A 230,686-nucleotide genomic window follows, 5' to 3' on the forward strand; every position below is an offset into this window, starting at 1 on the left:
CCGGACGAAGGTCCTCGGTAGCAATCTTAGTGGCTTTTTCCCAGCTGAACATATCTCTGGATGTACGAGGCAAGTCGATGCCGAGCTCATTGAATACGTACCCCGTAAAGCCGGAGCAGTCGAATCCGCTCTTAGTCGTTCCGCCGTAGTCGTACCTGATTCCAATAAGATCATCAACCGACTTGTCTAACTTGGAGTCTGCGAATGCGCTGCCGACCTGTAAAGCTAGAAGTAAAGCTAAGGAAAACAAAAACACTGAAACTTTGCGCAAAACCGGTGACTCCTTCCGTGCCTACGAGGTTAGCTGGAGGGTTCGGTAGAAGGTTCCCCTATGGCTCCTGTGAAGCAAAGCCAATTCACCCGTGTTGATGGTTCCCCCGTTCCCCGACATGCGGGAACTCGGCAATTTTTGATTTCTTAGCTTTATATATTCGGTTATTCTGACGAATTTCCTGCATCTGCTAAATGAGAATTCCTTAATCTTGAGTGCAAAACTAGGGAATGATACCCTCCTTTCGCCTGCTTTTATCCCGCCGATAATAACGCCAAACCCCGGCTGCGGCCTAATTGCGGGCGCAACCGGGGAGTGTCCCGGGTCGGTTATTGTCGAATATGGGACAAAAGAAGCTTACGACTCCGTGTTGCACCAGACCTGATACTGCGAAGCGGATGTCCACAGCTTAAGGAGAGAGCGAACGAAGTGAAAAGCTTGGTGCAACGCTACGGCGAGAAAGCCCGACCAGAGCAATGAGACGGCCCAAGCCGTAGCGGATACTGCCAAACCGATGCCGAGCAATATGAAGGTGATACCAAGCAGAGGGAATGCCCGGCGAAGCGCCAATCCCAGACCTTTGAAAATTCCTTCCCGCGAAACCGCTCCGAACTGCATGAATTGAAACAACAGGTGAAGCACCAATCCTAATGCCAGCCAAGCCGCGGCATAGGGGAGCAGTCCCTGAAGCCAAGTCGTAATAGAGGGTTCCGAGAGAAAACGGTCCTTGGCAAGCGGCAGCAGCCACACGGCGGGCAGCAAAATCAACCCGTTCTCCAGCCAGTAAAGCGCCGTGACCGGCTTCCAAACTTTACGCATCCCGAGCAGGACGCGGGTGCCTTCTCCTTCCGTCGCGTGGTGAAACGAGTAGAAGACCCCGGCGTTCAGCAGAGGAGTAAGCACCATCCGCAGAAGCAGCAACCCGCCTAAAGTCCATAGAACCTCGTTGACCAAATTTGTTTTAAGAAGGCGGAATTGGGCCTCGATGAGGAACAGATGGGCTGCGTCGGAGTTCGGATGCTCCTCCGGATAACGCGCCAAAATGGGCGTTACGACCGAATCGACGAACCGGTATAGGAAAAATCCCCACAGCAAGCGATACAGAAATAGGAGAACCAATACATATTTATGCCGAACGGTGATGTCCCATCCCTTTTTTAGTAATTCGCGCATATTTGATCACCTCACCATACCATTGTTCCGAACAACCCCTCAATGATTTGCGTAATTCCGGTCGCAAAGCGGGAACGTTGCTCTTGGGGCACTTCGGCCTTGAGATAATTGTTGTACCTGCGATTGTCGAGCACGACGTTCAAGCTAGGATCGATTGTCGCATACGCGAGCGGAGTCGCGGAGTGAAGCTGCAACTGAACGTGGGATTGCACGCCGTCCCACTTCTTGCGCAGTACTTGGCCGTCTTGAAACTTGAGCCAGATCGAGACGGGCTGGGGACTTCCCCCGTAACGCCGCAGGAGCACGATGCTCTCGTAACCTTCGGCCGTCTTGCGCGCATTAATCGTTTCGATCGCGTAATCGGCCATCTCCCCGCGCTGCACGTACGCTTGGAAGAAATCGTTCCATTTTGTTTTCGTGACGGTTTCCACGACCTTCTGGAAGTCCGAGGACGAAGGATGTTTGAACTTGTACTTCTGAAAATAAGTGCGCATGATTTTGCTCATCGTCTTCTCGCCGACAAGCCGTTCCAGGGAAGAAAGCACGAGCTTGCCCCGCAAATAGACGTTCTCGGCGTATCGGTCCGAAGAGCTGAAACGCCAAGAGGCTTGATGAAGCGGTTCGGGGTGGGTCATGTAGCTGGACTCGACCGTAAGATTGGGAACGACGCCGTAAATGCTGGCCATTAGCTTGTCTTCGGTATAGGAGGTGAAGCCCTCGTCCAGCCATGCTTCTTCGAATTCGTTGGAGGCAACCAGTCCGTACCAATATTGATGGGCAATCTCATGGACAAGGGTACGTTCCAGCTCGTATCCGGGATTGGCATTCTGCGCGGCCGCCGCGGTAACGAGCGTCGGATATTCCATCCCGCCAGCGCCGTTGCCGTCCTTCGGAGGGACGACGACCGACAGCGTTGAATAAGGATACTCGCCATACCATTGCCCGAGCTTGGCCAGAGCGGATTTAGCGGCGTGCATGTAGCGGTCTTTCTGGTCTTTGTGCAGGGGATCCAAGTAAAGCTTGATACGCACGCCGGGAATGCCGACCGAAGAGAAGGAACTCTCCACGTATTCGAAGTTAGGCGAGGCGGACCAAGCGAAATCATGGACGTCGTCGGCGTAAAATTGAAAGCTCTTGCGCCCTCCGGCTACCGTGGGCGATTTCGTCTGGAAGCCGGTAGCCGCAACCTTGTACGATTCGGGAACGTCGATGCGTACGCTGTAGATTCCGAAATCCGCGTAGAACTCCGAGTTGCCGTGGTATTGGTGCAAGTTCCAGCCTTCGGTCGCTCTGCCCCGCATGCCGGCGGTTTCGTATACGGCTATTTTCGGAAACCATTGTCCCGCCATGACGAACGGGCCGGCTTTACCCATTCTGGCGAATACGTCGGGCAGTTTAACCGTGAATTTCATGCGTAGACTAACGGACATGCCTGGCTTGACCGGCTCGGGAAGACGGAAGGTAACGAGCGTTCGGTCGCTCTTGTTGCCGTCGTCGGGCCGAACGTAATGAAGGCGGGGCAGCAACGTCTCGCCTTCTTCCGTCGTTAAGGAAGTAAGCTCCATGCCCCCATAGCTTCCGGCCTTCATCTTGTCCCCTCTAAGCTGACCGTCGGATTCTTTCATGAAGGTGCTCCCGGGAGCAAAAGCGTTGGGATACAAATGGAGGTAGAGCTCCGAGACGGCTTTGCGTCCCGGATTTTTCCACGTTACCGTTTGTTCTCCTGCCAAGCTATCGTTTTGCTCGTCGAGGGTAACGGAGATGTGATACTCCGTAACGCGCTCGCTGAGTACGACGGCTTGAGGCCTCAAAGGCAGGTCGGGACCTGGCTCCTTGTGGCTCGCCGCCGCAGGAGCAGCGGTAACCGGCAGCTCGGATAGCGAGGAAGCCGTCAAAGCGTACTGGTTGACCCAAGCGTCGGCAAATCCGAATCGAACAGACATTACAAGTACAGCAGCGGCGGCGACGAAAAGTAGCATTCGCAGCGAACGGCGCTTAGGCATACGGATAACCCTCCCGTTGACAAGCATCTACGAGATATATATGTGGGTTGTCCCCGGATTATATCTGCGGCTCGAGAGAAAGTGGGATAAGCCGCACGAGCCGTTCGATTAGGGCGATAGAAGCAGATTGGCTTTTTTGCGGGAATTTTTTCGACAAGATGTTGTGCAACTTTTGTGCAAACGTTACCAAATGAACGTTTTTTACCGAACATCATGTCGCAGCAAGAGATATTTGATGATTTTATAGGTGAAATTTTGAATTGACAGCGTTTTAATTGCGGTAGTAATATAAAATTTGATTACAGCAAACGCTTACATTTGTATATTTTCACAGTTGACTTGTGAGAATGGTCGGCGATGAGAGGCGTTTGCATTTGTTGGCTCATTTGTGCAAACGTTTGCTCTAATTTGCATGAATGGAAAATGGGAATTACCGCTTTGCAGCTTGATGAAAGATAAAGACGGGGAGGCAAAATGGGATGAAGTTAGGCTTGAGAAGCAAGAGGATGCTCGCGATCATGTTGTCGCTCGCTCTTGTATGGTCTTGTATCGGGGTTAATCCGTATCGCGCAAGCGCGGATGCTCCGACGACGGCCACGTTGGTAGGCAGTTTGCAGACGGAGTTAGGCAATGCAAGCGATTGGGATCCAGCGTCCGCGAAAACTCTTATGCAAGATATGGGCAATGGCAATTATCAATTTACGGGAAATTTGCCTGCCGGTACTTACGAGTTCAAGGTAGCGATTGACGGGGCTTGGACCGAAAGCTACGGGATCGGCAGTTATACAAATCCGGCGAAAACGGGGACGGACAATATCGTTCTTACTTTAGCCGCGCCGACAACCGTTACTTTCTATTACAATCACAATTCCCACAAAATCGCGGATTCGACTTACTACGCTCCTATCGCCGATAACAAGCTTCCTCGCGTTGTAGGAACCGTACAGACGGCGTTTGGAGAACCGGCCGATTGGTCGCCGGGAACTGCCAGTGCGATTCTGACCGATCCGGATTTCGATAATGTATACTCGGTGACGAAGACGGTGTACCAAGGAAGCTACAACTATAAGATCGTGCTTGGGAATGCCTGGGGCGAGGAGTATCCTACTGCGGATAAATCATTGGTGCTCCCGCAAGAGCTTCCGGTAACGTTCAAATATAACAAAAACGATAATAGCGTGGATGCCGAGTTCACTCTTCCTGTGGATCCGGGCGCAGGCGTTCCGGCCGGTCATCTTCGGGTTCATTACAATGGCGCCTATGATGGGGTAGGATTGTGGTTGTTTAAGGATGTTGCCAATCCATCGACGAACTGGTCATCGGGAGCAACTCCTTTTACGGCTGCTCAAGTGGATGACTACGGGGCATTCTTGGATATCCCGCTAGCCGCGAATGCAAAAAAAATCGGCTTAGTCGTCGTGAATCGTTCGAACGGAGCCAAAGACGGCGGAGACAAAGAGTTTGCGCTGACGTCCGAGGCTATGAACGAAGTATGGCTGCAAACGGGCTCCGACGTTGTCTCGCCTTACGAGCCAGTTTCTCTCGCACCGAACACCGTACGTATTCATTACACGAGAGGCGATAAAGACTACAGCAAAGCGGGCTTATGGCTATTCGGCGACGTTGAAGTGAAGTCGGAGAACGTGGGGGACGGGGCATGGCCGACGGCAGCTACCCCTTTTACACTAACCGATCGCTACGGTGCTTATATCGATGTTGCATATAAATCAGATGCTAAGATAGTCAAATTTATTGCCATGAATCGAGTGATCGGCGATAAAGACGGCGATACCAAAGAGTTTACTCTGATGGAACGTTATTCTCACATTTGGATCAAACAGGGCGATAACAACGTTTATATCTCCCCGTATGGAGATATGGCTACCGCCATCGTTTCCGCGGAGGTCGTTTCTCCGACCAAAGTTCTTGCCATCTTCACCATGACGGACGGATTGGATGCCGCCGCGCTGAAGAACTCGATCACGATTGAAGACAAGGACGGCAACGCCGTCAACGTCAATCAAGTCGTTATCAAAGACGCGACAACGGTCGAAGTGGAAGCCGCGCTGAGTTTAGATAAGCTTCCTCTAAGCGTCACTTACTCCGGCAAGACGGTTTCCGCCGCTTCAGGTTGGAGAATGCTGGACGCGCTGTACGGGTACGAGGGGAATGACCTTGGCGCGACCTATAACGCGGACGGCACGGCTACTTTGAAGCTGTGGGCTCCTTCGGCCAGCGCGGTTACGGTCAACATTTTCGATAAGGATGACGCCACGGTACAGATCGGCTCCCATCCTTTAATCAAAGGAGATAAGGGCGTCTGGTCCGAAACGATAACCGTTCGCGATAATAACGTCCCAGTCTCCAGCAAAGGGTATTTCTATCAATACGAAGTGACCAATAACGGAGTAACCAAAAAAGTGCTCGATCCTTACGCCAAATCCATGGCGGAGTTCACGGTGAATACGAAAGGGGAAGCGGGCGCGGACGGAGACGTCGTAGGTAAAGCCGCAATCGTGGATTTGAACGGAACGGACCCTGCTGGTTACGACTTTGCGCAAATCGCGGGTTACGAGAAGAGAGAAGACGCGATCATCCTGGAAATGCATGTTAGGGATTTCACGTCCGACCCTTCGATCGAAGGCGATCTGGGCGGCGCAAGATGGGGCTCCTACGCCGCATTCTCCAAGAAGCTGGATTACGTTAAGTCCCTTGGCGTTACGCATATTCAGCTCATGCCCGTAATGGCTTGGTACTACGGGGATGAGTCCAAAGCGGGCCAGAGAGAACCAGGCTATTCGGCTAAGGATAATGAGTACAACTGGGGTTATGACCCGCACAACTATTTCACGCCGGACGGCGCCTATTCGGAAAATCCGGCCGATCCCGAGCTGAGAATCAAAGAGCTGAAGGGATTGATCGACGCTATCCATGATGCGGGGATGGGAGTCGTTCTAGACGTTGTCTACACCCACTTGGCGAAAACGGAAACGTTCAACGACATCGTCCCTGGTTATTATGCTTGGCAGGATCCAAACGGGAATTTCATCGGAACTTTCGGCAATATGCTTGCGACGAACCATACGATGGCGGAAAAGCTTATGGTAGATTCCGTGAAATACTGGTTCGACGAGTATAAAATCGATGGCATGCGCTGGGATATGATGGGCTACGCGACTTACGATTCCGTGCAGAACGCTTACGATGCGGCCAGCGCGATTAATCCGAATGCCTTGTTCATCGGCGAAGGCTGGAAGGATTTCGCGGGCCATATCGCGGATCCGTCCTTGGCCGGCAAGGGCGCGGACCAGAACTGGATGGATAAGACGGATGACGTCGGCGTATTCTCCGACGAGATCCGCAACGAATTGAAATCCGGTTACGGTTCCGAGGGCCAACCGAGATTCATTACGGGCGGAGCAAGAAGCATCAACACGATTTTCAACAACATTAAAGCCCAGCCATCCAACATTACGGAAGATGATCCGGGCGATGTCGTTTCTTATATAGAAGCGCATGACAACTTGCCGCTCTATGACGTTATCGCACAATCGATTAAGAAAAACCCGGCCATACCGGCCAACGATCTTGAGATTCACAAGCGGGTTAGACTAGGTAATCTATTGATTCTGACTTCCCAAGGAACGGCATTCCTGCAGAACGGCCAAGAATACGGCCGCACGAAGCAATGGCTTGACGCAGGGGTTCCGGAACAGAAATATACGGAATTCAAAGATGCGAGCGACGGGCATATCGGTTACTTTATCCACGATTCCTACGATTCCACGGATGCGATCAACATGATCGATTGGGCTAAAGCGACGGATGCTGTGCAATATCCGGTTAACCATGTCACGAAAGAGTATACGGCGGGCTTGATGAAGCTGAGAAATTCGACGGACGCATTCTCGCTTGGGGATCAGGACATGGTCAACTCCAACGTAACGCTCATTCCCGCGCCGGAGATTCAGGAAACGGACCTCGTCATTGGTTATAAAAACAAAGCGACGGACGGAACCGGTTTGTATTACGTGTTCATGAATGCGGATAACGTCAGCAGAACGATTACGCTGACGGAGGACTTAACCGGCGGCACGGTGCTAGTCGATAATGACGAAGCCGGCGTAACGGCCGTAACCGCTCCTTCCGGATACGCGTTGACGGCGAGCTCTCTTACTCTTGATCCGTTAACGGCAATTATTATTAAGAAAGAGGCTTCCGCTGCAGTTCTGACATCGTTGGAGTTAGACATGCCGAATTACTCTCTTCCGTCCGGAAGTAAACACCAAATGACGGTGTTTGCAAGATATGATGATGGAAGCAAGAGAAATGTAACCAACCAAGCGGTGTACACATCCAGCAGACCCGGTGTTGCAAGCGTATCGGCGAAAGGTCAGTTGACCGCATCCAGCTTGGGAATAGCCAACATTGGCGTAACGTACAAAGGCCTGGCGATTAACGCCGATGTTATTGTAACGAAAGCGCTCGCTAAGCGGTATATCCAATTCAATTATATCCGTCCGGATAAGAACTATCAGGAGTGGAACATTTGGGTTTGGGGCACCGGCGTAAAGAACGACCAAATCGATTTCGCTAAAGTGGAAAACGGAATCGCGACCGTCAACATCGAAATGGCGCCGGGCGCGACCAAGATGGGCTTCATGCTTCGCAAAGGAACAGATTGGAACGTTGCGAAGCAGGATATCACGTATGACCGATTCATCGAGATTCCCGCGAACGCGACTTTCGTAAAAGCGAATGTCACTAGCATGGTCGGGGACTTGGATATTTTGCCGAGCATCAGTGGACCAGTTCTTGAGGATGGGGACGCCACTTTCTACTATCGGGACGATGAGTTGTTCAAGAATGGAAAAATGAATACCATTACGGGCGTTAAAGTCAAAGTAGGGGCGACCGAATACCCGATGGTGTATGACGCAAGCAAAGAGTGGTACAGCTATACTTTGAAAAACATTGCGGTCGGCAACCACGAATATACCTTCCTGGTGTCCAAAGGGGCTGCCACTTCCGAGGTCAACGATCCGTATAATCTCGTCGGCGGCAAATCGATCGTGAAATACCGTAATCCTACGATTGCTATTCAATCAACGATCAATCCGGGAGCTATCGCTTCCAACGAAAACGGAGTATTGAAGCTCACGGTTACGCCATCCGAACCGGTTAACTACAAGGAAGCTTATCTCGATCTCACGTCATTAGGCGGCTCGGCCAAGGCTAAGTTCGACACGGAATTAATGGCGCAATCCATCTCCGTGAAGGATACGGTTACGGCGGGACCGAAGAGCATCACGGTTACTCTGGTCGATGTGTACGGCAATAAACATAAGCATACGGCTACGGTTAATGTTAAAGCGAGAACGTATACGAACGATAAGCTCGATTTTGACTGGGATGAAGCTCGTATTTACTTTGCTCTGACAGACCGGTTCGCGGACGGAGATCCTGCGAACAATGAGAATGTCGACAAAAACCACCTTGAAGCCTACCATGGCGGAGACTTCAGAGGGATGATCGACAAACTGGATTACATTCAGGAGCTTGGGATCAACACGATTTGGATCACTCCGATCGTAGATAACATCGACTTCAATAAAGGATTGGATTTCAACAGCAAACAATACGGCTACCACGGGTACTGGGCGAAAGACTTTACGACGATCGACGAGCACCTTGGGGACTTGAACACGTTCAAGGAACTGATCGACAAGGCGCATGATAGAGGAATTAAGATCATGGTCGACGTTGTCCTCAATCATACCGGGTATGGATTAAAGCCGGGAGATGCCATTCCTAGCATTACGCAAGCGGACAAAGACCGGTTTGCCGGAATGTTGAGAACGGATGGCGTATCGTCGGATACGGACGAAATCCGGGGCGAGTTGGCATACCTTCCGGACTTCAAAACGGAAGATCCGGCCGTTCGCCAGAAGATCATCGATTGGCAAGCAGGTTGGTTAAATCGCGCCAAGACGGCTCGCGGAGATTCGATCGATTACTTCCGGGTCGATACGGTCAAGCACGTGGAAAGCACGACGTGGAAGGCGTTCAGGAATGCGTTAACGGCTATCGATCCGGAGTTTAAGCTCATCGGGGAGCAGTTCGGAGCGACAATCGACAGCGATGGCGGCGCGCTTCGCAACGGTCAAATGGATAGTTTGCTCGATTTCGGCTTTAAGGGTAAAGCTAAAGAGTTCGCGAACGGAAGCATCGATGCGGTTGATGCTTACTTGCAGGACCGTGAATCTAAGCTGGACAACACAACGACGATGGGTCAATTTTTGAGCAGCCACGACGAGGACGGTTTCTTGTCCCATTACGTAGATGGGGATAAAGGGAAATTGAAAATCGCGGCGGCTCTGCAAATTACGGCCAAGGGCCAACCGGTCATCTATTATGGAGAAGAGCTTGGACGTTCCGGGAAAAACGCGGACGATATGAGCAAAGGAGAGTTCAGCGAAAATCGCGGCGACATGCCGTGGGATAAGCTGACTACCGAGAAAGCTCTTCACGATCATTACAAGAAGCTTCTGAACATTAGAGCCAAATTCTCCAAAGTGTATTCCAAAGGGGTTCGATCCAAAGTAGCTGGCTCGGACGCAGAAGGGTACTTGGCATTCAACAAACAATACGGAAGCGAAAATGTCGTTACCGTCATTAATGCAAAGACAACTGCGAAGCCATTGGCGCTTAATGTGCCGTTTGTTGCCGGGTCGACAATTAGGGATGAATACAGCGAGAAACTTTACACGGTTTCATCGAGCCAGCAAGTGACATTCACTCTACCCGGCATGAATGATGGCGGAACCGCGATCTTCAGTCTGGTAAAAGGTCCTTCGTCGGGTGGAGGAGGAGGCGGTGGCGGCGGTGCTGCGGTTACGCCGGAACAACCGAATACGCAGACCGTTAACGAAAGTTCTCTGAAAGACGGCAAGGACGGTAAAGTAGAAATTCAGATCGCTAACGGAACGCAAACGGTTCTGTTGCCGATTCAAGCGGCCGCGGCTCTCGGTAGCAATAATCTGGTGCTTAACTCCGCGAATCTGTCGGTGACTTTCCCGAGCGCGGTTCTGGATTCGATCGGCAAGCAGGTATCCGGAACGGATGCGGCAGGCGCTCAAATTTCCTTTGAGTTCAAACCTCTTCCGGCTAAGGACGGCGAGTCGTTGCTTGCGAACGCGGGAGCGGGCAAGGTTGACTTGAAATCCGCGTCTCAAGTTTACGAATTGACGTTGAACATTGTAACTAAAGACGGCAAGAAGATTTCGGTAACGAAATTCGATAAGCCTCTTATTATCAAACTGTTAGTAACGGGCAATCTGAATAAAGATTTAATCGGGATCTACTATATCGGCGAAGACGGTAAACTCGAGTATGTTGGAGGTACGCTCGAAGGCGACTTCATGACGGCGCAGATAACCCATTTCAGCAAGTATGCCGTTCTCGAGTACGACAAGTCATTTGCGGATGTTAAAGCAACCTATTGGGCTTCGACGGTAATCAAAGCTTTGACGGCAAAACAGATCGTTACCGGAATAACGGATACGAAGTTCATGCCGGAGAAGAGCATTACCCGTGCCGAATTCGCGGCGTTGCTAGTGCGTGCGCTCGGTATTAAAGCGGAAGGTGAAGCCGGATACTCCGACATCGGCCAGAACGCTTGGTACGCTCCGTACGTGGCGGCAGCCAGCAAGCAGGGGATTGTCAAAGGCGAACAGAACAATACGTTCAGACCGAACGATACGATCACCCGCGAGGAAATGGCGGTCATGATCATTCGCGCGCTGGAAGCGAAGAACGGCGGTAAAGCCGCGGATGCGGCTAAGCCATCCACGTTCTCGGATCGCGCGCAAGTTAGCGCATGGGCGGTTCAATTCGTCGATGCTGCCGCGCAGCTTGAGCTCGTGAAGGGCAGAGCGAAGGGGCAGTTCGCGCCGCAAGGAGTCATGACTCGCGCGGAAAGCGCTCAAGTCATCTACAATCTGCTTTCCAAGTAGAGAGTTATCAAATATGTCAAAACGGCACTTCCTCAAAGAGGAGTGCCGTTTTTTATTAGACTCTATATCGGCATTAAAGAGCCCTCCCGGCCGAATTCGGCAGGAGGGCTCTCCTGTTTCCGTTACTTCAAGTACGTTCCGTCTTCCCCGATCTTGCCCGGAGCGGGATTGCCCGGAAGGTCTAGCACGTAGACGCGTAGATTGCCCTTACCGGATACGGTTGCCGTTAACGTTCCGTTACTTACAGTGATTACGCCGCCGGTAATGGCGTCCTTGTAAGTTCCGTTCGGAATGCCCGTGAACGTGGCCGATCCGCTTACCGTGATCAGGGCGAAGCTATCGATCCCTTTTGCGGCATCGGTGTAACGGCGTTTGTAAGCCATCTGCCCGCTGATTCCGTCGGTTGAATATTGGCCTTTCTGAAGGGCCGGGATCTTCCGGCGTATTTGGTTCAAACGTTGAACGTGCTTGACCAGCGGATAATTTAACGTCTGAGCGACCGTGCCGTTCGCGGAATCTGCCTTGCCGAAGCTGCTCGCGACGACGGTGCCTTCAATCTTGTCTCCGAAGTACGCGCGACGGGTCGAGGCTAACGGACAGTTCGGTCCGCAATCGATTTCCTTGCCCGCTTGGAACTCGATCTCGGAGCCCATGTATAGCGTCGGAATGCCCCGGAAGGTCCACATGAGGCTCATGTTTTCGGCCCAAGCGTCAGTGCCTCCGGCGTAAGCATTCTTCGATTTGTTGGGTCCGAAGTCGTGGCTGTCGACGTAGACGACGTTATAAGTGGCGTCGTTGTAGCTGTCGTCGGAATCTTTGCCGTTCCAGAATGCGTTATTCGCATCGCCGAAGTTCATGTGCATGCGCATGTCGATGACGTTCATGCCCGAGAATTGGCTGCGATCCGGCGAGTGATAGTTATTCCCGTTCAAGAATGCGTTGGTCGACGTCGGTTGATTGCCGGTGCCAAGGTTGTTCTCGTAGTTGTATTGCTCCAGGGCGGCAACCGCATCGTCGGAGCTGTAGGTTTGCCGTTCTTTCCAAGTGAAGAATTGCGCCGAATGGTTGACGGAGCCTCGATTCCATTTGTCGTTCACGAAGGAGCCGACTTCGCCGAACATGAAGAAGTTTTTGCCCTTCTCGCCGAACGTGGCTTCCGAATGTTCCATTGCCGCCGGCAGGAAGCGGCGGTTCCAGATGACGCGCGGGATGTGCACCGCCGTATCTATTCGGAAGCCATCCACGCCCATGTCGATGAATTTGTTATAGGCGTCTATCAAATAGTCCTGAACCGGTTTGCTCTCGGTATTGAAGTCGGCCAGGTCCTCATGAAGCCAACAACTGCGAGAATCCTCGCCTTCCCAGTTGCCGATCCAGCATTGGTGGTAGTATTGGGAAGGGAACATGCCCGAGGTCGGATTCGGCCACTGACAATTATAGACCTTCCGGCCTTCGGGGTTGTAGTTCATGAAAACGCCCCAGTTACGGCAGGTGTTGTCTTCCGGCTCTACGGTGGACCAAATATCCCCATTATACGCTTTGCCAGATACCGATGCGGGATAGAGGCCGTCATACTCCAAGCCGGGGATCGGATCGTCGTAGTACCAAGACCAATCATTGTCTTGGATGCCGAATACTTTCGGCGTGAACAAGCCTTTTGCTCCCCAGCGGCTGGAATGATTGTAAACGACGTCCTGAATGATCTTGATTCCTTTGTTGTGCGCGGCGTTAATCAAGTCCTGGTAGGTCGCGCCGGGTGACTCCAGCCGAGGGTCGACGCGGTAAAAGTCGTAGCCATGGTAGCCATGGAAATCATAATCGGACCGGTTCAATACGACGGGCGTAATCCAGATCGCGGAGAAGCCCAATGCTTTGATATAATCCAATTTGTCCATCAGACCCTTGAAGTCTCCGCGATACATAGGATCGTTGTTGGCCGCGTTTCCGCTTTTGACATGCAACTGGCCTCCGCGATTGTTGGAGGAATCTCCGTCATAGAAGCGCGCGGTCATGACAAAATAGATGGAATCTTCGCGCATATCCGTCCCAAGCGGCGTGCCGCCGGGGTTCGGAATCGGCGCGTCGCCGGTTGTGGCCGTAACGGCTGCGCTGGCGGCCGATAGGTTGGACGGAGTCGCTTTGTCGTACGCTTTAACCGTATACGCGTACGAGGTCTGCGCTTCCAGATTGGTATCGTATAGGCTGTTGGTTGTTGTCGTCATCACTTTGGAGCCTTGTGTGCCGCCGGTGCGCGTGATCTCATATCCGGCTACCCCGCGACCGCCCGCATTGTCGGTCGAAGCATCCCAACTAAGCGTAACCGTCAGGTGATTGGCGACGGCTGTGACGTTAATCGGTACCGAAGGAGCGACTTCATCCGTCGGGAGCGGCGTGCAAGGATTCGCAGAGCCCGGCGTAACGACGCCATCCTTTACCGTTATGATGCCTGAGCCTAGATTGTAGTCTGCTCCGCCGTTGTTATCCCAAGCCGAACCGTTGTTAAAGGCGGCTTTCAAGCTGGTTGCAGAGCCTAGCTCTATCGTTTTTTTGGTCCAATCGGTACAAGCGTTTTCATTCATCTGTACGCCGGGAGGCGTCGTCCAGCCGGATCCATTGATCGCATAATGAATGTTTACCGTACTCCAACCTCTTGTCTTGGCGTAGTAGTAGATTTGCGCTTGATTGCCGGCGGAGGTAAGGACCGTCAGAGCGGACGATTGTGCCGATTTATTGCCCGCGGCATCCTTGGCGAGTACGGTGTAGTTATAAGACGTGGATCCCATCAACCCCGTGTCGGTGTAGGTCGTAACGGCGACGTCGGATTTGATAAGCGCGCCATTTCGATAGATATCGTATCCTGCGATTCCGCTTCCTCCCGCATTGTCTACGGAGGCAGTCCATGAGAAGGTGACCGACGCGCTCGTCACGCTGCCCTGCGTCAATCCGGCGGGAACGCTCGGGGCGATCGTATCGAGGACGCCTCCTCCGCACGGATCGCCCGACGATACGACGCCGTTCTCCACCTTGCTGATGCCGATTCCTAGCGTATAGTTCTGGCCGTTGTTGTTGTCCCAACTAGAGCCGTTATTGAACGTCGCGGCAAGACCGTTAGCCGTTCCTAACGATAAGGTCTTCTTTTTCCAGCCGACGCAAGCCGGCTCCATGGCTATACCGGGAGACGTCGTCCAAGCGGCTCCGACCGGCGCGTAATGGATATTGACGTTGGTCCAGTTAGCATTCGGTTTGTAGAATACGGTCGCCGTGTTCACCGGGTCCGGATTGGCGCATGGATTGCCTGAGTTGGCCAGCACCTGGCCGTTCTTGACCTGGTGAATGCCGAGGCCTACCGAATAATTGTTGCCCCCGTTGTTGTCCCAAGATCCCGAACCGTTGTTGAAAACGGTCTGGAAAGTTCCCCCTGCGGCAATATTCACGGTTTTGCTTGTCCAGTTGGCGCAGGCTGCTTCCATCGGCACTCCAGGAACGGCCGTCCAGCCGCCGCTGCCGTTATGATGAATATTAACCGTGCTCCAATTTTTGTAAGGGGTGTAGTAATAGATTGTGGCAGTGCCGGCTTCGGCCGCCGCAGCCTGTTTAGCTGGAGCCAAACCCGCAATTCCCCACAACATTGAGCATAAAAAAGATAAACATAGCAGGCATTGAAACAATTTTTTTGTCATTTCAACTTATCCCCCTTTAGTCGGTAATGGTTTCGTTTTCTTGTGAATTCGTAACGGTATCTGGCGAAAGCATCGCTCCTTTGGATTAAGTTCCAAATGACTTCAATGTAATTTGTGTAGCACTTTTTGCGCAAACGTTTGCGCAAAACGCATCGAAATCACCTCCTTTTTATGAAACAGTAGATTGGTAAGATCGCAGCAAAAGTCGCTGGTCGGACGATTTTGGAAGTGAAATAAGAGAAGGAGTACGGAGTATTCACGAATAATCGCAAGTAATTGTTGGAGGAAAATGATTGGATGAGTATTGAAAGCGCTTGCATGTTTATGTGAATTTATCATACACGAAAGTGGCATTTATTGTAAAAACGTTTGCATTAACTTTTTCTTATAGCTAATAGCATGTTTTCTTATGTTTTCTCGATAATTCTAATGATTGCGTAGTATTTTGAATATTTTACCACAGTCTCACGATCAACCTGCAGGCATTGCCTGGCACAAGAACCTGGCAACCCAGGTTGGAGTTATATAAATAAAACGGCACTCCTTATGGGAGGTGCCGTTTATTTAATGTTAACGATAGTTAGACGAATTCTACGGTAGTCAACATCCGAAGAAGCATTTGCGCGGTTTCCGCCCGTGTAGCCTTTTCACCAGGTTTCAATGCACCGGACTTGTCTCCTGTCAGAATGCCGTGCTGTAAAGCGAATCGAACGGCATCGTTAGCCCAAGGAGACACGGAGTCCATATTCGCGGTTGCGGCGGCAGTTCCGCTTCCTATTTTCGATCCCGTGTACTGAGCCGCCCGATAGAGCATCACAGTAAGTTCCTCTCTAGTAACATCGTCATTAGGACGGAACAGACCGTTAGCGTCCCCTTTGATCAACCCGGCGCGATATGCGGTTGATACCGGGGTAGAATACCACTCGGTCGTTATATCACTGAACGGACTATCGCCTATCGATTCGGTTAAACCAAGCGCGCGAACGAGTAAAGCGGATACTTCGGCTCTCGTGATCGCGCCATCGGGATCGAAGTTGCCATTGCCTCGGCCTTCAACGATTCCTTTCGAAGCCAATTGTTCCGCGCTTTCTTTGGACCAGTGCTTGCTAAGGTCCGCGAACTCGACTTGGCGGTCAATGACCGCATAAGAGCTTAGTCCTTGTCTTTTTAATTCGGCAGCGGTATGTCCATCTTTCTTCACGAAGCGGGAAGGGATATAGCGATATTCTCCGGTGTTCGGGTTCCACCAAATGCCCGAAGCTGTCGGAGGCACGGTTTGGGTTCCCATATCCATCGTGCGAGTCACGTAATGCTCGAAGGTGTCGAGTTCAGCCGACTTACCGCTTCCGTCATCGATTCGCACATGGAATTCCACAGGGGCGACGAGCAAACGGGCCTGTTTTTTCTTGAGAGCTTCTTCTAGTTTATCGACGTTAGCTTTGCAAGTAGTCGCGATCGCTAACGTTACTTGAACTTTAGAGCGATCCATCCCTTGCCGATCGCTTAGCGGGGACCAGTTAAGCTCTGAAATAGGCAACGTAATGGAACCGACCGAAGACTGGAATGTCAATATAGCGTTCTGATTGATCGAACGAATGCGGTCCAAGACGGATACCGCCTGAATAACCTTCAGGTCCGGTTTGTCTGTCTTAAGCATGATGATGCCTTTCTTAACGTCTTCCAAGGTGATCGACACTCTCACGGTCGACCCGTCGGAAGACAAGACGTCAAAGTTAAAGGTTTCAGGCTGCTGGGCAGGGGAGGACGAACCGCCCGAACCGCTGCCGGGACTGCCCGATTGTCCGCTATTGATTTTAAGCGTCGTGTTAGCCGTCAGTCCTCCGTAGGTAGCGGTTAAGACGGTTTCGCCGACGTTCAGCCCGGTGAAGACGCCCTTCGCGTCTATTGTTGCGATGCTCGGATCGGCTATGGAATAGGCTGCCTTTTCCGTTACGTCCAAGGTCGTCAGATCGGAATTCGCGGCCGTGAGCTTAGTCGATTGGGTATTTCCCTTCACCACGGAATAAACAGCGTTCGAGAATTGAAGTCCGACGGTAACGCTCGTAATTTTCCAATCGTAGCTAGCCGGGGTCGCGTCCGCGTTGCCGAGCGCATCGATGGCTTTTACCAACAAGACGTGGTCTCCAACAGCCAGGTTATTAAGCGTCAAGGGAGACGAGCACGGGGAATACGCCGACCCGTCTAAGGCACATTCATATGTGACGCCGCTCTCATTGCTTGTGAAAGAAAACGTAGCGTTAACGTTATTCGTTGACGAGCCGGGGCCCGTTACGATTGTCGTGTCCGGAGAAGCCGAATCGATGGTCCATGCGAATGTAGCGGGGGTAGGATCGACGTTGCCTACCGAATCTCGCGCCCGAACGCTCAAGGTATGGCTTCCGTCGCTTATCCCGGTAAACGTCTCGGGATTATTGCAGGCGCTATAGGCTGCGCCATCCAAACTGCATTCATAAGAGACGCCAACCTCGTTGCTGCCGAACCCGAAAGCGGCGCTGCTGCTTGCCGTCATCGAACTGGGGTTCGATACGATCGTCGTATCCGGTGCAGTCGAATCGATGGTCCATGCGAATGTAGCGGGGGTAGGATCGACGTTGCCTGCCGAATCTCGCGCCCGAACGCTCAAGGTATGGCTTCCGTCGCTTATTCCGGTAAACGTCTCGGGAGTATTGCAGGCGCTATAGGCTGCGCCATCCAAACTGCATTCATAAGAGACGCCAACCTCGTTGCTGCCGAACCCGAAAGCGGCGCTGCTGCTTGCCGTCATCGAACTGGGGTTCGATACGATCGTCGTATCCGGTGCAGTCGTATCCACGATCCAAGTGTAAGAAGCGGGCGTCGGATCGGGCAGTCCATTGTACAGAATCGAACGAACGGCGAAAGTGTGGGTTCCGTCCGATAGAGAGTTGTAGCTGACGGGAGAAGTACAAGCTCCGTACACGGCCGCATCCACGCTGCATTCAAAGGAGCTGCCAGTCCCTAAGAAGCTAAAAGTCGCGTTAGCGCTTATAGTCGTCATATCAGGCGTGGCCGTGAGAGCCGTATCCGGAAGCGCGTCAAAAAATTGAATGCTCGTTCTGATGTTAAAATTGGATTGCGTTGTATGTCGTTCCGCTTGGAACAGGTCGAAATCATAAATTTCGCCAGGGATCAATCCTAAAGCCGCGGCTTGGGCATCCAGATTGACAGTTCCATTCATGACGCCATGAACTCCGCCCAAATCAAGCGCTAGCTTATTGTTGATGAAGACCCATGCGTCATCGTCAATGTTGAGGGTCAAGGTATCCCCTGGCCGGTAGACGAACTTGCTATGCGCTTCAGTGGTGAAATGATAATTATGGGCGTTTCCTTCGTTCCCCCACAGTTGGTTATCGATCGGAAAGAAGCTGGAGTTGGAGTATTGATATTCTCCTAAAACAGAATTGTAATTTAAGTCCAGCGTAACTGTCGTCTTCTGATTCAAAGGATCGTCGTTGTACCATGAGTTGAAGGAAGACGCGTTCGTCACTACGGGACTGCTTCCGCTGAAAACGGGCTTCTTGTCCGCGCCGAGAGTCGGCATTACAATGCCCGGGTATTGCCCGTTATAGGTCTCAAAATCAGGGTGTTTGTTAGGGGGGACGACCGAGAAGTCGCGAACAACGATTATTAATTGATTATCCGAAGCTGCTTGCGTAACTGCAGGAAGGAAAAGCGAGTTAATGCATAAGAGCAGAACGGCGAGTGCAAGCCCTGCGGATAACGGCCGATAACGATACATTTAAAGGCGTCCTTTCCAGATAGAATAGATTAATGGAATTAAACTCTTATTCTATTAATATACTATAGTTGGTAAAATCCGCAGAGGTTTTTTCACACATCGGCGATGCTAGAAGGCTAAGCCGTCTCCTTTCAAAATAAAAAAGCGTCAACCGACTGAAGAAATTATAGGTATAATTTACTATTATTTTGATGAATTCGACATATTTCAAGAAATTTCTCTGTACAAATTGGTAAAACTGACTAAAATTAAAGTTATTCAAGTGGCATATTATTACTGCGAGAGAATCAATCTAAAAAGAAAGAAATGAAAGCGCATTCTCCGCTCTAACGTAGTGCTGATTTAAATATCCAAAAGAAGAGAGGGTCGATGGTTTAAATGCCATACTCTCGTGTAAGGACGGTGTAGATAGGTTACGCCAGAGCCTACTTTAATACGCTTTCAGCTTTTTGAATTTTAATTTTTGCAGAGGGGGCATGATATCTGACGCTGTGAAAATTGATTTCTACGCTTGCGATTATCTTGCAAGTTCATTCAAATAACCCCTAGTTCGTACAGCAACATTCCTTCGTTTTGAGTAAATCGAATCCCTTCTGCATTACGTATGTAGCAAATCCGCTTTTTTATCCAACTAAATTTTCATCCATCCATATTATTTAAGATTTTTTATCACCCGTTTTGAAATCATTATTTTATATTGATTTCATTTTTTCTCGTAAAATGCGCAAACGTTTGCATTTAAATGCAAACGTTTGCGCACCATAAATTTTAATAAGGCGGTTCTACTAATGAAGAAAGCGGTACATTTGTTCCTTATCTTTACTATGGTCTTCTCTATGTTTTTTGGACTTGAAACCTCTAAGATGGCTAGTGCAGCTACTACAACTGCCTCGGCATCCACATTCTCATGGGACAACGCGACCGTTTATTTTGCCTTGACGGACCGTTTTCTTGACGGAGATTCCAGCAACAACCATTCCTACGGGAGGGAATTGGATCAGAACGGCAATGAGTATTCTGGCTACAAATCCAAAACCGGAACTTTCCACGGCGGAGATTTGAAAGGGCTTACAACAAAAATCAATGAAGGTTATTTTAATGATCTCGGCGTCAATGCCATCTGGATTACGGCTCCTTATGAGCAAATCCACGGATGGGTAGGAGGCGAATCTTTCAGGCACTACGCGTATCACGGTTACTATACGCTGGATTACACTGAAATCGACAAAAATATGGGTACGGAAGCGGATTTCAAAACTTTTGTCGACACCGCGCATACCCATGGTATTCGGGTCGTGATGGATGTCGTTATGAACCATGCCGGATACGAAACTCTGAAAGACATGAGCGAGTTTAACTTCGGGCAATTGGCCAACGGTTGGCAAAACTATTATTATAACCAACCAGAATCAGCAGCTCATTATAATACTTATGGCAATTATGTGGTGGATACGGATTCGAGTAGTTGGGCTAGATGGTGGGGTTCTGATTGGGTCCGTGTGAACAAAAGCGGTTACACGCCTTGCGGATCCAGCGATACGGAGATGTGTCTTTCGGGGTTGCCGGATTTCAAGACCGGCTCTAGCAGTACGGTAGGCTTGCCACCGATCTTGCAGACGAAGTGGGATAACGCGAAAGAAGCTAAAGAGGTAGCAGAACTCAACGCGTACTTCAGCAACACAGGCAAACCTCGTACGCCAAGCAATTATATTAACAAATGGTTGACCGATTGGGTTCGGGAATATGGGATTGACGGCTTCCGGGTAGATACGGCGAAGCACGTCGAACAGTCGGTATGGAAAGATTTGAAGACCGAATCGGTGAAAGCGCTGAAGGAATGGAAAGCAGCCAATCCGACGAAAAAAATGGATGACCTTGATTTCTGGATGACAGGCGAGGTATGGGGACACGGGGTTGGGAAAAGTTCGTATTTCAGCAACGGATTCGACTCGCTTATTAACTTCTCGTTCCAAAGCTCGACTGGGAATTTGAATGGTCTGGAAAGCATCTATTCCAGTTACGCTGCCAGTATCAATACGGATCCATCGTTTAATATGTTAAGCTATATGTCCTCTCACGATACCTCATTATACAACCGCAGCAACCTGATCAACGGGGGAACATCGTTGCTGTTATTGCCCGGAGCCGTCCAAATTTACTACGGCGATGAAACGGGTAGACAGCCAAGCAACTCTCCAGGCGATCAAGCGACTCGCTCGGATATGAACTGGAGCTCGATTAATACGAGCGTATTGTCCCATTGGCAGAAGCTGGGGCAATTCCGGAGCAATCATATTGCCGTCGGTGCAGGAAGCCATAAGCAGCTTCAAACTTCTCCCTATGCTTTCAGCAGAACTTATAGCGCTAACGGAATAGATGACAAAGTAGCCGTCGCCGTCGGGGCAAGCGGATCGACATCGATCAACGTCAGCTCCGTATTCGTAGACGGAACTACGGTAAGAGATTTCTATACCGGTTATACGGCGGTCGTCTCCGGAGGTAAAGCTACCTTTACCGCAGGAACAAACGGCGTCATTCTGATCGAAGAGGTTCCGACGCTGAATGCCAAAGTATCGGCATCTCCGGCGGGCGGCAGCTTCAGCACAGATACGAAAGAGATCACCCTTTATGTTCGAAACGCGGAAACGGGCAAATATACGCTCGATGGAACTGACCCGCAAACAAACGGTATTTCTTTCACGAACGGACAGTCGCTGACGATCGGCAGCGGTATGGGAATCGGCGATTCGAAGGCACTTCGGTTGTACGCCGGCAATAATCTTGGCAGCGTATCGCAACAATACGTCTTCACCAAGACGGATCGAAGCCTGTTGACTGTTCATTTTAAGAAGCCGAGCACTTGGGGAACTCCGCAATTGTATTATTACGAGACAACACCAGTAGTAACCGGCCCAACCTGGGCGTCAGCTCCGGCAATGGTCAGCGAAGGAGACGGCTGGTACAAGTATACGATTGAGGATGTCGAAAGCGCCCACGTAATTTTTAAAGACGCCAGCAACCAAATTCCAGCTGCCCAACAAGCAGGATTAGTAATCAGCGCGGAAGGCTGGTACGACAATGGGTGGGTTGCTAAAGATACAACCAAACCGACAGCACCGACGAATTTAACCGCATCTGCGAAGACTGAAAATTCCGTGACGTTGACTTGGAGCGTATCCACGGACAACGTAGGAGTGACGGGATACGAGATCTATCGAGACGATGTCAAGGTAGGCACATCGGCGAGCGCGACGTATAAAGATGTTGGCTTGACGGCGGAAACCGCTTACACCTATACGGTTAAGGCCTATGACGCTGCTGGAAACAAATCCGATGCTAGTTCTGCGCTTCAAGCAACGACCGAACCGAAAGATACGGTCGCACCTGCCGCGCCGACGAATTTGCAATCGTCCTCCAAAACGAACAACTCCGTCACCCTGTCTTGGAGCGCATCGACGGACAACGTAGGAGTGACGGGCTACGAGATTTACCGCAATAACGTGAAGGTCAATACTTCGGCTACGACGATATATACGGACAGCGGCCTTGCGGCAGCAACCGAATATACGTACACGGTTAAGGCATATGACGCTGCGGGGAACATTTCGGCAGCGAGCGACGAGCTGAAAGTAACGACGAGCGCTCAACCGCTGACCAATACGGCGACAATCTACTATAAACGCGGCTACAGCACACCGTACTTCCATTACGCACCGACCGGTGGTACCTGGACAACTGCACCGGGAAAAGCCATGACGGCTTCGACGGAATATCCGGGTTATAGCGCGATCACCGTCGACATCGGTACGGCAGCCAGCTTGTCGGCCGTATTCAACAACGGCAGCGGCACATGGGACAACAACGGCGGTAAGAACTATACGTTCCAGCAAGGAACATGGACGTTCGAGAGCGGGACGATTAAGGCAGGAACTCCTGCGGGAGATACGACGGCGCCGTCCGTACCAAACAATGTACAGTCGACAGCGAAGACTAACAATTCCGTCACTCTGTCTTGGAGCGCATCGACGGATAATGTCGGAGTGACGGGATACGAGATTTACCGCAACAACGTGAAGGTCAATACCTCGGCTACGACGACATATACGGACAGCGGCCTTGCGGCAGCAACCGAATATACGTACGCGGTTAAAGCATATGACGCTGCGGGGAACATTTCGGCAGCGAGCGACGAGCTGAAAGTAACGACGAGCGCTCAACCGCAGACCAACACGGCGACAATCTACTAAACGCGGCTACAGCACGCCGTACTTCCATTACGCTCCGACCGGCGGCGCATGGACAGCGGTTCCAGGAAAAGCCATGACGGCTTCGGTGGAATATCCGGGTTATAGCGTGATCACCGTCGACATCGGTACGGCAGCCAGCTTGTCGGCCGTATTCAACAACGGAAGCGGCACATGGGACAACAACGGCGGTAAGAACTATACGTTCCAGCAAGGAACATGGACGTTCGAGAACGGGACGATCAAGGCAGGAACTCCTGCGGGAGTAGATACGACGGCACCGTCCGTACCAAACAATGTACAGTCAACCACGAAGACTAGCAATTCCGTTACCCTGTCTTGGAGCGCATCGACGGACAACGTAGGAGTGACGGGATACGAGATTTACCGCAACAACGTGAAGGTCAATACCTCGGCTACGACGACATATACGGACAGCGGCCTTGCGGCAGCAACCGAATATACGTACGCGGTTAAAGCATATGACGCTGCGGGGAACATTTCGGCAGCGAGCGACGAGCTGAAAGTAACGACGAGCGCTCAACCGCAGACCAACACGGCGACAATCTACTACAAACGCGGCTACAGCACCCCGTACTTCCATTACGCACCGACCGGCGGCGCATGGACAGCAGTTCCAGGAAAAGCCATGACGGCTTCGGCGGAATATCCGGGTTATAGCGTGATCACCGTCGACATCGGTACGGCGACCAGCTTGTCGGCCGTATTCAACAACGGCAGCGGCACATGGGACAATAACGGCGGCAAGAACTATACGTTCCAGCTAGGAATCTCAACATTCGATGGCGGAACGATTACACCCGGGGTTCCGGTTATTAACCCCTAACCCTGCGCTTTACAATGCGCTTACGACGAGCGCGAGATGAAATAATCGAATCCTGCCTTGCAAGTTTAATAGCTGTCAAAGCAGGATTCATTACATTGACATTAAGAGGTGACGTTAGTTGAGGATCGTTGGACGTAAAATTATCGTCTTGTTAGCTTCATTTATATTCATACTCGCATTCGGCGCTTCCGCGGCTTTTGCCGAGATATCGGCGACCCATGTATACCACAACCATATGCCGAATTTTTGGGCCTACTATAATACTTCCGGATACAACTCTACGGCAGTAGGGTCCCCCATTCGTTATACCTATGACGGCCAGGTCATTGAACTGAAGAAAAATCCTCCTGCCGGCTATACGTACTTTAATCCCAAAAATGGCACCGCGTTACCGCATGACGACTTGGTATCCTATTATACGCATAATGCTAAAACGGGAGCTTACTTGTATTGGTCGTGGCAAGTAGCGGATTCGTTGAATAAATCGAATCCTTCCGGCCAGGTGCAAGTTACTATGTCCGCGGCAGTCGTAAATAACGTCAACAGCTTCATGACTACCAACAATGTTCCCGGATATAACAATGCCAATTGGGGGCTCCCTTGGAAAACGGCGTATAACAATTTAAAAACGCCGAACGGAAATCGTACGTTGGATGTCATTAATTTCAGCGGACATCATTCCATGGGACCTTTGACGGGAAATGACTATTTACTGAAAGATTTGATTTACCAGAGGACCACTTTGTCTCAGTCCTACTTTCTAGGAGACTCGTTTACTGCTTCGAAAGGGTTTTTCCCGACGGAGCTTGGTTTCTCGGAGCGGATCATACCGGTTCTGGATAAATTAGGGATTCAGTGGTCGGTTATCGGAAATAATCACTTTTCCAGAACATTGACCGATTATCCGTACTTAAACGACCCGGGCAAGGATACTATGGTATCTCCGCCGAACCGGGCGGATCTTCAGAACACGAGCACTGTAGGCTCATGGGTTGAACAACCTATGTTCAATGAAAAGCAGGTCACCTACAATAAATTTCCGTTCGCTTCAACGCCTCATTGGGTTCGTTATGTCGATCCCGGTACAGGCAAAGAAAACCGGGTTGTAGGCGTCCCCGTCGCGCAAGCCGAATCTTGGGAAGAAGGATACCAAGGCTCTGCCAAGGCGACTGTTCTTAAGTCATTTGAAGGCTTGTTGCCGCAGAAGCAATTTTTCGTCATTGCGCACGATGGCGATAACTCTTCCGGCCGTGCCGGCTCGGAAGATACTTGGCGCAACGCCGCGAATGTAACCTATGCCGACTCCGGCGTCAAAGCGGAAGGTATTAGTGAATACCTGGTTAAGAATACGCCTGCGGCGAGCGATGTCGTTCACGTACAGGATGGATCATGGATCGATACGCGCGATTCTTCTTCCGATCCGACATGGTACCATTGGCGTTTACCGTTTGGAATATGGAAAGGCCAGTTCTCCGCATTCAACACGGCTACAGGATTGAACCTCGCGCCTAAGAAAAATCTGAACGGCGTCGAAGACGGAATGACGGTATCCTTCGAATACGGATATCATTATTTGGAAAGAAACTTCGCGCTTCTGCAAGCAGCAGAGAATTACGCGAAAACAGCAGAGCAAATTTGGCTGGACGATCATCCGAATTACTGGCAACCGACATCGGCGCTGGACAAGCAAGTTACGTATTCCGGCAACCAGTTGAATCCGTGGATGTTATCGTATCCCGTTAAAGGGGATGCAGCCAATGATTATAAGGGCGGAGCCAATCCGGCCGAGCTCGGATGGTATTTCCTCCTTCCGGCTATGGATTCCGGATTCGGGTATTATGACGAGAATGTGGATGACGGCGTGAAGCCTACGCTTTCGTTTAACAATTCCTTGTATTTCACGAAGCCCTATGTAACCAGCAATAAGGCTAAGGATAAAACCGGCCCTAACGTATGGTGGCCGCAGCGTTATCCATACAACCCGGGCAGCGCGAACGTAAGCAAAGCCGAGGGTTGGACGCTTCAATATTATGACAACACTTTCGGTATCTACACGTACGCATACGACGTCAGCGGGATAAGCGACATCAAATTGAAGGTCAGAACGCATCGCGACAAGACGGCAAGCGCATTGGACAATACGTTCCGCGTCTACGACCCGGCAGCATTGAAGGCGCAAGGCGTACAGAATATCGATCCGGCCAAAGTCGGATCATGGGTTGAATATCCGATGAATAAGCGCGACCTCAAGCCGGATATCAACGGAGTCGCTTGGCAGCCAGAAAGTACCGCAATGTTCAAGGTTGTTCCTGCGCAAGAAATTGGCGATTTGTACTACACTTACTTGAGCAACTATCGTGATCAAATGCTGGACTACTATATTGAAACCGTTGACAATGCGGGCAATGTGACGAAGTCGGAAATTCAAACGGTTTACGTAGGAGCAGGCAAATACTCGAAGGACGCTTCCGGTAAGATCGTTGAGGATGCGAACGGAACGATTCAAGGAACTTACCCGTTCCTGGTTATCGATAAGGAAGCTCCTTCCGTTCCTGCAAATCTTCAAGCTGCAAATACGACTGACCGTTCAGTAAGTTTGACTTGGGCAGCGTCGACGGATAACGTAGGCGTATCCGCTTACGAAGTCTATCGGGACGGAGTCAAAGTCGGCACGGCTTCAACCGCAGCATATACGGATGCGGGACTGACAGCTTCAACCTCTTATGTATATACGGTCAAGGCATTGGATAAGGTGGGCAATATCTCGTTGGCAAGCTCGCCGTTGACGGTGATGACCAAGGTTCCGGATAACGAACCTCCTGCGGCGCCGACCGATTTGACTAATGGCGCGAAGACAGCTTCGACGATTCAATTAAGCTGGACGGCGGCTACCGACAACTACGGCGTGTTGGGTTACGACATTTACCGCAACGGCACCAAGGTTGGCAACACCGATAAAACAACGTATACGGACAGTGATTTAAGTCCGAATACGACTTATGACTATTACGCAAAAGCAATCGATGCGGCCGGAAATGCGTCTGCAGCAAGCATTATCCTTTCGGTCAAAACAGAGTCGGGCAATGTCGTTACGATTTACTATAAACAAGGTTATACAACGCCATATATCCATTACCGCCCGATAGCCGGCACATGGACGACCTCTCCAGGGGTGTTAATGCCGCAATCTGATCTAACAGGATACAACAAGATTACATTAAATGTAGGCACAGCATCAGGAGCCGAGGTCGTATTCAACAACGGGAGCGGCACATGGGACAATAACGGCGGCAAAAACTATACGTTCCAGCAAGGAATATGGACCTTCGCAAGCGGTACGATCACAGCAGGTGTTCCTACAGGTATAGATACGGCTGCCCCAACTGCGCCGACGAATTTACAGGCGACAGCGAAGACGCAAACTTCGGTTACCCTGACGTGGAGCGCATCGACGGACAATGTCGGAGTCACCGGCTATGAGATTTACCGGAACGGAGTGAAGGTCGGCACATCGGCCGCCACGACTTACGTGAACAGCGGTTTGACGGCTGGCACGGCGTATACCTTTACGGTCAAGGCCTATGATGCGGCTGGCAACCTGTCGGCAGCCGGTACTGCGCTTGAGGTAACGACGGAACCGTTAGACTCAGTCGCGCCGACTGTACCGACTAATGTACAGTCGACCGCGAAGACGCACAATTCGATTACCTTGTCTTGGAGCGCATCGACGGATAATGTCGGAGTGACGGGCTACGAGATTTACCGCAATAGCGCCAAGGTCGGCACATCGGCCACAACGACGTATGTGGATAATAACCTGGCAGCGGCAACCGCATACACTTATATGCTCAAGGCTTATGACGCTCTAGGTAACACGTCGGAGGCAAGCAGCGAGCTGCAGGTTACAACGAACGCGGCTCCGCTGTCAAACAAGGCGACGATTTACTACAAACGCGGATATAGCACCCCATATTTCCATTACGCACCGACCGGGGGGGCTTGGACGGCAGTACCGGGAATCGCCATGCAAGCGTCGGAGTTTACGGGTTACAGCGTGATCACCGTCGACATCGGCACGGCAACCAGCTTGGCAGCCGTGTTCAACAATGGCGGCGGCACATGGGACAACAACGGCGGTAAAAATTATTCATTCCAGCAAGGAATCTGGACTTTCGCAAACGGTACGATCACGGCAGGTCCTCCTGAAGGTTCTATCGTAGATACATTAGCGCCGACCGAGCCAACCAATGTGCAGGCCACCGCGAAGACGCACGATTCCGTAACCTTGTCTTGGAGCGCATCGACGGACAACGTCGGGGTCACCGGCTATGAAATTTATCGTAACGGCTTCAAGATCGGGACTTCGACACAGACGACGTTTACGGATACCGGCCTGACTGCGCAAACTGCCTATACGTATACGGTCAAGGCTTATGACGCTAAAGCAAACATGTCTGTAGCAAGCAGCGGATTGCTAGTAACGACGAATGCGGTTCCTTTGTCAAATACGGCGACGATCTATTACAAGCAGGGCTTTAGTTCTCCGTATATCTATTACATGCCTACAGGCGGTGCCTGGACGGCGCTGCCGGGCGTTGCCATGCAGCCGTCAGCGGAATACGCCGGTTACAGCGTGATTACCGTTAACCTGGGCACAGCGACAAGCATGAAAGCAACCTTCAACAACGGCAGCGGCACATGGGACAACAACGGCGGAAATAACTATACGTTCGAGCAAGGAACCTGGACGTTCGAGAACGGCAAAATTACGTCCGGCGCGCCGGTATTGCCGCAAACCCAAAGCCTGACGATCAAGCTTACCGTTCCTATGACTACGGCAGCGAACGATTCGGTCTATATCGCAGGCTCGTTCAATAACTGGAATCCTGCGGACAGCAACTATAAGCTTACGCCAAATAGCGATGGCACATACTCTATCACTATGAGCTTAATGGCAGGCACGACGATCCAATACAAATTCTTAAGAGGATCGTGGGCAACGGTCGAAGCGAATTCGAACAATTCGGATATTGCGAATAGGTCATATACGATGCCGAATAGCGCGCAAACCTTAACCCAAACGGTTGTAAAATGGAAAGACAAGTAGAACTGAACTAACGCGAAGCGGGAGCCGGACGGACTGTATCGCCCTTTGGGGGCGATACAGTCCGTTCTTTTTCCGTTGCCTATCGTTCATTATTCAAGCAAAGCCGTCTCCTCGCCATAATAATAAAGCGTCAACCGATGAAGCGCGCGGGTACAGCCGACGTAGAGCAGCTTGGCGTCCTGCGGGGTTAGCGCGTATTGGCGTTCGTTCGCGCCCGCGATAAGGACCGCGTCGAACTCGAGACCTTTGGCTAGATAGACGGGGACGATAGTCGTGCCGCCGCGATATTGGGTTTGCCCTTCGCTGATTAAGTTGGCTTCGATGCCCGCCTGCGCCATCTCTTCATGAAGCCGTGCGCATTCCTCGTCCGTGCGTCCGATAATCGCGATCGTCTGCATTCCCCGTCCTCGGTTATCCCGAATGAAAGAATCGATGAAAGGAATTTCATCCGCTTCCTGTTCTAAGCGAACGGTATCGACGGGATCTCCGCTGCGGAATACAGGTACGGCCGGAGGGAGCCCGGTTTCGGTATGAGGCAGAATCCGATTGGCGAATTCAATGATTTCCAGCGTAGAACGGTAGCTTTGCCGCAAGGCGTGATAGGAACGGTGTTCCTCGTCGAACACGCCGGACAGTTCCTCCCAACGTTGAACACCGCGGTAAGCGTGTATCCCTTGGGCCAAATCGCCAAGAATCGTAAAGGAAGGCTCGTTCATGAACGTGTTCAAGAGAGCGATCTGAAAAGGGGATACATCCTGCGCTTCATCGACGACGACGTGATCGAACGCGAGATTCTCTCTGCCGTTGAATACGTAGTGAATCCACACGAGGGCGGCCAGATCTTCGGGTTGAACGAAGCCTTTTTTCAGATAGCCTTTCGTGCTCTCCAGCACCTTCTTCGGAATGCCGTCCTCGGCCGTTGCTGATGCAAATACGCTTTGATAGAAAAGAAAAGCATCCGCCTTGGGCAGCTTGTTCGTGTAGGCGCGCAGGCGTTGCTTGCCCGTCTTGCTCTTGTCCTTGCGAATTTTCGGGTCTCCGATCGTGTTCAGCTGCATCTCCAGCCAGCGGTTGATTCTCGCGGTTAACCTGTCCCGGCGGGCGGCAAGCGGATAGTGGCGGTACTCGACTTCGAACCATTCGCGAATCGTATCGGCGGATAGAACGCGCCCTTCCCAAGCTTCGAAAGGCTGCGCCTCAAGGAAATGCTCTTCGGAACGCTTAAGCTTGTCGTCCAACCATTCTTTAAATCGGATAGAGCCTTTGAACCGGCCCGGCGTCTCGTCGTCGATCGGAGGCCTGACTCCGTCGAGAGAAAACCAATGGTTGCCTTCCGAGCCTTCTTTCGAGAGCCGTACGTTGGCGTTTAGCCGTTCCAATGCCCACTCCGCGAAAGTCGTTTGCTTGACGTGACCGACCCCGAGCTCCGGAAGAACGCCGGAAATGTAGTCGAGGAACATCGTGTTCGGAGCGAAAATGATCATCCGTTCCGCACGGATTTGCTGCTGGTATTGATAGAGCAGGAAGGCCAAGCGATGCAATGCGACCGTCGTTTTACCCGATCCCGCGGCCCTTGGATGATCAGCGCCTTGTATCTCGGAGCCCGGATGATCTGATCCTGTTCGGCTTGGATCGTAGATACGATGTCGCGCAGCCGATTGTCTTTCTTGTCGCCTAGCTTAAATAGAAGAAACTCGTCGTTCAAGCCGATGTTGTCGCCCCCGCGCTCATAGCTGTCCACGATTCTTCCCAGTTTCCTGTCGCGGATGGATAAGTTCCGTTTGCGGTAGATTTCTCCATGGATTGTCCCGTCCGGGGCATCATAAGATACGGGCGCCTCGCCCCCGGTGAAGGAGTAGAATAAGCTGGCTACGGGCGCCCGCCAGTCGATGACGTAAGGCTCTCCGGTCTTCTGCAGGTCCATGCCTCGTTTGCCGATGTATAGCGGAATCGGATCGGTTTTGTTCTCCTCCCGGAAGTCGAGCCGCCCGAAATACGGTTCGTTGCCTAGCAAATCCAGTCTCTGCCGGCTTTCCTCCCGTTTTTCCTCAAGCAATTGTTCGGTGAAATCCTGTCCGCGATATATGGGACCTATGCCGGAGCGTTGCTGTTCGATCTCCTGAAACGTATCCTGAAGTCTTTGATGTTCTTCCCGATAGATAGGGTTTTGCGTATCCATAGTGCGATTGCCTCCTTGCAACGAATATTGACTTCACCTATTGTGGCGCATTTTCGATAAAAACAATAGACTTATGTTTTCCGATTTGTTATGATGTTGAGTACAGGATTGCCTAAAATAGATAGAACATACGTTCTCATCTAAATGCAAGCTCTAAGAAGCGGGTAAGATCTCGGATTTAGAGGTCTAGAGCCCGGTTTTTTCATATCTAACGGCAAATTATGGAGGTTAACGATGGAAAATCAAGATAAACCGGCCGAGAAGAAGAAGCTCTCGCTCAACGTCGTCAGCAATAAGGAACATAGAGGATTCGGCGCGGGTTCGATCGATCTGAGTCAAGTCGCCTGCGTCATCATTGACGAAGGAGAAGCCTATATCGACGTGGGCGCGATGCACGCGAAGAGCAAGATCGAGAAAGGAATCAAGTTCTCTCCCGACAAAGCAACCGTGCCTAACGGTCGTCCGGCTTGGGTCGTATGGGTAGCCGTAGACCGCAACGAGACCGGATCTTACTACGCGGGCGCGGCGTCTTGCGAGATGCTGATCGACACGGAAGCGAGAAAAGGGTGGAAATTGCTCCCCGATCACGTAAACCGGTTGGATGCTTCGATCAAGCGCAAATATATGCTCGACAATATCGGCCCGGCGGAGAAAGAAGCCCTGCGCAAACTGCTCGTAGAACATAACGCGGAGTGGTGGGACAATTCGCCGCAAGCGCTGAAGGATTTATTAGTTTAACAAATCCGCGGGAATAAGCAAGCCCCCAACCTGATCTCTCGATCGGGCCAGGGGCTTTTCCTTTGTTAAACGAACATGCGGGTATCGTTGTTGCGACTGAACCGATAGACTGCGATAAGCGAGAAGACCGCGGCAAACCCGAACAGGATAGCTAGATTTAAGCCGAGACTGCCGAAGGCATCGCCTTGCTGCAGCTTGTTTATAGAATCCAGCAGCCAGTGCTGGGGGAGGAAATTCGATATCTTGCGAATCGAATCCGGCATGATCTCCATCGGGAAGAAACAGCCCGAGAGCATGCAAGTCGGCGTAATAATCAAATTCTGCAAAGCTCCGGCTCCCGCAGTGCTCTTGGCGAAGGCTACCATAAGGAGGGATAGCCCGATGGCGGCTAGCGCGAATAGGAGGAGAACCGGAATTAATTGCGAGTACGGAACTCCGGAATCGATATGGAAGACGGTTTTCATCATGAACAAGGTGAACGCGATCTGCAACAGCATGATGAGTAAGTTAACGATTACGTTGGAAAGGACGTAGGTTCTGGCCGATATCGGCGAAGTCATCAGACGAAGGAAGGTGCGGGATTCCTTCTCCTTCAGGATGAGTTCGGATAGGTTGACGGCGGAGAACATCATGAACGTAACCAGTAATCCGATCGTTTGATAAGTCATATCTTTCCGGTTCGAGGTATCTTCGATCGTCTCGGCATGGAGCTTGAAGTTCTGCGCGCTGTATTCGGCATAGAGCTTATCGAACGCAGCGGAATCTCCCTTCGTGCTCCGGCCGATGGCGGCAACGTTGCTGACGTAACTTTGCAGCATGGCTTTGACGTAAGCCGTCACTTGCGCGCCTTTCACGGATAGGATATCGACCTGCGCTGCTCCGGGGCTTCCCTGGCGTACGCTATCCGCAAACCCTTGATTAAAAATCAAGCCGCTATCGAGCTTGCTTGAGGCGATGTCGCTGCGCAGCGATTTCTCGTCCGTCATCGTGATTTTAACCTGATTCAAGCCCTCGATGAACTTGATCGCATCTTGCGTAATGACTTGATTGCCGTCGTTATTAACGATGCCGACGCGAAGGGCGTTGCCGTTGGAGCTGCCATAGAGAAGCGTGGAGATCAAGATGCCGACAAGCGGCAAGCCGAAATACACGAACCAGCTGGATTTAGCGCGGAACGTATTGCGCAACGTTTTGCGAATGAGCCATAGAATGTCTTTCATTTTATAAAGCCTCCCGTTTACGCATGATCAGGGCCGAGACGACCAGGAAAGCCGCGGCGATGGCAACGTTGATTCCTATGGCCGGCCATGCCGCCAAAATATCGTTCGAATAAACCAGATTCATGATCGCTTCGTTCGCCCATCGGATCGGAGACAGATTCATTACGGTTCCCATGCCGGGTGCCGATTCGTCGAAAGGGAAATAAGCTCCTCCCACGAATGACGCGATCTGCGTAAAGATCATGATGATCGCGCGAGATTTTTCTCCTTGGACAAGATAGCTGACTCCTAGGCCCAAGCTGACGGCCAACAGCACTTCGGATGTTAGGATGAGGAATAACACGCCCATATGGTCGCCCCAGTCGGCCTGGAACGCGAATTTGCTGACCAGCACAATGAGTAGCACGCACAGGAGGTTAATCGCCGTGCAGCCGATGACTTTGCCCGCGAAGAGCGCACCCTTGCTAACGGGCGCGGCGATTAAGCGAATGACCGTGTGGCGAGTTCTTTCGCTGCGGAATAAGAAGGATCCCGACATAGCTGCGTAGAGGGCGATCATCGTCGTCATGGAGATGGCGTAATAATCCATGGAGCTCGGCGTTTTATCCGGATCCAACGAAGTTTCGTTGACGAATTCGCCGCCGTCTTCCGCATTCGCCATGACCGCTTCCGCTTCCGACGGAGCCGATCTAATCGCCGAAACAGCCAAGTTGTAACGATCGGCGAACGCGGTCAACATGCCTTGTAGGATATTGCTTTCGATCGATTGCCTGCTGTTTCCGTAGAACTTCATCCCGTCGCCGCCAAGCTCGACGTACGACGTATATTGCCCGTCTTGGATGAGCTCCCGGCCGTTCATGCCGGCTTCGGCCGGAACCGTGCGGATGCCTTGCCGTTCGATTTCTTGGGCGAAGATCTGCCAGGATTGCGTTAGTTGAGGCTGATCGGCCGTGATCTTATAGAGCAACTGCATTTCTCCGACAACAGCGCTGCTAGAGAATACATTCGATAGAGCCGTGCCAAGAATCAGCATCAATACGATAGGAAAAGCAAGCATGAACAGCAAGGTTCTCCGCTCTCTTAGGGCGGATTTGATTTCTTTAACGGCCACGTTCCATATGTTCATATCCATCCGCCTCCTTAATCGCGGAGATTCCGGCCGGTCAAGGTCAGGAATACCGTCTCCAGATTCGGTGCTTGCTCTTCGACGGAACGGATCTCGATCCCGTCCTTGATTAATTGCTGAATAATGAGATTGAGGTTGTTAGTCTCGCCTCTGGAGTTGATCTTGATCGTGTTGTCCTCGAGCTGCGCGTTGATGACGCCTTGTATTTGCTTAAGCGAATCGATATTCGGCGGTTCGGTTGTTTGGACCTCGATCCAGATGCTCTTCGTATCGGTAATGATCGCTTTTAGCTGTTCTTTCGTGCCGTCGGCGATGATTTTGCCATGATCGACGATCGCGATACGGGTGCAGATTTCTTCGACTTCCTCCATGTAATGGCTCGTATAGATGATCGTGCATCCCATTTGGTTCAGCTTGCGGACCGAGTTGAGGATGTAGTTGCGGGATTGGGGATCGATTCCGACCGTCGGTTCGTCCATGATGATGAGCTTTGGCCTGTGGGCGATGGCGCAAGCAATGTTGAGCCTGCGTTTCATGCCTCCCGAGAAGTTTTTCGGAAAGCTCTTCGCTTTGTCGCCGAGGCCGACGAAATCGAGCGCTTCCTCGGTTCGTTCCTTCAGCAGATTTCCTCTCAAGCCGTATAGTCCGGCAAAAAAGCTCACGTTCTCGTAAGATGTCATATTCTCGTAGATGGAGATGTCCTGAGGAACGATGCCGATATTCATCTTCGCGAACTTGCCGTTCGACGCCAGGCTGCGGCCGAGAATGTCGATTTCTCCCGCGGTACTGCGCAGTAAGGAGGAGATCATATTGATCGTCGTGCTTTTGCCCGCCCCGTTCGCGCCGAGGAAGCCGAAAATCTCTCCCTCGCGAACGGTAAGCGACATATTGTCTACGGCGATGAAATCGCCGAATTTCTTGGTCAAGTTGCGGATCTCGAGCACGTTCATCCGAATCACTCCATTTGTTTAAGTTGTTACGATCATTGTAAAGAAAAAGGATACCCCTAAGTCAGTGCATAAGGGCATCCTTTGATATGACGTTCTTCATGTTCGCGACATGACTAAGGTCACCCTCTCCCGACAGGCAGGAGAGGGGGGGCGTCGGGAAGGGCGGCTGATCGGCTTAATAAAAAATTCCCGTCGGGATACTCGATCCTAACGGGAATTTCTCATTGAGCGCTTATGGCATATTCAGACGCAAAGCTTTCCCGTTTACGGAGTCGTCGGGGAACCGTCTGGCAATCTTGCGTTCGTCCAAGTCGGCAGAACGTTCTCGCAAGGAAATTTCGCCGCTAGTTTCTCGTCTATGTCGATACCCAGCCCAGGCTTTTTATTCGGGTACACGTACCCGTTACGCACTTCGGGACAGCCGGGGAATACTTCGTGGATGGCATCGTTAAAGCCATTCCATTCTTGTATGCCGAAGTTGATGCTACTTACGTCAAGATGAACGTGAGCGGCATGTCCGACCGGCGAAGTGTCGCCCGGTCCGTGCCATGCGGTTCTGACGCCGAAGGAGTCGCAGAGCGCCGTCAATTTCCGGGTTGGCGTAATGCCGCCGATCTGGCTGACGTGTACGCGGATATAATCGATCAACCGGTTCGTGATGAGCGGCATCCATTCGTTCGGGTTGTTGAACAACTCGCCCATTGCCAGCGGAATGGAGGAGTGTTGGCGAATCATGCGGAACCACTCCAGTTGTTCGGGAGGCAAAGCGTCTTCCAAGAAGAACAGCTCGAAAGGCTCTAGTTTCTTAGCAAAGTTCACGGCATCGATCGGGGTCAGGCGTTCATGAATATCGTGCAGCAATTCGATGTCCCAGCCGACTTGGGCCCGCAGATGCTCGAACAGGCCGACGATGCTCTTCATATAAGCTTTCGGGTCGTAGTAGGCGCCCGCTTGAGCGCCGTCCGGCGTGACGATGGTCTGACCGACTCCGCCGTACGTCCCCATTTGGCAGCGAATATAGCGATAACCTTGTTCCATGTACGCGCGAACGTTTTCTTCGACTTCTTTCACGTCGCTGCCGTCCGCGTGACGGTACACTGCGGCGCCTTCGCGAACTTTGCCTCCGAACAGCTCATACAGCGGCATGCCGGCCATTTTCCCCTTGATGTCCCATAACGCCATGTCGACGCCGGACAGAGCGTTGTTCAGGACGGGGCCGTTGCGCCAATAGCTGCTGACGATCGTGGAATGCCAAATATCGTTGATGTTGTTCACGTCTTTGCCGATCAACATCGGCTTGATATATTGTTCGATCGCGTTCTGCACCGTTAAGTAACGTTGGGTAAACGTGGCGCAGCCCACGCCGTAAATTTCGGGATCCGTTGTTTCGACTTTGACGACGACCAAGTTAATGCCCTCGGGCGCGGTGAGGATCGTTTTGATATTGCGAATCTTCAGGTTCTCCATATCCACTCTTCCTTATCTCTCTGTATTTACTGTTTAACGGCGCCTGCCGTTAGGCTGCTGATGAAGTATTTTTGCATGAACAGGAACAAAACGATCAACGGTAAGCTGGAGATAATGGACGCGGCCATCATATCGTTCCATACGACTTTGTAGAAGCCGTTTAATTGACCGATTCCGACGGGTAAGGTTTTCATCGTCTCCGTCGTGACGAGGATAAAGGCGAACATATACTCGTTCCACCCCATCAAGAAGGAGTAAATCGCCGTCGCGGCAATACCCGGCAAGGACAAAGGCAAGATGATTTGGAAGAACGTCCGAATTTGGCTGCAACCGTCGATCATCGCCGCTTCGTCCAGTTCTCTCGGAATGCCTTGGAAAAAGCCCAACATCATCCACGTGCACATCGGAAGGGCGAAGGCGATATAGACGACGATCAATCCCCAGTGAGAATCGATCAGTCCGAATGTTTTCAGCACTTTGTAGAACGGAATCAACAGCATAATAGAAGGGAACATCTGCGTTACGAGCAGAAAGGAAAGAAAAGTCCCTTTTCCGCGAAATTTAAATCGGGAAGCGCCGTACCCGGCGAGCGCTGCGAACGCGATCGTGATAAAAGTCGAAACAGCGACGATGAATACGCTGTTCAGGAAGTAGTCTAGGAACGGATAATCCTTCCAAATCCGCGTGAAGCTTTCGAACGTCGGATTATCGGGTATCCATTTTGGAGGAGTAATCATCACTTCTTCGTTGGGTTTTAGTGCCGTCGATATCATCCATAGCGTAGGAATAAGCACCAAGCACGAAGCTACGATCAGGATGGCGTACATACCCGTATTGAAAATGGAAAACTTGCGTTTAGTCGTCTCCATTGCCGAACAACCTCCTATACCCGTATCCCATTAACCAGCAGACGAAGAACACCAAGATCGCCATCGCGGAAGCTTTGCCGAAGTTGAAAAAGTCGAAAGCTTGCTTGAAGATGTCGATACTGACGACATTGGTCGCGTTGCCCGGTCCTCCCTGGGTCAGAATCCAGATCATCGTAAAATGCTTAAACCACCATACCGTGTCTAAGATGAGCGTGACGACCATGACGGGCATCAACGCAGGTAACGTCACGTAACGGAAAGCCGTGCTGCGCGTGCAACCGTCGATCTTCGCCGCTTCGTATACGTCTTCCGGAATACTCTGCAAGCCTGCGAGCAATAGCATCATGACCATCGGGAATCCTTTCCAGACGGATACGACAATGACGGCGGCGAACGCCGTTTGCTCGTTGCCTAGCCACGATACCGGATCGTCGATCCAGCCCCAATTCATCAATACGGCATTAAACAGCCCGTACAGAGGGTTGAAGAGCCATTTCCATAGCAATCCGACGACGACTTCGGGAAATAGCCAGGGGAGAATGAGGATGACGCGGAATACCGTAATGCCTTTCAGCTTCATGTTCAGGATCAAGGCCAAGCCCGTTCCGATGATGAAGTGGCCCACGACGACCCAGAACGTATAATGAAGCGTGAGCAGGATCCGATTTAGAAACTCCGAGTTGGAGAAGATGTCGATGTAATATTTCAGTCCGACGAAGTCCCATTTCGTAATGAGATTCGTATCGAAGAAGCTGATGTAGGCACCGTAGACCAGCGGATAAGTAATTAAGATAAGCAAGGTAACAACGGCCGGAAGAATGAACCAGACCCCTTTGAGACCGCTCTTCGACGATAGCATAAGTTCTCCCCCATCGTAATGTAGAAAGCCGCAAGGGAGCCAAGGGCTCCCTTGTCGGACTTTGACCTAAGCGATTATTTGCTGTTGCCGATAACCTCGGCGGCGCGATCCGCAGCCCGTTTCGTTGCGGCTTCTACGCTTTGATTGGCAGCGATCATCGATTGGTAAGCTTCGGCTACGATATCTTGGAATTGCGAGTATTGATCGAATGCTGGAATGGTGAATGCATATTCCAACGCTTTAACGAAACCGGCGTATTCCGGCGTCGTCAATTGTTGTTGTTTGCCGACTTCGATTTTCGTAGGGAGACGGCCGCTCAGTTCATTCCATTTCAGCGCGTTCTCGTCCTCGACCATGAATTTCAAATAATCGGCGACGACTTCTTTGTTTTTGCTGGATTCGGCGATCGAGTAGCCCAACAAGCCGAAGGTAGCCGTATGTTTCACTTTCGCCGGAACCGCACGCTGTAGAGCTTGCCTTTCAGTTCGGGATTCTGGCTGACGATGTTGCCGAGCGCATTCGGTCCGGTAAGCATCATCGCGACTTTGCCGGTAGCCATCAAGCTAGCCGCTTCCGGGAAGCCCGTCTCCGTCACTCCCGGAGGAACGACGCCGTACTTGTTGTTCAGATCCACGAAAAATTGGAACGCTTCTTTCGCTTCCGGCGTGGCAAGATCGGATACCCATTTGCCGCTCTCGTCTTTTCTCAATTCCTCGACGCCGTAGGAACGCATGATGGCAATAAAGCGATCGGCGCCGGAACCGTTGCGCGTTCCGATCATGCCAAAGCCCCATTGATCCGCTTTGCCGTCTCCGTCCGTGTCTTTGGTCAGCTTCTTGGCGGCTTCGAGGAACTCGTCCCAGTTCTCGGGTCCTTTCAAGCCTTCTTGCTCGAACCAGTCTCCGCGATAGACGAGCGCCATTGGAGCCGCGTTCCATGGAAGAAATTGCAGTTTGCCGTCAACGCTGGATTCCTCGATAATGTTTGGATAGAACTCTTTCAAGTATTCGGCTCCGAGCAATTGCGTCAAATCCGCGGTAATGCCCATTCCGTTAGCTGTTCGGGCGAATTGAGGCGTCATGGTGAACGCGTCCGGCAAGTCTCCGGAAGTAGCCATCGCCGTGATTTTTTTGTAAAGATCGTTCATCGGAACGCCGATGAACTCGATTTTGACTTCGGGATGGAGCTTCATGTAACGATCGGCCATTTCTTTCTCGGCGGGGCCGTCCGGATTTTCTGTTTGCGAGACCGACATGATCTTGATTGTCGTCGTCTTTGTAGCGCTTTCTTTTTCGCCGTTTTTAGCTGAATCTTTGTTAGTTCCGCAGGCTGCAAGCAACATCGTCATTACGACGAGCAGGGAAATCCAACTGCCGGCTTTGTGGACTTTCATTCTGATGACCTCCTAAGATAAATAGCGTTTATATATTGTTTGTCCGCCGGAGCATATGGCTCCGGTAACGGACAAGAACAACCCAAGCGTCGAACATTAAGATAACACATCACATGTCATACATGTTATCTCAAAAAAAGACGGCCTTACTTTTTCTCCGTCTGATCATGCAAGCGTTTGATCGTCTGCGAAGTAACGTTGATGGCGCCTTCGCGAACTAAGCGGCGAACGGCTTCCATATCTCGGGATTTGATAGCTTCAAGCTGCTGGGAGTGACCGAATAGGCTATCTTCCATATCCGCTAAAACCCTGTTCAATTCTTTTAGGTGATAATAGTAGACATTTTTGATGCGGTCGATGATGTGGATGAAAATTTGGTTTTTGGAAGCTTTAACGATGGCAAAATGGAATTGATAGTCGGCTAACGAATACTTCGAATAGTCGTGTTGGTTTGCTTTCATTTCCGTAAGCGCTTTCTCGATCGTCGCGATGTCCTGTTCGTCTGCGCGAAGAACGGCTAATTCAATGCACTTGGTCTCGATCAGTTCCCGGAATTCCATAATGTCCAGAAATTCCTTCTCGCTTAAGTTCATGATCGGGGCCGTCATCTGAATGTCGAAGCTCATTGCGCGTTCGGATACGAAGGAGCCTTTGCCATGGCGCGTAGTGATTAGCCCAAGATCCCGGAGCTTCTGGACGGCGCTTCGAACGCTTACTCTGCTAACGTTGAACATGCTGCACAATTCGTTATCCGAAGGAATCTTCTGTCCTGGCTGCCAGACTTCGCTTACGATTTTGTTTTGGATCTGCTCGAAGACATCGTCCACGACGTTTTTTTTCTCGATGGCTTTGAAGTCGTTTTTCATATCCGATGTCCCTCCGACTTATAACATGTCATACAAGTTCCAAGTTCAATTTAGCACGTTACTCACATCCTCGTCAATCCCCTTTTTTGCTAATTGATCCAGTAGCCTTTTAGAGCCGGGAGTAAGCGGATAGAGTATCGCGCTACTCCCGTTTCTACTTATACGCCTACCCAGCGGCGGAACTTCGACCAGATGGAACGGCCCTCGCCGCCTTTGCCCGCTCGTTCTCCGTCAACTCCTCCGAGATCCGCGCACGCCTCCGTCGGTTCCGTTCCGGCCAAGAACGTTTCCAATACGGCCTGCCCTGGGCAAGTAGGGGACGCGAGAAGGTTGGTAGCGGGATCGACATAGACGCGCACGACTCCTTCCGGCATAGGAAAGATGCGAGGGGGGGTACCCCCGAGTGCGGTCTCCGTAAATTGCGCGAAGATCGGCGCCGCCCGATGGGCTTCGCTGGAAGTGATGGCCCTGCCGCGGTCATATCCGACCCATACGGCCGTCGTCAGCTCCGGGGTATATCCGACGAACCAGGCGTCCGAATCGGTCGTGCCCGTCTTACCCGCTACCGGACGCTTCAGCATCTTGGCTACTCGGTGGGCGGTACCGCCGCGATCGAATACGCTTTCCAGCAATTGCGTCGTGACGAAGGCGAGTGCGGGGGTTATTACTTGCTCTTCGCGAACGCGGGACTCGTACAGCACTTCGCCGTCGCGGTCCCGAATGCTCGTAATGGCAATCGGGTTAGCCCTGCGGCCTTCATTGGCGAAAACGGTAAAAGCGGACGCCATCTCGAAGGGGCTCACGGGAAAGGTGCCGAGGGCGAGCGACGGAACGGCTTTCAGAGTCGATGTAACGCCAAGCTTGCGCGCCATCGAGATCACGGCCTCGGGACCGACCCGCATGATCGTATTGACGGCATAAATGTTGTCGGATGCCGCGATTGCCTGGCGCATGCCGATCTCGCCGTGAAAATATCGGCCGTTGTAATTGCTCGGACGGTAAATTTGGCGGTCGTGATCGAAATAAAACAAAGTCGGTTCGCTGCGAAAGCGGGTAGCCGGCGTTACCGCATGCTGCTCTAACGCGGAGGCATAAAGAATCGGCTTGAAGGAGGAGCCCGGCTGCCGCGTACCGGCGAATACGCGATTGTACTGATTGTTGCGATAATTCCTGCCTCCGACCATCGCTTTAATATAGCCGTTGCGGGGATCGAGGGCGATCAATGCGGTTTGCAGTTCGGAATTGCCGCCTTGAAGCCCTTTTTTGACGGCAGCTTCGGCTTTGCGCTGAATCTCGACGTCGAGCGTAGTATGGATCGTGAGACCGCCTTCGTTCATGAGGCGCTCGTCTATTCCGATTTGCTCGATGGCGACTTTCTTTACGTAATCGGCGAAGTAGGGAGCCGCTCGCTCTTCTTCCTCCGGCAAGGGCCGTACTTTCAGGACTTGGCTTGCCGCCTTTGCCGCATGCTCCTTCGAGAGTTGCCCGGTCTCCTGCATCGCCTGCAGCACTTTGCGCTGCCTGATCTTGGCGTCGTCGGGGTGCAGATGAGGCGAATAATAACGGGGGCCCTTCGGAATTCCGGCCAACATGGCGCTCTCCGCAACGTCCAGTTGTTTGGCGGGTTTATTGAAATAGAGTCTAGCGGCGGCTTCCGCTCCGTACGCTCCATGGCCATAGTAAATCTGGTTCAGGTAGAGCTCGAGTATCTCGTCTTTGGAATATCTCTGCTCCAGCTTCGCCGCATACCAAGCTTCCTTTAGCTTGCGAGTCCACGTCCGTTCATGGGACAAATATAGATTCCGCGCTAATTGCTGGGTTAACGTGCTCGCCCCCTGTTCTTTGGACATATGCCGCATATCCACCCATGCCGCCCTTGCCAAACCTCGCAGATCCACTCCCGCATGCTCGTAGAAACGACGATCTTCGACGGCTAACGTGGCTTTGACGAGCCATGGGGAAATGTCGGAGAGCTTCACGATTTGCCGGTTCACGCCGCCTTGCAAGGATGCGAGCAGTTGTCCGTTCGCGTCGACGATCCGCGTCGATTGCATCGTGGCTCCCGCAGGCAAGTCGCCATAACGGAAGAGCAGGGCGCCGCCTCCCGTCAACGCCAGCAGCGCAAGCAATGTCATCCAACCCAACCGGCGCCGAAGCTTCTCCCAGCGCGCCGCCGCTAATGGTTTTTTCGCTTGTTTAGCGTTGTTCGCCATCCTATGTCCCTCCTCTTCCGGTCGCCGCGATCGACGCCTAACTTCTCTAGTATGGAAAAGGCATCCTTCAGATATGCGCGCGCGGAGACGGCGGAGTCGTATCCTGGTCAGAATCGATCTTATTTTCTCGGAAGCGGATCAAAGAGCGCGCTTGTCCGATAGGGCGCCATGGCTCGAATCTACGACGTTTTTTCCGGCGTGGTCATCCAAGCTTCTCTATATAAGCAACCGAGAGATTTCAACCGGGTGTTAAAAAGGGAAGAGGGAATGAGCCCGATGGATTATCAGAAGACGGTCGCTATTCCCTGAGCGGCGGGGATAGTGTGTAATGTATTCGTCGAGGGAATCAATAACGGCATGGCATGCCGTTATTTTGAGCGTTAGCGTCACTTTGAACGGAATAGCGGCACGCCGTGCCGTTATTCCATGCGATTATTCGATATCCCGCCAAATCCGTCGAAATAGCGGTACGCCGTGCCGCTAAGAGGCGGAGAAAATGGTTTTATGCGAAAATAACGGCACCGCGTGCCGTTAACTAATTGCACGCTCCTCCACACAACCACGCTCCTCTGCACAACCACGCTCCCCCAACAAACTCCCCCAACAAACCACGCTCCCCCAACCCGCGCCAAAATCCTGCGTTGACGCCCAGTTTACAGGATTAGGTTGCAAAACTGCGCAAGTTTTATATAATACATCTAGTTTGGTACAATATAACGGTAGCGTTTTAGCCAATAGAAAGTGGGGATCTCATGTCTTCCATGGAGCTGTGGTACACGGAGAAACAAACCGACAATTTCGGCATTACGATGAAAATCAAACAAACAATGGTCCACGAGCAAACGGACTTTCAAGAGTTGGCAATGATCGAAACGGAAGAGTACGGCAACATGCTCGTATTGGACGGAATGGTTATGACGACGGAGAGGGACGAATTCGTCTACCATGAGATGGTGGCGCATCCGGCCTTGTTCACGCACCCGAACCCGGAGCACGTGCTTGTCGTAGGCGGTGGAGACGGCGGCGTTATTCGCGAGGTGCTTAAGCACCCGAAAGTGAAAAAGGCTGTTCTTGTCGATATCGATGGCAAAGTTATCGAATACTCGAAACGATATTTGCCGTCCATCGCGGGAAAATTGGAAGATCCTCGCGTCGAAGTTATCGTTAACGACGGATACATGCACATTCATGACCATAAAAATACATACGACGTCATCATGGTCGATTCCACGGAGCCTGTAGGCCCTGCCGTGAATTTGTTCACCAAAGGCTTCTATCAAGGCATCCATGACGCGTTAAAAGAAGACGGAATTTTCGTGGCGCAGACGGACAACCCGTGGTTCAAAGCGGATTTGATCCAAAGCGTTAACCGCGACGTGAAGGAAGTATTCGGCATCGTTCGCGTTTACGTTGCCAATATCCCGACTTATCCAAGCGGCTTGTGGACCTTCACGATGGGCAGCAAGAAATATGATCCGCTGGCCGTGGACGAGAGCGCAATTCCCGAGCTCGATACGAAATATTATTCGCCTCGCCTGCACAAGGCGGCGTTCGCGCTTCCTAAGTTCGTAGAAGACCTAACGAAATAAGTTCGCCCAAACGCGCGCCGCTTTGCGGTCGCTGCTTGGTCGTAACGAATAACTTCAAAGGAGATTCACCATGCGCTTAAATCAAGCTTATTCCGGAAATGTATTCATTTGCAGCTCCGACGACTACGCGGCATCCAAGGCCGTTATCTACGGGATGCCGATGGATTACACGGTCTCCTTCCGTCCGGGCTCCCGGTTCGGCCCGGGCCGAATCCGCGAAGCTTCCGTAGGATTGGAAGAGTACAGCCCTTACTTGGACCGCAGCATCGTCGATCTTGCTTACTTCGATGCCGGCGATCTTCTCTTGCCATTCGGCAATGCGGCGAAAAGCCTCGACATCATCGGAGATTTCGTTCGCGGAGTTCTGGCGGACGGCAAAATCCCGGTCGGACTCGGCGGGGAGCACCTCGTCAGCTGGCCGGTCATTCAAGAGGTATACAAGAAATATCCCGATTTGGCGATCATCCATTTCGATGCGCATACCGATCTTCGCGAGGACTACGAAGGGGAGCCTCTGTCCCATTCGACGCCTCTTCGCAAAGCGGCGGAGCTCATGGGTCCTTCCAACATCTATCAATTCGGGATCCGTTCCGGTTCGAAGGAGGATTGGACGTACGCTCAGCAATCGGGCATCCACTTCCATCCTTTCGAAGTAGCCGAACCGCTGAAGCGGGAGCTTCCTTCGCTCGCGGGGCGTCCGGTCTACGTGACGATCGATATCGACGTTCTCGACCCATCCGCGGCTCCGGGAACGGGTACGACCGAAGCCGGAGGCATTACGTCCAAAGAATTGCTTGAAGCGGTGCATGCGATCGCCCGTTCCGGAGTGAACGTCGTCGGTTTCGATCTCGTCGAGGTCGCCCCGATCTACGATCCGACGGAAATGACGCCGATCGTCGCTTCGAAGATTATTCGCGAGATGCTTCTCGGATTTGTAAAGTAAAATAACATATTTAGCGAAATAGGCCCCTGAAATCCGCGGAAACGCAGGTGTTCAGGGGCCTATTGTCATCTTTGCTGAGATTTCGCGTTTTTTGTCGGGTTTTATCGAATGAAAAGAAAATTTTCCCTTTCATCGGCACAAACCTGTGTTACAATATCTCACATATACAGAAATGCATTTACGGGATATGGGGTGGCAGCATGTTTGGATGGCTCGGCTGGAAGCAAGGTTTGCCTTTGTGGTGGTCTTATCGATTGAATGCGCAACTGACCGAGGATGTAGAGGATATCTTCGAAGGAATCGCCGAAACGCGCGTTGAGGTGCTCAAGGATTGGACGGGAGAATGCTGGAGGCATCTGGACCGGCTGCTGGAACAGATGGTTTCCATAGAAAGCGGTCTGTCGCAAAACGGGAAAACGGAAGACTCCGGGGGGCATCCGGAAGCTTGGGCGCGTTTGTTCGAGACAACCTATTCGAGGGCTTCCGATCTTACGGAAATTTTTAAGCTGAACGCCGAGGGGAAGGTTGTCTATTCGACGCATGCTCCCCATACCGGACAGCAGTACGGAGAGGGATCGCTTATCGCCGAGGGCTTGAGGTATTCCCGCGGCGAGAACGATCTGGCAAGAAAGTGTCTGTTCGGTCCTTACGGGGATCCAATGACGCTGGAGATCGGCCCTCGTTCTTCCCCGTTTCACGACAAGATGACGCTGTTGTTCATTCAACCCGTCGTCAAGGACGGGGTCTGGGCCGGAGCGATTTGCGCGCGCGTTCCTAACGACGTCATCGGCGATCTGATCCAGAGGGAATCCGGACACGTCTACCCGGATTCCGGAGACAACTATATTTTCATGGCTAAGCCGGGTTTGAATAAGCGCATTGCATTGGGTACGGCTCTTTCGCGAAGCCGGTTCGAGGACCGGACGTTCACTCACGGAGAGAACCTCAAGGACGGCGTCACGACGGACTGGGGAGTCGTGTCTGTTAAGGAACATACGGAATTGGAGTTAGTCTTCACGGACCCTGCTACGGGCGATCTGCATCCTGGCGTGGCGAACACGATACGGAACGGCAGCAACCTGTTCGTGAAGTATCCGGGGTATTCCGATTACCGGCACATTCCGGTTATCGGTAAAGGAGTTACTTTTCAATTGCCCCATTGCCCCGACGTATGGGGGATGATGTGCGAGGGCGATTTGGAGGAAGTATACCGGATCAGGGGCATTGCTTGGCGGCAGTTTCGTCCTCATACGGCTTTGGTGGGCAGCTTCGGGATCGTATCCGCGATTTTGCTTTACCTTATAGCCAGTCAAGCTTCCGCGCTCTCTATCGCTTTATGCGCCATGGCGTTCAATCTATTGTTCGGGGCATTCATCGTTAGCTCGGTACACCGGCGCACCGACCGAAAAGTCGTTAACCCGATTCGGAAAATCAACCGTTTCATCCGCATTAACGCGGAAGGGAAGGGGGATCTTACGCAGCGGCTGGATACGGGGGAGTTCGACAACGACGAATCCCGCGACTTGGCGAAATGGGTCAACAATATGATCGACTCTTTGGAAGGCATCATGCTCAAGGTGAAGCTTGCGGCGGGCGACGTATCTTCCAGCCAACTTCTGCTCAGCGAATCTACGGTTACGACGGCGTCTTCGACGGAGCGGGTGAGCGTCAAAGTCAATGACATGCTTCGGAGCATTCGCCGGCAACTCAAAGATATCGACGTCGCGAAGGAAGTGGCGGACGAGATGCGGCAGACGCTGCATATGCTCGAGGAGAAGGCTTCTCGGCAAATTACGATCGCGCAGGACGAAGTCGGGCGAATCGGGGACAAGATGTCGGAAATCTCCGTTCGCGTCGCGGACACGAATAAGACGATTCGCGTCTTCGTGGATACGGCTAACGAAATCCGCGACGTATTAAACGTTATCGGAGAGATCTCGTCCCAGACGAATCTGTTGGCTCTGAATGCGGCTATCGAAGCGGCGCGAGTCGGGGAGCACGGCAAAGGCTTCGCGGTCGTGGCTAGCGAGATACGCAAATTGGCCGATATGACACGCAAATCTACGGAGGAGGTTCACGGCTTCGTGGAGAAAATCTCGTTGCATGCGCAAGAAGCGCATTCTTCGATTACCGAGGGCACGAAGGTGGTGTCCGAAGGAACCGAGTTAGTTGCAGCGGCGACGGAAACGCTAAGCGACGCGAAAGCGGACGACACTCTTAAGACGCAGGTTATCGACGAAGTCGTCGTCCTGATGGAGAAGGTGGCGGACGTCAGTATCGAAAACCGCGCCATCTCCAAAGAAGTGGAAGGCCGGGTGCAGGAGCTTCTGACCGATATCGTCAACGTTCGGCACACCTCCAACAATGTCGAAGCGATTACGGCGTTCATGCAGCAGCTCGTCGGCCAATTCCGTTTGACGGAAGTTCGGAAGAGGTAATAAACCATCTTCGTTATCGATCATTTGTTGCGCTGATATTGGGCTGGGGTCATTTGCGTAATGCGTTTAAAGATTTTCGAGAAATATTTCGGATTGTCGAAGCCGACGCGTTCACCGATCTCGAACCAAGGCAAGGAGCTCTCTCTCATGAGCTCCTTTGCTTTTTGTACGCGCAATTGCTGCAAATAATGAACGAAGGATTGACCCGTATTTTTGGAAAAGAGATAGCTGAAATAGTTTTCGCTTAAATTGACCTTGGCCGCGATATCCTGCAGGCGCAAAGGTTGGTTGTATTTTTCTTTAATGTATCTGATGGCTTGTTCGATATCGCTTCGACGATTTCTGAGAGAAACGTCGTCCCACAGTTCCCTGGCCACGGTATGCAGGCGCAAGCACCATTCGCGCAGTTCGGGGTAAGTCTCCAGCCGGTTCAATTGGTCATAGGCCGAACTGTCTTGCCACATTCCGTTAAGGGGGAGGCCCCATTCCCCGAGCAATAGCGTGACGGAAGATTGCCATTGCACGATCCGGTCGCGGATCCGGTGCGGAGGCATACCTTCGGGAGGGCGCAGGGGAAACAACTCATCGAAGCGAAGGCGCGCGAACGCCTCGTCCGTTTGTTCCAGCGCGTCCAAATAAGCCCGGATAGCCGTCGGCGAAACGAATGAAGCATAGCTATCGGCATGCTCATTCTCGGGAGAAGAAGCACGGTAACCATGAACGTGCCCGGGGCCGGTATAGAAGCGGAGGTTGAGTGCTTCTAGCGCCTCATGGTATGCCTGAACCTTGTCTTGCTTGTCGCGGTGCAAGGGGCTGATCGCGATGGATAGGCATTGTCTCATGTCTCCTAAGCGGTTAACGGAGGCCGCGAGGTCGTTCATCCATCGTTCCACGTACGGCTCTCCGTCATCTTCGACGCTATTCGTCTTCGCGATGAACACCGCATCACGCTCGCTATGAAATATTTCAGCCTCGCGCAAGCCTTCATGAGCCGACGAATCGAGAAGTCGGCGAGCTAGTTGTTCCTTGTTATCGCCATCGATCCGAATGATGCCGACGGAGTATCGTCCGCCTTTGATCTTGTCGCCTTCAAGCCAATCGGTCAAAGAGCTCGGAGAGATGGATTGCGTTCCATGTTCGGCTTTGTCCGTCGGTTTTGCCGGGACGCTTCTCGAATTCCTCGCTTGCAGCACGGATTCAAGGAGTTCCTCGGGGCTCATCGTCAACTTATGCACGTAATCGATAACGCCGAGCCGGAGCGCGTCCTGAACGGATCTGAAATCCTCTCGTACGCTTAAGATCATCACGATCATATCCGGGAATTCCTTGCGGATATGGCGAATCATCTCCAGCCCGTCCATAATGGGCATTTGGATGTCCGTAATAACCATGTCCGGCTTGAGGCCGCGGACCAGTTCGAGCCCGGTGCGGCCGTCCGAAGCGTCCCCGACCACCTCGATTCCGTACTCCGCCCAAGGGATGCCGGACACGATTCCTCTGCGCACGAGCACTTCGTCTTCAACCACCACGATCCTCATCGATGTCCTCCTCCCTCTGAAGCGGTAGTCTGATCGTTACATAAGTTTTGCCTTCGGCTTCCGTACGCCGGATCTGCAAACCGTACCCATCGCCGTACATCATGCGGATTCTTTTGTGGACATTTTGCAGGCCGACATTCGAGAAGGCGGGGTGAAGCCCTTCTTTCTCGATACTTTCCATAATATCCCTGATTTTTTCCTTATTGATTTCCAATCCGTTGTCGACGATTTCCAGCGTCAGTACCCCGGATGGGGTTACCGTCGAACGGATGGTCATCTCGCCTTTGCCTTCTTGGAAGGAAGCGTGGCGGTAGACGTTCTCGACGAGCGGTTGCAGCGAGAGCTTGGGAACCAGGGCATCCAACGTCGTCTCGTCCAATTGCTCGATTACGGCCACGTTATCTCCGAACCGATATCGCTGAATCGTCATGAAATAGCGAACGTTGTTCATCTCTTCCCGCAAAGCGATCCGGTCTTGGCCCCGATGGATGCTCATGTCCAGAAGGTGGCCCAGCGACAGCAGCATTTCCGTGATCGGCTTCGTACCGGCCATGATCGACATCCAGCGGATGGTGTTCAGCGTATTGTGCAGGAAGTGCGGGTTGATCTGGGCTTGAAGAGCTTCCAACTTGGCTTGTTCCCGATGGCGTTCCAAGACGATTTCCCGATTGATATGGTTCTGCAACCGTTCAAGCATCTTGTCGAACGTATGTCCGAGCAACCCTGCTTCGTCCCGGGTACGGATATCCGCCGTAACGTCCAAGCGCCCTTTCTCTACTTGTTTCATCACGACTCTTAGCTTTCTAAGGGGTTTTGTCAGCATATTGGAGAAGAACACGATCATGCCGATGAACACGACCATGCTCACTGCGAAAATAATCGTGCTTATGTTACGTATCTTATCGATTTCGCGAAAGACGGCCTCGTGAGGCACGATCTGAATGACGCGCCAACCGGTCATGGGCAGCGAGTAGGTACTGAGCACGTATTTGTTCCCGTTTACGCTCGTGCTTAGGGTGCTGTCCGCGGATTCGTCGATTATCGGTTTGAGAGAGGCGTATAGCGGCATCGCCTCTTCGCGGGAATAGGTAAGCACGCTGTCGTCCGGTCCGACGAGCAGACCGTAACCGGTTAGGGTGGGGTCGCCCGATTGCAGCACGTCCAAGTAGGCTTGCGTCGGTTCGCTGATCGCTAATTGTCCGATGCTGTGATTGCTCTCGTCCCTGACGACCATGGATACGGTCAGCAAGGGATGCTTCCCTGGAAGGGCATAGTTGTCATGGTTCAACGTCCATACCATATATCCGTTCTCTTCGATCGTCCGATGAAACCAGTCCGAGCTTGTCAGGACATCCTTGACGCCGGGAGACCTTCCCCAGTTCGTATATAAAGTACCATAGTTATCGAAGACGGAGAAATAGAGGTTGTCGCTGGCGATCGCCGTCGACATCTCCAGAAACTTTTTATCCATCGTATGGGTGTTATTAAGCATATCCCGTTCCGTAACGGGGGGATTAACTAGCGCCCGTTTAACGTTCTCGTCGATTACCAGAGATGAGGTCGCGTGCATCATCGTCTGCAGCTTGCGTTCGATATTCAAGTTAATCTGATGCAATCTCTCCTCGGCGGATGATTCGACCTGCTTCCGCAGGACGTTCTCGATCGCTTGATAGGCGTACAGGCTCGCTCCCAAAATGGGAATCAGCACGAACAAAACGAAGGCGACGATCCACTTGGTGCGCAGGCTGATGAAAGGCATGGGGGATTAGCGCTCCTCCTCCGTCGATAAGAATGGCTCCGGCCCGTAAGAGTCGATAGCTCCGTAGGCTTCCGTCGAAAGCGCCGAATAGCGGATGGCGGTTTTGACCGCGCGCGTCCAATTCCCGGGAAGCGCCAGCCATTCCGGCCATTCGTCGGGGGAAGTCAATTCGCGGGCTATGCCGCTAAGCAAGGCTCCAACGAACGCGTCTCCTGCTCCGGTCGTATCTACGGCCTGTACGGGGATGCCTTGGAACTTCTCGATTCCGCGGACCGTGACGCTAAAGCAACCGTCGGCTCCCAACGTAACGAGCAGAGCCTTCAAGCCGAAGCGCGCGCTCAGGAACTGAGCCCGGGTTTCAAGAGAGTGGGAATGGATGCCATTAAACTCCGCTTCCGTAAGAAAGCAAAGTTCATCCTCGTTAATCTTTACCAAATCCGCAAGTTCCATCGCCTCCAGTATGGCGCTTCTCGCTTGTTCCTCCGAATTCCATAGATTTAATCGCAGATTGGGATCGTAACTGACCAAGCAACCTCTTCTTCTAGCTTCCCGCGCTGCCAGCAGGGTAGTCGTACGGGCCGGCTCTGCCGTCAAGGTGAGGGATCCGAAATGGAATACGCCCGCCTCTTCCAATAATTCGAGGGGAATTTCCTCTACGGTCAGGGATAGGTCGGCGGTGTCCTTCCTATAGAAGGCAAAATCCCGTTGGCCTTTCTCGGTCAAAGTCACGATAGCCAACGTTGTGCTCTTGTCGGGCGATTCCAGCAGATAGTCGGTTCGAACGCCGACCTCCGTCAATTTACTTCGGATGGAAGCGCCGAATGCATCCTTTCCGATTTTGCCTATGAAATAGCTGGGAACGCCGAGTAAGGCGGCTGCGGCGGCAACGTTGGCCGGAGCGCCTCCGGGGTTAACGATATAATTTTTAGAATCGATGGATAGCAGATCGATCAGCGCTTCTCCGAATGAAGCAATTGGTTTCATTTCCGTCATCTCCTCGTCTTGCTAGCGCTTACATTCATTCAGTATAGGAGTTGCGAATAGGGATGTAAACGAACGGGGACGAATTCGAAGAATCGTGTCTTTTTATCGTAAGATCGTTACCTAAGCAAAGAAAACGACGATTTATGAAAAGAAAAATGTATCCGTTTTCAGAGGATTCGTGAGTTTTCGGGCACGAGCAGAAAACGCTACCATTAAGTTAAATCAGCCGGAAAGGGGAGCGATACACATTCGCACACAGAAGCAATCAGACACGTTGGCCGGATGGCTGTTCATTTTACCGGGCATAGCGGGATTCGGAGTTTTAACGATCATTCCGATTATTTTATCGCTAATTATCAGCTTTACCGATTGGAATTTCCTTGACGGGTTGAAGGGGCTGCGTTTCATAGGGCTCGATAACTTCATCGAGATGTGGTCCGATAAGTGGTTCGTGGACAGTCTGACTAACAATCTTGTTTTCGCGGCGGTTACCGTTCCCGCAACGATCGTCCTTTCCTTGCTAGCGGCTATCGGATTGAATAAAGGCGTCTACATGAAATCGCCGATTCGTCTCATGATATTCATGCCGTACGTATCGAATATCGTCGCCATTTCCATCGTATGGGGCACGTTGTACAACCCGACGATGGGCCCGATCAACTCTTTCCTTAGAAGCGTCGGAATCGATAATCCGCCGGGCTGGCTGGCTAGCAGCGCATGGGCGTTGCCCGCCATCATGATCATGACGATCTGGGCGAACGTCGGCTACAACATGATCATTTACCTCGCGGGACTTCAAGGAATATCCAAGGACTTGTACGAGGCGGCGAAAATAGACGGCGCGGGACCGATGAGGAGCTTTTTCAGGATTACGCTGCCGATGCTGTCGCCAACGACTTTTTTCGTCATGATTACAAGCATTATTCACTCGTTCCAGGTGTTCATCGCGGTATTCGTCATGACGAAAGGAGGACCGGGCTCTTCGACGACGGTACTCACGTATTATTCGTACCGCACGGGCTTCGACTTCTACAAGATGGGCTATTCGTCGGCCATGGCGTGGATATTGTTCTTGATCATCTTCTTGATTACCTTCCTGCAATGGCAAGGACAAAAACGATGGGTGCACTATTAAGCGGATCGCTTAGGAAAGGGGGAGCAAGCGTTGAATAGTCAAGCCGCGGGCCTTCGCCCGGCTTTGTTAAAATTGCTGTTGACCGTCATACTGGGCGTATTCGGAGTTGCGATGGTGCTGCCGTTTCTCTGGATGTTATCTACGTCTTTCAAAATCCCGATAGACGTATTTAACTACCCGATCGAATGGATACCGAGCCGCTTTAATTGGAACAACTACGAACGCGTTTGGAACGGATCGCAGCCTTTCGATTTGTATTATTTCAACTCCGTCAAAGTGACGATTATTACCGTATTGGGAACGGTCGTCATTTGTTCTGCCGCCGCTTACGGATTCTCGCGAATTCGATTCAAAGGCCGGGATGCCGTTTTCTTCGTCTTCTTGGCTACGCTGATGATACCGGATCAAGTTACGTTGGTGCCCCGGTTTATCATTTTCAATTATCTCGGCATCTACGATACCCATGCGGCATTGATCTTGCCGGGGATGTTTACCGCGTTCGGCGTGTTTCTGCTTCGGCAGTTCTACGTAGGCATTCCAGAGGATTTCTCGGAGGCCGCCAAAATCGAAGGGGCGGGCCACTTCCAGACATGGGTGCGCATAATCGTTCCGCTCTCGAAGCCTTCGCTTGTGTCTCTGGTCATCCTGAGCTTCACTTGGAACTGGAACGAATTCGTCAACCCGCTCGTTTTCCTGGCATCGAAGGAGTTATATACGATTCCGCTCGGGCTTACCAATTTCATCGACGAGTCGGGAACGGACTACACCTTGATGATGGCAGCGGCGGTCAGCTCGATCCTGCCCGTCATCCTCTTGTTCCTCGCTTGCCAGAAATGGTTCATCGAGGGGGTGGTGTCCAGCGGCGTGAAGGGCTGATCGGTCTACTCGAGGTTCCATACAAACAACGGATAAGGGAGATGTCGTATGAATAAAGTTAAAACATCTGGTTTGCTGCTCGTGTTGATTCTGGCGCTTATCGTTACGGGATGCAGTTCCAATAACGGCAAGCCTTCCGCCTCCGCGGGCGAACAAGGTTCGAACAACGTCATCAAGTTGAAGTTCTGGGGAGCGGTGCCGGAGGAGAACGGGCCGAAGCAAGCGGTAGAGAACTGGAACAAAGCCAATCCCGACATTCAGGTCGAATACGTTCGATTCGTGAACGACGAGAGCGGCAATACGAAGCTTGAAACGGCGTTGCTCGCGGGCGATCAAGTCGATCTGTTCATCAACTACCGCATGGACAAGCTGTCCAAGCGAATCGACGCGGGTATGGTCGAGCCTCTGGATAGCTTCATCGAGAAAAGCGCGTTTAACGTGGAAGAGAACTTCGGAGAGAACGCGATCACGAAATTCGCGGACAAAACCTACTATATCCCCGCCATTATTTTGAACGATTTCGTAACGCTGAACAAATCGTTCCTGGACGAAGCGAGCTTGGCTATTCCCGAGCAATGGACTTGGGACCAATACATGGATTACGCGGCGAAGTTGACCAAAGGAGACGGCGCCGACAAGCGTTGGGGCTCGTACACCGATCTGCTGCAGCCGAAAATTTTCGAGTATCTCGATAAAGCGGTGAAAACGGAATTGGGTCCGGACGCTTTCTACAAAGAAGACGGAACGAGCAATTTCGATCATCCGGCGTTCAAACGGTATTTCGATATTATGTTCAACCTTGAGAAAACGCTAAAAGCCCAGCCGCCGATCGCGGAAGCTAAAGCCACGAAGATGGAAGGGATTCAACTCTATCTGACTAACAAAGTCGCTATGCATTGGATCGGCACGGCGAGCTTGCGGAACATCAAGAATACGACGGATTATCCGCATGATTTCATTACGGCGTTCGCTCCGCCTCCGAAGCTTACCGAGAATAGCGCTTATTTGGGCGGCGGCACGGGTTATCTGGATTTCACGACGATTAACGCACGCTCCCAGAACAAGGAAGCGGCTTGGAAATTCATGCAATGGTACGTGACCGAAGGCAATGAGCCGTTGATAGCGGGCGGACGCGTGCCGGCTTGGAAGAAGGCGGACAAGGATAAAGTGGCTTCCCTGATCTTGGGAGAGAATCCGGAAAAGCTGTTCGACGTGGAATCCTTTAAACGGGTTGTATTCGCTGACGTAGAATACGTTCGCGATACGAAATTCGATCATCTTGCGGAAATCCAAAAGATCGTGGAAGAAGAGGGCGAACGCGTGCTCATCGGAGAGAAGCCAACAGAAGAAGCCGTGAAATCCATGAAGGAACGGTCGGACAAATTGCTGCAAAGCTCTAAATAAATGCGAAACAGGGGAAGGAATGCATATCCATGACTAACAATCAAATTTCCTACGATACGAATATTCCGGTTATCGGCGACGTCGACGTTCTCGTGATCGGAGGCGGCCCCGCCGGAATCGGAGCGGCCCTCGCCGCCGCAAGAGCGGGAGCGAAGACGGCTCTGGTAGAGCGTTACGGGTTTCTTGGAGGCAACGCGACTGCGGGTTTGGTCGGGCCTTTCATGAACTCTTATAGCGATGACGGCGAGACTCAATTGGTTAAAGGCGTGTTCGATGAATTGGTACGGAGGATGGAATCGTTCGGCGGAGCGGTTCACCCCGAACAAGTGAGAACGGGAAGCGCGTATTCCGGCTTCTTCAGCAAAGGGCACGATCATGTAACTCCGTTCGATCCCGAGGCCGTTAAGCTCGCGGCGGCGGAGATGATGGAAGAAGCGGGAGTCCGGATGTTCATGCACACCTTCTTCGTCGATTCCATCGTGGAGGACGGCAGGGTGAACGGAGCTCTAATCGTGAACAAATCGGGGCTGCAGGCTATCCGCGCCAAGGTGACGGTCGATTGCAGCGCCGACGGGGACGTGGCGTTCCGTGCGGGCGCGGAGCTCGAAGTAGGAAGGAAATCGGATGGGCTTACCCAGCCGATGACGATGTTCTTCCGCGTTGCGGGAGTGAACGACGAGGAAATTCTTAAGTACGTCGAGGAGCACCCGGAAGAGCGCGACCTGTTATTCGGCAGCTTGATCGCGGAGAAGCGGGAGTCCGGGGAGTGGACGGTTAACAAAAACCATCTCGGCATCTACCGGACGACGCAAGCCGGAGTATGGCGGGTGAACACGAGCCGGGTGCAAGGGCTCGCGGGCACGAATGCGGAGGATTTGTCTAAAGCGGAGCTGGAAGGCCGTCGCCAAGTGTTCGAGCTGCTGGCTTTCTTCCGCAAATATTTTCCGGGATTCCAGAACGCGGTGCTCGTCGATACGGCTACGCAGATCGGCGTTCGCGAGACGAGAAGGCTTGTCGGAGAATACATGCTGACCTCCGACGATTTGATCAGCGGCCGTTCCTTCGAGGATGTCGTCGCTCTCTATGGCTATCCGATCGATATTCATAGCCCTAACGAAGTGACGACCGAGTTCAGCAAAGAGTTCAAGACGGCTAACATTTATCAGATGCCTTATCGTATTCTTGTCCCGCGGCTAATAAACGGACTGCTCGTTGCCGGCAGGTGCGTGTCCGCGACGCATGAGGCGCTAGGAGCGATCCGAGTCATGCCTTGCGCGTTCGCGTTGGGGCAAGCCGCGGGAGCGGGTGCCGCATTGGCCTCCGCATCGGGGATTGAACCGCGCCATGTGAATATCCGCGAATTGCATCAAACGTTGCTTGCGCAGGATGTTGTTTTGCCTGCGGGAATCGCCTAATGAGCAGCGGCGATTCCTATGTCAAGAAGATCGAAACTCCGCCTCCGGCAATGCGAGCTGCGGTTATGCATAATCCGTTCGACGTGACCTTGGAGGAAAGGCCGACTCCCCGGCCCCGCGAAGACGAAGTGTTGATTAAAGTCATGGCCGTCGGGGTTTGCGGCTCTGACGTGCATTATTACGAGCACGGAAAGATCGGGCGTTACGTCGTGGAACGGCCGTTGCTGCTCGGCCATGAATGCTCCGGCGAGGTCGTTGCCGTAGGAGTGCGGGTGAGCCGCTTCGCGCCCGGAGACAGGGTCGCGGTTGAACCGGGCATCGCTTGCGGGCGTTGCGAGAGCTGCAAATCGGGAAGGTACAATTTGTGTCCGGACGTCCGATTTTTGGCGACGCCCCCCATCGACGCGCTTTCGCGCAATATATCGTCATAAGGGAAGATTTTGTTTTCCCTATTCCGGATGCTTTAACGTTCGAGAGGGCGGCCATGAACGAGCCCTTCTCCGTCGGCCTTCATGCGGTTCGCCGAGCAGGCTTGAAGAAAGGGGACGTCGTTTCCATCATGGGGATGGGACCGGTAGGCTTGTTGGCCGTCGTTGCGGCGCGCGCCTGCGGGGCCAAGAAAATTATCGTTTCGGACGTTGAGCCCCTGAGAATGGAAACGGCGCTGAAGCTAGGCGCGTCGTATGCGATTCATGCCGGAAGGGAGAATGTCGCGGAAGCTATCCGTCGCCTTACCGATGGCGAAGGCGTCGATGCGGCCATCGAAACGGCAGGCAACCCGAATGCCTTGCAATCGGCTCTTCTGGGAGTGAAGCGCGGCGGAATAATGGCAATCGTAGGGCTTCCGCCGCAAGGTCAAGCCGCGCTTGATATCTCTTATATCGTGGATAACGAGATAGACATTCGCGGCGTGTTCCGGTATGCCAACACCTATCCGCTCGGACTTGAGCTTCTTAACGATCCGGCTCTCCCTATCGAGGCCTTGTTTACCGACGCGTATTCGCTTGAAGAAACGCAAGCGGCATTGGAGAGGGCAAGAACGAACAAAAGCGGTTCTCTAAAGGTACTCGTCTACCCGAACGGACTGCCTCAAAACGAACGGAGGGATATGCAATGACGATGATGAAGGCTCTAGTCGTGGAGAGCCCCGGGAACGCCGTTGTTCGTATGGCGCCCGTTCCGCGGGCCCAGAAAGGCGAAATTGTCGTGCGGGTCAAGAGGGCGGGGATTTGCGGAACGGATCTTCATATCTACAAAGGAGAATATTTGTCTCCCTATCCGATTATTCCGGGACACGAGTTCGCCGGCGTCGTTCACGAAGTCGGGGACGGAGTCGAAGGATTTCTCGTCGGGGATCGCGTGAGCGCCGACCCGAACTTGTCGTGCGGCCGGTGTCGCTTCTGTGTGTCGGGCCGCTCTATCCATTGCGAGCGCTGGGATACGATCGGGGTTACCTTGCCCGGCGCGATGGCGGAATACGTCGCCGTGCCCGCGGAAGTTGCCGCGAAGCTGCCGGATTCGTTATCGTTCGCGCAAGGAGCGTTCATCGAGCCGGTCGCTTGCGTCGTGCAAGCATTAAATAGACTGAGCCCTAGAACGGGAGACCGCGCGCTGTTGTTCGGCGCGGGTGCCATGGGCCAACAATGGGTACAGGCGTTGGCGCGGTCGGGCGTCTCCGAGTTAGTCGTAGTCGATCTCGCGGCAGAGAAGCTGGAGCTTGCCTCGCGGTGGGGAGCGACGAAGGTGCTGCATGCGGGTTCGGTCGCGTCGGAGTTGCAGGGACGGATGGGGAAAGACGGCTTCGATATCGTTGTCGATACGACCGGAGTCCCTCAGGTTATCGCGAATTCGTTCCAGTATATCGGGCCATGCGGCCGATATGTTCAGTTCGGCGTAACGAAGGAGGACGATTCCGTCCAACTCCGGACATTCGATCTTTACCAACGCGAATGGACGTTGATCGGTTCGATGGCGCTTAGCCATACTTTTGCGCCGGCGCTTGCTTGGCTCGAAGCCGGGCGAATAAATACGGAGCATCTCGTGACCCGCGAGGTGACGCTCGAAGGCGCCGTGAAGTTTTTGCAGGGCGACCGTTCGCAGGATGATATGAAAGTGCAAATTTCGTTCGAATAGCCGTCGTGGGCAGGGATAAAAAGGAAGCGATCGTATGAGGATTTGTCCTCATGCAATCGCTTTTTTTATCTGCAATAATCCAATCGTGGAAGGAAACGAATTCACTTTTAGGCCGCAGAATCCGATATACTTGCATAGCCCGAAAGCTTCTTCATCAGGGGGACTACTATTGCAGAAATACCAAGATGCGCTGTTGGCCAATATTCGCCAGCAATCGGAGATTTGGTTCGATACCTATACCTCGATACCGCATGAGGAAGTGGAGCGGTTTCTCCATTCCGTGAAAGGCACCTCGGGCACCATCGGCATGATGGATTTATTCGAGGTAGCCGGAGAACTGTTGGACATCGTCCAACGTTCGACGGATAACGAATGGAGCCCCGACCGGCTTCGTTCGTTCCTGATAAAGCTTATAACGAAGTGCTATGAGATCCAACGGGAGCATGAGCATATGCATCCCGATTTTGATATGCCCGCCGCGGACAAGCCGGATGATCAGCCGCTTATTCTTATTTTGGACGACGACGCCGCTCTTTTGCGCTATTTGAAAGAAGAGCTGGAAGCCAAAGGGTACTACGTTATCGCCACGGTTAATCCCGCGCAGGCCATTCACTATTTTCACGATCGCGCGCCGGATTGTCTCATTCTCGATATTTTCATCCCGCAGCAAAACGGATTCGACGTGATGGATATTCTGAAGGACCAAATCCGCATGAGATATATCCCGACGACCGTTATTAGCGCGGATACGGAGAGGGCTACCCGGCTTAAAGCGATTAGGATGGGCGCCGACGATTTCCTGAATAAGCCGATCGATATCGAAGAACTGCTCGTTCGAATAGAACGGCAGCTCGCGCGCAAAAAGCAGTTGGACCAGCTGGTGTTTATCGACGAGTTAACCGGGGCGCTGAACCGCAAGTTTCTAGCCGAGGCTTACCGGATTCTGTGCCAAGATTCCCAGCGAACGGGAGAAAACTTCTCCATCGCGGTTATTGATTTAGATCGCTTCAAGTCGATTAATGATAGCTATGGGCATTTAGTCGGAGACAAGGTGCTCTCGGGCTTTGCCGGATTTCTGAAACGTCACGTGAGAGCCAACGATACTCTCATCCGCCTCGGAGGGGAAGAGTTCGTCCTGCTTCTGCCGCGGACGCATGAGCTGGAAGCCCAATCGCTGCTGGAGCGGATAGGGACCGAGTTCAGCCAGATCGACTTTGCCGAGGGGAGGGGCTTGCATGTCACTTTTTCCGCGGGAATCATCGAGATTTCGGATCCGGATCGTCTCGGCTCCAAGAATGGCTGGAAGATGCCGATCGTGCTCTATATCGCGCCAAAGAGCGGGGGCGGAATCGGATTGAAACGGTCAGCGCGAACATCGAATCGTCGCAGGAGGCTAGGAAGCTCAGGGTCGCCATCATCGACGACGACGCGATCGTGCGCGCCTTGCTGACGGAAATTTTAAAGGATTCGTTCTGTTCGAAAACGGACATCGAGATTCGGGCTTTTCGAGACGGAGAGGCTTTCTTTGCCGACTCTTGGCATCTTGAACGGGCGCATTTCATCCTTGTTCTGGACGGCGTGCTGCCGGGAATGGACGGTCTCGAGGTGTTAGAGCGCTTGCGTTCCACGTCGGAGTCGGATCAATATTCCGTCATCATGTTAACCGGACGATCAAGCGAAGAAGATATCGTCCGGGCATTGCAGCTCGGCGCCGACGATTATTTAACGAAGCCTTTCCACATTGAGGAACTGCAAGCGAGAATCGTGCGATTGATCCAAAGAATCCAAGTGTACAAATAAGGGCGAGGTGCGGAAAATGGCCAAGATTCTTTTAGCTGAAGACGAAGCGGTGCTTCGAATGTTAATTACGGATACGCTTGAAGACGAAGGCTATGAACTGGATACGGCTTGCGACGGGGAGGAAGCGATCGACAAAATCAAAGCCGGATCCTATGATCTCGTTATCCTCGATAATATGATGCCGAAATGCACGGGCTCCGACGTCATTGCCGTCGTGAGGCGAATGCCGGATAAACGGCAAATCAAAATTCTGATGCTGACGGCGAAGAGCCAGCAAGCGGAACGCGACAGAATCAAGCTCGCGGGCGCGACGCTTTCATGCCGAAGCCGTTCAGCCCTTTCGATCTCGTTCGGAAAATAGGGGACATGCTGCATGAGTAGATGGACGGGGCCGTTTAGAAGGAGCATCACTAAGCGATTCACCGGAATGATGATCATGTTATTGGTAATCGTGCTCGCGGGCGCCGCGGTAATCTACTGGAACGATCAGAAGTTTCAGGACGAGTATCGGGTTATTAGCGACAAATTCGAACTGAAACAAAAGTCCGTGACGGGAATTACGGAGCATATGAACGAGGTTTTTTACCGGTCGATAGGCTTCTACGTCTTGTTGGACGATAATGAATACAATTTGATATTCCTCGAGAAGATGAATCTGGAACGGGCTTTGTCCGATTTCAAGAAATTGGCGTTAGACGACGAAGAGACCGCGTTCGTTCAGAGGCTGGAACGGTTCCTGAACAACTATTTCGACAACAAGTTGCCGGAAGCGGTCAAGTATGCCCGCAATGACGACAAGAAAAATTTGCGCCAACTGTTCGCTTCGGAACTCAAGGAACAAATCAATATGCATATGAGGGACGCGCGATCCCTGCAGCAGAAATACGAGACGGAATTAATGACGACGCGGGAGTCGTTCGTCCATTCTACGTCGGAGCATGGCGTAAAGCTTATTTTCTACGTGTTGGGCATTCTGGCTGTTTCGGTCATCGTCACCTTCCTTACCGCAAGGGATTTCGGCATTCCGCTGAGCAAGCTTGCCGCGAGAGCGAAGCTGTTCGTGCCCGGACAAATGCTGAAGATTGAATATACCGATCGCCAGGACGAGATCGGAGGATTAGCCCGTTCGCTGGAATCGATGATGTACGAGATTCAATACCGGGCGGAGGAACTTCTGTCGCAGAACGAGGAGCTGCACGCCCAGCAGGACGAGCTCCAGATGCAACAAGAAGAGCTGACGAGGGCGATCGGCAACATGGAGGATAACGAACAGAAGCTGCGCAAGCGCAACGACTTCGTTCAATCGTTGGCGAGCACTTTGGACCGCCGGGAGCTGCTTCAGAGCATTATTTATAATATGGTGCATTTCATGAACGCGGATAAAGGCGTCATCATCCGGTTGAATGCCGATAGGGACTATGCCGCGTTCGGCCTTCCGGAAGCCGCGATCCAACGGTTCTTGGCTACGGCCGACGAAGGGATGATTACCCGCGTCAGGATGAGCAAGCTGCCGTTTACGCTCAAGCGTCCGGCAACCCCGGCGGAGAGCGGATACCATTTGGAACTCAACGACGTCAGCGATATCTATATTCCGGTACTGAACTCCGGGGGAGAAGTGTTCGCGTGCGTCGTATTAACCCGACTAGGCCTTGAGATGACGCCCAAAGAAGAAAGCGAGGCTAGAACTTACGCTAAGCAGATCTCTCTTTCTCTCGATAAGCTGGATATTTACGAGAAAGCGGAGCGTCAGCGCCAGATGATGCAGAATACGCTGAATACGCTTCATGAAGGCATTCATTTGGTCGATCAGGAAGGGATGACCGTACTCGTTAACTCGAAGTGGCATGAAATGATGGGCGAAGAAGCGGGGCGCGGATGGAAGCCGACTCTCGAACAGTACGGCGCCTTTATGCAGCCTCACGTGAAGGATCCTATTCCTTTCGCGGAGTTCATCGCGGATATGGTCGGGGGGCAAGAGACAGAGGCGAGAAGCATTACCTACGAATGGACGGGCGAGGCTCGCCGAATCGTTCAAATGTATTATGAGCCGCTCTACCAAAGGAGCGATAGGATCGGTACCTTGTTCGTGCATCGCGACATAACGAAAGAATACGAGATGGATCAGATGAAATCGGAGCTTGTCAGCACGGTTAGCCATGAGCTGCGTACGCCGCTTGCCAGCGTGCTCGGGTTTGCCGAGTTGCTGCTCCACAAGGAGCTGTCGCCCGAACGGCAAAAGAAATACATCGGTACGATTCATCAGGAAGCGACCCGGTTGACGTCGTTGATCAGCGATTTTCTCGATTTGCAGCGAATGGAATCCGGCAGGCAAATGTATGAATTCAAGAAAGCGGACGTCGCTCCCTTAATCCAAGAAGTGATCGAGCTCCACCAAGTGAACGCGCCCAATCATCGGTTCGTATGGCTCCCGGCTTCCCAGGAAACGCAAGCGATCGTAGACATCGATAGAATCAAGCAGGTTCTTATGAACGTGATCGGCAACGCGGTGAAGTATTCTCCTAACGGAGGAGAGATTACGGTCGCCTGCAGCGTCGAATCGCGGACTTTACGAATCGACATTACCGATCAAGGTTTAGGCATTCCGCAAGAAGCGTTGGCGGAAGTGTTCAATAAATTTTACCGCGTGGACAATTCGGATCGGCGCGAGATCGGCGGCACCGGACTAGGGTTGTCCATAGTCAAAGAAATTATGGATAATCACGACGGCAAAGTGGAAGTTTCCTCGATATACGGTCAGGGCAGCACGTTCTCTCTATCGCTCCCGCTTGCGACGGGGAATCGGAACGTGGCTGGATATGAGAGATCGCTATTCTGATTCCTTCTCCTACTATTTGAATTGACTGGACGATGTGTATATAGTATTAACAAGAGTAAAGGGATTTGGGTGAGGGGACAATGCCGGACAAAAGGAGCGTAACGGTCGGCTTTCGCAGCCGGCAGGAAGGGAGCGAGACGCAGCAATACACCCTGCCTGGGGAATTATATCGGCTGCATGGCGGATGGACTCTGGTGTACCGGGAAGCGCCGGATGAGAACGGCGTCGAGACGATCAACACGCTGTTCGTCCATGCGCATGAATTGCGTCTCAGGCGGCGAGGATCGATCCTCGTCGAATTGAGCTTTCGCCAGGGCGCGTCGCTGCCGGGGAAAATGGAAACTCCCTACGGTCCGCACGACGTTGAAGCTTCGACGTCCTATTTGCGCATCGGATTATCGGAATCCGGTGGCGTTGTGGAATGGAAATATGACTTGCTCATGCAAGATCAAACGGTCGGAAGCTTTCATATCCGGCTCGATATTCGGGAGGAACAAGCGGAATGAGCGTATTAGAACAATTACAAGCAGCCGTTAAAGAGGCTTTGGCCGACGCGGCGTTGGAAGCAGGGCTGGTAGCGACCAAGGACGAATTGCCGTCAATCGTTCTTGAGGTGCCGAAGGATAAATCGCACGGGGACTTGGCGACGAACCTGGCGATGCAATTGACTAAGATCGCCAAGAAGAACCCGAGGCAGATCGCGGAAGCGATCATCGAGAAGCTGGGCGCAGGCCGCGCTTCTATTCAAGCCGCGGAAATCGCGGGCCCGGGTTTTATTAATTTTCGATTGGATAAGAGTTATTTGTATCCGGTCATCGGCGAAGTGCTCACGCAGGGAAGCAAGTATGGAGAAGTAAATGCCGGGCAAGGCAAGCGGGTTCAAGTCGAATTCGTGAGCGCGAACCCGACGGGTAGTCTCCACTTGGGCCACGCTCGCGGAGCGGCGGTAGGCGATGCGCTGTGCAACGTACTCACTGCGGCCGGTTATGACGTTACCCGAGAGTATTATATTAACGACGCGGGCAATCAAGTGAACAATCTGGCCCGTTCGATCGAAGCGCGTTACCGTCAAGCTCTCGGCCAGGCGGCGGAGATGCCTGAGGACGGGTACCATGGCGAGGATATCGTCGGGTTTGCCAAAGAATTGGCGGCGGAGGAAGGGGATCGTCTGCTTTCCTTGGGAGACGAGGAACGCTTCGAATTCTTCCGTACGTACGGGTTAGAGAAAGAATTGGCTAAAATCAAACGCGATCTGGGGCGCTTCGGGGTTCGGTTCGACGAATGGTATAGCGAGACGTCCCTCTACGAGAACGACAAAGTGACCGAGGTGCTGGACGCCCTCAGGGCGCAAGGCCATGTATACGAGGAAGAAGGAGCCGTCTGGCTTTCTTCCACGACTTTCGGAGACGACAAGAACAGGGTTCTCGTCAAGAACGACGGAAGCTATACGTACTTGACTCCGGACGCCGCATATCACATGGACAAATATAAGCGCGGGTTTGATCAGTTGATCAATATTTGGGGCGCGGACCATCATGGCTACATTCCCCGGATGAAAGCGGCAATGGCTGCGTTGGGCAACGATCCCGACAAACTGACGGTGCTTATCGCCCAGATGGTAAGCCTGTTCCAGAACGGCGAGAAGGTGAAGATGTCCAAACGGACCGGTAAGGCCGTTACGATGGAGGATCTCATGGACGAGGTCGGCGTGGACGCCATCCGGTATTTCTTCACCATGCGCAGCATGGATTCCCACCTGGATTTCGACATGGATCTCGCGGTGTCGAAATCGAACGAGAATCCCGTCTTCTACGTGCAATACGCCCATGCCCGAATTTGCAGCATTTTCCGCCAAGCGGAGGAGCAAGGCATTGCGATCGTTCCGTGGCAAGAGGCATCCATCGGCAAGTTAAATACGGAACAAGAATATGATCTCCTTAGGAAGATCGGCGAACTGCCCGAGACGATCGCGGAAGCCGCGCGAATCTATGCGCCGCACACGATGATTCGTTACGTATATGAACTGGCTTCGCAGTTCCATAGCTATTACAAGGCGGAACGGGTCATTACGGAAGACGCGGAACAAAGCCAAGCCCGTCTCCAGCTGCTGGCGGCCATCAAGGTCACGCTTGCCAATACGCTGGCCCTTGTCGGAGTATCGGCTCCCGATAAAATGTAACTAAAGCAACTCAGCCGCTTTAATCATGCGCACGACGTTCAACTCTCCGGCAATCCGGGGAGTTTTGTTGTTTCGCAACGGCTTGGCGGATTGCTTGACGATCGTTTTAATCTGTCCGGGCGTCAGGGACGGCTTAAGCGACAGCAACAGCGCAATCGCTCCCGTTACGTGCGAAGTCGCCATCGAAGTGCCGCTCATCTCGCGATGCTTGCCTCTTAGCCATGCGGAGACGATACGCTCCCCGGGAGCATAAATATCGATAAGGCCGCTCCGGTTGGTGAATTTGGCGATACGGCTCGACCGGGTGGTGGCGCCTACCGCGATCGTCTGGTTGTAGCGCGCGGGGTAGTCGATTTCGCCTACCTGGCCGTCATTCCCGGAAGAGGCAACGATCAAGACTCCCGAGCGGTAAGCGTTATTAACGGCGTTCAGCAACGATCTGCTTTTGGTTTTCATGCCGAAGCTCATGTTAACGACGTCCATTTGATTGCGAACGCACCATTCGATGCCGAGAATGATATCCGATACGTATGCCGTGCCGTTATAATCGAAGGCTTTGATAGGGTAGATCATCGAGCGCGGAGCGACGCCGATCATCCCCTTAAGTTCGTTGGCAGCGGCGATCGTGCCGGAAATATGGGTGCCATGGCCGTTGTCGTCTTGAGGCAGCGCCATCCGGTGGAGCAGGTTAATCCCGCGCTCCAAGGAGTGGCGCAAGTCGGGATGGCTGAAATCCACCCCCGTGTCGATGACGCCCACTTTGACTCGGAACCCCGTCGTCCGGCTCCACATCTGCGGCGCTTGAATGTGTTTGACGCCCCAAGGGATGCCCTTGTCGTTAACGAGCGCGCCTCCTTGCAACGCTTGAACGCTGATAAGAGAATCTTCCTCCCAGAACGCTTCGCCGTTCAGCGAAGAAGGGAAGTTCTTTGCTTCAAGAGCTTCCAGAGGGCAGGATACGGCCTGGATAAGACCTAAACGGCGAACATGCTCGGGCTTATATTTGTATAGATCGTTTGACGAATGCAACGAATGCAAGAACCGCGCGTAGTCGTCTGAATCCGAAAAACGGAGGATTCCCCTTCGTCCATGACGGGCTGAGGAGCAGGGGGGATTGTGGAGCCACTCCACGATTTCGCTTGCGTCCAATGCGGCTTCCCTCCCGGACGGGTGTGCAGACAAAGCTGGCAATGCGCTGCTCAGCTCGACTTTTCTGCCGTGTCCTCTACTGTATGAGCGGGACTCGATAAAAGCTTGGGAATGTGGCCTTTTTTGGGCGGGAAATAGGCGGCGTTCCGTGTCATTTCCGTTCTGCCGACATAGGATGAATGGAGAGTTTCCCGGTGAGACTCTTGGTCATGCCGGTTCCTCCCCCCGCGGAGTGGCCGGGAAGGGATACAGTCGAAAAGCGAAGGTGCTGTCCGTTCGGGACGCGCCTTCGCTTTTTCGATGTCGGGGACGCCGGAAATAAAATCGGCAAAAGTCTGTTCCCGCGACTTGCATTTTTATACGAAATACGGTTTACTAAAGGTTGACAAATCAACGTGAAGGTATAATACCGGTTCACATACAGAGAGGATGGAAGTCACGTGAGCGCCGATTACGTGCTGAAACTCGACTCCGAGAAAATTCGCGAGATGCCGATGGTCGACTTGGCATACGAATTGCTTAAGACAGCGAATACCCCGTTTTACTATCGCGATCTGATGATGGAAATTGCCAAGATGCGCGGTCTGACCGAAAGCCAAGTAACGGACGTCATTGCACAACTGTACACGGAGATCAACATCGATGGACGCTTTGCGTGCGTAGGCGGCAACGTTTGGGGCCTTAAGCGCTGGTATCCGGTCGAGCGTTCCGACGATCCGATGAATGGCGGAGCCAAACGTCCTCGCATCATTAACGATGACGACGACGAGGATGACGACGACTTGTACGGCGAGGACGACGATAACGCATCCGCGGATGACGAGACTTACGATCTGTTCGACGAAGATCGCGAGGAAGTGTTCGAGGAAGGCGAAGAAGCGGCCGAAGCCGACGAAGAGGTTCTCATCGAAGAGGACGACGATGCCGAGATCGAGGAAGACCTTGAAGGCAAAGACGATGACGACGAGGACGAATTCGACGACGAAGACGAAGATGATTTGGCCGACGAAGACGAGGATGACGACGAACGTTAATCCGTTGCCGAATCGTGACGGATCGTCCCGAATTCGGAGATGCGTTTTACTTGACACCGCCGATTCGAGACGTTAAACTTATGCTTGGGCTTTAAGAGCGAGTATTTCCATAGCATAGGAATTTAAAAAGTGCCCCCATTTATTGGGTGACACTTTTTTCTTTTTGTCCTCCGTTTTCATGGGGGTAAAACGCAAAATGGGTAACGATAATGAAGATGCCGCAAGGGCATGTGGTGGGAGGTTTCGTACAGAGTGACCAAATACATTTTTGTAACAGGCGGTGTCGTATCATCGCTCGGAAAAGGCATTACGGCGGCTTCGCTGGGCAGGTTGCTTAAAAATCGCGGATTAAAGGTGACTATTCAGAAATTCGATCCGTACATCAACGTCGACCCGGGAACGATGAGCCCTTATCAGCACGGAGAAGTGTTCGTTACCGACGACGGCGCGGAGACGGATTTGGATCTGGGACATTACGAGCGGTTTATCGACATTAACCTATCGAAGAACAGCAACGTGACGACGGGTAAAATCTACTCTACCGTTATCAGCAAGGAACGACGCGGAGAATATCTGGGCGGAACGGTACAAGTCATCCCGCACATTACCAACGAGATTAAGGACCGCGTATTCCGCGCCGGCAAGGAAGCCGGGTCGGACGTAGTCATTACGGAAATCGGCGGTACGGTCGGAGATATCGAGAGCTTGCCGTTCTTGGAAGCGATTCGTCAAATCAAGAGCGATATCGGCCGCGATAACGTAATGTACATCCACGTAACGCTTATTCCTTACATTAAAGCAGCCGGCGAAGTGAAAACGAAGCCGACCCAGCATAGCGTTAAAGAATTGCGCAGCATCGGAATCCAACCGAACATGATCGTTTGCCGTACCGAATATCCGCTGGCGGAGGACATGAAGCGCAAGATCGCCTTGTTCTGCGATATCGATGCGAACGCGGTTATCGAATGCCGCGATGCATCGACTCTCTACGAGGTCCCTCTCAACCTTCGCGAAGAAGGATTGGACGATTACGTCGTTAAGCATTTGAACCTGTCGGTCGGAGCGCCGGACATGACGGAGTGGGAAGCGCTGGTCAACCGCGTGAAGTCGCTTAAGAAAACGACGGAAATCGCGATTGTCGGCAAATACGTCGCGTTGCACGATGCTTACTTAAGTATCGTAGAGTCGCTAGCTCACGCAGGGATCGATGCGGACGCGGAAGTGAATATTCGTTGGGTCAACGCGGAGGAGGTTACGCCAAGCAACGTGGGCGAACTTCTTGGCGGCGTCCAAGGGATCCTCGTGCCTGGCGGTTTCGGCGACCGGGGGATCGAGGGCAAAGTTACGGCAATCCGTTACGCTCGCGAGAACGGTACGCCTTTCTTCGGAATTTGCCTAGGCATGCAAGTAGCGGTCATCGAATACGCGCGCAACATGGCGGGCTTGGATGGCGCGAACAGCTCAGAAATCCATCCGGCGACGTCTTATCCGGTTATCGACCTGCTGCCGGAGCAGAAAGATATAGAGGATCTGGGCGGCACGATGAGACTTGGTTTGTATCCGTGCAAGTTGGTGCCGGGCAGCTTGGCGGCGCAATGCTACGGAGACGAGCTTGTATATGAGCGTCATCGTCACCGTTACGAGTTCAACAACGAGTATCGCGAGCGCATCGAATCGGCCGGCTTGCGCATCTCCGGAACTTCGCCGGACGGACGTTTGGTGGAGATGATCGAGCTTCCTGATCATCCTTGGTTCTTGGCGGTACAATTCCATCCGGAATTTACTTCCCGCCCGAACCGTCCGCAACCGTTGTTCAGAGAATTCGTCAAAGCCGCGCTTCGCCGTTCGGAAGTTTAAAATATTTTATATTCCGTATCGTGGGTTCGATCAAACCGTCCTGGCTTCAAGCTAGGGCGGTTTTTTTGGTTTTAGATAGGGTTGAACAAAAGGCGGTTGTGCGGTTCTCCAATTATTTTTGCGTCGTGCTACATTTTTTTACATGGAAAGAGAAGGAATTTATGCTTCTGGTCACGAATAAGGCTACAACAGTGATTCGGGGAGATGAGCTCTTGGACAAGAAGAGATTGCTGATTGTGGATGATCAAGTCGGAATCCGTATTTTACTACTCGAAGTATTCGCGACCGAAGGGTATGACACTTTCCAGGCGGCGAATGGAAGAACCGCGTTGGAAATCGTAAGAAACCACCGTCCCGATCTGGTCCTGCTCGACATGAAGATACCGGGGATGGACGGCTTGGAAATTCTCAAGCAAATTAAAGAATACGATCGCAGCATTAAAGTTATCATGATGACTGCTTACGGCGAGCTCGACATGATCAAAGAAGCGACCGACTTGGGAGCTTTGATGCATTTTACGAAACCGTTCGATATCGACGAGATGAGATTGGCCGTGAATATGCAGATGGGCGAAGGTTCGGCGTCCCGATTCGCGACGGGCTCATAAAGCCGGGGATGCGGTAGCGAAGTAGGAAACATTCGTTCGGTTTACTTCACAAAGTCATTTTGTGTTATAATAACGCAGTATGCATGAAACGTGAGAAATCGAATGAAAACCGCAGGAGGAATTGTACACTATGCCATTAGTATCGATGACCGAATTTTTACCGCAAGCCAAAGCCGGAAAATATGCCATCGGCCAATTCAACATGAACAACCTGGAGTTTGCCCAAGCGATCACGGATGCGGCGATCGAAGAGAATTCGCCGTTCATTTTCGGCGTTAGCGAAGGCGCTTTGAAGTACATGGGTATGGAATATACGGTTGCAATCGCTAAAGCGGCTGCCGAGAAATCCGGTCTTCCAATCGCATTGCACTTAGACCACGGCAGCAATTTCGATATCGCTATGAAGTGTATCCGCGCTGGATTCTCTTCCGTTATGTTCGACGGTTCGCATCATTCTTTCGAAGATAACATCCGTTTGACGAAAGAAGTCGTTAAAGCCGCTCATGCTATGGGCGTATCCGTTGAAGGCGAGCTGGGAACGATCGGCGGCGTCGAAGACGATCTTAGCGTGGACGAAGCAGATGCTAAGCTTGCTAAACCAGAAGAAGCGATCCGTTTCTATGAAGAAACTGGCGTAGACTGCCTGGCTATCGCGGTTGGTACGGCTCACGGTATGTACAAAGGCGAAGTGAAAATCCACTTCGATATCATTAAAGAAGTCGTTGCCAAAATTCCGGTGCCGGTTGTTCTTCACGGTGGATCCGGCGTACCTGACGACATGATTCGCGAAGCGATTCAAGCCGGCGCAGGTAAAATCAACGTAAACACGGAAAACCAAGTGGCTTGCACGGCCGCTATCCGCGAAGTGCTTGCAAAAGACGCTCACGTAATCGATCCTCGTAAATACTTGACGCCTGCTCGCACTGCAATGAAAGCAGTCGTACAAGAGAAAATCCGCTTGTTCGGAAGCAGCAACAAAGCTTAATCCAACCAAGTAAATCATTATCGTACCAGATGCGGGAAAACGTCTTTAGGCGTTTTCCCGTTCCTTCATGTGTCGGTTATTTTCGCCGACAACAACACGAGGAGGAATACGGCATTCATGGATAAATTGATGGTCCGGGGAGGCCGACCGCTTAGAGGCACGGTCGGAATCAGCGGCGCGAAGAATAGCGCTGTCGCTCTTATTCCCGCAGCAATATTGGCAGAATCGGAAGTGAGGCTGGACAACCTTCCTCAACTCAGCGATGTGGCGGTTTATGCGGAATTGTTAGAGGAGCTTGGGGGCAAAGTATCTTGGCAGGACGACGTGATGTCTATCGATCCGTCCGCTATGAGATCGGTTCCTATGCCAAATGGAAGAGTTAAGCTTCTTAGAGCGTCCTATTACTTGATGGGAGCTTTGTTAGGGAGATTCGGCGAAGCGACGATCGGATTGCCAGGCGGGTGCAACTTCGAACCGCGCCCGATAGATCAGCATATTAAAGGGTTTGAGGCATTGGGTGCGGAAGTGACCAATGACCATGGGTCCATTCGGATCCGAGCGAAAGAATTGCGCGGCGCGAAAATTTATTTGGACGTCGCAAGCGTTGGAGCGACTATCAACATAATGTTGGCGGCTTCTAGGGCCAAAGGATTGACCTTGATCGAGAACGCGGCCAAAGAGCCGGAAATTATCGACGTGGCTACGTTGCTGAACGCGATGGGGGCCAAGATCAAAGGTGCCGGTACGGAGACGATCCGCATCGAAGGCGTTCGGGAAATGCACGGTTGCAGGCATTCTATTATTCCCGATCGCATACAAGCTGGAACATACATGATAGCCGCCGCGGCGACACGCGGCGATGTCCTTATCGATAATATTATTCCTAAGCATCTGGAAGCCATGACCGCGAAATTGCAGGAAATGGGCGTACACGTCTACGAGATGGACGAAGCGATTCGAGTAGTCGGACAACCTCTTTATGAAGCGGTAGACGTTAAAGCGTTGGTTTATCCGGGCTTTGCTACCGATCTGCAATCGCCGATGACGAGTCTGCTTACGCAAGCCCGCGGGGTAAGCGTACTGTCTGATTACGTGTACAGCAACCGGTTCAAGCATGTGCCGGAGCTTGCGCGCATGGGCGCGCAAATTCGGGTAGAAGGCCGTTCCGCCATCATCGAGGGCGGACCTCTTAATGCCGCTAAAGTTAGAGCGGCCGATCTGCGTGCGGGAGCGGCGCTTGTCGTAGCTGCGCTTACCGTCGAAGAAGGCACGACCGAAATTAGCGGAGTTGAATATATCGACCGGGGTTATGAGAAGCTGGTTATGCAGCTTAGTAACTTGGGTGCGGAAGTTTGGCGGCAAGGGTAATAGTCATGTAGACGATTTCTGAATAAAAGTGGGGATTCTATTGACCGATTTAATGATGGCGGATCTGGAAGGGCTCAAGTTGACCGAACTGTATAAGTTAGCCAAGCAGCACCAGATTAATAACTATGCCCAGATGAAGAAGAAGGAACTGATTATCGCGATCTTGCGCGCGCAAGCAGAGCGAAGCGGTCTGATGTTCATGGAAGGCGTTTTAGAAGTATTGCCGGAAGGATTCGGGTTTCTTCGTCCGATCAATTACCTTCCAAGTCCCGAGGATATTTACATCTCGGCTTCGCAGATTCGCAAATTCGATTTGCGGACGGGGGATCTCGTATCCGGGAAATGCCGGGCACCCAAAGAAAGCGAGCGCTATTTCGGGCTGTTGCAAGTAAATGCCGTGAATGGCGTCACTCCGGAAGCTGCCGCGGAACGTCTGCATTTTCCCGCTCTCACCCCGCTGTATCCACAGAAGAAAATTAAGCTCGAAACGTCTCCCACTCATCTATCTACGCGAATTATGGATCTTGTAGCTCCCGTCGGATTAGGTCAACGCGGATTGATCGTTGCCCAGCCTAAAGCAGGGAAAACGTTGCTCTTGAAAGAGATTGCGAATAGTATCTCGATTAATCATCCGGATATCGATTTATTCGTGCTTCTTATCGACGAACGGCCGGAAGAAGTTACGGATATGCAGCGCTCGGTCAAAGGCGAGGTCATCGCGTCTACTTTCGATGAGGTTCCCGAGAATCATATCAAGGTTGCGGAGCTGGTATTGGAGCGCGCGTTGCGTCTTGTCGAGCATAAACGCGACGTCGTTATTTTGCTGGACAGCATTACGCGGCTTGCGAGAGCTTACAACTTGGTCGTTCCGCCGTCCGGGCGTACGTTATCCGGGGGGATCGATCCTGCCGCGTTCCATCGTCCTAAACGGTTTTTCGGTTCGGCGCGCAATATCGAGGAAGGCGGAAGCCTGACGATTCTGGCGACCGCGTTGGTAGAGACCGGTTCGCGCATGGACGATATCATTTATGAAGAGTTTAAAGGTACGGGCAATATGGAGCTTCATCTCGATCGCAAGCTGTCGGAGCGCCGTATTTTTCCGGCATTGGACATCAGGCGGTCGGGAACGAGGCGGGAAGAGATGCTGCTCGACAAAGAAGCGCTCGACAAGCTGTGGGCGATTCGCAAGAGCATGAACGATTCCATGGAATACGTGGAAGGATTTCTCAAGAAGCTTTCGAACACCAAAACCAATCAAGAATTCCTGGATATGCTGGATACTAGCGGGGGGCCAAGCTCGCCTAGCCCGTCGCCAAGCTCCGGCGGGGGACGCCGCACACCGCGAAACAGTTCCTCTTAAGGCAGGGATGTTAGGAGGGCTTAGCCCATGCATCTAGTGTACGCAGACGAGCACGGCAACGTATTCGACCATCCTGAGCTGTACGGGATTGCCCGTAGCGGCAACGATCTCGTAGAACTGCTCGACGATGAGCTTATCCCGTTGCCTGCCGGGGCAACGTTAGTCGGACTTCCCCATACGCGCCCGATCGGAATGGATCCCGCGAGCGGAAAGATGCAATTGCTTCCCGGAGCTTATCAGGCCGTGGGAGCTCTGCTGCCGCAAGGCTTTACCCGATATTACGTCCCGGGCTACTCCAAGACGGATAAAACGCAGAAATTCCCGTTGTTCGGTTATACGGCGGTCGTATGGAAGGATGGCGGCTTCTACGTAGCGGCTGGCCAGAGCGACGATCCGGAACCGTGGAATCCGGAAAATTGCGATCGCGCCGAGCTTGGGATTCAAGTGGATCGCCTGCTCAAGACCTACCCGGACAACAGGTTATATAAGCATCTATCCCATTGCGCGTTGGAATACGAATGCCTGACGGCGTCGAACACGTTCCTGCAACGTCTCGAGGGCGCCGTTCCGGTATCGTTCTCCTGCAATGCCGGTTGTTACGGCTGCATTTCGGAGCAACCGGACGACAGCGGATTCGTTGCGCCGCAGACGCGATTGAAGTTCAAGCCGGAAGTAGACGAAGTCGTGCAGATTATGATGGAACATTTGAGATCGGCTCCGGATTCCATTATTAGTTTCGGGCAAGGATGCGAAGGAGAGCCTTCGACCCAAGCGAAAACGATCGTGGAAGCGATGAAACGCGTACGCGAGCAAACGTCGAACGGTTACATCAACATCAATACGAACGCGGGCTTGTCGGATCACATGAGAGCGATAACCGACGCCGGTTTGGATCTCATGCGGGTAAGTACGATAAGCGCGATCGACGAACACTATAACGCTTATTACAAACCTCGCGGATATACGTTGAAGAACGTCGAGAAATCTCTCAAATACGCGACGGACAAAGGCGTGTACACGTCGATTAACTATTTGGTTTTCCCCGGCGTGACGGACCGCGAGGAAGAGATCGAGGCGATGATCGGCTTCGCGCGCCGTACCGGATTGAAGCTCATCCAGATGCGCAACTTGAACATCGATCCGGACGCGTACTTGTCCCTGATTCCTCCCGCGCAGGGAGAAATCTACGGGATGAAGGCGTTGCTGGAGATTTACCGTCAAGAGCTCCCGGACGTTGTCATCGGTTCTTATACGCATATCCCTCCGAAGCCGTGAGGTCAAAGGGGACTGCCTAATAACGAAAAGCCTATCCGCGTTATGCGGATAGGCTTTTCGTTTTATTGGGAGCCATCGGATTTCAACGCCGCATCTACGGCGGCTTGCAACGATCCTAGAGCTTCTTCGATCGTTTGGTCGCCGTCTAGAACTTTATTCATTTCCAAAGGACCGTTCGTATAATACGCTCTTAAATAATTGTCGTTGCCGCTGGAGTATATTCCTCTATTCGCCGCTTCCGAAATGTAGAACGGGGACAGGTCGACGTCGAAGATATCTTCTATCGGTTTAATGTTCGCTTTCAACTCGACTCCGAATGTTCGGTTGTCGTGCTCTGCTTGATGAATAGTCGATTCATTTCCCGCTATGAACTCCAGCAGTTGCCAAGCAGCGTTTTTTTTGGCGGAACCAGCATTGATCGTATAGATCGAAGGGATTTGCAAATGAATTTGATACTGGCCGGGCGGGCTAACCATGCCCCAGTTCACGCCGGTGCTTTTCTTGGAACCGATAAGGTAAGGGAGCAAAGACGTATCCGCGAAAGCCATCGCCGCATTCCCGGCTAGAAACGGCCGGAACTTGTCGTCGAACGCGACGCCGTCAATCCATTCGTTTGCCTCGCTGACCTCGAGCGCCGTAGGTCCTAGGGTTCCGTTATGGTAAGCTTCGAGGAACAGCTTCCATGTTTCCAACCAGCTCTGGGAATCGACAGTCGCTTTATTTTTCCCGGGATTGACGATGGCTAGGTTATTGGACATTCCGGCATCGTCCACCCTATAGAACAGATAAGCGCCGACATCGTCTCCGCCCGTTCCGGTAAGTAACCCGAGGATAGGTTTATCGCGCTTGTCCGTTCGCGGGAAAGCTCCGGCGATCTTCAGAACGTTATCCCAAGTCATGTTATTAACGGGGTAATCGATGTGATATTCGTCGAACAAAGTTTTGTTGTAGAGCAGGGCGCTGCTCTCGAAAGCGGTCGGATAACCGTATAGGCTGCCGTCTTTCGCGTACGTTCTCAAGTGCCGGTCGATGAACGGTACGATCCCGGGCGATTTCGACTTCCGCAGGTAAGGGTCAATTGAAGCCAGACGTCCCGTTTTAACGGCTTCTGCGTAGTAGTTTGCGCCGGTTACGAAGATGTCCGGTTGTTCCTCTGAGAACAACCGTTCAATGTCGTTGCCGGCGTCATCCGTGTACGGGATCTCGGGCAAGAATTCGAATTCCACGTTCGGGTGCCGCTGCATATACTCGTATCCGATCGATTGCAGGAAGGTTTCTTGATAGACGCCCGCGATTTTGAGGGTTACCGATTCCTCGGGTTTATCCGAGCTGCAGCTTGCCAAAGATAACGGAACAATTGCGAAAATAGTTGCGATGCTAACGAGTCTACGCACGGAATAACGCCGCCTTTTCAAGATTATAGGAGGAAGCCGTAAAAGCGTCCTTAATTTGGAACAAATAGTAAAACGTTTTCCATGGCCAAAAGTTTCGCTTTTGCTTGCCACGGAATTGCGCGACGTGCTATAATCCCATCATGTGTCTATTACTCTGGATCCGCTTGTGATTCAGGGCAGAAAGAGGTGAACCCTTTGAAACCATCCATTCATCCGCAATACAATGTGATTACGGCATCTTGCGCATGCGGAAACACTTTCGAAACAGGTTCGATCAAATCGAATCTTAAAGTAGAGATCTGTTCGGCTTGCCACCCGTTCTACACAGGTAAACAGAAGTTTATCGATGCAGGCGGTCGCGTAGACAAGTTCAAGAAAAAATACGGAATTTAATTTCGAATCGCCGTATAGAGATAAGCCTCCTTTGAAATCCTACCGGATAAAAGGGAGGTTTTTTTCATGCTCAAGCAATGGAAAACGGTGAAAGTGATGGCTGCGGCGACGTTGGTTCTGCTGACGTTATCCGGTTGCGCCAACAATGGAAGGACGAATTCGAACGGATTGAAGGCCCAGAATTACGGGAATGACGGATATCTCGGTCGAGCCAACAGCGACCCCTCGCTTCCCGGTCATCACATCGTGACCAATTATAATACGGATAATCGGACGATGAGGGAGGCTATCCGCAATGTGCCGGGAGTAGCGGATTCCAGTATCACTTTTAACGGGGCGGACGCATACGTAACGATAAAGCTCGCTCCCGGTTTGCAAGCGCGTGAAATTCCGACGGTCGAGCAGCAGGCGGCTACCGTCCTGAGATTTAATTACCCTAGGTATACCATTCATGTCAAATCGATGAAATAAAGCGGGGAATTCCGAGGGAACTGTTTCCTTCGGTTGCACTTCCCTTCGCAATTCGCTATACTTAGTTTTGCCGTGCTAGACGGGGAGGTAGCGGTGCCCTGTAACTCGCAATCCGCTCCAGCGAGGTTGAATTCCTGTTTTAGGTTTTGTGATGCAGGTTCCGGTAAGATTCGTGCCGCGTTGACGGCAGGGTCCTCCGCGAGGGACGGCCATGAACCCGGTCAGGTCCGGAAGGAAGCAGCCGTAAGTGGTTTAGTTCTTGTGCTGGAGGGTAGCTCGGCTTGAGCGACACTTTCTTATTCGGCTGGATCGCAATTATCGAAATCAGGTGCACGGTCCTAATAAGTTAATTCACGGTTGAACGATTAAGAAGCACCCTGGCAACGAGCCGAGGTGCTTCTTTTATTATGTCCGATTTCGGATAAATACTTCTCCTGTCATAGGTCCAAAGGAGGGAAATAGCGCGAGATACCGAATATTTACAGATGAACTGGCTCGTTGACCGGAGGTGAACGCGAATGGTAGACGAACGGGCAGTACTTGAAGAAGATAATCTCATGGATCCGGACCAGACGAGGCAACAATTTTATATTCAGCGGTTTGCGCACCATTTTCTGTCTTTGGAAGACATCGGTGTTCTGCTGATCGATTCGGAATTCCGCATCGTGGAAGCCAGCGAGATGATTTGTTCCATATTCGGATGCAATCGGGCCGACATCATAGATGAATCAGTCGAGAAATGGTTTGATTCGCTTTCTCTCCACCCTAAGCCGTTTGACCGCAGCCTGCTTGAGGGCGATGTCTTTCGAAATAGGGTATTGAATTGGAAGCGGGATGTGAGCAACTACAGATTAATGCTTGATGGAGGGGTGCTGCAGCATGGCGAATCTATCGCGGGTGCTTTCGTTCTCTTCCAAGACGTATCTCATTTTCTGAATTTGGAGGAGCAGCTCAGGCGCTCCGATCGGCTGAAGACCATCGGACAGATCGCTGCGGGCACGGCCCACGAGATTCGTAACCCCTTGACGGCGATCAAAGGCTTCATGCAGTTGCTCGAGAAAAGCCTTTCCGATCGGGAAATGAGCAAGGAACAGGATTATGTAGGGATCATGCTGTCCGAGTTGGAAAGAGTCAATGATTTGGTAAGCGAATTTTTGCTGCTCAGCAAACCAAAAGAAATCAAACGGGCGCCGATGAGAATGGGCCGGGTGCTGCAAGAGATTTTGCCAATGATCAGAAACGAAGCTTTACTTCATAATGTAACCGTTCTATATTACCCGAAGTCGGAGCTGCCGCCGATTATGGCGGATAAAGAGCAGTTAAAGCAAGTGTTCCTGAACTTGGGGAAAAATGCAATCGAAGCGATGACCGGAGGAGGGACTTTAATAATTCGCGAAAGCAATTACCCCTATGAACCCGACAAAATTGCAGTAGAAATATGCGACACAGGGCCAGGAATGACGGCCGAAGTTCTAGAGAAGGTGTTCGATCCCTTTTTTACGACGAAACCGCAAGGTACCGGATTGGGACTGTCGATCTGCCAGCGGATCGTGCACGATCTGGGCGGCAGCATCGAAGTCGCTTCCGATGAACGAGGTACGAAATTTACGGTATGGATGTCCTACGCCTCCGATCAGTACAATTAATAAATAGCAGCTGGCGGTGGAGTGCCGTCCGTCGATGATGTATAATGAATGAAACGCAAGCTGACGGGAGCGACAAGCAATGGCACATCTTGCTTTGTACCGGGCCTGGCGTCCCCAGACGTTCAAGGACATGGTCGGGCAACAACATATCGTTCAGACTCTTCAGAACGCAATTCGCGAGAATCGTCTATCCCACGCGTATTTGTTCAGCGGCCCGAGAGGGACCGGGAAAACAAGCGCCGCTAAAATATTGGCGAAAGCCGTTAACTGCGAACACGGCCCTGCGCCCGAACCTTGTAACGAATGCTCGCAATGCGAGCGGATTACGAGCGGTTCGGTGATGGACGTTGTGGAGATCGATGCGGCTTCCAACCGAGGCGTCGAGGAAATTCGGGATATTCGCGACAAAGTAAAATACTCGCCGACGGAAGTGCGGCGTAAAGTGTATATTATCGATGAAGTGCACATGCTGACTACGGAAGCCTTCAACGCCTTGCTCAAGACGTTGGAGGAGCCGCCTGGACATGTCATGTTCGTACTTGCGACGACGGAGCCTCATAAACTTCCGCCCACCATTATCTCGCGATGCCAGCGGTTTGATTTTCGCAGGGTATCGTTAGAGGAGCAAGCGGGGCGGCTTCGGGAAATTTGCGCAGAGGAGCAAATAACGGCGGAGGAAGAAGCGCTGCGTTATATCGCTCGTTTGTCCGATGGCGGAATGCGTGACGCTCTAAGCTTATTGGATCAAATTTCGTCCTTTACCGGCGGTCAAGTGAGTTTGGATCAGGCTATCGAAGCGACCGGAGGGTTGCCTTCGGAGCAGTTTTCCAGACTCGCGATCGCGGTTCGCGATAATGACGCCACCAAAGTGCTGCTCGAAATCGACGAGATGATGAGGTCCGGCAAGAGCGCGGACAAATGCTTGGAGCAGCTGATGTATTATTTCCGTGATTTGTTGCTGACGCAATTAGCGCCGGACGCGGGTGAATCCTCCGGGCGAATAGCCAGCCCGTCCGAATTGAAAGAGATGTCGGACGGATTTTCTCGAGAGCGGTTATTTGCTATCATAGATTTGTTGAACCGCTATCAGAGTGAAATGAAATATGCGGCGCACCCGCAAACAATGTTCGAAATCGCGCTGCTGAAGCTTTGCTCGGAACATCCGGGAGCCTCGTCGGCAACGAGTGCCGCGACCCAAGCCGATGCCGGCGTCGGTCGGGGCGAACTCGGACAATTAAAGCAACAGATAGCGGCGTTGGAAAAAAGGCTGGGAGCATTGGCGAGCGGCGGCGCGGTATCGGCTACGGCGGCTTCTCCATCGTCCGGACAAGGCGGAGGAGGTAACCGCGGAGCTTCGGGCGGCAGCGCTCCATCGAATTCGCCGCGGCCTTCGTCGGTTCCCCGCAGCAAGCTGAACGCTTTCGTGGAGGCTCATGCCGCTTCCGGGCAATCGTTGGCCAAATGGCCGCAAATCCTTCAACGGGTCAAGGAAGAGCGGGTTACCGTTCACGCTTGGCTGGTCGACGGCGAACCGGTCTCGTTCGATGACCATGCTCTCTTGGTCGCTTTCCGGAATACGATCCATCGCGAGACGACGGAGAGGCCGGCTAACAAAGGGGTTATCGAAAGCGTGTTGAGCTCCTTGTACGGTCAACCGACGCAGTTGGTTACCGTCATGCAGAAGGAATGGCAGGAAGTCGTGGCGGAGAGCTCAGGACAGTCCAAGGGGAACGCGGCAGGGGAAGAATTGCTTCTCGTCCCGGAAGATGAAGCCGAAGGGAAAAGCGAACCATGGGTCGATGAAGCGGTTCGCTTGTTCGGAGAACAATTAGTAACGATCAAAGACGACTAACTTATTAGGAGGCTATTATCAATGAACAATATGAATCAAATGATGAAACAAGTTAAGAAGATGCAGGAGCAAATGCTCAAAGCTCAGGAAGAGCTAGGCAATAAAACGATCGAAGGCACTGCCGGGGGCGGAGTCGTATCCGTAACCGTGAACGGCCATAAAAAACTGCTCGACATTAAAATCAAGCCTGAAGCGGTCGATCCGGAAGACGTTGAAATGCTTCAGGATCTCGTGCTGACCGCTGTCAACGATGCGCTGTCCAAAGCGGATGAACTGGCAAACCAAGATATGGGCAAGTATACCGGAGGCATGAAAATACCCGGATTGTTCTAAGCCGGAAAACATCGATTAGAGGAGACGGGAGCCTTTGTTTTATCCAGAACCGATTGCCAAGCTGATCGACTCCTTCTCCCGCCTTCCGGGTATCGGGCCAAAGACGGCCGCCAGGCTGGCTTTCTACGTCTTGCGAATGAAGGAAGAAGACGTGATCGACTTCGCCAAGGCGCTTGTGAACGTCAAGAGAAACCTGACTTACTGTTCGGTTTGTTGCAACATCACCGACACCGACCCTTGCCGGATATGCTCCGATAAAGCGAGAGATATGTCTGTCATATGCGTGGTCCAGGAGCCGAAGGATTTAGTCGCTATGGAGAGAACCCGCGAATACAACGGGCATTATCATGTTCTGAACGGCGCGATCTCTCCGATGGACGGACTCGGGCCCGACGACATTCGAATAGCCGAGCTGGTTCGGAGGCTTGGCGACGAACGGGTCCAGGAGCTTATTCTGGCTACGAATCCGAACATTGAGGGCGAGGCCACGGCGATGTATTTGTCGCGTTTGGTGAAGCCGTTCGGCATCAAAGTGACCCGGATCGCTCATGGCTTGCCGGTTGGCGGGGATTTGGAATACGCGGACGAAGTTACGATCTCCAAAGCGTTGGAGGGACGTAGAGAGCTATACTAGCTTTATGAAACCTATTGCATGCGGACGCCCTCGGGCGTCTTTTTTATTTTCTAGTATCCCGGAGTTTCAATAGTTCTAAGGGAATTGCTAGGGGTATAGAAATAGTAATGGGTTGTCCTTCGGGGCGGCACCGTCAGGGGACGCGGGAGGGATTGTCGTGCCTAGGGGGAAAAAGCTTGAAATGGTCTCGGCGCAGTCGGCGGAACGTCAAAGGCTCATTGCGGAGGTCCGCAACGCGGAACGGGAATGGAAGCTCGCGGATTGGAGATTCCAGTATGCGCTTGGCGAAGATCAAGTGGATTATGCGATCTATTGTCTAGAAGCGGCGGAGAAAAAACTCGGTATGTTGCTTAAGGAAGCGAAATGGTTATGGAAGGAATCGATTCCGCTTCGGGGAGGGGAAGGAGCGGGATGAGAACATTCTGGCTTGTTCTGTTGGTCGGTTCCGCGTTGTCGCTTGGATTCGTAATATTGAAGCAAAGGGCGCCCAAAGGCTGGTTGATGCGGTTCTGCGTTCATCTTGTTCTGGCTGCCATGGCGTTGTATGCGCTCAACTTCTCGGGGTGGGGGGCCGGAGGTTACGTGCCGCTTAATCCCTTCACGATCGGTACGGTTGCTTTGCTGGGGTTGCCGGGTATCGGACTCGTATTAGGTCTTCAATGGATCGTTCTTGCGTAAAGCAGCCCGCGGTCGCGGGCGTTTTGCGTTATGGTTGAGGGCTTAGGAAGAAGGCGGTTGGATGAGAGCGGGCGCGGGTGATGAACGTAACTCCGGCGGTTTAGAAAAAAGCTGTCGACAAGTGTTGACGTATCCTTTGTTAATGTGGTACATTATATCTCGCGCCTCTTGGGCAAGCCAATCGGCTAACGAGGACATCACGAACTGGTAGAAATTACTTGTTGCAAAACGGATGGGCGCTGTGGTATATTATAAAAGTCGCCGTTAGCGCGGACGACAACAAAACGAAACACCAATTGTTCTTTGAAAACTGAACATCGAGCGTAAGAAACAAACAAACGTCGGAAGACGGCTTCGGTCGTCGGAAGGCAAACCAGCAATACAGATTGAGCCTTTTGGCTCTCTTGGATATCACCTTCGGTGAATCCTTTTATGGAGAGTTTGATCCTGGCTCAGGACGAACGCTGGCGGCGTGCCTAATACATGCAAGTCGAACGAATCTCTGAGGGAGCTTGCTCCCGAAGAGGTTAGTGGCGGACGGGTGAGTAACACGTAGGCAACCTGCCCACAAGATCGGGATAACATTCGGAAACGGATGCTAAGACCGGATACGCAAGCTAGCCGCATGGCGAGCTTGGGAAACACGGAGCAATCTGTGGCTTGCGGATGGGCCTGCGGCGCATTAGCTAGTTGGTGGGGTAACGGCTCACCAAGGCGACGATGCGTAGCCGACCTGAGAGGGTGAACGGCCACACTGGGACTGAGACACGGCCCAGACTCCTACGGGAGGCAGCAGTAGGGAATCTTCCACAATGGGCGAAAGCCTGATGGAGCAACGCCGCGTGAGTGAGGAAGGCTTTCGGGTCGTAAAGCTCTGTTGCCAGGGAAGAATAAGGGCTAGTTAACTGCTAGCCCGATGACGGTACCTGAGAAGAAAGCCCCGGCTAACTACGTGCCAGCAGCCGCGGTAATACGTAGGGGGCAAGCGTTGTCCGGAATTATTGGGCGTAAAGCGCGCGCAGGCGGTTCTTTAAGTCTGGTGTCTAAGTGCGGGGCTCAACCCCGTGATGCACTGGAAACTGGGGAACTTGAGTGCAGAAGAGGAGAGCGGAATTCCACGTGTAGCGGTGAAATGCGTAGAGATGTGGAGGAACACCAGTGGCGAAGGCGGCTCTCTGGACTGTAACTGACGCTGAGGCGCGAAAGCGTGGGGAGCAAACAGGATTAGATACCCTGGTAGTCCACGCTGTAAACGATGAGTGCTAGGTGTTGGGGGTATCATGCCCTCGGTGCCGAAGTTAACACATTAAGCACTCCGCCTGGGGAGTACGGTCGCAAGACTGAAACTCAAAGGAATTGACGGGGACCCGCACAAGCAGTGGAGTATGTGGTTTAATTCGAAGCAACGCGAAGAACCTTACCAGGTCTTGACATCCCTCTGAATCCTCTAGAGATAGAGGCGGCCTTCGGGACAGAGGAGACAGGTGGTGCATGGTTGTCGTCAGCTCGTGTCGTGAGATGTTGGGTTAAGTCCCGCAACGAGCGCAACCCCTAAACTTAGTTGCCAGCACGTTAAGGTGGGCACTCTAGGTTGACTGCCGGTGACAAACCGGAGGAAGGCGGGGATGACGTCAAATCATCATGCCCCTTATGACCTGGGCTACACACGTACTACAATGGCCGGTACAACGGGCTGCGAAACCGCGAGGTGGAGCCAATCCCAACAAAGCCGGTCTCAGTTCGGATTGCAGGCTGCAACTCGCCTGCATGAAGTCGGAATTGCTAGTAATCGCGGATCAGCATGCCGCGGTGAATACGTTCCCGGGTCTTGTACACACCGCCCGTCACACCACGAGAGTTTACAACACCCGAAGTCGGTGGGGTAACCCGCAAGGGAGCCAGCCGCCGAAGGTGGGGTAGATGATTGGGGTGAAGTCGTAACAAGGTAGCCGTATCGGAAGGTGCGGCTGGATCACCTCCTTTCTAAGGAGCTCTTCGGAGCTATAAAAAGACCACGGCCCGCAAGGGAGTGGCAAACCGTTTCTTACGCTCGGGTTCAGTTTTGAAAGAGCAATTAAACTCTTTCACAAGAAATGCCGGTTTGGTGGCAACGGCGGAGGGGTTCCACGCGTACCCATCCCGAACACGACCGTTAAGCCCTCCAGCGCCAATGGTACTTGGACCGCAGGGTCCTGGGAGAGTAGGACGTCGCCAAGCCGGGCTTTTCTTATCCTTGTCTACAGGGTAGGAAAGGCGATAAGGCCCAGCAGCATCGGGCGCACATATTGGCCTTTAGCTCAGCTGGTTAGAGCGCACCCCTGATAAGGGTGAGGTCGGTGGTTCGAGTCCACTAAGGCCAACCATCTTAAATACCCTCAGTGTTCCGGGGTCCCCGAAAAGTAATCGGAATAACCTTCGGAGGACAGCGTCACTTTTTGGGGAAAATACCATGGGGACTTAGCTCAGCTGGGAGAGCACCTGCCTTGCACGCAGGGGGTCAGCGGTTCGATCCCGCTAGTCTCCACCATGAGACTTTCCGATGACTAACCATCATCGACAACTTGTACCTTGAAAACTGGATAGCGAAACAAAGCGCGAAAGAAGAAGAGTATCATCTCTGCCTTACTAGTGTCTACTATGTATGCGTAGGGATGTCGGTTCTGTTCGACTCATGCACGAGCGTTGCTGTCGCCCATCTTTGATGGGAGCCTTGTAACGAACGCGCATCGGAGAAACAGAATCGATATCCCGGAGCATTGGTTAAGCTAATAAGTGCGCACGGAGGATGCCTAGGCGCCAGGAGCCGATGAAGGACGCGACGAACAGCGATATGCTTCGGGGAGCTGTAAGTGAGCTTTGATCCGGAGATTTCCGAATGGGGAAACCCAGCTATCGTAATGGATAGTTACCCTCGAGTGAATACATAGCTCGTTGGAGGCACACCAGGGGAACTGAAACATCTAAGTACCCTGAGGAACAGAAAACAATAGTGATTCCGTCAGTAGCGGCGAGCGAAAGCGGAGAAGCCCAAACCAAGGAGCTTGCTCCTTGGGGTTGTGGGACGTCTCACATGGAGTAAAAAAAGAGAAGGTTAGGCGAAGAGGTCTGGAAAGGCCCGTCACAGAAGGTAACAACCCTGTAGCCGAAAGTCTTCTCTCTCCGAGACGGATCCCGAGTACCGCGGGACACGAGAAACCCCGTGGGAATCCGGCAGGACCATCTGCCAAGGCTAAATACTACCTGGCGACCGATAGTGAAGCAGTACCGTGAGGGAAAGGTGAAAAGCACCGCGGGAGCGGAGTGAAAAAGAACCTGAAACCGTGCGCTTACAAGAAGTCAGAGCCCGATCTAGGGGTGATGGCGTGCCTTTTGTAGAATGAACCGGCGAGTTACGTTCACGTGCAAGGTTAAGCTGATGAGGCGGAGCCGAAGGGAAACCGAGTCTGAATAGGGCGAATAAGTACGTGGTCGTAGACCCGAAACCGTGTGATCTACCCCTGTGCAGGGTGAAGGTGAGGTAACACTCACTGGAGGCCCGAACTCGTGAGCGTTGAAAAGCTCTGGGATGACGTGGGGGTAGGGGAGAAATTCCAATCGAACTCGGAGATAGCTGGTTCTCCCCGAAATAGCTTTAGGGCTAGCCTCGAGGTGAAGCATCATGGAGGTAGAGCACTGATTGGGTGCGGGGCCCGCCAAGGGTTACCAAGTCCAGTCAAACTCCGAATGCCATGTATGTATACTCGGGAGTCAGACGGCGAGTGCTAAGATCCGTCGTCAAGAGGGAAAGAGCCCAGATCATCAGCTAAGGTCCCCAAGTGTGTGTTAAGTGGGAAAGGATGTGGAGTTGCGAAGACAACCAGGATGTTGGCTTAGAAGCAGCCACCATTTAAAGAGTGCGTAATAGCTCACTGGTCGAGTGACTCTGCGCCGAAAATGTAACGGGGCTAAACACACCACCGAAGCTATGGCATGTACCTTAGGGTACTTGGGTAGGGGAGCGTTGAATGCGGGTTGAAGTCAGACCGGAAGGACTGGTGGACTGCATTCAAGTGAGAATGCCGGTATGAGTAACGAAAAGACAGGTGAGAATCCTGTCCGCCGAAAGCCTAAGGGTTCCTGGGGTAGGTTCGTCCGCCCAGGGTAAGTCGGGACCTAAGGCGAGGCCGAAAGGCGTAGTCGATGGACAACAGGTTGAAATTCCTGTACCACCGTAATCCGTTATGAGCGATGGGGGGACGCAGGAGGGGAACGACGCGAGCTGATGGATATGCTCGTCCAAGCAGTGAGAGGTGTGTGTAGGCAAATCCGCACACTATAACCTCAAGCTGTGATGGGGAGGGAAAATCATAGTACCGAAGGTCATGTACCCACGCTGCCAAGAAAAGCCTCTAGCCAGGAGAAGGTGCCCGTACCGTAAACCGACACAGGTGGGCGAGATGAGAATTCTAAGGCGCGCGGAAGAACTCTCGTTAAGGAACTCGGCAAAATGACCCCGTAACTTCGGGAGAAGGGGTGCCCCGGTAGTGTGAATAGCACGAGGGGGCCGCAGTGAAGAGGCCCAAGCGACTGTTTAGCAAAAACACAGGTCTGTGCGAAGCCGCAAGGCGAAGTATACGGGCTGACGCCTGCCCGGTGCTGGAAGGTTAAGAGGAGTGGTTAGGGGCAACCCGAAGCTATGAATTGAAGCCCCAGTAAACGGCGGCCGTAACTATAACGGTCCTAAGGTAGCGAAATTCCTTGTCAGGTAAATTCTGACCCGCACGAATGGCGTAACGACTTGGGCGCTGTCTCAACGAGAGATCCGGTGAAATTTTAGTACCTGTGAAGATGCAGGTTACCCGCGACGTGACGGAAAGACCCCATGGAGCTTTACTGTAGCTTGATATTGAACTTTGGTACGGTCTGTACAGGATAGGTGGGAGCCTATGAAGCAGGAGCGCAAGCTTCTGTGGAGGCGCCGTTGGGATACCACCCTGATCGTATCGGAGTTCTAACTCACTACCCTTACCGGGTAGGAGGACCGTGTCAGGCGGACAGTTTGACTGGGGCGGTCGCCTCCTAAAAAGTAACGGAGGCGCTCTAAGGTTCCCTCAGCGCGGTTGGAAATCGCGCGCAGAGTGCAAAGGCATAAGGGAGCTTGACTGCGAGACCTACAAGTCGAGCAGGGACGAAAGTCGGACTTAGTGATCCGGTGGTACCGAATGGAAGGGCCATCGCTCAACGGATAAAAGCTACCCTGGGGATAACAGGCTTATCTCCCCCAAGAGTCCACATCGACGGGGAGGTTTGGCACCTCGATGTCGGCTCATCGCATCCTGGGGCTGAAGTAGGTCCCAAGGGTTGGGCTGTTCGCCCATTAAAGCGGTACGCGAGCTGGGTTCAGAACGTCGTGAGACAGTTCGGTCCCTATCTGTCGCGGGCGTAGGAAATTTGAGAGGGGCTGTCCTTAGTACGAGAGGACCGGGATGGACGCACCGCTGGTGTACCAGTTGTTCCGCCAGGAGCACCGCTGGGTAGCCAAGTGCGGAAGGGATAAGCGCTGAAAGCATCTAAGCGCGAAGCCTGCCTCAAGATGAGATTTCCCAATTCGTAAGACCCCTGGAAGAACACCAGGTTGATAGGCTCGGGGTGGAAGCGCGGCAACGTGTGGAGCTGACGAGTACTAATCGGTCGAGGGCTTATCCTAAACGAATTGACATAGTAAGGCAAATGATACACTCACCTTCTTCCTACATGCTTTGTTTCGCATCCAGTTTTCAAGGTGTAAGCCTTGTCTCATAAATGGTTTTGACGGTTCAGGTCTTGTACCGAACCGCGCATGACTTGATGTGGCGGTGTAGCTCAGCTGGCTAGAGCATTCGGTTCATACCCGGAGGGTCGGGGGTTCGAGTCCCTTCGCCGCTACCACTTATTTATTCCCATGGAGGCTTAGCTCAGCTGGGAGAGCATCTGCCTTACAAGCAGAGGGTCGGCGGTTCGATCCCGTCAGCCTCCACCATATATAATGCGGAGCTGTGGTGTAGTGGCCTAACATGCCTGCCTGTCACGCAGGAGACCGCGGGTTCGAATCCCGTCAGCTCCGCCATTTTATCTCAAAAGCATTAAGGCTCGATAGCTCAGCTGGTAGAGCAGAGGACTGAAAATCCTCGTGTCGGCGGTTCGATTCCGTCTCGAGCCACCATTTCTTTATCCGGTTACCAGACCGGCTTGCATTGTGGAGGATTAGCGAAGTGGCCAAACGCGGGAGACTGTAAATCTCTTCCTTCGGGTTCGGTGGTTCAAATCCATCATCCTCCACCATTCTTTACCCCCAAAAAGTGAAGTTAAGCGTTGTAGAGAATTCCGAGTACTTTTCGGGGAAACACTCAATGCGAGCCATTAGCTCAGTTGGTAGAGCACCTGACTTTTAATCAGGGTGTCGTAGGTTCGAGTCCTACATGGCTCACCAGTTCAACAAATCGCAGACGTGCAAACGTCTGTTTTTTTGTTTTAAACTCCTTTCTGGGTATTGTTGCTGCCAAGAATCGAATTCTCATTAATATCATTAAAGCTTTGCATAATGAATTTTTTTGGTATGTCTCCGATGGCGATAGGGGAATGTTAAGTTCAAATCGCTTAACCGGAGGAATTATTTATGGTTTATTTGTACGCGCTTGCCTTCGCTTTTACATTGGTTATCTTGCTCGTGCCATTCGTTCGCAAGCTCGCGCTGCGTTTCGGATTCGTCGATAGGCCGACTCGCCGCAAAATACATGCGGAGCCGGTGCCTTTGTCCGGAGGAGTTGCGATATTCGCGGGAGTTACGGTTACTTCTTTCTTATTCATGGGACAGCCGGCATTATTTCGGTCGCTTCTAATCGGAGGTTTCGCCCTCGTGGCGATCGGGTTGCTGGATGATGCTTTCAAATCCAGAAGCCGGGAATTTCCCGTCTGGCCGAGGCTACTCGTATACATAGCTGTCGCATACATCCCCGTGTGGCAAGGAATATCCATTCAAGGCATTACGTCTCCTTCCTCGTCGTCGATGATTCTCTTCTCTCCTGCCGCAGCGGCATTTTTTACGGTGATATGGGTGTTCGCGCTTATTAATATGCTTAATTTTATCGACGGGATCGATGGCCTCGCCTCCGGAGTATGCGTGATATCCTCGTTGACCTTGTTCGCGGCCTCGCTTATCTTCAATCACACGGATACGGCATTGGTTGCCGTAGCGTTAGCCGGGTCATGCCTGGCATTCTTGGCGTATAACTTCCATCCTGCACGGATATTCATGGGCGACGCAGGGGCGACCTTCTTAGGATATACGCTTGCCGTGACGGCGATAGACGGAACATTAAAAGGCGCAACGCTCTTATCCTTGTCAGTGCCATTGCTGGCGTTAGGCGTTCCCATTCTCGATACGGTCATCGTTTTTTCGAGAAGGCTATTGGAGGGGAAGGGGTTGCATCGCGCGGATAATCTGCACACTCACCATAGTTTGATGAAGTGGGGATTAACCCAAGTTCAGACCGTGTCATTCCTATACTTGATTGCAGCCGTTTTCTCGTTGTTGTCGATCGTCGTTCTGTTAGTCCTGCGCTGATGATCCCCGGATAAGCGTCAAATATGTTACAATGACGCATATATCGCTTATCTGCTTATCTTGCGAACAAGGGGCTTCAGAGATGAACAAAACCAAGCTGCAGCTATTGGGGCAACTTCTGAACGCATCGGTCGTGGCCAAAGTATTGACGGGAATCGAGTGGGAAAGTGCAGGCGGCAACAAACATCCCGAAGTCGGCGATGCGATCCAACTGGAAAAGGTATGCCTTATGGTAACCCGTATTAACGGAGCGGAGTTGCACTGTATCGAGGTGGCCGCGACGTTAACGCAAGTCGAGAAGCAATTACTCGGATGGGCAGTCCAGCAGGGCGGTACCCGTCCCAGCTCTTCGGGCGCATCCGATTTGGAGCGCCAGGCCAGACGGCTCGGCGAATGGATTCAGCAGTCGGTGACGGCAGGAGAGTGGCGTGCCGAGGTGCCGGATCGAATGGAGCTTCGCAACAGGCTGTTCGACGGAATGGTTCCCTTTCTGCTCCTGTGCGAACAATTGGAAGAAAAGGAGCCGTCCTACGCGGAATTGGAGAAGACCATTCGTTCTTTTATATCCGATGAAACGTTACTCATACCGCTTCGAGAACATGAATGGCTTATTCTAAGCAGCGATCGCGTGTTAATGGAAGCCGATTCGGAAGAAGACGAGGTGCTCGGACACGAAGAGACGAAGGAGCTTCTCGCTACGTTGGCAGAAGGCTTGCATCAGCTTATTACGGGAGAATGGGGCGGGGAATGCCACATCGCGGTTGGAGAACCGATCATTCCATCGGAAAGCGTCGTAAGAATCGTAGGCACGCTTAGGGAAACGATATTCCTCGGACGCAAATTCCATGTCGGGATGCAAATCCATCTGCCTTGGCTCGTTCACCTCGAGAGATTGCTGAGCGGAATACCGGAGATGGTACGGTCGCGTTTCGTGGAAGAAATGATGGGCAGGCCTGATCTGTTCACCGATTCGGAGACGGTGTCGACGCTCGACGCCTTTTTCTCCATGGACTGCAACGTTAGCGAAACCGCCAAAAAATTGTTCATTCACCGGAACACGTTGCTATATAGACTGGATAAAATCAAACACGAAGCAGGCTTGGACGTCCGTTCCTTCAATGACGCGGTACTAGTTCGGATCTTATTGCTATTGTACAAAGTCACGAAAAGGAAATGAATTTTTTGTACGCTTTGTGCATAGTCATCAAGCCCATGTGTGAGTTAAGATATTCCTGTACCTTCAAACGAAGTTTAGGGGGAAATGAACAATGGCAGGCGTTCGCTTAGAAAATGTGTACAAAAAATATGCAGGTACCGACAAAGCATCGGTAACCGACTTTAATCTGGATATCCAGGACAAAGAATTCCTAGTACTCGTTGGTCCTTCCGGTTGCGGTAAATCGACCACGCTGCGTATGATCGCAGGACTTGAAGAAATTTCCGAAGGCAAGCTGTACATCGGCGACCGCGTCGTTAACGACGTAGCACCGAAAGATCGCGACATCGCAATGGTGTTCCAATCTTACGCTTTGTACCCTCATATGAACGTATATCAGAACATGGCATTCGGTTTGAAATTGCGTAAATTCCGCAAAGACGAAATCGATCGCCGCGTACGCGAAGCAGCTCGCACGCTCGAAATCGAGCACTTGCTCGATCGCAAACCGAAAGCATTGTCCGGGGGCCAACGCCAACGTGTTGCCTTGGGTCGCGCAATCGTTCGTGAACCGCAAGTCTTCTTGATGGATGAGCCGCTTTCCAACTTAGATGCTAAATTGCGTACTCAAATGCGCGCTAACATCAGTAAATTGATGAAACGTCTTGAGACGACTTGTATCTACGTAACGCATGACCAAACGGAAGCGATGACAATGGGAGACCGTATCGTCGTTATGAAAGACGGCTTCATCCAACAAGCCGCTACTCCGGACGTTCTTTATAACCACCCGGTTAACCTGTTCGTTGCAGGCTTCATCGGAGCTCCGGCGATGAACTTCATCACTGGTCAATTGGTTGAAGAAGGCGGATCCGTTCGTTTCCGCGCTACCGGATTCAACGTTGAAATTCCGGAAGGCAAAGCAAAAGCGCTTCGCGCTAAAGGCTATATCGGCCGCGAGATCATTCTTGGAGTTCGTCCGGAAGATCTTCACGAAGAGCCAGTGTTCATCGAAGCTTCTCCGAACAGCGTCGTGAACGCAACGATCGAAGTATCCGAGAACTTGGGTCACGAGATGTTCCTCTACCTGAACGGATTGGGTAAAGACAACGTTATCGCCCGCGTTGACGGACGTTCCGGCCTTCGCGAGAACCAAAACGTGAAACTCGCGATCGACATGAACAAAATCCACGTATTCGATAAAGACTCGGAACTTAACATTTTCGAGAACTAATAGAAGCTTTACAGAGCGGAAACCGTTCGGCCATTGGCCGGGCGGTTTTCTTATATATAGATATGATGGTATATGCCGCCATTTTGAAAGTATAAATTGCTTTGTCGGTCTATTTTCGATACGATAAATAGGGGAAATTAGGAAGGGAGCTGTACGATGGCTAAAAAAGTGAGAGTATCCGAGCTCGTGCAGCAGTTTCACCTCGAAATTGTTGCAGGTGAAGACGGGTTGCGACGGAAAATCGTGACGGACGACTTAAATCGGCCCGGATTAGAGATGGCCGGCTATTTCAATTATTATCCCGCGGACCGGGCGCAGATGCTCGGACGTACGGAGCTTGCGTTCTTGGAGACGTTAACGACGGAAGAGCGACGCGATCGCATGGAGCGGCTATGCCATGAAGAAACGCCGTGCATTATCGTTACGAGAGGATTGGAGATACCGACGGAATTGATCGAGATCGCGAACGAACGGCAGTTTCCGGTTCTTCGCAGCTCGGTAGCAACGACGATCCTTCTCAGCCGGATCACGAACTTCTTGGAGAAGAAGCTGGCTCCATCCGCGACTATCCATGGCGTTCTTGTCGATGTATACGGCGTAGGGATGCTCATAACCGGAGGCAGCGGAATCGGGAAAAGCGAAACGGCTCTCGAGCTTGTTAAGCGCGGGCACCGGTTGATTGCCGATGACGCGGTGGAAATTCGTCAGACGGCGGATAACAACTTGTTCGGAACGGCACCGGATCTTATCCGTCACTTGCTGGAAATCCGCGGTCTTGGAATATTGAACGTCATGACGTTATTCGGCGCAGGCGCCGTTCGCAACCAGACGGGCATAAGCTTGGTCGTGAAGCTGGAGAACTGGCAACAGGACAAGCAATACGACCGTTTGGGCTTGGACGAAGAGACGACGAAGATCATCGAGACTGAAGTTCCGTTACTGACGGTTCCCGTTAGACCGGGTAGAAACTTAGCCGTCATTCTGGAAGTCGCGGCCATGAACTTCCGTCTGAAACGGATGGGATATAACGCTGCGTTGCAGTTCACGAATAAGTTGACGGAAGCGATCTCCGAGGACGATTACGAATAAAATAGTGGAGGAAGAGCATGTATACTTTACTTTTGGATCCGATTGCGTTTACGCTAGGACCTTTGTCGGTACACTGGTACGGCATCATTCTGGGTTTGGCTGCCTTATCCGGTTTGCTCATCGCGGTTCAGGAAGGTAAACGGTTCGGACTTAATCCCGACTTTTTCCTAGACTTGATGCTCTTTGGGGTACCCTCCTCTATTATTGTCGCGCGTTTGTATTATGTTGCCTTTAAATGGGGTTACTACAAGGATCATCCCGGCGAGATCATTCAGATCTGGAATGGCGGAATCGCGATTTATGGCGCATTGATCGGGGCGTTGCTGTGCGGGTTCTTCTATATTCGCGCCAAGGGCTACAGCTTCTGGCGAATCGTCGATATCTGCGCTCCGTCTTTGCTGATCGGCCAGATGATCGGGCGTTGGGGCAACTTCGTCAATCAGGAAGCTTATGGCGGAGAGGTTGAGCGATCTTTCCTTAGCGATACGTTACACATTCCAAAGTTTATCGTCGACCAGATGAACGTTAACGGAACATACCATCACCCTACGTTCTTGTACGAATCGCTGTGGAGCCTGCTCGGATTGATTATTTTGTTCGTCATTAGAAGACGGAATTTCTTGCGCGAGGGAGAATTGTTCTTCTCCTACTTTATTTGGTATTCGATCGGCCGCTTCTTCATCGAGGCGCTTCGTACGGACAGCTTGGGCTTCAAAGGCCCGGAATGGTTGAAGTCTTTATTGGACGCATTATGGTCGCCTATGACAACGTTGTTCGAACAAGGATACTTGAATCCGGCGGAAGGCAATATACGCATATCCCAGTTGCTCGCCCTTCTTATCGTCATTGCCGGTATCGTACTGATCGTCGTACGTCGCAAACTGGGGCTGGCTAAGCAGAAGTATAACGATCCGCTGATCAGCACCAAAGCAAAACCGGCGGAAGAGGTACATCAGGGAACGGAGACTAGCGAGAATGACTCGACAACAGAAGATCACGACCGTCCTGTTTGATCTGGACGGAACGATAATCGATACGAACGAACTCATCATACAGTCGTTCATGCATGCGTTAAAGGGAATCGTACCGGAAGGGTTCGGAAGAGAACATATTATACCAAGCATGGGGCAGCCGCTGTCGATGCAATTGCAGCATTTCTCCGGCCGTCAAGACGTAGAGAGCCTTACGCAAGCCTATCGGGAGTACAACCATGTTCGTCACGATGAGATGGTATCGTTGTTTCCGGGGGTCGCGGATGTCGTCGCTCGTCTGCACGCAGCGGGAATTCGCATGGGCATCGTCACGACGAAAATGAGAGCTTCCTCGATTCGCGCGTTAGAACTGCTCGGGATATATAAGTATATGGAGACTCTCGTGAGCTTGGACGACGTAGAGCATGCGAAACCCCATCCGGAGCCGGTGGCCAAAGCGATTCAAGCGTTGGGCGTGAAGCCATCCGAGACGTTCATGATCGGAGACAGCTCCGTCGACATGAAGTCGGCAATCGCGGCGGGAGCGATTCCGGTAGGCGTGGCATGGTCCCTAAAAGGGAAAAACCACCTATTGGAGGCTGGAGCGGCGCATATCCTGCATGAGATGACTGAACTGTTGGCCTTATGCGGAATCGAGTTGGAGGGTGTCGAAGGTTGAGAAACGTAGAGCGGTATCCGGTGGAAGGACCGAATGCGCTTTGGCAAATGTATCGAACGGTCTCGCGCTTTAAAGCGGTTCGCAACTTCGTGTTTATACAGATATCGCGGTATTGTCCAAGCCTGCCCGTGAAGAATTGGATCTACAGACGTGTCCTCGGCATGAAGGTGGGACGCCATACGGCGTTCGCCCTCATGGTGATGGTCGACGTCTTTTTTCCTGAACGGATATCCGTCGGAGACAATTCGATCATCGGATACAATAGCACGCTGCTTACGCATGAGTATTTAATAAAGGAATATCGGTTAGGCGATATCCGTATCGGATCCAATGTCATGATCGGGGCCAACGTAACGATTCTTCCTGGGGTGACGATCGGGGATGGAGCCGTCATCGCAGCGGGTTCCGTCGTACATAAAGACGTTGCGCCTAACGCGCGAGTAGGCGGAAATCCCTTGAGAGAGCTTTAATGGAACTGCGTTGAGGCGTTGACAGACTGAGGAGAGAAGGAAGCATGCTATATAAGAGGTTACTTAAAATCGCGCTGTGTCTATTGCTCGTTCCCGTTTTCTGTACTCTTACATTCACCAATCGGCTAAATGAAAGCATCCATCGGTCGACGCAGGAGCAACTGGAAGTCGCGGTTTCGGCCGAAAAGCTCGCTCCGGCTTACGACGTGATCGTGGCCGGAACGGATCCCGAAGGCGTTATGGCCGCGATCTCGGCTGCGCGCAACGGGCTTAAAGTGTTGCTGGTGGATAACCGAAACCGTTCGATCCTTGGCGGGTTAATGACTTTAGGATGGTTGAATTCGCTTGATCTAAACAAAGCCCCCGTGTCCTATCGCTTCTGGAACAAACCGATTTATTTAAATAAAGGACTGTTTCAGGAATGGTACGAAGGCATACAAGGAACTTCATTTGACGTCAATCACGCGGCTAACTTGTTTCACCGAATGGTAGCCGATGAGCCGAACATCGATCTGCTGTTGAAAGCGCGGCAGATGGATCCCGTAATGGTAGGCAATCAGGCGGTAGGGATGCGCATAGTCAAAGAGGACGGCTCGGTAGAGGAAATCATGTCCAAGGCTATTATCGACGCGACTCAAGATGCGGACATCGCGGTAGCGGCCGGCGCCGAATATACGGTCGGACGGGGAGATATCGGAGAGCCGAATGCCCAAATGGCCGTTACGCTTGTATTCAAGCTGAGCGGAGTAACGGACGAAGTATGGCATAAACTGAAAACCCACAAGAACACCGGCTTCGACAGCCGCAGCATTTGGGGCTACCCGGAAGCGCGAGAGTACGAATCCTCCGATCCGAAAAGAGTCAAAATGCGCAGCCTGAACTTGGGACGCCAAGACGGGGATACGCTGCTCATTAATTCGATGCAAATCTACGGGGTTAACCCGTTGGATCCGGAGTCGGTACAGGAAGGCTTGCGGATCGGGCAAAAGGAAGCGCCTCTTATCGTCGATTTCTTGAAAAAGAGGTTCAAGGAATTTCGCGATCTCGAATACGCGGGTACGGCACCCGAGTTATACGTGAGAGAAACGCGGCACATCAAAGGCGAGTATAGGCTAAGCATGGTCGATCTGATGGAAAACCGCGATCATTGGGATGCAATCGCTTATGGCGCATACGAAGTCGACATCCAGAGCTCCGATGCAAGCAACAAAGGGTCGATCATGTTGGTGCCCGAGCAGTACGGCGTGCCGTTTCGTTGCTTGGTTCCCCTTCATGTGGAAGGCATGCTCGTCGTCGGAAGATCGGCAAGCTTCGATTCGCTGCCGCACGGAAGCGCTCGGGTCATCCCTCTCGGGATGGCGACTGGAGAAGCATCCGGAGCGGCCGTAAAGCTTGCAATTGACGAAGGCCTCACGTTACGCGAACTGTCGAAATCGGAGGCGGGGATAACCAAGCTTCGCCAACGGTTAAAGAAGCAGGGAATGGATCTGCGGATGAGAAGTTTCCCGACCCCGGAATACGCGAAGCATAAGGACTACCAAGGCTTGCTCGTAGCGGCGAGCCATTTCCTCACGATCGGAGGATATTCCAACGATGGGTGGGCATTGGACAAAGCCGCCAGCCCGAAACGGTTCGCGAACTCCGTGCGCACGCTTCAGAAGAGGTATCCTGATCTGCTCTCGGAACCGTTATCGGCGGCGGACATTTCCGAGGAGTCCGCGAAAGAGCCGCTCAGTCTTGCCCACGCGGCGGATCTTCTGGCTAGGGCATTGATCGAGTCGGAGTCGGGCGCGCAAGGAGCATCGCTTCAGACGCTGATCGAGCGCGGTTGGATCGTTGAAGACACGTTAGCGAATATCGCTAATCGCGATAAGCTGACGAACGGGGATACGTTCATGCTCTACCGCGATATTCTGCAGAAAGTCGGCATGACTTTCAAGTGATGCCAGGCCGAACCGCCTAATGCCGTCGCAGGCATTAGGCGGTTGCTGCATGGGGAGTTTTGGCGGGGCTCGGGATTGACTGAGCGGGAACGGCATGGTAATATACGACTAATCTCTTTATTTTGGCAGTATGGTAACTTGGTAGCACTTTAACGTAATGAAGCAAATGATGGATGCCGATAAATGGGCAGACTATGATTTTGTTTGATAGAGACGAGGGTGAACGATAATGACGAAACCAAAAGTATTCGAGAAACCGACGGGGGTCAAGGACTATTTGCCTCACGCAGTCGCGAAGCTGCGCCGCATCGAGCGGAGCGTGCTGGACTGCATGAGCCTATGGGGATACGAGCAGATCATCACGCCGACGATCGAATATTACGATACGGTAGGGGTGGCAAGCGCCACTTCCGACCAGAAGCTGTTTAAGCTGCTGAACCAACGCGGCACGACGATAGTCCTGCGGTCCGACATGACGGCTCCGATCGCGCGGGTCGTCGGTTCGTTGCTTAAGGATAAGCCTTTTCCGATTCGGCTTAGCTATCACGGCAACGTATTCCGGGCATTCGAAGAGGAAGGCGGACGGGATGCCGAGTTTTATCAAACCGGAGTAGAACTGGTCGGCGATTCCTCTCCCGAAGCGGATGCGGAAGTAATCGCTCTTGCCATCGCTTCTTTGAAGGCCGCGGGCGTGCCTTCGTTCAAAATCGCGATGGGGCATGTCGGGTTCTTGAACGGTTTGTTCCAAGAGACGCTGCCCGGCCTAGAGAGCGAGCAGGAAGCGTTGAAGGCTTGCCTGTTGCAACGGGACCATGTCGGTTACCGGGACGTTATTCGCAAACTGTCGCTCGACTCCGCATGGAAGCGGGAGTTGGAAGATATTTTACGGCTTCGCGGCGGGCAGGAAGTATGCGCGCAGGCGCTTGAACTTAGCTCGAACGCTGACGCGCAAGCGGCGATCAAGCATCTATGCGAAGTATGGGACGTATTGGAAGCATACGGAATACAGGAGCATGTACTGATCGATCTCACGATGATCGGGGACTTCTCTTACTATACGGGCATGACTTTCGAAGGTTATGCTTCGCAATTGGGCTTCCCTGTGTGCAGCGGAGGAAGGTACGACAACCTGCTAGCGCAATTTGGCCGCCCGACGCATGCGACGGGTTTCGCCCTGAAGACAACCCGTATTCTGGAGGTCGTGGAGGAATCGGAGGAGGAGCAGGAACGTTGCTTGATTCTGTATGACGCTTCGGAACGGAAACGGGCTTTACAAGACGCGGAACGCCGGCGCGCGCAAGGGCAGACAGTCGTTACGGTCGTCTATTCGCCGGAAGACGGAGAACAATTAGCCGTGAAGCAATGGAACGGAGCAGGAACGATCGCCTACCGGGGGACGGAGTACAGATATACGGTACGGATCGGCAAGGAAGCGGAGGGTTTGGCATGACGGACAACAGCGTATTGAAGGTCGCGATGCCTAAGGGGCGTATCTATAAGCAGGCTAGCAAGTTGTTTCGGGAAGCCGGACTTCATATTCCCGAGGATTTCGACGATTCCCGCAAGCTGATTATTCCGGTACCGGAAGCGAACATGGAGTTCATCATGGCGAAACCGGTCGATGTGCCGACTTACGTGGAATATGGAGTAGCCGATATCGGGATCGTGGGCAAAGACGTCCTCATGGAGGAAAATAAAGACGTATACGAGCTGCTCGATCTAGGAATCGCCAAATGCCGCATGTCGGTCATAGGGCTGCCGGACTGGAAGCCGGTTATTAATCCCCGGGTAGCTTCGAAATATGCCAACGTGGCTTCGCAATACTTCCGCGAACAAGGCCAACAGGTGGAAGTCATCAAGCTGAACGGATCGATCGAGCTTGCGCCGTTGATCGGACTAGCGGATCGCATCGTCGATATGGTGGAAACCGGTCAGACTCTGAAAGAGAACGGGCTGGTCGAGATGGAAACGTTGTTTCAAGTCACGAGCCGCTTGATCGCGAACCGGGTAAGCTACAGGCTGAAGAACGTTGCGATTCAAGAGTTATGCGATCGGCTAGGGACGGTTATCTCGGCAAGGGTATAAGAGAAAGCTGCGGTTAGGCGAGGAGGGGTATAGATGTTTAAAGGAAAAGCGGCTGAGTTTCAACTGGAGCGGGAAAGCGAATACGGTTCTCCGGAGCAGAACGCCGCGGTTAAGGAAATCGTCGATGCCGTGAAGAAGGAAGGCGATGACGCGCTTCTGCGCTACACGGCGGCTTTCGATAAAGTGACTTTGACGCCGGAGCAACTGCGCGTGACGGACGAGGAAATCCAAGGGGCGTACGCGAAGGTAGAACCCGAGTTTCTGGCCGCGCTTCGTCAGGCGGCGGCGAATATTACGGCTTTCCACGAGAAGCAGAAACGCGGAACCTGGATCGACGTGGCGCCGGACGGCACGATGCTCGGAATGGTGCTTCGGCCTCTGAAGCGGGTTGGGCTTTATGTACCTGGAGGCAAGGCGGCGTATCCGTCGTCGGTGCTCATGAACGTGCTTCCGGCCAAGGTGGCGGGCGTGCCGGAGATCGTGTTGGTCACGCCCCCGGCTACCGGAGGACGGGAAGGCATAGATCCGTACATCTTAGTGGCGGCCGCGGAGGCGGGCGTGACGGAGATGTACCGGGTCGGCGGGGCGCAGGCGGTAGCCGCACTCGCTTATGGGACGGCGAGCATTCCCGCCGTCGATAAGATTTGCGGGCCCGGCAACATCTACGTGGCGCTGGCGAAGCGCGCCGTATACGGTGCTGTCGACATCGACAGCATCGCGGGCCCGAGCGAGATTGTCGTGCTGGCGGACGACGGCGCCGATCCGCGGTATATCGCCGCGGATATGCTGTCGCAAGCGGAGCACGACGAGATGGCGTCGGCGGTGCTCGTGACGCCGTCGCAGGCTTTGGCCGACGCGGTCGCGGCGGAGCTCGATCGGCAGGTGGCTACGCTGCCGCGGGTCGAGATTGCCCGGCGTTCGCTGGAGCAATACGGCGCGATCTTGGTCGTGGACAGCCTGGATGAAGGGCTGGATGTCGTGAACAAGCTGGCGCCGGAGCATCTGGAAGTGATGACCGCGGATCCGCTTGATCTGCTCGGCCGGATCGAGACCGCGGGTGCCATTTTCTTGGGACCTTACAGTTCCGAGCCGGTGGGCGATTATTTCGCGGGTCCTAACCACATTTTGCCGACGAATGGGACTGCTCGTTTTTCCTCGCCGCTTAATGTAGATGATTTTCTGAAGAAATCCAGCTTGATCCGATACAGTAAAGAAGCATTACTAAGAGATGCGGCAGGAATTGCAACGTTAGCCCGCCATGAAGGGCTGGAAGGTCACGCCCGCGCGGTGGAAATTCGATTAGAAGGCAGGGAAACCAAATGAGTGAAGATCAAGTAAAAGCAGGCCGCGCATCGGCCGTATCCCGCAAGACGAACGAGACGGACATTCAATTGTCCTTGGGAGTGGACGGCAGCGGCGAGGTGTCCCTCGAGACGGACGTGCCGTTCCTGAACCACATGCTGGACCTGTTCGCGAAGCACGGCCAATTCGATCTGAAGGTCGAAGCGCGCGGGGACGTGGACATCGACGACCACCACACGGTAGAAGACATCGGCATCTGCCTCGGGCAAGCGCTGCGCGAAGCGCTCGGCGACAAGAAGGGCATCAAGCGGTACGCCAGCGTGTTCGTGCCGATGGACGAGGCGCTCGCACAGGTCGTCGTCGACGTGAGCAACCGCCCGCATTTCGAGTTGCGCGGGGAATTCCCGGCTGCGACCGTGGGTAGCTTTACGACTGAACTCGTTCACGAGTTCTTGTGGAAGCTTGCGTTGGAAGCTCGTATTACGCTGCATGTCATCGTTCACTACGGTCGCAATACGCACCATATGATCGAAGCGGTATTTAAGGCGCTTGGACGCGCGCTTGACGAAGCGACGTTGATCGATCCGCGGGTGAAGGGCGTGCCTTCCACCAAAGGGGTGTTGTAAGTGATCGCCATTATCGACTACGGCATGGGAAATTTGCACAGCGTCAGCAAAGCCGTAGAGAGACTAGGTTGCGAAATGATCGTGACCTCCGATCCGGAGCAAATTCTCGCCGCGGACGGCGCGATATTGCCGGGCGTCGGCGCCTTCGGCGATGCGATGGCCAATCTTCGGGAAACCGGATTGGCAGACTTGGTCAAGGCTTTCGCGGCTTCAGGGAAACCGCTCCTCGGCATTTGCTTGGGCATGCAGCTGTTGTTCACGGAGAGCGAAGAGCATGGCGTGCATCAAGGGTTGGATTTGCTTCCGGGCCGGGTTGTCCGTTTCCAAGGCGAATTCAAAGTGCCGCATATGGGCTGGAACGAACTTGCGTTTAAGCAACCAAGCCCGCTGTTCGACGGAGTGGCTCCGGGGCACGTCTATTTCGTCCATTCTTATCACGTCGTGCCGGAGCGGGAATCGGATTTGCTCGCCGTAACGGACTATTACCAACCGGTAACGGCAATCGTTGGACGCGGCTCCCTATTCGGAATGCAGTTCCATCCGGAGAAAAGCGGCGACCTGGGCATGGCGTTGCTGCGCAAGTTCACGGATATGACACTCGGGAAAACTATTATGAAGGACTGAGAGATTTGAAGTTCAGACCTTGTATTGATATTCACCAAGGTAAGGTGAAGCAGATCGTCGGGGAGACGCTTCAATCGGACGCCTCGAAGGTCGTGGAGAACTTCGTCTCCGAACGGGGGGCGGACTACTATGCTTCGCTGTATAAACAAGACGGGTTAACTGGCGGGCATATCATCATGCTCGGAGACGGCAATCGGGAGGCTGCGCTTTCGGCGCTGAGGGCATATCCAGGCGGTTTGCAGATCGGCGGCGGCATCACGGCGGAGAACGCGGCAGCCTACTTACGCGAAGGGGCTTCGCACGTCATCGTTACTTCTTACGTTTTCCGGGACGGTCGCCTGCAGATGGATAACCTGCGGCGAATCGTTTCGGAGGTCGGTCGGGAACGACTTGTACTTGATCTCAGCTGCAAGGAACGAGATGGAAAATGGTATGTCGTGACAAACCAGTGGAAGACGTTTAGCGATTTGGAGGTAAACGAAGCAAATGTCAGAGAGCTCGAAAGCTACTGCGACGAGTTTCTGATCCACGCTGTCGACGTTGAGGGGAAGCGGGAGGGCGTCCAAGAGAAGCTGGCAGCTAAGTTATCCGAATGGGCAACAATTCCGACCACTTACGCAGGCGGTGCGCGATCGATCGCGGATTTGGCGCGATTCCGGGAGTTGACGAGCGGCAAGCTGGACATTACGATCGGCAGCGCCCTCGATATTTTCGGCGGGACTTTGTCCTATAGCGAAGTCGTGGCCTATTGCGATCCGTCGCGGCCGTGATAGCGGAGAACGCGATAAAAGGAGGAACGCCACATGCTGGCCAAACGGATTATTCCTTGCCTCGACGTGAAAGACGGTCGAGTCGTTAAAGGCGTTAATTTTGTGAATTTGCGCGATGCCGGAGACCCGGTGGAACTGGCGGCGATCTATGACCGCGAGGGCGCGGACGAGCTTGTGTTCCTGGATATCTCCGCATCGGTGGAAGGCAGGGCGACGATGGTCGATGTCGTTCGCCGCACCGCCGGGGAGATTACGATTCCCTTTACGGTTGGCGGAGGCATCTCCGCGGTCGAAGATATGAAACGCCTGCTGCGCGCAGGGGCGGACAAGATCGGGATCAATACGGCCGCGATCCGCGATCCGGACTTGATCACGGACGGCTCGCGGACATTCGGCGCGCAATGCATCGTCGTGGCGATCGACGCGAAGTTCAACGCGGAGTGGGGAGAATGGGAAGTGTTCACTCACGGCGGGCGCAACGCGACGGGCATTCGGGCTCTCGCTTGGGCGCAGGAAGCGGAACGCCGGGGAGCCGGAGAGCTGTTGCTGACGAGCATGGACGCGGACGGAACGAAGGACGGATTCGACGTAGCGTTGACGAGCGCGGTATCGGGGAGCGTAAGCATCCCGGTCATCGCGTCCGGCGGAGCGGGCAACGCCCAGCACTTCGCGGACGTATTCGCCGAAGGACGCGCGGACGCGGCGTTAGCCGCAAGCATTTTCCACTACAAAGAAGTGTCGGTGCAAGAGGTTAAAGATACGCTACGCGGTAAAGGAGTGAACGTACGATGACGCAACAACAATCGGCTCAGTTGCGAGACCAGATCAAATGGAGCCCGGAGGGTTTAGTTCCGGCCGTTGTTCAGGACGCGCTAAGCAAAGAAGTGCTGATGCTGGCTTATATGAACGAGGAGTCGCTGCAAAAGTCGCTGGAAAGCGGCCAAACCTGGTTCTGGAGCCGTTCTCGGAACGAATTGTGGAACAAAGGCGCGACTAGCGGACATACGCAGGAGATCGTCTCCCTGCATTACGATTGCGACGGAGATACGCTGCTCGTGAAGGTGCGCCAGAACGGTCCGGCTTGCCATACGGGGGCTTATAGCTGTTTCTATCGCGAGGGAACCGTAGCCGCGTCGAGCTCCGCGCAACCTCAGAACGACGATCGGTTCGGGCCGTTAAGCCGGTTGGAAGCCACGATCGCCCAGAGAGACGCGGAACGGCCGGAAGGCGCGTACACGACTTACTTGTTCGAGAAGGGCGTAGACAAGATTCTCAAGAAGGTCGGCGAAGAAACCGCGGAAGTCATCATCGCCGCGAAAAACCGCGATCAGAACGAGCTTCGTTGCGAAGCGGCCGACTTGATTTTCCACCTTATGGTTCTGTTGCGCGAGCAGGGCATTCCGTTCGACGGAGTGCTGCAAGAACTTGAATTCCGGCACCGGAAGCCGGTCAAGAAAGATTAGGTGACGGTGATGAGTGCATCCATGCGCATCGACTACCATACGCATAATTATCGTTGCGGGCACGCGGTCGGAACTTTGGAAGAATACGTATTAAGCGCCATAGACAAAGGCATGGAGCAGATCGGCTTGTCCGATCACATGCCTTTGCTTCATGTGAGCCAAGAAGAACATCCCGATATCGCGATGTCGATGGAGGAACTTCCGCGTTACGTGGAGGAGTGCTTTAGCCTGCAGGAGAAGTACAAGGACCGAATCGCCGTCCGGGTGGGCCTTGAAGGAGATTACATCGAGGGCTTCGAGGAGCAGATCGAAGCGATCGTGAACGGCTACCCTTGGGATTACGTAATCGGTTCGGTTCATTTTCTCGGGACTTGGGACGTAACGGATTTCCGGCAAGTGCACCAATGGGAAGGCAGGAGCGTTATCGGCGCTTACGAGCAATACTTCGACGCGATCCAGAAGGCGGCCGCTACCGGGTTCTACGACTATATCGGCCATATCGACGCGATCAAGCGGTTCGGGTTTCGTCCGGAGGAGGATGCGACGCCGCTCGAGGAGGCCGCTCTTCAGGCGGTGAAGCGGCATGACCTCGCATTCGAGCTTAACGCCGCGGGCTTCTACGCCCCGTGCAAGGAAATGTATCCCTCCGTTGGCATGCTTGAACGGGCAAGGGCTCTAGACATCCCAGTAACCTACGGTTCAGACGCCCATCACCCCGAGAAAGTCGGACAAAAAGGGGCAGATGCGCAAACGATGCTGAAAAACGTCGGATATACGCACATAGCCACGTTTGAGCGGCGCAAACGGGTGTTGAAACCTTTTTGAAATCTATCCGTACTCATGTATAATGTAGGATGACTATTGGTTGACTGACGGTTTTCGACACATGGAGTGTTGAATAGCTAAATTTGGAGGGGCACATGTACAGCAGCAGCAAGCTTCGTATCTTTTCGGGATCATCCAATCCGTTATTGGCAGGGAAAATAGCCGAGAATCTCGGATTGCCGCTTGGGAAAATCAAACTTTCCCGGTTCAAGAGCGGCGAAGTGTACGTTCACTATGAGGAAACGATTCGTAACTGCGACGTCTTCCTCGTCCAGTCGTTATCACATCCGATCAACGACTATTTCGTTGAGTTGTTGGTCATGATCGATGCCGCCAAGAGGGCATCCGCTCGTACCATCAACGTCGTATTGCCGTACTACGGTTATGCCCGGCAAGAACGCAAAGCCGCTCCGCGCGAGCCGATCTCCGCGAAGATGGTTGCCGACGTCTTAACGACGGTAGGCGCTCACCGGATCGTCACGATTGATCTGCATGCTCCTGCAATTCAAGGTTTCTTCAATATTCCGGTGGATCATCTCACCGCGCTGGATCTAATCAGCGATTATCTGAAGGCTAAGGACATCCGCAATCCTGTCGTCGTCTCGCCGGATGCCGGACGAGCTTCGACGGCCGAGAAGCTGGCGAACCAATTGGATTGCGCGTTCGCTATCATGATCAAGAAACGTCCCGCGCATAACGAATCCGTCATTACCCATGTCATCGGGGATGTCGAAGGCTGTACGCCGATCATTATCGAAGATATGATCGATACCGGAACGACGATCGTGAACGTCGTGGAAGGCTTGAAGGAACGCGGCGCGGAAGATGTGTTCGTATGCGCGACGCATCCGCTGTTCTCGGGCCCCGCCCTGCAACGTCTCGACCATCCGAATATCAAGGAAGTCGTCGTAACCGACTCCATCTTGCTGCCGGAAGATCGTTCCTCGCGCTTCAAGGTCATTACCGTCGCTCCGATGTTAGCGGAAGCCACGCGTATTATCATGGAGGGCGGCTCGATCAGCACTCTCTTTAAGAACGCCGGGATTTAATCGGAGGATTGATAGAACCATTAGCGAACGACTGAGAGCGTTCGTTGATGGTTCTATTTTGTTAGTCCCTATCGGTGACGGGGCCTGCCGTTGGCAGTTTTGTTTCATGGATTGCTCAGGCTGTGTTATAATCGTGGGTGATGAAGTTCCAGAACAACTAGGAGGTGCCTTGCCGATGAGTCAGCGGAAGCGTGCGGCCAAAAACCGACGTCCCAAAGTGATCCCGATGCGTCTGGACGCCACATTCTTCTTCGAACGCGCCGTGCAGTCGCTGGATCGTTACCATTACGACAAGGCACTTAAATATTTTCGCCGCGCGGTGGAGTACGAACCGGAAAATCCGGTGAACCATTGCAACATGGCGGGCATTCTGTCGGAGATGGGACGTTACGAGGAGTCGAACGTCATTCTTCGCTCGGTATTGGATCAGATCGATCCCGCCATGACGGAATGCTATTATTACTTAGCCAATAATTATGCCAATATGGAACTGTTCGAAGCGGCGGAAGAAGCTCTTGTCCGATATCTGGAGAACGATCTGGAGGGGCAATTCCTGGACGAGTCGGATGAACTGCTCGATCTGTTGAATTACGAGCTGAACCGGCCTACCAAGCTAGTGACCATTAAGGCGAAGGAAAATATATACGCGCACGACAAAGCCCGCGAGCTGCTCGAAGCAGGGCATTTCGCGGAAGCCGTTAAAATGCTGGAAGAAATTATCGGGCGCGAGCCGGACTTTCTTGCCGCAAGGAATAACCTGGGGCTGGCATACTACTATATGGGGCTGTTCGAGAAATCGGTCGTCACCATTACGGAAGTGCTCGAGGCGGAACCCGGGAATTTGCACGCGCTCTGCAATCTCGCCATCTTCTATCAGCATTCGAACCAAGAAGGGCCGTTGCAGGCTTTGATCGAGAAGCTGAACAAGACGGTGCCGTTTCATCCCGAGCACGTGTTCAAGATGGCTACGACGCTTGGAATCGTCGGAGAGCACCGCGAAGCATACGCGCATTTCCGGCGTCTATTAAGGACGGGAGAGCTTTCGGGAGAACCGAGCCTGCACCATTTCGCGGCGATCGCGGCAGTGAACCTGCAGCGCTATGACGATGCGGAGAAGCATTGGAAGCAGGCAGAGAAGCTGGATGCGGAATCTCCGGTTCCTTCGTTCTATCTGCGGAGATTAGAACAAGTTCGCGCGGGAGAGGAAAGCGCGCCGACGCATTATCATTACCATCTGCCCTTCGAGGAACAATTTCGGCATTGGGAGAATAGTCCGGGACAAGTGACGGAAGCGCTGAAACGCGATCCGCTCATTCGTTCGTCCTTCTTCTGGGCTCTGCGTCACGGCGATCGCCGTACGAAGGTGCAGGTCATTCAGGCGCTCGGGTTAGTGGCGGACGAGGAAGTCATCGAAGCGTTGAAGGCGTTCCTGATCGACGCGGATGAAGACGACGAATTGAAGCGGGTAGCCGTGCTCGTACTGCGTTCCATCGGCGTGCAGGATTCGCTGACCGTTACGTTCAGCGGGCGGACGATTACGCTGGAAGCCCGGCGGAAGTCGGCTAAGCTGCCGGTATGGGACAGCGCTTGGCAAGCCGTGCTGGAGCATGCGCTCGAAGGCATGGCCGGGAGATACGACGTCGTTCAGCAGCACGATATGATGACGTTGTGGGTCGATTATTTATCCCGCGTCTATCCGGAGGTGCCTAAGTTGCACAAATCGACCGGATGGGCCGCGGCCTTGGAATATTGGACGGCCAAGATGCATCGCCGAACGGTTACATATGCGGATTTGGTTAATCGTTACGGGGTTTCCCAAGCGAGCATCAGCCGCTATGCCAACCGCATTGACGAAGCGTGCGGCATTCGGGAGAAGCTAGATTTAACGACGCCTTCTTTTCACTAAAGCGACCGTCGCATTATGACGATGAAACGCTTGGCAAACGAAAAACTTGTTCATCGCACAATAGGAGGAAGAAATCATGCGCAAAACGATCGTAATCGGAACCGGACCTGCAGGATTGACGGCGGCTATCTACTTGGCACGGGCGAATTTGTCCCCGCTCGTCATCGAAGGACCGGAACCGGGCGGCCAACTGACGACGACTACGGAAGTGGAGAACTTCCCGGGTTTTCCCGAAGGCATCATGGGACCTGAATTGATGGCGAATATGCGCAAGCAAGCCGAACGCTTCGGAGCGGAATTCCGCACGGGCTGGATTAATAAGGTGGATATGTCCAAACGTCCTTTTACGCTCTCCCTGGAGGGCGGGGAAACTTTGCAAGCCGAAACCTTGATCATTTCTACGGGAGCTTCCGCTAAGTACTTGGGCATTCCGGGGGAAAAAGACAACGTTGGACGAGGCGTCAGCACCTGCGCGACATGTGACGGGTTTTTCTTCCGCGGGAAAAAGATCATCGTCGTCGGAGGCGGGGATTCCGCGATGGAGGAAGCGAACTTCTTGACCCGTTTCGCATCCGAAGTCACGTTGGTCCATCGCCGGGACGAAATGAGAGCTTCCAAGATCATGCAGGATCGCGCGCGCGAGAACAACAAAATCCTGTGGGGCTTGAACAAAACTCCGATCGAGGTCGTCGCCGGAGATAACGGCGTTACGGGACTGAAGGTTCTCAACAATGCCACCGGCCAGGAAGAAATCATCGATACGCAGGGCTTGTTCGTAGCTATCGGCCATACGCCGAACACGAAATTTTTGGATAACCAGATCGAGACGGATGAGTTCGGATACATCAAGGTGAAACCGGGAACGACCGAAACGAATATTCCGGGCGTGTTCGCATGCGGAGACGTTCAAGATCATAAATATCGTCAAGCGATTACCGCCGCGGGCAGCGGATGTATGGCCGCTCTCGATTGCGAGAAATTCCTCGAAAATTCGGCGGTGCACGATTGGAGTCAATCCTTGTAATCAAGGAATGGCGAAGTCCGTATAGGCTTGTATGGAAATAACATTATTCTTATGAGGTGTCGACAAAAATGTCAGAATCGTTGTTCGTAGGCGTTGATTTGGGTGGAACCGCTATTAAGGTCGGCTTGTGCAATGAAGAGGGAGATTTGCTTCGTACTTATGAAGGACCGACACAAGCTGCCGATGGAGCGGACGCCGTATTGACCAACATTGCGGCCTATGTCAAAGAACTCGTACCTCCGGGAACTCCGGAATGGGATGCCGTAGCGGGCGTGGGAATCGGTATCGCCGGATTTTTGAATATTCCCGAGGGGATCATCAACTTCTCGCCGAATCTTCCTTTCAAGGACGTGCCAGTTAAGCAGATCATGGAAGAGAAGATCGGAAAGCCGGTCAAAATCAATAATGACGCTAACGTTGCTGCGCTTGGAGAAGCATGGGGCGGCGCGGGCAAAAACGTCCCCCACTGCGTGTGCTACACGCTAGGAACGGGAGTCGGCGGCGGCATTATTTTGCATAATCGGCTTATTGAGGGGTCTACGGGTATGGCAGGAGAGTTAGGCCATATGTCCATCGTGGCCGACCTCGAAGCGATCCAATGCGGCTGCGGCAAGATGGGCTGCTTGGAGACGGTATCGTCGGCAACCGGCATTATTCGCATGGGTAAAGACGCCGTAGATCGCGGTGACCGGACTTCGTTGTCGTTCATCGAGGGCGAACTGACGGCTAAGGACGTTATCGACGCCGCCAAAGGCGGAGATGAAGTCGCTCAACGGATCGTTAGCCGTGCGGCGTTCTATCTGGGGAAATCGATGGCGGCGGTGGCCGTTGTCGTGAACCCGCAACGATTTATCATTGGCGGTGGCGTAAGCAAGGCAGGGGAATACTTGTTTACGCAAATTCGCGAGGTGTTCGACAAATTGACGCCGGACAATGCCCGCGAAGGAGTAGAGATCGTGGCTGCCGAGTTAGGCAACAATGCCGGGGTCGTCGGGGCGGCGGGATTGTTCCTTCGAGCATAATTGAAGTAGACGACGCTCGGTTCCGCACGCTATGGCGGGTCGAGCGTTCTTTCATTCATTCCTGCATTCATTTCTATTGGGGAGGGGATAACATGGATACGTTAACGTCACAACCAACGCTAGTCATCATAACGGGGATGTCGGGTGCGGGTAAAACCATCGCGGTACAGAGCTTGGAGGACTTGGGCTTCTTTTGCGTCGATAACTTGCCGCCCGTTCTTATACCGAAATTCGCGGAACTGATCGAACAATCGCAAGGACGCATTGCCAAAGTAGCCTTGGTTATCGACCTTCGGGGACGCGAGTTTTTTACCGCCTTATCCGAGTCGCTTAATTATATCCGCGAGCATTATACGATCCATTATGAAATTCTGTTTCTCGATGCGACGGATTCGGTACTCGTTCAACGCTATAAGGAAAGCCGGCGCAGGCACCCGCTAGCTCCGGACGGATTGCCGCTCGACGGCATCCACTTGGAGCGGAAGCTTCTCGAGGATCTCAAGGGCTGGGCGAATCAAGTAATCGATACGAGCAGCATCAAACCTGCGGCGTTGAAAGAGAAGATCATCGGCCGCTTCACGAACATGGACCGGAACAACATTAATATCAACGTGACTTCGTTCGGATTCAAGTATGGGGTACCTATAGACGCGGATTTGATTTTCGATGTTCGTTTTCTGCCGAATCCCCATTACGTGGAAAGTTTGCGTCCTAAGACCGGTATGGAACCGGACGTGTACGATTATGTCATGAAGTGGCCGGAAACGCAGACTTTTCTGGGCAAGTTACTGGATATGCTCCAATATTTAATTCCGCTCTATCACAAGGAAGGGAAGAGCCAGGTCGTTATCGGAATCGGGTGTACGGGAGGCAAACACCGTTCGGTGGCGTTGGCGGAATATTTGGGACGTATGCTGGGATCCAGCGAGACGGAATTGGTAAGAGTGAGTCATCGCGATTCGGATCGCGATCGGCAGAGCTGAGGGGAGGCAATGGCGATAAAACAACAGCCAAGTCTCGCCCGTAAACCGCGGATCGTCGTCATTGGCGGCGGTACGGGGTTGTCCGTCATGCTGCGCGGCCTCAAGCAGAAGCCGCTTGACATCACGGCGATCGTCACGGTCGCCGATGACGGCGGCAGCTCCGGCATACTGCGCGAAGAGCTGCAAATCCCGCCTCCGGGAGACATTCGTAACGTATTGACCGCTTTGGCGGACACGGAGCCTCTGCTGGCAGAGGTGCTCAAGTATCGTTTTCCTAACGGAACAGGATTAGCCGGGCATAGTTTAGGTAATCTTATCCTTGCGGCGATGACCGATATTACTGGCGATTTCGTAACGGGAATTACCGAACTAAGCCGGATTTTCGCGGTACGCGGACGCGTTCTGCCGGCGGCTAATCAATCGATCGTGTTAAAGGCCGAGATGGAGGACGGTTCGATTGTCGTAGGGGAATCTACGATACCGAAGTCCGGTTTGGTCATTCGCAAAGTTTTCCTGGAACCTGCCGATGTCGAGGCTTTGCCGGAAGCCGTTCAGGCGCTCCGGGAGGCGGATGCGATTCTGATCGGTCCGGGAAGCTTGTATACGAGCATTCTTCCGAATTTGATCGTACCTAAGCTCGCGGAAGCGATTATCCAATCGGATGCCGTGAAGTTGTTCGTATGCAACGTTATGACCCAGCCTGGAGAAACCGACAATTATTCGGTGAGCGATCATTTGACCGCTATACACGCCCACATTGGCCATCATCTATTCGATTATGTTATCGTTAACGACGGGGAAATTCCCCCTCAGGTACAAAGCTTATATGCGGAAAAAGGCTCGACCGCGGTTCATCTGGACTTGGAGGAAGTGACCAAGCGAGGATACAAAGTCATCGCGGACACGCTAGTGCTGTTCAGGACTTATTTACGTCATGACGCGGCGAAACTAAGCGATCACATCTACCAACTGGTTGAAGATTGGATGTTGCGAAAGGGGTGAGTAAGGCATGTCGTTTGCGGCGCTAACGAAAAAGGAATTAACGCTGCTCGAGACGGAAAACTGCTGCGAGAAGGCGGAGTTGTCGGCATTGATTCGGATGAACGGGACGATCTCGTTGTCCAACAGACGGGTTGTTCTGGACATCTCCACCGAGAATGCCGCGATTTCTCGCCGAATCTACACCCTTCTTAAGCGCATTTCAAGGTCGTGACCGAGCTGCTCGTACGCAAGAAAATGCGGCTCAAGAAAAATAACGTCTATGTCGTGCGGGTGCCCGCCGGGGCGGAGACGATTCTGAACGACCTGTCGATCGTATCGGAAGGGTTCTTATTCCATCCGAGCATCGACAAGGAGTTGGTTCGTAAATCGTGTTGCAAGAAAGCCTATTTGCGGGGGGCCTTCCTTGCAGGAGGTTCGGTCAATAATCCCGAGGGTTCCTCTTACCATCTGGAAATCGCATCGATGTACGAGGAGCATTGCCAAGCGCTCGTGGACCTCGCCAATAAATTTCAACTTAACGCGCGGTTTATCGAACGCAAGAAAGGGTTCATCCTGTATATTAAAGAAGGCGAGAAAATCATCGAGTTTCTAAGCCTTATCGGCGCTCATCAAGCGCTGTTCAAGTTCGAGGACGTTCGCATTATGCGGGACATGCGCAATTCCGTGAACCGGATCGTCAATTGCGAGACGGCCAACCTGAACAAAACGATCGGGGCGGCGGTCAGGCAGATCGATAACATCAAGCTGCTCGAGAAAGAGGTCGGCTTGCATAACTTGCCGGATAAGCTTCGCGAGGTGGCGGAAATCAGGCTTCAACATCCGGATATTAATCTGAAGGAAGTCGGGGATCTGCTAAAAGGGCAGGTTAGCAAATCGGGGGTAAACCACCGGCTTCGGAAGTTGGATGAGTGGGCCGAAAAAATCCGGAATGGCGGCGCATAAACCGTATAGCGCATTTGTTCATATCAATGTTATAATAGGTAAGAAACTGTAGCACGGGGGTCCCGGGTAGCGGGACGAACAAAGATAGGGGGTATCCGGTCCATGACGAGACAGCCGGTGGTAGTTCGGCTTAAAACGGGTCTTCACGCCAGACCGGCGGCACTATTCGTGCAAGAAGCCAATAAATTCTCCTCTGATGTCTTTGTGGAGAAGGATGACAAAAAAGTTAACGCTAAAAGCATCATGGGCATTATGAGCCTGGCGATCAGCTCGGGTACGGAAGTCGCGATCAGCGCGGAAGGTTCCGACGCAGAGCAAGCTGTAACCGCTTTAGTGCAGCTTGTAAGCAAAGAAGAGCTGGAAAACCAATAAGTCACACTAGCAATAAGCTCCCTGCGGGGGGCTTTTTGCATTTTTAAGCAAACATTGAAACATTTGGGTCATGCATTGCGTCTTAAGGTCAAACGATCGAAAGGGGATTGGAAAATGAAGAAACGTACAATGCAAATGTTAACGGTGGCGCTGGTTGCCGCCACGGTAGGATGGTTTGGATTCGCTAAAGGGGAGGGCGATGTGGTGTCCGCAGAATCGTTACCGGCGGCAACGACGCCGGCGTACACGGTGACGGTAGGGGCTAGCGGTTCGGTCAAGGTGGAACCGGATGTCGCGTATTTGAGCTTGGCGGTAGAGACTCGCGGGTCCAAAGCGGCGGAAGCGCAACAAGCCAACGCGACCAAATTCGCGGGAGTGGAGAAAACGCTGTACGAGAAATTCGGGATAGACAAGAAAGACGTGAAGACAACCGGGTTCGACGTACAGCCGGAGTACAATTATACGGAGAAGGACGGCCGGGTGCTCAAAGGCTATATCGCGGTTCATTCCATTCAAGTGACTTACCGGAAGCTGCCGGAAATCGGCAAGCTGTTCGATGCTTTGACCGCGGCTGGAGCTAACCGTCTGGACGGCGTTCAATTCTCGACGGAGAAGAGAGAGCAATACGAGCTGGAAGCGTTGAAAAAAGCGATGGACAACGCCTCTGCCAAAGCAGGCGTGCTCGCTACATCGGCTAAGCGTCAGTTGAAAGGCGTCGTGAACATCGTGCAAGGAGACGTAGCGAACAACCCGGTTTTCTACGCGCGTGCCGAAGCGAAGATGGTCATGAACGATATGGCGGCAGGCGCGGCTCCTTCGTCGGTACAGTCGGGCCAAATCGAGATCAGCACGAGCGTAACCGTTCAGTACGAGATGCAATAACGAAGAAGAGGCAAGGGGGCTCCCTTGCCTCTTCTTCGTTATTGTCGGAAAATAAAAAACCGCCAACCAAAACGGAGGCGGCCATAACAATTAGGGTAGATGTCTACGGCTTATGCTTCTTTATAATGACTTAGTTGGCGGATGGAGAGCGCTTCTTCCAGCAACTCTATGAATTCGCTAGACAAGTTCATTTTTTTGGCTTCCCTATATACTTCCAGCAGGTGTTCGTCCTTCAATGGGCGAAGCAGTGACGCCTTGTCGCTTAACCGGCGAGCAGCCGCCATATCTACTGAATTTTCTTTACGGACGAAATCTCTCACTTCGGGCGACTTGGGTACAAGGTACGGATAGGCCCGTTCTGGCATAAAAATCCCTCTCTTCTGATTTCCTAAGAGATAACTAGAACTGGAGGTAAATGGTATTACCTCATTAAACAGCATATCACGGATTGTCTGACTAGCAGAGAGGGCATTCAAAGTTTTGAATTTTTGTTGACACTCGTTGAAATGTGTGGTAAAAGGTCGATCTAAAAGTGCAAAACGCGTACTGCCGTTGAATTCACGGCTGTACGCGTTATTTGTTGGTGGAGCTTTGGGTTAAACGACTTTGTCGATGACTTTATCGATCAATCCGTATTCCCGGGCAACTTCGGCATCCATGAAATTATCGCGGTCGGTATCTTTCTCGATTCTCTCCAACGGTTGGCCCGTGCGTTCCGAAAGAATGCCGTTCAGCTTATCCCGCAGCTTCAGGATACGGCGAGCGCGGATTTCGATATCGCTCGCTTGGCCTTCGGCTCCGCCGAGCGGTTGATGGATCATCACTTCGCTGTTCGGAAGGGCGAAACGTTTGCCTTTGGCGCCTGCCGCGAGCAAGAACGCTCCCATAGATGCGGCCATGCCGACGCAGATGGTGGAGACGTCGGGTTTAATGAACTGCATCGTATCGTAAATCGCCATCCCGGAAGTGATGGAGCCGCCGGGGCTGTTGATGTATAGGTGGATGTCTTTTTCCGGATCTTCGGCCGCCAGGAACAGCAGCTGGGCGATGATGGAGTTGGCAACCACGTCATTGACCTGAGTACCTAGAAAAACGATTCGATCCTTGAGTAAGCGGGAATAAATGTCGTAAGCTCTTTCTCCTCGGTTAGTTTGCTCGACAACCATAGGTACAAAACTCATGTTTGACGTCCCTCCTCATGTTTTGGTTTTTTTATCATAGCGAATTTGGGGGTAAAAGTCAAAGTTAGTCAAAGCGGATTGTCGGTTAAGTTTATTGCAAGGGGAGTCATTATCTGAATTCAGCTTTACAGAGGAGGGGGAGCGCGGAGGGGGAGCGGGTTTAAGCCGCTGGTAGCGGTCTAATTGGTGGGTTGTCAGAGAAAAAGCGGCTTTAAGCCGCTGGTAGCGGTCTAAATGGTGGGTTGTCAGAGAAAAAGTGGATTTAAGCCGCTGGTAGCGGTCTAGTTGGTGGTGGAGCGGCGAAAAAAGTGGATTTAAGCTGCAAAAAACCGACCGTATCGTACGGTCGGTTGAGATGTTAGGTTTTGGCGCGCCCGTGAGGAATCGAACCTCAATCTCAGCCTTCGGAGGGCTGCGTCATATCCGTTGGACCACGGGCGCTCATTAATTGCAGCAAGAGTTATTATAGGCGATGCGCTCTTAAAAAGCAAGAGAATGCGCTGGTTTAAATTTGTTATTTTCGTGGACGGTAAGTATTGCATCGATCCCAATATTTCGATAAAATAAGGGTGGGACTTAAAATGATGTGGCGGGACGAAATGCGTCCAACCAAACCTTCTCATCATTGCCGGCGATGACCATTCGGTCTCAGGAGGATTAGCGAACAGAATGCGACAAATCTTGAACATTCAGAAGAAGTTGCTTCCTGATCTGTTGCAGGTAATGGAGAAGCGGTACGATATTTTGCACCGGATTCACATGGCGGGTACGATCGGGCGGCGAACGCTTGCCACCAGCGTCGATATGACGGAACGCGTGCTTCGTTCGGAGCTCGAGGTGCTAAGGGCGCAAGGGTTGCTCAATACGGCAGCGTCCGGAATGACTCTCAGCGCGAGCGGAGAGCAATTAGTGGAAGAGATGGAGCCGATCGTTAAGGAACTATTCGGCCTGTCGGATCTGGAAGAGACGGTTCGTCAAGCATTCGGGTTGAAGCGGGTAGTCATCGTTCCCGGTGACTCCGATACTTCCGACCATACCAAGATGGAGCTCGGAAGAGCGGGAAGCCGAGTACTGCGGGACATTCTCTCGTCCGGCGACGTGGTGGCCGTAATGGGAGGATCCACGATGGCTCGGATGGCGTCGCAATTCACGACGCCTACTCAGATGCGAGACAATTGGTTCGTGCCCGCGCGAGGCGGATTAGGCGAAAGCGTGGACTATCAGGCGAATACGATCGCTTCGGAATTGGCCAAGCGAACGGGAGCCAGATATCGAATGCTTCATGTTCCAGACCATTTGAGCGAGGAAGCTTACCAGACGATCATGCAGGAGCCGAATGTCCGGGAAGTGGTCGATATGATACGCAGCGCGCGTATCGTCGTTCATGGGATCGGAGATGCCGTCACAATGGCAAGGCGCCGGAAGCTCAAGGAAGAGACGGAACATGAACTGGTCAAGGATGGCGCTCTTGCGGAAGCGTTCGGTTATTATTTCGACCGCTACGGCAAAGTCGTCCATCGGATGGCGACGGCGGGCTTGCGGCTGGAAGATACCGAAGCCGCGGAAATGGTCATCGGCATCGCCGGCGGAAGCAGCAAAGGCGAGGCGATCGCTTCGGTTATGAGATTCGGCCACGACGACGTTCTCGTGACGGACGAAGCAGCCGCGACGGAAGCTCTCAGACACATTTAATCTCCTTTTCCGTTACAAGCTGCATTTTCAGGAAATCCTAGTACAATAGTGGTCTCGGCGTTTAAGGCGCCTGACATATAGATCAAACAAAATCTTTCTCATTCCAAGGAGGAAACCAATCATGGCAGTAGTAAAAGTTGGTATTAACGGATTTGGACGTATCGGACGTAACGTATTCCGCGCATCCCTGAACAACCCGAACGTAGAGATCGTTGCAATCAACGATCTGACTGACGTTAACACGCTTGCCCACCTTCTGAAATATGACACGACTCACGGTAAATTGGACGGAACGGTTGAAGTGGGCGAAGGCGCGCTTATCGTAAACGGCAAAACGGTTAAAGTATTCGCCGAGCGCGATCCTGGCAACTTGCCTTGGGCTTCCGTAGGCGCTGAAATCGTAGTTGAATCCACGGGTATCTTCACTGCGAAAGAAAAAGCCGAGCTTCACTTGAAAGGCGGCGCGAAGAAAGTTATCATCTCCGCTCCTGCTACGAACGAAGATATCACGATCGTTATGGGCGTTAACCAAGACAAATACGATCCATCCGCTCACACTGTAATCTCCAACGCGTCTTGTACGACGAACTGCTTGGCTCCATTCGCTAAAGTATTGAACGATCAATTCGGAATCGTTAAAGGCATGATGAACACGATCCACTCGTACACGAATGACCAAAGCGTTCTGGATCTTCCGCATAAAGACCTGCGTCGCGCTCGCGCTGCCGCAGAAAACATCATCCCTTCCACGACGGGCGCTGCAAAAGCGGTATCCCTCGTATTGCCTGAACTGAAAGGCAAATTGAACGGTATGTCGATGCGCGTGCCTACTCCTAACGTTTCCGTAACGGATCTCGTTGCCGAATTGAAAGTTAACGTTACGGTTGAAGAAGTTAACGCGGCTCTGAAAGCTGCTGCTAACGGCCCTCTGAAAGGCATCTTGAACTACTCCGAAGAGCCGCTTGTTTCCAGCGACTACAACGGCGATCCTGCTTCTTCCACTATCGATGCGTTGTCCACGATGGTTATCGAAGGCAACATGGTTAAAGTTATCTCCTGGTACGACAACGAGTGGGGCTACTCCAACCGCGTCGTCGACTTGGCTGCTTTCATCGCGTCTAAAGGACTATAAGTTTCTTCTCCGAAGAAATTTTCGACTATCCCCCTAAATCCCCCTTCCTCCAGGAAGGGGGACCCCAAAGGGCTCTGCCCTCTGGACACCCGGCGGTTATCGTGGGAGCTTCAGGAGACGGTGGGGGAGATACATTGTGCATAGATCGCTCCGTCCCGGATTTGCCTTGCAAACCGGGACTACGCTTTACTATTGGAGCAAACTGGGTGACACCGCTCGCGCTTTCGGCGCTTCGGGTCATCGGTAGAGCGTAACTCCCCCCGCGCATGACTGCGCTTCTCGAGGAGTTAGAATGAGAATGCGTTATACGGACACAAAGGCGGGCTCCTTCACCGGAGCCTAACTTTGCGCCAAGAGATGGATTGCCATAGCCACCTTAGGAGGTTTGACCCTTGAACAAAAAAAGCGTAAGAGACGTCGATGTTGCAGGGAAAAAAGTATTTGTCCGCGTTGATTTCAATGTGCCTCTAGAGAACGGCGCGATCACGGACGACACTCGTATTCGCGAGACTTTGCCAACCGTGAAGTATTTGATCGAAAAAGGCGCGAAAGTTATCCTCGCCAGCCACTTGGGCCGTCCGAACGGCGAAGTCGTGGAGAGCTTGCGTTTGACGCCGGTTGCGGCGCGTCTGTCCGATCTTCTGGGCAAACAAGTGAACAAAGCGGAAGAAGTCGTCGGCGCAAGCGTACAAGCGAAAGTAGACGCGCTGAAAGAAGGCGAAGTGCTCTTGCTCGAGAACGTTCGCTTCCACCCGGGCGAAGAAAAAAATGATTCCGAATTGGCCAAAGCTTTCGCCGCATTGGCGGACCTGTACGTGAACGACGCGTTCGGCGCCGCTCACCGTGCGCATGCTTCGACAGAAGGCATCGCTCATCATATTCCGGCCGTATCCGGTCTGTTGATGGAGAAAGAGCTGGACGTACTCGGCAAAGCTTTGAACAATCCGGAGCGTCCTTTCACGGCGATCGTGGGCGGTTCCAAAGTTAAAGACAAAATCGATGTCATCAATAAAATGATCGAGATCGCGGACAATATCATCATCGGCGGCGGACTTTCCTATACGTTCCTTAAAGCGCAAGGCAAAGAAATCGGTCAATCCCTGCTCGACAATTCCAAGCTGGAGCAATCCCTCGGATTCATCGAGAAAGCGAAACAGCTCGGCAAAAACTTCTATCTGCCTGTCGATATCGTAGTAGCCGACGGCTTCAGCGCTTCCGCTAACACGCAAATCGTGGATACGGACAGCATTCCTGCGGATTGGGAAGGAATCGACATCGGGCCGAAAACGCGCGAAATCTATGCGGAAGTGATCAAGAACTCCAAGTTGGTCGTCTGGAACGGACCTATGGGCGTATTCGAAATCGAGCCTTTCTCCCACGGTACTCGCGCGGTAGCGCAAGCTTGCGCTACTACGGATGCTTACACCGTAATCGGCGGCGGAGATTCCGCGGCTGCGGCCGAGAAGTTCAAGTTGGCAGATCAAATGAACCACATTTCCACGGGTGGCGGCGCATCGCTGGAGTTCATGGAAGGTAAAGTTCTTCCGGGCGTAGTAGCTCTAAACGACAAATAGAGGTGACACATATGAGCAGAACACCGATTATCGCGGGTAACTGGAAAATGTTCAAGACGGCTGGCGAGGCAACCGCATTCGTTGCCGAAGTGAAAGGCAAAGCGGAAGTTGCCGGCGTAGAGAGCGTAATCTGCGCTCCTTTCACGGCGCTGCCCGCGTTGGTTGAAGCGGTTAAAGGCACGACGATCAAAGTCGGCGCGCAAAACCTGCACTTTGAAGACAATGGCGCTTACACTGGAGAAATTAGCGGAGTCATGCTGAAGGACCTGGGCGTTCACTACGTCATCATCGGTCACTCGGAGCGCCGTCAATATTTTGCGGAAACGGACGAGATCGTGAACAAAAAAGCCCATGCGGCATTCCGTCATGGCTTGACTCCGATCGTCTGCGTCGGCGAGAAGCTCGAAGAGCGCGAAGCCGGCCAGACTAAAGAAGTCGTTCGCGTTCAAACCGAAGGCGGCTTGGCGGGCTTGACTGCGGAGCAAGCGGCTGCAACGGTTATCGCATACGAGCCGATCTGGGCGATCGGAACGGGCAAATCTTCGACTTCCGAAGACGCGAATGAAGTCACAAGCTATATCCGTGGCGTAGTTGCGGCTCAATTCGGCGCCGAAGTCGCCGCTAAGGTGCGCATTCAATACGGCGGAAGCGTTAAGCCGAACACGGTTGCCGAGTACATGGGCCAATCCGACATCGATGGCGCTTTGGTAGGCGGCGCAAGCCTTGAGCCGGCTTCCTATGTGGCGTTAGTAGAAGGGGCGAAGTAAGATGGCAGCTCCTAAACCGGTAGCGCTTATTATTCTCGACGGTTTCGGTCTTCGCGAAAGCTCTCACGGCAATGCCGTCGCGCAAGCGAAGAAACCAAACTTCGATAAATACTGGAGCACTTTTCCCCATACGACCTTAACGGCAAGCGGGGAAGCGGTCGGACTTCCGGAAGGCCAGATGGGAAATTCCGAGGTCGGTCACTTGAACATCGGTGCCGGTCGTATCGTCTATCAGGATTTGACTCGGATTTCCAAATCGATTCGCGATCAGGACTTCTATGACAACTCCACGTTAGTCGGCGCGGTTAAGCACGCGAAGGATAACAATAAGAAGCTGCACTTGTACGGCTTGCTGTCCGATGGAGGCGTACATAGCCACATCGCTCACTTGTTCGCGCTGTTGGAGCTGGCTAAGAAGGAAGGCTTGGAGGAAGTATACGTCCATGCGTTCCTGGATGGCCGGGATGTATCGCCGGATAGCGCGGTCGGATATTTAACCCAACTGCAAGGCAAGATCGAAGAGATCGGCGTCGGACGGATCGCTACGATCCAAGGCCGCTACTATGCGATGGATCGGGATAAACGGTGGGAGCGGACGGAGAAATCTTACCGTGCCATGGTTTACGGAGACGGCCCTACGGCCGTTGATCCGATTGCGGCGGTTAAGGAATCTTACGAGAAATCGGTATATGACGAGTTCGTCATGCCGACAGTAATCGTGGGATCGAACGGAAAGCCGGTTGGTCTCGTGGAGTCCGAAGATGCGGTAATCTTCTTCAACTTCCGTCCCGACCGTGCGATCCAGCTATCCAACGTGTTTACGAACGAAGATTTTCGCGGTTTCGACCGCGGAGCGGGTTTTCCGAAAAACCTGTATTTCGTGTGCATGACGCTTTTTGCGGAAACCGTTGGCGGGTTTGTTGCGTATAAGCCTAAGGAGTTAGACAACACCTTGGGCGAAGTTCTCGTGCAACACGGGAAAAAACAGCTCAGAATCGCGGAAACCGAGAAATATCCGCACGTTACGTTCTTCTTCAGCGGAGGACGGGATCATGTGCTTGAGGGCGAGACCCGTATTCTCATCAATTCGCCTAAGGTCGCCACTTACGACCTGCAGCCGGAGATGAGCATTTACGAGGTTACGGAAACGTTGGTCAAGGAAATCGAAGCGGACAACCATGACGCTATCATTCTTAACTTCGCTAATGCGGATATGGTAGGTCACTCGGGTATGCTCGAGCCGACGATCAAAGCGGTGGAAGCGACGGACGAGTGTCTGGGCAAAGTGGTCGACGCGGTTACGGCCAAAGGCGGAGTTTGCGTCATTATTGCCGATCACGGCAACGCGGACATGGTCATTGACGATAACGAGCGTCCGTTCACGGCGCATACGACGAATCCTGTTCCTTGCATCGTGACCCAAGCTGGACATACGCTGCGCGAAGGCGGTATTCTAGCGGATGTAGCTCCAACGCTCTTGACGCTGCTGCAACTTCCGCAGCCGGAGCAAATGACAGGCAAGACGTTGATTAACTAGCTCAAATTTTAATTTAATTAAAAGGAGTGTTCTTCATGACGATCATTACTGATGTTTATGCACGTGAAGTGTTGGACTCCCGCGGTAACCCTACCGTTGAAGTCGAAGTTCGTTTGGAATCCGGCGTGCTCGGCAGCGCAATCGTACCATCCGGTGCTTCTACCGGCGCTTACGAAGCGGTTGAGCTTCGCGATGGCGACAAAAGCCGTTACCTGGGTAAAGGCGTACTGAAAGCAGTCGAGAACGTCAACACGATCATCGCTCCGGAAATCATCGGTTACGATGCGCTTGACCAAGTCGAAATCGACCACAAGATGATTGAGCTCGACGGAACGCCTAACAAAGCTAAACTGGGCGCTAACGCGATCCTCGCGGTATCGATGGCAGTTGCTCGCGCGGCTGCCGAAGCTCTTGACGTGCCTTTATACACTTACCTTGGCGGATTCAACGCTAAGACGCTTCCGGTTCCGATGATGAACATCGTTAACGGCGGCGAGCATGCCGACAACAACATCGACGTTCAAGAATTCATGGTACTGCCGGTTGGCGCAGCTACTTTCTCCGAAGCTCTTCGCATGGGAACCGAAATTTTCCACGCGCTGAAAGGCGTATTGAAAGCGAAAGGCCTGAACACGGCTGTAGGCGACGAAGGCGGCTTCGCTCCTAACCTGGGTTCGAACGAAGAAGCTCTTTCCACGATCATGGAAGCGATCGAAAAAGCGGGCTACAAAGCCGGCGTCGACGTATTCTTGGGTATGGACGTTGCATCCACCGAGTTCTTCAAAGACGGCAAGTATCACCTTTCAGGCGAAGGTAAATCCTTTACTCCTGCTGAATTCGTTGACCTGCTTGCTAGCTGGGTCGAAAAATATCCGATCATCTCCATCGAAGACGGTTGCTCCGAAGACGATTGGGCAGGTTGGAAGTTGCTTACCGAGAAATTGGGCGGTAAAGTACAACTCGTTGGAGACGATCTGTTCGTAACGAACACCGAGCGTCTGTCCGACGGAATCAAACAAGGCGTGGGTAACTCCATCCTCGTTAAAGTTAACCAAATCGGTTCGCTTACCGAAACCTTCGATGCTATCGAAATGGCGAAACGCGCCGGTTACACGGCTGTTATCTCCCACCGTTCCGGTGAGTCCGAAGACAGCACGATCGCGGACATCGCCGTTGCGACAAACGCCGGTCAAATCAAAACAGGCGCTCCGTCCCGTACGGACCGCGTTGCGAAATACAACCAATTGCTTCGCATCGAAGATCGCTTGGGCTCTACCGCGAAGTACGGCGGCAAAGCGGCGTTCTACAACCTTAGCAACCTTAAGTAATCCATAGTCTCACCGGTTTCGAACGTCACACCAGTATCATCCACACAACTACACAGCTTAGTCAGTCATCACGACAAAAAGAAGGACGGACCTCGCGTTTGCGGGATCCGTCCTTCTTTTTGCATGCGCAAAGTTATCGTCAGAGCGTCTCATTGCCGTCGGCGAGCTGCTGTTGAACGTACTGCTTGACCTTCTCGAGATCGGGGACGAGCACTTCCATGTCGTTGATTCTTTCTTCCGTGAACGCGCCCATCTGCGGAATTTGGATGCCCGTCAATTGGCTTGTATCGAGCTTCATTCCTAGACGGGCCAGCTTGATCATGTCGCCGGGGGGAATGTTCGTCTCGATGTAGGGGGCAACGCCGTTAAGCAATTGCGGCAGCTTCAAGAGAGAAGTCGTGCTCTGCAATTTGTCGGCGATGGCGGAAAGGAACTTGCGTTGCCGGTCGGAGCGCGCGAAGTCCGACATGGCGTCGCTTCGGTAACGCACGTATTGCAATGCGGTTAAGCCGTCGAGATGCTGCATTCCTTTTTCCAGCTTGATGTTGTACCTTGGGTCGTCCCGGTTGTCGGTCCGTTTCATGTCTTTATCGACTTCGAAATCAATGCCGCCGAGCTCGTCAATCAAAGAGATGAAGCCTTCGAAATCCGTATATACGTAAAAATGGATAGGGAGATCGATAAGGTTGTGCACGGTTTCCATCGCAAGCAAAGGCCCGCCATTCGTGATTGCGGCGTTCAGCCGGTTCGAGCCGTGATCCGGTATCTTCACGTAAGTGTCGCGCAAGAGGGAGAATAAATGCGTGCTCTTCTCGACGGGATCGATGGAGACGACCACCATCGTGTCCGAACGGGGTTTGGCGTTGCCTTTGACCCCTCGCGAATCGCCGCCGAGCAGAAGGATGTTGATGCGTTCGTCGCCGCTCCATTCGGGCGGTTCGATGACGGCGAACGGCGATGGCGCGCTTCCATCCGTCGGAACGGGCGCGGTCGGCTGGTTGTCCCCCGGCGGGACGTAGATCTGCTCCGCGAACGAGTACAGTGAATATATATAGTAGGCCGCATAGGAGCCGAATATAAGGAATATCCCCAGGACGCTGTAGAGGATGATTCGTCGTCGCCTATTGCTTTTTTTGCGCGGTGGCGCGGGAGTTGCCGGGATGGGCTGAGTTGGTTCGGTAGATTGTTCCATGCTACTGTCAATCCTTTCCGAATGATTGTCACCAATAATACGACGCAGCGCGGTGGAAAGTTGTTCCAAAAGAGAAAGAAATGTTTGAATTCGGAAGAAGCGGTCGCAAATAGATATTCGTGTTCATTCCGGCGAGGTCTATGGTAATGTAAAAATAGTTTGGGAGATTTTTGTGAGCGAGCGCAAGTATGCTGTTTATTACGAATGAATAAGCCGGGGGACAGCGATGAGAAGTTGGAGGAGCGGGGCGGGAACTTTTAATCGAATAGTGGGAATTACGTTTATACCGCTCGTGGCGATCGCGGTATTGTTCGGTATATACACGTATACGATGCCCGATAGGAGTGCTCCGATCGCGGTCCAAGGCGTGCTGGATCTGAGCGAATGGGAGTTTGGCACGCATGGGAAGCCGCTCGTTAACCTCGACGGAGAATGGGAATTTTACCGGGACCGGTTGTTGACTCCCGAGGATATCCGCGCGGGAATCGCCGATCAACCTCTCTATGCGGACATTCCAAACGCATGGTCCGGCGGGAAGTCCTTCGATGAAGCGGGAGCAGCCGATTCCGGAACGTATCGACTGACGGTTAAGCTCAAGGGCGCGAAAGAAAATTACGGAATTAAAATCATGAACATCTTGACGTCGCACAAGCTGTACGTTAACGGCGAGTTACTCGGAAGCGAGGGGAACCCCGCGACGAGCGCCAAGGACTACGAGCCGGGGAACACTCCCTATACGAGCTACTTTCGCGTCGACGGGAACGAGATGGAGGTCGTCATTCTGGTCGCCGATCATACATATCCGATGGGCGGCGGGGTCGATGATATTCAGTTCGGTTTGCAAGAGGATATGATCTTATCGGCGCACGTTATCTTTGGAACGGAGTTGTCGGGGATTTTCATCCTCCTCCTGTTCGGCGGCTATCATTTAAGCATCTATGCGATGCGGAGGCAAGACAAGGCTTATCTTTATAGCGGTTTATATTTTTTATCCATGCTGGTCCTGCTGGCGATGACCGGGGATAAGATGCTGCTTCAACTGTGCCCTTGGATTCCTTTCGACGTGGCTTATAAGCTATACGATATCGGCGGATTCTCCAATATCGTGATACTAGGGTTTTTCTTGCACCACCTCGACGGCAAGCTGCTGAGAAGGAAGCTTCTCTATTGGCTGGTTGCACCGATCGGGATCTATTTGCTGATCGTTATTGTTATGCCTTATACCTTCTATCGGGCAGTCGGCAACATACCCTGGAATTACACGTTGTTGGTCGTCTTGATCTATTTCTGCTGTATTGCGCGATTGTATGTCAAACGGGATGGAGATTCGCTGAATCGCAAGGAAATCGCCTTGCTCTGCGGAATGATGCTGGCTATCTTTTCGATCTTGCTCCTCGGCTTGTTCTACTCGCTGGGATGGGTGGAGACCGACGTGGGGCGCAGAGCCGCGATGATCGCGATCATTGCGTTCGTCAATACGTTATTGGCGCTTAGGCTTGCCCATGCCACGGAGCAGACGGAGAAGTTGACGGAGAAGCTGATCCTCCGGGATCAACTGAAAGACGAATTTCTGGCGAATACGTCGCATGAGCTTAAGACTCCGCTTCACGGCATTCAGAATATCGCTTCTTATCTACTGGAAGGGAAAGCCGGACAGTTGACGGACAAGCAGCGCAGCGAGCTATCGCTTATTCAAGACACATCCACGAAGTTGTCGACGCTCGTTAACGATCTGGTCGATGTCGTGCAGATGAAGCATGGAGACTTGCGGTTGCAGCAATCGGTGCTGGATGTACGAGTCATAGCCCAAACGGTGTTCCAGGTGCTGGAGTTCGAGTTGGCGGGCAAAGACGTGCGCTTGAGCAATCTGATCGCTCCGAGCACCTTGGTCAAGGCCGATGAAAACCGGGTTCGGCAGGTGTTGTACAACTTGATACATAACGCGATTAAACATACGGAGACCGGAAAAATCGAGATTTCCGCCAAGGAGGAGGGAGATCGTTATTCGATCTCCGTCGAAGATACCGGGGTCGGCATTCCGGAGGAGAGCCATGAGGCGATTTTCGGGTATTTCGAGCAAGCGGAACGGTCATTGCCGCAGGATGGCTATACGGGTATGGGACTCGGTCTCTACATCAGTCGACAGCTGGTGGAGAGAATGGGCGGATCGATAGCGGTGGAACGCTCGATACCTGGACAAGGAACGAGAATCACGTTCGCTTTGCCTGCCGTGAAAGCCGAGGGGCAAGCCTGGGCAGAAGAGTGGGCGCATAGTGAAGTGGCCGTTACGCGAGCGAATCTCGATATCGTGGACGAGAGGTACGAACATACGGTGCTCATCGTTGATGACGAGGCGTCCAATATCCATATTTTGCTGAATCTGCTCGGCGAGAGCCATAACGTGATTACGGCATTCTCGGCGAAGGAAGCGTTGCGCAAGCTGAAGGGGCATCCTCGTATTGATCTGGTCATCTTGGACGTTATGATGCCGGAGATGTCCGGGATCGATCTATGCCGGATCGTGAGGGAAACTCATTCGATCATCGATCTGCCGATTCTATTCGCGACCGTCAAGAACGCGCTGCACGATATCGAGCTATGTTTCAGGGCGGGCGGGAACGATTTTATCGCCAAGCCGTTCGATCCGAAAACGTTAACCGCCCGGGTGCGCACGCTCTTGTCGATGAAGACGTCGATGGATCAAGCGCTTAAGAACGAGATGGCTTTCCTGCAAGCGCAGATCAAGCCGCATTTTCTGTATAACGCGATCAGTAGCATTATTTCTTTCTGTTATACGGACGGGGAGAAGGCGGCGTATTTGCTGTCGATGCTAAGCCGTTACTTGCGGATCGTATTCGAGCGGGATCACCATACGACGAGCGTGCCTCTGAGCATGGAGTTAGAACTGATACAAGCATATGTAGAGATCGAGAAAGCCCGGTTCGGCGAACGGTTCGAGTTTAAGCTGCATGCGGATCATGGATTGGAAAACTTGCGGATTCCGTCGCTTAGTATCCAACCGTTCGTGGAAAACGCGATCCGGCACGGCTTGTTCGAGAAGGAAGGCCCGGGTACGGTTGCGCTATCGATTGCGGATGGAAACGGGTATCTTCGGTTCGACATCGAAGACGACGGAGTCGGGATGGCCGATGACATGGTCTATCAGTTAAGCGCGGGGGATCGTCCGGAAGGCGCGGGAATCGGAATGACTAACGTGAGAAGACGCGTATTGGCGATCCCGGGCGCTAGCATTGCCATCGACTCGGCACTGGAGCGGGGGACGAAGGTTACCCTATTCCTGCCTAAGGAAACCGATGCAAATAAAACCGCTGGTTGAAAGCGGCATAGGAAAGGGAGGTCGTCATGCGAGTCATCATCGTGGAAGACGAGAAGCCCATATTGGATTTAATGGAAAGGTTAGTCGGCAAACATCCGCTGCTGACAGTCGTAGGGGCGTTCACGAGCGCGGCCGCGGCTTTGGAAGCGTATGAAGAGCTCGCGCCGGATGCCGCTTTCCTCGATGTCGAGATGCCGAAAATGGGCGGCATAGAGCTTGCGGACAAATTGAAGTCGAAAGACGAGCGTTTGCAAATCGTGTTCACGACGGCATACCCCGAGTACGCATTGGAGGCTTTCCGGGTAAACGCGGTCGATTACGTGTTGAAACCGGTCACGCCGGACGCGATCGAAAGGGTTGCGGCCCGGTTAAGCAAGAATTATGCACTAACATCCGTCCTGCGTCCGGTTGTTGAAGAAGGCGAGCCTCCCGTTCGCTGTTTGGGCACGTTCGAGACGAGACTGCCGGACGGGAGCTTGATGAACTGGCCCACGCGGAAGACGGAAGAGCTCTTCGCTTATTTGTTGGCCTATCCGAATCGGCTTGCGGGCAAATGGCATCTCGCCGACCTCCTCTGGCCGGAGCTGGACGAAGAGCGGGCGCTTCATAACGTGCATAATACGGTCTATCGTTTGAAGAAGGCGCTGAGGGAAGCGGGGTTCTCGGTTGAACTGGCGCACGCCGGCGAAGGATATGATCTGCGGACGCCTCCGATTTTCTCGGATTTGGAGCGCTTTCGCGACTTCATGAAGGGTACGAGTTTGATAAACGAGCGGAATGCGGTTACGGGCAAAAAGCTGCTCGCGTCTAGTAGAGGCGCGTTGTTCGGCAATAAAGATTACGTGTGGAGCGCGGGGCTTGAAGCCGAAGTTCGCCTACAGATGGTTTCGCTAACGCGAATGCTGACGGTATACTTTCTCGGTATCGGGGATGAAACGTCAACGAAGGAAACGCTATGCGCGTATTTGGCGTATGCGCCGCTGGACGAGGAGATGAACGCGGAGCTTCTCCGTTTGTATTCGAAGGGCGGTGAGCTGGGGTTGTTTCGGAGCCATTACGAGAAATATGCCAGATTGTTGTCGGAAGAGCTCGGTCTCGGGCCATCGGAGCAGCTTCGGGAAATGGCCGCTGGATTATCTGCTATCTAAAGGTGTTCAATTGCAAAAAAAGGACTGACGTCCCTCCGTTATTTATTACCCCTGTGTCTAATGACGCGGGGGTTTTCGCATTTTCGGGGGTCTTGTGAGAATTTTGGGAGAGTCGCTTGCTAGTATTTGTCGTAACGCAGGGTTTCGTATCATTCGTATCATTTTTGAATGGGGAAAGAGGTAAAAAGATGTTGGGGAAAAAAGCGATTCAAAGTGTAAATAACAGGTTGTTAGCGCTGATTCTTATCGCGGCATTGGCTGCGGGGGTTATCGTTCCTGCGGGCGGAAAAGTTAGCGCAGCGGCTTCGGGAACGGAAGCGGTCAGTACGACTTCATCCGAAGGGAGCTCGGTCAGACAATTCAATCATTTGGAGCTTAAGGCGACCATGGACGCGAGCCAAACTATTCTGCCCGACGGGGCGCCGCATATCGCGAATGCAAAGATCTACAACGATTGGATCGAATTCGGGTTCACCGAGGAACTGGTTACGGATCCCTATTTTCATTTCCAGAACGGTCATTTCATCGTTACGGTGAACGGAGAGCCCGCCGAGACCCTGCTCGTCGCGCCGACCCAGACGAATGATCGGGTGCTGATCCAACTTAAAAACCGGGTCATGAACACGGATGTCGTAACAATCAGGTTCGATCCCGGATCAGGCACTCCGGTGAAGAATCAAGCGGGCTATCCGCTGGGAACGGAAGAGATTATTGTAACCAATACTTCCTCGGGCTTATTCCAAGTTCCTCCCGAAGCAAGATGGCCGAATAAAACGGGTTACGACTTGAAAGCCGGAGATCCTATCGTTACCTTTACGCCTTCTCGGAGCGGAACGAATAATATCAAGATTGCTTTCCCGAATGAGCCGGGAAATGAGACTATCCTATCTAACGGCAACATCGCAAAGACCGATTTCAAGATTAGGGGCGGTTCGGCATCCATGCAACCGCGGGCGGTCGTGCTCTATTCCGACAATATACAATTGTATCTGCCTTTCGGCGAGACGTTAACTGGCGGCGTATCCTATACGCTGGAAATGTCCGAAACGGCAGGTGGCAATGAAATCAGGCTTCCTTCGATCGAGACGATGGCTAGTACGGCCTACTTGGCGGCGCGATTAGACGACGAAGTGTATGATGAATATACGTTTTCGAACTTAGCGTTCTCCGCAAACGTACCTCCGGTCGTCAAAAGAGACTTGTCCGTTATTCTTGAAGAAGGAGGCGACGGCGTTTCCTATTCGGCTGGAGACTTGGCGACGGATCTTGATGGGGATGAACTGGCTCTTAGCGGCGCGGCTTCAAGCGATAACGGCGTGGCGGAGGCCGTTATCGACGCTGACGGCTTGTTGCGGATTGATCCCGGCAGTCCCGGAAACACAAACGTATCCGTAGAGGTTGAGGACGAGGATAGTCATCGAATAACGGCGACGATTGCCGTTACCGTTACGCGACCGAAGACTCCGGCACTCTTGTCGGAAGATATTCAAATTAAGAATAATTCGAGCGGCGCAGACGTAGTCACCGTTCAAGCGGTTCCGCCGCTAGCGGTCGTTAAGGTTTATGACGCGCCAACCGGCGGCAACTTGATCGGGACGGCAACGCAAGGTGCCGCGACAGGCGATCTTAACGTAAGCATAGCTGCGGGAATTCCGGTCACTAAGATATACGTGACGGTTCAGAATATAGCGGGTAATCTGCTGGAGAGCGTTAGAACGGAAGCGATTGTACCTGCGATCGTGGACAAGAGCCTTTTGGAATTTTGGATCGATCGCGCTCAGGAAAAAGCGGATAATGCCGTCGAGGGCGAGTTGATCGGGCTGTATGAAGAGGGCTCGATAGCCGAACTGCAAATCGCGATCGACGCCGCGGTAGCCGTACGGGATGACCCCGATGCGACTCAAGACCAGGTGGACCCGTTAATCTCCATGATGATTGATGCGGTGAATGCGTTCGATAGCCGGAAGAACGTAGCGGATATAAGTGTGCTTACCGCTAAGATCGACGAGGCGAGGATGAAATATTTTACGTCTACGGAAGGTGATCTGATCGGGCAGTACGAAGCTGGAGCGAAGGCTAATCTGATGGCCGCTGCATTTTCCGCTTTCCAGATTAGCATCAAGGAAAACGTAACGCAGGAAGAAGTCGACGAGGCGACCGTTGCTATGACAGCGGCGATAGCCGAGTTTGATGGCAAGAAAATAGGCGCGGCGTTGTTGGCGTTGCTCGCATCGGCTCAAGCGAAGCATGATGCGGCAACGGAAGGAACGGATAACGGACAGTATCCGGCAGGGGCGAAGGCGCTCTTGCAAACTGCCATAGACGATGCTTGGCTAGTAGCAGACGATGCGGCGGCTACGAAGATGCAAGTAGATGCGGCAGTTGCTGTGCTGAACGAGGCGGTTACGGCTTTCGAGGCAAAGAAGATAAGCGGAGTCGTAGTCGTAAACAAATCGGTTCTTACCGATGCCATTAGTGTCGCGCAAGCCACTTATGGGGGAGCGGTAGAAGGTACGGCGAACGGTCAATATCCGATTGGGTCGAAGACCATTCTACACTCCGCGATAAGGGCGGCGACGACGGTGGTTAACGATACGGCAGCGACGCAGGTGGATGTGGACGCGGCAGTCGTGACGCTGGACGCGGCGGTTACGGCTTTCGAAGCGAAACGGATCGTTATTCGCCCTAGCGTCGGAGGCGGCGGTGGAGGAGGGGCGTCCGCTCAGCAATCGACCGTGCAGTTAACGGTAGAAAGCGGCGGAGTCATCCTCGGCAAGCTTCCGCTGATCCGAACGACGAACGGCAACGGGCGTGCCATTGATCGGTTGGAGCTTAAGAAGGAGCAGTTAACCGAGTGGGTTGAGCGGTTGAAACCATCGGGCAAATTCAGGCTGGAGATTCCGGACGACAAGGATATCGTCGACGAATTTAATGTGACGATTCCGTTGGAAGTCGTACAGCTGTTGGTAGATAGCAACCTTGCTTTTAACTTGAAGATGAACGGCGTTGACATCCATATCCCCGTGAAGTCCCTCAGAGGGATAAAGGAAGCCATCAAGTTGAAGATTAATCCGATCCGAGAGAAGTCCGAGCAAGACCGGATCGGCGAGCGAGCGGATACGAATTCGGTCGTCAGGGCTGCGTCCGGTCAAGGGAGCTTGAGAGGAGCGGGTACTCCGATATCGATCGAGACGAACCTGCAAAATCGCCTAGTGACTCTAACTCTACCTGGAGGAACCGAGAAGCTTAGCGAGCAACAGGAGCAAAATACGGGAATTTATGTCGAGCACGGCGATGGAACCCGAGAATTGATCCTGCCTCGCAAAGTTTCTAGCGGGTGGGAGTTCGATGTAACGAAGTTCAGTACGTTCGCCGTCGTTCGGATCGAAGGTTGGCAACAGTTCCGCGGCGCGAAGGCTAACGATTACGGGTTGCCCTATATTAAGGGTTATGCGGGAGGAATGTTCAAACCCGGAGCGGGTATTACTCGCGCGGAACTAGCCGCGATTCTAGCCAAGGTCATCCAAGGCGAAGCGACGAAGTCCGCGTTAACCTTCAAGGATATCCCCGACAAGATGTGGGCTAAGGAAGCGATCGACAAGGTGGCGAAGCTGGGGCTTATGAAAGGTTCGCCGGATGGCGGCTTTAACCCGGACAAGCTTATTACGAGAGCCGAAATGGCAATCATCGCGGCAACGATACTCGGTGACGGAACCGCGAGCGGCGAGGGTGGCTTCCGGGACGTCGCTGCCGGACATTGGGCGGAGGCGGCGATCCGTAAAGCGAGCGCTGCAGGCATTCTGACCGGCTTTAAGGACGATACTTTCCGTCCAAGCCAAACGCTTAGCCGCGCGGAGGCCGTTGTAATGATCAATAGGCTCATCGGAATTAAGCCGAATACGGCCGGAGAACCGCTGTACAAAGACGTTCCTGCAACGCATTGGGCGTATGGAGCGATTCAGGCGGCAGCCCGGCAGCACCCCGCTCAACCTTAACTTTAATCTGATAATTCGCTCTACAGCCTCTACGTCGAAGGACGCGGGGGCTCTTTTTTGCCGATCAAGCCGTTAAATCTCCAAAATGCCATACAAAGACAGCAAAAACCCCCATCGTGTGAACGCAATCATCAGCCTATAATAAGAAGTAGATGAGCACGATCAAACGATAAGGATGGTGGGATTCAGATGAGCAAACCGCAAGTGGGCATTCAATTGTATTCCGTTCGCGATAGAAGCGAGAAGGATTTCCTGGCTACGATCAAGGAGATCGGAGAGATCGGTTACCGTAACGTAGAGTTGGCGGGCTATTATGGCCATTCGGCCAAGGAAGTGCGCCAAGCCTTGGCCGATGCCGGATTGAACGCGCCGTCCGCGCATATCGGGTTAACGGTGAACGACGCCGCGATCTGGGATAATTTGAAGAAACAAATCGAGTACAGCTTGGAGCTGGGCTTGAAACGTTTTATCGTTCCGTATTATCCGCTTGGCGACAATCCGACGTTGGATGACGTGAACAAGATGGCGGATACGCTTGAGCAAGCGGCTCAGCGCGTTACGGAGGCGGGATTGCAATTCGGTTACCACAACCACGCGTTCGAGTTTAAGCCCGTTGAAGGCAAGCTCGTTATCGATCATCTGTTCGAGAGAATTTCTTCGGACTTGCTGTTCGCGGAATTCGATCTCGGTTGGGTCAAGGTGGCGGGTCAAGATCCGGCGGCTTACGTGCGCAAATACGCGGGCAGATTGCCGGTTGTTCACGCTAAGGATTTCAAAGACGATGGCACCGATACGGAAATCGGACGCGGTTCCGTCGATTGGGATTCCGCTCTGTCCGCGTGCGAAGAAGCCGGAGTCGAATATGTCATCATCGAGCAGGAGAGATACGACGTATCTTCGCTTGAGAGCGCGAAGCTGAACTATGCTTGGTTCAAGCAGCGCGGCTGGATGTAAAATAGAGCGAGCTCGAGCCCGGCGATTCGGCCGGGCTCTTTGCTATTCTGGGCTAGGGTGGGGCTGGGGCTGGGGGATAACGGCATTGGCTACCGTTATTCCGGGGGCGAGGGGTTATGCGGTGGGCTTAGCGGCACGGTGTGCCGTTAAGTTGGTGAAATTGCCAGTGAGGTGCGATATAGCGGCACGGCGTGCCGTTAAGTTGGCGAAATTGTCGGTGGGGTGCGGAATAGCGGCACGGCGTGCCGTTAAGCTGGCGAAATTGCCGGTGAGGTGCGGAATAGCGGCACGGCGTGCCGTTAAGTTGGCGAAATTGTCGGTGGGTGCGGAATAGCGGCACGGCGTGCCGTTAAGTTGGTGAAATTGCCGGTGAGGTGCGAAATAGCGGCACGGCGTGTCGTTAAGTGGGCGAATTTGTCGGTGGGTCGTGCTGAAAGCGGACAGGGATGCGTTTGGGCTTCTAAATTTGTTAGTATAGGGAGAGAAGATTCGCTGAGGAATAGGAAGGGGAGACATTGCGGATGGTCACTGAGATTAGGCAGCTGCGAGCGGAAGATTACGAGGAAAGAATGGCGTTATCGCAATTCGCGTTCCAATTACGCTTATCGCCCGAGGAGTTGGAGTCCAGGAGGGGGCTTTTTCGTCCGGAGCAGGATTGGGGCGCATTCGACGAGCAGGGGGAATTGTTGTCCGCCTTGAGTATCATCCCCTTCGAAACGTGGATTCAGGGGCGGAAACTGGCGATGGGAGGCATAGCCGGAGTTGCTACTTGGCCGGACGCGAGAAGACGGGGATGCGTAAGCCAATTGCTGGTGCGCAGTCTGGAAACGATGAGAACCAACGGACAAACGATCAGCATGCTGCACCCGTTTTCTTTTCCTTTTTACCATAAATACGGTTATGAAATGACTGTCGAACGCAAGAAGTATACGATCGAGACGAAAAAATTGCCCGCGCGCACGGTGACGCCGGGACAAGTGAAGCGTATGCCTAAACCCGATATTGAAGTGCTCGACGGCATCTATTCGATATTCGCTTCGCGTTACAGCGGGACGATAATCCGGACGCGGGACTGGTGGGAGAACAAAATATTGTCTAAAAACGGTACGGTCGCCGTCTATTACAATGAGAGCAACGTTCCCGAGGGTTACGTGTTCTATCAGATCGCGGACAGGATCATGACGATCCATGATTGGGTGAGCGCGAACGAGGTTTCGCGCCGGGCTTTGTGGACCTATGTCGGAAACCACGACTCGATGATCAATGAAGTGACGATGATCGCGCCCGCCGATGACCCGTTGCCGTTCCTGTTGCCCGAGCCTCGAATCAAGCAGGAGCTTCTCCCGTATTTTATGTCCCGCATCGTAGACGCCGAGGCTTTTGCAGGGTTGTATCCATGGGCCCATGGGGTGGATGGGGAAGCCGTCACGCTCGTCTTGTCGGATGAGCACGCGCCATGGAACAACGGAGCGTTCCGGCTCTCGTGGAGCGCGGAAGGTCAGGGGCGATTGGAAAGATTGAACGGCCAATCCGAATCCGCGGCAAGGGAGCCCGCCAGCGGCGCGGTTTTATGCGATATCCAAGCGTTAACGGCCATGCTCGCCGGCAATCGGAGCCCGTTGCTGCTGGAAGAAGTCGGGCGCATTAGCGGCTCTCGAACAAACTTGGAGCTGCTGGCTTCCCGGATTCCGCAAAGAACGACGCATCTGATGGACTTTTTCTAAAGGGCAGGCGGGATCGCCTCAAAAATAAATATCATTTATCATTAACTGGGATAAGGGAAGGTTGTCAACTAACCGGGCGGTATGATAAAATAAAAATACTGTTTTTGTAACGGGATCTGGGAGGTGTAAGCGATGGACGTCGTTCTTAAAATAATTTTGGTTATTTTCTCGCTGGGACTTATTGCAGTCGTACTGCTTCAGAAGGGTAAGAGCGCAGGCTTGTCGGGTGCAATCTCCGGTGGAGCCGAGCACTTGTTCGGTAAGCAGAAGGCCCGCGGAATCGACCTGTTCTTGCAGCGTCTGACCATTGGGTTGGCTGTCGGTTTCTTCATCCTTTCTTTGGTGGTTGCGTATTTCGTGAAAAACTAACGAGATGAGACGAGGCAGGAAGCGCGAGCTTCCTGCCTTTTTTTGTATGATCGCGCATGAGGCGAATAGGGGTTATCCGGTTGCCGAGGACGCAAAGTGTGTATACTATACATAGGACGAGGTGATACGGATGCCGATGTGCACCGAGCAGGAGTTGCTCGATTTCATGCGGGAAACCGCCTATAAACCGTTGACTTACAAAGAATTGGAGAAACATTTCGGCATCGAGGACGCAGCGGAATTCAAAGCATTCCTCCGCATGTTGACCGAGATGGAGCAAGATGGGAAAATTCTGCTGACCCGTACGGAACGCTATGGCGTGCCGGAACGGATGAATTTGCTGCGCGGACGGATTCAATCCCATCCGAAAGGATTTGCCTTCTTGATCCCCGACGACAAGGAACATCCCGATCTCTACATTCATGCCAACGACATGAAAGGGACGATGAACGGGGATATCGTGCTGGCGCGCGTGTCGGCGAAGAACGAGAACGGCAAGCTGGAAGGCGAGATCGTCCGCATCGTCAAGCGGGCGGTTACCCAAGTCGTCGGCGTGTTCGAGAATCACGAGAGCTACGGCTTCGTGGTGCCGGATGACAAACGGATTAATAAGGATATTTTTATCCGCAGCGAAAGCTTTATGGGAGCGGTAACCGGGCAGAAGGTCGTCGTTAACATCCTGACCTATCCGGAAGGGCGTTCGGCGGCGGAAGGCGAAGTCGTGGAAATTCTCGGGCATAAGGATGATCCGGGCGTCGATATTCTCAGCATTATCCGCAAGCATGGCTTGCCGGAAAGCTTCCCGGGCGATGTCATGACGGAGGCGGAAGCCGCGCCGGATACGATCACGGAAGAAGAAATCGTCCAACAAGGACGCCGCGACTTGCGCGATAAAGTCATCGTGACGATCGACGGCGAGGATGCCAAGGATCTGGACGATGCGGTTAACGTCGAGCGGTTGCCGAACGGCAATCTCGTGCTTGGCGTCCATATCGCGGATGTAAGCTACTATGTACGCGAGAAGTCCAAGTTGGATGAAGAAGCTTACAATCGAGGGTGCAGCGTTTATTTGGTCGATCGCGTTATTCCGATGCTTCCGCATAGGCTGTCCAACGGAATCTGTTCCTTGAACCCGAAGGTCGACCGGCTGACGATGAGCTGCGAGATGGAGTTCGAGCCGGAAACGATGAAGCGGGTTCGTCACGATATTTTCACGAGCGTCATTCGGACGACGGAGCGTATGACTTACACGAACGTCCGAAAAATATTGAACGACGAAGACCCGGAAGTAACGGAACGTTATTCGGAACTGGCGGATACGTTTAAGCTGATGCGCGAGCTGGCTATGGGGCTTCGTTCGATGAGAATGCGCCGCGGCGCGATCGACTTCGAATTCCAGGAGTCGAAGGTTATCGTCGACGCGCAAGGCAAGCCGGTTGAAATCGTGAAGAGAGAACGTTCCATCGCCGAGCAGATCATCGAGGAGTTCATGCTGGCGGCGAACGAGACGGTGGCGGAGCATTTCCATTGGCTCAAGGTTCCGTTCCTCTATCGGATTCACGAGGAGCCGTCCAACGAGAAGTTGATGACGTTCATGCAATTCGCGGGCAACTTCGGTTATGCGGTGCGGGGCAAAGGAAACACGGTGCATCCGCGCGCGCTGCAAACATTATTGGAAGAGATTCAAGGGACGAAAGAAGAAACCGTACTTAGCACGATGATGCTGCGGTCGATGAAACAAGCGAAATACGAGGCCGAGAGCTTGGGACATTTCGGGCTTGCCGCGGAATATTATACGCACTTTACGTCCCCGATCCGGCGTTATCCCGATCTGGTCATTCACCGGGTGATGCGCGAAGTGTTGGAGAACGGCGGCCTGCTGCCGGACAACCGCTTCGATTCGCTGAACGCGCGCATGCCGGATATCGCTTCGCAGTCTTCGGAGCGGGAACGGGTTGCGGTCGACGCGGAGCGGGATACGGAGAAGCTGAAGAAGGCCGAGTTCATGCTCGACAAGATCGGCGAAGAATTCGTAGGCATGATCAGCGGCGTGACGAGCTTCGGAATGTTCATCGAATTGGACAATACGGTAGAAGGACTTATTCGTCTTAGCGATCTGACCGACGACTATTATCATTTCCATGAACTTCATATGGCGTTGATCGGCGAGCGGACTTCGAAAATTTACCGAATCGGCGACGAAGTGAAAATTCGCGTAGCCCGGGTAAATATGAGCGATCATACGATCGACTTCGAGATGGTCGACATGAAGTCGCGCAGCGGCAGCCGAGTGAGCTTCGTCGACGCTCGCGGGCCGGGCGGTTTCGACCGGAAGCGGAAGAAGCTGAACTCCGCGGGACGATTCGTCGGCGTCGGCGGCGGCAGCGACGGAGCCGCGGCAAACGCGGCGGCAAATCGAGCGGCGGCGGCAAAGGCGAGCGGAAAGATGCTCGCGGCGGGAAGTTCGGCGAAGGCACCGCAAATGGCGGAAAGCGCAAGAAGAAGCCGGAAGGCAAAGGCGCGTTGCAGGCTCGGGAACCTGTCGAACCGATCGGTATTCAGGCTTCGCCAACGAACGCAGCGGGCAATGATGGCGGACGATCATCGGGTGGAAACGGCGCGCCAAGAAGCTCCGGTTCCGCTCCCGCCAAACGCGGCAAGCTGGACATGTGGGGACTGCCTCGTTCCGGCAATTATAAGTCGATCGATGACGGCACGGACGGCGGCATGTTCACCGGATCCCGCAAAGGCCGCGGAGGGAATGGCGGCGGTAACGGAGGAGGCGGAGGCAAGCGCTCCAAGCCGTTCACCAAGGCGGAAGCGTCCGTTCCGAAGCCAAGCGGAGAACCTAAGCCAAGCCGGCGTAAAAAACCGAAAGAATAAGCATGGAAGAGCCTTCCGGGCGGAATTGCCGGGAGGTTCTTTTTCCGCTCCGTGGATCGCTCGAAATAACCGCTAATACCATTTTACAAAGTTCGCCGTATCTTATAGGATAGTACTTAGTGTGTACGGAGAGACGTCGGGAGGCTAACGGAAAATGAAGCAGTATTATCATGTGCTTGGAGCGAAACAGTTCGAGAAAAACGAGCTGGAAAGGCTGTTCGACGCGGCGCGCGAGATGGAAGGCATTGTCGCCCGCGGCGGGGACAGAAGACATGAAGGCAGAATCATGACGACGTTGTTCTTCGAGGCGAGCACGCGGACGCGCCTGTCGTTCGAATCGGCGATGCATCGGCTTGGCGGCAACGTCATCGGAACGGAGAACGCGGCGCAATTCTCTTCCGCCATCAAGGGGGAGACGCTGGAGGACACGATTCGGATCATCAGCGGCTATAGCGATATTATCGTTATGCGCCATACCGAGATCGGCGCCGCGAAACGGGCCGCGAAGGTAGCGAGCGTGCCGGTCATCAACGCGGGAGACGGAGCGGGCGAGCATCCGACTCAGGCATTATTGGATGCTTACACGATTCGCAAAGAGTTCGGCAAGATCGACGGTTTGAAAATCGCGATGGTCGGGGATCTCGCATACGGACGGACGGTTCACTCTTTGAGCTATATTTTGGCGAATTATCAAGACGTCATGATTTACTACATTTCCCCTGACAACGTGCGGATTCCGGAGAACGTGAAGAAGTACATGGACGAGAAAGGCATTCGTTACGCGGAGACGAACGATCTGGATTCGGTCGCGGGCTCCATCGACGTCCTGTATCAGACAAGGATCCAGAAGGAACGTTTTCCTTCGGTCGAGGAATACGAGAAGGCTTCCGGCCAGTACATCGTCGACGCCGAGCTGATGTCCCGGATGAGCAAAGACTCGATCGTGCTTCATCCGCTGCCTCGCGCGGGCGAAATCACGGAGGAAGTCGATTCCGATCCTCGCGCCGCCTACTTCCGTCAAGCGGTTAACGGCTTATACATTCGGATGGCTCTCATCGATAAGAGTATCGTGGAGTCGCAGGGGAAATAAGGAAGTTCGCGGAGCTTTCTTGAAGCAAATAAATAAAGACAGTTCAGAGAGACCTTGGGTCTCTCTTTTTTTTTGCCTTTTTTCCGCTTGGGAGAATTTTGTGAGCGGCGCCTAGTAATATTTCATAAGGTTAATAGTTTACTAGACGATAGGAGGAGAATTTGCATTCTATGAGCAGGCTTCGCAAACTTAAACCTTTTACCGCCATTATGCTTGCATTCTTTATGGTCTTTCAGCTTTTCGCAGGCACGCCGAAGGTAAACGCCGCCGAATCGGCTTCCGTGCCGCCGGCTTCAAGCTCGAACGGATCCAGCCTAGGGCAGGCCGTGATCGGCGAGGTCGTGTCGATTAGCGGCACGGAGCTCGTGCTGAAGCAGGAAGCGATACGCCCCGATCAAGGGACGGACGAGGAAATGGAAGCTTCGGAGCTTCCCTCGGGGCTGGCGGATTACGTTACCGTGCGGTTGACATCGCAAACCGTATATCAGACGGTTTCGGGCGGATCCCCGATACAGGTCGGCAGCGGTTTGCTTGTCGCGGGGCAACTCGCGGGCGGCAAGCTGATCGCGGACTTTGTCAGCGACATGTCCAAGGCTGCGCCGATTGAGAACCCGGTGCTCCCGGACGCGATGACGGAGGCAACGGAACCGTCTCCTTTGGGCGCGGAGAGCGCTCCTGAGTTCACCGGTACGGGCGACGAAGCGGACTTCGGCGTTGTATCGCCGACTTCGGTCGAAAAGCTTCAGCCTCAAATGAAAGCGATGGCCGCCGCGTCCGCCACGACGACCAATAGTGTCGAATATCGGCTGAAAGGACAGTCGGGGTTTCCCGGCATTCATTGGAATTGGCCGATTATCGATATCGTCGATCTGGGTGACCTGGTGAAAATCGGCGTATGGTTCGAATTCAACGCGGGGATGGGAGCGGCATGGGACTGGCCGGTCGATGCGAACTTCAAGCTTCCGAAGCTGGAAGTCGGACAGACGTCCAAGTTTACCGTCCAGATGACGCCCAAGGGAGTCGGCGCGAACGAGCATACGATGTACTCGACTTACGGCGTCGGATTTTACGTCCATTTCATTCTCCAAGCATTAGGTAAGCAATATAACTTGGGCATCCCGGTCCTTAATTTCGGGTTCGGCAACTCGACGAATAAGGCCGCGCCTTTTGACGGCAGCTATTTCTGGATGGACCGCACGACGAACATCACGATTCCGATCCCGATCCCGAAAACGCCGCTTAAATTTAAAATTTCGTTTTTGCTGGATTATATGCTTCACGGAAACGATCCGTTTATTATGGATTCGACCCGACCGAGCGCGGCGGGGGCGGTCGTTAAGGATCGTTTCAATTATACGGCGGACAGGCACGTGGTCAAATCTTCGACCTGGGATATCACGCCTACGGCAACGTCCGGCACGATCCAATTTCCGGAGGTACAATATGCCCCGTCGGTGAATTACGCGCAACTGCAGATCAAGGTCGGGGGATCCGCGGGGATGATACCGATTCCCGCGTTTCCTTATCCGCCCATATCGATCTACACGCATTTCACGCTCGGTGCGGCAGGGACGCCGCCCGCGGTTACTTTTACGGCCGCGCCCGAGATGACGACGGAGCCTTACTTGCCCGGGGGCAAGGTCGGGCAACCTTACCGCGCCGAATTAAAGCCGGCCGGAGGGTACCCGTTCACGGCGGAGCAGCAAGCAGCGAACGGGTATGGCAGTTACAAGCTGGCCATCGTATCCGGGAAGCTGCCGAAGGGATTGGCGCTGGATCCGATAGCGGGCGTTATCGAAGGCACGCCTCTTGCGCCGAACGAGAATGAAGAAATCGTGCTCCGCATGACGGACGCCGAGAACTATTCCAAGGATTTTACGTTCAAGATCCCGATCATGCAGACGGCAACGAGCCGCATTCAGATCGGGCAGTTCGTCAACCAGCCTTATAGTTATCAATTAGGGGTCAAGGGCGGTACGGCTCCGTTCTCTTGGGCGCTCAAATCGGGACAGCTCCCGCCGGGACTTGCGCTTCATGCTTCAACCGGAGTCCTGTCGGGCACGCCGACGACGGTCGGGACCTACCCGATGACTTTCCGCGTGGTCGATTCGACAAGCGCGGCGACGAAAGGCCGTTGGGCAGTCTGGAAGAAACGGTTGAAGTAACCGCCGTTATCGCTCCACCGAGCGCGAAAGGGAACTATCGATGGAAGGCGGAAGGAACGATCGCCGACGATCCCGGCAACGGCAACGGAATAGCTTACAACCCGGCGACGGGAGAGACGATGCGGTTTACCAGCCAAGGAAAAACGATGCTGTACGCGAACGGCGGTTGGCAGGAAGCGACGGGATTATCGACCGCCCCGAAAGCCAGGGACTACGCGTCAATGGCTTATTCGCCGAAGCTTGGCGGCATCGTTCTGTTCGGGGGCTCAGCGAATAATTGGTCGGGTTCCGTCAGCTATAACGTATTCGGGGATACGTGGCTTTGGAAAGACGGAGCATGGACGAAAATCAGCGACGGCGTCTTTTGGAAAGTGGAACTGGTAGGCGGTAAACCGGTACGCACGATTTCCGGCACGGAAGCGCCTCCGCCGCGCCTAAACGCGGCTCTCGCGCAGGATCGGGACGGCAATCTGATCTTATATGGCGGCAACGAGCAAATGCTTCCCGCATTCGGAGATACTTGGGTGCTGTCGGGAACGTCATGGGGGCAAAGAACGACCGCTACCCAGCCTCCGATGACCCTTGACCCGATTCTGGCCTTCCACGAAGGGATCGGCAAACCGGTGCTGATCGCGCGCCATCTGACGAACGGGAATACCGAGGTGTATGAATGGAACGGAACCGACTGGACCGATAAGACCAACCAAGTCTATCAGGCGGGAGTCGGTCCGCAGGACTTGTACTTATCGGGCGCGGCTTATCATCGGGCATCGCGTCAGCTTGTCCTGTACGGCGGCTACGAGAAACAAGCCGGCAGCTATGGAATCGGCGCGATGAAACACGATCTGTGGGGCCTTGGTACGTTGGGAGGCACCGGCAACGGGGACGGCATTCTGTCCTCCTGGACCCGTATTGAAGCCGTCGACCAGCCGTCGTTCCGCGATCCGGCCTTATCGGGATCGTATGCTTATCCGGTTATGCTGGCATACGATGCTTCGCGAGGAACGCTGATGGCGTTCGCCAAAGAATTCGCGGGCGCCGACAATCAATATAGCTTGAGCTTAAGCGGCTTGGTGGCCAATCCGGCGGTTCTGCCGGCAGACGGCATAGCGAGCACGGAGCTGAGGTTCCAAGTGACGGACGGCAGCGGGAATCCGATGCCGGGACGTTCGGTGATGCTGGCGGGTACGGGCAGCGTGTCGGGCGTCTTGCCTGCGCGGACGGCGGTTTCAAACGGGTCGGGCATCGTTACCTTCAACTATATAGGAACGCAAGCCGAGACGCTCGTCCTGAGGATTGACGACAGCTCGACGGGCGAGACGCTTGGCGGGACGACGGTCGTTCTCGCCGAGCCGGTGCCTGACGCCGATCGATCCTCCTTGTCGTTATCCTTGACGGAGATCCTCGGCGACGGGACGACACCCGCTGCGCTCGAAGCGATCGTCAAGAACGAGAACGGCGTGCCCCTTCCGGGATACGAGATTTCCGTAGCCCCGGTTCATTCCGCAACGGCGAAGGTTACGGAGACGAGTACGGGCTCCGGCACGACCGGACCGGACGGCAAGGCGGCGTTCACGATAACGGACACGACGGCGGGGACGCTGCTGTTGGCGGTATCGGCACGTAAAGCGTCGGATCCCTCGTCCGCCAGCTTCCCGCTGGGCGAAATCTCGCTCCATGTGCTGCAACACGACCCGTTGACGATTACGACGAATAGTCTGGCCGATGGACAGACGGGCGTTGCGTATCAGGGGACATTGGAAGCGAGCGGAGGAAACGGGAACTATCATTGGAGCGTTATCGACGGAGAGCTTCCTCCCGGGTTAACGCTTGGCGGCGGAGGACAATTAACGGGCACGCCGGATCCGGGCAGCTTCGGAACGCATGCCTTTACCGTGAGGGCGACGGATGAATCGCTTCCGGTTCAATCGACTTCGGCGGTGCTTGAGCTAAAGGTGCTTCCGCCGAACCTTGTCATGCTCGCGCCGTCGATCCATGAAGGCAGCGGCATGAAAGTCGGCGACTATGCCAACATCCAATTGCAGGCGGAAGGCGGCAGCGGAAGCTATGGGTGGTCAGTCGTATCCGGCGTTCTGCCGAAAGGAATGCAGCTTAACGCGAAGAACGGCAATATCGACGGGGTGCCGATCGAATCCGGCGATTACGACGTCGCGATTCAGGTGAAGGACAGCTTCGGAGCGACTGCGCAATCCGCGTTGCGCTTCTCCGTTCTGTCGGCACAATCCGTATTCGTTAGTCGCGGAACGAGCACGAACGAGAATGGCGTCTTGGAAGTCGTATCCGGCGACGTAACCGCAAGGACGACCGGTCTCGGCACGGTGGAAGTTGCCATCTTCCAGCGGAATCCGGGGGGCGAGACGAGCGGAACTTTCCGTACGGCGAATAAATATTTTAAGATCGGCAATGACGGCACCTTCTCGAACGTTCAATTTACGGTAGGAAACGTCTCGTCATCGGCTCATCACCTATATCGTTGGAACGCGGCAAGCGAGTCTTGGAGCTTGCTCCCGGATCAGACGTTCGATGCGGCGCTTGGCGTGACGACGGTTGCATTGGACGCCGCGACGATCGCCGACTTGACCGGCGGTATCCTATTCGCGGTCGGATCCCCGATTGAACCTCCGCCGTCTTTGGAAGGAATCGACGTCGGTACGGGACCCGCTGTCGGAGGCACGGTTATCTTGGTGACAGGCGATCGGTTCACGACGGACTCCGTCGTTCTGTTCGGCGGTGAACCTGCCGCGTCGACCGAGTACGTGGACAGCCGTTTGCTCCGGGCGGTTACGCCGCCGGGAATCGGCACCGTCGATGTCCGGGTACAGAACGCATTAGGGATCAGCGATCCGGCGGAAGGGGCAAAGTTCTCCTATGTCGGAGAGTCTTCTATTCGGAGAATTACGCTTGAGCTAGACGAATCGGGAGGCCTTCCCGGCGATACGCTGACGGCTTACGGATATGTCTATGAGGGCATCGCGCCTATTGCGGACGCGACCGTTGAGCTTAGCTTAACGCAAGGCTCCGTCCCGGCTTCGGCGACGACGGATGCCAACGGGCGCTATGAAGTCCGGGTCGTATTGCCTGACCGGCCGTCCGGCGGTCAGCAGACGACGTTGAAAGCCGTTCTGGCCGGAACTTCGTCTGCCGTGCAAAGGCAGATTCGAATTCTCTCGGGCGAACTCGCCATTACGAGCCCGGAGAAATTGCCGGGTGCCGGAATGGGACCGTATGAGTTCGCGTTAACGGCAACAGGGGGCGCTCTCCCTTATGCGTGGACACTTACGGAAGGGCAACTGCCTCCGGGGCTGACGCTCCATTCGGACGGCATCATCTCCGGAACTCCGACCGCCCCCGGCACGTATGCTTTCCGATTGAAATTGAACGGGGCAGGCAGCGTGGAGCCCGTGAGCCAATCGTTCGAACTTGCCGTTTATGGCATGCCGACGATCGACACAAATACGCTTCCGACCGGATATGCCGGCAAGCCGTATCAAACCAGGCTAACCTTCCTGGGGAGCCAGGACGGCGCAGTATGGAATATCGAGGGCGAGCTCCCGCCGGGATTATCCGTGGACCCGAACGGAGTCATTCAAGGCGTTCCCGCGAAGAGCGGAGCCTACGTCCTTCAAGCGGAAGTCATAGATGCCTATGGCGTTCGCTCGGCGCCGATAACGCTGCCATTGGTTGTGTACGAGCAACTGGCTCCGCCGCAGCATCTATTGATAGGCGGTCAGGGGGCAACGCTCCCCGCAAGCGGGCTGGCTACCGTTGACGGACTGCCGGAACCGACGATTGCGAGCGTTGCGCTCAACCCCGCCGGCATCGTTGCCGCGCGGATCGTAGAAGGACAATTGCAGCTTACGCCTATCGCGGCGGGTGCGACGGACGTTACGGTTACGGTAACGGAATCGGTATACGGCACCAGCGCGAATATCCTGCTGCCGGTGACGGTAGCCTCGCCTTTATCTCCGATTCCTAAGACGGTCTCCGTTATTCATATGAATGAAGGCGGTGACGGTACCGCGCTTGCTGCTTACGATCTGGCGACCCCGGCTTACCCGGGAGGATCGCTTACGATCGATTCCGCGTTATCGGATAATGCCGCTATCGCGCAAGTGCGGATCGTAAACGGTCAATTGGTCTTGTCTCCGGTCGCACCTGGCAGCACGCGTGTCATGGTTAGGATCGAGGATGAGGGTTACGGATCATTCGTCGAAATGTATATTCCGGTGACGGTGCATGCCGGGGAAAAACTGCCTCCCGTGGCTAAGACGATACCCACTATGAATTTGCAATCCGGGAACTCGACGGTATCCATCACTGCGGATCAATTGGCAACATCGGCTTACGCCGGGCATTCGCTGCGAATCGACGGCGCCAGCTCAAGCAATCCGGGCGTAGTCGTTGCTCAGGCAGCCGGCGGCCGACTTGTTCTATCGCCTGTCGGTTCGGGCTTCGCGAAAGTAACGGCGACCGTCACGGATGCGGTATACGGAACGGGGGTCAGCGTCGTCGTTCCCGTTCAAGTTCGGTCTAGCACGTCGAATTCGGAACCCGGCCCGATGCCGCAGCAGGGACCGATTGTGCCGGCCAATCCTTCGACAGTCGCCAAGATCACGCTGTCGGACGGACGAACGGTTGAAGTCGACATCATCGAGAAGGCTGCCGGGAAGTATGAGCTGAGCCTACCGTCTTCTGCATCCGGCGGGGACATCCGATTGGAATCCGCGTTGCTGAAGAAGCTGCTGGGTACGCGCGAACAAGCCGAGCTGCGCATTCGTTCGGCGGAAGGCTGGCTGGATCTGCCGCTTCGGGACTTGGCGGATTCCTTGCAGGATTATGCCGGCGGCGGCCAAGGATATGTAACGGCAAGCTTCGGAAAGCTGACCGGCGATAAGAGCGATCGAATTTTAACCGAATTGAAACGGGACGGACTTACGGCGATATCTTCGCCATTCGAATTCGGCATCGCTTTGACCGACGGGCAGAATCGTTCCATGAAGCTGGATTCGTTCGATCGATTCTTGACCAGAGCGATCTATATCGAACATTCGGCGGAGGCAAACCGCACAACCGTAGTATGGTTCGACGAAACAGCCGGGAAATGGCGGCCTGTTCTCTCCCGTCTAATGAAAGAGACCGATCGCAACGTGATCGTATTCAAACGGAAGGGCAACAGCGTGTACGCGGCGGTGACTTCGCATCCGGCGTTCGAGGACGTGAAGACGCATTGGTCCCGTCAGGCGGTCGAGGAAATGGCTTCTAAACAAATTGTCAGCGGCATTGCCTCCGGGAAGTTCTCGCCCGAAGGGAAAGTAACCCGCGGACAGTTTGCGGCAATGCTCGTGCGCGCGCTTGGCGTATCGGAAGGCCAAGAACCGGCAGGGCCTGCGTTCAAAGACGTAAAAGGCGGCGAATGGTATGCTTCTTCGGTGGCGGCCGCAGTCCAAGCCGGGCTGGTAAAAGGATATGCCGACGGCACATTCCGCCCGAATCAAACGCTTTCCCGTGCGGAAATGGCTGTGATGCTCGTCCATGCGCTGGGCTATCTTGGCGAAGGCCATGGCGGCCAATCGGAAGCGTTTGAAGCCTACCCAGACGCGAATTCGGTAGCCGGTTGGGCCAGGGACGCATTTGCGGTAATGGTGGCAAATGGCATTCTCGCGGGCCAAACCGACGGGCAACTTGCGCCTGGGCGAACGGTAACGAGAGCGGAGGCGGTCGTCGCGCTGCAGCGCTTGCTGAATCTTGTGACTTTTGAATAACGATCCGCAACGGACGTTCGCAATAAGGAAGAAGCCTTCGCGTTCACGAATATCGTGGCTGCCGAAGGCTTCTTTTTTTCGCGTCGATTCGCCCGACGAAAGGAACCCGTATGGCGGCATTGAAGGGGCGCCGGTCTGCGTGCTATAATAAAGGTCCGGCAAATTGGGGACAATAGGAGGTGAAGGAAAGTGGGCAAGAAAGACCAATTCGACAAGCCGTTAGCGCAGAATAAGAAGGCGTCCCATGATTACTTCATCGAGGAAGCCATTGAAGCCGGTATGGTTCTGACAGGCACGGAGATTAAGTCTCTTCGCACCGGCCGCGCGACGTTAGGCGATGCTTTCGCGACGATCCGCAACGGCGAGATGTTTCTTCACAACATGCACATTAGCCCATTCGAGCAAGGCAACCGCCACAATCCGGTCGATCCGACCCGGGCTCGCAAGCTTTTGTTGCATAAGGCTCAAATCCACAAGATGCTCGGCTCCGTTAAGCGGGACGGATACACTTTGGTTCCACTTCGCGTCTACATCAAGAACGGCTATGCCAAATGCTTGATCGGCATCGGTAAAGGGAAGAAGCAGTTCGACAAGCGCGAAGCCGACGCCAAGCGGGATTCCCAACGGGACATCCAACGCATTCTCCGCGAGAAGCAGAAGGTATACAAGTAAAACCGTCTTTTTCAGGCGAGATGTGGCACGAATGGCAATAACATTTTCGCATTAGGTAATCCGAACGTGTTATAATAAAACAGTAAGCTAAGCAAGCTTGTACTTCCTTTCCTGGCATTCCGGCCGCTTCGGCGGCGGACGACCAGCATTCGGGGCCGTTTATGGATTCGACGGGGGTAGAACGAGCGTGGGTAGCGGGTAGTAGGGCTGCGTCTGCTTCACTAACGCGGAAAGCCTATTAAACGGCAAACAACAACCAACTTTAGCAGCAGCCTAAGAAACTGACTGTTAAGCTTCTACCCTCCATCGCCCATGTGGCGGGATAGGGGCCAACTCTAGTGGGATACGCTGTCTAGTCTCCGCCTGGGGCTAGCGGAAGAAGACAATCAGGCTGACCCGAAGGGAATCCGGTGACGGGGAGTCTCTAGGGTGACATCAAAACTGTCACTACACCCGTAGAAGCACATGTGGCGTTGCCTTCGGACAGGGGTTCGACTCCCCTCGGCTCCACCATAAGAACTCTGACCGCACGAGGTCAGAGTTTTTTTGTTATGGTGGTGCCGAGGGGCGAGAGTCGCCCCGTTCCGAAGGAGGACATTGGGGTTCGATCGCGCGCAGGTCTGCAAGGCAGACCGAGCACGCAATTCAATTCTACCTCTAAGATCGTCATCGTCGAGTCGACTTCGCCAGCCATTTCAATGAAGAATTGGATACTCCCCTTAAGGCGCCGCCATAAAATCGCGACACGAGGATCCGACATGAAATAGTCGAATTCAATTGGGGAGCACAAGACCGCACGAGGTCAGAGTTTTTTTGTTATGGTGGTTCTGAGGGGCGAGAGTCGCCCCGTTCCGTACCGCGCACAGGGAACAAAGTGGACGAGCACGGCATCTGATTCTACCTCTATGGTTGTCATCGTCAGCAACTTTAATCAAGAATGGGATACTCCCCTTAGGGGCCGCCTTAGGGGCCGCCATAGAATCGCGACACGAGGATCCGACATGAAATAGTCGGATTCGATTGGGGAGCACAAGACCGCACGAGGTCAGAGTTTTTTGTTATGGTGGTGCCGAGAGCGAGAGTCGCCCCGTTCCGTACCGCGCGCAGGGAACGAAGTGAACGAGCACGGCATCTGATTTCGTCTCCACCATACATACTTTCCAATGCATATTCTTGTCATCGACAAGAATATGAAGCATAACTTTCTCAATTGGTGGCAGAATAATGGGATCGACTTGTGTCTTTATACAATGTTTTGCTTTTGTTAGGCGCGGCGGTCTATCCAAGCAAGGGGCATGAAAGCTATTTTTGTCGGAGAGGATATGCGCAAATGAAAAAGCTCTTTAACGTACTGGCGATAGCGATTATCCTGCTTATTCCGATGCATGCGGTTGGAGCATCAGGAAACGTGGCGACTCCCGGGCCGGCTAGCCCTTCGTTACTAAATATGCTACGCCAAGGCGGTTATATTTTGTATGTTAGGCACGGAGAAGCAACAGTGGGGGCGGATCAGCCGAACGTGATCTTCGACGATTGCAAAACCCAAAAAAATCTTTCCGAGGAAGGAAAGAAGCAGGCGGAGCTTTTCGGAAATTTGCTCAGGAGCTTACGTATTCCCGTGCAAATTCCGGTGCAAGCGAGTCCTTTATGTCGAACAAGAGACTCGGCAGCGTTGGCATTCGGTGCGGACAACGTTCAAGTCGATCCTGATTGGATCGATGCTTATCGACTAAGCGGCGATATCACGCAAGCCGAGAAAGAACGGATATTAGTCAAATTGAACGATAAGCTGGAAAAAGTCCCGCCACCGGGGCAAAATCAGGTTGTTGTCGCTCACAGTTTTCCTCAAGGAATCGGTTTAGGCGAGATTTCCGACTTTGGTACCGTTATTGTCCGACCGAAGGGGCAGGGTAAAGGTTACGATATTATAGACAAGCTTACTTTAGCCGAATGGGAAAGTATCCAATGAAGAAACGGAATCCAAGATGTTGTCTTGGGTTCCGTTTTTTTTGCACATAGTTAAGAGCCTGGCCTTATTGAGGCGTGCCGCGCATGTCGATTGCTTGAATCCAAATAGCGCGCACCGATTTGAGTATCGATGCACGCTGACTGCATAGCTTTCTTCAGTTGGCTATATGACGGGACTACGACTATCTCGTCTCCAAGACGGCGAAGCCGTTAACGGCCAATTCTGCCGTTGCTTCCGAACAAGCGAATTTTGCTGCGCACGACTTCCTTCATCGCGGCTTTTGCGGATCCCAGGTAGGTTTTCGCGTCGAACAGCTCCTCTTGTTCCCGCAGGATGCGCCGTACTTCCTGGGTAAAGGATACCTGACTCTCGGTGTTGACATTGATCTTGCTTACGCCCGCTTCGATTGCTTCCTTGATCATGCCGTCCGGTACGCCGGAGCCGCCATGAAGAACGAAAGGCGCATCGCTGACGGTCACGATTTCCCTAATCGTGTCGCAGTGGATATGGGGCTCCTTCTTATACATTCCATGTGCGGTTCCAACTGCGACTGCTAGGGCATCGACCCCCGTCTCCCGCCAGAAACGGATGGCTTCATCGGCACCAGGCAGACGGATATCTGCGTCATTGACATCCAGATCCTCCTCGATCCCGCCTATCGTACCAAGCTCACCCTCGACGCTAATCCCAACGGCATGCGCGGCTTCGACCACCTGGCGCGTAAGACGAACGTTTTCTTCATAGGGATGATGCGAGCCGTCGAACATGACGGAGGAGAAGCCGGCGCGGATACATTTCATTACGATATCAAAACTGCTTCCATGATCCAAATGCAGGGCGATGGGTACACGGGCTCTTGCCGCGGCTGCCTTTGCATTGGCCACTACATAATCAAGCCCCATATAACGAATGGTCATTTCTCCAACGCCAAAAATAACGGGGGATTGCTCCTCGTCGGCCGTCTCCGCAATCGCTTGAACGACCTCCATATTAAGCAGATTAAATTGTCCTACGGCATATTTGTTACGTTTGGCTTCCTTCAAAAGGTTGGTCATCGGGACTAGATCCATCTGCTGTTCCTCCTAGAGTAACAATAAGCACCAAGATTGAACATAAATCGAACATAAATTATCAAATATTATCATGAATAGTATCAATATAAGCTTGCAATATCACAATTGTCAATATTAAGAAGTTAATTTATGTTCGACAATGGGGTTTACAATGTTTGAAAATGTTACTATAATCGAAAATGAACATAAATTATCATGGATTATCAAATTTATTATCATGAACAATGCGGGGGAACGAGAGATGTTCTTGACCAAGAGACATGAGAGCATACTGGAGATTCTGAAAGATAACAGCGACATAAGCATTGCGGAGATGTCCGCGCAATTGCAGGTTTCGGAGATGACGGTACGAAGGGATCTAGAAGCGCTTGAGAACGAGAATCTTCTTGTCCGGGTTCGAGGAGGCGCCAAGCTGATCGAGGAACAACCGGAATCGGACAACAGTTTTCTGAATCGCAGATTCTACAACCAGGCTGCCGTCCATCAGCAAGAGAAGAAGGCCATCGGTAAGCTTGCGGCCTCTCTTGTCCATAATGATGAGACCATCCTGATCGACGCAGGATCTACCGCTCTGGAGCTGACAAAGCATCTCCACGGAAAAAGAGGAGTTACTGCGGTCGTAACGACGATCAACATTGCCGAGGAACTGGAGGGTCGTGAAGGAGTAACGACGATCATTACAGGAGGCGTGTTTCGTTCAAGGACGACGACGCTAATGAATCCTATTCTTAATCAGATGTTGAAGCAGATCCATGCGGACAAAGTATTTATCGGCGTCACCGCGGCTTCGATTACGGAAGGTTTTACGGGCAATGACTTTCTGGAGTCGGATATCAAGCGACTTTTGATGCAGTCCGGGAAAGAAGTGTACTGGTTGGTTGATTCGAGTAAAATCAATGCGGTAAGCTCAATTAGCATTACTCCTATCATGAAGGAGCATCATATTATCACTGACAACAAGATTAGCCCAGAAGTTAGAGAGCAGCTAGAGAAGAAGTGCCGGTTATGGGTGGCCGAGGGGGAGTAACTGCATGTCCAGAAAACGCAATGTCCTCATCGGGCAGTCGGGAGGGCCGACACCGGTCATTAACATGTCGCTATACGGCGCAGTAGAGGAAGCGGTTCGGCAAGATGCCGTGGATCAAGTGTTCGGAATGAAGAACGGACTGGAGGGCATCTTTAACCGGAACCTGATTTCGCTTGGAGATCGGCTGGAGGAAGTCAGGCGTATAGCCGACCAGCCGGGGGCGATCCTCGGGACTTCCCGTCACCCGTTGAAAGAAGAAGAGTATGGGGATCTGCTAGCTAGATTGGAAGAATGGGATATCGGCGTATTTTGCTATATCGGGGGAAATGGATCTTCTAGAACCGTAGAGGCTTTGCATCGTTACGCCCGCAGTAAGGGAAGCGATATCTCTTTTGTCCATATTCCGAAGACGATTGATAACGATCTTATAGGTACCGATCATACGCCGGGTTATGGAAGCGCTGCCAAGTTTATTTCGCACATGGTTAAGCTGTTCGCCGTGGACATGGTTTCTCTGCGTACGACCAGCAAGATCGAGATCATTGAAGCGTTGGGAGGCAACAAGGGATGGCTGCCAGCGGCTAGCGCGTTGTTCAAACAGCATGAGCTGGATTATCCGAATCTTGTCTATCTGCCGGATCGGACGTATGAAATGGATACTATTTTAGCCGATTGTGAAAGGGCTTACAGTCGTGGCGGCAGCGTCATGATGATTGTCCCCGATCACTTCCGGGTAGACAGGCTGGAGAAGAATCCCCTTCTGCCGGAGGATCCCGTACGCGGCAATAATGCCGGTGTCGGTTATCAAGTATCCCAATATATAACGGCCGAACTGGGTATTCCGACCAGAGTAACGGCACCGTATGCCTTGTACCGAATCGCTCCGGGTTATACGTCCAGAGTGGACTTCGAGGAAGCGCGCGAATTGGGACAGGCTGCGGTTAGTTATGCACTGCAAGGCTTCTCGGGCGGCATGGTGGGCTTGCACCGGGTTAGCCAGTCTCCCTACAAATGCGAGATCAGATGGGTCGATCTACAAGGGATTGCCGGACAAGAGAAGTCATTTCCCGATCATTACTGGGATGCTCGAATGCATATGCCGACGCAGGCCTTCCTAGATTATGTACTGCCTTTGGCGGACGGCAATTTTCCAAATGTAAAATTTGAACTCTAGCATTAATTACGAGAGGGGTAGTTAAGATGCGTTCATTAAATTGGAAGATGTTTATTGCGATGGGATTGATCATTTGTTTAGCGGCGGCATGCGGAGCTCCGGCAACGACTAATAAGGAAAATAATCAAAAGTCCGAAGGAAAAGCCGAAGGGGAAAAGACCGTCGTCACATGGCTTCAATGGTGGAAGACGGAGGCGGGAGAAGAACCTCTTAATGAACTGGTAGCCGCTTTCGAAGCGAAGCATCCGAATATCAAGATCGACGTGCAGGATCTTCCGTTCGCTCAGGTTCATGACAAGATCGTGACGTTGAATTCGTCGGGGAATACGCCGGATGTCATCGCAATCTCATCGCCTTGGGTTACGGAGTTTGCGATAACGGGGGTTACGGAGCCTCTGGACGAGTATTACGACAAAATGCCGGAGGACTTCAAGGAAAACACGAAAGGACCGCTCTGGGCGGATTGGAAGGGCAAGCATTACTCGATCGGATTCTTTACGGGCAATATGGCGCTCTTCTACAACAAGAAAAAACTCGAAGAAAAGAATATCCAACCTCCTACAACATGGGAGGAATATATTGACGCTAGCATCAAGCTGTCCGATCCAAGCAAGAACATTTTCGCGATGACAGGCAATATCGGATCAGAGCCGCCGTCGACGATTACGTATGAGGTGTGGCCTTATATCTTGCAAGCCGGAGGAAAAATTCTCGATAATGGCCGACCTGCATTCAATACCGCAGAGGGAGTAGCGGGACTGGAACACTTCAAGAGCCTGATTAAGACTCACAAAGTGGCGACGCCGGGCGAGTTGTCTGCGGGAGAGAAGGAGAAGAGATCAAACTTCAGCGCGGAGAACACGGCCTTCATGTATGAAGGGCCATGGGGGATCGGTATCCAACGTAAAGCAAATGCGAATCTAGACTTCGGCATCGTTCCGATGCCGGTTGGCAAGCAAGGCGGTACGGTTGCGGGAGGTACTTCGGTCGGGATTACCGCGAAGAGCAAGCACAAAGAAGAAGCTTGGGAGTTCGTATCCTTCCTGGCAGGTCCGGAGGCGCAACTGATCTGGGCCAAATCGACGAATAACTTCCCGCATAACAAAGCGGCGTTGAAGGATTCCTATATCCAGAGCGATGAACTGTTGAAAGTATTCGCGGATCAATTCGATTGGAATCCGATTAATCCGGATTTGCAAATGCCGCAATCCAATGATCTTCGCAAAATCTTCGTAACGGAAGTTCAGAACTTCCTAACGGACAAGAAAACTGCAGAGCAAGCGCTTAATGATGCGGCTGCAGAATGGAATAAGGTGTTCGACAAGTACAAATAGCTCTCATAGCCGCGAGGGACCTTTCGGTCCCTCCGGTTTGATAAAGGGGTACTCATGATGAAAAACCATTCCAACTTGCGATATGCCCAAAAGCTATCTTTTATTGCTCCGGCCATGCTTCTGCTTATATTACTAACCGGGTACCCTTTGATTAAGGTAATCCAAATGAGCTTCTTTAGCTATGAGAATCCATCGGCGCCGGTGTTCGCGGGAATAGCTAACTATATAGCCGTTCTTGATGACTCCATGTTCTGGCTCGCCTTGGGCAATACGCTTATCTTTACATTCGGTACAGTTCTTCTCGTTATGGTGCTAGGCATCTCGGTCGCTTCACTGCTGAATCAGAATATCAACACAAAGGTGCGCGGGATATTCCGGTCGTTTCTGATGTTTCCTTGGTTGTTCTCGAGCTCGGTTGTCGGTTCGATTTGGATATTGATGCTGACACCGTTCGGGATCGTAAACTGGCTAATGATGAAGATTGGGGCAATAGATACGGGGATCGCCTGGTTGAGCGATGAGACATTCGCGATGATCGGCTTGATTATTACGAATGCATGGAGGAGCTTTCCGTTCGCTATGCTTATGATCCTTGCAGCGTTTCAGACCGTTCCGGAGGATATTAAGGAAGCTGCGGAAGTGGACGGTGCAGGCATGTTCCGGCGATTCGTCTCTATTGTTCTGCCGCATATCAAGGGAATTATGTTTACGGTCATGACTCTGGAAATTATCTGGAATTTCCGATCCTTCGATCTGGTGTATCTGATGACGGGCGGCGGACCGATGCATTCAACGGAGGTGTTGTCTACTTTCGTGTATCATAAGGCTTTCCGTTCGCTTGATTTTGGCTACGCCTCCGCGACGGCGATATTTATGCTTGCCGTGATGATTCTGACCTCCGTATTTTATTTGAAATCGGTCATGAGCAAGGAGGATCGGTAGTTAATGAATAAGAAAAAGAAAACTCTTCTGGTCTATCTATTGATCGGTCTCGTTACGGTCGTTACCTTTGCTCCGATTATCTGGATGTTCCTAGTCTCGATCAGGGACAACAATGCCGTTTTCTCCGTACCGTTACAGTTGATCCCGGATAATCCCAATCTGAATGCGTACCGAGCGATATTCAATAGCCCCGATATTCTTAAGCTGTTTGTGAACAGTTATGTCATTGCCGGCTGCGTGACGGTACTCTGTATTCTTTTTGCAGCGCTTTCGGGCTACGGGTTGTCTCGTTTCCAGTTCAAAGGAAAGCGATTCGTTATTCTGTACATTTTGCTTACGCAGATGTTCCCGATGGTTCTGTTGTCCATTCCCTATTTCCTGATCATCTCGGGAATGGGGCTCTACAACACCTATACGGCATTGATTCTTGCTTATACTTCTTTCGCTCTTCCATTCTCGATTCTAATGATGCGCGATTTTGCCAATAGCATCCCAAGAGAACTAGACGAGGCTGCTACCGTGGATGGCTGCGGACCGCTTCGCACTTTCTTTCAGATTATCATTCCTCCAAGCTTGCCCGGACTAATCGCGACTGGCGTGTATACCTTCATCCTGGCTTGGAACGAATATTTATTCGCCACCGTTCTGACACAAGACGTTGCAGCCCGTCCGTTAACCTTAGGGATTGGAACTTTTATCGGAGAATACACGACGCAATGGAATCAGCTCATGGCATTATCCATATTAGCCAGCGTTCCGCTATTGCTTGTATTTATGTTCGTTCAGAAGTATTTCCTGCAAGGTTTGACTTCAGGAAGCGTGAAATAGATGAGGGACGGCATACTAGCTCGGAAATTGTCGGCGCTACGGAATGTGATGAACAAGCAGGGCTGGGAAGCGGTCATTCTGACGCAACAGAAAAATGTAAGCTGGCTGACCCGGATGCGAAGTCATATTAATATGGCGGTGGAGTCCGCCTGCTGCATAATCGTAGTTACTGTAGATCAATGTTCGCTATTATCCAGCAACATGGAATCGGAGCGTCTGCTGAGCGAGGAACTGCGGTCCGAGGAATACCGATCCTCGCTGGAGAGGTTTCAATGGCCATGGTATGAGCCGGCACGCCGGGACGACCTGATCCGAGATCTGACTCCTGGATGCTCTGCGCTTGTGACGGATACCTCTGCGGAAGTAGAAGGAGAGTTGGTGCTTCTTCGTACGAAGGTGCTGGACTCGGAGCACGGAGAGTGGCGGCTGTTGGGGAGAATGGCGGCAGAAGCCATCGAATCGTGTGCGAAGACTATCGCTCGGGGGCAATCCGAACAGGAAATAGCGGGGCTATTAGCACGGCACTGTTGGGATCGGGAGATCGAGCCGATCGTTGCTCTAGTAGCGGTCGACGAACGGATTCTGAGTGTTAGGCATCCGCTTCCTACAGGGAAGCGGGTGGAAGCCTACGCAATGCTGGTCTTGTGTGCCCGTAAGTATGGAAAGATCGTTTCCGTGACGAGACTTGTTCATTTCGGCAGGCCGCCCGACGAGATTGTACGGAAACATGCAGCGGTTGCCGAGATCGACGCCCGCATGATGGATGCCACGAGACCGGGCAGAAGCTTGGATGAAATGTTTGTCATGCTTCAATTATTTTACCGAGATGCTGGTTACGCGGATGAGATTTACAAACATCATCAAGGGGGATTTGCCGGTTACGCGACGCGTGAACAACTGGCTCTTCCCGGTGTATCCCGGAGGATCGAAGCTAACGGGGTATATGCATGGAATCCATCGATAACTGGAGTCAAGTCAGAGGATACGCTGCTGCTGAGGGATAAGGGGGCAGAGATCATTACAGCTTCAGGAGAGTATCCGACTATTGTCTGCAAGATCGGTGGCGGCAGTTGGAAGCGTCCGGATATTCTTGTAAGGTCGACGGGTCGCTAATCTCGCAAGGAAACATTGATAATCCCGGATAGTAAATAGTAGAGAACTAGACAAAGCCGACCGCATGAGGTCGGCTTTCCTGTCGGTGGAGGTGGCGAATGATCCGTCCATGTCATTTCGCAAGTGCCTCACTCTATCCCCTCCATTTAATAAAATTATGAGAATTACTGGAAAGTCGAAACTTTTTCGGTGGATAATCGTCTAGTTATTGGAAATACATAAAGAGATTGGAGAGTGGATTTGTTGAAGGTCAATGCTCAAAAAGGTACGCCGGCGAAATTACGATGGTCGGTTCTACTGGCTGCAGGACTATCCCTAGCCTTATCCGTGCCAGCACTGGCTGCACCTAAGTCCGACGTGAAGCCTACCGTCATCGCTTACGATTATCACAACGTTGCTCATTCATCGGACGGATCGATTTGGTATTGGGGAGAAGTAGCGGATGTCGTTAAAGGCAAGTATACACTTCGAGACAATACTCCGCAGCTTATGCCGGGCTTAAAGGATGTCGCGGATATTCAAACCTTCCGAAAGAACCATATCATTTTGAAAAAGGATGGTACGGTTTGGGAGTGGGCCCAATTTCAAGATACTCTCAGAGGATCCTTATGAAGCAGTTACCGAATTTCCGGAACCGAAACGGATTGAGGAATTGTCCGATATTGTAAAAATTGCGGGCGGCGAAGTTTATTCCGCAATCGACAAAGACGGATCCGTATGGGTATGGCACCCTTTGGTAAATGACAATGGGTTTCACAAACTTGAGAATATAACCGACGCTGAAGATATTTCATGGGACGGCAATGCCGGAGTCAATATCTTGAGGGAAGACGGAACGGTATGGAAATGGACGGCTTATGGCGAAGAGCTCAAGTTTGTCCTAGCGGATAAGCAGTTTAGAACTCATAAGTTTGAAGAAAACAATCAGTATGCCGTTCGTAAGATCGAAGTCAACACGAATTATTCCGCTCTTCAGATTGAGGGTTTGAAGGATATCGCGGCATTATCGAAAGGTCAGGGGCAGCAAAATTTTGCTATTGCCAAAGACGGAACGGTCTGGGGCTGGGGAGAGAATATCGGAAGCAAACTGGGACTGCCGGATGAGACAAAGTTCGTAGATCGCCCCGTAAAAATTGCAGGTTTGTCCGATGTTTCTTCGATCGTTACAGCTAAGTTCAATACGTTAGTTCTGAAGAAGGATGGATCTCTCTGGGCCTTGGGATACGACGTAGGCGACTATTATTTAGAAAATAAGTATGGGCCTGAATTAAGACGCATTGGCGGATTGGGGAAGGTTGTCTCGGTAGCATTAGGCGCTAGCCATGCCGTAGCCATTACGGAAGACGGGAAGTTATGGGCGTGGGGAAAAAATTACGGCGGAGAGCTAGGAGACGGGAGTTTTAAAGACAGCTTGACTCCAATCCTTGTTAAAAGTTTCAAATAAAAGGATAGCCGCCAGCCACAGCGGTTGTCGCAGAGATTCCTCTGCGAATAAAACTCATGATTCCTGGAATGCCGCGCTGTTGCCGGTATTTCAGGATTTTTTTTCGTTTGCGGGATCAAATGTAATGGAGTCCCCCAATTTCATTAAACATGGGATAACGCATCTCTTATAAGCTACCGCATCGATCTGAACTTTAAGTCCGGACGATCCGCCCTTATGCGCGAATTCCGTGGCAATCGTTTTTCTTGCCGGGTAGTTCCCTTTGAAGCGGCGTTTGAAAATCGCTTCCATTGCGGGAATATCCCAAACGTCTCTCATCAAGACGTCTACCTTAACGACCGATTCCAAGGTTAGATTTACGGAGGCTAATCTGTCGCTCATATTGTCTAGAGCGCCTTCCACTTGCTCCTCGACTGATTTACCGACATTGCCGGCACAGAAGCTAAGAAAGATAAAGTCTCCTGCTTCTACGAATCCGGAATACGCCAAATCTTCATCTACCTCATGTCTAATGATTTCACTCATCATGAAATTCCCTCCGCTTTATAAATTTCTACAACTCAAAGCTCGTTCGAGGAAAATCGGTGCCGAGAAAGGCGGCAAATCGTTCAAGGCATTTCAAGACGCTTTCTTTCATATCGCTATTAACGGATGTATGATCCTCCCACCACCAATTTTTTATGGCTAATGGGGCATTTTTGTTATGTTTCACGGGTTCGAATCGAGCTACGATATTATCGCCGTATACGACGGGCAGCACGTAGTAACCGTATTTCCTTTCCGCTGCCGGCTTATAAACTTCCCATCGATATTCAAAATCGAACAACTCTTTTATAAGCGTTCGATCCCATAACAAATTATCGAGCGGAGCCAGTATGCTTGACCGTAGCATAGGCGAATCATAGGACAAAGCTTCATTTAGGACATCAAGATCCGTGCTTCGTATGTATAGCGGGTGTTGCAATCCTTCCACATCTATCTCGGTTACTTTCTTTTCCTCAGTCAGTTTTGCAAAAGCTGCGTTTCTCTGGGGACTTCTCATTCCGCTAATGCCAAGCCAAGCGTCGCTCGGTCTATTCCAGAGCAATCCCACGCTTCCGATGCGACGAAGCACGTACCATTCATAATACTGCTCGTCCGTCTCGAAAGGGTCGGGCAAGGAATACAAATCGGTAGGAATCAGTCGCTCCGTCAAGTCGTAATATTTGCGCGTGTTGACTTTATGATGAATGACAAGACGACCGGCGTGATACATCCCTTCCAAGGCGGCGCGAGACAACTTTGCGGGGCCCCACGACCAATTAACCTTCTCGCCGTAATCGAGATCTCCCGAGCATAGATATCCTCGATTTTCAATTTCCGCATATATTCGATCCACGGTATCTTTATTTGAATTGCACCAGGTCGAGTGGTAGCTTCGGCGTCTCGAAAAATAGGGCCAATCCTCTAAGGGAAAGATGGACATATTCTTATCCCAATAGTCGATGAGCTTACGTTCTTGGTACAGTAATTCCCAGAGCATGTTGCGGTCGAAATCCGTTATCCGGGATTGGAGGACAAGTTCGGGATTCATCCCGACTACATTAAGCGGATCGAACTGTATGCACCCGACACGGCGGATATAAGACAGGATCCCTTCTTTTCCTATAAATTCAGAATCGCGGTTCAAACCGTGATACAGCAATAAAAATCTTTTAGCTTGAAGTCTAGTCAGCACGATCTTATCCATTGTACGCCTCGATTCTTTACGGCTTGAAATGAAACGCCTCGCGGCAAGCTGCAGCATGCTACGACCATTATAAGCAGGGAAATCGGACAACAGTGTGTCGTAATTCAGCAATATCGATCAAGTATCGATTTAGCGTGCGATATAACCTTTTGTTTTAAACTCTCGGGCTCAAGAACGGCAACCTGACGGCCGTATCCGAGCAAAGTTCCAAACCAGCCTTTTTCCTCTTCGGGCACGCTGAATTCTATAACGAATTCCTTTTCTCCGATTTCCGTTAATCGTGCGTTCGGGAAGGATTCCTCAATGGAAACCCTGATTTCGGACGAGCATAATAGTTTCACGTTTATGTAGGGACGTTGATCTTGATGCCGCGCTAACAACGCCTCTGCATTCTCGTGATGCTTCGAAAAAGGGGTGACGGTGGATTCGATCCTGCGCATTCGGGACAATCGGAACAGTCGGTAATCTTGTTTGCGGCGACAAAATCCGAACACATACCACGAGTACCACTTGTAGGTAAGGGTCAGAGGCTCTACAAGTTTGTTCGACGTATCGTTTAATGCATTGGTGTATTCGAATTCGATTACATATTTCATTCGAATAGCTCTCTCTACTATCGCTATATCTTCTCTAGTGCGGGCTCCTTCTCGCAACACCCCGAAGTCAAGGGAGATAGACTGTTGTTCATGATCCCTGTAGGGCGATAACGCCAACATTTTCTCGAAGGTTGCTTCTGCTTGATTGCTGCTATATCCGGAACACAAGCCCTTTAGGGCAGTTAGGATAAAAGTATAATCTTCGGAATGTAGAACCTGCCTATTCATTTTAAAGCTATTCATAATGTAATAGCCGCCATTCGTTCCTTGTTCGGCCCCTACCGGAATTCCGGCTAGACTTAAAGTTTCGATATCCCGTTGAATGGTGCGAGTGGAGACCTCGAATTTCTCTGCCAAGGAACGGGCGCTAACCGTATCGCGGTTTAATAGATAGATTACGATTCCAAGCAATCGATTTATTTTCATGTGACTATTCCTTTGCGCCAGGGTGTGGACGATATAAATAAGCTATCATTGGGAGGTTGAGATTAGCAAGATATTGGTCGTAATGGCGCTATGCTCCTCGACCTAAATTTAAAACGATTGAAATTATAAAATATATTGACTAATAAGACTTAACTAATTACTATATAGACATGAATTAAATTGTTTTAAAGAGGTTGATTGAGTGAAGAGAGAGCATGTGACTTTAAAAGATATCGCCAAAATCGCAGGGGTATCTTCGGCGACGGCATCGTTAGCATTGGCGGACGACCCGCGGGTTAATATCAAGACCAAAAGGCATGTGCTCGAAATTGCCGCACGTTTGCATTATACTCCCAATGAGATCGGGCGAAGCTTAAGGGCCAAGAAAGCCGACACGGTTGCGCTTGTATTTCCGAATACGCCGCATACGGCGTTTACCCATCCGTTTTTTTCGGAGCTGCTTGAAGGGATTTCGGAAGTCTTAATGGCCAACAACTTTAACTTTCTTCTATCGACGACTCCGACGGAGACGGACGAGGCCGCGGCATACGACAAAATATTGCGAACGCGCAGAGCCGACGGGATTATCTTGTGGCCTGCTCCGGTAACGGATCGAAATATATTGCGCATTATCGAATCCGGTTTTCCGGTTGTGTACTTAGGAAAGGGCTATCATCAGGATGTGCTGACGGTAGAGCGCGATGATGTCGGAGGAGCCTATAAAGCAACGGAACATCTGTTGATGAACGGAAGAAAACGGATCGTTCACCTAACGGGGCACAAGGATTTTTTGGTAACCCTAGACAGATTAGAAGGCTATAAACAAGCTTTGCAGGACTATAAGGTTTTGTTCGAGCCGTCGCTTGTGATAGATAAAGATTACGTTATGGAATCGGGTTATCAAGCCGTAATGGAAATGCAGCGTAATCAGGTGGAATATGACGCCATATTCGCCGGCAATGACGGAATGGCTATCGGCGCGATCAGAGCCCTTCAGGATTTAGGCAAACGAGTGCCGGAGGACGTCGCGGTTGTCGGATTCGACAATATCCTTCTGGGTACGATGATGAAACCGTCGCTTACTTCGATCGAACAGCCCGTACGGCAGGTAGGGGCGTTGGCTACCGAGAAATTGCTTGATGTCATTAATGGTACGCAAAGTGAAAGAAAAGCAAACGGTCATACCTTCCCGATTAGTTATTAGGGATTCGTCTATAATACTAAAATAAAATGCATTTTAATTTTTAATCAAAATTTAAATAGATTTAAAAAACTTGAAAGGGGTGATGCGAAAGGGGATCTAAATTTATTCTAATTAGTTGAATTAAGGGGAAAATTTAAAACGATTTATAATGGGAGGAAATGCGATGAAATTGAAAGCGTATTCAGAAAAAACTCGCAAGTTAATTACTCTTGGAATCGTCCTTGTATTGATTTTCCTAACCGCATGCGCAAACAATTCGAACGAGAAAAGCGGTAACCCTTCGGAGTCCGGCAGCTCGCAACCAAGCGGGAATAAAATAACGTTGGATTTTTGGAATGGATTTACGGGACCCGACGGGGAATTGTTAACCAAGATCGTCGAGAGATACAACCAAACGAACAACGCGAATGTTCAGATCAAGATGGATATAATGCCTTGGGATCAAATGTATCAAAAGCTTCCGCCCGCGATTGCCACCCAAACGGCACCGGACCTCGTCCTGATGGCGCCGGTATCGTCGGTTTCCTATATTCAGAACGATACGTTAAGACCGTTGAACGACTTCTTTGACGTGAGCGGCGCGGACAAAACGGATTTCTCGGATTCGTCGCTTACGCTATCGAGCGTCAATGGAAATAACTACTTACTGCCTATGCAGATGAATGGACTTTATCTGTATTGGAATAAAGATATGTTCAAAGCGGCCGGATTGGATCCGGAGACGCCGCCCGCTACGCTTGATCAGCTGGCAGAATTCGCCGTTAAATTGAGCAATCCGGGGAAAAATCAATACGGAGTCGGCTTTCCGGTTAAAGCTGCCCCTTACTATTTCACTTCCCTCATTGAAGCTAATGGCGGGGCGGTTGTAGATGCCGCTGCCAAAAAATCGGTATTCGATTCTCCCGAGAATATCAAAACATTTGAATGGCTGCGGCAACTGGCTAAGCAAAAGGCAACTCCCGCAGGAGCGACCGGCGGAGATTTGGATAAGCTGCTCATTAGCGGACAACTTGGCATGTATATCAGCGGGCCTTGGATGATATCCGGTTTGAAGAGCAACAACATTAATTTCGGAGTTGCGATTCCTCCTAAAGGAACGGTTCGACAAGCGATGGATGTCGGCGGAGTCGGATTCGCCGTTCCGAGCAGTACCCCGGATGAGCATATCGCAGGCATCTATGATTTCATCAAGTATTGGAATTCGACTGAAATCGGCAAAGAATGGTCCATCAGCAACGGATTCCCTCCTTACTTGAAATCCGTAGCGCAAGATCCCGATGTTCAGAAGGACCCGGTTATTTCGGTAATGGCAAACATGGATGAAAGCGGGGTAGGCTTCTTGCCCGGGTACGTAACCGCGGAGCGGATCGCAGCCGAAATCTTCCTGGCGATCGAATCCGTCGTGAGCGGCAACTCCGATCCGGCCGATATCTTGCAGAGAGCTTCCGAGAAAATCGATAGCATTCTGAAAGACGAACCGTAAGCGATTCCATTCATGGCTGTCGTCCGTCGGGAAGGAGGCGACAGCCATGATAGGACCGATTGGAGGCAAATCAATGTCCACTGCTAAACGATATTTACGTTCATGGCTTACGCGTCCGGAAAGAGCCGCTTATTTATTTCTTTTGCCTTCAGCGCTCATCTTGACTGTTTTTATCGTCATTCCGTTGGTAGCCACGCTTGTCATCAGCATGCTTAATATGGATGTTTTTCTGAAGTCGGCTGACTTTGCGGGGGCGGATCATTTCCGGCAGCTTCTGGATGATGAGAGTTTCTGGAATGCGCTGAAGAATACTGCTTATTTCGCTGTTGTCGAAGTTCCTTTGCAAGTCATCGTGTCCTTGCTTGCAGCGGTATATGTCGCTAATAACACAAGGTTTCGCAAGTTTTTACGTTCGGTTTTCTTCCTCCCTGCCATCTGTTCGTTTACGGCAATCGGTATCGCGTGGTCGTTTTTGCTGGATCCGCAAACAGGGTTGTATACCGAATACTTATTTAATTTGGGGCTGCCTCGAATCGCGTTTTTGCGCGATCCTCATTGGGCGATGCCGACTGTCATCCTTACGACGGTATGGAAAACGTTCGGTTACAGCATGATGCTGCTGGTAGCCGGTCTTCAGAACATTCCCAACTCCTATTATGAAGCCGCGGAGATCGATGGCGCGGGAAGTTTGCGCAAGTTTGTTAGCGTTACGCTTCCGATGCTGATCCCGGCATTGAGCTTTACTATTATTACAACGACAATCGGAGCTTTGCAGGTTTTCGATCAAGTGTTCGTTATGACGCACGGAGGGCCGCTCAATAAAACGGAAACGATAGTTTCTTATATTTACAACGTCGGATTCAGTATGGCTCCTTACGATTTGGGATATGCTTCGGCGATTTCGGTTGCTCTATTTGTCCTTATTATGATCATTACCCTGTCTATGAACCGCTTTTTTACGAATAAGGAAACTTCGATGTAGGAGGTATGAGGCAATGGCTAAACAATGGACTTGGAGAAAAATCGCCGCCACTGCATCGATCCTGATATTGTTCGTCATAGTGACCCATCCGCTGCTGTGGCTGTTCATTTCCAATTTCAAGACGGAATCCGAATTGCTCCGATTCCCGCCGACTCTGTTCCCGAGAGATGGCTATACGTTCAACAACTTTCAAGAAGTATGGGCGCGTATTCCTCTGTGGGATTTTTTCAAGAATACCATTTTCTTTGCGGTCGGCGTTACGGTCTTATCCGTCTTTTTCGATTCGATGGCGGGTTATGCTTTCGCGAGAATGAAGTTCAAAGGGAACAAGTGGATGTTTACGGCGGTACTGATCACCATGATGATTCCGTTTCAAGTCGTGATGATCCCTCTGTTCGTGGAAGTTTATAAGCTCGGAATCCTTAACACCTATTGGGGATTGATACTTCCAAGGGCCAGCAGTGCTTTCGGCATTTTCCTTATGCGGTCGTTCTTCGTTTCTTTGCCTAAGGATTTGGAGGAGTCGGGGCGTATTGACGGATTGAACGAATTTCAGATCTATTGGAAGTTGATGCTTCCGTTATGTAAATCCGGCATGGTTACGCTTGGAATCTACCTGATCATGAATAACTGGAACGATCTCCTCTATCCGTTGATGATGACCAGTTCCGCGGAAATGCGAACGTTATCCGCCGGACTTGTCATGTTCGTTGGCCAAAGATCCATCGAGTACGGCCCGACGCTTGCGGCCACGACCGTTTCGCTGCTGCCTTTGTTGATCATCTATATCGTTGCGCAGAGATACTTTGTTCAAGGAATTGCAACGTCAGGCTTAAAAGGTTAAATCGCTCCGATTCTCATCCTAGACTATCGAAAGAGGTGTTCTAATAATGAACAAAGCAAAGACGATTATTAGCAAGGATTTCAATATCGGTAAAACAGACGATAGACTGTTCGGTTCCTTCGTCGAACATATGGGAAGCGTGGTCTACAATGGCATTTACGAGCCTGATCATCCGACGGCGGACGAGAACGGCTTCCGTAAAGATGTGCTTCAGTTAGTAAAAGATCTGCAATTAGGCGTCATTCGTTACCCGGGCGGCAATTTCACTTCCGGCTACAATTGGGAGGACGGTATCGGACCCAAGGAATCCCGACCGACAAAGGTAGAAGTGGCTTGGAAAGCCATTGAACCGAACACGTTCGGACTGAACGAATTCATGCAGTGGATCAACCAAGTCGGTTCGGAAGCGATCATGACCGTAAACCTCGGAACGAAGGGCATCGAGGATGCCAAAAATATCGTGGAGTACTGCAATTTCGAAGGCGGGAGCTATTGGAGCGATCTGCGTAAATCCCATGGCGTCGAGAAACCGCATAATATCAAGGTTTGGTGTCTTGGGAACGAGCTTGACGGCGAATGGCAAATCGCAAGGAAAACCGCCGAAGAATACGGCCGTCTTGCTTGCGAGACCGCAAAAGTCATGCGTTGGGTCGATCCGAGCCTTGAATTAGTCGCCGTAGGAAGCTCGGCCCGTCATTTGCCCACTTTCCCGGAATGGGATCGCACCGTGCTCATGCATACTTACGAGCATGCGGACTACTTATCGCTTCATCACTATATCAACAAGATGGAAACAGACACCGCGAATTATTTGGCTATGTCGATAAACATGGAGCGCCAGATCAAAGAAGTCATTGCCACTTGCGATTATGTTCAGTCCGTAAAGCGCAGCAAGAAAACGATGTATTTGTCGTTCGACGAATGGAACATTTGGCGCAAGCCGGATATCGAATATAAACAGTGGGAAATCGGTTATCCGTACGACTGGGTTCGTTTTCACATGGAAGATGCGCTCGTCTTTGGTTCGGCAATGCTAACGCTGCTGCGGAATGCGGATAGGGTTCGTATCGGTTGTCAGTCGTTGCTAGTGAATACGATCCCTATGATTCTGACCGAGAAGGGCGGACAAGCTTGGCGCAATCCGACTTATTACCCGTTCCAACATGTGTCTCTCTATGGAAGGGGAGAAGTGCTTCGCACGGTTACGGAATCTCCGAAATACGATTCTTCCGAATACACGGATGTCCCTTATATTGACTCCGTTACGGTATGGAATGCGGAACGGTCCGAATTAACGGTATTCGCGATCAACAGAAGCTCGGAATCGATGCGGTATGAATTGGACATCCGGGATTTTGCCGGCGTCGGTTATCTTGAACAAATCGTTCTGAAGAACGATAGCTTAGGCGCATTCAATACGTCCGACAATCAAAATAACGTATCTCCGGTCCGTTGCGATCAGACGTCCTTGGAGGGCGGCATCGCGACGAGCGTACTAGATCCTTATTCATGGAACGTAATCAGGTTCAACGTTAAATCGTAGGGCGGGAAAGAGAGGGTAACCCAATCATGGATAAACAGACAACGAACAACTCTCCCTTTATTTCTAATAGGGCGGATCCCTGGCTATATAGGCATTCGGACGGGTACTACTATTTCACCGCAACGGAACCCGGCTATCAATATATCGAGTTGCGAAGATCTCGGACTCTGGCGGGGGTTGCGCAAGCCTCCCCCGTCGTGGCGTGGCGCAAGCATGAAACAGGTCCGCTAAGCTCCCATATCTGGGCTCCGGAAATTCACTATATCGAGGGTAAGTGGTACATTTACTTTGCGGCAGCGGCAACTCCCGATACGACAAACGGCATGTTCGATCATCGGATGTATGTTCTGGAGAACGAGTCGGAGAATCCGTTGGAAGGAACGTGGGCTGAAAAAGGACAACTGCGCACGAATTGGGAGTCCTTCTCCCTCGATGCAACGACCTTCGAGCATGACGGAACCCGTTATCTGGTCTGGGCCCAGAAGGACCCTGCCATTCACGGAAATTCGAATTTGTACATTGCCAGAATGGATACTCCTTGGAGTATTAGCGGCGACCAGGTCCTCATTACCGTTCCGGAGTTGGAGTGGGAGACGATCGGCTTCATGGTGAATGAAGGCCCCGCGGTGCTGGTACGAAACGGACGCATCTATCTCGCTTACTCGGCTAGCGCAACCGATCATCATTATTGCATGGGGCTGTTAGTCGCCAATGAAACGGATGACTTGCTGAATCCCGCCTCATGGACGAAAAATAAAGCGCCGGTCTTCGCGACGAACGAAGCCGAAGGACGGTTCGGCCCGGGGCACAACAGCTTCACGAAGTCGGAGGACGGCAAGCAGGACATTTTGGTCTATCACGCTCGCACGTATAAAGAGATTGATGGAGATCCGTTAAATGATCCCAACCGACATACTTTTATTAGGTCCTTCGGTTGGAGCGCCAACGGGCTTCCGGATTTCGAAGCTAACCTGAAATAAAGCAATAAAACACTGACCGAATGAGGCCAGTGTTTTTTTCGCTCCTTATTGATCCTGCGAAGGGTACTCCTTCACCTCGAATGAAATAATCTGATGATTAAATATGAGAAAATGTGCCTATATAGTATGATTATAAAACGGTTGTCGAGAAATGTATAATTAAGGAAGGATGTGGAGGTTTGGAGTCGAAATTTTGTTCGTCTTGCGGGCAACGATTAGATAATCCCGGCCAGGCTTGTCTCAATTGCGGCAAGGGAAACGGAGTCCAAATTGAAGATAAAGCGGAAGAACAGATTTTTGGAGAGACAGGGATTCCCGTTGAATTATTAAAAGCATTTACAAAAAAAGACGTGTATCTAGCAAAATGGGGAAAAAATTCGGGGTGGAACTGGCCAGCGTTCCTTTTCCCTCCAATTTGGATGGCCTATCGAAAATTATACGTTGAATCTGCTATATATTTTGGAATCATATTTTTGCTCTCCATCATCGAGTCGTTTGTTGGCTATATGTCCAGCTCGACTTATTTGCTGATCTCGATATTTGCAGGTGTTTACGGCAACAAGATTTATTATCGCAAAGCGAAGAAAACGATTGAAGAGATTATGGCTCTCCACGAAGATAAAGAAAGGCGGCTATTTTTAATAGGTAAGAAGGGGGGGACATCCGGTTGGGGAATACTTGGCGGGATTATGTTAGTTCTTGTCCTCTCGGTTCTCATGGTATTCGTTGATGAAACCGTAAACCCCGACACGAGATCTGTGTTTTATTCTAAAAGTCCGGAAGTTATTTTTGCTGAAGACGTAGATGATCAATTAAATGCCATTCATCCAGGAACGACTTTCCCGCAAGGCAGTGTATGGGTAATTCTTCGTTCCTATGATGATTTAGCGGTAAACAACATTAAAATAACGATTACGAAAAAGGTTGGGGGATCGGAGCAAATCGTAAATCATTATGATGAAGCCGTTGACCCTAAATGGGGGATATTCAGCTTCAGATACGATTTCAGTGAATCCGGTCAATATGGTGTTTCGTTCTCCAAGCCTTCCGGCGATTTACTCGGCTCAGGTCTTGTGGATATTAAGTTTAAGTGATTTCTTAAAGAGAACGAAGAAACTCCACCAAGTAGATCCACAACCGCAAGAGGTTGTGGATCTTTGCTTTTCCTCGATTTTAACTGTCAATGTCAGTTCTATATGTTCCTAATAGACAATTAAGATTGCAGCGATTCAAACCCTCCAATAAGACACCACCCTATAGCTCTTTTGTTATAGTTACTTCCTAAAGTTTATTTAGGGGGTTAGAACATGGTATTAAAGGTTGAAAATTTGTCGGTAACCTACGCTCATAAAACGGCAGTCGATCGAATTAGTTTTCAAGTAAAGACTGGGCAAGTAATAGGATTGCTAGGTGCAAACGGGGCAGGGAAGTCCTCGACAATTGCTGCGGTGCTAGGTATCGAAACAAGCACCTATGACGAGCTTGTCATCGTTGGTAAATCGCCGATTCGCAATCGCAAGGAGATATTTGAACAAGTTGGGGTGCAGTTTCAAGAAACCCGTTTCCAAGATAAATTAACGGTTTCCGATGCATGTAAACAGTGGCAAGCCCTTTACAAAAAAACGGCCGACGTACCTGCCTTACTACAAACTTTCGGACTCGCAAATAAGGAAAAGCAACTGGTTAAATTACTTTCCGGCGGAGAGCGTCAGCGCCTGGCCGTACTTCTTGCTCTAATTCATGAACCGAAGCTCGTGTTCCTAGATGAATTGACTTCAGGGCTTGATACCAAGGCTCGCCGTATGCTGTGGAAACAGCTCATAACAATGAAAGAGGATGGTTTAGCGATTGTTCTAACATCGCATTACATGGATGAGGTTGAAGCGTTATGCGATGAGATCCTAATCCTGCGTGAAGGTCAAACGGTCTTTCATGGGACAATCCAGGAAGCGTTAAAATTAAGCGGGAAAATAAAGCTTGAAGACGCATATTTACATTTTGCCGGCGAGGAGGAACACTGGGAATGAGTACATTGTTTACGCTTTTAAAAATAGAAGGCAAGCTAGTGTGGAAAGGGATTGATATTTTAATTTTCGGCATTTGTTTTCCGATCCTATTAGCGGCCTTGTTTGGCTACTTGCTTAGTAAAGATGCATCGGCAGGTTCTTCTGACTTTGAATTATCTTATGCGGCCGTTATCACGATTGGCGTGCTTGCAACGGGTGTAATGGGGCTGCCGCTAACGATTGCTGATTATCGACACCGAGGCATTCTGAAACGATTCCAAGTGACGCCGGTATCGCCATTACAGATTTTATTTGCGCAGGTCCTAATTCAGCTTTCCTCTGCCCTTGTTTCTTTCATTGGCGTTACCCTTGTGTATTATCTGATTTTTGATTATCGATTAGCAGGTTCCTGGTTTGTGTTTTTGAGTGTATACGCTTTTGTTATTGTTGCCATGTACAGTATCGGGATGTTCATTGGCAGTGTTGTACCTGATCAAAAAGCGGCGAATATGTGGAGTTCCGTCGCCTACTTTACGATGCTATTGTTCTCAGGCGCGACGATTCCATACGAAGTGATGCCTCGCTTTTTTCAATGGGTAATGGATATACTACCTTTGTCGCACGGTATTCATTTATTGAAAATGTCAACTACAGGCGAAACCATGGCAGATATGGCAGTACCCATTTTGATATTAGGCATTTGTACGGTTATCAGCTTGGTTGGGGCGTTCAAATTTTTTAAGTGGAAGTAGGATTGCGGGATGTACCGAACGAAAGAAATTGCAGCACTAGTTGGGGTACATCCCAATACTATAAGGATTTATGAAGAATGGAATTATATCTCACATGTTCCGCGAGGCGAGAATGGCTACCGCATTTATTCAGACTTGCATTTATTTCAACTAAAAATAACCAGAATCGCTTTTCGTTGCGAAATCGTTCAAGGACTAATCCGGGCAAAGGCAAGGGCCATTGTAGAAGCTAGCGGTAAAGAGGACTTTGCTCAAGCACTAGAGCATGCGCGATCCTATTTGTCCCATCTTGAAAAAGAATATAACCGAGCGTTAGAAGCCATTGAACTTTCGGAGCAGTGGATGAGTGGAATAAGATTTGCTTCTGCTCAAACGTATACACGGAAAGAGGCGGCCGAGGTTCTGAACCTCTCGCCTGAAGTTTTACGAAATTGGGAACGTAATGGCTTAATAACGGTCCCCAGACTTTCAAATGGATCTCGTGCCTATACAGAGAATGAAATAATAAGATTGAAGATTATTCGTACTTTAAGGACGGCACATTATTCAATGAGTGCGATCCTTCGGTTAATGAATAAAACGGAGGAAACAAGGGGGACCGATATTAATATTAAGAAAGTACTCGAAACACCTGAAGATCATGAAGACATTATTTCGGTGACAGATCGTTTAACCTATTCATTAGAGCAAGCCAAGGAGTCTGCAAAGGAGCTTATAAGGCTACTAACCGCACAAATATCGTTATCCCCATAGGCTCCTTATATTCGAAAGCAAGCCTCGATCCAGCCTGCATCCGCAGGTCTGATTCGAGGCTTGTTTGTCTTGCATGCTCTCTTTAATTAGCCCTTGCCGTTAATGCGGCACTTTAACCGTAGTCGTCGCCGTCGCGATGTTGCCGGCGAGATCCGCGGCCTCGTACACGATCGTATAGATTCTTCCTTTGCCGCTGCCGGAACGCTCCGCGCGGAGCAGGATTTCCTTGTCGGCCGTTCCGATGTCGGCGCCTTGAATATCGCCCGCGGTATTCCCGTCTCCGGGTCCGTTGTCCGGCTCGTTGCTCGTGACGGAGACCAGCTTAACGGATGCGATGCCGGATGCGTCGTCGGTCGCGTTCCAGGACAAGGTGATCGGAACCAGCTTGTGATTCGGCGGAGAAAGCACCGATTTGTTCGCGAACAGCTTCAGTACGGGCGCCTTCTTATCGATGTTCGCGACGGTCGCCGTCGCCGTGCCGGCATTGCCGGCCGCGTCGATGAACTCGAAAATAAAGCTTCCGTTCTCCGTGAACGTATGGCTCGCGGAGCCGCCGTTGTTCGTGATCGTCACCGGCTCGCTCGCCGTGATCGTCGCGACGACGTCTTCGTTCGTCGGGCCTTCATGGCTGTAGCTTACCGTGGCCGTCGGCGGATCCGTATCCTCGCCTTCGAGGGTCAACACGCCGAATACGGACGTGTCGATATATCCGTTGCCGGTCGCGTCGTTCCATGCGGCGGCGCTTTGGCGAGCGCCGTCCTTGGCGTCGTTGATCTGCGCGTCGAAACCGACTTTCGAGCCGTTCGCGGGCGCGATCGACCTGAGCGGGATTTTCGCTTCGACCGTGTAGTTCGTTCCGGCGACGAGAGTCGCGGATTCGAAGCCGTCGGCGATGCTCGGCGGACTGAACGACGTCTCGTTATCGAAGTTGATTCTGTACTGCCCGTCGTCGGCCTCATAGAAGGAGGTCTTGGCGTTGTTCTCGTCTATGAAAATTTCGACGGAATCCTGCTCCCACGCGTTCGGGCTCGTTTTGTCCAATTGCGCGTCGCTGATTTGGATGAGCACGTACAGATGGTGATCGTCCCACAACGCTTTAGCCTTCCCGGTAGCCCCTTGCCAAGCCATTTGATAGCGGTTGATCTGCATTTCGGGCGCTCCGCTCCAGATCGCGTCGACCGTCCCGTCGATCGCGGGCGTGCCGAACTTGGCGATTCCCTGATTCGCCTCCTGAACTTCGCGGGGATGCTCTTCAATATACGTATCCGGATCGATGACGCCGTAATACGCCGGCTTGGCTTGCAGGTTCTTGTCGAACGGCAGCGGGTTGGAAGACGCTCTCCAGCTCGTGCCGTCATCCAATCCCCAGAAGGTGACGCGAGGGATACTATCGGCGTGAGCCTTGAAAATTTGGAACAGCTGCGCGTAGAGATATCCCTGCGCTTCGGCTAACTGTTCGGATAGCTGGTAGTTGCTTCCCGCCTGGATGTCCAACTCGGTGATGCTGACCTCCACGCCTAGGGAGATGAATCTCTCCAAGCTCAGCTCTACGTTGTCCGGGTTCGTGTTGACGTTATAATGCCCCTGCATGCCGACGCCGTCGATCAGAAGCTTGCCGGGGTGCTCCAACGCATAGCGGTCGTTGATTTCTTTGACCATATTGTAGATAGCTTGCGCTTTGTTTTGGTTGTCTTCGTTGTAATCGTTGTAATAAAGCTTGATGTCCCACTCCGGATGCGCGTCCAGCACTTCTCTCGCCGCGAGGAACGCCTGCTCGACGTAGTCCGGCCCGATCGCTTGAACCCAAGGGGACTGGCGGAGCGACGTTTCCCAATTCGCCGGGGTGGGCGGGTTGTCGCTCATCGCTTCGTTCACGACGTCCCACGAAATGACCTGTCGCCGAAATGTTCCATGACCGTCTGAATGTGCGTTCGCAGATTGTCGAGCGCCTCTTGACGCCCCAAGGGGGAGCCGTTCGACGTGTTCATCCAAGCGGGAGATTGCTGATGCCATACGAGCACATGCCCGTGCATCCGCATGCCCTCCGCCAAAATCTTGTTGACCATCGTATCGGCCGAGGAGAAGGAGAAGTTGCCCTTCGTCGGCTGCAGCGCGTCGGGCTTCATCGCGTTGCCGGCCGTGGCAACGTTGTGGTGCATCTTCAGCAGCTCGAGACGAACGCCTTCCAGATCCTCCGCGGAGATCGCGTTGCCGACCAGGAAATCGTCAGCGTACGCGTCTTTGATCGGAAGAAGATCTTTCTGTATGGGGAACGGACCGGAGCCCGTGCTCTCGAAGCCGATGTCGTCGATGTAGAAGGAGGCCGTGGCATTATTCGAGCTCTCCACGTAGAGGGTTAAATATTCGTCGCCAACGCTGTTGTAACGGTACGTTCCTTCGAACAGCACCCAGCCGTCGTCCGAGCCTATCGTTTTCGGCGCGAGGGCGACATAGTTGGCGCCGCTTCCGTCGCCGATTTGCGTTGACAGCTGAAGCTGCGAGCTGGAGGGGGAGATCAGCTTGACCCATGCCGATATTTTATACTCGAACCCTTTGTCCACGTATTTCTCCACGCGCAACGACGGCCCGTGCCACGTCGACGTCCTGCCTTCCACCTTCAAAGCGTAAGAGCCGCCTTCGGTATGGTTGGCTTCATCGGTCACGGTCAGCGTCTCGGACCCCGACCGGCCTCCGAATCCGCCCGTCGTTAAGTCCTCGAAGTCGATCGGATCGAAATCCAGAGCCGGCGGTCTCGGATTCTCTCCGCCGCCGGGAGCCTCCCCGGTGATCAGCACGTCCCCTATGTAGAAGGGGACCGTCTTGCCGGAGTCGCTGGATTGCACGCGAAGACTCGTATCCTTGCTCGTATCTACGGTAAATTGCGCCGTCAGCGTGAACGCTTCGCCGGCGGCGAAGTTCGCTCCGGCCAAAAAGCCGTAGCTGTCCACGGTTTGAAGAAAAGCCTGCGCGCCGCTCGGGACGACGACGTCGGCATCGACGTACCCTTTTACGGTGACCGTGTAAGTCTTCCCGTTCTCCAAGCCGATGTCGCCGAATTTGAAATCCGCCGCGTCCCAGTTGTTCGTTCTGTTGCCGACGTAAAGGGCCGCGCCGTCGGCATTGCCGTCGAATACCTTGCCCGAGACCGGTGTTAGGCTGGCGCCGCCGGATTGCGAGGCAGCGCCTTTGCCGGCTGCAAACGTTTCGTGGTATACGGTTGTTGTTTCCGAAGCCGCGGCATTCGGGACAAGCCAGCTTGAAGGAAGAAGCAAAGTCGCCGCGAGTAAGAGCGTGAACGCTCTTGTCAGCTTGCTGGTCATAACCTCATTCCTCTCCATTGATAATATACCCTTGTTTGTTAAGCGCTTTCATTAACGACTGGATCGAGTTTCCCTCCTTTCTTCAAATGATTATAGCAAGATCAAGATTTTGGAAAACTACAGAAATTAAACTATTTACTGTGTAATTTTATGGAATTCGAGAGAGCAGCGAGGGATAGAATGACGAACGAGGAAAAGAGCCTTCGATTCGTCTTTTTTGACGATGCAGGAAGGGGGAGGTGAAACGCTGGCGTTCGCGGGCACGGCGAATAACGAACCTTGAGGAGCAAGGAGAGTTGGCGTTCATACGGGGGCTACTAGAGGTTATAGGAGGCCTATGATGCCAAAGCCTCATTCGTAATCTTGGCAATATCGATAGGAGATTTGGAGCCTTCCCTAACCAAATCCGGCAAAATGTCTTGCAGAAAGTAATTAACGCAATGAAGCTTAATGCCTTTAATTTTGATCAAAGCGCTTCGATACATGACGATAAATTCTTTTTCCGTGTTTCCTCGCTGCAGCTCCGTAAAGGCCTCGTAAATTTGATCCATTTTATCGGCGACTTCCAAGATTAGGCCTTCCACCGAATCGTCTTTGCCTTCGCGTAATTGCCTGCGGAAGATCGGCTGAAATTCCTCCGGAATGTGTTCGTCGATGAAATGGGCGACCATGCCTTCTTCCACTTTCTGCAGCATGGCCCGAAGCTCTAGCGAATAGTGCTTCACCGGCGTTTTAATATCTCCGATGAAAATTTCTCCGTAATCATGGCTGCTTGTGATTTCGTATAGCTTTTTCCAATCCACCGCGACTCCGTTGCTTTCCTCGATGTCCGCCAACGTTTTGGCATATTGCACGACCTTCCAAGAATGAGCCGATACGCTATGTTCCTCGAACTTGAATTTGCCCGGGCAGCGAATAATGCGCTCTAGATCGTTAAGCGATTGAAAGTACGTATGAATTCCCAATCGGTCGAGCTCCTTTCTTAGGTGCGGTAGTGAGAGTGCTGCTGCTTTACGCAAAGTATATATTCTTTTTGTTAATGGACGATTAACTCAACAGGGAATTATGATTTCCCAACATCGGAAAGCTATATTCATGTATATTTAAAGGAACGGGCAAGGCTCGCGAAAAACCAGTGCTTTCGATGGATGGAGGAAACAACTTGAGTACAATAGGAGTCCCATTAGAAGGTTTCGCTGAATTTAGCCGAACGGCAGCCGCGGAAGGCGCGGTGCTATTAAAGAATGACAAACAAGTTCTTCCGCTTCGAGACGGCGATACCGTTTCGATTTTTGGCAGAATCCAAGTCAATTACTATCGCAGCGGCACGGGTTCGGGCGGAAGCGTCCATGTTGCTTATACGACCAATCTGTTGGATGGCCTTCGGAGCAAGCAGAATTTTAAGGTCAACGAAGAGCTGGCCGCCGTCTACGAAAAATGGATCGAGCAAAATCCGTTCGATAATGGCGGGGGCGGCTGGGCTGCGGAACCGTGGCATCAGAAGGAAATGCCTTTAAGCGATGAGTTGGTGTCGGGGGCAAAAAGCAAATCGAACAAGGCGATCGTCGTGATCGGACGTACGGCGGGAGAAGACCAAGACAATGCCGACGCGCCGGGAAGCTACCAGTTGACGGCGGACGAGAAAGCGATGCTGAAGCGGGTAACGACATATTTTGAACAAACTATCGTCGTACTGAACGTATCGAACATTATCGATATGAGCTGGATGAACGATGAAAGCCACGTCAACCCGATCCCTTGCGCTATCTACTCTTGGCAGGGCGGCATGGAAGGGGGCAACGCGATTGCCGACGTTCTGGCCGGAGAAGTGACGCCGAGCGGCAAATTGACCGATACGATCGCTTATTCCATCGACGATTATCCATCGACCCGCAATTACGGCAATGAATTCAAAAACTTGTATCAAGAAGATATCTATGTGGGCTACCGTTATTTCGAGACGTTCTGCCCGGATAAAGTTCAGTATGAATTCGGCTACGGCTTATCTTACGCCTCGTTTCATATCGAGTCCGAGGAAGCCAAGCTGACGACCAAAGAAGGACAACCCTACATTGAAATCGACTTAACCGTAACCAATACGGGAACCCTCTATGCGGGAAAAGAAGTCGTGCAGGTCTACTACGAAGCTCCGCAAGGGAAACTGGGGCAACCGGCTAAAGCTTTGGCGGCATTCGGCAAGACCAAAGTCCTTCAAGCCGGCGAATCGCAGCGACTAACCGTGAGCTTCCCCGTGGATTCTATGGCGTCCTTTGATGACTCCGGCGTGACGGGTCATCCTTCCGCTTACGTGCTGGAAGCGGGGACGTACCGCATTTATGTAGGAAGCAGCGTCAAGAAGCTGGCGGAAATCGCCGTCCAAGGACAAAGCGGTTACGTCGTGGAAACTCTTCGAGTCGTGGAGCAGCTGCAAGAGGCGCTGGCGCCGACGGAAAGCTTCACGAGAATGAAGCCGGGCGCTCGGAAGGAAGACGGTTCGTATGAACTGGTCTTCGTAGAAGCGCCGAAACGGAAAGTTTCCCTAGCGGAACGAATCGAGAGCAATCTTCCCGTAACGTTGGAGCAAACCGGCAATCAAGGCTATCGGCTGAGGGATGTGTATGACCGGAAAGTCGGCATGGAGGCTTTCATCGCCCAGCTCGACGATCAGGATCTGGCCGCGATCGTCAGAGGAGAAGGCATGAGCAGTCCGTTGGTTACGCCGGGAACGGCTTCCGCATTCGGCGGAGTAAGCGACAGCTTGTTCAATTATGGAATTCCGGTTGCTTGTACGGCGGACGGACCGTCCGGGATTCGCATGGATAGCGGGCAGAAGGCGACGCAGGTTGCGATCGGAACGTTGCTGGCGGCCACTTGGAACTTGGAGTTGGTCGAAGAGCTGTACGTCTTGGAGGGCCGGGAGTTAGTCCGCAACAACGTGGACACTTTGCTCGGGCCCGGCTTGAATATTCGGCGCAGTCCGCTCAATGGGCGTAACTTCGAGTATTTTTCGGAAGATCCGCTGATCTCCGGAGTATTTGCCGCGGCATGCACCCGAGGCATAATGAAGGGCGGATCTAACGCTACGTTGAAGCATTTCGCCTGCAACAATCAGGAGAAGCATCGCAGCAAGGTAGACGCCGTCGTTTCCGAACGGGCCCTTCGGGAAATTTATCTGAAAGGCTTCGAAATCGCGGTTAAGCAGGGCGGCGCGAATTCGATCATGACCTCCTACAATCCGGTTAACGGGCATTGGGCTGCCTCTAATTATGACCTGAATACGACGATTCTCCGCGGAGAATGGGGCTTTAAGGGCATCGTGATGACGGACTGGTGGGCGGTCATGAACGATGTCGTCCATGGAGGCGCGGCGGATCGGAAGTATACGAACTGGATGGTTCGCGCGCAAAACGATCTGTACATGGTTGTCCCTAACTATGGGGCGGAAATCAACGGTTTCGACGACAATACCCTCGAGTCGCTTGAGAATGGAACGTTAACCCGAGGAGAGCTCCAGCGTTCCGCCATGAACATTTGCGAATTCATCATGCATGCGCCGGTATTCTCCAGAAAACAAGGGATAGAAGAAAAGGTCGATTCGTTCAAGGCTAATCCATCCCTTTCGCCGGAGCATGCGCAAGCCCTTTCCGAGAATGCGCAAGTGAAGCCGGCGGCAACCGGATCGACCTTGATGAGAGCGGAACATGCCGGTCAATACCGGATTATCGTCAACATCATGTCCCCGGAATCCGAATTGGCGCAAAGCGCATGCAACGTGACTCTGAATGATCAACCGATGACGACCATTCAAACGAACGGGACGGAAGGCAAATGGATCAGACAGAAGCTCGTGAAAGTCGAGCTGGAAGCCGGCGTATATGAGATGAAATTGGATTTCGTCAAACCGGGCTTGCAGATCGACTGGATCGAATTTAAGCAGGTGTAGGGACTCCGTTAAACGGCGGCAGTCACCAATGGCGACTGCGTCCCTCTTCAATCCACAACCGTCGGAGGTTGTGGATTTTGCTTTATGTCCTGAGTAAGGTTTGTTAAAATGTAAGTACGTAATAACAGTTGTTATATTATAAGGTATAACTTATTAAGCGCTGATCATACTATAGTGAGGAGAATGTAAAATGAATGGTGTGGTCAAGTTGACGAACGATAATCAGAAAGTGACTCGTTATTCACGTAAGATAGGGCGAATGGGAAACAGTTTGGGTGTAAGTTTGCCTAAAAATCTTGCTAAAAAGTTAAATGTCTCGCAAGGAGACGAAATCGAATTCATCGAGAATGAACGTGGGGAAATCGTTTTGAATAAAGCAAGGAAAGGCTATCTGCCTGAGAATGTCCGTCCTGAAGTTTTAGAAGCTTTCTTTGATGTATTCGAAGAGGATGAGGGGATTCTTGAAGACTTAAGGGATAGATGACATGGTGAAATTCCTGACAAAAGAAGAAGTTGTCTCGGCACACTATTTCATGATGAAAAGAATGAACGACGCGGAGCAAGCTGGAGTAAAAGACCACGGTTTGCTGGAATCTGCGGTACATAGACCTCAACATAGTCTTTTTGGAGAAGATGCTTATTCATCTTTATTTGACAAGGCAGCAGCATTATTGGAATCTCTGGTCAAAAATTACTGTTTTCACAATGGAAATAAGCGGACCGCCTATCTTGTTACCAAATCGTTCCTTTTATTAAATGGATATCATCTGCGCATGGAACGGATGTATGCAGTGGAGTTCATAGTCGATATTGCACTAAGTGTGCACTCCTTAGAGACTATCTCTCTAAATCTGAAAACTCATTCCGAAGAAAGGTAGAAAGGCTGCCCCGTAAACAACAGGGCAGCCTTTGCACGATCCAGCCTAACTACTATTAATATACATATTGAATATATCCGAATAATCCCGTTTGCTCGTATAATCGGATCGGGATTCCATTAAATCTTGGTTTTTAGCCATCAATTCGGACATCGCTACCAGCACTTTATACAATTCTTTCAGCTACGCGCAAAAGACACCTGCAAGGTGTCTTTTGTGTGTGTACCTATCCAGGTAAAATCCCGCCGCCGAACAAGAACCGGCTAGTCAACTGCCTCCACGTCAGAGGATGAATCGTGACGCCTCCGCTATTTTTAGACGCGCAGTGAATGATCTTCCCGTTCCCGAGATAAATGCCTAGATGGCTAACCGGCCTTTCGTCGGGTGTTAACCCTTGGTAGTCGGACGCCTTGTCGCCTCTATAGCTGGAGAAGAACAACAGGTCTCCGCGCCGCGTGTCCTTTAGGGAGGTATAGGTTTTGCGGGCGAAGGCTTGGACATATGCGGCTTGGCTCCTGGAATCCCATGGCAAGTCTATGCCCACCGCAGACAAGAACACCCACCGCGTAAAATCGGAGCAGTCGAAGGAGGACGGTTCGGTACGGTCGGAGCCGTACACGTACGGAGTTCCAAGAAAAGAGCGCGCCGATTGAATGACATTCTCCGTATACTTCCCGCGAAACGGTTTGATCGAGGGAGAAGGCGACTGCTTAATCAGCGGGAATCCGTTAGGATCCAACAACTGATTCCCGGCGGCGAAGCTTCGTACCCGGTTGGCGTAGATGATCCGCTCGACGCCTATGTCTCCGATATACAAGTCGGAGTCGATGTTCTTTTTCGGTGCGTTTATAGATTTTTGCCTGATCCTGCCGCCGTCGCCCGTCATGCAAGACGATACAAGCATAAGGCTGCATAACAATCCTAACGCGAATACGGTTCTTGTCCTCATTATTTCCCATACCTTTCCATGGTCAATATGAGGTTAGGATTCCAATTTTACGTCAGATTAAACGCTACCTTCTTCTCCGCCGAATCGATCGTCTTCCCTTTGCTCGATAGGAGGTATACCTCAAGCTTCGCCGATTGGCCGCTCGGTTTGATCATCGGAATCGAGAAGGAGCCGTCCTGAGCGATACGGTCCCGATAAGCCGTGCCGGCCTCGACCAAGTCCCCATTGGAATCGAAGATCCGATACCCGATCCAGATCGGCTGATCCTTCCCTTTTTTCAACCCTTTCTCATCAATCGCCCCATGCAGCAGAAACTCGCCGGTATTCAAGTTCTCCGTCATCATGGCCACCGAGAAGTGCTTGCCCTTAAACCCGGGAAGCTCTTGCTGGAGAACGACATCCCCGTCGGTCAATTGCCCCGTGATTCGCCAGACGTCGTAAGTATACTCCGCTCTTCCGGTCAAATTCGGAGCCGCGTCGCTGTCCGTAAAATACGCTTCGACTAAGCTAGGGTTAGGCAACGTGCCATGGGCAGTGCGCAACAACCCTCCGTTGTGATTCCTCGCAAAACCAGTTGTCGAGGGGCTAAGCGTTCCTTCGATCTTCCATTGCCCGCCGCCGCCCCATACGGAGCCTCCGTCGATGCTGACGATTTGTTGGCTGTCGGTAATATAATTCGGGGTGCCGGCAGGGTAAGGGTGCAATTCCCTGATGGCGATAAAACGATCCCGGCTCGGATCGTAAGCGATGTCGAAGTTATTGAGGAAGTCGGGTTGTCCGTTCGCGTTGACCAAGCCTGCGTTCGTTAATTGGACGGCGGGACCGATGACCGGATTGGCCATTTGATTCAAGTTCATATCGATTCGGTAACCTGCGGTAGCGGAGGGATCGCCTTTGGTGAAGAAGAGCATAATCCTTCCTTGTCCGTCGATGCTCGTGGCCGAGGGTTGACCCACTCCCCAGAAGCCATCGTTCGGGTAGGCGACGACCGGATTCGGATATTTCACCCAATCCCCCGACAGATCATCGGAGAAAGCGACGCCGATCTGGTTGTGGGAGCTCCCGTCCACGTCGTTGCCCAAGTAGAACAGCGCGTAATCGTATTCCGTTCCGCCGTAATTGAATTTCCCCGCCACGACGTTCGGATCGCAGACGTGCATGCTGTCCCATGAGCCCTCGGCACCGGCTTGCAGGACGGATTTCGTCTCGGTGACGGTTCCGTTTTCGATTCTCGTATAGTAGATATGGTCCTTGATGACGCCGTCGGCGTCGTTATGGCACGTCCACATATGTTCTACGTCGCCCTCGCGAATGACGGACGGAGCGTACGCGTACCGGTTGCCTTCCGGATCGTATGCTTTACTCAACGTATCTTGGTTCCATACGACGGCCGCGCTAACGCTGGTCAAGGGAATGACGGCAAGCAGCACCGTTAAAATCAGGGCTAACGATAGTTTGCTTTTACTCACTATGGACAACCTCCTAATGGAGCGAATACGGACCCGGACTCCGCTTGCTTACATCTTAGTTGTCGCGATCGGGCGCGGTCTACTTTGATATATTGACTGTCTTTTGTTTACGTGGCCGCATGCTAAGATGTAAACAAAAGATAGAGGCAATCGTCCGCAATCGTGCGATACTGGGGATAGAGAGCGAAACGGAAAGTAGGGACAACTATGAGATGGCTGCCTTTCAAGCGGGTGCCGACATCGGGTTTCAACATTTTTCAGAAGCTGCTTGCGTCTTTCCTTCTAGCCATAATCCCGATCCTGCTCGTGAGCATGCTGATCAACCGGTCGGGGGAATCTTCCGTCACCAAGGAGATCACGAATTCGCTCAAATCCAACGCCCGCTTCTACTTAAGCTCGTTCGAGCTGGAGATGGAGCGGGTTATTCGAATGAAGCAGCAATATATTCTGGACAACGAGCTCCAGGATTTGATGATGTTCCATATGATCTATTCGGATGCCGACGTCGTCTACGCGATTCAGGATATCGAGAGAAGATTGCAGCAGTTTCAAGACTCTAGTCTATTCGTGCAGGAATTGAAGCTGTATATTCCCGACCTCGGAACGACGATCCACAACCATATCGTCAACAAAGAGATGCCCGCGGAAGAAGTGCAGGCGCTCGAACGGCTGTATGAATCGGGCAAGCGCATCTATCCGCTCGGGGACAGGCTAATTCTCGGGGAAAGATATCCTAAGAAAGGACCCAACGAAACGTCGGCCAAGTTATGGCTGGAGGTCGTGCTCTCCAAGGCGAATATGGAGCGGTCGTTGAGGGAAGTGGCTACGTACAACGGCGGGGAATCGCTGATCGTCGACCATTCGGGAGCTTGGTCGCTCGGTTCCTTGCCGCAGAACGATATGCCCTTAAATGAACTGCTCTCCATGCTTCAATTGGGTAAGGAGACGGATGAACCGCAACGGGGAATCGGCAGATTCACGATCGGGGACAAGCCTTATATTTACGCTTACGAATCTTCCAAGCTGCTCGATGCTTCGCTGGTCGTCTACGTGCCGGAGAACAGCTTCCTCGGTCCGATCAAATGGTACAAACAGCTTTACGTGCTGCTTGCGGTCACTTCGCTCGTGGTCATGGTTATCTTCTCCGCCTGGGTCTACAAGCTCGTACATCAACCGATGTACAGATTAACCGGAGCTTTCCGGCGGCTGGAGAAAGGCGATTTCAACGCGAAACTGACTTACGATCGCAAGGACGAGTTCAACTACTTGTATCAACAGTTCAACAAGATGTCGGGCAGGCTGCAGCAACTGATCCAAGACGTCTTCGAGCAGGAGCTGCGGCTTAACCGGGCGGAGCTGAAGCAATTGCAAGCGCAGATCAATCCGCACTTCCTCTATAACATCCTGTTCCTGCTGAACCGCATCATTCAATTGGACGACATGGACAACGCGAAGAAGCTGACTCAGCATCTGGGCCAGTTCTTCCGGTTTATTACGCGCAACAAGGAGGACGAAGTTCGTCTAAGCGAAGAAATAGAGCATATCGAGGCTTATATCGGCATTCAGCAATTGCGGTTCGGCAGCAAGCTGTCGGTGGAGCTGCAACCGATTCCCGCGGAAGTCGAGAGCATGGAAGTGCCGAGGCTGATTCTGCAGCCTATCGTGGAGAACGCGTTCGAATACGGGTTGGAAGATCATCTGCAGAAGGGAATATTGAGAATCGCTTCGGAGATCGACGAGGGTCATCTCTTGATCCATATCCAGGATAACGGCGGCGGGTTAACCGACGAGAGGCTTGCGGAGCTCGATGCGCTGATGAAAGAACGGAAGCGGGACATCGAGACGACGGGGATGGTCAACATCCATCGCCGGTTGCAGCTCAAGTTCGGCGATTCGTCCGGCTTATCCGTCGGAAGAAGCGAGCTCGGAGGGCTGCATGTCACGATGCGGCTGCCGCTCGGCCAACGATAGAACGCGTGGAGGGGACGACTATGTACCGCTTACTAATCGTAGACAACGAAGAATACGTCGTTAACGGACTCGTGGAATTGTTCAGTCCGGACAAACATCCGACTCTTGAGGCGATGGGCGCCTATTCCGCGGCGGAAGCTCTGAACGTGCTGATGACGACCAAGATGGATATCGTGATCACCGACATTCGGATGCCCGGCATGACGGGACTCGAGCTGCAGAAAATCATTGCCGCCAGATGGCCTTACTGCAAGGTCATCTTCCTGTCCGGCTATGACGACTTCAACTATGCGCAGGAGGCCATTCGGGGCGGTTCCGTGAACTATATCCTCAAAACGGAGACGGATGACGTCATTATCGACTCCGTCTATCAAGCAATCGAGAGGATCCGCGAAGAGCAAGAGACGCAGAACGTCCTAGAGGAAGCGAAAAAACAATTAAAGCAAGCGTTGCCCGCGCTTCAGCGGGAGTTCTTGGAGAGCCTGCTGATCGGAGACAAACAAGCGTTCCAATCGCTCGATAGCCAGCTCGATCAGCTCAATATTTCCCTATCCCCGGATAAGCCCGTATTCGTCGCGGTCGGCAAAATAGACGAATGGCCGGCGGATTTTTCCCATTACTCCCGTTCCCTGCTGCTCTACGCGGTTCAGAATATTTCCAACGAATACTTGTCGCTCTCGACGATGCATTTCTCCTTCGTGCACGATCGCTTCAGGATCGTCTGGCTCATCCAGTCGAAGGCGGAGCCATGGATCGAGCAATTGCGCAACGAGAACATGGCGACGATGACCGCCCACTTCGTCTATGGGACATTCGAATGCATCCAATCGTCATGCCTGGATCTGCTGCACCTTCCGCTGTCTTTCGCGATCGGCAATCATCCCGTCGAATGGCAGGAGCTCGGCGGAGAGCTGGAGCAATTGCTCGGACGAATCAAATCGACGGTGAAGAAGCAGCAGCTATACATGGAACCGGATCGCTTGCCCGAAGACGAGGGGGGCCCGGCTCGCTCTAGCCAGAGCGAAGTGTTTAAGCATTACGAGCATCTTGGCTATTGTCTGGACCATAAGAACAAGGAAGAGTTTGTCCGCAAATTGGATTTCTTGATCCACACCGGGGACAAGGCCAAGCGGGCCAAGCAGCCGATGGTTTGCGTACAAATCGCGAGCTCGGTTTTCTCCATTCTGTTCGGGTACTTAGAGAAGCTACGCATCGACAGCCTTCCCGTGCCGATCGCCGAGATCAAGGAAGGATACGATTCGGGGCAGCTCGATGCATGGGAACGGCAACGGGAGCAGCTGCGGATGATCGCCGAATACATTTTTACGGAGCACGTGCACGCAGAGGAAAGCGAAGAAAACCGGATCGTGCAGAGCATTCACGCCTATTTGGCGGCTAATCTGGGAGGGGATCTGTCCCTGAAGACGATGGCGTTCTCCATCGGGCATAACCCGTCCTACTTGTCGCGATTGTATAAGCAGAAGGCGGGCAAAGGCTTGTCCGAGACGATCATGGAATTGAAGCTGGCGAAAGCGAAGCAGTTGCTCGCGGAACCGCAATACCGGATTCAGGATATTTCCCAAGCGGTCGGTTTCCTCTCGGATCATTATTTCTACCGTTTTTTCAAAAAAGCGACGAAGCTCACTCCCCAAGAATATCGGGAACGGTTGAATGTAAACGGAAGAGAGCCGCGCAAGTAAAAAGATCGAAGTAGATCGCCTTCAAGCGGCCGGCTTACAATTGGGTTACGGTTATAGGCCTAGCCGACTTCACTTCTTCACGGATTCCATAAGGGAGGCTCACGAATGAATACTAAAAAAACTACGATCGTCCTTCTCGGTCTCATAATGGTCATCTCGATCCTACTCGCCGGCTGCTCGGGCAATAACGACGGTTCCCCTAACGCCAAACCTTCTCCATCCCCATCGTCCAGCGCATCCGCTGCAAATACGGGCACGGGAGAGACGGCCAAGGAAGGCTACGACGACGTGATCGATATCGATTGGTACGTTAACCTGTCTTGGTGGAAATATCCCGGCGACTACGGGAAAGACAAGTTCTCGCAATACATTCGGGATCAATTCGGTCTGAACATTAACTTCATCACGCCGGCCGGAGACGGTTCCGACCAGATGTCGGCGATGATCGCGACGGGGGAAGTTCCCGATCTGGTGACGGTCGAATCTTGGCTGGACTACAAAACGAAGCTCGCCAAGGGCGGATATTTGGTCTCGATCAACGAGCTTATCGAGAAATACGTTCCGGACTTTAAGCCATACGAGGATATCTTCAACTGGTACAAAGAATCGGACGGCAAAACCTACGCTTTACCTAACTATGCCTATTCCAGCTTTGCGCTGAAGCCGGGCGAGCAGCTGGAGCCGAACAGCGCGTTCACGCTCCGCAAAGATCTGTACGATCAGCTCGGAAGACCGGATATCTCCACCGCGAGCAAGTTTCTGGACGTGCTCGAACGCGTGAAGAACGAAATCAAAACTTACGACGGCAAGCCGCTCATTCCGTTGCAGCTGTACGAGTTCACGGCGAACGGCAACAACTCCGAGACCTGGCTGAACGAATATTTCGCCGTCCCTTACGAGGACAGCAACGGCAAGCTGATCAACCGCACCTACGATCCGAAATATTGGGAAGTGATCAAATTCCTGAACGAAGCGTATCGCAGGGGCCTGGTCTCCAAAGACAACTTTACGGACAAACGGGATCAGATCGTCGAGAAAATCGCCAGCGGGCGAGTGTTCGCGAGCTTAACCGCGCCGCAGGACTTCGCCGATCCGATGAGGACGTTGTATACGGCCGACAATAACGCGCAATTCGAGTCGTTCGCCCTGCGCAACTACGAAGGAGAAGATCCCGTTCTTACCGATATTCGCGGCTTCGGATGGCTGGTCACGATGGTCGGCAAGGATTCCAAGGCGCACGAACGGATCGCCAAGTTGCTTGCTTTCTTGAATAGCAAAGAAGGGCAGCACATGGTCCACTTCGGTTGGGAGAACGAGACTTACACGTATAATGCCGACGGCACGATCAAATGGACGCAGGAGTATCAAGACGCGCTCGCCAAAGGCGACGGCTCCGAGAAGAAGTGGGGCATGGGCTTCAATTTGCTGATGGACTGGTATTCCGTGAAGGACTTGTTCCCGCAGCCGGAGAAGCCGGTCGATATCTATCTCGCCGAGAAGAACATGAAGAAACCTCTTGTACAGTACAGCTATGACACGAGCGCCAGGGGAGGAAAGCCGAACCCGGATCACCCGAACCGCGATCAAATGCTGGAAACCGGCAACCGTCTCTCTTTGTTCTGGGGCAAAGAGCTTCCGAGAATCATCATGGCGGAGTCGGAACAGAAAGCGCGCGCTCTCTATGAAGATACGCTCGCCAAAATGGACGAGATGGGAAGGGCAGAGCTCGACGAATACAACAACGAATTGTTCCAAGGCGCGAAAGAAGCTCTCAATATCGAGCGGTCTTGGCCGCTATTCCGCAAATAGCTTCAATGCTCGTTCGTGCCGACGTCCTCGGACGCCGGCACGGACCGTCATGAAACGGAAAGGGGGCCCTTCACTTGCAATCGTCGACAGCGCTGGCCAAGCCTCGTCCAAGCGTCATCTCGCGTTGGCTTAAACAATGGCAAATCCAGGTCATGGCCTTACTCGGGATTCTCTTCGTTCTCGCGTTCAACTATGCTCCCATGTTCGGGATCATCATTGCTTTCAAGAAGGCGGATTACTCCGTTAACCTGATGAGAAGCTTAACCGAAGCTCCTTGGGTCGGGTGGGACTATTTCAAAGAATTCATCCACGATTATCAATTCCGCGATATTCTGCTTAACACGATCGGCTTGAACTTGCTACAACTGCTGATCAACTTTCCGGCACCGATTATATTCGCGATACTCATTAGCGAGATCGCCCACAAACGGTTCAAGAAAATCGTGCAATCGATCACTTATTTTCCGCATTTCATCTCGTGGATCGTCTTCGGCGGCATCATCATCAACATGCTGTCCGTGGAGACGGGAGTCATCGTGTCCGCCCTGCTTAAGCTAGGCATCATTAGCGAACCGGTATCTCTGCTCGGCGAACCGAACGCCTTCTGGCCTCTTATCATCATTACGTCGATAATCAAGGGTCTAGGCTGGGGGTCTATCATCTATTTGGCGGCGATTACCTCCATAGACCCTACCTTATACGAAGCGGCAACGATCGACGGAGCGGGGCGGTTCAGACGAATCTGGCACATTACGCTGCCCTCGATCTCCGGCACGATCATCGTCTTTTTCCTATTGTCCGTCAGCAATCTGCTTAACTCGTCCTTCGATCAGCTATGGGTGTTCCAGACGCCGTTAAACCTGGAACGGAGCGAAGTGATCGACACTTTCGTCTACAAGATCGGAATCACGCAGATGCGCTACTCGTACACGACGGCGGTCGGCTTGTTCAAATCGGCGGTGGCGTTGATCTTGCTCGTGGGCGGTCATCTCATCAGCAAAAAAGTCGCCGGGCGCGGTATTTTCTAGGAGGGGACGCGTATGGCAAGCAAAAAGTTCGATTTGTTTACGATTTGCAATTACGCCTTTCTGGCGCTCTTCTGCCTCGTCACGATCTATCCGGTCTATTTCGTCCTGATCGGTTCCTTCAACGACGGCAACGACTATATGCGGGGCGGCATCTTCTTGTTCCCGAGAGAATTTAGCCTCGCTAACTATCAGGTTGTGCTTCAGGACGAAAGGCTGTACACCGGGTTTAAGATCAGTATTCTGCGAACCGTGGTCGGTACCGTTACGAGCGTCTTTTTTACCGCGATGGTCGCTTATGCGATGTCCCGCAAAAATTTGATGGCGCGCGGCCCATACTACTGGATTCACTTGGTTACTCTCTTTTTCGGGGGCGGATTGATTCCTTATTTTCTAGTGTTGAAGAACTTACACCTCATTAATTCCTTCTGGGTGTACATCATCCCGACGTTGTTCTCGGTGTTCAACATGATTATCTTCAGCTCCTTCTTCCGGGAAATTCCCGAGGAAATCCACGAATCGGCGACGGTTGACGGGGCGGGCGATTTCCGTATCTTCCTCGCGCTGTTCATTCCGCTGTCGGCTCCCGTGCTGGCCACCGTGGCGCTATGGAACGCGGTCGGGCATTGGAACTCGTTCTTCGACGCGATGATCTTCACGACCAAGGGAGATTTAATGCCGTTGCAGTTGTTCTTGATGAAAATGATCCGGGAAGCGGACGTGATCTCGAACAGCCAATACGTGCCTCCCCAAGTGCAGAAGAAGATCAGCGTTCAGACGATCCGCATGGCCGCCATCATGATCAGCACGGTGCCGATCTTGCTCGTCTATCCGTTCTTGCAGCGGTTTTTCGTGACCGGGTTTATGGTTGGATCTTTAAAAGGATAAGGCAGGTAGTAAGGCGATTACGATTCGCGGAGAGGGGTAAGGGAGATGGGGGAACGGAACACGAAGGAACAAAACATGACGGGACAGCGCAGGGCGGAACACAACATGACGGGACAGAAAATGCAAGACCGGCCTGCTTATCGATTGTTCGATGACGATGACGGAATCTATAATTACTGCCCTTCGCCGGTGCTCGTGGATGACACGACGATGTACATTTTCTATTGCGCCAACGCGTGGCCGGGGCTCGTCATTGACGATATTTACGCTCGCAAAGGCAAGCTCGAGGACGGACGTTGGACATTCGGAGACCGATTTCGCGTGCTCCAGCCCGATCGGCTCGGTTGGGACTGCATTCATGTATGCGATCCCGACGTGATCAAGGGCGAATTCCGCTACCGGGGCGAAACTTATAGTTGGATGATGGTGTACTTGGGCTGCGATATTCACTATTGCTATCACAATCAGGTCGGTATCGCCTTCGCGAAGGAAATCGAAGGGCCTTACATTAAATACGACCGCAATCCGGTTGTCCAGTACGACGAAATGTTCCATTGGGGAGCCGGGCAAGCGAGCGTCGTGTCGCTGGACGGCAAAGGCAAATTCCGCATGCTGTATTCGCAGACGGTTCACGAATACGCGAGACGGCTGCAAGGCTGCCGTACATTCTGGCGGGATTTCGATCTCTCCGACGCCGATCATCCGATCATAGGCGAAGAAGTCGCCATGCATGTAGGCGGTATACACAATCGGGACGGAGCAGGAGAAGTCGCCGTAGTCAATCCGACGATCGTATGGGACAGGGGTAACGACCTGTATTATCTCACCCGGGAAGGCACGCCTTTCGACAAGACCCGATCGCCGGACTTCATCGCTCCGTATACGCAGGTGTCGGTCATTTCCCGTACCGACTTCGAGAACAACGAAGGCGGCTGGCGAACGGTCTACAACATCGACGGCAAAGATACCGGATACGAGCGGAACCATAATGCCGGTCTCGTGAAAGACGCCTATGGCTGGTTGGCTAGGCAAGGCGTATTGCCCGTGGCGACGACGGTGTCGGAGCTTAAAGAGCAGGATTTCCTATGGACGTACCGGATTTACTATCAAGAATTGACACTGCCTACTAGATGAGTTGGGAGGCGAATCGCAATGTCCAGAATCTATGTCCTGCAATCGCCCCGAATGGCCGCGGCGGCCGCAAGGATGAAAGCCGACGTTAATTTCCTGGGAGCCGTCGACGTGCAAACGGCGGATTGGCTCTCGGACAATCATGTTTTCCTTCGCGAGACGTGGGAGACGGGAGCGGTGACGGCGAAGCAGCTTCAAAGGCTGTATCACCGATTGTTTCCGGGAGATTGGCTCGTCATGGACGGCTCGTTGCCGGACGGGCTTAGGAAGAAAGCCGGTATGTATGCCCGCGAGTTGGGGGCTAGAGTGGTTATTGGGCTTAGCGGCAACGGAGAAGCGGGTAGTGCGTCCTCCGATGATCTGATAGATGTCGCGGATGGAGTCGATATTCTGGTACACGCCCCTAATGCTCGGTGGAGCGGAAATCCCGGCACGATCGTGTCGCTCGAAGCGGGGGACAATCTCGACGCATGGGTCGGCGCCATGGCTCTGTGCTTGATGAACGGTCTGAGCTTGGAGCAGTCGCGATCCTTTTGCCAACGTGCCGCGGCTTTCGAAGAGGAGCTTCCTTGGTACGACGAGGTTGCTTATGGTTGATTTTCATAACATTGCTATAATGGAGGGTATACTCACCTATGATCTCATTTCCAACGATTCCCGCGGACCAATTGGTCCGTCGGCTGGAGCATCCCGGTCGTCAAATCCGCATGGTGCTCGATACCGACACCTTTAACGAAATCGACGATCAATTCGCGATTGCTTATGCACTTAAGTCGGCTGAGAATATGACCGTCGAAGCCTTGTACGCAGCACCTTTCTTCAACGAGTTGTCGACGGGGCCGGACGATGGCATGGAGAAGAGCTACCAAGAAATCCTGAAGATCCGGCGGATCATGAATAGAGAAGACATCCCGGTGTACCGCGGTTCGACCGCTTACTTGCCAGCGGCCGATCGCCCCGTAGAGAGCGAAGCGGCTCGCAATCTGGTCGAACGCGCGATGGCCAGCGATCCGTCCGATCCTCTCTATGTCGTATCCATCGGCGCGATTACGAACGTCGCATCGGCGTTATTGATGGAGCCCCGGATCGTCGAGCGCATCGTCATCGTATGGCTTGGCGGCAATGCGTTGCATTGGGCGGATACCAAAGAATTTAACCTTATGCAAGATTTGCACGCCTCTCGCCTCGTATTCGATTGCGGTGCTCCGCTCGTGCTCGTTCCTTGTCTCGGAGTCGCGACCCATCTTCAAACCTCGCTGTCCGAATTGAGAGATTACGTGAAGGGCAAGAGCGAGATCGGGGATTATTTGTACGAAACTTACGAGAACTGCGCGAAGGATCATTTCGGATATTCCAGAGTCATCTGGGATATTTCGGTCATCGCTTGGCTGAATAACCCGGAATGGTGCTGGAGTTCTCTGACTCATAGTCCGCACATTTCGGAAGATCTCAGATGGAGTACGGATACGTACCGCCATCTCATTCGTTGCGTCCATTTCATTCGCCGGGACGAAGTGTTCCGCGACCTGTTCCGCAAGATTGCGGATTAGGCGACGGTTAGCCCGGAAGGTAAGTTATCTAGAGCAAAGATGAAGAGGTGTTCGTTATGAGACGACCCCGTATAGCGGTCGTAGGAAGCTTGAATATGGATCTGGTCGTCTCGACCGAACGGATGCCGAAGGTCGGCGAGACGATATCCGGGCAGACGATCCATTATATCCCCGGCGGCAAAGGCGCCAACCAAGCCGTCGGTTGCGCCAGATTAGGCGCCGAGGTGCACATGATCGGCGCGGTCGGGGACGACATGTTCGGATCGTCGATGATGTCCAACATGCAAGACAACGGCGTCCTTCCGGACGGAATCGGGATCATCGAAGGAACGCCTACCGGAATCGCCTCTATCCTGCATACGCCCGAAGACAATTGCATCGTCATTATTCCCGGAGCCAACGGCGAGGTGACCCCCTCCAGAGTAGAGCAATCCGCGAGCTTCATTACGCAAGCCGATCTCCTGCTCGTCCAATTGGAGATTCCGTTGGAATCGGTCCACGCGGCACTACGCATTGCCAAGTCCGCCGGAGTACGAACGGTGTTGAATCCGGCTCCGGCTCGGGATCTACCGATTGACCTGCTGAAGCTAGCCGACTATATCACTCCGAACGAAACCGAGTTCGCCAGCCTCGGCGGCTTCAAGGAATCGGACGGGCAGGACGCTTGGCAGGCAGGGCTGGCGGATTGGGAGCAACGATACGGGAGTAAGGTGATCTTGACCCGGGGGGAACACGGCGCGTCGTACTGGAAGGATAGAGCCGCTGTAACGATCCCCGCCCCAATGGTGGAAGTCGTGGATAGCACGGGAGCTGGCGATTGCCTTAACGCGGCCTTCGGCTTCAGCCTCGCTTCCGGTTGGAGCCTTGAACAGTCGCTTACTTTCGCCGTGAAAGCAGCTTCTTTGTCGGTGACTAAATTTGGGGCTCAGGCTGGGATGCCTTTGGTAGAGGATGTAGGGCGGATGGAGTAAGTCATTCGACAAAGAACCTCGATAACATGATGTTTCGCGGTTCTTTGTGTGCGCAAAATTAATATATATATAGAACTTATGCTGATGATCGATGTTGTACGAGTTTTAATGGAAAGTCGAGGCTTAAAAGAGCGATTAAGTAGATTCAAAAAATGAAAAGTTTTTCCAATAGACCTTTTTCTCTAGGTTGAAAGAAAGAATCCTATCAATCTCAATATTTCTATCATTGAAGTGTTTAAGAAAGAGTTGTCCCCTTAAGAGGTGTCCAAATTAACCATTCAGTTACCGATAAACCATCTGTTTCCCTTAGTTGAAGTTTATGATGTACAGAGATACAGAAAAGAAAGAAAAAAACTTTCCGGAAGAAGGAAAAGTAAACAGCATTCAGCAATGCAAAGTGGATGACCGACTTGATACGTAATCGTCGTGTCGGTCAGTTTTATCATTACCGACACATCTAAGGCAAGTTTCAAATACGAGGGCACGCATAACATAGCATCCTGACTGCAAGGTGAGCGGTGGTTTTGTTAAGCCTTCCAATGCCGATTTGCCTATCAGTCAAATCGTTATTCAAATGCAGGACAAATACGTATAAATCCATTTGTGTTCTATTATCTGAATACTTCTAACAGTTGGACATTGTATAAAAGTAAAGGCGGAGTTCATATATTTGAGGTGGATAGAAACTCAGTATTTGTTTATTTTGATTGATGAACGACTTCTGAGGCGTTTTTAACACCGTTTTGAGTTGAGTGTGAAAAGAACCCATACATTGTTCCAGAAGTAAAGAGAAGCGAGACTACGCAAATCAGAACTCCAATGATTGCTACCGATGAAGGTTTATCGTAAATCGACTTGTTTTCCTTATGATGAATGCAGATATTCGTCCACCTCTTACAAGATAGTGATTCACCGCGAACATATGAACTAATAGAATGATAAGATATATATTTGGCAATAGAATGAATATAAAACCAAGTGCAAAATACGCGTATTTTAGAACTCCAACCATTCCAAATGATGAGAAAAATTCAGACATTGATGAAATGGATATTGGTGTATCAATTTGTTTTCCCATGAGAATCAACGTTACTAAGTCAATTGAAATAAAGAAAAACGAAACGCCAGTCCAAAAGCGATTCAAATTGTCATACTGGTTGTTCATATATAGCTTAATTGCAATTGTGAGTGTGCTTGCGAGTGCTAATAGCATGAAGCCTGTGAAGTATGCCATAATTACTGAGTGAAACTTATAGAAGAGGAAGGCGAGTAACATGACTCCTACAATATAAAATCCAAGAGGGTTTTCATCGGAGTCATTTGAGGAAGAGCGTCTAGGTTTGGAATGTCGAGATGAGCGATTTATATTATAGATAACTTTCTGTTGGATGAACTGAATAGTTTGGTGAATAGATGTTCCATTTCCAGTATGAGGAGCGTCACTTTTGGGAGAAAATAAAATTCCGAGAAAAACACCAATAAAAGCGAATATTGAATCTTGTATGATTCCAGTTGAGTTTGTTGTTATGTAGTTTATGATAGCTGTCATAAAGACCTCCCATTTTAAATTTGAAAAAAACTTCAACTCTCTAGATTAAGTGGATTTACTTATCGTGGGCTTGTTCAACTTCCAACGAAGAAATTTATCACTCACTGTCGCAATTTTGGATAAAATTCTTTAACGATTTTTATTGCGTTATGATTGCGTTTTCAGTAAAATGAGTTTAATAGTTCGTTGAGCTTGTTAATTCAATGTTACGAGCATTGAACTTAACTGAACACTGACCCACGATAAGTGTGTTAGTCAGATCGATATGCCTGTGTTGAAGACTCTTTTGCTGGGAGTCTTTTTTATTTCTCTTTTCGAACCCCTTTAAATGGCCCTGGGCTACTGGTTTTCTGGTCCATAAAGCGACCAGTCTCAGTATTACGCTTTGTCCAATTGCCGTTTGGCGCTTGGAACTGGCTGCGCTGAGTGACTTGACCTACTCGGCCGCCTCCTGCTTGTCCGTTTTTTGCCATGCGATCCACCTCCTTCATGGAACAAATTTCCTTCTCGAAATCTAGTCTAGCATCGTCGCCAATTATTTGTCAACCACATAATCAATTTAATTTGTTTGTACAGCAAACAAGTTCACGTTTTTGATTTTTTACATTGTTTGGAGTATAATCATGAATTTTGTTTGCTCCATTGACAAAAACGTTGATTATAGTCAATACTATAGAATGTAAAGACTTCTTATTAGAGTATAATTTGGAATTGAGGATTTTTATGGAACACCTTATTTACACAGAAATTGGTCGTAAAATTAGAGAAGAACGAGATAAAAAAGGATGGACGCAACAAGAATTGAGTGACATGGTAGAACTTACTCGCTCTTCAATTGCAAACATTGAACTTGGAAGGCAAAAAATTCAAGTTCATGTTCTATATACTTTTGCAAAGTTATTTGGAATTAATCCAACTGATTTAATGCCTCAAACTAATCAGATTTATCAAGATGAAGTTATTACGGATGAAAAAGAATCTCTTGATAAAGAAAGCAGAGATTTTCTAGAACGTATTCTTAAAAAATCATCACATGGAGGAGGGGATGAAAAATGAATCTAAAAAAAGTAGAACGATTGGCTTACTCAATTTTAGAGGAGTTTAAGATTACCGAACCACATGTGCCAATTAGAAATATTGCAAAAGAATTAGGCATCTCAGTAATAGACGAGGATTTCAGTGATTCTGATATATCAGGAATGTTATTTCGAGATGAAGAAGAAAATATTAATATAATAGGTGTTAATTCATCACACAGTAAGAACAGACAAAGGTTCACTATTGCTCATGAAGTTGGACATTTCTTGCTTCACAAAGGTGAAACAACTCACTTTGACCGTGGGGCGTTTCGAGTGAATTATCGAAACAGTCTTTCCTCAACAGCAACTAATAAAGAGGAGATAGAAGCAAATACATTTGCCGCTGCTATTCTTATGCCAGAACATTTCATTATTCCTGCGATTGAACAGAAATTAAGTGATGGATTGGATATTTCAGATGATATAAATGAAATAGGAGAAATTGCAGAGCTATTTAGGGTTAGTCCACAAGCATTGTACATTCGTTTAGGTAAATTAGGTTATATCTAATTTCATCAATAAACAAAAATATGGAATTGTCTAATAATATGTATGGTTTGTAAATAAATAATTTATTGGTAGAGCAACAACAAGCGAGAGTAATCACTGCTAGCTGATTGGCGACAGATTAAGAAGGAAATAGAGCTGCTTGGGTTATTTCAGAGATCTCTTCTAGCAGATATAATGTTTTGGTCACAAATGGTAGAAAAGAGACTTCTATTCATACAAATTGAGTGATAAGGATTAAGTATTTGTAATTGACAGAATTTGGGCGATAGATTACTTTTAGACTAATTCAATATTAAAATCGGAAGCACCGTTAAATTAGTATGGGAATCCCCATCAAATTTAGCGGTGTTTATTTAATAAGGAGAATATATCTTGAAGATGAAAAGAAATAAGAAATCTATTCGCATTATAACGAATGAACAGATTCAAAATTGTATTTTCTCTGGTGTTAAAGTGGAGGCGTGGATATTTGATGAGCTTGATAAAGTGGGAAAAATCAGTTCTTATAATGAGACCGTGGTAGAAATAGATAAAGAGTATTACATGCGGCAGAACTGCATATTTTATACTACGGAAAATTATTTCATATTATGTAATTGAATAAAATTGATGCGAATTCGTGTCGTAAACGAAAAGTTATTGGGGATATTGTCATAAATATGCAGGAAGTAATACCTATTGTGAAGAATCAGTAATCATAAGTGAGAAATGACCTTCACTATATATAGAAAGAGTTGAACATATTGATGGACCAGTTGACTAAAGGTACTTGGGTTGTTAATTCTAACAAGCATATGATGCAAATTAAAGCCAATACAGCAGAATTAAGTTATTTTGAAGCAACGGAGCAATCGGGTAAGGCGGGAACTTTGCTTGGTAGACTTATTGCAGACAAAGATGAAATCATATCTTTCAAAAAAGCCAAGGTCTTTGCTCGACAATCTGGAATAACACCAGCAGAGACGAAGGTATATTTAGATTTCTTAAAAGCAGAGGGGAAAATTGATTATAATACAGACATTGACGGAGGAGTAAAAGAATTAGAGATTTATTGTTTCTCGACTGTAGATGCGTTACAAACTGTTGCGAGAATGTATGAGAAATTTGAACCCAGTGAATTTGAACAAGCAAGTCTTCTTGGACTGCAATCAACATATGAATTGCCAAGATATGAAAATGAGTTGAAGGATATTCTTTCAAAAAACGGTATTAGAGATGAAGTTGCTGCTACAGCCGTTCAACTCCAACAAGTTCTTGGACTTGTAAAAACAAGCGGAGACCCAAGTGAACAAATATTATATAATGAATATGCTTTCAGTGGAGATCCTACCAAGGTTGCGAAAGCGATAAGTAATTTGGATTCCACAGAAAAAGATATGGTGAATGAAGTTCAAAGTTTAGTTATGGATTCACCTGGATTTCAGGCTGATGCAATTCCACAATATATTAGCCCTCACATCGTTAAGTTGATGGAGGGGGTAGGATTACTTGATGGAATTACCGTACAGTCATCATTTGGTTCGGCAGTATATTACACTACGCCACAGTTAAAAGGGCAGGGTATAGGCGGTGTATTGTCCTTTTCACAGGATATTTTTCATAAAGCCAAAATACTTTTAAGCTGCCTTCGTTTCGGTCAAACGAAGTCTGTATATGGCAGAGGTAGAATTTCAACACAAGATAAAATGGTCAATATCGTAAACAAGCTTGTTCGTGGCGAATGGGTTGGCAAATGTACAGCAATCGGTCAAGACTATCAACTACTTGAAATGGATGGTGTAATAGAAACTACACCGGCTGGTGGTGGTCAGTTTTATATGAAATTACGTCAAACTGAAGTGGGTAGGATGGTCCAACAATTATTGACGTATAAAAGAGTTCTTCCTGAACATGAAGTGGATGTAGAAGATTTCCTGAAAACACAACCAAATGGGTATGTAATACCTGAAGCCAGACGTAAACACATTGAAGCGAATGATACCGCACCAGTTGCTGATGCGAGAGCAAGATTACTAAATTCCCTCAGAACGGGGATGAGATAGAAATGAATGGTAATAACAGAAATGAAAATCTATCACAAAGAAATAATGGTGAAAAAGGCTATTCACTTGAATATATGGTGACGGGCTTATTTCAAAGTCAAGGTTACTTAGCTAGACGGTCCATTCCTTTACAATATGGTCCGATAAATCAAGATGCAACTGATATAGATGTTTTAGGTATCCAATTCACCCTACCATTTAAGGGACATCGGATTATTTGTGATTGTAAAAATAAGCAAAAATCCAAACCATACGAACGGATATTCTGGGCAAAAGGATTAGGCGAATTTACAAAAGCAACTGACGTTTATGTGGCATTGCCAAAAACCTCCGGTGATATTATTAACTTTGCACTTACTGGTGGAGTTAGAGTTCTGACTAATGATAGATTTAGTCAGTTTTCTAATACACCATCTGGTTCGTATGGAACAGCTGATGAAAAATTTTATAAAACATATTCTGAAGCCATCGATAGAGTTGTAAAAATTGATAAGCAAGCAGAAAGAATGTGGCTTACAGTACGGAAACTTTATCTCAAAGAGGACCCATATACCTCATTAAATATTGCTTTCGACTTTTTAGAGACAGCGACAAAACAACTAAATTTAACAAAGCATCATTCAATAAATAGTATGTTTTGGAAATATATTTGTTGCGAACTTGTTGTACTAATTGGGTTGCAAGTGCTTTGGATTTGCGCAGATACATACTCATTACCGGAGAGAGCAAGAGAGGATCGAATACTTAGTAAACTTACCTATGGTGAATTGGAGTCTTCACAAGTACACCAATTACTTAATTCTGCAAGTGATTTGGCAAATGAAATAGTAAGAGCGAATGTACCTCCAACCTATTTACCTAAATCTAGACTTATTGAATTTGGGGAATTTCCACCACCTCAATATTCATACAGTCTAATAGGTCTAGTTGAACGTGCATTACAGAACCCACAATGGTATGTTGATATGCCTCAATTACTGGATTTCTTACTGTTTGAACAAGGGTTGAAGGGGAAGGATTTCTCTGACAATGCATACAGGGTTATGTTTAGAAGTGGGCTGTCAGATGAAAAGTTAAAAGCATCTAAGAATATTTTATCCTTTATTAAAGATAATGTTGGATTTGAATGGAAAATGATCTGGTCTAATCCGGCAGAGATAAATACTGCTTCAAACACAAAATCAACTCCTATGAGTTCAAAACAAAATATTGGACAAATAAGTAATGAAATAAAAAATGAAAAAACTAATAATTATTCCCAAGACATTACCTCTACAATGTTAGAAGTAAAAAATGATAATAAAACTCCAATTCATACAAGTAATGATAAACAGTTGGAGATGCCATTAGATGCAAAACTTAATAACAATACGGATATTCATCCGATAAAAGAGCATAGTTTAGCATTAAGAAAAACGGTTGAACTTGAGCCATTAAAGTTTTTCAATGATGACTTTTTGAGTAAATACACAAAATACAAAAACTTCCATCAACTGTTGAGTGATAATAAACTCACTTCTTATAGTGATATTTCAAAAATGAGAAATGAAGAACGTGATGAGTTAGCTATAAAGGTAAGTCATTATAAAAAGTGGGATGACATATTAGATGCAGCAATGAATGAAATACTTGAAAAAAGAATTAACGAAATAAAAAAGTAAAAATAAAGACTGCAAAAGTAAAAAAAAGCGTGGCTGGTTAACACTAGTCAACGCTTTTAAATTTTGTTATCATTTAAATTTCAGTTTAGCAGGAAAAGACGAACTAATGCCGAACGTTAATGAGATATGTCGAAATATGATTTGAGGCAGGGAAACTACTATGAATAGCGCACCAGCAATTTTTTCATTTTTTTCAGGGGCGGGTTTCTTAGACTTAGGATTTGAGAAGAGCGGCTTCCATGTTGCCTTTGTTAATGAATATCATCGTCCATTTTTGGAAACTTACATGCATTCGCGTAGAGTAATGGGCATACCAGAACCTGAATATGGATATCATTTGCGTGATATTTCGGAATTTGAAACATCCGATGAAAGTAAAACGTTATCAAATTTGATAAATAAAACAAAAAATGATAATCGGCTTGTTGGATTTATTGGTGGTCCGCCATGTCCCGATTTTTCTGTTGGCGGTAAGAACAGAGGACATGAAGGTGAAAATGGAAAATTATCTGCAACATATGTAGACTTGATCTGCAAACAAAGACCTGATTTCTTCTTGTTTGAAAATGTTAAAGGTCTTTGGAGAACGAAAAAGCACAGAGAGTTTTATGAAGCAATGAAAACAAAACTTCATAAAAATGATTACGTAACTACCGAGCGATTAATTAATTCAATTGAATATGGCGCACCTCAGCAGAGAGAACGAATCATATTAATTGGTTTTCAGAAAAGCGTATTGAAGAATTTGGGGATTAAACTGAATAAAAACCAGTCACTAACAGACATTTTTCCATGGGAAAAGCATCTTAAATATCGGATTGAAGATATTAATGCCATGCCATGGTCTGGAATGGATCCATTTATTGAAGATGGTGAACGTGAAAAACCAGATGGTATTAATGAAAATCTGACTGTTAATTATTGGTTCAATAAAAATGATGTTGCGAAGCATCCCAATGCACATCAATATTTTACTCCAAGGGCTGGGTTGGCTAAATTTATGATTATTCCTGAAGGTGACGACTCTAAAAAGTCATATAAACGTTTGCATCGATGGAGACCTTCACCCACAGTCGCATATGGTAATAATGAAGTTCATCTACATCCATTTAAAGCAAGACGGTTATCGGTTGCAGAAGCATTATCGCTTCAGAGTTTGCCTAAGGAATATGAATTACCTCAAAACATCACGTTATCTGACGCATTCAAGACAGTAGGTAATGGAGTTCCGTTTGAAGCATCTAAAGGAATTGCAGAAACCATCCTAGACTTTTTGAAGGTGAGAACTGATGAATAAATTAACCGCCGCAAATCTTATTCATGAAATTGGCTTATTGCCGAAAAACCAAATATACAACTACGTCCATAGTAAAACGCCGACTCTGATTAAAATTGTGAATGTGGTCAAGCCAGAGGGACCAATTGTTATTCAAAGGATTCGTCCCAATAAAGGTGAGACTTGGAGTAATGCCAAGGATGAATCCATATCCGTTCAAATGCTATGGCGATTAGCGAACGCATTAGCTCCTAACCACCCCATTAATGTCGATAGAATTTTTGGCGGCAGTTACAATACTCGCTCTGTCCTGGAAGCATTGCTTGCACACACGCCACAATTTTATTACTGTTATCCAGGTCGTATTGAGAGCATAAGTTCAAATAACAAAATAAAACCTGGTCATAAGCATTTGATGTGGTGTCCAGAAAACCCACATGCACCAAACGTTATGGTGAAAGCAGACGTGGATATGGTCATTTCGGAAGTGCCAAACACCGAAATCGTATATGATGCATTAGTTCTTCCTGATGAGATACAAACGCCTGAATTAGATATTGAAATGAAGCGAAGACATTGCCAAATGCAAATTGCATTAATTGAAATTGGACAGCACCTTGGGTTTAAAACTTGGGTTGCACAAAACGATAAAGGTATCGTATATAAGAATCAAAAAATCGGTGAAATGGATGGCGTTATAGGTTCTTTGAAAAAAGAAGAAAATATAATGGCATCTTTTCACGAAGCTCAAAAAGCTGCTTTGCTTATAGATTGCATCTGGTTCAAGAACGGCAAACTGATGCCAGCTGTTATGGAAGTTGAACATAGTACAGGCGTAACAAGTGGATTGACACGTATGAAGGGACTTCAAGATGCGTTACCTCCTTTTCCAACTCGTTATGTAATTATTGCACCAGATGAGGATAGGGAGAAGGTATTTAGAGAAGCCACACGTCCACAGTTCCAATCGTTAAATGCAAGATTCTTTTCGTACAGCGCAGTTGAAGAGATGTATGCATTATTTAAGCGGCGCAAGATTAGAGGGATTACAGAAGAGTTCTTAGATAGCTATATGGAGCCAGTTCTCGCACAATTGGCATAAAATCAAGACCCACTCATGGATTAAATATGAGTGGGTCTTTGTGTGATTATTGTTTCATCTGGTCCAATGATATTGCGTGAGTGAAAAGATTATACTCTTGAATAGCCCTCCCTCGTTACCAGCAAGTAACTCACCGAGCTATTCAGGTTGTCGAATTTTGTATTTTCCAATCAATTTAATTGAAAAACACATCCAGAGATCAGGCTAAGTCCTCTTGGCCCCTTCTGGAAAGGGACGCTACCTAGATAGGGAGCTATAAAGCATACAAAAAGTATCCAGTCGTGGATGCGTGATTTTTATAGTTACTAAATTTCTTCCCTAATATCATCAACGTGTGCAAACATTACTTTAATAACATTCAAGGCCATTTGCTTTTCTTTTGGCGAACGGTTCATGAGAAGTTGTCTGATATGATCAATATAATTATCGTCATTAGGAGTAAGAGAGTTGTGGAGTAAGTAGTCCACTGTAACTCCGAGTATATTTGCTAAATCTATAAGAGTATCTAGAGTTAAACTTCTTTCCCCTCGCTCAATCTGTCCAATATATGCGTCAGAAACTCCGATCATTTCGGCAATTCTCTCTTGAGTCATTGCCAACTTCTTTCTTTCACTCCGTATTCTCTGTCCCAGTGAAGCGTAATCCATGACAACCCTCCTCATCCATTACACTAGATAAATTAAGAGGAAGTTATAATAAACTAATAGTTGTTTTTGTATTTACTATTAGTTCATTTGTGATTAAGATGTACTTAGTGAATCTCTAATTGATCACGGAGAATCTCAATTAAATAAACAATAAATATTATCCCCGTTGTATTTCACATTATTCCGAGCTAGTACAAGGAGCTAAATACATGAAAAAATGGATTGAAGAAGTGATAACAAAAAGATACGAAGCATTATCAGAGGAGACCGAGAATAAAGGGGAGTTGATGACAATAAAAGAACAAGCCAATACATATGAGAACTTGTTGATCGAAACATTGTTAGATGAGACTCAAGAAGCTTTGAACAAATGGATGGAGATACATGACCAGATGGTCTCATTCCAAAAGTAAAGGCTTTACATCATAGGAGTTCAAGATGGATCACAGCTGGTAATCAGACTGGAGAGAGGAGCTTAATAGGTAGTATGATTTTAGTCAAATAGAGGTGATCTGCAATGTTCATTGAACTCATCATGAGAAACGCAGATAGATTGTATTTCATTTTTATTCTTATATTTGGTTTTACCATTGTCTGGGCGGCAGTATTAATACTCCTAGAAATGAGATGTAGAAAACAGAAAAAGAAAGCTAAATAGCCATTGCTTTCGTCTATGTTACCAAGTTTGTCCCACAAACCCATAACAAACTTTAATGCACCTAATAAATATTTTCTATTTACATATTGACAATCTTTTCCTTACCCTTTAATCTAAACATTATCTTAAACAGGAAGGAGGTCGTTGGACGTGACCAGACTTAACAATCGTCGTAATGCCGCACTGTCGCAACTGAATCGTCTGTTGATTGTCCATCGGCCTCTACGGGCCCAAGCAACGTAAAGACTAGGAAGCGCCCCTCATCCATCGCGGTGGAGAAGGCGGACACCTGTTATTTCACATTGTGCGAAGACCGTAAGCGATTGGGCTTGCGGTCTTTTTGCGTTCTGATTTTCCAAATGATTTTGCCAATTAGAGAGGAAATGAACCCTTATATGAACTTAAACAACCAAAACCAGTATTACCGGCGAATCGATCTCCCGGCGGGAGACTTGCACGTATTCGCCCACGATGATCTATATCATGCCATGGGGGCCAAAGTGCTCGAGATGGCGAACAACAATCTGCAAATTCCGAATATCCGGTATATGAGCTATACGCCCGACGCCCATGTCGGAGTAGGAACTTGTATCGGTACGACGGCGGTGTGGGGAGTGGAGGACGGTTTCGTGTCTCCGTCCATCGTCGGAAGCGATATCGGCTGCGGGATGAGGCTGCATCTGACGAATTTGCATGTGGATGAGCTTCAAGAGGTGAAGCTGCGGCGCAAGCTAGTCAAAGCCATCGAGAAGCGAATTCCAGTGGAAAATCACGCTAGAGGTTATTTCTCCGATATCCGACTGGAGGATGTGCTTCGTAAAGGGCTTCACGGTCTGCCAGGCAAGTACGTTCCGGATTCGTACACACCGCGGAAAGCGACTTCCTTGACACACGTCGAGTGTAGCCGATTCCGATTTGACGAGAGCGTACTGGATCGAATCCCGATGCCGGTATGGCATCGGGCTCACCGGCAGCTTGGTACGCTAGGGAACGGCAATCACTTCATAGAAATTCAGGCGATTAGCGTGAATGAAGACAATCGCCATATCGCGGAACAATGGGGGCTGCAAGATGGCCAAGTCGCGGTGATGGTTCACTCCGGTTCCCGCTCGTGGGGCGGAGCGGTAAACCAACATTGCGGTTCTGAAGTTGCGAAAACGATGAGCAAGCTGGGGCTTGGCACAAGCGACCCCAAGCTTGTCTATGCACCGCTCGATAGCGAAGCCGGTCACGCTTACTCGAATCTGATGTATTCGGCGCTTAACTTCGCTGTCGCGAACAGGCACTTGATCGCGTTCGCCGTACGAGATGCGTTCAAGGAAACGTTCGGCTCCCAAGCGGAGACGCGAACGCTGTACGACCTGATGCACAACTACGCATGCGAGGAAGATCACAGGGAAGAGTCCTTCCTCGTGCACCGCAAAGGAACGACTCGGGCATTGCCAGCCGGACATGCCGGCAATCCGCAGCCTTACGCGGATACGGGACACCCGGCTCTGATTCCGGGTTCGATGGGCACGTCTTCCTACTTGATGGTTGGTTCACCGGAAGGCGCGCGAAATTACCATTCCATCTGCCATGGCGCAGGACGGATCCGTTCGCGCAATGCGACGAAACAACTCGTTACCGTGGATGAATTCGCTTCCTCCTTGCGCATTGGGCAGGAGGATGAGATCGTCGTTAACCATCGGGGACTCGAGTCCCTGATCGACGAATCTCCCCAAGCTTACAAAGACGTAGATCAAATCATAGAAAGCGTCGTCGAGGCGCGACTGGCTGCCGTTGTAGCCAAGTGTCGTCCCTTGGCGGCCGTGAAAGGGGTGTAAACCTAACCATGACAATGACATTCAAATTCACGGACCCGAAGTTCTTCGTACGCACCGATAATGCCGAGGGTCACTCGCCGGATCCGCGCAGCTATTTTAACTACATTGCTACTGTGCAAGCCATCGTCGATTATCTGAAAGAGCGTTTCGAAGCAGAGTTTCGTCTCTACGAGCAGGACGACGGCTATGAAATATGGAACGGGCTCGAGGAAGACGTCCGTAACGGGTATGAAGGACTGGAGCATGCGGCCAGCATTTACGACTTGGTCGAAACGAGGGCGTTCGCCTACACGGCCGATCTTGGACAGAACCGTGAGAGCTACGCTGTCCGTCCGGCCGTTCGCAATAACCTGTTCATCTATTCGAAGCATCGCGTCGCCATGGCCAGAATTCCGAAAGTGACGCAGCATGGCCTCGGTTACGAGGATCTTATTTTCAGCGAGTCCGACGGCGGTCTCGTGCGGTTTCTGGAAGATATGCGTTCGCGGCAGCTTGCGGATCGGAAGATCCTCGTCTTCACGGATAACCGGGACGGACTGGAGCAATCCCGAGAGTCGACGTCAAGCCCTGTCGCTCGCGCCGAGGTATTCATGGATGAGGAGCTCAAGACGCAAATCTATCGATCCATCGACGAATTTTTCTCCAAGGACCGATCCTTTTTCCAGACGTACGGCATTCCGTACAAAAGAGGGATCTTACTGTACGGTAAGCCGGGTAACGGCAAGACGACGTTAGTCAAATCCATCTCCGGCTCGATAGAGGCGCCTGTCGCCTACTGGCAGATCACCGAGTTTACGAACAGCGAGTCGATTCAAGAGGTATTCGCCGCCGCCAACCAAAGGGCTCCCATGGTGCTAGTCATCGAAGATATCGATTCGATGCCTGCCTCCTGCCGTTCTTATTTTCTGAACACGCTGGACGGGGCAACGTCGAAGGAAGGCATATACCTCATCGGGACGACGAACTATCCGGAGAAAATAGACCCTGCGCTCATGAACCGGGCAGGCAGATTCGACAGAGCCTATGAGGTGAAGCTGCCGAGCGAAGAGATTCGCCGTTCCTATCTAGTTCACAAAGGAATGAATCGCCTCGTAGACGACGAATCGGTCGCTCAGGCCGCGCGAGGAACGGAAGGCTTCACGCTCGCCCAATTGAGCGAATTGTATGTTTCCGCCGCTTTGCAGCTGCATTACGATAACGAGGTTAACCTTAGACAACTGATTACCGAGATGAAATCGGACTATGCTAGAGGACGCAGCCGCGACTGGATGACCGACGGACAGCCTCGAAGACTCGGATTCACGCAATCGGAATAGCATGAAAAATATTCCATAGTTATACTGAGATTGTAACTTCATTCTTAAACGGGGGGCCAAGAGAGATGAACGAGGAAAATGAGTTGATCGTGGAACAAAGCCTTATCTATGAAGAAGATTCGGATGAATACCTATATAAAATCATTATTTCCAATACGGAGAACTATAAGGCGTTCATGGATCATATCGAAATCTCTAAAAGTTTGTTGAGCGAGAACATTCGGATGATGAGCAATAAAAGCACGCTTAACAAAATGATCTACAGTAATATCATAACCGCCATGGAAGCCTATTTATCGGATACCTTTATCGGCATTACGATGAATGATCCGGGTTTAATCCGAAGATTCATAGAAACCTCCGCCGACTTCAAGAAGGAGAAAGTAGAGATACAGAAGGTGTTCGAGTGGATAGAGGATTCGGCGAATATGGTGAAAAGCAAGCTCATGGACACAACCTTCCATAATATCATCAAGGTCAAAGAAAATTATAAGAACGTCCTGGATGTTGATTTTATTAATGAAGGGGCATTAATTCATATTATTAACCGGCGGCACGATATCGTTCATAGGAACGGTAAGGATAAGGAGGGCAACTCGTTCGAAATTACGGACGAGGATATTCAAAGCCTGATTAGTCATGTTTCCGTACTGATCGGTTATATCGATGAACAAATCAGCGGGAAGTTCTATAAGAAGGATATCGATGAGAATATTCTGACGGAAAACTATGCGCAAACTATGGATGCCTATTTGAACTTCGGACACAAATTCAACGAGTTTATCCATTATAAAAGCTTCTTGGAGTCGAAGTTCAACGATGACTTTATGTTTACGCAAAAAGGGACGGATAAAACGACGATAGCCGAATTAGTAGATCTGCTTGAAGAAAACGGGATGGACGAGAATGTTCAATTTTTCAAAACCTTGTTCTATCCCTTAGAGGAGCTTGAGGTTCCGTTTCACGCCAGTATAAGCATTTTGGATATTCTCAAGTTTAATCGTCTTAAAATACTACACCTGCAAGGAAACGCATTCGACAACAAGCCAAGCGATATGGGGCCGAGAAGAGATCATCTGGATCTCCTAGCATCAATGAAGCAATTAGAGGTACTTAACTTGGGAAGAAACCAATTAACGGATATTTCTTTCCTCTCGAATCTAACAAACCTCAAGACCCTTTGGGTTCATGATAATGGGATCGCTTCAATAGACTGCATGAGTCATTTAACCAAGCTGAAAAGTTTAACTATTTTCAAGAATAAGATTACGGATATCACCTCGTTAGAAAAACTTATCAACCTTGAAGAACTTGATTTGGCAAGAAATCAGGTTCGGAATTTAGGTCCGTTAAGAGGGTTGAAAAAGTTGGAAAGACTAAACTTAAATCATAATGACGTCGAAGATATTTCCGTATTATTTGATTTACCCCAGTTGAAGACCCTTCATATCTCAGATAACAGGGTCGATCCTACAGATCTCGAGCGGCTTAAACTTAAGATCCCAACGCTTGCTATTTATTCTGAGCATAGAGATTGGAGTTAAGGCATTCCGATCTTGGAACCGAGTCTATTATTCTCATACTCCTCAATTAGAGCGGCCGCATGGCCGTTGTTCGGATCGAATTTCAGTACCTTCCTCAATCCGGCTTCGGCTTCCGCGAATTGCTCGAGCATATGGCGGCATATCGCGGTATTGAACAAAGTTCCGGTATATTCGCCATACAACCGAGCGGACTGCCCGAAATAAAAGATCGCCTTCTCATACTCCTCCAATTGGTACAGCAGAGAAGCAATCTGAAAGGCCAGGTCCCGTTGTTCCCCAAGCGGAAAATAAAGCTGCCACACCTTATCGACCGCATAGGCGATCGCTTCGCGTTCGAGCGGATCGGCTTGCCCGGCCAGCTCCAGCAGCCGGGGGAGGTAGCGGGAAAACTGGTGGGCGTCATAAAGGCTTAGACGCAATAGGGCGAGCATGTCTTCGATCGACATTTCGGAGATGTACGGCCGCGCGTGATTGACTACGCTGTAATAATCGTCCGGCCCGAAATCGCCGACAAAGCGCCGGTAGGCCCGTTTCGTTTCGCTATAGCGGTCTGCATCGGCAACCATCAACAAAGCGCCGATATTCACATGGTGATAGCCGACCTCCGGAAACAGCAATACGCCGCCCATCTCATCGCAGACGGCCTTGAAAGCATGGTAGTTCACCGGCAAGGAGACGCTGCCATGCCGGATGAGTTCGGGCGGATCTCCGTTCATTAGATCGGAGTAACGATGGCTTCCTTTGTCCGCGGACAGCAGCAGCAGCCCTTTGGGAGCGGATAAGCTTCTCAACCGATGCAAGCAGCGCAATCCCGTAATAGGGAATAGCAGATGGGAATCTTCCAATGTTTCCGTATACCGAGTGAATAGGGCGGTCAGATCGGGCTCCGGGTAAGGGGATTCGGCACAGGGTTCGTTATAGTAGCTGACTTGCACACGTTCCAGCGCATTCGCCGAATCCGTCGTATCGAGCGAGTCCTCCGCATACAACGACACGAGACAATGGGAAATCTGCCCTTGATCGATGTAGTACAGGTCCTGGGGGAGGCTGTCAAACACGTAATTCGCAATGGCCACGACCGGGGAACTCAAGCTGCCAGGACGGAGCGATACGCCGCTGTATTCCAGCGCGATCTCATCCGATTGCTGTGCATCGAACAAAGCGATATCCCAAATTCCCCGTTCCCGGAAACGCTCGAACGAAGGGTGCTGCCGCCAGAACTCCAGATTGCTCCTTGCGAAATCGGTCAATACGTAACGAAAGGGCAGAGGCGAGATCTGGCTTTCCTCGTACAACGTCGTCAGCCGGTTCAAGAAATGATAGGCAAACCGTCCGGATCCGCGCCCAATTCGAGAATATACATCGGTTCGTCTACCGGAGGCGAGTCTGGAACTAGCCGCTGTCGATCCAGCCAATAGGCAAACACGATTTCCGCATAACAGTTGGCCATGGCGGGATTGCTCGTCACGTAATGGGGGACCTCGTCGTTCCTCCAAGCGTCGACGCCTTTTTCGGAAAAATAGCTTTGTTGAAGATCCCAAAGCATGGACTCGGAAAGCATTTTACTGGATTGCAATCGGCGCATAACTCCTCCATCCAAAGGCTTGTCCCTTTTCTAATCTCAATCGTTACCGCTATCGTCGCTGCCGCGTGGACGAGCGCGTTTAGGGGGCTTTCTTTTCGGGGGCGGCTGTTTCGAATCCGAATCGCTGTCGGACGACGATTCAGTTGTGTCCGAGTCGCTATCGGACGAAGATTCGGCTGTGTCCGAATCGCTTCGCCTACGCTTCTGACCAAGGACGATACCTGCGGCTACGGCGCCCGCCGCATGCGCGTCCAATGCGGAATAATTGGTTTTCCCGCTGCCCTCGGCTCCTTTGATACTGTGCATCAAAGCGTGGGGACCTTTGTGGTCCTTTCTGTCGTCGTTGACCAAAGAGAGGTTTCTGGATCGGACTTGTCCATCGGGATAACCGAATTTGCCGCCCTTGTTGATTTTATGCTCAAGCGCCGCGGATTTTCCGTCCGAATTCGACAGATCGACCTTGCCGCTTTTAAGCCATTTTGTAAGCTCGCCTTTACTTTTGGGGGATAGTCTTCTCATAACCCTTTCCTTAAATCCGGGTCCATTGTGCTCGGCTATGCGTTCAATTGCTTTTGGAACGGCGGTATTGAATCTCTTGCGGTAGGCCGAATACGGGATAGGAACTTTCTTTTTCTTCGTGTCTGCCAAGGGAACGATATCGCGATGCGCCGCATGCAGGATGCGATTATCCCTCACCGAAACGACGCCCGGTCTGTCCCTGTGCATAGCGCCAATATCGGCAAAGGTTCCTTGGGATATAGAGCCTCCCCTTTTTCTTTCCTTCCCCAACCGATCCGATAAGTCCTTTAAATGCTTGACTTCCTCTGATTTAATGGATTCTTTGACGGACGTAAGTCTTTCGAAATCATTCGCGATATCCTCGCTTCCCGCGCTAAGATCTTCTTCGGACGAAGAGTAATCCAGAGCCTTTGCCACATAGTCGTCGGGAGCCTTCATGAATTTGCTATGTTCTTTGGCTAGTTCTTTTCTCCGAACCTTCGTTTCTTTCGTTTCTTGTACGGCCTCGTCGTCTTCGCTCTCGGTGCCTTCATTCTCGTCGTCTTCGCGCTCGTCATCCGCTAATCCTTCATCGGGATCGTCTACGATTCGTTCTCCCCTCTTTAATCTATATCTATCGCTTACTTCCTTGATTTTTCCGTTGGCATCCTTAATCCATTTCCCTTGGATAACTCCGGCAGCAGGTGCCACGCTTTGGACGGAAAGCGGCTGTGCCGCTTTGGTCTGCCCGGATACGGCCAGCTCGCCCATCCTATCCGCTTCCTGCTCCAACATCGAATCATCGTTAATGGACTTGCCCTTTGCCTGAAGCGTAGGCCTTACTTTGCCTTGCTTCTGCTGCACGACATGCCAAGCCTCATGGGGGAGATGCTTCTCTTGGCCCGCTCCCACATGAATGTCCGTGCCCATGGCATAAGCATGCGCCTCTATTTGCTCCGGTTTCGGGGAATTATAATGCACCTTCACGTCATCCATGGCAATCCCGGAAAGGTTCTCGATTCCGGTCTTCAACTGATCCGGCAAGCCCGTGCGATTCTCCGGCTGTCCCGACTGCAGCATCTGGGTAACGGCGCTATTGCCGATCATGCTCTGCAACTGCAAGATTTGGGAGTGGGTCATCTGCGAATTCATTCCCGAGAACAATTCCTCATTCGACTTAGGCGATTGATTAGGCGCGTGCGGCTTTGCATTCATCTTGCTTTCATGGGGGCGAGAGAATTTCGTCAATATCCTGCACCTGCTTTAATAGAATGAGAGCTTGAACAAAAAGCGGTTAAATTTACTATTTCTTCATTCGTGGCTTGAAGTCCTTTTCAAGCATTCGAAGAAGATACAGGGTTGCAAATATGACTTTTAATGACCTGGTCATCCGCTTTTCTTAAGCCGAACGGTTCGGAGGAGCATTTCTATTGAATTGCCGCCACGATTCGGACATTACGTCTATGCACATCGATGACAGTTCCGATGACGGGAGTAACTGTCTTCGTGACAATGGGGACGGCTAGTATAAAAATGCTGCAGCGTCTGCATCCCGACTTTCGGACGAGCACGCCAAGCCGACAAGAAAGTTTTCGTAAGAGTCGGGGGAAGACGGAATAACTTGCCGGGTGGATCGGTCAATCGCGGAAGGAGAGAGAGCTAGCCTCAACACTATTAATAAGGTTTTTTCATATGCCATTTATCGTGACGGTTTGCTAATTGAGAGGAGATTTCATAGTGATAATCAGAAGAAATATATGGCTGTCCCTGATCTGTATATGTATGTGTGTCGGAAGCTGGCCTGTATCGACAGCTAATGCGGCCATACCGGGCGCGACGGTGCAAAAATATATTATGGTAGACCAATTCGGCTACAGACCGAACGACGACAAGGTTGCCGTCCTCGTTGACCCGCAGGTCGGCTATAATGCGAGCGACTCTTATACGCCCGGCAGCACTCTGCAAGTAAGGAGAGCGTCCGACGACGCAGTCGTGTTCGCCGGAGCGCCGCAGATCTGGAATCAGGGAGCGACGCAAGAGAAGTCGGGCGACAGGGGCTGGTGGTTCGACTTTTCCTCGGTAACGACCGAGGGAGACTACTACATCTACGATGTGGAAGGCAATTTCAAATCCTACGAATTCAAAATCGCGGCCGACGTGTACAAGGAAGTGCTGAAAGCGGCGATCAAAACATTCTATTACCAAAGAATCGGCACCCCGCATCTGGCGGAGCATGCCGGAGCGGCGTTCGCCGATGGTCCCGCATTTGTAGGGCCTCATCAGGACATGCAGGCAAGAAACGTGTTCGATCGCAACAATCCCGCGACGGAAAGGGATCTGTCCGGCGGCTGGATGGATGCCGGCGACTTCAACAAATACCCGACCTTTACGGCGCAGCCGATCAACGAACTGCTGTCGGCCTATGAACAAAATCCGGACATCTTCACCGACGACTACAACATCCCCGAATCCGGCAACGGTATTCCCGATGTGCTCGACGAAGTGAAATGGGAACTGGATTGGCTCAAGAAGATGCAGGAAAGCGACGGCGGCGTGCTCATGAAGATGGGCGTTCCGGGTGATGGTAAAATCGGGGAGTTTAATAATCCGCCGAGCACGAGTACAATTTATCGGTATTACTTGCCGAAATCATCCGCCTCAACGATTGTCACGGCGCTGAACTTCGCGCACGCGGCAAATACGCTCCAGAATTTCCCTACGCTACAGTCTTATGCGGCCGATCTGAAAGAGCGCGCCATCAAGGCATTCAATTGGTATCAAACGAATCCCAAGACTGAAAATGCCGATCATTACGAGATCGAAGCCGGGCCTTCCGATGTTCCGCTAGCCCAACAGGCGCAGGTGGCAACGGTTGCGGCCGCGTACTTGTTCGCGCTGACGGGCGACCAGACCTATCACACGTATTTTAAAAACAACTACGGCACCACTTGGCCAATGTCCGACGCTTATTGGGGTTTGTACTACGGCGAGCAGGCCGATGGCGTAATGTTCTATACGACGCTGCCGAACGCGGATCCCGCGGTCAAAGCCCATATTCTGGAGCGGCGCGATCTGCACGATTTCTCCCAGGAGTTCACGGACAATGACGATCTGTATCGTTCCTTTGTGCCGGACTTCTCGTATCACTGGGGCAGTCTGCAGGTGAGAGCGCGATCGGGTGCCTCATCTTACGATTTCGTCCAATACGACATTAATCCGCAGAAACGCGCCAACTTTGACAAGAAAGCGCAAAACGTACTGCATTACTTCCATGGCGTTAACCCGCTGGGTCTCACTTACCTGACCAATATGGAAGAGTACGGCGCGGAAAATCCGATCAAACAAATTTACCACGAATGGTTCTCCCACGGTTCGCAGTGGGACTATGCGCCTCCAGGGTTTGTTCCAGGTGGGCCGAGCGAGCAATACAGCGGCACGGAATTCCCGCCTAGAGACCAACCGGCGCAAAAAATGTATAAAGATTGGAACGGTACCGACGACCCTTGGCATAATGACAAGGCCTGGGAAATTACCGAGAATGGGATCTATTATCAAGCCGCCTATGTGAAGCTCCTAGCCAAATTCGTCACGGCTCCGCCGGCGCCGACCGAGCCTCCGGGCGTTCCGGTTGGCGTAGTGGCTGCGGCTACCGGTACGACGTCCATTAAAGTAAATTGGACTAAGCCTACGGGAGCCACCGGCTACGATATCGAAGTGGACGGCGTCGCGCAAAATAACGGACCGGCTCTGGCGCTCGAGCATACCGGATTAGCTCCGGGCTCCACGCATAGCTACAGAGTAAGGGCCAAAAATAACCTTGGAACAAGCGAATGGAGCGCTCCGGTAACGGCCGTAACCGAAGTGCCTCCGCTGCCGCCCGAAGCTCCGGTCGGCCTAAATGCGGCGGCAACGAGTGCCTTCGACATTGCCGTTAATTGGGACGCTTCCGCGAGAGCGACGTCTTATGATATCGAGGTAGATGGAACCATCGTAGTTAACGGCGCGCTGACTTCCTACGCGCATACCGGAATTGCCTCGACTTCCACCCACAGCTACAGGGTGCGTGCGACGAACAGCGGCGGCACGAGCGAGTGGAGCGCAGTAGTATCGGCGACCACGCCGCAGGCGCCTCCGACCAGTGTTATCGATGTGTCGCATAATGGAACGCAAGGCTATACGTTCGGGCAATCCTCCGATCAGGTCACGAGATACGAGACCTTCGTCGCGAGTCCCTACCCTGAGCTGACGGGAGTCGAAGTCAAGATCAGAAAGGGCGGATCTCCGGGCAATGTGACGGTCGAACTGTACGAGACAATCGACAATAAACCGACAGGCAGCGCGCTGGCATCCGCAACGATTGCTGCCGGCTCCGTGACGGAAGACTATCAAGTCTTATCCGCCGCGCTGAAGTACAGCGGTCTGCAGTACGGCAAAAAGTACGCCATCGTGCTTGGGCAGACGAATCCGGGTGTTGGCGGAGGGTACGAATGGCTTGCCGGCACGGACGTGAACAGCGGCTTTGAATTCGGAAAATATACAGGTTCTTCCTATGTTGACGAATCCCACATCGGCGACGGCTGGATGAAGCTATATGTGGCACTGAGCTCGGACCCTCAGCCGCAGCCTCCGGCCGTACCGGCGGGCGTAACAGCCGGCGCTGCGAGTAATTCGTCGATCGCGCTGAGCTGGGCTGCCGTAACGGGCGCCACCGGCTATGAAATAGAGATCGATGGATCGTCCGCCTACGTGAGTACGACGAATACGTCCTACGTTCATGACGGATTGGCCGCAGGAACTTCCCATACGTATAAGGTAAGAGCCACGAACAGCGCGGGTACTAGCGGTTGGAGCGCTTTCGTGACGGCGACGACCGGGCAAGCTTCATCCTCCGTTATCGATCTTTCCCACAACGGGACGGACGGTTATACTTTCGGCGAAAAGCAGGATCAGATTAAGAGATGGCAGACGTTCGCGGCCAATGCCAATAGCAAACTGTCCAAGGTAGAGTTGAAGTTAAGGAAATTCAATAACGCAAGCAACCTGACCGTGAGCTTGTATGCGACGGAAGACAACAAGCCGACAGGTTCGGCGCTGGCGACGGCTACGGTCAAGTCCGCTTCGGTAAGCGAGGATTTTGCCGTCGTGAGCGTGCCGCTGGCCTATAGCGGTTTAACGAACGGGACCGTATACGCGATCGTATTGGGTCAATCCACTAACTCGGACTTCTCCAATTACGAGTGGTGCACGTCCGAGGTGAGCGCCAGCCTGAAGTACGGCAAATACAGCGGCGGGAAATGGATCGACGAGTCCGGTATCGGAGACGGCTGGCTGAAGGCGTATGTAGGTCAGTAACCGGCTGTTCAGCTAATAAATGGTCATCGCAAAGCCCCCTCTTTCTACTGGGAAGAGGGGGCTTTGTCTATATCCAATGTGCATGATGGCGCTAGTTATCGAGGGTTCTTTCCCTCAGGAAGAAGCTGAAGCAATTCCGGACGAATCAACCAAAGATGGCGATGAATCTGGGCATATACGATAGCTTCCGGATCGTCTCCGTAGCCGATATATTCAGGCATTTCGCGAGGAAGCCGTTTCTTGCCTTGCAAATAAGCAGAAACGTAAGGATTATGTGCAACGGCCTTCTTGATGAGCGGGGACAGCTTCGATGATTTGCCGTTCATGCCGTATTCGACAAGGATTCGATTATAATTGAAGGCCGCGCTTTCATCTACATCGAATTGCTTAATCAACGCGGCAGCATCTTTCCACTCCAGCGTCTCGATATAAGCGGACAGAAGCAGCTCGCGTACGCCTTGATTATCGTTAGGATTAAGCTCCAGCAGCTCGCGATAATGTTTTATGGCTTCCGTTAGATTCCCCATCTCGGCGCAAGCTTCGGCATAGCCTTTCTTTGCTCTCATATAAGGCCGAGTCGGTAAGTATCCCCAGAAATGTCCCTTGTTCTCCTTAAAAAAGGCTTCACCGAGATGTTTCTCCCCGACCATCATCCCTTGTTTGTAATAAAAGGCCATATCTTTAGGCGTAGCGGCCGCACTTTCGGCGAGTATGTTGTACGCATCGACGCTGTTGGGATCAAGGAGGAGCGCTTCCTGCGCGAGCTTGATCCGTTGTTTCGGATTAGGCTCGTCCCATGCCGCATAGAGAATTTCCGCGGCTTGCTCTAGCTTGCCGGGACTTTTACGTTTGGCGGTTCCTTTAGGTTGTTGCGTAGTCATCATATTTTGAACAAATGCATTTGCTTCCTCTATGGTGCCGAAATTTTGTTCTTCCAGCAGTGCGTGGACGCGCAGCATCTCTTGCTCCATCTTCATCCGTGACTGGGGGTCGGCAGAAGCATTCGGGCCTGACGGAGAAATCGGAAACTCGGATAGATGTTCATCTAGATAATCGAAAATCTGATTAGCACGTTGCGATAGCGTCCCGACCGATACCCCATATTTGTCTGCCAGCGAGCTTTGAGTGATTTCATATCCATATACTTGGCCGAGGATATACTCCAGCGCTGCAGGGTACACGCCGATTTTTTTGGCGATCGGAACAATCGCGGTGGCATAATCATGCCACATTCGGATAACGGCGACGATTTCCCTATTTTCATACAAGTCATAGGTATTATTAAAGAAGTATATAGCAATTTGCTTATGCAGCTCATTAGCCCAAGTAAGCTCGGTTTCAATAATGTCTAGAGGCGTCATTGGTTTTGGATTAGGTTGAGTCAACCGAGTGACATTACCTGCTTCGTCCTTACTCAAACAGCATTTTTTGTATTTCAGGCCGCTGCCGCAATGGCATGGGTCGTTTCTGCCTAATTTTTGCATTATGCTAAGCCTCCGCAAATTCAAGAATAACTTAATTATTGACTATTGATCGTATCTTGTCTAATAAAGTTGTTTTGAATATTGACGCAAATACCGAGAAGGAGAACCCAAGATCCCTGTCGAATCAATAGGAAAAAAGTCATTTTGTTGCACGATATTCGGCAAACCACATCCAAAGGGGAACTGACAACATGTTTGGACTTAGAAGCCGCTTGGTATTAAAGCTATCCGTTACGATTCTGGCGATACTTATTATCCTGTCAACGACCCTAATATATATGCAAGTTCAGAACACTAAACAGGCAAGCGAAGAAGCGATTGGCAAGTTCAGTATTCATACAGCGGAGGCCTATGCAGGGCAATTCGATTTGAAGGCCTATGGAACGTTTCTGCAAGATGTCCAAGAGAACGACCTCTATTGGAACATTCGCGAGGAGCTGAATCGTTACCGGGAACAGATCGGCGCGGTGTATGTGTATACGGTGCAAATCGACGACAAAGGGCAGCCGATTATCCTGATCGACGGGCAGCCCAAAGGATCGGATTCGGCGTCGCCGATCGGCGAAGTGACCGACATGCCGAAGGAAGCGGTAGAAGCGATTATGAAGGGGCAGTCTGCCAAATCGGGCGTTATCGAGAACCCGGAATATGGCGATTACATCTCGTCCTATGCGCCTCTGCGCAACTCGGCGGGAGAAGTCATCGGGGCGCTCGGAATCGATACGGACGTATCCGTTTCCAAGCAGATCTATAAGGACGTTATTCAACAAAGTACGCCGGTATTCGTCGTCATGGGAATTCTGGTGCTCGTCTTCTTCCTTCTGATTGTGTGGTTCATGTCCCGTGCTTTGCGGCCGTTAGGGATTATCGTGCACGGCGCGGAAGCCATAGCCCGCGGGGACGTAGCGGAAGCGAAAAGACATATGAATGCTAAGCAAGTCGCTTCGAAAGACGAAATCGGGCAAGTGTACTCCGCTATGACCAAGATGATCGAGAGACTGGGCGTCACGCTCGGGGACGTTACTCAGGATATGAAGGCGACGACGCACAACCTTGTTCAATCTACCGATCAGTTTAGCTCGGAGGCGGAACAGTTGGTGAGCCTGAACGTAAAGCTTGAGCAATCGATAACCGAGCTGGCGGAAGGAGCGCAACATCAACGTCAAGGCGCGGAGGACAGCGCCAAATCGATGGAGGAGATCACGCTTGCTATTCAACGCGTCGCGGAAGCTTCCTCCGAAGTATCGAAAGCTTCGCTTGAGGCGTTGGAAATCGCGGACGAAGGCAAAAATTCCATTCATCGCCTGAGAGAGCAAGTGGCGACGATGTCGGATGTCGCGTCCCAGACGGCCAACTCCGTACAGGTTCTCAACTCCTATATGAAGGAGATCGAACCGGTACTGCTATCGATAACGGACGTCGCCGACCAAACGAAGCTGCTGGCGCTGAATGCCTCCATCGAAGCGGCGAGGGCGGGAGAGCAAGGAGCGGGCTTCGCTGTCGTAGCCGGAGAAGTGCGCAAGCTTGCCGAAGCATCTTCCGTGTCCGCGCAGCACATCACTTCCCTTCTTAAGCAAATTCATCAGGAATCCGCTCATATCGGCGAGAGAATGTCGGTGGGAAGCGATGAGATGGTCAAGGGAACCGAGCTGTCCGGTCAAGCGGAATCGCTGTTTAACCACACGATCGATCGGTTCGTTATCGTGAACAACGGGATTCAGGAAATATCCGCCGGAGCGGAGGAGGTTCTGGCCGGTTCCGAGGAAGTTGCCGCATCGGTAGAGCAGATCTCCCAGATTTCCGTACAAGCCGCGGAGAATACGGCATCCATTCAGAAGATGTCCGTCGAGCAACTGGAAGCGGCGAAGAGAATAGCGGACACGACCGAGCAGTTAAAGCAGAGGAGCGAGGGTCTGGAAGCAGCGGTAGAGAAGTTCAAGCTCTAAGCAAGCGTGAGGAGACCGATCTATTTGGACATAGTATCTTTACTTGAAATTTATGATCGAGCGTTTAGCCAATGCAAGGGCACGCATCAAGATAAAGCCAAGGCAGCCAGCGACGCTGTCTTGGCTTGCTTCCTTCAACATGCCCCTGAAGCAGAGAGCCTGCATGATGAAGTCTCCCAAAACGTTACTCGTTACGGGAAAGTCCTTCATTTTGACGTCAGTACGACTAACGATGTGAATTACACGGCGTTTACGAACGAATACAATAAAGATATTACGATCAAAATAAAACCGAGTGTACAACCCGACGAAATGAATTCCATCTTCATTCATGAACTCGGAGAAGCGGATTATATCGCTCGCGGTTTGCCGGATATTATCGACCACAGGGATCGGGAGATCGTACGCGGAAGGTTAATAGAGCTATTTAGCCATCCGCATGCTCTATCTTTAACCAAGATTCATCAATTAGATCCAATAGAACTAGCCATGAGAACTTCCAGGGCTACAACGTGGATAACCCATGGCTACGTTAAAGAATATCACTACAAGTGGTTTATCGTTCTTATGTTGTCATGGGCAATCGTGTCATTCCCGTCGCTGCTCCCTATTAGAGAAGAGCTTGATGGTTACCTCGAGCATAAAGAGTTCGTTGATCAGATCGTAAGCATCTGCAACGCTACGAATACGATGGGAACTAAGCATGAGGTCGAGATCGCGATGCAAGAGGTTATTCGAATTCTGGAGTCGTTAGGGATGGAAGGCATAGAGATGAAGAAGAATAGTGGTTGAACGACAAGAAGGAGCGGTTAAGATGGCAACCTTGAATCAAATTCCGGTCGTTAAAGCAGAAATGCTGATTCGCAGACCGGCCGAAGAAGTATTTGAAGCTTTTGTCGATCCGACCATCACGTCGAAATTCTGGTTCACCAAAGGCAGCGGAAGATTAGAGACCGGAAGGCATGTCCGGTGGGATTGGGAAATGTACGGGGTTTGGGATAACGTGTTTGTAGAAGAAATCGAGCCGAACAAGCGGATTCGGATCGTATCGTCGGACGGTACCAAGGTCGAGTGGATTTTTGCTCCGCGAACCGATAACGAAACCTTCGTCACGATTACAAACTCGGGATTCACGGGCAACGGAGACGAAATCGTCCATCAAGCCATTGACTCCATGGGTGGGTATACGATGGTGCTGTGCGGGCTGAAGGCGCTGCTTGAGCATAACGTCATACTGAATCTAGTGCCGGACAAGGCTCCCGATGCCCACGTTAAAGGTTGATCGCCAACCGGAAAATTTGTCGATTTTTCGCCTAAAACCACTATGCAGATATGACCTCTTTTCGGTATCCTGTAATAGAGAGAACTGTATATATTATGAAATAATCATAAAGGAGCGCTATATATGAGAATTAATGCCGCTGCAAACTCCGCGTTACCTAATCTCTATTCCGCGTCGGCGACTCCTGATTCTCCTAAAATGGAAACCGGCAATCTGTCGCCATTTCTTCGCCACGATACAGTCGAGCTAAGTCAGGTAGTTGCCCGCGAGCTGCCGAACGGGGTTATCGAGCATAAAGCCGCGAAAATGTACTTTAACGAAGAGATCAAAGCTTCGTTAGACAAGGTGCTTGCCGGGAAGAGCCCGGAAGTCGGCGAGGCGGTGGATCGCCTCATTGAATCTAATTTGTTTGCGGCCAATGTCGACTACAGCTCCGAGGAACGCTCCGCCTTGCTGGAAGCGGGCTTAACTCAGGCCAAGTTTCTGGCGGATCATTATATGCAACCCGAAGAAGCATCGGAATTTCTGGATACGATCCATTTGTTGGCGGCGGTTGCCACTACTCGTGAGGTTGATGCGGAGACAGGCAATGTCAGCTACGTCGAACTGCCTCGGAAGCCACTCGGAGCGCCGGCGGAATACGTTAATGCAGGGGATTTGATGCAAAGGTATGATCCCGAAGCGTTCTCGAAATGGAAAGAAGCCATCGCCAATGGAGGAAATGCAGGAGGTATACTCATCCAATTCGCCAAAAAACTGCAGAAAAATCCGGACTGGGCGAAGGAGTATCGCGAAGATCAAGACAAGGTCATGAAAGATTTGCGATCTACCCGAATAGATAACCGATTCGATAGCGTTAATGTCAATACCGTAGATGACTTTGCAAGCGCGATGAGAGAACGAATTGCTCAGTCGGCTTTATCTAACAAGGACCTCATTTTGAATAATACATTGGCTTTCGCCCGAACTCTGGGAATTTAGCCCTCTTCGGCACTCCCGCGAAATCCCGATCTAGTCCGTGCGTCATCGGATTGGATCGGGATTTTTTATTTCCCGTTTGATTGAGGTAGCAGAAATTGAATTCACATTCGTAACCCCCCACAATAAATAATAAAAAAGGGAGGGCGTTCCATGGAGTACCCTAGCATTCTGTTCGATCATGAAGATCCGCTAGCGACTAAGGTCGAATGCCATCCTTCCGGCTCTCTTCATGACATTCACATGGATACAATCATTCGGGAGATGCTGCAAGGGAGGGAGGAGTACGAGCTTGAGCCTCTATTTTACGACAAGCTTGATCGAATCGAGTCCATCCGCTATCGGATAGAGATCATGCATGAAATCGATACTTCCGTTTCGGTGGATTCCATGGCCGCTTTCTCGCAAGGCATGTGGAAAGTACGGGAATACGCTCGATATAGCCGGACGTTGCCGGATCGAGACCAGCAGATGAAATGGCTGTTGGATGCCGCAACCCTCTACTGCGAGACCGTCATGGAGCTGCATCGTGTGATGACCGCCGTAGAGTTGCAATCCCAAGGCCTTAAGCGTTGTTATGAATGGTTCACCCGCTATATTCAAACGGCATCCTTTACTTCGCTGCGCATGGAGACGAACGAACTGCATCGGGAATTTGACCGTATGGGGTTCAGCATGACCCTTGCAGGCGGCAAAATCAAGATATCCGCGGATGACGACGATCAAGACTATTGCAGGGAGTTAAGCCGTGTATTTACTCAAGGGCAGGATGACGAGGAGCTTTACGAGATACGGTTGTCTGCCGGTTTGCACCTATCCGAGGTGGAGAAAAGCCTGCTCGACGCGATCAAGAAGAACAACCCGGAGCCATTTCGAAAACTAAGAGCTTACTACGAAAGGCATTTCAATTTTATAGAACCTTCCATGATGGTTTTCGATCGGGAAATCCAATTCTATGTGACTTGTCTGCAGTACTTCCAATCCTTAAAAAATAAAGGGTTAGCTTATTGTTATCCGGTAATTGGGGATACGAGGGAGTTCCATATCAGAGGGGGATACGATCTTTCGCTAGCCTCTTCCGGTATGCCGGGCACCGAGCATAAGATCATTGGGAATCATCTGGACCTTGCCCCTAACGAAAGAGTCTGCGTGTTGACGGGTCCGAATCAAGGAGGCAAATCGACCTTCGTCCGCTCGCTCGGCCAAATTCTTCACTTAAGCTCCATCGGATGTCCGGTTCCGTGCGAGGAAGCGGTTGTATTTCATTTTGATCGTATGTTCACCCATTTCCCCACGCAGGAAGAGCCGGATAATAACTCGGGCAAGCTGCAGGACGAATTGTACCGGCTTAAACCTATTCTCGATGAATCCACAAGCGACAGCGTCATTCTGTTGAATGAATTGTTCTTCACGACGGCAACTCACGATGCTTACGCGATGGGCAGCCATATTTTGCGGCTTCTGCTTCGGAGAGGCTCGATGTGCCTGTATGTGACCCATGTCTTTGAACTCGCGAACTCGGACGAACGGATCGTAAGCCTCGTTGCTGCTACGGACGAATTCGACCCGAATAAGCGAACGTTCCGCATCCGCCGACGGAGCGCCGACGGGATTGTCCATGCCTCGTCCATTGCCGAGAAATACGGTCTGACAAGACAACGAATGAAGGAGCGGATTCCGCTATGAGACCGAATCTGCTGTATGAATCCGGGGAGCCCGATCTCAGCCTGTTAGTCCCTGAACAACAGCTTGAGCAAGATTTGCATATCGAACCGATCCTGAACGTCATGTCGCGCCAGGACCGATATGTGTATGGCGTAGTCAAGAAACTCCTTCTATCTCCCTTAACGGACGAGAACGCGATTGTGCACAGACAGCAAATCCTAAGAGATTTTATCGACAATCCGCCCCTCATCCATCGCATATACGGCATTGCGTCCGACATCGATCTCCGGGCAGCCGACTATCGGGCGCAGATGAAGCCCAGTTTCTCGCGTAACCTTCCGATAAGCGACAAGCTTAGAACCGCAACGGCTTTCCTTGGCGTTCTACTGGACAAGCTTCAAGAACTTCGCGACTTGGGTGCGGCAATGACTTCGCCGCGTTACCGTTCCAAGGGGGTGACTTCCCTGTTCGAATGGCTTGAGCACACCTATACGAATGCATTTCTGTCGGCTGCCCGGACCCATCACCGAATCCTTCAGCAAGCCGTACAGGACTGCCGGTTAATCATCGGAGGCAGAATCGGCAATGGCCTGAAAGGGAAGGGCATAACGTTGCGCAAGATAGACGCCGCTCCGAGCTTATCGTTGGGCAGATTAGCAGCGGGCAAAACCAGTTCGTTTCTCCTCGGACATAGCTTGCAAGAAATCGAAGAGGGCGCCTTATCGAACGTGCTTCGGATTCTAAGGCGTTTTATCGATAAGTGTCTAGGCTTCGCGGATTTACTTCGCTATGAGAGTGGCTTCTACGTGGGCTGTATGCGTTTGTACGAAGAATTGGCCGAGCGGGGATGCGGGACGGCCTTTCCCACGCCGTTACCGTCGGAAGCGAGAGGGCTTTCCTTTACAGGTCTATACGATCCCGGCTTAGCCATCCGTATCGGACGGCAACCGGTTACCAATGATTTGCAGGCCGAGGAGCCGTATTTGCTCATGATCACGGGCGAGAACCAAGGAGGGAAGACGACCCTGTTGCGAAGCGTCGGGCTCGCGCAGCTCATGATGCAGTGCGGAATGTTCGTACCCGCCGCTTCCTTCCGGGCTAGTCTTTGCGATCGGGTCTTTACGCATTTCACCAGAGAAGAAGACGATACAATGCGCAGCGGCAAGCTGGACGAAGAGCTGGCGCGACTGGATCGGATCGTCGATCAGTTAACCTCTCGTTCCCTTCTGTTGATGAATGAACCTTTCGCTTCCACGACGGAGCGCGAAGGCTCGGCCATCGCGAAGGATCTGCTCTCCGTCTGCCATGAACTGCGGCTGAGAGTCTACATCGTTACGCACTTTTATGAACTGGCAAGCTGGGCCTACGTACAACTGAAGCATGCGGCATTCCTGTCCCCCGCGCGTCTTTTGAAGGCCCGCATTCTTATAAGCTGACGAGACAAGAGCCTTCGCCTACGAGCTATGGTGAAGATTTATTTCATAGGATGATGGCTGCGAACCGGGGATGAGAGGCCTAAGGGCAGGATTATCCCCTCAACAATAGAACTATTAAGGATATCTCTTGTTACTGCTTAGGTCTCTGAGGCACGCCTCGGAGCAAGTTAGTCTCCAAAACCGACTAATTCCACCTCGGTGGTCCTTCTCGGAAGCGAGTTAGTCGCCAAAACCGACTAATTCTACCTCGATGGTCCTTCTCGGAAGCGAGTTAGTCGCCAAAACCGACTAATTCCACCTTGGTGGTCCTTCTCGGAAGCAAGTTAGTCGCCAAAACCGACTAATAGGGTTGTGCGAATTCGAGGAGACCTAAGCAGTAACTATCTCCTAACCTGCAAAGGAACGAAAGAAAATGATACAAGCGCAATTGCACGGCAAAGCCCCGTCGGGACTGACATGGAGCGAGGATATGCTGACCTCCAGCATCTTCGGGATGTTGAAGTACCTTTCCTCGCCCGAGACAACGATTAACATACTCCAAAACAGCGTGAACCTGGAAAATGACCCGCTGAAGCTCCCGGATGAAATTGCGAAGATCAGCTACATTTTCTGGCCGCGTCTACAACGCAGCGAACCGGATCTCGTCCTTGTCTTGCATTGCCCGGATGGTGAGCATTTGGTCGGCATCGAAGCGAAGTATATGTCCATGAAATCCAGCGTCGAAGACCATTCCGTCGAACAATCGGAAAGAACGCACTCGTCTCAGAGGGACCAGTTGGCGAGAGAAATCGAAGATTTGCACGATGTTCGGAATTACGCCGAGCTGGGCATCCGGCATGAGCGGATTCTATCCATACGGATGATCTATCTCACTCTTGAATCTTATATGCCGCGCGACGACCTCCAAGATACTCTCGACTCGATTCGCCTCAATGAAGCCAGCTCTTTTTCTCCCGAACGGTTGTACTGGCTGTCTTGGAAATCCATGTACTCGGCAATCAAAACCATCCCGCGATCGGGAGCGGATCAATTGATCGCGGAAGATCTTCTTAAGTACCTGAAGAGGAAGGATCTCATCGCCTTCCCCGGGTTTACTCTGACAAGCGTGAACAACCTAGGCTGGGTCTACGCGAATAGTAAAAGGCGGCCGATCAATCCGGTAGCGCCGATATCATGGAATTATAGGAGTGAATAAGTTGGATCTTAATGAAACGATGCGCGTATCGATCGAGAATGTCCGCAATATCGTCGGCAACAGCATCTTGCTGCTTAGGGATGCGGATCTTCTTTTGTCCAAAGAAGGCTACTCTCCCGTGTATGGCAACACGATAGGCTGCGAGCCGAGCAAGAGCATCAACCAATCGCCGGATCAAGCCGGCAACTTTTTTCCTCAGTACATGTCTCGTATTTACTCTCGGGCGAACGGCGACGACGGATCGACTTTGCTATATTTGAACATCCAGTTCTATCACTTCAATATCGATAAAATGAACCCTTGTTTTCTTGCCGGCAAATTCAAGCTAAAGGAAGGCATAACGAGGGCGAGCATTGGTGGCTGAAATATTGCGCGCTCGAGACGTCGATCGATTTCAAGGCGGACGGAACCGTGTTCTCCTACGAGGACGACGATGCGGAATCCGTCTTCTGGGGAAGAGAGTTATCCCTGTTTAACGACATTGAATATTTGCAGGCGGAAATTATTAAGCTTCTAGCTCATCAAGAAACCCCAATACAATCTCGTTAAACTCATACGGCTCTTCGACGAACGGAAGATGGCCGCAGCCGGTCATGACGACTTTGGATGCCGACTTGATCTCCTCATGCAAGGTATCGGCGGTCTTGATGTTGTAAGGATGGTCTTGGTCGGAAACGATGATGCAAGCTGGAGTGCTAATCTCTCTTAATCGTTTGGCGGCATAAGGTTTAATAGCGGTCGAGAGATGGGGAGGAAACCGACAAAAGTTATCCGGGTTTCGGACGTTGTCGAGGACGCGTTCTCGGGCGTGATTCTTGTGCAAGGAAGGAAAGAAGTATTGCCAGTAGCGACTCTGAATAAAGGATTCGATAGCCGCCTCGCGCCCTCTGAAACGAACGTTGATGTAGTTCTTTATGCCGTGCCACGTCATGGCGAACGGGTAGGATTTGCCGTTAATAGAGGGTGCGACCAAGATGAGCGCATGAACCAGATCGGGGTGCGCTAGAGCAAAATCCATGGCAATGCCGCCGCCCAAAGACGAACCGATCAGGCTGACTTTGGACAGCCCTAAAGCATCGATCAAAGCTTTCAAATCTTCAACATGGGAAAAGGCGGAATTCGGCGTGCTAGAGCGGCCGTATCCTCGCAAATCGTAACGGATCACCTGATAATAGCCGGCAAGAGCGACGGCCTGTTCGTCCCAGATCCGATGATCGTTGAAATTCCCATGCAATAGAATAAGAGGGTTGCCCTTCCCGGAAACCGTATAGAACAGGCGAGCATCGCCCGAAACCAAATAATCCTGAATCATCGCTGCAATCTCTCCTTGGCTCCATACCTTACAAGATGTCGGCATTGTTAAGGTTATCTTCGATAATCGCTCTTAACACTTCGGACACCGAATAATCGCCTTTATGGCAATAGCGGTCGATCTCGTCCCAGCATTCCTGCGGCAACGTCAGCGATATTTTGCGGGTTGCGCCTATCGGTTTGCGTCCCGCCCCTTTGCGGGCTCCGCCTCTATTGCTACTGAGGCTATTCATAGTTCTATTAGCCGTAGAATCGTTCATATGATCACCCAACAACATCATTTCACATACGAACGATTTCAGTCAATTTCTGCTACTTTTATCAAACCCTATTTTAAAAACAGGTCTTGTCTAACTCTTCTTAGGCCATGCTATAATTGGAATAAAATAACTGGCGAGGTGTTTCTCTGGTGATAGTCGCAGCGGCAATCCCACATTGAATGACAATACGTTCGAACGAACGGGCGGGTATGGCAGCACGGAGAAAATGACAATCGAAGGAACGGTCAACAAAGCGTTCATCATGCTCGCGATTCTTCTCGGCGGGGCATTCGTGACGTGGTCGATGTATTTCGACGGCCGGAACGTTCTCCCGATTGCGATCGGAGGGGCGATCTGCGGGTTCATCCTCGCGTTGATTATCAGCTTCAAGCCTAGAACTTCGCCTTATCTCGTACCGATTTATGCCGCGTTGGAAGGCGTATTCCTCGGGGCGATCTCCGCGAATTACGAATCGCGCTTCCAGGGCATTACAATGCAGGCGACTTTACTGACGATGGCCGTATTCGTAGCCTTGCTTCTTGCTTATAAAACAAGGATCATCAAGGCGACGGAAAACTTCAAGCTCGGAGTGTTCGCGGCTACGGCGGGAATCTTCCTTGTCTATTTGCTTAGCTTCGTCCTCGGCTTGTTCGGCGTCACGGTTCCTTATCTGCACGATAACAGCTTGATCGGCATCGGCATTTCGCTCGTCATCGTTGTCGTCGCCGCCTTGAATCTGGTGCTTGATTTCGATTTTATCGAATCGGGCTCGCAGCAAGGGGCGCCTAAATACATGGAGTGGTACGGGGCATTCGGTCTGATGGTCACTCTAGTGTGGCTGTATCTGGAGATGCTTCGTCTTCTTTCGAAGATCATGAGCAGGGATTAATCATCAAGTACATAGCCTGAACTATAAGGAAAACCGGTGCCAATAGACACCGGTTTTTTTGCGTGCCGCTAAAATGGAAGAATCGCGCACATGTTGCCTAATAACGGTATGGCGTGCCGCTAAAATGGAAGAATCGCGCACATGTTGCCTAATAACGGTATGGCGTGCCGCTAAAATGGAAGAATCGCACACATGCTGCCT

The 230,686-nt window shown here is 51.5% G+C and carries 167 protein-coding genes, 9 tRNA genes, 3 rRNA genes, 2 other RNA genes, 6 pseudogenes and 1 riboswitch (1 of these 188 only partly in view); of the genes and pseudogenes, 144 read left to right on the forward strand and 43 right to left on the reverse strand.

Features of this window, described 5'->3' with window-relative positions; all coding sequences use genetic code 11:
- The 3 genes from FPL14_RS16105 to FPL14_RS16115 form a co-directional block, all read right to left on the reverse strand.
- Positions 1–271 carry the 5' portion of a C40 family peptidase gene (locus tag FPL14_RS16105; RefSeq protein WP_182298609.1) on the reverse strand. The gene continues 236 nt to the left of window position 1, outside the view, so 271 of the gene's 507 nt are visible here — the first part of the coding sequence; the start codon lies at positions 269–271; the stop codon falls past the left edge of the window.
- A 4-nt stretch (positions 272–275) separates the two neighbouring features.
- Positions 276–415: riboswitch (cyclic di-AMP (ydaO/yuaA leader) on the reverse strand.
- 213 nt (positions 416–628) lie between these two features.
- Positions 629–1,444 (reverse strand): hypothetical protein, encoded by an 816-nt coding sequence (locus FPL14_RS16110; protein WP_182298612.1) that lies wholly within the window; start codon positions 1,442–1,444, stop codon positions 629–631.
- A gap of 11 nt (positions 1,445–1,455) precedes the next feature.
- A complete protein-coding gene (locus tag FPL14_RS16115) occupies positions 1,456–3,447 on the reverse strand; it encodes a M1 family metallopeptidase (RefSeq protein WP_182298614.1) in 1,992 nt (663 codons plus the stop codon).
- A gap of 479 nt (positions 3,448–3,926) precedes the next feature.
- Here FPL14_RS16115 and FPL14_RS16120 point away from each other — a divergent pair, with 479 nt between their 5' ends.
- Positions 3,927–11,462 carry a pullulanase gene (locus tag FPL14_RS16120; RefSeq protein WP_182298616.1) on the forward strand — a complete coding sequence of 2,512 codons (7,536 nt, stop codon included), beginning with the start codon at positions 3,927–3,929 and terminating at the stop codon, positions 11,460–11,462.
- 122 nt (positions 11,463–11,584) lie between these two features.
- On the opposite strand, the gene FPL14_RS16125 is transcribed toward FPL14_RS16120, so the two are convergent.
- Positions 11,585–15,070: a carbohydrate binding domain-containing protein gene (locus FPL14_RS16125; RefSeq protein WP_229263536.1), complete on the reverse strand. Its 3,486-nt coding sequence runs from the start codon at positions 15,068–15,070 to the stop codon at positions 11,585–11,587.
- 652 nt (positions 15,071–15,722) lie between these two features.
- Positions 15,723–18,920: an S-layer homology domain-containing protein gene (locus FPL14_RS16130; protein WP_182298618.1), complete on the reverse strand. Its 3,198-nt coding sequence runs from the start codon at positions 18,918–18,920 to the stop codon at positions 15,723–15,725.
- Positions 18,921–19,708: 788 nt separating this feature from the next.
- On the opposite strand from FPL14_RS16130, the gene FPL14_RS16135 reads away from it, so the two are divergent.
- From FPL14_RS16135 to FPL14_RS16145, 4 genes and pseudogenes are all read left to right on the forward strand, one after another.
- The gene (locus FPL14_RS16135) at positions 19,709–23,167 is read left to right on the forward strand and encodes a fibronectin type III domain-containing protein (RefSeq protein ID WP_182298620.1); all 3,459 of its coding nucleotides are present in this window, start codon (positions 19,709–19,711) and stop codon (positions 23,165–23,167) included.
- Positions 23,168–23,219: 52 nt separating this feature from the next.
- Positions 23,220–23,363, forward strand: a pseudogene (locus FPL14_RS30795) (carbohydrate binding domain-containing protein); the annotation flags it as partial.
- Between the two features lie 42 nt (positions 23,364–23,405).
- On the forward strand, positions 23,406–24,011 hold the full coding sequence (locus FPL14_RS30800; protein ID WP_407644674.1) for a carbohydrate binding domain-containing protein: 606 nt from the start codon (positions 23,406–23,408) through the stop codon (positions 24,009–24,011).
- A gap of 118 nt (positions 24,012–24,129) precedes the next feature.
- The gene (locus FPL14_RS16145; protein ID WP_182298622.1) at positions 24,130–29,118 is read left to right on the forward strand and encodes a carbohydrate binding domain-containing protein; all 4,989 of its coding nucleotides are present in this window, start codon (positions 24,130–24,132) and stop codon (positions 29,116–29,118) included.
- 89 nt (positions 29,119–29,207) lie between these two features.
- Here the strand turns inward: FPL14_RS16145 and FPL14_RS16150 are convergent, their stop codons facing one another.
- Positions 29,208–30,659: a HelD family protein gene (locus FPL14_RS16150; RefSeq protein ID WP_229263537.1), complete on the reverse strand. Its 1,452-nt coding sequence runs from the start codon at positions 30,657–30,659 to the stop codon at positions 29,208–29,210.
- Positions 30,599–31,297, reverse strand: coding sequence for a helicase domain-containing protein (locus FPL14_RS29990; RefSeq protein ID WP_229263538.1), 699 nt, complete (start codon positions 31,295–31,297; stop codon positions 30,599–30,601). Before FPL14_RS29990 ends, FPL14_RS16150 begins: the two co-directional genes overlap by 61 nt.
- Before the next feature lie 234 nt (positions 31,298–31,531).
- On the opposite strand from FPL14_RS29990, the gene FPL14_RS16155 reads away from it, so the two are divergent.
- Entirely contained in the window at positions 31,532–32,035 is a 504-nt protein-coding gene (locus FPL14_RS16155) for a YwhD family protein (protein WP_182298624.1), read from the forward strand.
- Between the two features lie 65 nt (positions 32,036–32,100).
- Here the strand turns inward: FPL14_RS16155 and FPL14_RS16160 are convergent, their stop codons facing one another.
- From FPL14_RS16160 to FPL14_RS16205, 10 genes are all read right to left on the reverse strand, one after another.
- A complete protein-coding gene (locus FPL14_RS16160) occupies positions 32,101–33,255 on the reverse strand; it encodes an ABC transporter permease (RefSeq protein ID WP_182298626.1) in 1,155 nt (384 codons plus the stop codon).
- 1 nt (position 33,256) lies between these two features.
- Positions 33,257–34,381: an ABC transporter permease gene (locus tag FPL14_RS16165; protein ID WP_182298628.1), complete on the reverse strand. Its 1,125-nt coding sequence runs from the start codon at positions 34,379–34,381 to the stop codon at positions 33,257–33,259.
- 14 nt (positions 34,382–34,395) lie between these two features.
- Positions 34,396–35,331 carry an ABC transporter ATP-binding protein gene (locus FPL14_RS16170; protein ID WP_182298630.1) on the reverse strand — a complete coding sequence of 312 codons (936 nt, stop codon included), beginning with the start codon at positions 35,329–35,331 and terminating at the stop codon, positions 34,396–34,398.
- 264 nt (positions 35,332–35,595) lie between these two features.
- Complete coding sequence (locus tag FPL14_RS16175; RefSeq protein ID WP_182298632.1) at positions 35,596–36,798, reverse strand: enolase C-terminal domain-like protein; 1,203 nt, start codon at positions 36,796–36,798, stop codon at positions 35,596–35,598.
- A gap of 26 nt (positions 36,799–36,824) precedes the next feature.
- Positions 36,825–37,667 carry a carbohydrate ABC transporter permease gene (locus FPL14_RS16180; RefSeq protein ID WP_182298634.1) on the reverse strand — a complete coding sequence of 281 codons (843 nt, stop codon included), beginning with the start codon at positions 37,665–37,667 and terminating at the stop codon, positions 36,825–36,827.
- Positions 37,654–38,526: a carbohydrate ABC transporter permease gene (locus FPL14_RS16185; RefSeq protein WP_182298636.1), complete on the reverse strand. Its 873-nt coding sequence runs from the start codon at positions 38,524–38,526 to the stop codon at positions 37,654–37,656. The genes FPL14_RS16180 and FPL14_RS16185 overlap by 14 nt, the downstream gene beginning before the upstream one ends.
- A 74-nt stretch (positions 38,527–38,600) precedes the next feature.
- On the reverse strand, positions 38,601–38,972 hold the full coding sequence (locus tag FPL14_RS16190; RefSeq protein ID WP_182298638.1) for a type 2 periplasmic-binding domain-containing protein: 372 nt from the start codon (positions 38,970–38,972) through the stop codon (positions 38,601–38,603).
- Positions 38,969–39,919, reverse strand: coding sequence for an ABC transporter substrate-binding protein (locus tag FPL14_RS16195; protein WP_182298640.1), 951 nt, complete (start codon positions 39,917–39,919; stop codon positions 38,969–38,971). The genes FPL14_RS16190 and FPL14_RS16195 overlap by 4 nt, the downstream gene beginning before the upstream one ends.
- 146 nt (positions 39,920–40,065) lie before the next feature.
- Positions 40,066–40,785: a FadR/GntR family transcriptional regulator gene (locus tag FPL14_RS16200; RefSeq protein ID WP_182298642.1), complete on the reverse strand. Its 720-nt coding sequence runs from the start codon at positions 40,783–40,785 to the stop codon at positions 40,066–40,068.
- Positions 40,786–40,943: 158 nt separating this feature from the next.
- Entirely contained in the window at positions 40,944–42,998 is a 2,055-nt protein-coding gene (locus tag FPL14_RS16205) for a transglycosylase domain-containing protein (protein ID WP_182298644.1), read from the reverse strand.
- A 761-nt stretch (positions 42,999–43,759) separates the two neighbouring features.
- On the opposite strand from FPL14_RS16205, the gene speE reads away from it, so the two are divergent.
- The 3 genes from speE (at position 43,760) to FPL14_RS16220 (ending at position 47,968) form a co-directional block, all read left to right on the forward strand.
- Positions 43,760–44,587 (forward strand): polyamine aminopropyltransferase, encoded by an 828-nt coding sequence (speE, locus tag FPL14_RS16210; protein ID WP_182304013.1) that lies wholly within the window; start codon positions 43,760–43,762, stop codon positions 44,585–44,587.
- A gap of 70 nt (positions 44,588–44,657) precedes the next feature.
- On the forward strand, positions 44,658–45,530 hold the full coding sequence (gene speB / locus FPL14_RS16215; protein WP_182298646.1) for an agmatinase: 873 nt from the start codon (positions 44,658–44,660) through the stop codon (positions 45,528–45,530).
- Positions 45,531–45,730: 200 nt separating this feature from the next.
- The gene (locus tag FPL14_RS16220) at positions 45,731–47,968 is read left to right on the forward strand and encodes a methyl-accepting chemotaxis protein (RefSeq protein WP_182298648.1); all 2,238 of its coding nucleotides are present in this window, start codon (positions 45,731–45,733) and stop codon (positions 47,966–47,968) included.
- Positions 47,969–47,988: 20 nt separating this feature from the next.
- Here FPL14_RS16220 and FPL14_RS16225 read toward each other — a convergent pair whose 3' ends face one another.
- From FPL14_RS16225 to FPL14_RS16235, 3 genes are read right to left on the reverse strand one after another with little or no spacing between them, the layout of a single operon-like run.
- Complete coding sequence (locus FPL14_RS16225) at positions 47,989–49,506, reverse strand: response regulator (protein WP_182298650.1); 1,518 nt, start codon at positions 49,504–49,506, stop codon at positions 47,989–47,991.
- Positions 49,487–51,265, reverse strand: a complete 1,779-nt coding sequence (locus tag FPL14_RS16230) for a cache domain-containing sensor histidine kinase (RefSeq protein WP_182298653.1) — start codon at positions 51,263–51,265, stop codon at positions 49,487–49,489. Before FPL14_RS16230 ends, FPL14_RS16225 begins: the two co-directional genes overlap by 20 nt.
- Before the next feature lie 6 nt (positions 51,266–51,271).
- A complete protein-coding gene (locus FPL14_RS16235) occupies positions 51,272–52,249 on the reverse strand; it encodes a carbohydrate kinase family protein (protein WP_182298655.1) in 978 nt (325 codons plus the stop codon).
- A 274-nt stretch (positions 52,250–52,523) separates the two neighbouring features.
- Here FPL14_RS16235 and FPL14_RS16240 point away from each other — a divergent pair, with 274 nt between their 5' ends.
- The 12 genes and pseudogenes from FPL14_RS16240 to argS all read left to right on the forward strand — a co-directional run bounded on the left by FPL14_RS16240 (position 52,524) and on the right by argS (position 66,027).
- Positions 52,524–53,384, forward strand: coding sequence for a carbohydrate ABC transporter permease (locus FPL14_RS16240; RefSeq protein ID WP_229263539.1), 861 nt, complete (start codon positions 52,524–52,526; stop codon positions 53,382–53,384).
- Between the two features lie 30 nt (positions 53,385–53,414).
- Positions 53,415–54,260 carry a carbohydrate ABC transporter permease gene (locus tag FPL14_RS16245; RefSeq protein ID WP_229263540.1) on the forward strand — a complete coding sequence of 282 codons (846 nt, stop codon included), beginning with the start codon at positions 53,415–53,417 and terminating at the stop codon, positions 54,258–54,260.
- 48 nt (positions 54,261–54,308) lie between these two features.
- A complete protein-coding gene (locus tag FPL14_RS16250; RefSeq protein WP_182298664.1) occupies positions 54,309–55,664 on the forward strand; it encodes an extracellular solute-binding protein in 1,356 nt (451 codons plus the stop codon).
- A 29-nt stretch (positions 55,665–55,693) separates the two neighbouring features.
- Positions 55,694–57,079, forward strand: a complete 1,386-nt coding sequence (locus FPL14_RS16255; protein ID WP_182298666.1) for an FAD-dependent oxidoreductase — start codon at positions 55,694–55,696, stop codon at positions 57,077–57,079.
- A pseudogene (locus tag FPL14_RS16260) lies at positions 57,079–58,196 on the forward strand (NAD(P)-dependent alcohol dehydrogenase). The gene FPL14_RS16255 and the pseudogene FPL14_RS16260 overlap by 1 nt, the downstream one beginning before the upstream one ends.
- A complete protein-coding gene (locus FPL14_RS16265) occupies positions 58,193–59,212 on the forward strand; it encodes a zinc-dependent alcohol dehydrogenase family protein (RefSeq protein ID WP_229263541.1) in 1,020 nt (339 codons plus the stop codon). The pseudogene FPL14_RS16260 and the gene FPL14_RS16265 overlap by 4 nt, the downstream one beginning before the upstream one ends.
- 169 nt (positions 59,213–59,381) lie before the next feature.
- Positions 59,382–60,662, forward strand: a complete 1,281-nt coding sequence (locus FPL14_RS16270; RefSeq protein WP_182298676.1) for a GGDEF domain-containing response regulator — start codon at positions 59,382–59,384, stop codon at positions 60,660–60,662.
- Positions 60,647–61,012, forward strand: a complete 366-nt coding sequence (locus tag FPL14_RS16275) for a response regulator transcription factor (protein WP_182298678.1) — start codon at positions 60,647–60,649, stop codon at positions 61,010–61,012. Before FPL14_RS16270 ends, FPL14_RS16275 begins: the two co-directional genes overlap by 16 nt.
- 16 nt (positions 61,013–61,028) lie before the next feature.
- A pseudogene (locus tag FPL14_RS16280) lies at positions 61,029–61,393 on the forward strand (response regulator).
- Positions 61,386–63,848, forward strand: coding sequence for an ATP-binding protein (locus tag FPL14_RS16285; protein WP_182298680.1), 2,463 nt, complete (start codon positions 61,386–61,388; stop codon positions 63,846–63,848). The pseudogene FPL14_RS16280 and the gene FPL14_RS16285 overlap by 8 nt, the downstream one beginning before the upstream one ends.
- 80 nt (positions 63,849–63,928) lie before the next feature.
- Positions 63,929–64,354: a YwiB family protein gene (locus FPL14_RS16290; RefSeq protein ID WP_182298682.1), complete on the forward strand. Its 426-nt coding sequence runs from the start codon at positions 63,929–63,931 to the stop codon at positions 64,352–64,354.
- Positions 64,351–66,027, forward strand: a complete 1,677-nt coding sequence (gene argS / locus FPL14_RS16295) for an arginine--tRNA ligase (RefSeq protein ID WP_182298684.1) — start codon at positions 64,351–64,353, stop codon at positions 66,025–66,027. Before FPL14_RS16290 ends, argS begins: the two co-directional genes overlap by 4 nt.
- Here argS and FPL14_RS16300 read toward each other — a convergent pair whose 3' ends face one another.
- The gene (locus FPL14_RS16300; protein WP_229263542.1) at positions 66,028–67,176 is read right to left on the reverse strand and encodes a S8 family peptidase; all 1,149 of its coding nucleotides are present in this window, start codon (positions 67,174–67,176) and stop codon (positions 66,028–66,030) included.
- A gap of 440 nt (positions 67,177–67,616) precedes the next feature.
- On the opposite strand from FPL14_RS16300, the gene rpoE reads away from it, so the two are divergent.
- The 7 genes from rpoE (at position 67,617) to FPL14_RS16335 (ending at position 75,663) form a co-directional block, all read left to right on the forward strand.
- Positions 67,617–68,210, forward strand: coding sequence for a DNA-directed RNA polymerase subunit delta (gene rpoE / locus FPL14_RS16305; protein ID WP_182298686.1), 594 nt, complete (start codon positions 67,617–67,619; stop codon positions 68,208–68,210).
- A gap of 252 nt (positions 68,211–68,462) precedes the next feature.
- A complete protein-coding gene (locus tag FPL14_RS16310) occupies positions 68,463–70,067 on the forward strand; it encodes a CTP synthase (RefSeq protein WP_182298688.1) in 1,605 nt (534 codons plus the stop codon).
- 161 nt (positions 70,068–70,228) lie between these two features.
- Positions 70,229–70,675, forward strand: a complete 447-nt coding sequence (locus FPL14_RS16315) for a response regulator (RefSeq protein WP_182298690.1) — start codon at positions 70,229–70,231, stop codon at positions 70,673–70,675.
- Positions 70,676–70,805: 130 nt separating this feature from the next.
- Entirely contained in the window at positions 70,806–71,660 is an 855-nt protein-coding gene (gene fba, locus FPL14_RS16320) for a class II fructose-1,6-bisphosphate aldolase (RefSeq protein ID WP_182298692.1), read from the forward strand.
- 117 nt (positions 71,661–71,777) lie between these two features.
- Positions 71,778–73,028: a UDP-N-acetylglucosamine 1-carboxyvinyltransferase gene (locus FPL14_RS16325; RefSeq protein ID WP_182298699.1), complete on the forward strand. Its 1,251-nt coding sequence runs from the start codon at positions 71,778–71,780 to the stop codon at positions 73,026–73,028.
- Between the two features lie 52 nt (positions 73,029–73,080).
- The gene (gene rho / locus FPL14_RS16330; protein ID WP_182304018.1) at positions 73,081–74,388 is read left to right on the forward strand and encodes a transcription termination factor Rho; all 1,308 of its coding nucleotides are present in this window, start codon (positions 73,081–73,083) and stop codon (positions 74,386–74,388) included.
- A gap of 27 nt (positions 74,389–74,415) precedes the next feature.
- Positions 74,416–75,663, forward strand: coding sequence for a radical SAM family protein (locus FPL14_RS16335; protein ID WP_182298701.1), 1,248 nt, complete (start codon positions 74,416–74,418; stop codon positions 75,661–75,663).
- A gap of 62 nt (positions 75,664–75,725) precedes the next feature.
- Here the strand turns inward: FPL14_RS16335 and FPL14_RS16340 are convergent, their stop codons facing one another.
- Entirely contained in the window at positions 75,726–77,057 is a 1,332-nt protein-coding gene (locus FPL14_RS16340; RefSeq protein WP_182298703.1) for an ABC transporter substrate-binding protein, read from the reverse strand.
- Positions 77,058–77,252: 195 nt separating this feature from the next.
- Here FPL14_RS16340 and rpmE point away from each other — a divergent pair, with 195 nt between their 5' ends.
- From rpmE to FPL14_RS16570, 46 genes and pseudogenes are all read left to right on the forward strand, one after another.
- Positions 77,253–77,450 carry a 50S ribosomal protein L31 gene (gene rpmE / locus FPL14_RS16345; protein WP_120979354.1) on the forward strand — a complete coding sequence of 66 codons (198 nt, stop codon included), beginning with the start codon at positions 77,253–77,255 and terminating at the stop codon, positions 77,448–77,450.
- A gap of 66 nt (positions 77,451–77,516) precedes the next feature.
- Complete coding sequence (locus tag FPL14_RS16350) at positions 77,517–77,921, forward strand: hypothetical protein (protein WP_182298705.1); 405 nt, start codon at positions 77,517–77,519, stop codon at positions 77,919–77,921.
- Between the two features lie 70 nt (positions 77,922–77,991).
- Positions 77,992–78,257: signal recognition particle sRNA large type (gene ffs / locus FPL14_RS16355), an RNA gene on the forward strand.
- A 182-nt stretch (positions 78,258–78,439) separates the two neighbouring features.
- Positions 78,440–79,567, forward strand: coding sequence for a two-component system sensor histidine kinase NtrB (locus FPL14_RS16360; RefSeq protein ID WP_182298707.1), 1,128 nt, complete (start codon positions 78,440–78,442; stop codon positions 79,565–79,567).
- Positions 79,568–79,646: 79 nt separating this feature from the next.
- Positions 79,647–81,419, forward strand: coding sequence for a DNA polymerase III subunit gamma/tau (dnaX, locus tag FPL14_RS16365; protein WP_182298709.1), 1,773 nt, complete (start codon positions 79,647–79,649; stop codon positions 81,417–81,419).
- Positions 81,420–81,440: 21 nt separating this feature from the next.
- Positions 81,441–81,752 carry a YbaB/EbfC family nucleoid-associated protein gene (locus tag FPL14_RS16370; protein WP_182298711.1) on the forward strand — a complete coding sequence of 104 codons (312 nt, stop codon included), beginning with the start codon at positions 81,441–81,443 and terminating at the stop codon, positions 81,750–81,752.
- A 34-nt stretch (positions 81,753–81,786) separates the two neighbouring features.
- The gene (gene recR / locus FPL14_RS16375) at positions 81,787–82,386 is read left to right on the forward strand and encodes a recombination mediator RecR (RefSeq protein WP_182298714.1); all 600 of its coding nucleotides are present in this window, start codon (positions 81,787–81,789) and stop codon (positions 82,384–82,386) included.
- Between the two features lie 157 nt (positions 82,387–82,543).
- Positions 82,544–82,801 (forward strand): DUF2508 family protein, encoded by a 258-nt coding sequence (locus tag FPL14_RS16380; RefSeq protein WP_229263543.1) that lies wholly within the window; start codon positions 82,544–82,546, stop codon positions 82,799–82,801.
- On the forward strand, positions 82,798–83,064 hold the full coding sequence (locus tag FPL14_RS16385) for a pro-sigmaK processing inhibitor BofA family protein (RefSeq protein WP_182298716.1): 267 nt from the start codon (positions 82,798–82,800) through the stop codon (positions 83,062–83,064). Before FPL14_RS16380 ends, FPL14_RS16385 begins: the two co-directional genes overlap by 4 nt.
- Positions 83,065–83,493: 429 nt before the next feature.
- Positions 83,494–85,047 (forward strand): 16S ribosomal RNA (locus FPL14_RS16390).
- Between the two features lie 117 nt (positions 85,048–85,164).
- Positions 85,165–85,281, forward strand: a 5S ribosomal RNA gene (gene rrf / locus FPL14_RS16395).
- Positions 85,282–85,350: 69 nt separating this feature from the next.
- Positions 85,351–85,427: transfer RNA gene (locus tag FPL14_RS16400), tRNA-Ile, on the forward strand.
- Positions 85,428–85,515: 88 nt separating this feature from the next.
- Positions 85,516–85,591, forward strand: a tRNA-Ala gene (locus FPL14_RS16405).
- A 231-nt stretch (positions 85,592–85,822) separates the two neighbouring features.
- Positions 85,823–88,750: ribosomal RNA gene (locus FPL14_RS16410) — 23S ribosomal RNA — on the forward strand.
- Together the 16S, 23S and 5S rRNA genes with 8 tRNA genes alongside form the textbook arrangement of a ribosomal RNA operon.
- Positions 88,751–88,894: 144 nt before the next feature.
- A tRNA-Met gene (locus FPL14_RS16415) sits at positions 88,895–88,971 on the forward strand.
- 15 nt (positions 88,972–88,986) lie between these two features.
- Positions 88,987–89,062: transfer RNA gene (locus FPL14_RS16420), tRNA-Val, on the forward strand.
- Between the two features lie 10 nt (positions 89,063–89,072).
- Positions 89,073–89,149: transfer RNA gene (locus FPL14_RS16425), tRNA-Asp, on the forward strand.
- Positions 89,150–89,169: 20 nt separating this feature from the next.
- Positions 89,170–89,245, forward strand: a tRNA-Phe gene (locus tag FPL14_RS16430).
- Between the two features lie 35 nt (positions 89,246–89,280).
- A tRNA-Tyr gene (locus FPL14_RS16435) sits at positions 89,281–89,364 on the forward strand.
- A 72-nt stretch (positions 89,365–89,436) separates the two neighbouring features.
- Positions 89,437–89,512: transfer RNA gene (locus tag FPL14_RS16440), tRNA-Lys, on the forward strand.
- Between the two features lie 186 nt (positions 89,513–89,698).
- Positions 89,699–90,646, forward strand: a complete 948-nt coding sequence (locus FPL14_RS16445) for an MraY family glycosyltransferase (RefSeq protein WP_182298718.1) — start codon at positions 89,699–89,701, stop codon at positions 90,644–90,646.
- A gap of 82 nt (positions 90,647–90,728) precedes the next feature.
- Positions 90,729–91,823 (forward strand): PucR family transcriptional regulator, encoded by a 1,095-nt coding sequence (locus tag FPL14_RS16450; protein WP_182298720.1) that lies wholly within the window; start codon positions 90,729–90,731, stop codon positions 91,821–91,823.
- A gap of 91 nt (positions 91,824–91,914) precedes the next feature.
- A complete protein-coding gene (locus tag FPL14_RS16455) occupies positions 91,915–93,036 on the forward strand; it encodes an ABC transporter ATP-binding protein (RefSeq protein WP_182298722.1) in 1,122 nt (373 codons plus the stop codon).
- 156 nt (positions 93,037–93,192) lie between these two features.
- The gene (hprK, locus tag FPL14_RS16460; protein ID WP_182298724.1) at positions 93,193–94,125 is read left to right on the forward strand and encodes an HPr(Ser) kinase/phosphatase; all 933 of its coding nucleotides are present in this window, start codon (positions 93,193–93,195) and stop codon (positions 94,123–94,125) included.
- A 17-nt stretch (positions 94,126–94,142) separates the two neighbouring features.
- Positions 94,143–95,138: a prolipoprotein diacylglyceryl transferase gene (lgt, locus tag FPL14_RS16465; protein WP_182298726.1), complete on the forward strand. Its 996-nt coding sequence runs from the start codon at positions 94,143–94,145 to the stop codon at positions 95,136–95,138.
- Complete coding sequence (gene ppaX, locus FPL14_RS16470) at positions 95,101–95,775, forward strand: pyrophosphatase PpaX (RefSeq protein WP_182298728.1); 675 nt, start codon at positions 95,101–95,103, stop codon at positions 95,773–95,775. Before lgt ends, ppaX begins: the two co-directional genes overlap by 38 nt.
- The gene (locus FPL14_RS16475; RefSeq protein ID WP_182298730.1) at positions 95,772–96,245 is read left to right on the forward strand and encodes an acyltransferase; all 474 of its coding nucleotides are present in this window, start codon (positions 95,772–95,774) and stop codon (positions 96,243–96,245) included. The genes ppaX and FPL14_RS16475 overlap by 4 nt, the downstream gene beginning before the upstream one ends.
- A 44-nt stretch (positions 96,246–96,289) precedes the next feature.
- A complete protein-coding gene (locus FPL14_RS16480) occupies positions 96,290–98,188 on the forward strand; it encodes an FAD-dependent oxidoreductase (protein WP_182298732.1) in 1,899 nt (632 codons plus the stop codon).
- A 229-nt stretch (positions 98,189–98,417) separates the two neighbouring features.
- Entirely contained in the window at positions 98,418–99,638 is a 1,221-nt protein-coding gene (locus FPL14_RS16485) for an ATP phosphoribosyltransferase regulatory subunit (RefSeq protein WP_182298734.1), read from the forward strand.
- On the forward strand, positions 99,635–100,273 hold the full coding sequence (gene hisG, locus FPL14_RS16490; protein ID WP_182298736.1) for an ATP phosphoribosyltransferase: 639 nt from the start codon (positions 99,635–99,637) through the stop codon (positions 100,271–100,273). The genes FPL14_RS16485 and hisG overlap by 4 nt, the downstream gene beginning before the upstream one ends.
- A 33-nt stretch (positions 100,274–100,306) precedes the next feature.
- Complete coding sequence (gene hisD, locus FPL14_RS16495) at positions 100,307–101,596, forward strand: histidinol dehydrogenase (protein ID WP_182298738.1); 1,290 nt, start codon at positions 100,307–100,309, stop codon at positions 101,594–101,596.
- Entirely contained in the window at positions 101,593–102,201 is a 609-nt protein-coding gene (gene hisB / locus FPL14_RS16500) for an imidazoleglycerol-phosphate dehydratase HisB (RefSeq protein WP_182298740.1), read from the forward strand. The genes hisD and hisB overlap by 4 nt, the downstream gene beginning before the upstream one ends.
- A complete protein-coding gene (gene hisH, locus FPL14_RS16505) occupies positions 102,202–102,825 on the forward strand; it encodes an imidazole glycerol phosphate synthase subunit HisH (protein ID WP_182298743.1) in 624 nt (207 codons plus the stop codon).
- A 5-nt stretch (positions 102,826–102,830) separates the two neighbouring features.
- The gene (gene hisA / locus FPL14_RS16510) at positions 102,831–103,595 is read left to right on the forward strand and encodes a phosphoribosylformimino-5-aminoimidazole carboxamide ribotide isomerase (protein WP_182298745.1); all 765 of its coding nucleotides are present in this window, start codon (positions 102,831–102,833) and stop codon (positions 103,593–103,595) included.
- 33 nt (positions 103,596–103,628) lie between these two features.
- Positions 103,629–104,387, forward strand: coding sequence for an imidazole glycerol phosphate synthase subunit HisF (hisF, locus tag FPL14_RS16515; protein ID WP_182298747.1), 759 nt, complete (start codon positions 103,629–103,631; stop codon positions 104,385–104,387).
- Positions 104,384–105,058: a bifunctional phosphoribosyl-AMP cyclohydrolase/phosphoribosyl-ATP diphosphatase HisIE gene (hisIE, locus tag FPL14_RS16520; protein ID WP_182298749.1), complete on the forward strand. Its 675-nt coding sequence runs from the start codon at positions 104,384–104,386 to the stop codon at positions 105,056–105,058. Before hisF ends, hisIE begins: the two co-directional genes overlap by 4 nt.
- Before the next feature lie 21 nt (positions 105,059–105,079).
- Positions 105,080–105,883 (forward strand): histidinol-phosphatase HisJ, encoded by an 804-nt coding sequence (gene hisJ / locus FPL14_RS16525; RefSeq protein WP_182304020.1) that lies wholly within the window; start codon positions 105,080–105,082, stop codon positions 105,881–105,883.
- A 95-nt stretch (positions 105,884–105,978) separates the two neighbouring features.
- Positions 105,979–106,932, forward strand: a complete 954-nt coding sequence (locus FPL14_RS16530) for a ribose-phosphate diphosphokinase (RefSeq protein ID WP_182298751.1) — start codon at positions 105,979–105,981, stop codon at positions 106,930–106,932.
- Positions 106,933–107,107: 175 nt separating this feature from the next.
- On the forward strand, positions 107,108–108,838 hold the full coding sequence (locus tag FPL14_RS16535; protein WP_182298753.1) for a tetratricopeptide repeat protein: 1,731 nt from the start codon (positions 107,108–107,110) through the stop codon (positions 108,836–108,838).
- 76 nt (positions 108,839–108,914) lie between these two features.
- Positions 108,915–109,862, forward strand: coding sequence for a thioredoxin-disulfide reductase (trxB, locus tag FPL14_RS16540; protein ID WP_182298755.1), 948 nt, complete (start codon positions 108,915–108,917; stop codon positions 109,860–109,862).
- A 68-nt stretch (positions 109,863–109,930) separates the two neighbouring features.
- Complete coding sequence (locus FPL14_RS16545) at positions 109,931–110,884, forward strand: ROK family glucokinase (protein ID WP_182298763.1); 954 nt, start codon at positions 109,931–109,933, stop codon at positions 110,882–110,884.
- Positions 110,885–110,976: 92 nt separating this feature from the next.
- Complete coding sequence (gene rapZ, locus FPL14_RS16550; RefSeq protein ID WP_182298765.1) at positions 110,977–111,867, forward strand: RNase adapter RapZ; 891 nt, start codon at positions 110,977–110,979, stop codon at positions 111,865–111,867.
- A gap of 9 nt (positions 111,868–111,876) precedes the next feature.
- Complete coding sequence (locus tag FPL14_RS16555) at positions 111,877–112,869, forward strand: gluconeogenesis factor YvcK family protein (protein ID WP_182298767.1); 993 nt, start codon at positions 111,877–111,879, stop codon at positions 112,867–112,869.
- 7 nt (positions 112,870–112,876) lie between these two features.
- A pseudogene (gene whiA, locus FPL14_RS16560) lies at positions 112,877–113,811 on the forward strand (DNA-binding protein WhiA).
- Positions 113,812–113,913: 102 nt separating this feature from the next.
- The gene (locus tag FPL14_RS16565) at positions 113,914–114,183 is read left to right on the forward strand and encodes an HPr family phosphocarrier protein (RefSeq protein WP_027086334.1); all 270 of its coding nucleotides are present in this window, start codon (positions 113,914–113,916) and stop codon (positions 114,181–114,183) included.
- A 114-nt stretch (positions 114,184–114,297) separates the two neighbouring features.
- Complete coding sequence (locus FPL14_RS16570; protein WP_182298769.1) at positions 114,298–115,065, forward strand: SIMPL domain-containing protein; 768 nt, start codon at positions 114,298–114,300, stop codon at positions 115,063–115,065.
- Positions 115,066–115,175: 110 nt separating this feature from the next.
- Here FPL14_RS16570 and sda read toward each other — a convergent pair whose 3' ends face one another.
- From sda to FPL14_RS16585, 3 genes are all read right to left on the reverse strand, one after another.
- Positions 115,176–115,430, reverse strand: a complete 255-nt coding sequence (gene sda / locus FPL14_RS16575) for a sporulation histidine kinase inhibitor Sda (RefSeq protein WP_229263544.1) — start codon at positions 115,428–115,430, stop codon at positions 115,176–115,178.
- Between the two features lie 231 nt (positions 115,431–115,661).
- Positions 115,662–116,246 (reverse strand): ATP-dependent Clp endopeptidase proteolytic subunit ClpP, encoded by a 585-nt coding sequence (clpP, locus tag FPL14_RS16580; protein WP_182298771.1) that lies wholly within the window; start codon positions 116,244–116,246, stop codon positions 115,662–115,664.
- Positions 116,247–116,612: 366 nt separating this feature from the next.
- Positions 116,613–116,687, reverse strand: a tRNA-Arg gene (locus FPL14_RS16585).
- A 228-nt stretch (positions 116,688–116,915) separates the two neighbouring features.
- Between FPL14_RS16585 and FPL14_RS16590 the strand changes: the two genes are divergently transcribed.
- The 6 genes from FPL14_RS16590 (at position 116,916) to eno (ending at position 124,276) form a co-directional block, all read left to right on the forward strand.
- Positions 116,916–117,938 (forward strand): sugar-binding transcriptional regulator, encoded by a 1,023-nt coding sequence (locus tag FPL14_RS16590; protein ID WP_182298773.1) that lies wholly within the window; start codon positions 116,916–116,918, stop codon positions 117,936–117,938.
- Between the two features lie 121 nt (positions 117,939–118,059).
- Positions 118,060–119,070, forward strand: coding sequence for a type I glyceraldehyde-3-phosphate dehydrogenase (gap, locus tag FPL14_RS16595; RefSeq protein ID WP_182298783.1), 1,011 nt, complete (start codon positions 118,060–118,062; stop codon positions 119,068–119,070).
- Positions 119,071–119,462: 392 nt separating this feature from the next.
- Positions 119,463–120,644 (forward strand): phosphoglycerate kinase, encoded by a 1,182-nt coding sequence (locus FPL14_RS16600; RefSeq protein ID WP_182298785.1) that lies wholly within the window; start codon positions 119,463–119,465, stop codon positions 120,642–120,644.
- Positions 120,645–120,655: 11 nt separating this feature from the next.
- A complete protein-coding gene (gene tpiA / locus FPL14_RS16605) occupies positions 120,656–121,411 on the forward strand; it encodes a triose-phosphate isomerase (RefSeq protein ID WP_182298787.1) in 756 nt (251 codons plus the stop codon).
- A gap of 1 nt (position 121,412) precedes the next feature.
- Positions 121,413–122,948 (forward strand): 2,3-bisphosphoglycerate-independent phosphoglycerate mutase, encoded by a 1,536-nt coding sequence (gpmI, locus tag FPL14_RS16610; protein WP_182298789.1) that lies wholly within the window; start codon positions 121,413–121,415, stop codon positions 122,946–122,948.
- 35 nt (positions 122,949–122,983) lie between these two features.
- The gene (eno, locus tag FPL14_RS16615) at positions 122,984–124,276 is read left to right on the forward strand and encodes a phosphopyruvate hydratase (RefSeq protein ID WP_182298791.1); all 1,293 of its coding nucleotides are present in this window, start codon (positions 122,984–122,986) and stop codon (positions 124,274–124,276) included.
- Between the two features lie 139 nt (positions 124,277–124,415).
- Here the strand turns inward: eno and FPL14_RS16620 are convergent, their stop codons facing one another.
- Positions 124,416–125,468: an LCP family protein gene (locus tag FPL14_RS16620; protein ID WP_182298793.1), complete on the reverse strand. Its 1,053-nt coding sequence runs from the start codon at positions 125,466–125,468 to the stop codon at positions 124,416–124,418.
- A gap of 226 nt (positions 125,469–125,694) precedes the next feature.
- Between FPL14_RS16620 and FPL14_RS16625 the strand changes: the two genes are divergently transcribed.
- The 14 genes and pseudogenes from FPL14_RS16625 to FPL14_RS16690 all read left to right on the forward strand — a co-directional run bounded on the left by FPL14_RS16625 (position 125,695) and on the right by FPL14_RS16690 (position 151,557).
- Positions 125,695–128,805, forward strand: coding sequence for a hybrid sensor histidine kinase/response regulator (locus FPL14_RS16625; protein ID WP_182298795.1), 3,111 nt, complete (start codon positions 125,695–125,697; stop codon positions 128,803–128,805).
- 26 nt (positions 128,806–128,831) lie between these two features.
- Positions 128,832–129,953: a response regulator gene (locus FPL14_RS16630; RefSeq protein WP_182298797.1), complete on the forward strand. Its 1,122-nt coding sequence runs from the start codon at positions 128,832–128,834 to the stop codon at positions 129,951–129,953.
- 188 nt (positions 129,954–130,141) lie between these two features.
- Positions 130,142–133,948 (forward strand): S-layer homology domain-containing protein, encoded by a 3,807-nt coding sequence (locus FPL14_RS16635; protein ID WP_182298799.1) that lies wholly within the window; start codon positions 130,142–130,144, stop codon positions 133,946–133,948.
- A 189-nt stretch (positions 133,949–134,137) separates the two neighbouring features.
- Positions 134,138–134,902 carry a sugar phosphate isomerase/epimerase family protein gene (locus FPL14_RS16640; RefSeq protein ID WP_182298801.1) on the forward strand — a complete coding sequence of 255 codons (765 nt, stop codon included), beginning with the start codon at positions 134,138–134,140 and terminating at the stop codon, positions 134,900–134,902.
- A gap of 85 nt (positions 134,903–134,987) precedes the next feature.
- Positions 134,988–135,236: a hypothetical protein gene (locus FPL14_RS16645; protein WP_182298803.1), complete on the forward strand. Its 249-nt coding sequence runs from the start codon at positions 134,988–134,990 to the stop codon at positions 135,234–135,236.
- A 187-nt stretch (positions 135,237–135,423) separates the two neighbouring features.
- Positions 135,424–136,626 (forward strand): GNAT family N-acetyltransferase, encoded by a 1,203-nt coding sequence (locus FPL14_RS16650; RefSeq protein ID WP_182298805.1) that lies wholly within the window; start codon positions 135,424–135,426, stop codon positions 136,624–136,626.
- Between the two features lie 132 nt (positions 136,627–136,758).
- Complete coding sequence (gene secG / locus FPL14_RS16655; RefSeq protein WP_182298807.1) at positions 136,759–136,995, forward strand: preprotein translocase subunit SecG; 237 nt, start codon at positions 136,759–136,761, stop codon at positions 136,993–136,995.
- A 136-nt stretch (positions 136,996–137,131) separates the two neighbouring features.
- Positions 137,132–139,878, forward strand: a pseudogene (gene rnr / locus FPL14_RS16660) (ribonuclease R).
- Positions 139,879–140,032: 154 nt separating this feature from the next.
- Positions 140,033–140,968 carry an aspartate carbamoyltransferase gene (pyrB, locus tag FPL14_RS16665; protein WP_182298809.1) on the forward strand — a complete coding sequence of 312 codons (936 nt, stop codon included), beginning with the start codon at positions 140,033–140,035 and terminating at the stop codon, positions 140,966–140,968.
- Between the two features lie 170 nt (positions 140,969–141,138).
- Entirely contained in the window at positions 141,139–143,133 is a 1,995-nt protein-coding gene (locus FPL14_RS16670; RefSeq protein WP_182298811.1) for an Ig domain-containing protein, read from the forward strand.
- On the forward strand, positions 143,103–148,916 hold the full coding sequence (locus FPL14_RS16675; RefSeq protein WP_182298813.1) for an S-layer homology domain-containing protein: 5,814 nt from the start codon (positions 143,103–143,105) through the stop codon (positions 148,914–148,916). Before FPL14_RS16670 ends, FPL14_RS16675 begins: the two co-directional genes overlap by 31 nt.
- A gap of 189 nt (positions 148,917–149,105) precedes the next feature.
- On the forward strand, positions 149,106–149,588 hold the full coding sequence (gene smpB, locus FPL14_RS16680) for an SsrA-binding protein SmpB (RefSeq protein WP_182298820.1): 483 nt from the start codon (positions 149,106–149,108) through the stop codon (positions 149,586–149,588).
- Positions 149,589–149,739: 151 nt separating this feature from the next.
- Positions 149,740–150,101: a transfer-messenger RNA gene (ssrA, locus tag FPL14_RS16685) on the forward strand.
- 817 nt (positions 150,102–150,918) lie between these two features.
- Positions 150,919–151,557: a histidine phosphatase family protein gene (locus FPL14_RS16690; RefSeq protein WP_182298822.1), complete on the forward strand. Its 639-nt coding sequence runs from the start codon at positions 150,919–150,921 to the stop codon at positions 151,555–151,557.
- Positions 151,558–151,766: 209 nt separating this feature from the next.
- Here FPL14_RS16690 and fba (FPL14_RS16695) read toward each other — a convergent pair whose 3' ends face one another.
- Positions 151,767–152,627 carry a class II fructose-1,6-bisphosphate aldolase gene (gene fba, locus FPL14_RS16695; RefSeq protein WP_182298824.1) on the reverse strand — a complete coding sequence of 287 codons (861 nt, stop codon included), beginning with the start codon at positions 152,625–152,627 and terminating at the stop codon, positions 151,767–151,769.
- Between the two features lie 250 nt (positions 152,628–152,877).
- Between fba (FPL14_RS16695) and FPL14_RS16700 the strand changes: the two genes are divergently transcribed.
- From FPL14_RS16700 to FPL14_RS16735, 8 genes are all read left to right on the forward strand, one after another.
- Positions 152,878–153,657, forward strand: coding sequence for a DeoR/GlpR family DNA-binding transcription regulator (locus FPL14_RS16700; RefSeq protein WP_182298826.1), 780 nt, complete (start codon positions 152,878–152,880; stop codon positions 153,655–153,657).
- A gap of 4 nt (positions 153,658–153,661) precedes the next feature.
- Positions 153,662–154,831, forward strand: coding sequence for a diphosphate--fructose-6-phosphate 1-phosphotransferase (locus tag FPL14_RS16705; protein WP_182298828.1), 1,170 nt, complete (start codon positions 153,662–153,664; stop codon positions 154,829–154,831).
- A 26-nt stretch (positions 154,832–154,857) separates the two neighbouring features.
- Positions 154,858–156,165, forward strand: a complete 1,308-nt coding sequence (locus FPL14_RS16710) for an ABC transporter substrate-binding protein (protein ID WP_182298830.1) — start codon at positions 154,858–154,860, stop codon at positions 156,163–156,165.
- Positions 156,166–156,219: 54 nt separating this feature from the next.
- Positions 156,220–157,107, forward strand: coding sequence for a carbohydrate ABC transporter permease (locus FPL14_RS16715; protein WP_182298831.1), 888 nt, complete (start codon positions 156,220–156,222; stop codon positions 157,105–157,107).
- Positions 157,108–157,110: 3 nt separating this feature from the next.
- Positions 157,111–157,935, forward strand: a complete 825-nt coding sequence (locus FPL14_RS16720) for a carbohydrate ABC transporter permease (protein ID WP_182298834.1) — start codon at positions 157,111–157,113, stop codon at positions 157,933–157,935.
- The gene (locus tag FPL14_RS16725) at positions 157,936–159,048 is read left to right on the forward strand and encodes a M24 family metallopeptidase (RefSeq protein ID WP_182298836.1); all 1,113 of its coding nucleotides are present in this window, start codon (positions 157,936–157,938) and stop codon (positions 159,046–159,048) included. It abuts the gene before it with no gap.
- 234 nt (positions 159,049–159,282) lie between these two features.
- Positions 159,283–159,660: an RCC1 domain-containing protein gene (locus FPL14_RS16730; RefSeq protein WP_182298838.1), complete on the forward strand. Its 378-nt coding sequence runs from the start codon at positions 159,283–159,285 to the stop codon at positions 159,658–159,660.
- A 40-nt stretch (positions 159,661–159,700) separates the two neighbouring features.
- Positions 159,701–160,492 (forward strand): RCC1 domain-containing protein, encoded by a 792-nt coding sequence (locus FPL14_RS16735; protein WP_182298840.1) that lies wholly within the window; start codon positions 159,701–159,703, stop codon positions 160,490–160,492.
- Between the two features lie 90 nt (positions 160,493–160,582).
- On the opposite strand, the gene FPL14_RS16740 is transcribed toward FPL14_RS16735, so the two are convergent.
- The 3 genes from FPL14_RS16740 to FPL14_RS16750 form a co-directional block, all read right to left on the reverse strand.
- Positions 160,583–161,020, reverse strand: a complete 438-nt coding sequence (locus tag FPL14_RS16740; protein WP_229263545.1) for a RidA family protein — start codon at positions 161,018–161,020, stop codon at positions 160,583–160,585.
- 25 nt (positions 161,021–161,045) lie between these two features.
- Entirely contained in the window at positions 161,046–162,221 is a 1,176-nt protein-coding gene (locus FPL14_RS16745; protein WP_182298842.1) for a winged helix-turn-helix domain-containing protein, read from the reverse strand.
- A 104-nt stretch (positions 162,222–162,325) separates the two neighbouring features.
- Positions 162,326–163,243, reverse strand: coding sequence for a helix-turn-helix transcriptional regulator (locus FPL14_RS16750; RefSeq protein WP_182298844.1), 918 nt, complete (start codon positions 163,241–163,243; stop codon positions 162,326–162,328).
- Positions 163,244–163,445: 202 nt separating this feature from the next.
- On the opposite strand from FPL14_RS16750, the gene FPL14_RS16755 reads away from it, so the two are divergent.
- The 10 genes from FPL14_RS16755 to FPL14_RS16800 all read left to right on the forward strand — a co-directional run bounded on the left by FPL14_RS16755 (position 163,446) and on the right by FPL14_RS16800 (position 173,790).
- On the forward strand, positions 163,446–164,447 hold the full coding sequence (locus tag FPL14_RS16755) for a LacI family DNA-binding transcriptional regulator (protein WP_182298846.1): 1,002 nt from the start codon (positions 163,446–163,448) through the stop codon (positions 164,445–164,447).
- A gap of 163 nt (positions 164,448–164,610) precedes the next feature.
- Positions 164,611–165,930: an ABC transporter substrate-binding protein gene (locus FPL14_RS16760; RefSeq protein WP_182298848.1), complete on the forward strand. Its 1,320-nt coding sequence runs from the start codon at positions 164,611–164,613 to the stop codon at positions 165,928–165,930.
- A 73-nt stretch (positions 165,931–166,003) separates the two neighbouring features.
- Positions 166,004–166,912, forward strand: a complete 909-nt coding sequence (locus FPL14_RS16765; RefSeq protein ID WP_182298850.1) for a carbohydrate ABC transporter permease — start codon at positions 166,004–166,006, stop codon at positions 166,910–166,912.
- A 13-nt stretch (positions 166,913–166,925) separates the two neighbouring features.
- On the forward strand, positions 166,926–167,756 hold the full coding sequence (locus FPL14_RS16770; RefSeq protein WP_182298852.1) for a carbohydrate ABC transporter permease: 831 nt from the start codon (positions 166,926–166,928) through the stop codon (positions 167,754–167,756).
- A 46-nt stretch (positions 167,757–167,802) separates the two neighbouring features.
- Positions 167,803–169,299, forward strand: a complete 1,497-nt coding sequence (arfA, locus tag FPL14_RS16775; protein WP_182298854.1) for an arabinosylfuranosidase ArfA — start codon at positions 167,803–167,805, stop codon at positions 169,297–169,299.
- A gap of 26 nt (positions 169,300–169,325) precedes the next feature.
- Positions 169,326–170,279, forward strand: coding sequence for a glycoside hydrolase family 43 protein (locus tag FPL14_RS16780; protein ID WP_182298856.1), 954 nt, complete (start codon positions 169,326–169,328; stop codon positions 170,277–170,279).
- A gap of 179 nt (positions 170,280–170,458) precedes the next feature.
- The gene (locus tag FPL14_RS16785; protein WP_182298859.1) at positions 170,459–171,373 is read left to right on the forward strand and encodes a DUF2628 domain-containing protein; all 915 of its coding nucleotides are present in this window, start codon (positions 170,459–170,461) and stop codon (positions 171,371–171,373) included.
- 213 nt (positions 171,374–171,586) lie between these two features.
- Positions 171,587–172,306 (forward strand): ABC transporter ATP-binding protein, encoded by a 720-nt coding sequence (locus tag FPL14_RS16790; protein ID WP_182298861.1) that lies wholly within the window; start codon positions 171,587–171,589, stop codon positions 172,304–172,306.
- Positions 172,303–173,037: an ABC transporter permease gene (locus FPL14_RS16795; protein WP_182298863.1), complete on the forward strand. Its 735-nt coding sequence runs from the start codon at positions 172,303–172,305 to the stop codon at positions 173,035–173,037. The genes FPL14_RS16790 and FPL14_RS16795 overlap by 4 nt, the downstream gene beginning before the upstream one ends.
- A 9-nt stretch (positions 173,038–173,046) precedes the next feature.
- Positions 173,047–173,790: a MerR family transcriptional regulator gene (locus FPL14_RS16800; RefSeq protein ID WP_182298865.1), complete on the forward strand. Its 744-nt coding sequence runs from the start codon at positions 173,047–173,049 to the stop codon at positions 173,788–173,790.
- Positions 173,791–173,889: 99 nt separating this feature from the next.
- On the opposite strand, the pseudogene FPL14_RS16805 reads toward FPL14_RS16800, so the two are convergent.
- Positions 173,890–177,110: pseudogene (locus FPL14_RS16805) on the reverse strand (endo-1,4-beta-xylanase).
- 335 nt (positions 177,111–177,445) lie between these two features.
- Positions 177,446–178,075: a YfbR-like 5'-deoxynucleotidase gene (locus FPL14_RS16810; RefSeq protein WP_182298867.1), complete on the reverse strand. Its 630-nt coding sequence runs from the start codon at positions 178,073–178,075 to the stop codon at positions 177,446–177,448.
- A 179-nt stretch (positions 178,076–178,254) separates the two neighbouring features.
- On the opposite strand from FPL14_RS16810, the gene FPL14_RS16815 reads away from it, so the two are divergent.
- From FPL14_RS16815 to FPL14_RS16825, 3 genes are all read left to right on the forward strand, one after another.
- On the forward strand, positions 178,255–181,053 hold the full coding sequence (locus FPL14_RS16815) for a glycoside hydrolase family 3 C-terminal domain-containing protein (RefSeq protein WP_182304023.1): 2,799 nt from the start codon (positions 178,255–178,257) through the stop codon (positions 181,051–181,053).
- A gap of 190 nt (positions 181,054–181,243) precedes the next feature.
- Positions 181,244–181,537 (forward strand): AbrB/MazE/SpoVT family DNA-binding domain-containing protein, encoded by a 294-nt coding sequence (locus FPL14_RS16820; protein ID WP_182298869.1) that lies wholly within the window; start codon positions 181,244–181,246, stop codon positions 181,535–181,537.
- Position 181,538: 1 nt separating this feature from the next.
- On the forward strand, positions 181,539–181,931 hold the full coding sequence (locus FPL14_RS16825; protein ID WP_182298871.1) for a type II toxin-antitoxin system death-on-curing family toxin: 393 nt from the start codon (positions 181,539–181,541) through the stop codon (positions 181,929–181,931).
- Positions 181,932–182,157: 226 nt separating this feature from the next.
- Here FPL14_RS16825 and FPL14_RS16830 read toward each other — a convergent pair whose 3' ends face one another.
- The gene (locus tag FPL14_RS16830) at positions 182,158–182,880 is read right to left on the reverse strand and encodes a C40 family peptidase (protein ID WP_182298873.1); all 723 of its coding nucleotides are present in this window, start codon (positions 182,878–182,880) and stop codon (positions 182,158–182,160) included.
- A 47-nt stretch (positions 182,881–182,927) separates the two neighbouring features.
- Positions 182,928–184,349, reverse strand: coding sequence for a glycoside hydrolase family protein (locus FPL14_RS16835; protein ID WP_182298875.1), 1,422 nt, complete (start codon positions 184,347–184,349; stop codon positions 182,928–182,930).
- Between the two features lie 207 nt (positions 184,350–184,556).
- Here FPL14_RS16835 and FPL14_RS16840 point away from each other — a divergent pair, with 207 nt between their 5' ends.
- The 9 genes from FPL14_RS16840 to rbsK all read left to right on the forward strand — a co-directional run bounded on the left by FPL14_RS16840 (position 184,557) and on the right by rbsK (position 195,394).
- Complete coding sequence (locus FPL14_RS16840; RefSeq protein WP_182298877.1) at positions 184,557–186,320, forward strand: sensor histidine kinase; 1,764 nt, start codon at positions 184,557–184,559, stop codon at positions 186,318–186,320.
- A gap of 20 nt (positions 186,321–186,340) precedes the next feature.
- Positions 186,341–188,020: a response regulator gene (locus FPL14_RS16845; RefSeq protein ID WP_182298879.1), complete on the forward strand. Its 1,680-nt coding sequence runs from the start codon at positions 186,341–186,343 to the stop codon at positions 188,018–188,020.
- Between the two features lie 105 nt (positions 188,021–188,125).
- Positions 188,126–189,829 carry an extracellular solute-binding protein gene (locus FPL14_RS16850; protein WP_182298881.1) on the forward strand — a complete coding sequence of 568 codons (1,704 nt, stop codon included), beginning with the start codon at positions 188,126–188,128 and terminating at the stop codon, positions 189,827–189,829.
- 74 nt (positions 189,830–189,903) lie between these two features.
- A complete protein-coding gene (locus FPL14_RS16855) occupies positions 189,904–190,857 on the forward strand; it encodes an ABC transporter permease (protein WP_229263546.1) in 954 nt (317 codons plus the stop codon).
- A 12-nt stretch (positions 190,858–190,869) separates the two neighbouring features.
- Positions 190,870–191,742, forward strand: coding sequence for a carbohydrate ABC transporter permease (locus FPL14_RS16860; RefSeq protein WP_182298883.1), 873 nt, complete (start codon positions 190,870–190,872; stop codon positions 191,740–191,742).
- 45 nt (positions 191,743–191,787) lie between these two features.
- Positions 191,788–192,876 carry a glycoside hydrolase family protein gene (locus FPL14_RS16865; protein WP_182298885.1) on the forward strand — a complete coding sequence of 363 codons (1,089 nt, stop codon included), beginning with the start codon at positions 191,788–191,790 and terminating at the stop codon, positions 192,874–192,876.
- 18 nt (positions 192,877–192,894) lie between these two features.
- Complete coding sequence (locus tag FPL14_RS16870) at positions 192,895–193,470, forward strand: 1-phosphofructokinase family hexose kinase (RefSeq protein ID WP_182298887.1); 576 nt, start codon at positions 192,895–192,897, stop codon at positions 193,468–193,470.
- A 38-nt stretch (positions 193,471–193,508) separates the two neighbouring features.
- Positions 193,509–194,423, forward strand: a complete 915-nt coding sequence (locus tag FPL14_RS16875) for a nucleoside hydrolase (RefSeq protein ID WP_182298889.1) — start codon at positions 193,509–193,511, stop codon at positions 194,421–194,423.
- A gap of 56 nt (positions 194,424–194,479) precedes the next feature.
- Positions 194,480–195,394: a ribokinase gene (rbsK, locus tag FPL14_RS16880; RefSeq protein ID WP_182298891.1), complete on the forward strand. Its 915-nt coding sequence runs from the start codon at positions 194,480–194,482 to the stop codon at positions 195,392–195,394.
- Positions 195,395–196,220: 826 nt separating this feature from the next.
- Here the strand turns inward: rbsK and FPL14_RS16885 are convergent.
- On the reverse strand, positions 196,221–196,943 hold the full coding sequence (locus tag FPL14_RS16885; RefSeq protein ID WP_182298893.1) for a hypothetical protein: 723 nt from the start codon (positions 196,941–196,943) through the stop codon (positions 196,221–196,223).
- 302 nt (positions 196,944–197,245) lie between these two features.
- Positions 197,246–197,416 (reverse strand): hypothetical protein, encoded by a 171-nt coding sequence (locus FPL14_RS16890; RefSeq protein WP_182298894.1) that lies wholly within the window; start codon positions 197,414–197,416, stop codon positions 197,246–197,248.
- A gap of 250 nt (positions 197,417–197,666) precedes the next feature.
- On the opposite strand from FPL14_RS16890, the gene FPL14_RS16895 reads away from it, so the two are divergent.
- From FPL14_RS16895 to FPL14_RS16920, 6 genes are all read left to right on the forward strand, one after another.
- Positions 197,667–197,999 (forward strand): helix-turn-helix domain-containing protein, encoded by a 333-nt coding sequence (locus FPL14_RS16895; RefSeq protein ID WP_182298895.1) that lies wholly within the window; start codon positions 197,667–197,669, stop codon positions 197,997–197,999.
- Positions 197,996–198,532 (forward strand): ImmA/IrrE family metallo-endopeptidase, encoded by a 537-nt coding sequence (locus FPL14_RS16900; RefSeq protein ID WP_182298896.1) that lies wholly within the window; start codon positions 197,996–197,998, stop codon positions 198,530–198,532. The genes FPL14_RS16895 and FPL14_RS16900 overlap by 4 nt, the downstream gene beginning before the upstream one ends.
- Before the next feature lie 743 nt (positions 198,533–199,275).
- Complete coding sequence (locus tag FPL14_RS16905) at positions 199,276–200,574, forward strand: hypothetical protein (RefSeq protein ID WP_182298897.1); 1,299 nt, start codon at positions 199,276–199,278, stop codon at positions 200,572–200,574.
- Between the two features lie 2 nt (positions 200,575–200,576).
- Entirely contained in the window at positions 200,577–202,235 is a 1,659-nt protein-coding gene (locus tag FPL14_RS16910) for a hypothetical protein (protein ID WP_182298898.1), read from the forward strand.
- Between the two features lie 160 nt (positions 202,236–202,395).
- The gene (locus FPL14_RS16915; protein WP_182298899.1) at positions 202,396–203,532 is read left to right on the forward strand and encodes a DNA cytosine methyltransferase; all 1,137 of its coding nucleotides are present in this window, start codon (positions 202,396–202,398) and stop codon (positions 203,530–203,532) included.
- Entirely contained in the window at positions 203,525–204,613 is a 1,089-nt protein-coding gene (locus FPL14_RS16920; protein WP_182298900.1) for a restriction endonuclease, read from the forward strand. Before FPL14_RS16915 ends, FPL14_RS16920 begins: the two co-directional genes overlap by 8 nt.
- A gap of 305 nt (positions 204,614–204,918) precedes the next feature.
- On the opposite strand, the gene FPL14_RS16925 is transcribed toward FPL14_RS16920, so the two are convergent.
- Positions 204,919–205,260, reverse strand: coding sequence for a helix-turn-helix domain-containing protein (locus FPL14_RS16925; RefSeq protein ID WP_182298901.1), 342 nt, complete (start codon positions 205,258–205,260; stop codon positions 204,919–204,921).
- Between the two features lie 209 nt (positions 205,261–205,469).
- On the opposite strand from FPL14_RS16925, the gene FPL14_RS16930 reads away from it, so the two are divergent.
- From FPL14_RS16930 to FPL14_RS16945, 4 genes are all read left to right on the forward strand, one after another.
- Positions 205,470–205,673, forward strand: a complete 204-nt coding sequence (locus tag FPL14_RS16930; RefSeq protein ID WP_182298902.1) for a hypothetical protein — start codon at positions 205,470–205,472, stop codon at positions 205,671–205,673.
- A gap of 640 nt (positions 205,674–206,313) precedes the next feature.
- Complete coding sequence (locus FPL14_RS16935; protein ID WP_229263547.1) at positions 206,314–207,744, forward strand: RtcB family protein; 1,431 nt, start codon at positions 206,314–206,316, stop codon at positions 207,742–207,744.
- An 8-nt stretch (positions 207,745–207,752) separates the two neighbouring features.
- Positions 207,753–209,060, forward strand: a complete 1,308-nt coding sequence (locus FPL14_RS16940) for an AAA family ATPase (RefSeq protein WP_182298904.1) — start codon at positions 207,753–207,755, stop codon at positions 209,058–209,060.
- Positions 209,061–209,236: 176 nt separating this feature from the next.
- Positions 209,237–210,604: a leucine-rich repeat domain-containing protein gene (locus FPL14_RS16945; protein WP_182298905.1), complete on the forward strand. Its 1,368-nt coding sequence runs from the start codon at positions 209,237–209,239 to the stop codon at positions 210,602–210,604.
- On the opposite strand, the gene FPL14_RS16950 is transcribed toward FPL14_RS16945, so the two are convergent.
- From FPL14_RS16950 to FPL14_RS16960, 3 genes are read right to left on the reverse strand one after another with little or no spacing between them, the layout of a single operon-like run.
- Positions 210,601–211,917: a tetratricopeptide repeat protein gene (locus FPL14_RS16950; RefSeq protein WP_182298906.1), complete on the reverse strand. Its 1,317-nt coding sequence runs from the start codon at positions 211,915–211,917 to the stop codon at positions 210,601–210,603. The two genes, FPL14_RS16945 and FPL14_RS16950, sit on opposite strands and share 4 nt — an antisense overlap.
- Positions 211,914–212,189, reverse strand: coding sequence for a hypothetical protein (locus FPL14_RS16955; protein WP_182298907.1), 276 nt, complete (start codon positions 212,187–212,189; stop codon positions 211,914–211,916). Before FPL14_RS16955 ends, FPL14_RS16950 begins: the two co-directional genes overlap by 4 nt.
- 36 nt (positions 212,190–212,225) lie before the next feature.
- Positions 212,226–213,935: an eCIS core domain-containing protein gene (locus FPL14_RS16960; RefSeq protein ID WP_220471166.1), complete on the reverse strand. Its 1,710-nt coding sequence runs from the start codon at positions 213,933–213,935 to the stop codon at positions 212,226–212,228.
- A gap of 489 nt (positions 213,936–214,424) precedes the next feature.
- Between FPL14_RS16960 and FPL14_RS16965 the strand changes: the two genes are divergently transcribed.
- Positions 214,425–218,039 (forward strand): glycoside hydrolase family 9 protein, encoded by a 3,615-nt coding sequence (locus FPL14_RS16965; protein ID WP_182298908.1) that lies wholly within the window; start codon positions 214,425–214,427, stop codon positions 218,037–218,039.
- A 95-nt stretch (positions 218,040–218,134) separates the two neighbouring features.
- Here the strand turns inward: FPL14_RS16965 and FPL14_RS16970 are convergent, their stop codons facing one another.
- On the reverse strand, positions 218,135–219,523 hold the full coding sequence (locus FPL14_RS16970) for an SEC-C metal-binding domain-containing protein (protein ID WP_182304026.1): 1,389 nt from the start codon (positions 219,521–219,523) through the stop codon (positions 218,135–218,137).
- Positions 219,524–219,714: 191 nt separating this feature from the next.
- Here FPL14_RS16970 and FPL14_RS16975 point away from each other — a divergent pair, with 191 nt between their 5' ends.
- From FPL14_RS16975 to FPL14_RS17010, 8 genes are all read left to right on the forward strand, one after another.
- The gene (locus FPL14_RS16975; RefSeq protein ID WP_182298909.1) at positions 219,715–221,469 is read left to right on the forward strand and encodes a methyl-accepting chemotaxis protein; all 1,755 of its coding nucleotides are present in this window, start codon (positions 219,715–219,717) and stop codon (positions 221,467–221,469) included.
- Between the two features lie 24 nt (positions 221,470–221,493).
- Positions 221,494–222,261, forward strand: coding sequence for a hypothetical protein (locus FPL14_RS16980; protein WP_182298910.1), 768 nt, complete (start codon positions 221,494–221,496; stop codon positions 222,259–222,261).
- Positions 222,262–222,283: 22 nt separating this feature from the next.
- A complete protein-coding gene (locus FPL14_RS16985; RefSeq protein WP_182298911.1) occupies positions 222,284–222,751 on the forward strand; it encodes an SRPBCC family protein in 468 nt (155 codons plus the stop codon).
- A 123-nt stretch (positions 222,752–222,874) separates the two neighbouring features.
- Positions 222,875–223,732 (forward strand): hypothetical protein, encoded by an 858-nt coding sequence (locus tag FPL14_RS16990; RefSeq protein WP_182298912.1) that lies wholly within the window; start codon positions 222,875–222,877, stop codon positions 223,730–223,732.
- A 150-nt stretch (positions 223,733–223,882) separates the two neighbouring features.
- Positions 223,883–225,415 carry a MutS-related protein gene (locus FPL14_RS16995; RefSeq protein WP_182298913.1) on the forward strand — a complete coding sequence of 511 codons (1,533 nt, stop codon included), beginning with the start codon at positions 223,883–223,885 and terminating at the stop codon, positions 225,413–225,415.
- On the forward strand, positions 225,412–226,830 hold the full coding sequence (locus tag FPL14_RS17000; protein ID WP_182298914.1) for a MutS-related protein: 1,419 nt from the start codon (positions 225,412–225,414) through the stop codon (positions 226,828–226,830). The genes FPL14_RS16995 and FPL14_RS17000 overlap by 4 nt, the downstream gene beginning before the upstream one ends.
- Positions 226,831–227,242: 412 nt before the next feature.
- Positions 227,243–228,025, forward strand: coding sequence for a hypothetical protein (locus FPL14_RS17005; RefSeq protein WP_182298915.1), 783 nt, complete (start codon positions 227,243–227,245; stop codon positions 228,023–228,025).
- A gap of 1 nt (position 228,026) precedes the next feature.
- Complete coding sequence (locus FPL14_RS17010) at positions 228,027–228,389, forward strand: hypothetical protein (protein WP_182298916.1); 363 nt, start codon at positions 228,027–228,029, stop codon at positions 228,387–228,389.
- A 141-nt stretch (positions 228,390–228,530) separates the two neighbouring features.
- On the opposite strand, the gene FPL14_RS17015 is transcribed toward FPL14_RS17010, so the two are convergent.
- A complete protein-coding gene (locus tag FPL14_RS17015; RefSeq protein WP_182298917.1) occupies positions 228,531–229,337 on the reverse strand; it encodes an alpha/beta fold hydrolase in 807 nt (268 codons plus the stop codon).
- A 28-nt stretch (positions 229,338–229,365) separates the two neighbouring features.
- Positions 229,366–229,569 carry a ribbon-helix-helix domain-containing protein gene (locus FPL14_RS17020; protein WP_229263548.1) on the reverse strand — a complete coding sequence of 68 codons (204 nt, stop codon included), beginning with the start codon at positions 229,567–229,569 and terminating at the stop codon, positions 229,366–229,368.
- A gap of 157 nt (positions 229,570–229,726) precedes the next feature.
- Between FPL14_RS17020 and FPL14_RS17025 the strand changes: the two genes are divergently transcribed.
- On the forward strand, positions 229,727–230,485 hold the full coding sequence (locus FPL14_RS17025) for a Bax inhibitor-1/YccA family protein (RefSeq protein ID WP_182304027.1): 759 nt from the start codon (positions 229,727–229,729) through the stop codon (positions 230,483–230,485).
- Positions 230,486–230,686: the final 201 nt, after the last annotated feature.

The sequence above is a fragment of the Cohnella cholangitidis genome (assembly GCF_014107495.1).
Taxonomy (GTDB): domain Bacteria; phylum Bacillota; class Bacilli; order Paenibacillales; family Paenibacillaceae; genus Cohnella; species Cohnella cholangitidis.

Bases quoted from the DNA above. Each gene is read 5' to 3' on its own strand.
- FPL14_RS16225 (WP_182298650.1), bottom strand. From the start codon at position 49,506: ATGAGGATCGTGGTGGTTGAAGACGAAGTGCTCGTGCGCAGAGGAATC.
- FPL14_RS16840 (WP_182298877.1), top strand. From the start codon at position 184,557: ATGAGATGGCTGCCTTTCAAGCGGGTGCCGACATCGGGTTTCAACATT.
- FPL14_RS16535 (WP_182298753.1), top strand. From the start codon at position 107,108: ATGAGTCAGCGGAAGCGTGCGGCCAAAAACCGACGTCCCAAAGTGATC.
- gpmI (WP_182298789.1), top strand. From the start codon at position 121,413: ATGGCAGCTCCTAAACCGGTAGCGCTTATTATTCTCGACGGTTTCGGT.
- FPL14_RS16860 (WP_182298883.1), top strand. From the start codon at position 190,870: ATGGCAAGCAAAAAGTTCGATTTGTTTACGATTTGCAATTACGCCTTT.
- FPL14_RS16830 (WP_182298873.1), bottom strand. From the start codon at position 182,880: ATGAGGACAAGAACCGTATTCGCGTTAGGATTGTTATGCAGCCTTATG.
- rbsK (WP_182298891.1), top strand. From the start codon at position 194,480: ATGAGACGACCCCGTATAGCGGTCGTAGGAAGCTTGAATATGGATCTG.
- FPL14_RS16130 (WP_182298618.1), bottom strand. From the start codon at position 18,920: ATGTATCGTTATCGGCCGTTATCCGCAGGGCTTGCACTCGCCGTTCTG.
- sda (WP_229263544.1), bottom strand. From the start codon at position 115,430: ATGCCAGAACGGGCCTATCCGTACCTTGTACCCAAGTCGCCCGAAGTG.
- tpiA (WP_182298787.1), top strand. From the start codon at position 120,656: ATGAGCAGAACACCGATTATCGCGGGTAACTGGAAAATGTTCAAGACG.
- FPL14_RS16770 (WP_182298852.1), top strand. From the start codon at position 166,926: ATGGCTAAACAATGGACTTGGAGAAAAATCGCCGCCACTGCATCGATC.
- FPL14_RS16795 (WP_182298863.1), top strand. From the start codon at position 172,303: ATGAGTACATTGTTTACGCTTTTAAAAATAGAAGGCAAGCTAGTGTGG.
- pyrB (WP_182298809.1), top strand. From the start codon at position 140,033: ATGAAGCAGTATTATCATGTGCTTGGAGCGAAACAGTTCGAGAAAAAC.
- fba (WP_182298692.1), top strand. From the start codon at position 70,806: ATGCCATTAGTATCGATGACCGAATTTTTACCGCAAGCCAAAGCCGGA.
- FPL14_RS16555 (WP_182298767.1), top strand. From the start codon at position 111,877: ATGGCGATAAAACAACAGCCAAGTCTCGCCCGTAAACCGCGGATCGTC.
- FPL14_RS16205 (WP_182298644.1), bottom strand. From the start codon at position 42,998: ATGGCGAACAACGCTAAACAAGCGAAAAAACCATTAGCGGCGGCGCGC.
- hisF (WP_182298747.1), top strand. From the start codon at position 103,629: ATGCTGGCCAAACGGATTATTCCTTGCCTCGACGTGAAAGACGGTCGA.
- FPL14_RS17000 (WP_182298914.1), top strand. From the start codon at position 225,412: ATGAGACCGAATCTGCTGTATGAATCCGGGGAGCCCGATCTCAGCCTG.
- secG (WP_182298807.1), top strand. From the start codon at position 136,759: ATGGACGTCGTTCTTAAAATAATTTTGGTTATTTTCTCGCTGGGACTT.
- clpP (WP_182298771.1), bottom strand. From the start codon at position 116,246: ATGAGTTTTGTACCTATGGTTGTCGAGCAAACTAACCGAGGAGAAAGA.
- speB (WP_182298646.1), top strand. From the start codon at position 44,658: ATGCGCTTAAATCAAGCTTATTCCGGAAATGTATTCATTTGCAGCTCC.
- FPL14_RS16990 (WP_182298912.1), top strand. From the start codon at position 222,875: ATGAGAATTAATGCCGCTGCAAACTCCGCGTTACCTAATCTCTATTCC.
- FPL14_RS16715 (WP_182298831.1), top strand. From the start codon at position 156,220: ATGATGAAAAACCATTCCAACTTGCGATATGCCCAAAAGCTATCTTTT.
- FPL14_RS16175 (WP_182298632.1), bottom strand. From the start codon at position 36,798: ATGGAGAACCTGAAGATTCGCAATATCAAAACGATCCTCACCGCGCCC.
- FPL14_RS16350 (WP_182298705.1), top strand. From the start codon at position 77,517: ATGCTCAAGCAATGGAAAACGGTGAAAGTGATGGCTGCGGCGACGTTG.
- FPL14_RS16760 (WP_182298848.1), top strand. From the start codon at position 164,611: ATGAAATTGAAAGCGTATTCAGAAAAAACTCGCAAGTTAATTACTCTT.
- FPL14_RS16910 (WP_182298898.1), top strand. From the start codon at position 200,577: ATGAATGGTAATAACAGAAATGAAAATCTATCACAAAGAAATAATGGT.
- FPL14_RS16155 (WP_182298624.1), top strand. From the start codon at position 31,532: ATGGAAAATCAAGATAAACCGGCCGAGAAGAAGAAGCTCTCGCTCAAC.
- FPL14_RS16780 (WP_182298856.1), top strand. From the start codon at position 169,326: ATGGATAAACAGACAACGAACAACTCTCCCTTTATTTCTAATAGGGCG.
- FPL14_RS16790 (WP_182298861.1), top strand. From the start codon at position 171,587: ATGGTATTAAAGGTTGAAAATTTGTCGGTAACCTACGCTCATAAAACG.
- FPL14_RS16385 (WP_182298716.1), top strand. From the start codon at position 82,798: ATGAGAACATTCTGGCTTGTTCTGTTGGTCGGTTCCGCGTTGTCGCTT.
- hisB (WP_182298740.1), top strand. From the start codon at position 101,593: ATGAGTGAAGATCAAGTAAAAGCAGGCCGCGCATCGGCCGTATCCCGC.
- FPL14_RS16110 (WP_182298612.1), bottom strand. From the start codon at position 1,444: ATGCGCGAATTACTAAAAAAGGGATGGGACATCACCGTTCGGCATAAA.
- FPL14_RS16820 (WP_182298869.1), top strand. From the start codon at position 181,244: ATGAATGGTGTGGTCAAGTTGACGAACGATAATCAGAAAGTGACTCGT.
- FPL14_RS16180 (WP_182298634.1), bottom strand. From the start codon at position 37,667: ATGGAGACGACTAAACGCAAGTTTTCCATTTTCAATACGGGTATGTAC.
- FPL14_RS16635 (WP_182298799.1), top strand. From the start codon at position 130,142: ATGTTGGGGAAAAAAGCGATTCAAAGTGTAAATAACAGGTTGTTAGCG.
- FPL14_RS16915 (WP_182298899.1), top strand. From the start codon at position 202,396: ATGAATAGCGCACCAGCAATTTTTTCATTTTTTTCAGGGGCGGGTTTC.
- lgt (WP_182298726.1), top strand. From the start codon at position 94,143: ATGTATACTTTACTTTTGGATCCGATTGCGTTTACGCTAGGACCTTTG.
- FPL14_RS16710 (WP_182298830.1), top strand. From the start codon at position 154,858: ATGCGTTCATTAAATTGGAAGATGTTTATTGCGATGGGATTGATCATT.
- hisIE (WP_182298749.1), top strand. From the start codon at position 104,384: ATGACGCAACAACAATCGGCTCAGTTGCGAGACCAGATCAAATGGAGC.
- FPL14_RS16690 (WP_182298822.1), top strand. From the start codon at position 150,919: ATGAAAAAGCTCTTTAACGTACTGGCGATAGCGATTATCCTGCTTATT.
- FPL14_RS16620 (WP_182298793.1), bottom strand. From the start codon at position 125,468: ATGGAACAATCTACCGAACCAACTCAGCCCATCCCGGCAACTCCCGCG.
- FPL14_RS16360 (WP_182298707.1), top strand. From the start codon at position 78,440: ATGGTAGACGAACGGGCAGTACTTGAAGAAGATAATCTCATGGATCCG.
- FPL14_RS16640 (WP_182298801.1), top strand. From the start codon at position 134,138: ATGAGCAAACCGCAAGTGGGCATTCAATTGTATTCCGTTCGCGATAGA.
- dnaX (WP_182298709.1), top strand. From the start codon at position 79,647: ATGGCACATCTTGCTTTGTACCGGGCCTGGCGTCCCCAGACGTTCAAG.
- FPL14_RS16995 (WP_182298913.1), top strand. From the start codon at position 223,883: ATGGAGTACCCTAGCATTCTGTTCGATCATGAAGATCCGCTAGCGACT.
- FPL14_RS16845 (WP_182298879.1), top strand. From the start codon at position 186,341: ATGTACCGCTTACTAATCGTAGACAACGAAGAATACGTCGTTAACGGA.
- FPL14_RS16265 (WP_229263541.1), top strand. From the start codon at position 58,193: ATGACGATGATGAAGGCTCTAGTCGTGGAGAGCCCCGGGAACGCCGTT.
- FPL14_RS16255 (WP_182298666.1), top strand. From the start codon at position 55,694: ATGACTAACAATCAAATTTCCTACGATACGAATATTCCGGTTATCGGC.
- ppaX (WP_182298728.1), top strand. From the start codon at position 95,101: ATGACTCGACAACAGAAGATCACGACCGTCCTGTTTGATCTGGACGGA.
- FPL14_RS16670 (WP_182298811.1), top strand. From the start codon at position 141,139: ATGAGCAGGCTTCGCAAACTTAAACCTTTTACCGCCATTATGCTTGCA.
- FPL14_RS16920 (WP_182298900.1), top strand. From the start codon at position 203,525: ATGAATAAATTAACCGCCGCAAATCTTATTCATGAAATTGGCTTATTG.
- hisG (WP_182298736.1), top strand. From the start codon at position 99,635: ATGACGGACAACAGCGTATTGAAGGTCGCGATGCCTAAGGGGCGTATC.
- FPL14_RS16325 (WP_182298699.1), top strand. From the start codon at position 71,778: ATGGATAAATTGATGGTCCGGGGAGGCCGACCGCTTAGAGGCACGGTC.
- FPL14_RS16285 (WP_182298680.1), top strand. From the start codon at position 61,386: ATGAGTAGATGGACGGGGCCGTTTAGAAGGAGCATCACTAAGCGATTC.
- FPL14_RS16940 (WP_182298904.1), top strand. From the start codon at position 207,753: ATGACAATGACATTCAAATTCACGGACCCGAAGTTCTTCGTACGCACC.
- FPL14_RS16135 (WP_182298620.1), top strand. From the start codon at position 19,709: ATGAAGAAAGCGGTACATTTGTTCCTTATCTTTACTATGGTCTTCTCT.
- FPL14_RS16815 (WP_182304023.1), top strand. From the start codon at position 178,255: ATGGATGGAGGAAACAACTTGAGTACAATAGGAGTCCCATTAGAAGGT.
- FPL14_RS16625 (WP_182298795.1), top strand. From the start codon at position 125,695: ATGAGAAGTTGGAGGAGCGGGGCGGGAACTTTTAATCGAATAGTGGGA.
- FPL14_RS16720 (WP_182298834.1), top strand. From the start codon at position 157,111: ATGAATAAGAAAAAGAAAACTCTTCTGGTCTATCTATTGATCGGTCTC.
- hprK (WP_182298724.1), top strand. From the start codon at position 93,193: ATGGCTAAAAAAGTGAGAGTATCCGAGCTCGTGCAGCAGTTTCACCTC.
- FPL14_RS16290 (WP_182298682.1), top strand. From the start codon at position 63,929: ATGCCGGACAAAAGGAGCGTAACGGTCGGCTTTCGCAGCCGGCAGGAA.
- FPL14_RS16935 (WP_229263547.1), top strand. From the start codon at position 206,314: ATGAACTTAAACAACCAAAACCAGTATTACCGGCGAATCGATCTCCCG.
- FPL14_RS16570 (WP_182298769.1), top strand. From the start codon at position 114,298: ATGAAGAAACGTACAATGCAAATGTTAACGGTGGCGCTGGTTGCCGCC.
- FPL14_RS16235 (WP_182298655.1), bottom strand. From the start codon at position 52,249: ATGAAACCAATTGCTTCATTCGGAGAAGCGCTGATCGATCTGCTATCC.
- FPL14_RS16480 (WP_182298732.1), top strand. From the start codon at position 96,290: ATGCTATATAAGAGGTTACTTAAAATCGCGCTGTGTCTATTGCTCGTT.
- FPL14_RS16195 (WP_182298640.1), bottom strand. From the start codon at position 39,919: ATGAAAGTCCACAAAGCCGGCAGTTGGATTTCCCTGCTCGTCGTAATG.
- FPL14_RS16160 (WP_182298626.1), bottom strand. From the start codon at position 33,255: ATGAAAGACATTCTATGGCTCATTCGCAAAACGTTGCGCAATACGTTC.
- FPL14_RS16230 (WP_182298653.1), bottom strand. From the start codon at position 51,265: ATGCCTTTCATCAGCCTGCGCACCAAGTGGATCGTCGCCTTCGTTTTG.
- FPL14_RS17005 (WP_182298915.1), top strand. From the start codon at position 227,243: ATGATACAAGCGCAATTGCACGGCAAAGCCCCGTCGGGACTGACATGG.
- FPL14_RS16800 (WP_182298865.1), top strand. From the start codon at position 173,047: ATGTACCGAACGAAAGAAATTGCAGCACTAGTTGGGGTACATCCCAAT.
- FPL14_RS16590 (WP_182298773.1), top strand. From the start codon at position 116,916: ATGCGACAAATCTTGAACATTCAGAAGAAGTTGCTTCCTGATCTGTTG.
- FPL14_RS16630 (WP_182298797.1), top strand. From the start codon at position 128,832: ATGCGAGTCATCATCGTGGAAGACGAGAAGCCCATATTGGATTTAATG.
- FPL14_RS16955 (WP_182298907.1), bottom strand. From the start codon at position 212,189: ATGCGCCGATTGCAATCCAGTAAAATGCTTTCCGAGTCCATGCTTTGG.
- rho (WP_182304018.1), top strand. From the start codon at position 73,081: ATGATGGCGGATCTGGAAGGGCTCAAGTTGACCGAACTGTATAAGTTA.
- FPL14_RS17020 (WP_229263548.1), bottom strand. From the start codon at position 229,569: ATGAATAGCCTCAGTAGCAATAGAGGCGGAGCCCGCAAAGGGGCGGGA.
- FPL14_RS16185 (WP_182298636.1), bottom strand. From the start codon at position 38,526: ATGCTATCGTCGAAGAGCGGTCTCAAAGGGGTCTGGTTCATTCTTCCG.
- FPL14_RS16750 (WP_182298844.1), bottom strand. From the start codon at position 163,243: ATGAAAATAAATCGATTGCTTGGAATCGTAATCTATCTATTAAACCGC.
- FPL14_RS16850 (WP_182298881.1), top strand. From the start codon at position 188,126: ATGAATACTAAAAAAACTACGATCGTCCTTCTCGGTCTCATAATGGTC.
- gap (WP_182298783.1), top strand. From the start codon at position 118,060: ATGGCAGTAGTAAAAGTTGGTATTAACGGATTTGGACGTATCGGACGT.
- FPL14_RS16315 (WP_182298690.1), top strand. From the start codon at position 70,229: ATGCTTCTGGTCACGAATAAGGCTACAACAGTGATTCGGGGAGATGAG.
- eno (WP_182298791.1), top strand. From the start codon at position 122,984: ATGACGATCATTACTGATGTTTATGCACGTGAAGTGTTGGACTCCCGC.
- fba (WP_182298824.1), bottom strand. From the start codon at position 152,627: ATGGATCTAGTCCCGATGACCAACCTTTTGAAGGAAGCCAAACGTAAC.
- hisJ (WP_182304020.1), top strand. From the start codon at position 105,080: ATGCGCATCGACTACCATACGCATAATTATCGTTGCGGGCACGCGGTC.
- FPL14_RS16740 (WP_229263545.1), bottom strand. From the start codon at position 161,020: ATGATGAGTGAAATCATTAGACATGAGGTAGATGAAGATTTGGCGTAT.
- FPL14_RS16745 (WP_182298842.1), bottom strand. From the start codon at position 162,221: ATGGATAAGATCGTGCTGACTAGACTTCAAGCTAAAAGATTTTTATTG.
- FPL14_RS17015 (WP_182298917.1), bottom strand. From the start codon at position 229,337: ATGATTCAGGATTATTTGGTTTCGGGCGATGCTCGCCTGTTCTATACG.
- FPL14_RS16825 (WP_182298871.1), top strand. From the start codon at position 181,539: ATGGTGAAATTCCTGACAAAAGAAGAAGTTGTCTCGGCACACTATTTC.
- hisD (WP_182298738.1), top strand. From the start codon at position 100,307: ATGTTTAAAGGAAAAGCGGCTGAGTTTCAACTGGAGCGGGAAAGCGAA.
- FPL14_RS16925 (WP_182298901.1), bottom strand. From the start codon at position 205,260: ATGGATTACGCTTCACTGGGACAGAGAATACGGAGTGAAAGAAAGAAG.
- trxB (WP_182298755.1), top strand. From the start codon at position 108,915: ATGCGCAAAACGATCGTAATCGGAACCGGACCTGCAGGATTGACGGCG.
- FPL14_RS16870 (WP_182298887.1), top strand. From the start codon at position 192,895: ATGTCCAGAATCTATGTCCTGCAATCGCCCCGAATGGCCGCGGCGGCC.
- FPL14_RS16890 (WP_182298894.1), bottom strand. From the start codon at position 197,416: ATGGCAAAAAACGGACAAGCAGGAGGCGGCCGAGTAGGTCAAGTCACT.
- FPL14_RS16170 (WP_182298630.1), bottom strand. From the start codon at position 35,331: ATGAACGTGCTCGAGATCCGCAACTTGACCAAGAAATTCGGCGATTTC.
- FPL14_RS16530 (WP_182298751.1), top strand. From the start codon at position 105,979: ATGTACAGCAGCAGCAAGCTTCGTATCTTTTCGGGATCATCCAATCCG.
- FPL14_RS16370 (WP_182298711.1), top strand. From the start codon at position 81,441: ATGAACAATATGAATCAAATGATGAAACAAGTTAAGAAGATGCAGGAG.
- FPL14_RS16565 (WP_027086334.1), top strand. From the start codon at position 113,914: ATGACGAGACAGCCGGTGGTAGTTCGGCTTAAAACGGGTCTTCACGCC.
- FPL14_RS16930 (WP_182298902.1), top strand. From the start codon at position 205,470: ATGAAAAAATGGATTGAAGAAGTGATAACAAAAAGATACGAAGCATTA.
- FPL14_RS16200 (WP_182298642.1), bottom strand. From the start codon at position 40,785: ATGAAAAACGACTTCAAAGCCATCGAGAAAAAAAACGTCGTGGACGAT.
- FPL14_RS16725 (WP_182298836.1), top strand. From the start codon at position 157,936: ATGAGGGACGGCATACTAGCTCGGAAATTGTCGGCGCTACGGAATGTG.
- FPL14_RS16455 (WP_182298722.1), top strand. From the start codon at position 91,915: ATGGCAGGCGTTCGCTTAGAAAATGTGTACAAAAAATATGCAGGTACC.
- FPL14_RS16945 (WP_182298905.1), top strand. From the start codon at position 209,237: ATGGATCATATCGAAATCTCTAAAAGTTTGTTGAGCGAGAACATTCGG.
- FPL14_RS16765 (WP_182298850.1), top strand. From the start codon at position 166,004: ATGTCCACTGCTAAACGATATTTACGTTCATGGCTTACGCGTCCGGAA.
- speE (WP_182304013.1), top strand. From the start codon at position 43,760: ATGGAGCTGTGGTACACGGAGAAACAAACCGACAATTTCGGCATTACG.
- rapZ (WP_182298765.1), top strand. From the start codon at position 110,977: ATGGATACGTTAACGTCACAACCAACGCTAGTCATCATAACGGGGATG.
- argS (WP_182298684.1), top strand. From the start codon at position 64,351: ATGAGCGTATTAGAACAATTACAAGCAGCCGTTAAAGAGGCTTTGGCC.
- arfA (WP_182298854.1), top strand. From the start codon at position 167,803: ATGAACAAAGCAAAGACGATTATTAGCAAGGATTTCAATATCGGTAAA.
- FPL14_RS29990 (WP_229263538.1), bottom strand. From the start codon at position 31,297: ATGGATACGCAAAACCCTATCTATCGGGAAGAACATCAAAGACTTCAG.
- FPL14_RS16115 (WP_182298614.1), bottom strand. From the start codon at position 3,447: ATGCCTAAGCGCCGTTCGCTGCGAATGCTACTTTTCGTCGCCGCCGCT.
- FPL14_RS16705 (WP_182298828.1), top strand. From the start codon at position 153,662: ATGTCCAGAAAACGCAATGTCCTCATCGGGCAGTCGGGAGGGCCGACA.
- FPL14_RS16250 (WP_182298664.1), top strand. From the start codon at position 54,309: ATGAATAAAGTTAAAACATCTGGTTTGCTGCTCGTGTTGATTCTGGCG.
- FPL14_RS16545 (WP_182298763.1), top strand. From the start codon at position 109,931: ATGTCAGAATCGTTGTTCGTAGGCGTTGATTTGGGTGGAACCGCTATT.
- FPL14_RS16450 (WP_182298720.1), top strand. From the start codon at position 90,729: ATGAACAAAACCAAGCTGCAGCTATTGGGGCAACTTCTGAACGCATCG.
- FPL14_RS16120 (WP_182298616.1), top strand. From the start codon at position 3,927: ATGAAGTTAGGCTTGAGAAGCAAGAGGATGCTCGCGATCATGTTGTCG.
- FPL14_RS16970 (WP_182304026.1), bottom strand. From the start codon at position 219,523: ATGCAAAAATTAGGCAGAAACGACCCATGCCATTGCGGCAGCGGCCTG.
- FPL14_RS16650 (WP_182298805.1), top strand. From the start codon at position 135,424: ATGGTCACTGAGATTAGGCAGCTGCGAGCGGAAGATTACGAGGAAAGA.
- FPL14_RS16875 (WP_182298889.1), top strand. From the start codon at position 193,509: ATGATCTCATTTCCAACGATTCCCGCGGACCAATTGGTCCGTCGGCTG.
- FPL14_RS16975 (WP_182298909.1), top strand. From the start codon at position 219,715: ATGTTTGGACTTAGAAGCCGCTTGGTATTAAAGCTATCCGTTACGATT.
- FPL14_RS16895 (WP_182298895.1), top strand. From the start codon at position 197,667: ATGGAACACCTTATTTACACAGAAATTGGTCGTAAAATTAGAGAAGAA.
- FPL14_RS16335 (WP_182298701.1), top strand. From the start codon at position 74,416: ATGCATCTAGTGTACGCAGACGAGCACGGCAACGTATTCGACCATCCT.
- FPL14_RS16165 (WP_182298628.1), bottom strand. From the start codon at position 34,381: ATGAACATATGGAACGTGGCCGTTAAAGAAATCAAATCCGCCCTAAGA.
- FPL14_RS16445 (WP_182298718.1), top strand. From the start codon at position 89,699: ATGGTTTATTTGTACGCGCTTGCCTTCGCTTTTACATTGGTTATCTTG.
- FPL14_RS16865 (WP_182298885.1), top strand. From the start codon at position 191,788: ATGGGGGAACGGAACACGAAGGAACAAAACATGACGGGACAGCGCAGG.
- FPL14_RS16885 (WP_182298893.1), bottom strand. From the start codon at position 196,943: ATGACAGCTATCATAAACTACATAACAACAAACTCAACTGGAATCATA.
- FPL14_RS16485 (WP_182298734.1), top strand. From the start codon at position 98,418: ATGACGAAACCAAAAGTATTCGAGAAACCGACGGGGGTCAAGGACTAT.
- FPL14_RS16985 (WP_182298911.1), top strand. From the start codon at position 222,284: ATGGCAACCTTGAATCAAATTCCGGTCGTTAAAGCAGAAATGCTGATT.
- FPL14_RS16900 (WP_182298896.1), top strand. From the start codon at position 197,996: ATGAATCTAAAAAAAGTAGAACGATTGGCTTACTCAATTTTAGAGGAG.
- FPL14_RS16220 (WP_182298648.1), top strand. From the start codon at position 45,731: ATGTTTGGATGGCTCGGCTGGAAGCAAGGTTTGCCTTTGTGGTGGTCT.